The organism is Acinetobacter sp. M5A5_2a, assembly GCF_053345265.1.
In genome coordinates, this window is sequence record NZ_JBKEZV010000002.1 from 287,066 (window position 1) to 473,552 (window position 186,487).

At 39.7% G+C, this 186,487-nt stretch carries 162 protein-coding genes, 4 pseudogenes and 1 riboswitch (1 of these 167 only partly in view); of the genes and pseudogenes, 77 read left to right on the top strand and 89 right to left on the bottom strand.

All coding sequences use genetic code 11. From position 1 onward, the window contains the following. Both uvrA and ACLBWE_RS03765 read left to right on the top strand, forming a co-directional pair. Positions 1–904, top strand: the 3' portion of a protein-coding gene (gene uvrA, locus ACLBWE_RS03760; protein ID WP_447601255.1) for an excinuclease ABC subunit UvrA. 1,928 nt of this gene lie to the left of the window's left edge; the window shows 904 of its 2,832 coding nt (coding positions 1,929–2,832); the start codon falls outside the window, past its left edge; it ends in the stop codon at positions 902–904. Positions 905–963: 59 nt separating this feature from the next. Continuing rightward, entirely contained in the window at positions 964–2,223 is a 1,260-nt protein-coding gene (locus ACLBWE_RS03765; protein WP_447601257.1) for a hypothetical protein, read from the top strand. Between the two features lie 69 nt (positions 2,224–2,292). Here the strand turns inward: ACLBWE_RS03765 and ACLBWE_RS03770 are convergent, their stop codons facing one another. Continuing rightward, a complete protein-coding gene (locus tag ACLBWE_RS03770; RefSeq protein ID WP_447601259.1) occupies positions 2,293–4,002 on the bottom strand; it encodes a GGDEF domain-containing protein in 1,710 nt (569 codons plus the stop codon). Positions 4,003–5,010: 1,008 nt separating this feature from the next. Between ACLBWE_RS03770 and omp33-36 the strand changes: the two genes are divergently transcribed. Further along, positions 5,011–5,919 carry a porin Omp33-36 gene (gene omp33-36 / locus ACLBWE_RS03775; RefSeq protein ID WP_005038066.1) on the top strand — a complete coding sequence of 303 codons (909 nt, stop codon included), beginning with the start codon at positions 5,011–5,013 and terminating at the stop codon, positions 5,917–5,919. Between the two features lie 60 nt (positions 5,920–5,979). On the opposite strand, the gene ACLBWE_RS03780 is transcribed toward omp33-36, so the two are convergent. The 4 genes from ACLBWE_RS03780 to ACLBWE_RS03795 form a co-directional block, all read right to left on the bottom strand. Further along, complete coding sequence (locus ACLBWE_RS03780; RefSeq protein WP_447601262.1) at positions 5,980–7,947, bottom strand: BCCT family transporter; 1,968 nt, start codon at positions 7,945–7,947, stop codon at positions 5,980–5,982. 167 nt (positions 7,948–8,114) lie between these two features. Further along, a complete protein-coding gene (locus ACLBWE_RS03785) occupies positions 8,115–8,807 on the bottom strand; it encodes an ion channel (RefSeq protein ID WP_003654029.1) in 693 nt (230 codons plus the stop codon). 170 nt (positions 8,808–8,977) lie between these two features. Continuing rightward, positions 8,978–10,693: a cation acetate symporter gene (locus tag ACLBWE_RS03790; RefSeq protein ID WP_447601264.1), complete on the bottom strand. Its 1,716-nt coding sequence runs from the start codon at positions 10,691–10,693 to the stop codon at positions 8,978–8,980. A gap of 1 nt (position 10,694) precedes the next feature. Beyond that, entirely contained in the window at positions 10,695–11,027 is a 333-nt protein-coding gene (locus tag ACLBWE_RS03795) for a DUF485 domain-containing protein (RefSeq protein WP_017388650.1), read from the bottom strand. A gap of 182 nt (positions 11,028–11,209) precedes the next feature. Here ACLBWE_RS03795 and ACLBWE_RS03800 point away from each other — a divergent pair, with 182 nt between their 5' ends. Both ACLBWE_RS03800 and ACLBWE_RS03805 read left to right on the top strand, forming a co-directional pair. After that, complete coding sequence (locus ACLBWE_RS03800; protein WP_080027969.1) at positions 11,210–14,707, top strand: hybrid sensor histidine kinase/response regulator; 3,498 nt, start codon at positions 11,210–11,212, stop codon at positions 14,705–14,707. A 388-nt stretch (positions 14,708–15,095) separates the two neighbouring features. Next, positions 15,096–15,863: a hypothetical protein gene (locus ACLBWE_RS03805; protein ID WP_003654036.1), complete on the top strand. Its 768-nt coding sequence runs from the start codon at positions 15,096–15,098 to the stop codon at positions 15,861–15,863. Positions 15,864–15,908: 45 nt separating this feature from the next. Here the strand turns inward: ACLBWE_RS03805 and ACLBWE_RS03810 are convergent, their stop codons facing one another. Further along, on the bottom strand, positions 15,909–16,559 hold the full coding sequence (locus tag ACLBWE_RS03810; RefSeq protein ID WP_003654038.1) for a response regulator: 651 nt from the start codon (positions 16,557–16,559) through the stop codon (positions 15,909–15,911). A 376-nt stretch (positions 16,560–16,935) separates the two neighbouring features. Here ACLBWE_RS03810 and msuE point away from each other — a divergent pair, with 376 nt between their 5' ends. Then, positions 16,936–17,673 carry an FMN reductase gene (gene msuE, locus ACLBWE_RS03815; RefSeq protein ID WP_004639934.1) on the top strand — a complete coding sequence of 246 codons (738 nt, stop codon included), beginning with the start codon at positions 16,936–16,938 and terminating at the stop codon, positions 17,671–17,673. A gap of 45 nt (positions 17,674–17,718) precedes the next feature. Further along, positions 17,719–18,831, top strand: coding sequence for a dimethylsulfone monooxygenase SfnG (gene sfnG, locus ACLBWE_RS03820; protein ID WP_035358286.1), 1,113 nt, complete (start codon positions 17,719–17,721; stop codon positions 18,829–18,831). 94 nt (positions 18,832–18,925) lie between these two features. Here the strand turns inward: sfnG and ACLBWE_RS03825 are convergent, their stop codons facing one another. Then, the gene (locus tag ACLBWE_RS03825) at positions 18,926–19,339 is read right to left on the bottom strand and encodes an Lrp/AsnC family transcriptional regulator (protein ID WP_004639939.1); all 414 of its coding nucleotides are present in this window, start codon (positions 19,337–19,339) and stop codon (positions 18,926–18,928) included. Between the two features lie 105 nt (positions 19,340–19,444). Between ACLBWE_RS03825 and ACLBWE_RS03830 the strand changes: the two genes are divergently transcribed. Then, positions 19,445–19,987, top strand: a complete 543-nt coding sequence (locus ACLBWE_RS03830) for a cysteine hydrolase family protein (protein ID WP_003654046.1) — start codon at positions 19,445–19,447, stop codon at positions 19,985–19,987. A 43-nt stretch (positions 19,988–20,030) separates the two neighbouring features. Here ACLBWE_RS03830 and acs read toward each other — a convergent pair whose 3' ends face one another. Further along, positions 20,031–21,980, bottom strand: a complete 1,950-nt coding sequence (gene acs / locus ACLBWE_RS03835; protein ID WP_132070591.1) for an acetate--CoA ligase — start codon at positions 21,978–21,980, stop codon at positions 20,031–20,033. Between the two features lie 294 nt (positions 21,981–22,274). Between acs and ACLBWE_RS03840 the strand changes: the two genes are divergently transcribed. Both ACLBWE_RS03840 and ACLBWE_RS03845 read left to right on the top strand, forming a co-directional pair. Beyond that, positions 22,275–22,850 (top strand): DUF805 domain-containing protein, encoded by a 576-nt coding sequence (locus tag ACLBWE_RS03840; RefSeq protein ID WP_447601270.1) that lies wholly within the window; start codon positions 22,275–22,277, stop codon positions 22,848–22,850. A 112-nt stretch (positions 22,851–22,962) separates the two neighbouring features. Then, positions 22,963–23,937, top strand: coding sequence for a mechanosensitive ion channel family protein (locus tag ACLBWE_RS03845; RefSeq protein ID WP_231764428.1), 975 nt, complete (start codon positions 22,963–22,965; stop codon positions 23,935–23,937). Here the strand turns inward: ACLBWE_RS03845 and ACLBWE_RS03850 are convergent. The 5 genes from ACLBWE_RS03850 to prfB form a co-directional block, all read right to left on the bottom strand. After that, on the bottom strand, positions 23,934–24,644 hold the full coding sequence (locus ACLBWE_RS03850; protein ID WP_447601273.1) for a 16S rRNA (uracil(1498)-N(3))-methyltransferase: 711 nt from the start codon (positions 24,642–24,644) through the stop codon (positions 23,934–23,936). The two genes, ACLBWE_RS03845 and ACLBWE_RS03850, sit on opposite strands and share 4 nt — an antisense overlap. After that, on the bottom strand, positions 24,641–25,933 hold the full coding sequence (locus ACLBWE_RS03855; protein ID WP_447601275.1) for a 3-deoxy-D-manno-octulosonic acid transferase: 1,293 nt from the start codon (positions 25,931–25,933) through the stop codon (positions 24,641–24,643). The genes ACLBWE_RS03850 and ACLBWE_RS03855 overlap by 4 nt, the downstream gene beginning before the upstream one ends. A gap of 158 nt (positions 25,934–26,091) precedes the next feature. Beyond that, positions 26,092–27,150, bottom strand: a complete 1,059-nt coding sequence (locus tag ACLBWE_RS03860) for an alkene reductase (RefSeq protein ID WP_447601277.1) — start codon at positions 27,148–27,150, stop codon at positions 26,092–26,094. Positions 27,151–27,180: 30 nt separating this feature from the next. Further along, positions 27,181–27,483 carry an ArsR/SmtB family transcription factor gene (locus ACLBWE_RS03865; protein ID WP_002121891.1) on the bottom strand — a complete coding sequence of 101 codons (303 nt, stop codon included), beginning with the start codon at positions 27,481–27,483 and terminating at the stop codon, positions 27,181–27,183. Between the two features lie 221 nt (positions 27,484–27,704). Next, a protein-coding gene (gene prfB, locus ACLBWE_RS03870; protein WP_100222431.1) for a peptide chain release factor 2 occupies positions 27,705–28,800 on the bottom strand; the annotation gives its coding sequence in 2 pieces (ribosomal slippage) (positions 27,705–28,727 and positions 28,729–28,800; 1,095 coding nt in all). A gap of 392 nt (positions 28,801–29,192) precedes the next feature. On the opposite strand from prfB, the gene ACLBWE_RS03875 reads away from it, so the two are divergent. After that, the gene (locus tag ACLBWE_RS03875) at positions 29,193–29,960 is read left to right on the top strand and encodes a putative porin (RefSeq protein WP_005038035.1); all 768 of its coding nucleotides are present in this window, start codon (positions 29,193–29,195) and stop codon (positions 29,958–29,960) included. Between the two features lie 49 nt (positions 29,961–30,009). Here ACLBWE_RS03875 and recJ read toward each other — a convergent pair whose 3' ends face one another. From recJ to ACLBWE_RS03900, 5 genes are all read right to left on the bottom strand, one after another. After that, positions 30,010–31,710, bottom strand: coding sequence for a single-stranded-DNA-specific exonuclease RecJ (recJ, locus tag ACLBWE_RS03880; RefSeq protein ID WP_447601280.1), 1,701 nt, complete (start codon positions 31,708–31,710; stop codon positions 30,010–30,012). Continuing rightward, a complete protein-coding gene (pdxH, locus tag ACLBWE_RS03885) occupies positions 31,711–32,367 on the bottom strand; it encodes a pyridoxamine 5'-phosphate oxidase (protein WP_447601282.1) in 657 nt (218 codons plus the stop codon). It abuts the gene before it with no gap. A 10-nt stretch (positions 32,368–32,377) separates the two neighbouring features. Then, the gene (glmM, locus tag ACLBWE_RS03890; RefSeq protein ID WP_447601284.1) at positions 32,378–33,715 is read right to left on the bottom strand and encodes a phosphoglucosamine mutase; all 1,338 of its coding nucleotides are present in this window, start codon (positions 33,713–33,715) and stop codon (positions 32,378–32,380) included. A gap of 149 nt (positions 33,716–33,864) precedes the next feature. After that, on the bottom strand, positions 33,865–35,331 hold the full coding sequence (gene guaB, locus ACLBWE_RS03895) for an IMP dehydrogenase (RefSeq protein WP_003654069.1): 1,467 nt from the start codon (positions 35,329–35,331) through the stop codon (positions 33,865–33,867). Positions 35,332–35,534: 203 nt separating this feature from the next. Beyond that, the gene (locus tag ACLBWE_RS03900; protein ID WP_447601287.1) at positions 35,535–36,332 is read right to left on the bottom strand and encodes an MBL fold metallo-hydrolase; all 798 of its coding nucleotides are present in this window, start codon (positions 36,330–36,332) and stop codon (positions 35,535–35,537) included. A gap of 228 nt (positions 36,333–36,560) precedes the next feature. Between ACLBWE_RS03900 and ACLBWE_RS03905 the strand changes: the two genes are divergently transcribed. Then, a complete protein-coding gene (locus ACLBWE_RS03905) occupies positions 36,561–38,708 on the top strand; it encodes a TonB-dependent siderophore receptor (protein ID WP_447601289.1) in 2,148 nt (715 codons plus the stop codon). A 60-nt stretch (positions 38,709–38,768) separates the two neighbouring features. Here the strand turns inward: ACLBWE_RS03905 and ACLBWE_RS03910 are convergent, their stop codons facing one another. The 5 genes from ACLBWE_RS03910 to ACLBWE_RS03930 all read right to left on the bottom strand — a co-directional run bounded on the left by ACLBWE_RS03910 (position 38,769) and on the right by ACLBWE_RS03930 (position 45,636). Next, positions 38,769–39,344 (bottom strand): TMEM165/GDT1 family protein, encoded by a 576-nt coding sequence (locus tag ACLBWE_RS03910; protein WP_003654075.1) that lies wholly within the window; start codon positions 39,342–39,344, stop codon positions 38,769–38,771. Positions 39,345–39,359: 15 nt separating this feature from the next. Beyond that, positions 39,360–39,545: riboswitch (yybP-ykoY riboswitch) on the bottom strand. A gap of 28 nt (positions 39,546–39,573) precedes the next feature. Continuing rightward, entirely contained in the window at positions 39,574–39,852 is a 279-nt protein-coding gene (locus ACLBWE_RS03915) for a hypothetical protein (protein ID WP_424613053.1), read from the bottom strand. Between the two features lie 147 nt (positions 39,853–39,999). Beyond that, positions 40,000–41,973, bottom strand: a complete 1,974-nt coding sequence (locus tag ACLBWE_RS03920; RefSeq protein WP_424613051.1) for a 2-oxo acid dehydrogenase subunit E2 — start codon at positions 41,971–41,973, stop codon at positions 40,000–40,002. A 2-nt stretch (positions 41,974–41,975) separates the two neighbouring features. After that, positions 41,976–44,693, bottom strand: a complete 2,718-nt coding sequence (aceE, locus tag ACLBWE_RS03925; protein ID WP_424613049.1) for a pyruvate dehydrogenase (acetyl-transferring), homodimeric type — start codon at positions 44,691–44,693, stop codon at positions 41,976–41,978. 250 nt (positions 44,694–44,943) lie between these two features. After that, the gene (locus ACLBWE_RS03930) at positions 44,944–45,636 is read right to left on the bottom strand and encodes a M23 family metallopeptidase (RefSeq protein WP_045433755.1); all 693 of its coding nucleotides are present in this window, start codon (positions 45,634–45,636) and stop codon (positions 44,944–44,946) included. 107 nt (positions 45,637–45,743) lie between these two features. Here ACLBWE_RS03930 and ACLBWE_RS03935 point away from each other — a divergent pair, with 107 nt between their 5' ends. Further along, positions 45,744–46,184 (top strand): DciA family protein, encoded by a 441-nt coding sequence (locus ACLBWE_RS03935; protein ID WP_003654086.1) that lies wholly within the window; start codon positions 45,744–45,746, stop codon positions 46,182–46,184. Positions 46,185–46,281: 97 nt separating this feature from the next. On the opposite strand, the gene lpxC is transcribed toward ACLBWE_RS03935, so the two are convergent. The 8 genes from lpxC to gshB form a co-directional block, all read right to left on the bottom strand. After that, complete coding sequence (gene lpxC / locus ACLBWE_RS03940) at positions 46,282–47,184, bottom strand: UDP-3-O-acyl-N-acetylglucosamine deacetylase (RefSeq protein WP_005038014.1); 903 nt, start codon at positions 47,182–47,184, stop codon at positions 46,282–46,284. 110 nt (positions 47,185–47,294) lie between these two features. Beyond that, positions 47,295–48,470, bottom strand: a complete 1,176-nt coding sequence (gene ftsZ, locus ACLBWE_RS03945; protein ID WP_005300624.1) for a cell division protein FtsZ — start codon at positions 48,468–48,470, stop codon at positions 47,295–47,297. A gap of 164 nt (positions 48,471–48,634) precedes the next feature. Continuing rightward, entirely contained in the window at positions 48,635–49,897 is a 1,263-nt protein-coding gene (ftsA, locus tag ACLBWE_RS03950; RefSeq protein WP_045433761.1) for a cell division protein FtsA, read from the bottom strand. 60 nt (positions 49,898–49,957) lie between these two features. Continuing rightward, on the bottom strand, positions 49,958–50,812 hold the full coding sequence (locus ACLBWE_RS03955; RefSeq protein ID WP_005038012.1) for a cell division protein FtsQ/DivIB: 855 nt from the start codon (positions 50,810–50,812) through the stop codon (positions 49,958–49,960). Between the two features lie 2 nt (positions 50,813–50,814). Next, positions 50,815–51,741, bottom strand: coding sequence for a D-alanine--D-alanine ligase (locus ACLBWE_RS03960; protein WP_017391045.1), 927 nt, complete (start codon positions 51,739–51,741; stop codon positions 50,815–50,817). A gap of 36 nt (positions 51,742–51,777) precedes the next feature. Continuing rightward, positions 51,778–53,226 (bottom strand): UDP-N-acetylmuramate--L-alanine ligase, encoded by a 1,449-nt coding sequence (gene murC, locus ACLBWE_RS03965; RefSeq protein ID WP_003654096.1) that lies wholly within the window; start codon positions 53,224–53,226, stop codon positions 51,778–51,780. Positions 53,227–53,237: 11 nt separating this feature from the next. Next, positions 53,238–54,335 carry an undecaprenyldiphospho-muramoylpentapeptide beta-N-acetylglucosaminyltransferase gene (gene murG / locus ACLBWE_RS03970; protein WP_132070613.1) on the bottom strand — a complete coding sequence of 366 codons (1,098 nt, stop codon included), beginning with the start codon at positions 54,333–54,335 and terminating at the stop codon, positions 53,238–53,240. 237 nt (positions 54,336–54,572) lie between these two features. Next, a complete protein-coding gene (gene gshB, locus ACLBWE_RS03975) occupies positions 54,573–55,517 on the bottom strand; it encodes a glutathione synthase (protein WP_092708475.1) in 945 nt (314 codons plus the stop codon). 160 nt (positions 55,518–55,677) lie between these two features. On the opposite strand from gshB, the gene ACLBWE_RS03980 reads away from it, so the two are divergent. Beyond that, on the top strand, positions 55,678–55,890 hold the full coding sequence (locus ACLBWE_RS03980; protein ID WP_004639994.1) for a DUF1737 domain-containing protein: 213 nt from the start codon (positions 55,678–55,680) through the stop codon (positions 55,888–55,890). A 226-nt stretch (positions 55,891–56,116) separates the two neighbouring features. Further along, on the top strand, positions 56,117–58,306 hold the full coding sequence (locus ACLBWE_RS03985; RefSeq protein WP_447601297.1) for a TonB-dependent receptor: 2,190 nt from the start codon (positions 56,117–56,119) through the stop codon (positions 58,304–58,306). A 365-nt stretch (positions 58,307–58,671) separates the two neighbouring features. Here the strand turns inward: ACLBWE_RS03985 and ACLBWE_RS03990 are convergent, their stop codons facing one another. Then, positions 58,672–59,307, bottom strand: a complete 636-nt coding sequence (locus ACLBWE_RS03990; RefSeq protein ID WP_447601299.1) for a TetR/AcrR family transcriptional regulator — start codon at positions 59,305–59,307, stop codon at positions 58,672–58,674. Positions 59,308–59,366: 59 nt separating this feature from the next. On the opposite strand from ACLBWE_RS03990, the gene ACLBWE_RS03995 reads away from it, so the two are divergent. Continuing rightward, entirely contained in the window at positions 59,367–60,251 is an 885-nt protein-coding gene (locus ACLBWE_RS03995) for an alpha/beta fold hydrolase (RefSeq protein WP_447601301.1), read from the top strand. A gap of 163 nt (positions 60,252–60,414) precedes the next feature. Here ACLBWE_RS03995 and pyrE read toward each other — a convergent pair whose 3' ends face one another. Next, positions 60,415–61,065, bottom strand: coding sequence for an orotate phosphoribosyltransferase (gene pyrE, locus ACLBWE_RS04000; RefSeq protein WP_004639998.1), 651 nt, complete (start codon positions 61,063–61,065; stop codon positions 60,415–60,417). Positions 61,066–61,103: 38 nt separating this feature from the next. Here pyrE and ACLBWE_RS04005 point away from each other — a divergent pair, with 38 nt between their 5' ends. Beyond that, positions 61,104–61,928, top strand: coding sequence for an exodeoxyribonuclease III (locus ACLBWE_RS04005; RefSeq protein WP_447601304.1), 825 nt, complete (start codon positions 61,104–61,106; stop codon positions 61,926–61,928). A gap of 455 nt (positions 61,929–62,383) precedes the next feature. Then, a complete protein-coding gene (locus ACLBWE_RS04010) occupies positions 62,384–62,734 on the top strand; it encodes a Spx/MgsR family RNA polymerase-binding regulatory protein (RefSeq protein ID WP_447601306.1) in 351 nt (116 codons plus the stop codon). Between the two features lie 38 nt (positions 62,735–62,772). Here the strand turns inward: ACLBWE_RS04010 and ACLBWE_RS04015 are convergent, their stop codons facing one another. After that, positions 62,773–63,210: a DUF2147 domain-containing protein gene (locus ACLBWE_RS04015; protein ID WP_151821819.1), complete on the bottom strand. Its 438-nt coding sequence runs from the start codon at positions 63,208–63,210 to the stop codon at positions 62,773–62,775. A gap of 151 nt (positions 63,211–63,361) precedes the next feature. Between ACLBWE_RS04015 and ACLBWE_RS04020 the strand changes: the two genes are divergently transcribed. Both ACLBWE_RS04020 and ACLBWE_RS04025 read left to right on the top strand, forming a co-directional pair. Further along, positions 63,362–64,273, top strand: a complete 912-nt coding sequence (locus ACLBWE_RS04020) for an alpha/beta hydrolase (RefSeq protein WP_447601308.1) — start codon at positions 63,362–63,364, stop codon at positions 64,271–64,273. Between the two features lie 175 nt (positions 64,274–64,448). Next, positions 64,449–65,642 carry a GGDEF domain-containing protein gene (locus tag ACLBWE_RS04025; protein WP_447601310.1) on the top strand — a complete coding sequence of 398 codons (1,194 nt, stop codon included), beginning with the start codon at positions 64,449–64,451 and terminating at the stop codon, positions 65,640–65,642. Here the strand turns inward: ACLBWE_RS04025 and dsbD are convergent. The 4 genes from dsbD to ACLBWE_RS04045 all read right to left on the bottom strand — a co-directional run bounded on the left by dsbD (position 65,637) and on the right by ACLBWE_RS04045 (position 69,305). Then, positions 65,637–67,457, bottom strand: a complete 1,821-nt coding sequence (dsbD, locus tag ACLBWE_RS04030; RefSeq protein ID WP_447601312.1) for a protein-disulfide reductase DsbD — start codon at positions 67,455–67,457, stop codon at positions 65,637–65,639. The genes ACLBWE_RS04025 and dsbD overlap by 6 nt on opposite strands. Before the next feature lie 18 nt (positions 67,458–67,475). Next, entirely contained in the window at positions 67,476–68,243 is a 768-nt protein-coding gene (locus ACLBWE_RS04035; RefSeq protein WP_348948485.1) for a transporter, read from the bottom strand. Between the two features lie 12 nt (positions 68,244–68,255). Further along, positions 68,256–68,801 carry an ankyrin repeat domain-containing protein gene (locus ACLBWE_RS04040; RefSeq protein WP_151744176.1) on the bottom strand — a complete coding sequence of 182 codons (546 nt, stop codon included), beginning with the start codon at positions 68,799–68,801 and terminating at the stop codon, positions 68,256–68,258. 153 nt (positions 68,802–68,954) lie between these two features. Beyond that, positions 68,955–69,305 (bottom strand): HPF/RaiA family ribosome-associated protein, encoded by a 351-nt coding sequence (locus ACLBWE_RS04045; protein WP_004640014.1) that lies wholly within the window; start codon positions 69,303–69,305, stop codon positions 68,955–68,957. 252 nt (positions 69,306–69,557) lie between these two features. On the opposite strand from ACLBWE_RS04045, the gene puuE reads away from it, so the two are divergent. From puuE to ACLBWE_RS04070, 5 genes are all read left to right on the top strand, one after another. After that, the gene (gene puuE, locus ACLBWE_RS04050; protein WP_447601316.1) at positions 69,558–70,523 is read left to right on the top strand and encodes an allantoinase PuuE; all 966 of its coding nucleotides are present in this window, start codon (positions 69,558–69,560) and stop codon (positions 70,521–70,523) included. A gap of 99 nt (positions 70,524–70,622) precedes the next feature. After that, positions 70,623–71,126: a 2-oxo-4-hydroxy-4-carboxy-5-ureidoimidazoline decarboxylase gene (gene uraD / locus ACLBWE_RS04055; RefSeq protein ID WP_447601318.1), complete on the top strand. Its 504-nt coding sequence runs from the start codon at positions 70,623–70,625 to the stop codon at positions 71,124–71,126. After that, the gene (uraH, locus tag ACLBWE_RS04060) at positions 71,123–71,446 is read left to right on the top strand and encodes a hydroxyisourate hydrolase (RefSeq protein ID WP_447601320.1); all 324 of its coding nucleotides are present in this window, start codon (positions 71,123–71,125) and stop codon (positions 71,444–71,446) included. The genes uraD and uraH overlap by 4 nt, the downstream gene beginning before the upstream one ends. A gap of 24 nt (positions 71,447–71,470) precedes the next feature. Further along, positions 71,471–72,838, top strand: a complete 1,368-nt coding sequence (locus ACLBWE_RS04065) for a nucleobase:cation symporter-2 family protein (RefSeq protein ID WP_447601322.1) — start codon at positions 71,471–71,473, stop codon at positions 72,836–72,838. A gap of 121 nt (positions 72,839–72,959) precedes the next feature. Continuing rightward, positions 72,960–73,685 carry an outer membrane protein OmpK gene (locus tag ACLBWE_RS04070; protein ID WP_004640025.1) on the top strand — a complete coding sequence of 242 codons (726 nt, stop codon included), beginning with the start codon at positions 72,960–72,962 and terminating at the stop codon, positions 73,683–73,685. Between the two features lie 53 nt (positions 73,686–73,738). On the opposite strand, the gene hpxO is transcribed toward ACLBWE_RS04070, so the two are convergent. Beyond that, on the bottom strand, positions 73,739–74,896 hold the full coding sequence (gene hpxO, locus ACLBWE_RS04075; RefSeq protein WP_004640027.1) for an FAD-dependent urate hydroxylase HpxO: 1,158 nt from the start codon (positions 74,894–74,896) through the stop codon (positions 73,739–73,741). Positions 74,897–75,095: 199 nt separating this feature from the next. Between hpxO and alc the strand changes: the two genes are divergently transcribed. Both alc and ACLBWE_RS04085 read left to right on the top strand, forming a co-directional pair. Continuing rightward, the gene (alc, locus tag ACLBWE_RS04080) at positions 75,096–76,106 is read left to right on the top strand and encodes an allantoicase (RefSeq protein WP_004640028.1); all 1,011 of its coding nucleotides are present in this window, start codon (positions 75,096–75,098) and stop codon (positions 76,104–76,106) included. Next, positions 76,103–76,606 carry an ureidoglycolate lyase gene (locus ACLBWE_RS04085; RefSeq protein WP_004640030.1) on the top strand — a complete coding sequence of 168 codons (504 nt, stop codon included), beginning with the start codon at positions 76,103–76,105 and terminating at the stop codon, positions 76,604–76,606. Before alc ends, ACLBWE_RS04085 begins: the two co-directional genes overlap by 4 nt. Before the next feature lie 119 nt (positions 76,607–76,725). Here ACLBWE_RS04085 and parE read toward each other — a convergent pair whose 3' ends face one another. Next, positions 76,726–78,609, bottom strand: a complete 1,884-nt coding sequence (gene parE, locus ACLBWE_RS04090) for a DNA topoisomerase IV subunit B (protein ID WP_005037976.1) — start codon at positions 78,607–78,609, stop codon at positions 76,726–76,728. Between the two features lie 14 nt (positions 78,610–78,623). Beyond that, on the bottom strand, positions 78,624–79,205 hold the full coding sequence (locus tag ACLBWE_RS04095) for a YqiA/YcfP family alpha/beta fold hydrolase (RefSeq protein ID WP_003654140.1): 582 nt from the start codon (positions 79,203–79,205) through the stop codon (positions 78,624–78,626). A 210-nt stretch (positions 79,206–79,415) separates the two neighbouring features. Here ACLBWE_RS04095 and ACLBWE_RS04100 point away from each other — a divergent pair, with 210 nt between their 5' ends. After that, positions 79,416–80,759 carry a PGAP1-like alpha/beta domain-containing protein gene (locus ACLBWE_RS04100; protein ID WP_003654142.1) on the top strand — a complete coding sequence of 448 codons (1,344 nt, stop codon included), beginning with the start codon at positions 79,416–79,418 and terminating at the stop codon, positions 80,757–80,759. 64 nt (positions 80,760–80,823) lie between these two features. Here the strand turns inward: ACLBWE_RS04100 and ACLBWE_RS04105 are convergent, their stop codons facing one another. The 6 genes from ACLBWE_RS04105 to gshA form a co-directional block, all read right to left on the bottom strand. Beyond that, complete coding sequence (locus ACLBWE_RS04105; protein WP_447601327.1) at positions 80,824–81,549, bottom strand: SH3 domain-containing protein; 726 nt, start codon at positions 81,547–81,549, stop codon at positions 80,824–80,826. Next, positions 81,546–83,492: a LysM peptidoglycan-binding domain-containing protein gene (locus ACLBWE_RS04110; protein WP_447601329.1), complete on the bottom strand. Its 1,947-nt coding sequence runs from the start codon at positions 83,490–83,492 to the stop codon at positions 81,546–81,548. The genes ACLBWE_RS04105 and ACLBWE_RS04110 overlap by 4 nt, the downstream gene beginning before the upstream one ends. After that, positions 83,492–84,055: a hypothetical protein gene (locus ACLBWE_RS04115; protein ID WP_447601331.1), complete on the bottom strand. Its 564-nt coding sequence runs from the start codon at positions 84,053–84,055 to the stop codon at positions 83,492–83,494. Before ACLBWE_RS04115 ends, ACLBWE_RS04110 begins: the two co-directional genes overlap by 1 nt. Next, a complete protein-coding gene (locus ACLBWE_RS04120) occupies positions 84,048–87,362 on the bottom strand; it encodes a type VI secretion system Vgr family protein (protein WP_447601333.1) in 3,315 nt (1,104 codons plus the stop codon). Before ACLBWE_RS04120 ends, ACLBWE_RS04115 begins: the two co-directional genes overlap by 8 nt. Before the next feature lie 166 nt (positions 87,363–87,528). Beyond that, entirely contained in the window at positions 87,529–88,044 is a 516-nt protein-coding gene (locus ACLBWE_RS04125; RefSeq protein ID WP_017391069.1) for a disulfide bond formation protein B, read from the bottom strand. Between the two features lie 16 nt (positions 88,045–88,060). Then, a complete protein-coding gene (gene gshA, locus ACLBWE_RS04130) occupies positions 88,061–89,638 on the bottom strand; it encodes a glutamate--cysteine ligase (protein ID WP_004640055.1) in 1,578 nt (525 codons plus the stop codon). Between the two features lie 168 nt (positions 89,639–89,806). On the opposite strand from gshA, the gene ACLBWE_RS04135 reads away from it, so the two are divergent. The 5 genes from ACLBWE_RS04135 to ACLBWE_RS04155 all read left to right on the top strand — a co-directional run bounded on the left by ACLBWE_RS04135 (position 89,807) and on the right by ACLBWE_RS04155 (position 94,950). Beyond that, the gene (locus ACLBWE_RS04135) at positions 89,807–90,346 is read left to right on the top strand and encodes a DUF924 family protein (RefSeq protein ID WP_447601336.1); all 540 of its coding nucleotides are present in this window, start codon (positions 89,807–89,809) and stop codon (positions 90,344–90,346) included. Between the two features lie 59 nt (positions 90,347–90,405). Beyond that, the gene (locus tag ACLBWE_RS04140; protein ID WP_447601338.1) at positions 90,406–90,969 is read left to right on the top strand and encodes a CC0125/CC1285 family lipoprotein; all 564 of its coding nucleotides are present in this window, start codon (positions 90,406–90,408) and stop codon (positions 90,967–90,969) included. 13 nt (positions 90,970–90,982) lie between these two features. Then, complete coding sequence (locus ACLBWE_RS04145; protein ID WP_080028008.1) at positions 90,983–92,293, top strand: DUF445 domain-containing protein; 1,311 nt, start codon at positions 90,983–90,985, stop codon at positions 92,291–92,293. 28 nt (positions 92,294–92,321) lie between these two features. Continuing rightward, complete coding sequence (locus tag ACLBWE_RS04150; RefSeq protein WP_447601340.1) at positions 92,322–93,476, top strand: pyridoxal phosphate-dependent aminotransferase; 1,155 nt, start codon at positions 92,322–92,324, stop codon at positions 93,474–93,476. Positions 93,477–93,582: 106 nt separating this feature from the next. Next, positions 93,583–94,950, top strand: a complete 1,368-nt coding sequence (locus tag ACLBWE_RS04155; RefSeq protein WP_447601342.1) for an MATE family efflux transporter — start codon at positions 93,583–93,585, stop codon at positions 94,948–94,950. A 57-nt stretch (positions 94,951–95,007) separates the two neighbouring features. On the opposite strand, the gene ACLBWE_RS04160 is transcribed toward ACLBWE_RS04155, so the two are convergent. Then, positions 95,008–95,841 carry an SDR family NAD(P)-dependent oxidoreductase gene (locus ACLBWE_RS04160; RefSeq protein WP_003654163.1) on the bottom strand — a complete coding sequence of 278 codons (834 nt, stop codon included), beginning with the start codon at positions 95,839–95,841 and terminating at the stop codon, positions 95,008–95,010. Positions 95,842–96,053: 212 nt separating this feature from the next. On the opposite strand from ACLBWE_RS04160, the gene ACLBWE_RS04165 reads away from it, so the two are divergent. From ACLBWE_RS04165 to ACLBWE_RS04180, 4 genes and pseudogenes are all read left to right on the top strand, one after another. Beyond that, positions 96,054–96,725, top strand: a complete 672-nt coding sequence (locus tag ACLBWE_RS04165) for a TetR/AcrR family transcriptional regulator (RefSeq protein WP_003654165.1) — start codon at positions 96,054–96,056, stop codon at positions 96,723–96,725. Between the two features lie 254 nt (positions 96,726–96,979). Beyond that, positions 96,980–97,690: a phosphate regulon transcriptional regulator PhoB gene (phoB, locus tag ACLBWE_RS04170; protein ID WP_003654166.1), complete on the top strand. Its 711-nt coding sequence runs from the start codon at positions 96,980–96,982 to the stop codon at positions 97,688–97,690. A 9-nt stretch (positions 97,691–97,699) separates the two neighbouring features. After that, positions 97,700–99,058, top strand: coding sequence for a phosphate regulon sensor histidine kinase PhoR (gene phoR, locus ACLBWE_RS04175; RefSeq protein WP_003654168.1), 1,359 nt, complete (start codon positions 97,700–97,702; stop codon positions 99,056–99,058). Positions 99,059–99,982: 924 nt separating this feature from the next. After that, positions 99,983–100,075, top strand: a pseudogene (locus tag ACLBWE_RS04180) (hypothetical protein); the annotation flags it as partial. A 65-nt stretch (positions 100,076–100,140) separates the two neighbouring features. Here the strand turns inward: ACLBWE_RS04180 and ACLBWE_RS04185 are convergent. Next, entirely contained in the window at positions 100,141–101,337 is a 1,197-nt protein-coding gene (locus ACLBWE_RS04185; protein ID WP_447601346.1) for an alpha/beta fold hydrolase, read from the bottom strand. A 243-nt stretch (positions 101,338–101,580) separates the two neighbouring features. On the opposite strand from ACLBWE_RS04185, the gene ACLBWE_RS04190 reads away from it, so the two are divergent. Continuing rightward, a complete protein-coding gene (locus tag ACLBWE_RS04190) occupies positions 101,581–102,342 on the top strand; it encodes an AcfC family putative adhesin (RefSeq protein ID WP_447601348.1) in 762 nt (253 codons plus the stop codon). Positions 102,343–102,387: 45 nt separating this feature from the next. Here the strand turns inward: ACLBWE_RS04190 and asd are convergent, their stop codons facing one another. The 3 genes from asd to pncB all read right to left on the bottom strand — a co-directional run bounded on the left by asd (position 102,388) and on the right by pncB (position 105,446). Continuing rightward, entirely contained in the window at positions 102,388–103,239 is an 852-nt protein-coding gene (gene asd, locus ACLBWE_RS04195; RefSeq protein ID WP_004790127.1) for an archaetidylserine decarboxylase, read from the bottom strand. Then, positions 103,236–104,084, bottom strand: coding sequence for a sulfurtransferase (locus tag ACLBWE_RS04200; RefSeq protein WP_447601351.1), 849 nt, complete (start codon positions 104,082–104,084; stop codon positions 103,236–103,238). The genes asd and ACLBWE_RS04200 overlap by 4 nt, the downstream gene beginning before the upstream one ends. 147 nt (positions 104,085–104,231) lie before the next feature. Further along, on the bottom strand, positions 104,232–105,446 hold the full coding sequence (gene pncB, locus ACLBWE_RS04205; protein ID WP_005037924.1) for a nicotinate phosphoribosyltransferase: 1,215 nt from the start codon (positions 105,444–105,446) through the stop codon (positions 104,232–104,234). A 168-nt stretch (positions 105,447–105,614) separates the two neighbouring features. On the opposite strand from pncB, the gene dtd reads away from it, so the two are divergent. Further along, on the top strand, positions 105,615–106,058 hold the full coding sequence (gene dtd / locus ACLBWE_RS04210) for a D-aminoacyl-tRNA deacylase (protein ID WP_447601353.1): 444 nt from the start codon (positions 105,615–105,617) through the stop codon (positions 106,056–106,058). A gap of 43 nt (positions 106,059–106,101) precedes the next feature. Here the strand turns inward: dtd and ACLBWE_RS04215 are convergent, their stop codons facing one another. The 3 genes from ACLBWE_RS04215 to serB all read right to left on the bottom strand — a co-directional run bounded on the left by ACLBWE_RS04215 (position 106,102) and on the right by serB (position 108,801). After that, on the bottom strand, positions 106,102–106,581 hold the full coding sequence (locus tag ACLBWE_RS04215; protein WP_003654185.1) for a hypothetical protein: 480 nt from the start codon (positions 106,579–106,581) through the stop codon (positions 106,102–106,104). A gap of 251 nt (positions 106,582–106,832) precedes the next feature. After that, positions 106,833–107,168, bottom strand: coding sequence for a ciprofloxacin tolerance protein AciT (gene aciT / locus ACLBWE_RS04220; RefSeq protein WP_002119105.1), 336 nt, complete (start codon positions 107,166–107,168; stop codon positions 106,833–106,835). 409 nt (positions 107,169–107,577) lie between these two features. Then, entirely contained in the window at positions 107,578–108,801 is a 1,224-nt protein-coding gene (serB, locus tag ACLBWE_RS04225; RefSeq protein ID WP_005037920.1) for a phosphoserine phosphatase SerB, read from the bottom strand. A gap of 59 nt (positions 108,802–108,860) precedes the next feature. On the opposite strand from serB, the gene ACLBWE_RS04230 reads away from it, so the two are divergent. The 8 genes from ACLBWE_RS04230 (at position 108,861) to glmS (ending at position 117,123) form a co-directional block, all read left to right on the top strand. Beyond that, positions 108,861–110,168 carry a hypothetical protein gene (locus ACLBWE_RS04230; protein WP_080758480.1) on the top strand — a complete coding sequence of 436 codons (1,308 nt, stop codon included), beginning with the start codon at positions 108,861–108,863 and terminating at the stop codon, positions 110,166–110,168. Between the two features lie 240 nt (positions 110,169–110,408). Continuing rightward, positions 110,409–111,530 (top strand): bifunctional 3,4-dihydroxy-2-butanone-4-phosphate synthase/GTP cyclohydrolase II, encoded by a 1,122-nt coding sequence (ribBA, locus tag ACLBWE_RS04235; protein WP_003654193.1) that lies wholly within the window; start codon positions 110,409–110,411, stop codon positions 111,528–111,530. An 11-nt stretch (positions 111,531–111,541) separates the two neighbouring features. Continuing rightward, positions 111,542–112,012 carry a 6,7-dimethyl-8-ribityllumazine synthase gene (ribH, locus tag ACLBWE_RS04240; protein WP_002119264.1) on the top strand — a complete coding sequence of 157 codons (471 nt, stop codon included), beginning with the start codon at positions 111,542–111,544 and terminating at the stop codon, positions 112,010–112,012. 3 nt (positions 112,013–112,015) lie between these two features. Continuing rightward, positions 112,016–112,465 carry a transcription antitermination factor NusB gene (gene nusB, locus ACLBWE_RS04245; protein WP_005037915.1) on the top strand — a complete coding sequence of 150 codons (450 nt, stop codon included), beginning with the start codon at positions 112,016–112,018 and terminating at the stop codon, positions 112,463–112,465. A gap of 16 nt (positions 112,466–112,481) precedes the next feature. Then, positions 112,482–113,399, top strand: a complete 918-nt coding sequence (thiL, locus tag ACLBWE_RS04250) for a thiamine-phosphate kinase (RefSeq protein ID WP_005037914.1) — start codon at positions 112,482–112,484, stop codon at positions 113,397–113,399. Beyond that, entirely contained in the window at positions 113,377–113,892 is a 516-nt protein-coding gene (locus tag ACLBWE_RS04255) for a phosphatidylglycerophosphatase A family protein (RefSeq protein WP_005044357.1), read from the top strand. Before thiL ends, ACLBWE_RS04255 begins: the two co-directional genes overlap by 23 nt. Positions 113,893–113,907: 15 nt before the next feature. Continuing rightward, entirely contained in the window at positions 113,908–115,272 is a 1,365-nt protein-coding gene (gene glmU, locus ACLBWE_RS04260; RefSeq protein ID WP_005300484.1) for a bifunctional UDP-N-acetylglucosamine diphosphorylase/glucosamine-1-phosphate N-acetyltransferase GlmU, read from the top strand. 12 nt (positions 115,273–115,284) lie between these two features. Next, on the top strand, positions 115,285–117,123 hold the full coding sequence (gene glmS / locus ACLBWE_RS04265) for a glutamine--fructose-6-phosphate transaminase (isomerizing) (RefSeq protein ID WP_348948426.1): 1,839 nt from the start codon (positions 115,285–115,287) through the stop codon (positions 117,121–117,123). 238 nt (positions 117,124–117,361) lie between these two features. On the opposite strand, the pseudogene ACLBWE_RS04270 reads toward glmS, so the two are convergent. From ACLBWE_RS04270 to hutC, 10 genes and pseudogenes are all read right to left on the bottom strand, one after another. Continuing rightward, positions 117,362–117,656: pseudogene (locus ACLBWE_RS04270) on the bottom strand (hypothetical protein). 771 nt (positions 117,657–118,427) lie between these two features. Then, positions 118,428–119,227 (bottom strand): annotated as a pseudogene (gene murI, locus ACLBWE_RS04275) (glutamate racemase). Between the two features lie 115 nt (positions 119,228–119,342). Beyond that, positions 119,343–121,169: a DUF885 domain-containing protein gene (locus tag ACLBWE_RS04280; protein ID WP_447601360.1), complete on the bottom strand. Its 1,827-nt coding sequence runs from the start codon at positions 121,167–121,169 to the stop codon at positions 119,343–119,345. A gap of 252 nt (positions 121,170–121,421) precedes the next feature. Then, positions 121,422–122,342, bottom strand: coding sequence for a formimidoylglutamase (gene hutG, locus ACLBWE_RS04285; RefSeq protein ID WP_447601362.1), 921 nt, complete (start codon positions 122,340–122,342; stop codon positions 121,422–121,424). 11 nt (positions 122,343–122,353) lie between these two features. Further along, positions 122,354–123,559 (bottom strand): imidazolonepropionase, encoded by a 1,206-nt coding sequence (gene hutI / locus ACLBWE_RS04290; protein WP_447601364.1) that lies wholly within the window; start codon positions 123,557–123,559, stop codon positions 122,354–122,356. A 51-nt stretch (positions 123,560–123,610) separates the two neighbouring features. Beyond that, on the bottom strand, positions 123,611–125,023 hold the full coding sequence (locus tag ACLBWE_RS04295) for an amino acid permease (protein WP_447601366.1): 1,413 nt from the start codon (positions 125,021–125,023) through the stop codon (positions 123,611–123,613). Positions 125,024–125,087: 64 nt separating this feature from the next. Further along, entirely contained in the window at positions 125,088–126,626 is a 1,539-nt protein-coding gene (gene hutH / locus ACLBWE_RS04300) for a histidine ammonia-lyase (RefSeq protein WP_447601368.1), read from the bottom strand. Positions 126,627–126,713: 87 nt separating this feature from the next. Further along, on the bottom strand, positions 126,714–128,393 hold the full coding sequence (gene hutU, locus ACLBWE_RS04305; RefSeq protein WP_004640122.1) for a urocanate hydratase: 1,680 nt from the start codon (positions 128,391–128,393) through the stop codon (positions 126,714–126,716). A 250-nt stretch (positions 128,394–128,643) separates the two neighbouring features. Then, positions 128,644–129,219, bottom strand: a complete 576-nt coding sequence (locus ACLBWE_RS04310; RefSeq protein ID WP_447601371.1) for a HutD/Ves family protein — start codon at positions 129,217–129,219, stop codon at positions 128,644–128,646. After that, a complete protein-coding gene (gene hutC, locus ACLBWE_RS04315; RefSeq protein ID WP_003654221.1) occupies positions 129,216–129,968 on the bottom strand; it encodes a histidine utilization repressor in 753 nt (250 codons plus the stop codon). The genes ACLBWE_RS04310 and hutC overlap by 4 nt, the downstream gene beginning before the upstream one ends. Positions 129,969–130,319: 351 nt before the next feature. Between hutC and ACLBWE_RS04320 the strand changes: the two genes are divergently transcribed. Beyond that, a complete protein-coding gene (locus ACLBWE_RS04320) occupies positions 130,320–131,432 on the top strand; it encodes an acyltransferase family protein (protein WP_447601373.1) in 1,113 nt (370 codons plus the stop codon). A gap of 33 nt (positions 131,433–131,465) precedes the next feature. On the opposite strand, the gene zigA is transcribed toward ACLBWE_RS04320, so the two are convergent. The 3 genes from zigA to ACLBWE_RS04335 all read right to left on the bottom strand — a co-directional run bounded on the left by zigA (position 131,466) and on the right by ACLBWE_RS04335 (position 135,104). Beyond that, complete coding sequence (zigA, locus tag ACLBWE_RS04325; RefSeq protein ID WP_447601375.1) at positions 131,466–132,695, bottom strand: zinc metallochaperone GTPase ZigA; 1,230 nt, start codon at positions 132,693–132,695, stop codon at positions 131,466–131,468. A gap of 176 nt (positions 132,696–132,871) precedes the next feature. After that, positions 132,872–133,558, bottom strand: coding sequence for a D-Ala-D-Ala carboxypeptidase ZrlA (gene zrlA, locus ACLBWE_RS04330; protein WP_447601377.1), 687 nt, complete (start codon positions 133,556–133,558; stop codon positions 132,872–132,874). 157 nt (positions 133,559–133,715) lie between these two features. Then, the gene (locus ACLBWE_RS04335; protein ID WP_004640132.1) at positions 133,716–135,104 is read right to left on the bottom strand and encodes an amino acid permease; all 1,389 of its coding nucleotides are present in this window, start codon (positions 135,102–135,104) and stop codon (positions 133,716–133,718) included. Between the two features lie 357 nt (positions 135,105–135,461). On the opposite strand from ACLBWE_RS04335, the gene fahA reads away from it, so the two are divergent. From fahA to ACLBWE_RS04355, 4 genes are all read left to right on the top strand, one after another. Beyond that, positions 135,462–136,769 carry a fumarylacetoacetase gene (gene fahA / locus ACLBWE_RS04340; protein WP_447601380.1) on the top strand — a complete coding sequence of 436 codons (1,308 nt, stop codon included), beginning with the start codon at positions 135,462–135,464 and terminating at the stop codon, positions 136,767–136,769. Next, positions 136,756–137,388: a maleylacetoacetate isomerase gene (maiA, locus tag ACLBWE_RS04345; protein ID WP_005044391.1), complete on the top strand. Its 633-nt coding sequence runs from the start codon at positions 136,756–136,758 to the stop codon at positions 137,386–137,388. Before fahA ends, maiA begins: the two co-directional genes overlap by 14 nt. A gap of 17 nt (positions 137,389–137,405) precedes the next feature. Then, a complete protein-coding gene (locus ACLBWE_RS04350) occupies positions 137,406–137,954 on the top strand; it encodes a VOC family protein (RefSeq protein WP_016139785.1) in 549 nt (182 codons plus the stop codon). Between the two features lie 292 nt (positions 137,955–138,246). After that, positions 138,247–139,026 carry an IclR family transcriptional regulator gene (locus ACLBWE_RS04355; RefSeq protein ID WP_045433967.1) on the top strand — a complete coding sequence of 260 codons (780 nt, stop codon included), beginning with the start codon at positions 138,247–138,249 and terminating at the stop codon, positions 139,024–139,026. A 66-nt stretch (positions 139,027–139,092) separates the two neighbouring features. On the opposite strand, the gene hppD is transcribed toward ACLBWE_RS04355, so the two are convergent. Next, positions 139,093–140,148 carry a 4-hydroxyphenylpyruvate dioxygenase gene (gene hppD, locus ACLBWE_RS04360; RefSeq protein WP_005037867.1) on the bottom strand — a complete coding sequence of 352 codons (1,056 nt, stop codon included), beginning with the start codon at positions 140,146–140,148 and terminating at the stop codon, positions 139,093–139,095. Positions 140,149–140,675: 527 nt separating this feature from the next. Between hppD and ACLBWE_RS04365 the strand changes: the two genes are divergently transcribed. After that, complete coding sequence (locus tag ACLBWE_RS04365; RefSeq protein ID WP_447601383.1) at positions 140,676–141,146, top strand: DUF523 domain-containing protein; 471 nt, start codon at positions 140,676–140,678, stop codon at positions 141,144–141,146. 15 nt (positions 141,147–141,161) lie between these two features. On the opposite strand, the gene ACLBWE_RS04370 is transcribed toward ACLBWE_RS04365, so the two are convergent. The 3 genes from ACLBWE_RS04370 to pncA all read right to left on the bottom strand — a co-directional run bounded on the left by ACLBWE_RS04370 (position 141,162) and on the right by pncA (position 144,305). Then, positions 141,162–142,505, bottom strand: a complete 1,344-nt coding sequence (locus ACLBWE_RS04370; RefSeq protein WP_447601385.1) for an MATE family efflux transporter — start codon at positions 142,503–142,505, stop codon at positions 141,162–141,164. Between the two features lie 176 nt (positions 142,506–142,681). Continuing rightward, the gene (locus ACLBWE_RS04375; protein WP_447601387.1) at positions 142,682–143,620 is read right to left on the bottom strand and encodes a bile acid:sodium symporter family protein; all 939 of its coding nucleotides are present in this window, start codon (positions 143,618–143,620) and stop codon (positions 142,682–142,684) included. A 40-nt stretch (positions 143,621–143,660) separates the two neighbouring features. Continuing rightward, the gene (gene pncA, locus ACLBWE_RS04380; protein ID WP_198078340.1) at positions 143,661–144,305 is read right to left on the bottom strand and encodes a bifunctional nicotinamidase/pyrazinamidase; all 645 of its coding nucleotides are present in this window, start codon (positions 144,303–144,305) and stop codon (positions 143,661–143,663) included. Positions 144,306–144,634: 329 nt separating this feature from the next. Between pncA and dapA the strand changes: the two genes are divergently transcribed. The 4 genes from dapA (at position 144,635) to ACLBWE_RS04400 (ending at position 147,299) form a co-directional block, all read left to right on the top strand. Beyond that, positions 144,635–145,528 (top strand): 4-hydroxy-tetrahydrodipicolinate synthase, encoded by an 894-nt coding sequence (dapA, locus tag ACLBWE_RS04385; RefSeq protein WP_005037855.1) that lies wholly within the window; start codon positions 144,635–144,637, stop codon positions 145,526–145,528. A 15-nt stretch (positions 145,529–145,543) separates the two neighbouring features. After that, on the top strand, positions 145,544–146,149 hold the full coding sequence (locus ACLBWE_RS04390) for a lipoprotein-34 precursor (NlpB) (protein WP_080758495.1): 606 nt from the start codon (positions 145,544–145,546) through the stop codon (positions 146,147–146,149). Between the two features lie 36 nt (positions 146,150–146,185). Further along, complete coding sequence (gene purC / locus ACLBWE_RS04395; RefSeq protein ID WP_447601390.1) at positions 146,186–146,905, top strand: phosphoribosylaminoimidazolesuccinocarboxamide synthase; 720 nt, start codon at positions 146,186–146,188, stop codon at positions 146,903–146,905. Between the two features lie 190 nt (positions 146,906–147,095). Beyond that, positions 147,096–147,299, top strand: a complete 204-nt coding sequence (locus ACLBWE_RS04400) for a hypothetical protein (protein ID WP_005037849.1) — start codon at positions 147,096–147,098, stop codon at positions 147,297–147,299. Here the strand turns inward: ACLBWE_RS04400 and ACLBWE_RS04405 are convergent. Continuing rightward, a pseudogene (locus ACLBWE_RS04405) lies at positions 147,296–147,415 on the bottom strand (hypothetical protein); the annotation flags it as partial. The gene ACLBWE_RS04400 and the pseudogene ACLBWE_RS04405 sit on opposite strands and share 4 nt — an antisense overlap. A 193-nt stretch (positions 147,416–147,608) precedes the next feature. Between ACLBWE_RS04405 and ACLBWE_RS04410 the strand changes: the two are divergent. Beyond that, positions 147,609–148,460 carry a formate/nitrite transporter family protein gene (locus tag ACLBWE_RS04410; RefSeq protein ID WP_056481961.1) on the top strand — a complete coding sequence of 284 codons (852 nt, stop codon included), beginning with the start codon at positions 147,609–147,611 and terminating at the stop codon, positions 148,458–148,460. 27 nt (positions 148,461–148,487) lie between these two features. Here the strand turns inward: ACLBWE_RS04410 and ACLBWE_RS04415 are convergent, their stop codons facing one another. From ACLBWE_RS04415 to ACLBWE_RS04425, 3 genes are all read right to left on the bottom strand, one after another. Beyond that, positions 148,488–149,753 carry a replication-associated recombination protein A gene (locus ACLBWE_RS04415; RefSeq protein ID WP_003654262.1) on the bottom strand — a complete coding sequence of 422 codons (1,266 nt, stop codon included), beginning with the start codon at positions 149,751–149,753 and terminating at the stop codon, positions 148,488–148,490. Between the two features lie 105 nt (positions 149,754–149,858). After that, a complete protein-coding gene (locus tag ACLBWE_RS04420) occupies positions 149,859–151,031 on the bottom strand; it encodes a PQQ-dependent sugar dehydrogenase (protein ID WP_447601393.1) in 1,173 nt (390 codons plus the stop codon). Between the two features lie 108 nt (positions 151,032–151,139). Then, positions 151,140–151,598: a YcgN family cysteine cluster protein gene (locus tag ACLBWE_RS04425; RefSeq protein WP_416659091.1), complete on the bottom strand. Its 459-nt coding sequence runs from the start codon at positions 151,596–151,598 to the stop codon at positions 151,140–151,142. A gap of 195 nt (positions 151,599–151,793) precedes the next feature. Between ACLBWE_RS04425 and ACLBWE_RS04430 the strand changes: the two genes are divergently transcribed. The 8 genes from ACLBWE_RS04430 to ahr all read left to right on the top strand — a co-directional run bounded on the left by ACLBWE_RS04430 (position 151,794) and on the right by ahr (position 157,084). Further along, positions 151,794–151,952: a DUF1328 domain-containing protein gene (locus ACLBWE_RS04430; RefSeq protein WP_000490267.1), complete on the top strand. Its 159-nt coding sequence runs from the start codon at positions 151,794–151,796 to the stop codon at positions 151,950–151,952. A gap of 174 nt (positions 151,953–152,126) precedes the next feature. Next, positions 152,127–152,864: a dienelactone hydrolase family protein gene (locus ACLBWE_RS04435; protein ID WP_080028042.1), complete on the top strand. Its 738-nt coding sequence runs from the start codon at positions 152,127–152,129 to the stop codon at positions 152,862–152,864. 184 nt (positions 152,865–153,048) lie between these two features. Then, the gene (locus ACLBWE_RS04440; protein WP_004640165.1) at positions 153,049–153,411 is read left to right on the top strand and encodes an HIT family protein; all 363 of its coding nucleotides are present in this window, start codon (positions 153,049–153,051) and stop codon (positions 153,409–153,411) included. 141 nt (positions 153,412–153,552) lie between these two features. Beyond that, a complete protein-coding gene (gene mutY / locus ACLBWE_RS04445) occupies positions 153,553–154,587 on the top strand; it encodes an A/G-specific adenine glycosylase (protein ID WP_447601399.1) in 1,035 nt (344 codons plus the stop codon). Positions 154,588–154,634: 47 nt separating this feature from the next. Continuing rightward, positions 154,635–155,171: a M23 family metallopeptidase gene (locus ACLBWE_RS04450; protein ID WP_045434027.1), complete on the top strand. Its 537-nt coding sequence runs from the start codon at positions 154,635–154,637 to the stop codon at positions 155,169–155,171. Positions 155,172–155,180: 9 nt separating this feature from the next. Continuing rightward, positions 155,181–155,426, top strand: coding sequence for a hypothetical protein (locus tag ACLBWE_RS04455; RefSeq protein ID WP_001287364.1), 246 nt, complete (start codon positions 155,181–155,183; stop codon positions 155,424–155,426). A gap of 30 nt (positions 155,427–155,456) precedes the next feature. Then, positions 155,457–156,017 carry a DNA-3-methyladenine glycosylase I gene (locus tag ACLBWE_RS04460; protein ID WP_447601402.1) on the top strand — a complete coding sequence of 187 codons (561 nt, stop codon included), beginning with the start codon at positions 155,457–155,459 and terminating at the stop codon, positions 156,015–156,017. A 38-nt stretch (positions 156,018–156,055) separates the two neighbouring features. Further along, complete coding sequence (ahr, locus tag ACLBWE_RS04465) at positions 156,056–157,084, top strand: NADPH-dependent aldehyde reductase Ahr (RefSeq protein ID WP_447601404.1); 1,029 nt, start codon at positions 156,056–156,058, stop codon at positions 157,082–157,084. A 2-nt stretch (positions 157,085–157,086) separates the two neighbouring features. Here the strand turns inward: ahr and ACLBWE_RS04470 are convergent, their stop codons facing one another. Then, positions 157,087–158,511 carry an aminotransferase-like domain-containing protein gene (locus tag ACLBWE_RS04470; protein ID WP_447601406.1) on the bottom strand — a complete coding sequence of 475 codons (1,425 nt, stop codon included), beginning with the start codon at positions 158,509–158,511 and terminating at the stop codon, positions 157,087–157,089. A 90-nt stretch (positions 158,512–158,601) separates the two neighbouring features. Between ACLBWE_RS04470 and ACLBWE_RS04475 the strand changes: the two genes are divergently transcribed. Continuing rightward, a complete protein-coding gene (locus tag ACLBWE_RS04475) occupies positions 158,602–158,976 on the top strand; it encodes a hypothetical protein (protein WP_447601408.1) in 375 nt (124 codons plus the stop codon). Here ACLBWE_RS04475 and ACLBWE_RS04480 read toward each other — a convergent pair. Next, positions 158,960–159,862, bottom strand: a complete 903-nt coding sequence (locus ACLBWE_RS04480; protein WP_447601410.1) for a LysR family transcriptional regulator — start codon at positions 159,860–159,862, stop codon at positions 158,960–158,962. The two genes, ACLBWE_RS04475 and ACLBWE_RS04480, sit on opposite strands and share 17 nt — an antisense overlap. A 120-nt stretch (positions 159,863–159,982) precedes the next feature. Between ACLBWE_RS04480 and dkgB the strand changes: the two genes are divergently transcribed. Next, positions 159,983–160,786, top strand: a complete 804-nt coding sequence (gene dkgB / locus ACLBWE_RS04485) for a 2,5-didehydrogluconate reductase DkgB (protein WP_447601412.1) — start codon at positions 159,983–159,985, stop codon at positions 160,784–160,786. A 4-nt stretch (positions 160,787–160,790) separates the two neighbouring features. Next, on the top strand, positions 160,791–161,981 hold the full coding sequence (locus ACLBWE_RS04490; RefSeq protein ID WP_447601414.1) for an MFS transporter: 1,191 nt from the start codon (positions 160,791–160,793) through the stop codon (positions 161,979–161,981). Between the two features lie 40 nt (positions 161,982–162,021). On the opposite strand, the gene ACLBWE_RS04495 is transcribed toward ACLBWE_RS04490, so the two are convergent. Together ACLBWE_RS04495 and dapB are read right to left on the bottom strand one after the other, a co-directional pair. Continuing rightward, entirely contained in the window at positions 162,022–162,675 is a 654-nt protein-coding gene (locus tag ACLBWE_RS04495; protein WP_005037811.1) for an START domain-containing protein, read from the bottom strand. A 50-nt stretch (positions 162,676–162,725) separates the two neighbouring features. After that, the gene (dapB, locus tag ACLBWE_RS04500) at positions 162,726–163,547 is read right to left on the bottom strand and encodes a 4-hydroxy-tetrahydrodipicolinate reductase (protein ID WP_005037808.1); all 822 of its coding nucleotides are present in this window, start codon (positions 163,545–163,547) and stop codon (positions 162,726–162,728) included. Between the two features lie 184 nt (positions 163,548–163,731). On the opposite strand from dapB, the gene ACLBWE_RS04505 reads away from it, so the two are divergent. Beyond that, on the top strand, positions 163,732–164,094 hold the full coding sequence (locus ACLBWE_RS04505) for a hypothetical protein (RefSeq protein ID WP_447601417.1): 363 nt from the start codon (positions 163,732–163,734) through the stop codon (positions 164,092–164,094). 114 nt (positions 164,095–164,208) lie between these two features. Here ACLBWE_RS04505 and dnaJ read toward each other — a convergent pair whose 3' ends face one another. The 4 genes from dnaJ to ACLBWE_RS04525 all read right to left on the bottom strand — a co-directional run bounded on the left by dnaJ (position 164,209) and on the right by ACLBWE_RS04525 (position 170,169). Continuing rightward, a complete protein-coding gene (gene dnaJ, locus ACLBWE_RS04510) occupies positions 164,209–165,321 on the bottom strand; it encodes a molecular chaperone DnaJ (RefSeq protein ID WP_003654301.1) in 1,113 nt (370 codons plus the stop codon). A 103-nt stretch (positions 165,322–165,424) separates the two neighbouring features. Beyond that, positions 165,425–165,802 carry a hypothetical protein gene (locus tag ACLBWE_RS04515; RefSeq protein WP_003654304.1) on the bottom strand — a complete coding sequence of 126 codons (378 nt, stop codon included), beginning with the start codon at positions 165,800–165,802 and terminating at the stop codon, positions 165,425–165,427. A gap of 138 nt (positions 165,803–165,940) precedes the next feature. Beyond that, positions 165,941–169,066 (bottom strand): efflux RND transporter permease subunit, encoded by a 3,126-nt coding sequence (locus ACLBWE_RS04520; protein ID WP_447601420.1) that lies wholly within the window; start codon positions 169,064–169,066, stop codon positions 165,941–165,943. Next, a complete protein-coding gene (locus tag ACLBWE_RS04525) occupies positions 169,063–170,169 on the bottom strand; it encodes an efflux RND transporter periplasmic adaptor subunit (protein WP_348948358.1) in 1,107 nt (368 codons plus the stop codon). Before ACLBWE_RS04525 ends, ACLBWE_RS04520 begins: the two co-directional genes overlap by 4 nt. Before the next feature lie 148 nt (positions 170,170–170,317). Here ACLBWE_RS04525 and ACLBWE_RS04530 point away from each other — a divergent pair, with 148 nt between their 5' ends. The 4 genes from ACLBWE_RS04530 (at position 170,318) to ACLBWE_RS04545 (ending at position 176,386) form a co-directional block, all read left to right on the top strand. Then, complete coding sequence (locus ACLBWE_RS04530) at positions 170,318–170,941, top strand: TetR/AcrR family transcriptional regulator (RefSeq protein WP_348948356.1); 624 nt, start codon at positions 170,318–170,320, stop codon at positions 170,939–170,941. A gap of 170 nt (positions 170,942–171,111) precedes the next feature. Next, a complete protein-coding gene (gene ppc, locus ACLBWE_RS04535; RefSeq protein ID WP_348948354.1) occupies positions 171,112–173,796 on the top strand; it encodes a phosphoenolpyruvate carboxylase in 2,685 nt (894 codons plus the stop codon). Between the two features lie 297 nt (positions 173,797–174,093). Further along, positions 174,094–175,389, top strand: a complete 1,296-nt coding sequence (locus tag ACLBWE_RS04540) for a solute carrier family 23 protein (RefSeq protein ID WP_003654314.1) — start codon at positions 174,094–174,096, stop codon at positions 175,387–175,389. Positions 175,390–175,495: 106 nt separating this feature from the next. Beyond that, the gene (locus ACLBWE_RS04545) at positions 175,496–176,386 is read left to right on the top strand and encodes a LysR family transcriptional regulator (protein WP_447601424.1); all 891 of its coding nucleotides are present in this window, start codon (positions 175,496–175,498) and stop codon (positions 176,384–176,386) included. 14 nt (positions 176,387–176,400) lie between these two features. Here the strand turns inward: ACLBWE_RS04545 and ACLBWE_RS04550 are convergent, their stop codons facing one another. The 3 genes from ACLBWE_RS04550 to ilvD all read right to left on the bottom strand — a co-directional run bounded on the left by ACLBWE_RS04550 (position 176,401) and on the right by ilvD (position 180,645). Continuing rightward, positions 176,401–177,132 carry a sulfite exporter TauE/SafE family protein gene (locus tag ACLBWE_RS04550; protein ID WP_447601426.1) on the bottom strand — a complete coding sequence of 244 codons (732 nt, stop codon included), beginning with the start codon at positions 177,130–177,132 and terminating at the stop codon, positions 176,401–176,403. A 78-nt stretch (positions 177,133–177,210) separates the two neighbouring features. Continuing rightward, on the bottom strand, positions 177,211–178,500 hold the full coding sequence (locus ACLBWE_RS04555; RefSeq protein ID WP_447601428.1) for a hypothetical protein: 1,290 nt from the start codon (positions 178,498–178,500) through the stop codon (positions 177,211–177,213). A 315-nt stretch (positions 178,501–178,815) separates the two neighbouring features. Continuing rightward, positions 178,816–180,645, bottom strand: coding sequence for a dihydroxy-acid dehydratase (gene ilvD / locus ACLBWE_RS04560; RefSeq protein ID WP_003654323.1), 1,830 nt, complete (start codon positions 180,643–180,645; stop codon positions 178,816–178,818). A gap of 348 nt (positions 180,646–180,993) precedes the next feature. Here ilvD and fmt point away from each other — a divergent pair, with 348 nt between their 5' ends. Both fmt and rsmB read left to right on the top strand, forming a co-directional pair. After that, the gene (fmt, locus tag ACLBWE_RS04565; RefSeq protein WP_447601430.1) at positions 180,994–181,956 is read left to right on the top strand and encodes a methionyl-tRNA formyltransferase; all 963 of its coding nucleotides are present in this window, start codon (positions 180,994–180,996) and stop codon (positions 181,954–181,956) included. After that, a complete protein-coding gene (gene rsmB, locus ACLBWE_RS04570) occupies positions 181,953–183,257 on the top strand; it encodes a 16S rRNA (cytosine(967)-C(5))-methyltransferase RsmB (protein WP_447601432.1) in 1,305 nt (434 codons plus the stop codon). Before fmt ends, rsmB begins: the two co-directional genes overlap by 4 nt. A 41-nt stretch (positions 183,258–183,298) precedes the next feature. On the opposite strand, the gene ACLBWE_RS04575 is transcribed toward rsmB, so the two are convergent. Continuing rightward, complete coding sequence (locus tag ACLBWE_RS04575; RefSeq protein ID WP_004640212.1) at positions 183,299–183,442, bottom strand: methionine/alanine import family NSS transporter small subunit; 144 nt, start codon at positions 183,440–183,442, stop codon at positions 183,299–183,301. A 12-nt stretch (positions 183,443–183,454) separates the two neighbouring features. Beyond that, positions 183,455–184,933 (bottom strand): sodium-dependent transporter, encoded by a 1,479-nt coding sequence (locus ACLBWE_RS04580; RefSeq protein ID WP_198496730.1) that lies wholly within the window; start codon positions 184,931–184,933, stop codon positions 183,455–183,457. A gap of 655 nt (positions 184,934–185,588) precedes the next feature. Here ACLBWE_RS04580 and ACLBWE_RS04585 point away from each other — a divergent pair. Then, positions 185,589–186,281, top strand: coding sequence for a TIGR04219 family outer membrane beta-barrel protein (locus ACLBWE_RS04585; protein ID WP_348948342.1), 693 nt, complete (start codon positions 185,589–185,591; stop codon positions 186,279–186,281). Positions 186,282–186,487 lie beyond the last annotated feature (206 nt).

The following is a 186,487-nucleotide window of genomic DNA, read 5'->3' on the forward strand; positions in this document are numbered from 1 at the left end:
TTCAGGTTCCGGTAAATCAACACTGATTAACCGTACTTTGCTTCCATTGGCAGCAACACAGCTCAATGGTGCAACCACGCTGACCGCAGAAAAGTTTGATTCGATTGATGGTTTACAGCATTTAGATAAAGTGGTTGATATTGACCAAAGCCCGATTGGTCGTACCCCACGTTCTAACCCTGCTACCTATACAGGTTTATTTACGCCAATCCGTGAATTATTTGCGCAAACGCCTGAAGCCAAAGCGCGTGGTTATAGCGCAGGTCGTTTCTCGTTTAACGTGAAAGGTGGACGTTGTGAAGCTTGTGAAGGCGATGGCATGATCAAGGTCGCGATGCACTTCTTACCTGATATGTATGTGCCTTGTGATGCTTGTCATGGCAAGCGTTATAACCGTGAAACTTTAGAAGTTGGTTATAAAGGCAAGAACATTTCAGACGTATTAGAAATGACCGTTGAAGATGCGGCTGAGTTCTTTAATGCAATTCCTGTGATTCATCGTCGTTTAGATACTTTAATGCAAGTAGGTCTGGGATATATTCGTTTAGGTCAAGCTGCAACGACACTTTCAGGTGGTGAAGCGCAACGCGTTAAATTAGCTCGCGAGTTAGCAAAACGTGATACGGGTAAAACCTTATATATCTTGGATGAGCCGACGACAGGCTTACATTTCCATGATATTGCCAAGCTACTCGACATTTTGTACGAGCTACGCAACAAGGGTAATACCATTGTGGTGATTGAACATAACCTAGATGTGATTAAAACAGCAGACTGGGTTGTCGACTTAGGCCCTGAAGGTGGTTCAGGCGGTGGTATGATCATTGCCGAAGGTACACCTGAACAAGTGGCAGAGATTGAAATTTCTCATACTGGGCGTTTCTTGAAGCCGATGCTTAAATAAAATACAATTCATTCTAATTTCATGATAAAAACGGTGATTCATTCACCGTTTTTATCCCTATGTCTAAAAAAATCAAAGACAATGAGTCTATTAAGCCACTAGTTAACTTACTCAAAATAGGTGAAGTAAGTTTTAAAATACTAGATAAATTTCCTCTTATTTACACATTAAATTCAAAGATTAGGCTGTTAAAAGAAGAGTTTCTAAAAATTCAAGATATGAGCAATATATTAGACTTACCAGACCAATTTAATGCACTATTTGCTGAAAATGGTTGGATTTGTCATGGAACATTAAGCCAAAATATTTTAGAAGAATCAGTAAAACTTGGCTCGGAAAACAAAATTGATGAAGCAAAAAAACTCTTAATAGATTCAATTGATGAGAAATTTATAAACCTAATATTATTAAAATGTCAAAGCCGTGAACATTTTAAATTAAGAGTAGATCTACTCAAATTATTAAAAAATGACTATTTAGAAAAACGATACCATTCATGTATTCCTCTACTATTGGCTCTGATAGATGGTCTAGCAAATGATATTTCAAATCATATAGGCTTCTTTACTGAAAAATCTGAATTTGAGCTTTTCGACAGTATTACAGCTCATTCTAGTGGACTGCCATTTCTTAAAACAATTATGAATTCATCACGCAAAATTACATCCTGTGAGGAAATTACTATTCCTTATCGTAATGGTATTTTGCATGGTCGAGATTTAAATTTTGCCAATAAAGAAGTCGCTTCTAAATGTTGGTGGGTCTTAGCTGCTCTTATCGACTGGGCAGATGAAAGAAGTATTGAAAAATACAAAAATGAGGAATCACCCTCAGAAGCATTAAAAAAATATAGTGAGACTGTTAAACTTCAGCGAAAAATTGATTCATGGCGAAAGCGTCCTATTCAAAGTCCATATTTTTGGAAAAATCAAACGCCTGAAACATTAGAAAAAAATAGTCCCGAATATAGATTACTAGAGTTCTTACAATCATGGAAAGATAAGCAATGGGGGAAACTTACCCCAACTTTAGTTCATACGATTGGCCGTCATCATGGAGCAGAAACAAGAAAGATTATAAATGACTATTCCGTTATCCAATTATTAGATTTTTATATTATGGATTCTAATGATCAAACACCATCAAGTACTGTGATAAAAACTCATCTTCATTACCTCAAAAATGATCAGAGCTTTACTAAAGAGGTTTCTATTTCTCTAAATTATGCTGATCAGGATAGCGGTCTACCTAAACTTAGAAATGAACCTAAAGGTAAATGGTTTATTCTACAAAACTCACTAAGCCAAATCTTATTCTAGAAAGCTCTTTTAAAAAAATATCTATAGGGGAGGAATTAATGGAATTTACTAATTACGTAACTATTCATTTTATCCCTCAACTGCATTTCGCCCTCGGGCTTTGGCTCTTAATAGCGAACGGTCAGCTTTCTCTAAGAGCTCTATCCAACTCGCCGCTCCTATCGCAAAACCAATACTCACAGACACATGCAATTTTTCATCTGAACCTGACAAATCAATTTCTTGTAAAGAAATGGCAATCCGAATTTTTTCTGCTAAAAGTCGTGCATCTATAAATTGCATCTGCTCTAATAATATTAAAAATTCATCTCCGCCATAACGAACAATTAAATCTGAACTTCGTATATTTTGCTTTAATTGCTCGGCAATATTAACAATGACATGATCACCTACAATATGCCCATATTGGTCATTCACCTGTTTAAAACGATCAATATCTATAATCATTAAACAAGTCTGCGTAAATTTTTGAGGGTAACTTTCAACAATTTTTAAATATTCAGATAAAGCGAGACGGTTGGACACACCAGTTAATGGATCTGTATTGGCTATATTCTTTAATTGAAATTCAAAAGCATCGCGTTGTTGCAACATACGCTGTAATCGATCAATCGCCTCAAATAAGGAAAAAAATTCACCTTTTGTTGTTACATTCATCTCATCTGTCCAATGATCAGAACTATGCGATAAATCTAAAATTAAAGTCCTCGCTTTTATTAAAGGAGAAAAAACCCTTCTTTGCGCATAATTAAGCGTAAGTAACGCGGTGGCTAGAGAAATTAAAGAAATTAATAAAGTTAAAAGAAAACCATTTCGAGCAATTACATTTTCTTGAGTGGCAATTACAACACTTTCATCAAGAATATAACTTTGTAAATCAACCACAGTAGTAAATTTACCCACGATTGCTTCTGTCAATTGAGTGCCATTTAAATAATATGGCTCCCCTTTTTGGCTTTCTTCTAATAACTTTTCTACAATCGGAATACCCTTGTCTATAAATTCTGATTTCACGCAGGAATATAACCGACGGTATTCTGGGGTCTTTGCCTGTTCAGGCTGCAAGGTATCGACCAAAATCCATAAATATCTAGATTGATGCTGAGTTTGTAGAGAACGCGCACGATTATTACTTGGAATTTCTTCATTAAAGCTCACAGGAGCAATAATATTAGATGCCATACGACCGGCCTGATCTCGCATATCGGTCAGAACTATAATCAGCGTAAAGTAATTAGAAATACGACTATCTTTACTTTTGAGCTGCAACATCAGCTTTTGCAGTATTTCCCTACAATGATCCCATGCTCCAAACATCCCTAAAATGGCATTATCCATTTGGACGGAAGTTCGTGCTCCATATGGAATTTCACCATAATAGTCGACCACATGCCGAGCTTGTCTAAGATTTTCTTTGAAGTTGGTTTGCAACTCATTTGCTAATGAAACATAACCTGCTTGTTTTAAGATAAGAATACTTGTATCAATTTGCGCATCGACAATTAAACGAAATTTTTTTAATTCTTGCTGATTCTTTAATAAATCATGAGGACTGCTCGACATCATTTTATTGGCTGGAGCACGCTCCTTAGAAATTTTATAGGCAATATCGGCTACAGCTCTTAAACTTTTTATTTCGGCTAAGGCTTGTCTAGTTTTTATATAATCCTGATAGCTTCCCACAATGAGGGGAATCGCCATGAATAATAAGGACAAAATAATAACCAGCATAAAAAAGAACAGTCGATTACTAATGTGCTCTGAACGTAACCCTGACATTTCTAGCTGGTACTCCGTAAATGTCCTGCCATTTTTACTACGATATAAATTAGGCTTAAATCCATCCTAGCATTTTAATAACTAGAATTTCATCAATAAACCCTTCATTTCTCTTTTAATAATTATACGTTTCCTACATTTTAGTAAGCTTAAACAATAAACGGGATCGAAAAATTGAATGATATTTATAAAAAAACTCTATTTTACAGATTAAAAATTTTTAGCAATGATAGTAAAACATATTTAGTTATCCTCTTGGATGCACTTCTCCCAGCATCCACTGCCCAGCTTTTAGCTGGGTTCTTTTTGATCTATTATTTTCCAATAAATTTCATATAACTTTTCTTATAATTTTAAGATTTTCTTATAGATAAAAAAAAGCTCAACCTTGGGGAAAGCTGAGCTCGTAAAATCTGATGTGCTACACACATCGTATCTGGGAAAGCACTTTAAATCCTAAAAACGTTAGGTAGTGAACTTTGCAATTGAATTATGTGACTTATCTCTACTTTTGTAAAGTCGATTAAATTAATCAGAATTTAAAATTTAATCGATTTTTCAACTTAAAATAGAGATTTCTTTTATCTTATTCACTTATATAATAATTAAAAATAGTTAAATTTTTTAGTTAAACTAATCTAAATATTGTTAACTATTCCTCAAAATATTACAAATCCGATAAGAAAACGATGATTTTTTATTCGCATTGTAAACAATATTATACTTTTATTAATGTTAAAACCGATTAAGATAATCTATTTTTCCAATCACAATTGTAATAACTTTTAAACATTTACTTCTAAATTCCCTATGAAATATAATTATTAGCCTCTTGTAAATGTTCATTTTTTTATCAGGTTGACAATTTACTTTTCATTTGATTAGTTTTTCACCAATTTTAACATAAGTGTCAAATATCTTTAACATTCCTTTTTTTCATTATTGACTTCATAAATTGTTACAATACAATGACCCCAGCTTTATCTCTTGTTATTGCTGGAAATGATTATGAAAAAACTTGGTTTAGCCACTGCTGTATTATTAGCCATGACCGGTGCTCATGCTTATCAATTTGAAGTTCAAGGTCAATCTGAATATGTTGACACAACTGCAAACGATAAAAACTTCACTGGTGACGTTGCTGGTACATTCTATTTAAAAAATGTTGATACCGCTAAAGGTCCATTAGCTGAAGCAGCTTTCTTGAATCAAGCTTCTAGCGTATCTTTAGGTTATAGCTACCAACAGTATGACCAAAACAATGGTTTAAACTACCACGTTGGTACTTACGGTGTTAAAGGCGAGGCTTACGTTCCTACTCCTTACCTTCCTGTATATGCTAGCGCAACTTACAACCACACTGATGTTGATGGTAAAAACAACTTCTCTAAAGATGACAACGGTGACCGTTATGCATTAGAAGTTGGTGCTATGTTGTTACCTAACTTCTTGATGACTGTTGGTTATACAAGTGTTGCTAACCAATTCGCTTTAGACAACTTTGGCATCATCAGCAACGGTATCTACTCTGCTGTAAACCAAACTGCTGCGATCCAAAATGACCAAGATGCTATTACTGCACGTGCTAAATATGTAGGTCCAATCGATGGAACTAACATGGCAATTGGTTTTGAAGCTGCTGGTGCTTTCGGTGAAGAAAACCAATACGGTTTAAAAACTGACCTTTACTTAACTCCTAAGTTAAGTGTTGGCGCATCTTTCGTGGGTAACGATGGCGTAGCTGACATCAAAGGTAATGACCTTGGTGAATTCCGTCAAGCTTGGGGTGGTAACGTAAACTACTTCATTACTCCTGCTTTAGCAGTTGGTGCATCGTACATGAAAGCTGACGTTAAAAATGCGTCTACTAGCTACGATACACAAACTATCGGCTTAAATACTAAATTCCGTTTCTAATTTAATTTAGAAATCGAATTAAAAAAGGACTCTATTGAGTCCTTTTTTTATACCTAAATATTAGCTTCGTACAATATTTAAGAAATACAGATGACGTTCGTATTGATCAATAATGTCTTGAATTAAATCTTCTTGCGTCCAATCCATTACATCATAGTTCTGGCCACCTTCTCGTAAAAACACTTCAGCCTGAAAATATTGCCCATCTTCTGCTTCTATACGCCCCATAAGAAAACTTGGTGGCAATGTTTCACGTGAAACAACTTTATAAATAAAATTAATTTCATTGTGATGGTCTACCCTAAGCTGCATACCATCTTCAAGCTGAGTAATTGAAACTTCTAAATGACGGCGTTTCAATTCATGCTTAATATTTTCAAAAGCACGGCTTACCTGATTTTCAATATATTGCTTTACTTCGTCTTCACTATGAGGATAGTGCATGATTAATCCTAGACGCTGTTGCCAGCTTCGTGGATTATGAATAGCACGCGGTGTGATTCGTGCTTCCTGAATAGCGGTCATTTTAGTGACATCAAGATGCAAGGCCTTTATTAGTCCCCAGCTCATTAACAGCATGACGACAGTAAATGGTAATGCACTCATAATGATTGAGGACTGAAGTGCGGCCAATCCACCTACCAATAATAAAATAATGGCGAGTACAGCCATAAGCACTGTCCAGAACAGACGTTGCCAAGTCGGTGAGTTTTCTGTTTTTGCAGTTAAATAATCAGTGACTAATGCACCAGAGTCGGCCGAGGTCACAAAAAATAAAACCACTAAAACAGTTGCCAAGACATTCATTACCCCAGAGAAAGGTAAATGATTTAGAAATTCAAATAATGCGACTGATGAATCTTGTTGAACCGCCTGAATTAAGGTGGTTTGATGCTCATGGATAATGCTAAATAACGCAGCATTTCCTAAAAAGCCCATCCAGATAATGGTAAAGCCAGTTGGGATAAGCAGAACCCCAACAATAAATTCTCGAATGGTACGACCACGTGACACGCGGGCAATGAACATTCCAACAAAAGGCGACCACGAAATCCACCAAGCCCAATACAAGATCGTCCACCCCCCAATCCATCCATTTGGCTGATAGGCATATAAATTGAACGTCATGGTAAAAAGGTTAGAGAGGTATTGCCCAGTGTTTTGAATAGTGGTTTGAAGTAAATAAATGCTTGGGCCAGCAATAAAAATAAATACTAATAGAATTACAGCGAGAACTAAATTTATTTCTGATAAACGTTTTACACCTTTATCCAGACCTAAGAATACGGATAAAGAAGCCAAGATACTCACGAAAATAATGAGTAGAACTTGAACATGAGTACTTTGCTCTAGACCAAATAAATAATGTAAACCTGAATTGATCTGGGTTACCCCAAAGCCAAGAGATGTCGCGACACCAAATACGGTTCCAATCGTTGCAAAAATATCAATGCTATCGCCCAATGGGCCATAAATCTTTTTTCCAATCAGAGGATAAAGTGCGGAACGGGTCTTCAAAGGTAAATTATGTCTATAGGCAAAATAAGCTAAAGCCAGTCCGACTACAGCGTAAATCGCCCACGCATGTAACCCCCAGTGGAAAAAGGTTACTCTTAGTGCTTGCTGTGCTGCATCAATCGTTTGAGCCTCACCACTTGGGGGGTTAACGTAATGCATGACGGGTTCAGCAACACCGAAGAACATCAAACCAATCCCCATCCCTGCGGTAAACAGCATGGCGAACCAGGACCCATTATTATAATCAGGCTGGCTATGATCAGGCCCTAATTTAATGCGTCCAATCGATGAACAGGCGATATAAATCAATAAGATGAGAAAGAAAGCAACAGATAAAACATAAAACCAGCTAAATGAATCAGTGATCCATTGTTTTAATTGTTGCGTTAGAAGCTCAAAAGAACTCGGAGCAATCACCACTACTGCTAAAAACAAAGCAATAATAATGACCGTACCAAAAAATACGTTAGGATTAACGTTTGCGAACCAACCGGACTGTTTGGAAGGCATAAATCCTCCATGTTATTTTAATGACAAGTGACAGGCTTAAATGCCGATAAGATATTCATAGAATGAACAAAGCTAGGGCTTTCAATAGAGAAAGCCGATAACACTCTAAATAAACTTAAAGAATATTGCAGTTACAAAGGTGTAAATAAATTAAAACACCTCCTCCATTATTTATCTGAATTTTTTTTAGGGAGGTGGGTAATATATTGTAAAGCAATTAATCGCGTTACGATTAAAGCCAAATACATGACTCCACAGAACATTTGCAGCATAGCTAAAACGCGTGCTGGTGGGCTCAGAGGCATTAAGTCAGATAAACCTGTAGCCGATTGCAAGCTAAAGCTGAGAAATAATAGATCTAACCACGTCTGTAAATGGTGAACGTTATTTGGATTTTGAAAGCTAGACGGAAGAATAAGCTGACAAATGTTATATAAAAATGCAAAACCCCAAGCAATAAGCGTAAAAACTGCTGCTGCCGCAAACAACTCATCTCTTGTTAAATACTGATCGGCAAACATATAACGAAATAAGCCATAAGCTGCTGAAAAGTAGGCTAGCGCTTCACAGCCATGTGCAAAAACCTGAACATATAAATTGCCATAACCCAATAAAATAAATACCGAGGATATAATCGCCCCACTCACAAATGTTAACCCGAGAAAAGTAAACATTGGGGTTTGACGAATAACCTTGGCAATAATGAGTAAGGCCAGCACCCCTAAAGCCCATGTAAGTGTGCGGTAAAATACATCATGAAAAGTCAGCATAGCCAAAATGAGTAAGATAAATTGCACAAGCAGCAACCATGCGGAAGGTAGCAATCGAAAGCTCGCCCAGAACTCGATGATAGATCGCATTATTATTTTCCTTGTTTCATTATGCTTTTTGAGGTCTAGCAAATCATACTGTACACAAAACAAGGCAAACAAGTTGTTCTTTATTAATATCTAAGCCCTAAATTGAAAATTAAATAAGTATAAAAAAAGCCCCGTAGGGCTTTTTTTAAGGATTAACTAACAATTTGATCTTAGTGATCCGATGCACCAGATGCCCCAATACCTGTCATTGAACGAACATATTGAGCATCGAAAGCAGCACGCTCTTTTTTAGCACGTGCAGAGTTATCGGTAACAGAGAACAACCAACAGCAAAGGAAAGACAACGGCATTGCGAATAATGCTGGGCCATTGAATGGATTGATTGGTGTATCAGAGATTTTTAAAGTATCTACCCAAACTGCTTTAGACAGAATAATGAGTACTACCGCTGTTACAAGACCAACAACACCACCAATAACGGCTCCACGAGTCGTTAAACCTTTCCAGAACATTGAAAGAACAAGAACTGGGAAGTTTGCACAGCAAGCTACAGAGAATGCCAAGCCTACCATGAATGCCACATTTTGCTTTTCAAACAAAATACCCAAAATCATGGCAAAAATAGCTAAACCAAGTGTCGCAATTTTTGACATGCGAAGCTCTGAAGCTGGGGTAGTTTGACCTTTTTTGAATACGTTAGCGTATAAATCGTGAGAGATTGCAGATGCACCTGAAAGTGTTAAACCAGCAACAACAGCAAGAATGGTTGCGAACGCTACTGCTGAAATGAAGCCCATGAATAAGTCACCGCCTAAAGCGTCACTTAAATGTACGGCTGCCATATTGTTACCACCAACAAGCTCAAGTTTGCCTGTTACTGCCATTTTTGCAACGTCAAGGAATTGCGGATTGTTTGATACGAAAAGAATCGCACCGAAACCAATAATGAAAGTTAGAAGGTAGAAGTAACCAATAAAACCTGTCGCAACCACAACCGATTTACGCGCTTCTTTTGCATCTTTTACTGTAAAGAAACGCATAAGAATGTGCGGTAAACCAGCTGTACCAAACATTAATGCCAAACCAAGAGACAAGGCATCAATTGGGTTTGCTGCAAGTTTACCTGGCCCCATAATTTTTGCAGCATCGGTCAAGCTTACATCATGCACTTTACTGAATACTTCAATTGATTGGGTAAACATGTTGCTGAAACTAAAGCCAACTCCTTTCATCACCATGAATGCCATGAAGGTTGCGCCACTGAGTAACATGACCGCTTTGATAATTTGTACCCATGTCGTTGCCAACATACCACCAAAGATTACATAGGCCATCATCAATAGACCAACGATGACTACAGCAATGTTGTAGTTCAAACCAAATAGTAATTTGATGAGCTGACCCGCACCTACCATTTGAGCAATCAAATAGAATGCCACAACAACAAGTGAACTGACCGCAGCTAAAGTACGTACTGGTTTTTCTTCAAGACGAAATGAAACCACATCTGAAAGGTTATATTTACCAAGGTTACGCAAACGTTCTGCAATTAAGAATAAAACGATTGGCCAACCTACCATGAACCCAAGCGAGTAAAGTAAGCCATCAAAGCCCGAACTAAACACAAGTGCAGAAATACCAAGGAAAGATGCAGCAGACATATAGTCACCCGCAATTGCCAGACCATTCTGGAAACCGCTGATACCGCCACCTGCCGTATAGAAGTCTTGTGTTGATTGGGTTTGTTTTGCAGCCCACTTGGTAATAAACAAAGTGAAACCAACAAAAATTAAGAACATGATGATGGCATGCCAGTTGGTTGCTTGTTGTTCAGCTTCACCTAAGTCAGGACCCGCCATAGCGATTGTTGAATATAGCGATGCTGCTGTCAGCAAGACTTTCGCTTTTAATGAATTCCATTTCATATTAGTGTAGTCCTTTATCGTGCGTGATGGCTTCAACTTCCTTCAACGCTTCTTCACTCAACTGATCAAGGGTGTGATTTGCAATAAAGGAATACACACCACACAGTAGGAAAGATAAAACAATAATTCCTAAACCTAGCGGGATTCCCCATGTCGTCACACCACCACTAAATGAACTCATCAAAAATTCTTTGTTGTAGCCCACAAGTAGCATAAAGCCCACATAAAGCACTAACATGATGACTGTGAGCGTCCAACTTAATGTACTTTTTTTCTTGACCATCTTTTGAAACTTTGGATTGCGTAGAATCTGTTCTACTTGGTTCTGATCCATAACCAAACTCCTTGCCCAGTGCCCAGCCTTGGCCACTTTTTTAATAGTAGTTTCTCAGGATTTAAGTTAGCAAAATTCCGTGTAATTCGTAACTTAGACTTTGGTCGTTAAAATTTAATCAATTTATAGCTTTGTTTCTGCTTGGGGTATGATAGGCACAAGGTTCTAATCATGTGAGTCATATGAACAGCTGGCTGATTATTGGGGTACTCACCCTTTATATAGCACTCTTATTTATTTGTGCTTTTTTTGGTGAAAAGCATGCCAGCCGTCTGAGTACACGTGGCCGCATGTTCTTGTTCAGCTTAACCTTAGGTGTTTACTGCTCATCATGGACATTTTACGGCGCGACTGGAGCCGCTGTTCGCGAAGGCGTGATTTTCTTACCGATTTACTTAGGTCCACTTTTATTTGTCTGGTTCGGCTATGACATTTGGCGGCGTTTAGGTCGAGTACGCCAACACCATGCTATTTCATCAATTGCCGACTTTATTGCTGCACGTTACGGAAAAAGCGGTGTCTTGGCATCACTGGTTACCATTTTGGCCGTAATCGCAATTATCCCCTATCTGGCCCTACAGCTACGTGCGATTGCTTTAAGTACGTCTGTCATTATGGAACAGAATGCTCATATCCATACAACCACCAATAGTGTTTTGCTTTTAACCAGTGTACTGGCTATTTTGGCCATGATTTTTGGTACAAGACAAATCGCAAATACCGAACAACATGGCGGTCTCATGCTCGCCGTCGCATTTGAATCTTTTGTAAAATTATTCGCACTCATTTGCGTCGCTTTATTTTTTATTTTTGAAACACCAGCGAACCTAGTACAAGTCACAGCCGATGTAAACCAAACCTTTCAGGAAGTTCAGTTATTTGGAGTACCTGAAACATTCTGGATTCAGACCTTATTGGCAGGTTTAGCAATTATCTGCCTGCCACGTCAGTTTCATGTGGCAGTAGTCGAGCTGCGTGACGAAAAGCATATCCGTGGTGCGCGTAAATGGTTTGCGGTTTATCTCATTTTAACGATTTTAGCCATTATTCCGATCGCAAGCTGGGCGTTGCATGCCGCACCGAAGTTCTTGACTGTACCTGATGTTGCCGTGTTGTCATTACCACTTAGCTATAACCAAGAAGGGCTGGCTTTACTGGCTTTTTTAGGTGGATTCTCTGCATCAACAGGCATGTTACTGGTTTCGTCAGTTGCCCTGTCTATCATGCTAAGTAATGACTTAATTATGCCTGCGCTCTGGCGTTTTAAAGTGCTCTCGCGCCATGATAAGCATCTTCCTAAAGTTCTTAAGTTTAGTCGCCGCATTAGTATTGTTGCAGTGATGCTACTTGGCTTTTTATTCTTCCATTTCTTTAATGATATTAACCAGCTTTCAGTATTTGGTTTATTGGCTTTTAGTGCAGTCGCTCAATTTGCCCCTGCTCTCATTGGTGGTTTGTACTGGCGTGGTGGAAGTCGTCAGGGCGTATATGCGGGACTCATCATTGGATTTTTAATGTGGAGTTATACTTTACTATTTCCAACGATCTTACGTAGTTTGCCAGAAGCCTATCAGGAAGCGGCTCAGAGTATCTTGCTTTTTGGCCCTTTTGGAATCAATGCGCTACGTCCTGAATCATTATTTGGTTTTGAATCATTTGCACCACTCACACATGGTGTCATTTGGTCGCTTGGTTTAAATATTCTTTTATATATCTGGATTTCTAAACTCTACCGCCCAAGTGTGGCAGAGCAAATTCAGGCTGAAAGTTTCTTCTATTATGAAACAAAACCATTGCCATCACCGCACACCTCTACCGATTTAACCTATTTACCGCATGATGCAGCACGTTTAAAAGTAGGTGATCTCTTTGCACTTGCCAAAAGAATTACTGGTGAGCAACCAACAACACAAGCCTTTGAAAATTTCTGTGAACAAAATCATTTAATACTTAATGAAAATAGCATTGCGAATGGTATGTGGTGGCGGTTTACCGAGCAATATCTAGCCGGCATTATTGGGGCAGCCTCTGCACGTACTTTGCTCACTACAGCAATGATTAATAATGGTCTGGCGTTAGGCCAAGTTGCTAATATTCTGGACCAAGCCTCGCAATGGCAACGTTTTAACCAAAACTTACTTATGACCATGATTGACCACATGACCCAAGGTGTCAGCGTAGTCGATAAAAACATGTGTCTGGTGGCGTGGAATAATCAATATTTAAAACTGTTTGGTTATCCTAAAGACTTGGTGTACGTTGGCTGTCCAATTGCCGACTTAATTCGTTATAACGCTGAACGAGGCGAATGTGGCCCTGGTTCAGTCGAAGAACATGTTCGTAAACGCTTGCATTGGATGAAAGTCGGGAGCGCACATGAATTTGAACGAATCCGTAAAGATGGTCGGGTTATTCAAATGCGCGGTAATCCTATTTCAGGTGGAGGCTTTGTGACAACATTCGCCGACATTACTCCTTTCCGTACAAATGAAGCAATACTCGAAGCCCGAGTAAAAAACCGAACCCAGCAGCTTGCCGATGCCTTAACCGAACAACAACTTGCACGTGAACAAGCCGATATGGCGAATATGTCGAAAAGCCGCTTTATCGCTGCGGCAAGCCATGACTTATTACAGCCAATGCATGCCGCTCGCCTGTTTAGCACCGTTCTTGAACAGAGCATCGCAACCGAAGAAGACCGTCAGACTTTGCAGCAACTTGATCGTGCTCTATATGGTGCAGAAAGCATGCTCTCTGCCCTACTCGATATTGCCCGTTTAGAAGGCGGCAGCATACAGCCAAAAAGACAACCTTATCCGTTACACGATTTACTTAGCGATCTTGAACTACAGTTTAAATCGATTGCTGCTCAGCGAAATATTTCACTGAAAGTTCATGATGTATCTTTCTGGATTGACACAGATCCACAATGGATTCGACGTATTATTCAGAACTTTGTCAGCAATGCTTTACGCTATACAGCAAAAGGCCGAGTGGTTGTGGGTGTTCTACGCTCGGCGCAACAGTCAGGTCATATTCGAATTGGTGTTTGGGATACAGGCCCCGGAATTGCGGAAGAACAACGAATTAAACTGTTTCAAGAATTCGAACGCTGTGGACATCTATCACCTTGGGGAGAGCAAGGTTTAGGTTTAGGACTGGCTATTGTGCAGCGTATGACAGGTTTGCTGAATTATCCTGTTCATGTCTACTCTCAGCTCGATAAAGGCTCATGCTTTATGATTGAAGTTCCAGTCGTAGAAGCACCAAAAGTCATTACCCCAACCGTGCAGACAGTACCTTTAAAAACCAAAGCCTACCGTATTTTATGTCTGGACAACGATGAAACTATTTTAGAAGGTATGAGTAGTTTATTGGGTAAATGGGGCTATCAGGTCTTTAAAGCCACTGAACCCGAACAAGCGCTTGAGATTATTCAAAAGGAAAATATTCAGGTCTGGCTCATCGACCAACACCTGAATAACAACCAACTCGGCGTCGATTTTATTATGCAAAATCGACAGCATGACGTTCCAGTTGCTTTAATTACCGCTGACTCTCACCCTGAGTTACCTCAGCAGCTTAAAGAGCTGAATATTGTTTTACTCAAGAAACCACTTAAACCTGCTTCATTAAGAGCTTGGTTATCTGGGCTTAAAATTGCCAGTGCAGCAGATTAAATATTTTCTCTTCCAGACTTTTTTATAGGTTTGGGAGAGATCCTTGGCAAAAATTATTGGCTTAATTTAAGCCAATAGGCAGAACTGCTCAAAAAGTCTACTTTTACCCAAGAAATAATTGACCAAACTTTCCAATGCCCCTTTTCCTATGGCAAAGCCCACCTTTTTTGTAAGTGAACACGTGTACACCTAGTTACAATTTAATAAGCTTATATTTTTTATAAGAAAATAAACCAAAAAAGCACATATACAACTTTAGTCGTATTCCACTTGCATTCTTCATGTTCCATAAATAATCGATGTGCATTTTATATGCTTCAAGATTTCATAGCCCATTTCCAATTTATAAAACATCCATACCAACTGATTAATGCAAAGGACAATTGCCATGAATACTTTTGATACATCCCCACAAGGGCAACTCTCATCTCAACAGTTTTATCGTCAATACAGTGCCAATGCTTTACTTCCTGAATTAGATTGGCAAAGCATTTTTCCCAACAGCAAACTCAATGAAGCACATATCAAAGCATTAAATACCATTTATCAGTGCGCCGTTCCGCTCGCGCTCAATATTTTTCATGATTTGAATTTTGATGTATTTGCCCCAGCTGCTTACCATCCACAAGGTTTGGGTCTATTTGATAAATTAGGTCAACAAGAAGAAAACTTCTTACAAGTCCTCACTGCGGAAAGTGAAAATCTAGATCACGATACCCGTCATCAAATCTGGAGCATGCTGCTTCGCGGTGGCGCTGTACTCGTTTTCAAAGCTTGGCTTGGTCATGTCAAACTCGGAGAAAATCAGTTAGACATGACTCAGTTTGATGAACTCTCTGATTTACTCTTTATTAAGACTCATCCAGATCAACTTGCTGAACGTCTACATGTTGATGCGAAAGCAAAACTCGACCATATCTTCTTAATGTATGGCAATGATATTTTCCTTGATCGATTCAACAGCCTAGAAACAGCTGCCCTGTTTGTGGATTTGGGTGTTTATGATGCGGCGTTCTTAAGCTTGCGTGATGACCGCGTAGCTGAATATTTAAAAATGAAACGTTATGTGACGCAAGAACAAATTGATGATTTGCAATGCGCACTCAACCCATTGTACTGCGACAGCCTAACCCCAAAACAAGATTGCCTTGCTTAATTCACACATATAAAAAAGACCTCAATTGAGGTCTTTTTTTTAATTTTAGATTTTTCTATCTTCAATATTTAATGCACTAATTGCCAGTACAGCTTGTGTCCGATTTTGTACACCCAATTTTCTAAAGATGGCTGTCACATGGGCTTTAATCGTTGCTTCTGAAACATCGAGCTCGTAGGCAATCTGTTTATTTAATAAGCCTTCTGCAACCATCATCAAAACACGGAACTGCTGTGGTGTTAATGACTGAATACGTTCTGCCAATGCAGTTTCATCTGCCGCTCGAGGGTCAAGATTAAGGTTAGATGGCAAGTTAGGTGGTAACCAGATATCACCTTCTAAGACCTGACGAATCGCTTCACCAATATGACTTGGATGCGCAGATTTAGGGATATAACCCATCGCGCCATGTGCAATCGCACGCTGAATGATTGAAGTTTCTTCATGTGCAGAAACCACAATAATTGGAATAGCTGGATACTGTGCTCGCACATAAACTAAAGCAGAAAAGCCTGAAGCACCCGGTAAATTTAAATCAAGCAATACCAGATCAGGTTCTGCCCCATTTTCCAAACGCTCATAAAACTCATCAACCGAAGCTGTTTCATGAATTTGTGCCTGTGGCAGGCTATAACGTACTGCTTGAATTAAAGCATGACGAAACAAAGGATGATCATCAACGATTAAAATATTCATAAGCGATTAAAGTAATCTTGAGCATAATTGTGGCCTATTGTAACCCTACTATTTAGATGAAAGATACGTTCATCTTATCCATTTTTATGCAAAATGTTGATAAATGCAGAACTTAGCAAAAATTTTCAGATGTTTTTTAACTTTTAATCAAAATTAATCTGTTTTTTATATAAGCTTCCTTTTTATTATAAAAAATATATCACCAATAATTATATAAAATAAAAACAACCACTTAATAAAAAAACAAAGTATAAAAATCCACTATTTATCTTTTATATTTAAAACAGATAAGGTTGACCAATTTCGTTATTTTACAGTTTACCGTCGTTGTTGATTAATAGGTCCAATCACCTTTTTTAGGCTTAGGAACCAAATTATGACTGGTATCACATCACCAAAACCTTTGAATATTGTTGCTGTTTCTGGTGGCTTAAATACCCCATCTAAAACGGAAAGTCTGGTTCAAGCCATTCTTGATGAATTATCTGAAGCAATCGATATTAAAGTTCATTTCATTAAATTAAGCGAAATTGGGCCTTTATTAGGCGGCGCATTTTATCGCAACCAACTTCCACAGCGTGTACAAGACGATCTTGCAGCGGTTGAAGCAGCAGATGCTTTAATTGTAGGTACACCTGTTTACCGTGCTTCTTTTACGGGTCTATTCAAACATTTCTTCGATTTTGTTGAGCAAACTGCATTGGTCGATGTGCCTGTACTTTTAGCAGCATCTGGCGGTAGTGATCGTCATGCACTTGTACTTGAGCATCAGCTACGTCCATTGTTTAGCTTCTTCCAAGCACAAACTTTACCAATTGGCGTATATGCAACAGATCGAGACTTTACCCCTGAATACACGGTTAAAAGTGAGCAATTAGCAGATCGTATTACGCTAGCAGTAGCTCGCGCATTACCAATTTTAGAATGGGCACCAGCCAAAGGTAAGCGTGCTGAAGTCATCAAATCTAAATCTCAGCAAGCGAACCAAGAGCTTGGGATTAATAAACAGATTGAGCAAGAAGAAGTCTTACCTTCAGCAGCTGTCCCAGATCTTGATGCAGCGGAATCTCGCTTACATCATAAGTCTGGCAAATCATTAACGCATGTTGCCTAACCGCAATATGTCTAAATAAAAATAACGAATTTGGGAGAGCGCACCATGACGCAATTACAACAACCGATTAAATTTGCTTATTGGGTACCAAATGTAAGCGGTGGCCTTGTAGTGAGTAACATCGAGCAGCGTACAGACTGGAGTTACGACTACAATGTTCGACTTGCACAGGCTGCCGAAAAAAATGGTTTTGAATATGCGCTCACTCAAATTCGTTTTACGGCGGGCTATGGGGCAGAAAATCAGCATGAATCAGTCAGTTTCAGTCATGCATTATTAGCAAAAACTGAAAAACTTAAGGTCATTGCTGCTATTCTGCCCGGCCCTTGGAAACCGGCACTCGCTGCTAAACAACTTGCAACAATCGACTATCTAACCGAAGGCCGTATTGCCATTAATGTGGTCAGTGGCTGGTTTAGAGGAGAATTTGATGCGATTGGTGAAGAATGGCCAGAGCATGACCAACGCTACGTCCGCTCTGAAGAATTCATTCGCACTCTAAAAGGAATCTGGACCACCGATAACTATAGTTTCGATGGTAAATACTACCAATTCCAAAACTACACACTTAAACCGAAGCCTTTACAAAAGCCTTATATTGAAGTGTTTCAGGGTGGTAGCTCCCGTGCTGCACGTGACATGGCTTCTCGTGTATCTGACTGGTATTTCACCAATGGTAATACGGTAGAAGAGATTCAAAAACAAGTCGAAGACATTCGTACTAAAGCAAAAGCCAACAATCATCATGTCAAAATTGGGGTGAATGCCTTCATTATTGCCAGAGATACCGAAGAAGAAGCAAAAGCGGTACTTCAAGAAATTATTGATAAAGCCAATACGGAAGCGGTGAATGCATTTGGCGATGCAACACGTGAAGCAGGTGCAGCCTCACCAGAGCAACAAGGTAACTGGGCGAAATCAAGTTTTGAAGATCTAGTGCAATATAACGATGGTTTTAAAACCAATTTAATTGGTACACCCCAACAAATTGCAGAGCGTATTGTGGCGCTTAAAGAGGTTGGTGTTGATTTGATTCTTTCTGGCTTCTTACATTTTATTGAAGAGGTAGAATATTTTGGGGAAAAAGTTCTACCGCTCGTGCGTCAATTAGAACTTCAACAAGAAAAGGAGATAGAACTTCAAGCCAAATCAGCCTAAAAAACTTCAGTAAAAGCAGCGCAAGACAATAAAAACAATAAATTAAAAATAAAGACTTATTGGCTCCAAGACTCGGCTTGGAGCCTTTATTTTTTTAAGATTTTTCAACTTCTCGAATCACTGTTTCAACCGAATAGCGACACCACTTTGAAAGTTTCTCAATAAATTCATTTAATGCGGAGGGCTCGAAATGGCTGACGATCATATAACATGCATTTCCCATGACCTTAAAGCATTCATCGATTTGTTCATATTGCTTAACCAAATTTTCAATTTCTTCAAATGCACGTTGTTCATTTAAATGCAAATGAATAAATTGTTTATGACTGTATTGAACAGTAATGGTGTAATTTTTAATAACCCCTGCATCCATCAACTGGGCTATGCGCGCCCCTACAGCTTGCCCTGTCCGGTGAACACGCTGCCCAATCTCTTTATTTGTTAAACGGGAATCTTGTTTGAGTAATGCAATAATTTTTAGATCAATCGGGTCTAATTCAATATTCATTTTTCATGGCGAAAGAAAACTGGCGTTAATGCTTTCATCTGACTATAGCTGATTTTGCGAGCAGAGAATAATCTTGTTTTATCTCATATCAACAAGAGTGATCTCATGAAACAAGCACTATTAATTATCGATGTACAAAATGATTATTTTAAAAATGGCAAAATGGAATTGGTTGGGCCAGATCAAGCACTAGAAAAAATAAAACAGCTTGAACAATATTTTAGTGAGAAAAATCTTCCAATTATTTATGTACAACATATTAACCCACCACAGGCGAGCTTCTTTCAAGAAAATACCGACGGTGTTTTACTTCACCCTGAACTCAACGCTCAAAACGACGCATTAATTGTGATAAAGCATTATCCAAACAGTTTTTTAGAAACCAATTTAGATGAACTTTTAAAAGCACATCAAATTGAGCAACTCGTGATTACAGGCATGATGACGCATATGTGTATTGACTCAGGGACACGTGCCGCTAAGGAGTTAGGTTATCAACCAATCTTAATTGCAGATGCCACCGCAACACGTGATTTAAGCCATGACGGAAAAACTGTAAAAGCTGAAGACGTGCAAACTGCTTTTTTAACTGCGCTTAGTACGTTTGCAAATGTACAAAGTACTGCCGATTTTCTAGCGAAATCTTAAATAAGGTTCAATAAAAAAGCCCCATTTGGGGCTTTTTTAAAAATTAGTTTTGCTTATCAGGATAGACCGTTGCGATTAACTGATCTACCACAGCAGGTTCAGCCAAGGTTGAGGTATCACCTAAACTATCTAACTCATTTGCCGCAATTTTTCTTAAAATACGGCGCATGATTTTACCAGAACGCGTTTTAGGTAATGCTGGTGCCCAGTGTAGTGCATCTGGCGAAGCCACTGGTCCAAGTACTTTACGTACCCAGTTAATTAACTCTTTACGCAGCTCTTCCGACTCTGGCACACCCGCTTGTAAGGTCACAAAAGTACAAATACCCTGCCCTTTAATATCATGTGGCATTCCCACCACCGCAGCTTCTGCTACTGATTCATGCGACACCAAAGCACTTTCAATTTCAGCCGTACCCAGACGGTGACCTGAAACGTTTAAGACATCATCTACGCGGCCTGTGATCCAGTAATAGCCATCTTCATCACGGCGAGCACCGTCACCTGTAAAGTAGTTATTTTTAAAGGTCGAGAAATAAGCCTCGATAAAGCGATCTGGATCACCCCAAATGGTACGCATCTGGCCTGGCCATGAATCTTTAATGACTAGATTGCCTTCTGCTACACCTTCTAGCTCATTACCTTCACCATCTACAATGGCAGGTTGAATACCAAATAACGGACGTGTTGCGGAACCCGGTTTTAAAGCTGTTGCTCCTGGCAATGGCGCAATTAAAATACCGCCAGTTTCGGTTTGCCACCATGTATCAACAATTGGGCAACGGCCTTCACCAACTACATTGTAGTACCAGTTCCAGGCCTCAGGGTTAATGGGTTCACCGACAGAACCAAGTAAACGTAAGCTACTACGGTTACTCTCACGAACATATGAATCGCCCTCACGCATCATGGCGCGAATCGCGGTTGGAGCCGTATATAAAATAGAGACTTTGTGCTTATCGACTACATGACCAAGACGTGCCCACGTTGGATATTGAGGCACACCTTCAAACATTAAGGTTGTGGTGCCATTTGCGAGTGGTCCATAGATCAGATAACTATGTCCTGTAATCCAGCCTACATCGGCTGTACACCAGTACACATCATCTTGTTTTAAATCAAATACTTCTTTAAAAGTACTTGTTACATAGACTAAATAACCACCTGTAGTATGCAAAACGCCTTTAGGTTTACCTGTAGAACCTGAAGTATAAAGAATAAATAACGGGTCTTCTGCCTTCATAGGCTCTGGAGGACAGTTTGCATCAACCTCCATAATAATAAGGTGATACCACAAATCACGGCCCGGCTTCATTTCGATCGGGTTCGCATTACGGTAAACCACAACTACATTTTCAACACACTCTGTACCCGGCAACGCTAAAGCCAAATCGACATTTTCTTTGAGTGGTAACAACTTACCGGCACGTAGGCTTGAGTCTGCCGTAATGACAAGTTTAGCTTGGCTATCTTCAATACGACTTGCTAAAGAGTCTGGTGAGAAACCACCAAATACCACACAGTGAACCGCGCCAATACGAGCACAGGCTAACATGGCAATTGCAGCTTCAGTGACCATTGGCATATAGAGCACAACGCGGTCACCCTTACCAATGCCATATTTCTTTAAAACGTTGGCAAAGCGGCAGACTTCATCGTGTAATTCTTTATAAGAAACAATTTTATGGCGAGAAGGATGATCGCCTTCCCAAATAATTGCAGGTTTATGAGGATGTTCTTTAAGATGCCTGTCTAGGCAGTTTGCCGACACATTCAACTCACCATCGGCAAACCATTCAATTTTGAAATTGTCTTTGTCAAAACTCGTATTTTTAACTTGGGTAAATGGCTTTATCCAATCGACAATTTTAGCTTGCTCTGCCCAGAATTCATCTGGGTTCTCGATAGAGTGTTGATAACGTTTAAAGTAGTCTGCTTCAACAGTACGAGCTGTTTTTTTAAATTCCTCTGGTACTGGATAGATCTCATTCATACGCAACTTCCTTGATCTTGTGCATCCCATCTCGAGACTGTGGCTATTATTTTACTGGATCTTATTTGCATGCCTTTGCAGTATGATGACTCTTTCAAAGTCCAAACAATGCGACTTTGGTCATATATTAACCACTTACTCAAGCATACGAAATTGTGAACATTTTTATAAAATTAAGTTGATTTAAAACATTTGTCTATAGCTTTTACTTTTATAATTTTTTCAAGATTTGATGGTTTTGATCATCAACAAAGATTATTTTGTCTCTCATACGCAACACAGGAATAAAATAATATGTTTGCCCAAACAACCTCCTCACGCCCACCCCAGCTCCCTTTTAAAGATAGTCCTTTTTCAATTCATGGGCGCTTTAATCGTATGAGCTATTTAGGTGGATATGGACTCATCTATTTGCTTACCATAGTAGGCTACTTTATTTTGGCCTCGTTTCTTGGAAGTTTTCAGCTATCCAGCGATCTATTTAATTTTGAATTTTATAGCTCTCTTTCAGGCATTAGCGCTTTAGTCATCTGGGCTTTTTGGCTGTTTTTAATTTATTTAAATATTGTTCTCGTTGTTCGACGTCTGCACGATTTAAATAAGAGTGGCTGGATGGGGTTGCTGTTGCTTATTCCGGTTGTTCAATTCTTTTTTATGATTTATTTACTGCTTGCCTCAGGTACAGCAGGCACTAATCAATATGGTCCTTTTCGACCTTCAACGTTTATAGAAAAACTCATGGCTTGGCTTATTTTAGTGGCTATTTTAATTAGCCTCATTTCAACAGCAGGAATTTTTTATTATTTCTCAGGAACCGATACCCTAGAGACACCGACACAAATCTTACAAAAAGGAACGGAATACTTTTAATTAAAAAACACTTTATTATTCAGATGAACTCATTATAGTAGGCGCACATTTTATCTCCTACTATGATGAAAGCTGAAAATTGCTTTCATAATTTTTTTAATTGAGACTTGTCGTGGCTGATGAACAAACATCCTTAACAGATGTCGCAAAAAATACAGGCGAACTTTTACAAGAGGCGGGTACTAAAACCACTCAAACAGTTTTAGCCCATACTGAAAAGTATCATGATGCCTATACCACAATCGATAAAATTGTAGATAGCTTCTGGGAACGTGTGCCTTATATTTGTATTGCGATTATCGTTTTTATTATTTTTTGGCTACTGACCAAATTATTTAAATTCTTTGTTCGCAAAACCTTAGAAAACCGCTCTTACACGCGTCAAAACCTTGTGCTTGTGTTGAACCGTGTAGGCAGTACAGCGATTCTATTCTTTGGCTTCTTAATTGCTTTAGTTATCTCGATTCCAGGGTTTACACCGGGTCAATTAATGAGTGCTCTAGGGATTGGTTCCGTCGCAATTGGTTTCGCATTTAAAGATATCTTTCAGAACTTACTCTCTGGTATTTTAATTTTACTCAGCGAACCTTTCCGTATTGGCGATGACATTATTGTCAACAACATGGAAGGAACCGTAGAAGATATTCAAATCCGTGCGACCTTTTTACGTTCACCCGATGGCCGTCGTATTGTTATTCCTAACGCGACTGTTTACACCAGTGCAGTAACTGTAAATACTGCATATCAACGTCGCCGCTGTGAATTTGTAGTCGGAATTGGCTATGAAGACGATGTCCAAAAGGCAAAAGCTGTCATTCTTAAACTACTCGACAACAGCCGTAATGTGCTTAGCCAACCTGCATTTTCGGTCAACGTAACGGCTCTTGCAGATTTCTCTGTCAATCTAACCGTTCGTTGGTGGGTAGACACAACGGAAACAACCACCTCTGCTTCGATTAGTGAAATTCAGGAAAGGGTTGTAGATGCGTTTGATGAAAATAACATCTCAATTCCATATCCTGTACAAGAAGTAAAAATGTATCGTGGTGATCAACCATCTGAAGAAACCGTTAAGCCAAATGCTTAAGCTGCGAATAAACGTCCTAAAATATAAGAAATAGACGTTTCTGTTCTTAAAATACGGTTGCCTAAGCTCACTGCTTGGCAGCCGTTTTTTGTGAGTAAATCAACCTCATAAGGGATAAAACCACCTTCGGGTCCGACCACAACGCTACAGGCGTGATCAATATTAATTGGCATACTTTGCTCTGCATATGGATGGGCCACATAGGCAGGGCACTCTTCTGAAATAAATGTAGGTAAGACATCTTCAACAAAAGGCTTAAAGCGTTTATACATTTGAATTTCAGGAACAATCGTGTCCCCTGCTTGCTCAAGTCCCAAAGTAACGTAGTTGTCGATTTGCTGTAAAAAGGGAGTCTGCCAGTAACTTTTATCGACCCGATAACTATGAATCAGACTAATTTTTTCAACACCTAAAGTCACACTGTCCATAATTAAACGGCGTAAAACTTTAGGTCTGGGTAATGCCACAATTAAATGAACCGGAATTTTTGCAGGTACAGCTTCTTCACTGATAGGCTGAAGACAGACTTCTTGCTCATTAATCGAAACAATTTCCGTGATATAACGTGCGCCGTTACGGATACCAACTTTCAGATTTTGGCCGACTGTAATATCAAGATGTTCACGTAAATGCTGTAATTGGCGCTTTGAATGAATCGACCATATTTCTGACTGAGCATCTTTTGGTTCTAGTAAAACGATATTCATGGTTTATCGGCCAAATACCGGTTAATTACTCCAATATGTTTTTGCAATGAGCCTTGATTACGTTGTAAGACTTTATGCGCTTGCTCGACCACTTGTTGGGTCTGATCAGGTTCAGCTAAACAAGCCATCCAGATTGCCACAACCTGCTCTGCATTTTGAGCAATTAGCACACCATTTTCATCAATGAATTCATCAACAATGGTTTGGAAGTTAAAATAACGAGGTCCAATTACTGTTGGAACATTTAAAACCATAGGCTCTAAAATATTGTGCCCACCACCCGGTTCATTTAAAGAGCCGCCCACAAAACACACCTGACTTAAGGCGTACCATAACCAAAGTTCACCCATGCTATCGGCTAGATAAACCTGTGTACTGGTATGAATACTTTGGTTCAAACTTCTACGATGAGTAATTAAATCTAAGTTTTGGCAAATTTCAAATACTTCATCAAAACGTTCAGGATGTCGAGGTACAACAATACAAACTAAATCTGGATCTGACTTTAAATAAGGCTGAAGTGCCTGCAAAATTTGTTGTTCTTCTGGTGCATGTGTACTGGCAATTGTCAGGACTTTTCGTTGCCCCAAATACCATAGCTGGTGTAGCTTTGCAGCCTGATTTACAAATGCTTCAGGGGCGTGAATATCAAATTTAATATTTCCAACCACCTGACTTTTTTGTTGGTCTAAGCCAAGTTCTACATAACGTTGTCGAGTCGCATTATCTTGTGCCAGCACCCAGTCAATTTGTTTCAGCATTCCTGCCGTTAGACCTGAAACTCGGCTATAACCTTTCGCTGATTTTTCTGATAACCGCGCATTTAACAATAAACATGGAACATGCTGCTGTTTGGCTTGATCGATTAAATTTGGCCAAAGCTCTGTTTCAACCAATGCTAAAAGTTTTGGCTGATACAACTCAAAAAATTGTTTTAAAAGATACTTCTGATCAACAGGCAAATAAACTGCTTGAAACAAATCTAAATAAGGGGCTTTTAAAAATAACGATTTGGCACGTGCCTGCCCCGTTTTAGTCGTATTGGTCACTAAAACAGGTTGTCCAAGTTTAAGATAATGCTCGATTAAAGGCTGCGCGGCGTTAGTTTCTCCAACCGAGACAGCATGGAACCAGATTGCTCTCACATTCTTCGGAGATTCAAACGGCCCAAATCTTTCAAGACATTCCTGATTATATAATTCCTGGCTTTCTGCACGTTTTTTTATCCGCCAGCGGTAAAAGGGTTTTAATAAATGAAGTGCGGTGTTGTACCAAAAAGGGGTCGCCAAGCGGTTTGCCTCAAATAGTCAAAATTTAAAAACTGGGGAAAATATAACATAGATAGAAAAAATGGCAGAGTTTCGATACCTAAACTCTACCATTACAAGAAAAGCGATTTACTGAGCTCATAAATGAACTAGGTCAGCAAACAGTCATTTCAAAAAATTTACGAAGCTTCTAGCGTTGGATAGTCTGTATAACCTTCAGCGCCTTTAGCATATAAAGTCGTTGGTTGAAGTTCATTTAAAGGCAAGTCCTGCTCTAAACGCTGTAAAAGATCTGGGTTGGCAATATATGCTTTACCAAAAGATACTGCGTCAGCTTCACCATCACGCAAAATACGTTTTGCTGACTCTGGTGTTAGATTTTCATTAGCAATCCATACACCGTTAAATTTTTCACGAAGTTGTGGACTAATACTATCGGCAGCTTCATATTCACGAGAGAAAATGAAAGCAACATTACGTTGATTCAATTGCTCAACGACATAACCAAATGTCGCTAACGGATTTTCATCACCCATATCGTGCGAATCACCACGCGGTGCAATATGAACACCAACTCGGCCAGCGCCCCACACTTCAATAAACGCATCAATCACTTCTAATAATAAACGTGCGCGGTTTTCAACTGGACCACCATACTCATCATTACGTTGGTTGGTGTTACTTTGAAGGAACTGGTCAATTAAATAACCATTTGCCGCATGTAACTCAACACCATCAAAACCAGCTGCTTTAGCCAATTCTGCTGAATGTTTATATTGAGTTACAACCTCTTTAACTTCCTCAATTGAAAGCGCGCGTGGCGTTACATATGGACGTTTAGGACGTAATAAACTCACTTCACCCGCAGGTTGAATCGCACTTGGTGCAACAGGAGTATCACCATCTAAAAGCTCAGGATGCGAAATACGGCCAACATGCCATAGTTGAGCTACAATTTTTGAACCTTGAGCATGAACTGCCTCAATAATTTTATTCCAAGCCTGTGCCTGCTCTTGTGACCATAATCCTGGAGTTTCTGCATAACCCACAGTTTTTGAACCAATCACTGTTGCTTCAGTCAAAATAAGACCGGCATTTGCACGCTGTTGATAATATTCAACCATTAAATCATTTGGTACTCGGCTTTCACCACTACGCGCACGCGTTAATGGAGCCATTACCAATCGATTTTTAATTTCAAAATCACCAACCGTTAAAGGAGTATTGAGTTCAGCCATAGTCGCCTCGACTTACACTTTAAATAGTAATTAAAGTGTTTGTTTTAAATGTTCGATATATTGCTGAATCAAAGCTTCGTTACGTGAAAAATAAGACCATTGACCATATTTTTGGACCTGAATTAGGCCCGCCTGTTGTAAAACAGACAAATGATTAGACATTGTAGACTGTGCTACTTTACCCAATCGTTCAATATGACCTGCACAAACACCCTTCTCAAAACTACCACCACATTCTTCCACCGGTAAATAATGCGCAGGTTCTTTCAACCATTGTAAAATTTGCCGACGTAGCGGATTGGAAAGGGCTTTGCTAATTGCATCAATATCCATAGGCTCAACACGTCTTTTAAACGAACAAAGCTTTATTCAGCATTTCGAAAACATCATATCGCATTTTTGCGATATTCATATCTGTTTTTTCCGATATTCATATCGCATTTTTTCGATTAACATTTGAAGGCTGAACTGCTTTGCCGTTTTAATCGCTAAAAATCCAAGAGTTCTACATATTCATAGATGAACTGTATTTAAACTAAAAGTTCAGCAGACTCTTATAAACCTTGTTTTAAGCTCGCCTCAATAAAGCGATCAAGGTCACCATCAAGAACAGCACCCGTATTAGAATTTTCAACGCCCGTACGTAAGTCTTTAATACGCGAATCATCTAATACATACGAACGAATTTGGCTTCCCCAACCAATATCAGACTTCGAGTCTTCTAGAGCTTGAGCCGCTTCATTACGTTTTTGCATTTCCAACTCATACAGTTTCGCACGTAACTGTTTCCATGCATGGTCACGGTTAGCATGTTGTGAACGTTGGTTCTGACACGCCACCACAATACCTGTTGGAGTGTGAGTCAAACGAACTGCCGAATCGGTTTTGTTAATATGCTGACCACCAGCACCAGATGCACGGTAAGTATCTGTACGAACATCAGAAGGGTTGATATCAATTTCAATATTGTCATCAACTTCTGGGGAAATAAACACCGCAGAGAATGAGGTATGACGGCGGTTACCACTATCAAATGGTGATTTACGAACTAAACGATGTACACCTGATTCAGTGCGTAACCAACCATAGGCATATTCACCTTCAACACGAATCGTTGCAGATTTAATACCAGCTACATCGCCATCAGATACTTCCATGAGTTCAGCTTTGAATCCATGACGTTCGATCCAGCGCATATACATACGTAATAGCATAGATGCCCAGTCTTGTGCTTCAGTACCACCCGAACCTGATTGAATCTCGACATAGCAAGGATTCGGGTCCATCGGGTTGCTAAACATACGACGGAATTCAAGTTTAGCCAGTTCATCTTCGGCAGCGCCAAGCTCAGACTGAACATCTTCAAGTAGGCTTTCATCGTCGGCTTCTACGGCCAAATCTAGCATTGCTTTTGCATCTTCAAGTTGTGTTGATAAACCATCCAATACATTAATAACGTTTTCTAGTTCGCCCTTTTCTTTCGCCATTGCCTGAGCACGGCTTTGATCATTCCAAATTGCAGGGTCTTCTAACTCACGTAAAACTTCTTCTAAACGTTCTTTTTTCAGATCGTAGTCAAAGATACCCCCGTAGTGTTTGGCTACGATCAGTTAAGTCTTTCAATTGGTTTAGATAAGGATTAATTTCCACGCGAGTGTTCCCATAAAAGCAGATAAACAGTCGATTATTTTAGCATAGCTGCGGTTATCTTCGAACCTGCTTTGTATTTCTCATCATATTTCACTCATTTAATTTCTAAATTTTCTTCACTCCATTTTAAGTTTAATCTGTAATATCCACATACAAAATTGGGTACTTTTACAGCATTTTTTATGATCTACACAAAATATCCTCAATTTTAATAAAATAAAACATTCTTAATTTTTATTTAATAATCAATATCTTAATTAAAACATATTTACACAAAATGAACATGGTTACAATACGGTTACTTGAGTAAGATTGACGCATAAGCATTTTGGTCTAGACTAAAAGTTGTAACAAAACATTTATAAAATCGCTTTTTAGAGGGGAGAGATTCCATGAAAAAACTAGCAATTGCATCAGCTCTTTTATCTGCACTGGCAGTAAGTGGCGCAGCAAACGCTTACCAAGCTGAAGTTGGTGGTTCTTACAATTATCTTGATCCAGATGACGGTAGCAGTGTAAGCAAATTCGGTGTTGACGGGACTTATTACTTTAATCCTGTTCAAACTCGTAACGCTCCACTTGCTGAAGCAGCTTTCTTAAGCCGTGCAAGTAATGTTAACGCTCTTATCAACTATGGCGATAACAGCGGTACTAAAGACACTCAGTATGGCGTAGGTGTTGAATACTACGTTCCTAACTCAGATTTCTACCTTAGCGGTGATGTAGGCCGTAATGAACGTGAAATCGATAACACCAATATTGATAGTAAAGTAACTACTTATGCAGCTGAAGTAGGTTATTTACCAGCTCCTGGTTTATTACTTGCTCTAGGTGTTAAAGGTTACGACGAAAAAGACGGTAAAGACGGCGCTGATCCAACAGTTCGTGCTAAATACGTAACTCAAGTAGGTCAACATGACGTAAACCTTGAAGCGTTTGGTGCGTTTGGTGACCTTGACGAATATAAAGTTCGTGGCGACTACTACATCGATAAAACTTTAAGTCTTGGTGTGGATTACTACAATAACGACTTAACTGATAAAGATGAATTTGGTATTAATGCTAAAAAATTCTTAAATCAACAAGTAAGTCTTGAAGGTCGTATTGGTTTCGGTGACAACGACAACACTTATGGTGTTCGTGCAGGATACCGCTTCTAATATCGCTTAAAAGCACATAAAAAAATCCGCTCTAATGAGCGGATTTTTTTTATTGGTTTAAATGCACAATACGCAATTGCAAATTTACATTGCCATTAAATGCATTACGATCCATTTCATATACTAAATGAACTTCATCTTGCATAGGATTAAATTCAAAACGACCAGCTGCATTAAATGCAATCGCATCAAAAGTATATTGATCTAGGGCTAACCTAAGTTTTAAATGTGTTTCTTTAAGCCAGCGATAATCGACAACTTTAAAATGTCCTTCAAACTGAGGAAAAGGGAATTTTTGCCCCCATGGTCCAAGCTGCTCTATCCAGTCTAATGTGTCTAGCTGCAAAGCAGAAGCTGGTAACTCTCCATCCGTCCATAGTGTTGCTTGGAATAGAGATTCTTCCATGGCTGCAACACAGCCAGTAAAAACAGTTTTAAAAGCATCAAAGTTTTCTTTTCGAATCGTTAAGCCAGCCGCTGCCGCATGTCCACCAAAATGGCTCACTAATTCTGGATGTTGTTCAGCAACTTGTTCAATCGTATCTCGAATATGTACTCCATCAATTGAACGCGCAGAGCCTTTAATATGGATACCATCTTCATCTGGTGCAAAAACAATGGTTGGTCGATGGAACTGTTCTTTTAAACGCCCCGCCACAATACCAATCACACCTTGATGCCAGCTCTCTTCAAAGAGTACAAGGGCTTGTGGAATATCTTCTTTTGAAAGTTGTAAGCTATCTAAAGCAGATAAAGCTTGTTGCTTCATCTCCCCTTCTATCTGGCGCCGCTCTATATTGAGTTGATTTAATTGCTGAGCAATTGGATAGGCAGTTTCCATATTCTCTGCAAGTAAACATTCAATCCCAATACGCATGCTTTCCATACGTCCAGCAGCATTAATCCGGGGTCCTATAACAAATCCTAGATCTTGTGCACGTAATGAATTCGCCTCTCTACCAGCAATATCCAATAGCGCTAAAATTCCAACTCGGCATTGGTGTTGTTGGATTCGCTTTACGCCTGCATCCACCAATATACGGTTGTTATAATCTAATACAGCAACATCGGCATAAGTTCCTAAAGCCACTAAATCTAGATATTGAGTGACTTTACTTGTACTTTTGCCTTGCTTGTTACGTAAACTTGCCAAATTCGCCAGCACATAAAATGCAACGCCAACACCTGCAAGCGCTTTACTTGGGAAATCACAACCTAACTGATTTGGGTTAACAACTGCTTGTGCTGGAGGTGTTTCTTTAGTTGTTAAATGGTGGTCGGTGATAATGACCTGCATATCCAAGGCCTGAGCAGTTTCTACACCTGCATGGCTGGAAATTCCATTATCGACAGTAATTAATAGATCTGGTTGATAAGTTTGATGAGCAAGCTCTGCAATTGCAGGCGTAAGCCCATAACCGTACTTAAACCGATCGGGAACCAAATAATCGACTTGTGCCCCCATATCGCGCAGGACCAATACCATTAACGCGGTGCTAGTTGCTCCATCGGCATCATAGTCCCCGACAATAACAATCTTTTTTTGTTCATCAATGGCTTGATCCATTAATGCTACAGCGGTTTCTAGACCTTTAAGCTCTGGAGCAAGCAAATTCTTAAGCTTGAGCTCTAATTCCTGTTCAGATTGGACTCCACGTCTTGCCAAAATCTCGGCAATAAACGGCGGCACGCCCTGAAACTGTTCAGGGCGTGTCAATAAAGGTCTTTGTTTGATTTGTATTTTTGTCATTTAAGGCATCAGCCGGCGCAACATCCATTGACCGTCGATTTTTTCATAACTCAAGCGGTCATGTAAACGATTTGGTCGCCCTTGCCAGAATTCATAATAATCCGGTTGCAGACGATAGCCTCCCCAGAACTCTGGCTTATCAAGCACTTCACGACTTTCGACTTGCTGTTGTAAGTCTTGAAAGCGCTGCTGTAACAGCTCTCGGCTTTCAATTTTGCCACTTTGTGGGGTACTGATATGCGCAGCAATCTGGCTATCACGTGGTCGTTTACGATAGTAATCTGTAGATTCCTGTTCAGAAATTTTCACTACATGACCACCAACTCTCACCTGACGCTCTAGACTTGGCCAGTAAAATAATAATTCAGCATATGGATTTTCTGCCAAATCTATACCTTTCTGACTGTCATAGTTAGTATAAAAATCATACCCAGCTTCTGTAGCACCACGCAACAAAACTGTTCGAACATGTGGTCTGCCATTAGCACCCGCTGTTGCTAACGACATGGCATAGGGTTCATGCAAATTGGCAGCTAGAGCATGGTTAAACCAACCAAGAAACTGCTGATGAGGGTTTGATTCAACCTGCCCCTCATACAACTCGCCTTGCTCATAGCTCAAGCGTAATTCACTTAAATCTTTAATGACATCACTCATGTCATGCACCTTATGCGACTTGTGCTTGTGAACGAACTGAATCTGCTAAATGCTGAGCTAAAGCATTTACTTCCTGCTCATCGTCACCTTCAACCATGACACGAATCACAGGCTCTGTTCCAGATTTACGAATCAAGATACGTCCACGACCTTTGAGCTGTGCTTCTGCTTTATCAAATTCAGTAACCAATGCTGGAATAGAATACGGATCAAGCATTTGTTCTAAACGTACATTTAAAAGAACTTGTGGGAATAGTTTAAAGTCTTGAACCAATTCATGGAGAGCCTTATTTTGCTCGACCATTACAGTTAAAACTTGAAGCGCGGCGATAATGGCATCACCAGTCGTACTCTTGTCTAGAGTTAGAATATGACCAGAAGGTTCGCCACCTATCACCCAACCATTTTCTTCTAAAGCCTGTAATACATAGCGGTCACCGACTTTTGCACGAACAAAATTAACATTTGCTTTTTCAAGTGCAACTTCAAGTGCCATATTACTCATGACCGTACCAACAATACCAGCTGGCTTATTTTGCGCCTGAGTCGCCAAGATATATAGGATATGGTCGCCATCAATTAAGTTACCAAACTTATCAACCATCACAACACGGTCAGCATCACCATCAAAGGCAATACCTAAATCTGCTTGGTGCTCAACCACTGCTTTTTGCAAGTGTTCAGGATGTGTTGAACCACAGCTTTCATTAATATTTAAGCCATCTGGTTCATTATATAAAGCAATGACTTTTGCACCTAGCTCACGAAAAACTGAAGGGCCAACGCTATATGCAGCACCATGAGCACAGTCCAACACAATCTTTAAATTATTTAAATCAAAGTGGTAAGGGAAAGTAGATTTACAAAATTCGATATAACGACCGTTTGCATCATTTACACGAACACTTTTACCTAAGTTTGCAGTGTCCTCAATGAATAAGTCTTTTTCTAATTCAAGGTTAATTTCTTCTTGTAATGAATCAGGTAATTTTTTGCCTTCACTTGAGAAGAATTTAATCCCATTATCATAATATGGATTATGTGATGCAGAAATAACAATACCTGCATGTGCATGCAAAGCACGAGTAAGGTGTGCAATTGCTGGTGTTGGTAATGGACCAAGTAAATGAACATATACGCCAGCAGCGTTTAAGCCCGCCTGCAAAGCAGATTCTAAAATATAACCAGATAAACGTGTGTCTTTTCCTAATACAACGAGCGGTTTATTTTTTGGACTCGTTCGTTTTAATACCTTCCCTGCAGCAAAACCGAGTTTTAAAGCAAACTCTGGAGTAATAGGCATTTGCCCAAATTTTCCACGAATACCATCCGTTCCAAAATAACTCATAGCTTATCTCATTCTTACGCCACTTCAGCGGTGGCTCACTTCATATATGGCAATTCCGCCATATTTCTTTTCGTTAGATTTACTTTACACCAAAAACAAAAAGCCGTCAGTGTAATGACGGCTTTCTTCATTGTTTTGGTTACCAAAATCTAACCAACACGATAGTTTGGAGCTTCTTTAGTAATCGTTACATCATGAACATGTGACTCAGACATACCTGCTGAAGTAATTTTCACAAATTTCGCATTTTGGCGAAGATCTTCAATCACAGATGAACCTGTATAACCCATCGATGAACGTAAACCACCCATCATTTGATGAACGATGTTACCCATTGGGCCTTTATATGGAACACGACCTTCAATGCCTTCTGGTACTAACTTCTCAGCACCCGCTTTTGAGTCTTGGAAATAACGGTCAGCAGAACCTGTTGCTCCCGCCATTGCACCTAATGAACCCATACCACGATATGCTTTGTAGTAACGACCTTGGAAAAACTCAACTTCGCCAGGAGCTTCTTCAGTACCAGCTAAGAGTGAACCAACCATGATTGTACTTGCGCCCGCACCGATCGCTTTTGCCATATCGCCAGAGAAGCGGATACCGCCATCTGCAATTAAAGGAATTTGATCTTTTAGTGCGTTAGCAACGCTATCGATAGCAGAAATTTGTGGCATACCAATACCTGCCACAATACGTGTCGTACAGATAGAACCAGGACCAATACCAACTTTGACTGCATCTGCACCTGCATCTAACAATGCTAATGCAGCATCACCAGTTGCGATGTTTCCGCCAATTACTTGTACTTGAGGGAAGTTTTGTTTCACCCAACGTACACGTTCAATTACACCAGCTGAATGACCATGTGCTGTATCAACAACAATTACGTCAACACCAGCTTCAACCAATGCTTCTACACGACTTGGTGTATCAGCACCTGTACCAACCGCAGCACCAACACGTAAACGCCCAAGGTCATCTTTACAACTGTTTGGATAACTCTCAGCTTTACGGAAGTCAGTCACTGTAATGAGACCTTTGAGTTCGTTGCTCTCGCCAACGACCAAGACTTTTTCAATACGGTGTTTTTGCAATAATGCTTGAATATTTTCTTTAGACTCGCCTTCACGCACAGTCACCAAACGATCTTGGCCTGTCATGATGTTGCTAACTGGTTGTTCTAAATTGGTTTCAAAACGTGTATCACGGCCTGTCACAATACCAACAACCTTGCCGTCTTTAACAACAGGTACACCGCTAATGTTATTAGCAGTGGTAATTGCAATCAGTTCACGTACTGTAGTTTCAGGCGTTACAGTGATAGGGTCTTTCACCATACCCGCTTCGAATTTCTTTACACGGCGTACTTCTGCAGCTTGAGCAGCAATATCCATGTTTTTGTGCAAAATCCCGATACCGCCATTTTGTGACATCGCAATCGCCATACGTGACTCAGTCACTGTATCCATTGCAGCAGAAACTAATGGGATATTTAAATGAATGCCGCGAGTTAAACGTGTCTTTAGAGAGACATCTTTTGGGAGAACAGTAGAGTAGGCAGGAAGTAATAAGACATCATCGAAGGTTAGCGCTTCTTGAACGATGGTCAGCATAACAATCTCACTGGTAAATTCCGTGAGCTATTATAAACAAATTTCAATGCAATTTTCATATTATCTTTGCCTTTTTCAGCAATAGATATCGGCCTACTCTAAATAATTCCCACTTAATTATACTTTTAGCTCTATTTTCTAGCTCTTATCTTTTTATAACCCAGAACTTCATCTGGGTTAATTATTAGAAATAATATTTAGATTTATGCAGGGCAACTAAAAATTTGCTCTGACATTAAATCGACACCACAAGGTAAAACCTCAATCCAGTCTAAAAACTGATTAATCATTTCTTTACCAATAAATGGGCTGCCATGCTGTGGAACAATCATTTCAATATCCATCTGACGGACCATGTTGACCCATAAACGGATGACCTTATTTGAACACATATAGCGTTGGTGAAAAGCTTTCATTTTCATAACATGCGTATCGAAATCTTTCAAAGGTTGACTAGCATCCTCAACAATCGAGGCACCCATATCACCAGAAAACAAAATTTTAGCGACTGGATCATAGAACTGAAAATTACCCACCGAATGTAGAAAATGGGCTGGAACCACCACAAGCTTTGATTCTCCCAATTGAATCACTTGACCACGATCTGGTAGTTCAATTAGGCGATCTTCCCAATTCCCTTTCATGCGTTCACTCATGAATGCAGAATTGAGGTGCGGTAAAAATCGTGCCCATAATTTAGAAGCGACCACTTTGGCATCGGTATAGACTAACCAGCGCGGCATTGAAGTAATAATGTCTGGATCCTGATGAGAAGCCATCACATAATCCAGATTTTTCAATCGCGTATATTTATTAAGTTCCATAGTCAACGGAACATAGGTCAAATCGCCACCTGGGTCGATCACCGCAGCTCGTTCATGATCAATAATTAAAAATTGATTGGCTTGTATGCCTTCCCCTTTGACCAAACTGGTAAAACTAATACATTTATGTACGCCATTATCAAATAATATCTGCGATGTTGTTTTTTCAAACCCCATACAATTCCCCAAAAAAACTTTAAATATTAGATATTTTTATATCCATACTAAAATAAAGGGATTCGATAATTCTTGCAATGAATTGCTTTATTTTTCTCATAATATTTTAAAATAGCTTTTACTTTTCTTATTTTATAAATGAATCATAATGTTATTTAAAATTAATTCACAATAAATTAAAATAATTCTCATTATCAGTTTTTGTCTTTTGCGCTGTCTAGGCCTCCCATGAACCAAGCACCTTATTTTTCAAGCTCCAAAACATTGTTAGCAGTTGCTATTTTTAGTTCGATGACAGCAAGTCATGCTGATGAAACAGCAGAACAAAAAAATTTGACCAGTGTGCTACCCACAATTTCTATTCAGGCGCAAAAAGAAACCACCTCTCCCTATGTCGCAACGAAAGCAAACTCTGCCTTAAAATCAGATGCGCCCTTGTTTAAAACTGCGCAGTCGGTTTCAGTAGTAACACGTGAACAGCTCGATCAGAAACAAGCAAGAACCTTAGCAGATGCACTTGAAGGTGTTGCAGGAGTAGAAGCTGGAAAACTAGGTCGTCGTGGTTGGGATGATTTCGTTATTCGAGGGCAGACATCTTCTGATTCAGTTTATGTAGATGGCTTAAGAGTTGGACAAAATACTTTTGTTGCCACTGAGCTATCAGGTATGGATCAGGTACAAGTTTTAAAAGGCCCTGCATCTATTAATTTTGGTTTGGTTGCTCCAGGCGGCATGGTGAATTTAGTCACTAAACGCCCTGAAGCAGAAAACTTTGCACGCGCTAGTATGACTTATGGTAGTTACAGCCTTAAAGAAGGTACCTTCGATTTAAACTATAGTCCTAATAATAGTGAAAAAGGTGCTTTCCGTTTAAATGGTCGTATCTCTGACCAAGATGACCCGACAGATTATGTGTATTTTAAAAATTACTATATTTCCCCTTCTTACAACTTTGACTTAGGGGATAACACCGACCTTTCTGTCATCGCAAGCTATCAACATCGCGAATATATTCGTCAGCAAGGCTTGCCCGTTATTGGTACTCTAAAAGATAACCCTAACGGCGCTATAGACCGAAGTTTATATATTGGCGACCCTAACTTCGGTAAATATGAAGCCGATGTTTACCGTACTGGTTATACGTTTAAACATGCCTTTGATAATGGCTGGAACTTCAATCAGAATTTTGCCGTACAAAAAACTGAAATGGATGGCACAGCTGTTTTTGCTCGAACAGGTAGTAACTTTTGGGCAGATAAAAACTACACCACCATAAGCCGTAAAAATAACAGCCGCCACCAAATTATTGATAACTTAAGTTTTGCCATCGATAACCGTTTAAATAAACAGTTTGATTTATATGGTATGCAACATGATTTCAATATAGGTGTAGATGCCTTCCAAGAAAAAAGTGATTACACCAATAACCGTTGTAATGTAGGTGATTTAAACATATATGCTCCTGTATATGGGCAAACTGTTACTTGTTCCAATCCTGTCAGCAACCACGATATTAACCGCTTAAAATACGCAGGCTTATATATTCGTGACCGTATTCAACTCAATGATCAATGGCTTTTAAGCTTGTCTGGGCGCCAAGACTGGGCACAAACTCAAACTAGAAGTTTGGTTAATAGCAATACGAGTAAACAATCAGATGAAGCATTCACAGGTAGTGCTTCTCTTATGTATACCCTTAATGACATTGTTGCTCCTTATGTCAGCTATGCCACTTCATTTACTCCTAACAGTGGTACAGATGTAAATAACAATCCGTTCAAACCAGAAGAGGGGAAACAGGTTGAAGTGGGGATGAAATTACAAAGTCCTGATCAACGAATTCAAGGCGCTATCGCTTGGTATGATTTAAAACGTCAAAATGTTGTAGTCAATGATTCAATCAATACGAGTGAGAAAGTACAACGTGGCGAACAGTTAACACGTGGTGTTGAAACTGAACTCAGCGCAGAAATTTTAGAAGGCTTAAAATTAACGGCTGCATATACCTACACAATTGATGCGGAAATTAGTAAAGATGCAAACACGAGTAATGTAGGAAAAGCACTCGACAATATTCCTGAGCATGCATATAGCTTGTCAGCACGCTATAAATTTGATCCTGCATCAAAACTTGGTTGGTATGTAGGCGGCGGGTTCCGCGGTGAAACGTATAAAACTGTCGATGGCTTAGATGTTCATGTTCCAGGCTATACAGTCTTTGACACTGAAGCTGGCTATGACGCTGGGCATTGGGGCGTTCAACTTGCTATCCGCAATCTATTTGATAAAGATTACTATGCAGGTGCGCTGAATGAGAATTTAGTGACGCTCGGCAACCCACGCCAAATTAACTTTACAGTGAAATTTAACTACTAAAACGACCTACAAAAAAACGCACTCGAATTGAGTGCGTTTTTTATGGCAGCTTTAAATGTTTTAGAAGAAATAATGCTGTACCAAAGTAGAGACACCTACAATTAAGAAAATAGCCGCACCAATTTTATGAATGAGTGAGATAGATAAACGTTCAGCTAATTTATTACCAATAAATACAGCTGGTGCATTGGCAATCATCATACCTAACGTTGTACCCAGCATAACCCAGAAAATACTGTCGTAACGAGCAGCTAAGGCCACTGTTGCAATCTGCGTTTTATCGCCAATTTCAGCCAAGAAAAACAAGATAAAGGTTGCGCCAAAAACACCAAATTTTTGCCATCTATTAATGCTATCTGTTTCATCATCTAACTTATCTGGAATAAGCATCCAGAACGCCATACCAATAAAACCGCCCGCAAGAACCCAAACTAAGATTTCAGGGCTCAAGACAGTAGTAATCCACTGTCCAAGCACAGCAGAGATACCATGGTTAATTAAAGTTGCTAACAGAATCGCAATGAGAATAGGGATTGGCTTACGGAAACGTGCAGACAGTAAAAGGGCGAGTAATTGAGTTTTATCGCCCATTTCAGCTAGGGCAACAATTGAGGTAGAAATCAGAAATTCTTGCATGTCGTTTCTCTGGCTAGCATAAATGCCCATGACCTACCCCTCCTGCTAGCCAAATATCTGCAGAGTGGTAAATCAAAGGTCTTGCCAACTCGGAAACGATGAGACGTTTAAGCTATGATGACCATGTTCTGTTGAACAATTATGTTGATCATCACCTATTCATTTAGAAATGAATAGCGGCTACTCCCCAATGAAGTATGTGCTTATTATATTCGAGCAGTTCTATTTTTCAAACAAAAAATTTTATCCATGCCCACACCAACAGCCGACCCAAGCCCAATAGTAAGGCTAAACAAATACTTAAGTTAATAAACCCCAAATTGTTAATGCCTGCTATGTGCTGTGACTGAAATTCAAACGGCAAAATAAGCATTGCTACAAATACTTCCAACCCCATTGCAACATAGGTCATCCATTCCCAAGGAAAGTGTAAAATACTGATCCATACCCCCATTAATAAAAATACAATCAATAGGATTGGTACCATGATTTTTAAAAAACCCGCCATTTATTATTTCTCCTTTACCTAATAACGAGAAATTTCTCCTCTCTCGACACTTCCTTCTTCGTCTTTAGATTAACCTAAAACCAATTAAATTAAATATCAAAATAAAAACCCCGCCGAAGCGAGGTTTTAATAATTCATTTCAAAATATTAGATTAATAAAGTACGAATATCTTTAAGAAGTTTCGTAAGTTTATTGGTAAAGCGAGCAGCATCTGCACCATTAATTACACGATGGTCATAAGACAACGACAACGGCAACATTAAGCGTGGGTCAAAGTCTTTACCATTCCAAACCGGTTGCATCGTTGCAGGTGAAATACCCAAAATCGCAACTTGCGGCCAGTTCACAAGTGGTGTAAATGCTGTACCACCTATTGCGCCTAAACTTGAAATGGTGAAATTCGCACCTTGTAAGTCTTTCGGTGTTAATTTCTTATCACGTGCTTTTTGACCTAACACACCCAATTCAACTGCAATTTGCTTAATTGATTTTTGGTCTGGGCTACGAAGTACTGGTACGGTTAAACCATCTGGTGTTGCTACCGCAATTCCCATATGGATTTCATTGCGCAAGAGCACTGATTTACCGTCATCAGATAGATGACCTGCGAACTCACGCTCTTCTTTCAACAAATACGCAACCGCTTTGATAATGAATGCCATAATCGTCAGGCTGATACCTTCTTTTTTGAAGTTGCCTTTCAGTTCATTACGCCAATCTTCTAACTCAGTAATGTCAGCCAAATCAAACTGGGTGACTTGCGGAATAAAGTTGTTCAATGACAATTGCGGAATTGATACTTGCTGCAAACGCGTCAGTACTTTTTCTTCCACGCCACCAAACGCAGTGAAGTCAGGAAGCTTTGGCAAACCTGAAACTGCTGGTGCAGCCGCAGCTACTGGAGCCGCTTGTGGTGCAGTTAAACGAGTCTTCACATAAGCAAAGATATCTTCTTTAACAACACGACCATGTTCACCAGAAGTTTTAACTTGTGATAAAACCACACCAAGTTCACGAGCAAGCTTACGTACAGCAGGACCTGCATATACTTTAGCGTTTTCGGCTTCTTGCTCTTTGGTTAACTTGTCACTACCAGACGCTGGAGCAGATACAGCCTGAGTCGGAGCAGGAGCTGCCGCTTTAGGTGCTGCTGCCTGTGGAGCTGGAGCTACTTCTGCTTTTGCCGCTGGTGCCGCAGCAGGTGCTTGGCCTTCAGCTTCAATTGTTGCAAGTAATATACCTTGTGAAACCTGTTGGCCTGCTTGCAAGTGAATCGCTTTCACAACGCCAGCAACAGTACTTGGAACTTCAACAGTCGCTTTATCTGACTCAACCACAACAAGGCTTTGGTCTACATCAACTTTATCGCCAACTTGTACCAAAATTTCAGCAACAACTGCTTTATCTACACCCAGATCAGGAACGTTAATATCAACTGGACCAGATTGAGTAGCAGCCGCAGCTACAGTTTCTTGTTGAACTGGTGCAGGCGCTGCCGCTGGGGCTGCTGTAGAAGCAGGAGCTTCAACTGGCGCACTTGATGCAGATGTTGTTTTCACTTTAATGAGCACAACACCTTCTTTAACTGTATCGCCTTCTTTAACTTGAATGCTTTCTACAGTACCAGCAACACTGCTTGGCACTTCTACAGTTGCTTTGTCAGATTCAACAACAACGATGCTTTGCTCAACATCGATTTGCTCGCCAACTTTTACTAAAATTTCACCAACTAGTGCTTTTTCAACACCAATATCTGGAACTTGAACTTCAACCACTTGGCTAGTGGTTGCAGCTGCTGGTTGTGCAGCAACTTGTGGAGCTGTAGCAGGTGCTTCTTTTTCAGCTGCTGGTGCAGGTTTTGCAACTTCTTCTGCTTGAGCTACAGGTGCAGCACCCTCAGCTTCAAGTTCAAACAATACCGTACCTTCAGTTACGCTATCGCCTTCTTTGATCAAGATGCTTTTCACTACACCTGCTGAAGTGCTAGGCACTTCAACAGAGGCTTTATCTGACTCAAGCAAAACAAGGCTGTCATTTTCAGCAATGCTATCGCCAACTTTTACCAAAATTTCAGCAACAACTGCTTTATCTACGCCAATATCAGGGGTCTTAATTTGCATGCTTAGTTCCCCTCACCTGTTTGCGTTTCATGGTATTCAGCAACTGCTTGAACTTCTGGGTGTGCTTGTGGAGCCCATGCCACTGGACGGTCAGTGTCTAACTCAAAGTTAGAAATTGCATCTTTAACTAAACGTGCATCTACTTCACCTTCGTCAGCTAATTTTTTCAAAGTAGCAACAACGATATGTGCAGCATCAACACCAAAGAAACTACGCAAGTTAGCACGTGTATCTGAGCGACCATAACCATCTGTACCTAATGCAACAAATGGGCGACCATCTGGAAGATAAGCACGGATTTGTTCGCTATACGCACGCATATGGTCTGTTGCTGAAACAACAATACCTTCTGTACCGCGTAATTGTTTAGATACCCAAGACTCTTTCACTTCTTCAGTAAGTGGGTGTAGACGGTTGTATTCTTCACACGCCATACCATCACGAGACAATTCATTGAAGCTTGTTACACTCCAAACGTTTGAATGGATTTGGTATTCATCACGTAAGATTTTCGCAGCTTTGATCACTTCACGAAGAATTACACCTGAACCCATCAATTGGACAGTTGCTTTTTCATCTTTTTCGAACAAGTACATACCACGTTTAATGCCTTCCTCAGCGCCTTCAGGCATTGCAGGATGCTCGTAGTTTTCATTCATTACCGTTAAGTAATAGAACACACGCTCTTGGTTCACATACATACGTTGTAAACCATCATGTACGATTACAGCCAACTCATAACCAAAACATGGATCGTAAGATACACAGTTTGGAATCGTGTTCGCCAAGATATGTGAATGACCATCTTGGTGCTGTAAACCTTCACCGTTCAATGTGGTACGACCAGCAGTAGCCCCTAACAAGAAACCTTGTGCTTGTGCATCACCCGCAGCCCATGCGATGTCGCCAATACGTTGGAAACCAAACATTGAGTAGTACATGTACATCGGAATCATTGGCAAGTTATTCGTTGAATAACTTGTTGCCAATGCAGCCCATGCGCTCATCGCACCAGCTTCGTTAATCCCTTCTTGAAGCATGTGACCGTCACTTGCTTCACGGTAATGCATTAACTGTTCTTGGTCTTCTGGGGTATATTTTTGACCGTGAGCCGCATAAATACCAAGCTGACGGAACATACCTTCTAGACCAAAAGTACGCGCTTCATCTGGAACGATTGGCACTACGCGGTCTTTAATTGCTTTTTCTTTAAGTAAAGAAGCAATTAAACGCACCATCACCATGGTCGTTGATTGTTCTTTGCCTGCAGAACCTTTTAATACTGCATCAAATACAGATAATTCAGGAATCGCTAAAATTTCACTCTCTTTACGACGTGCAGGTAAATAGCCACCTAAAGCTTCACGACGCGCCTTCATATACTTCATTTCAGGAGAGTTTTCACTTGGGCGATAGAATGGAAGCTCTTCTAATTGATCATCTGTAAATGGCAGGTTAAAACGGTCACGTACATATTTCAAAGAATCAATCTGCATTTTTTTGATTTGGTGAGTCTTATTCACCGCTTCAATTTCTTCAGACAAACCATAACCTTTAACAGTTTTCGCAAGAATAACTGTTGGCTGACCTTTGGCTGTCATTGCTTCTGCATAGGCAGCAAAAACTTTGTACGGGTCATGACCACCACGGTTAAGATTATCGATGTCTTCATCGCTTAAATCTTTTACAAGTTCCGCAGCTTCTGGGTACTTGCCAAAGAATTTCTCACGTGTATATGCACCACCTTTCACTTGATAGCGTTGATACTCACCATCAACTGTTTCGCCCATTACCGCTTTTAAAGCGCCTGTGCTGTCTTTTGCAAGTAGCGGATCCCAATGACGACCCCATACTACTTTAATGACACGCCAGCCTGCGCCACGGAATAAAGATTCTAATTCTTGAATAATTTTACCGTTACCACGTACAGGACCATCTAGACGCTGTAAGTTACAGTTAACCACCCAAATTAGGTTATCAAGCTTTTCACGACCAGCAAGTGAAATTGCACCAGTACTTTCTGGCTCATCCATTTCACCATCGCCAAGATATGCCCAGACTTTACGATTTTCTTCTTTGATCAAGCCACGATTCATCAAATATTTTTGAATGTGCGCTTGATAAATCGACATGATTGGACCAAGACCCATTGATACAGTTGGGAATTGCCAATAGTCCGGCATTAAATATGGATGTGGATAGCTTGGTAAACCGTTACCGCCAACTTCACGGCGGAAATTACTTAACTGTTCTTCAGTCAAACGCCCTTCAAGGAATGAACGAGCATAAATACCAGGAGCACAATGTCCTTGGTAATAAATCATATCTCCGCCAAAGTTATCGCTGTTTGCGCGGAAGAAATGGTTAAAACCTACGTCATATAATGTTGCACTTGATGCGAAGCTCGCCAAGTGTCCACCTAAATCATCACCTGTTTTATTCGCGCGAAGTACCATTGCTAAGGCATTCCAACGAATCAATGCACGAATACGGCGTTCCATATCTTGGTCGCCTGGCATTGCAGGTTGTTCTTCAACAGAAATTGTATTTAAGTAAGGTGTATTGAGACGTTGAATGGGAACATGCTTGGCAATTGCTTGTTGGTAAAGTTTTTCCAATAAGAATGCCGCGCGCTCAGTTCCCATATGTTGTAAAACTGAATCGAATGCATCTTGCCACTCTTGGGTTTCTTGTGCATCGGAGTCACCGTAAAACGCCATAATTCACCTGTTCCTTGTCCTTTAATCTACTTTGTATTTTTACCACGTTTTACCCCTCTCTAGTTATTGCCACGGGTGAATGTGAGGGGGGCCTATTATTTTCTGAATGAATAGTCATTGACCGAGCATTAAACAAAATAACAAAAAAACGCCAATAATGGCGTTTTTTTATACAATCTTTACGTTAAAAAAGGTTTAAGTTAATTTCAGATTCATAAATTCAATAACCTTAACCTTTTTCACTATGCTTTTAAGGAAGCATCGCTAAGTAAGTTGTTGGGTTCTTACGTTGACCATCTTTTACTACTTCATAGTGCAAATGTGGACCAGTACAGCGACCAGTACAACCTACATTGGCAATATGTTCACCTGCCGAAACTTGTTCACCTACACGTACCATTAAACGCGAAGCATGCGCATAGCGTGTTAAATAGCCATTACCATGGTTAATTTCAACATATTGACCATAGCCAGTGCCCCAACCAGATTTAGTTACAATACCTGGGCCTGTAGCATAAATTGGTGTACCACTTGGAGCAGCCATATCCAATCCACCATGATGTTCGGCACGACCGCTCATCGTACGGCCACCAAAGTTGGAAGAAACACGTACTGTATCAGGAAGAGGATGAGAAACTAACCACGAATAAGCATTTGAAGAAGAGGTATTGAAAGAGTTCTTAGCTGTCGTATTGCCATATTTTTTAGCGAGTGACTCATTGTTGAGCTCAACCGTTTTTTGGCGTAAGGTCACTGAAACTTTCGCACTCGCTGGAAGATCTAAATCATCAGGATGTGTATATGAACCTTGAGATAATGTTTTTGATAGTTGTTCCAATCGATCTGAATCAGTAGATTGGTTAATTGTTTGATAATCTGCAAAAGCAACTGATGCTGCCGAAGCGGCAAGTGAAAACGCTAATAAAATACGACGCGTGTGCATAAAAACCTCTTGAAACTGTTCTTACTTAAGTTCCTTATGATCTCTTCCTTGATATCGATTGAAATGAACGCTTAAGATGAAGACAAGAATCTATCCGAGAATGACCCATGTCTAAACCCGATAACGTTTTTCAACAATCCGGAAAACACATAAAAACAGGAAACCTTACGTTTCTAACAACGCAAGTCGCGCAATGGCAAAGACTTACGAAAATTATCCAACCCTTATTGCCCCAACCGGAACAATGGCAGGTCGTGTGTTATCAAAATGGTTCTTTGATCATTACTGGTGAAAATCAGGCGATGATTAGTCAACTCAGTTATTTACAGAACCAATATGTATCTAAATTATCTCAACTTGAAGGGTTAAAAGACCTACAAAGAATTCAGGTTCGCTTGAGAAATAAAAACATTCCCAATCCACCCTCATCTGAGCCATCTAAACCCATTCCCCCGGAAACACAAGAAATGTTACGTAGTGCAGCCGACTTTGTGAGCGACCCTAAGCTTAGCCAAGCTTTACTACGTTTGGCAAGCAATAAAAAATGACGAGCTCTATATTTAATGAAAAGTTCAGCCATATTTATGTGACAAAATTCACACTTTAAAATGTTACATTATAACATGACCAAATAAAGACAATGACTTATGTCACACTCACATATGGAATTGGACATTCATTCTCGTCATCAAATGTTACAATTTCATAATTACTCGGATCACTTTGAACATTGCGTAACAACTGATTATTTAAAGCATGTCCCGATTTATAGCCATCGAACTTGGCAATAATTTGATGACCAAGCAAATACAAATCACCTACTGCATCTAAAATCTTATGTCTCACAAATTCATCAGCGAAACGTAAGCCTTCTTCGTTAACAACGCCCGTGTCATCTACACCAATCGCATTATCTAAACTTGCACCTAAAGCTAAGTTATTTGCTTTGAGATAATCCAGATCTTTCATGAAACCAAAAGTACGAGCTTCACTAACTTCGTATACAAAAGTTTCAGTAGAAAAGTCGATAGTCGCAGATTGATATTCTTTAGCAAATGCCGGATGGTCAAAATCAATCGTAAAATTTAACTGAAAACCATTATGCGGACTAAAAATTGCTTTTTTATCATCGATTAATGCTTCAACTGGTTTTAATATTCTTATAAATTTTTTCGGTGCGTCCAGCTCACGCAATCCACCTTGCATTAACAGGTAAATAAATGGGCCGGCACTTCCATCCATAATCGGAACTTCGGACGCAGATACCTCAACAATAAGGTTATCAATTCCCAAACCTGCAATTGCGCTCATCACATGCTCAATCGTTCCAACTTTTATATCTCCAATTACTAAATTGGAGCACATGAAAGCTTCTTGAATCAGTAAAGCATTCGCATGGATTTCCACAGGTGGATCTAAATCGATACGACGAAATACAATACCTCCATCCACGGTATGTGGAATGAAATTGATCATCACTTTTTGACCGCTATGAAGACCTATTCCACTCGCTTTTACCACACGATTGAGAGTACGTTGTTTCACCATGCTTTGTAACTTCTTTTTTAAAACCGCTATACGTTAGCATATTTAGTCATTGATCAAAAACAAAAAAAGGCAGTGTTTAAACACTGCCTTTTTTTTAATTTAATAATTTTTTACTTACGTTGCTGATTTTTCAAGTAATCTTGAATACTCATCGGAGAAGAACGTGGAGAAGAACTTGCGTTACTACTCACTTCATTGTCTGCATTTTGACGCTTATTAATAGCAGGAACGTCATCTTCATCAACAGATTGAGCTGATTGAGTCGATGCATGACTTACTGTATTACGTTTTCTCGGTTCTGCGTCTGCAGCATTACGAGTTAAACCAGTTGCAATCACTGTTACACGTAATTCATCACGCGCATCTGGATCAAATACTGTACCGTAGAAAATTTCACCCTCATCAAGGTCAACAATCTGGTTCACGACATCAGTAATGATTTCAGTTTCGCGTAGAGTAATATCATCACCACCAGTAATGTTAATCAACACACCTTTAGCATTAATAATATTCACGTTATCAAGCAATGGACTACGAATAGCCTGTTCAGCTGCTTGACGTGCACGATCTTCACCACGACCTAAACCAGCACCCATCATTGCGTAACCACGTGTACTCATTGCAGTTTTCAAATCGGCGAAGTCAAGGTTAATGTGACCACGGTTTACAACAAGGTCAAAGATACTACGTACAGCGTTTAACAATACATCATCAGCTTTTTTATAAGCATCTTTCATTGAAATATCGCCATATACGCTAAGTAAGCGTTGGTTCGGGATAATAATCAATGAATCAACATGTGCTTCAAGCGCTTCAATACCGCGTTCAGCAGATTTTAAACGGCGACGGCCTTCAAAGTTAAATGGAGTTGTTACAACACCAACAGTCAAAATACCCATTTCTTTGGCAACTTCAGCCACGACAGGTGCCGCGCCCGTACCCGTACCACCACCCATACCAGCGGTAACGAATACCATATCCGTACCTTCAAGATGGTGACGAATAATTTCACGGCTTTCTTCTGCTGCAACTTGCCCTACTTCAGGGTTAGCACCAGCACCTAAACCACGCGTACTTTGCTCGCCTAACTGAATTTTGAAAGGTGCATTCATACAGTCCAGTGCTTGTTTGTCTGTATTGGCACAAACGAATTTAACACCTTGAATATCAGACTGCACCATATGTTGAACAGCATTACCGCCACCACCACCTACACCAAATACAGTGAAACGGGCTTGACCGTTGCCATCGTTTAGTTCATCTTCTATAAATTCAAATGAGGCCATGACCTTTAGGGTTCCTAATACATTATGGCAGTCACTTCAGCCCGTATACTGCCTTGATTTTCAAAAACAACTAATTTTAAGAATGCTGTGCAATACAAACCTTGTCAAGTACAGTGGTTTTCTCTTACAACTTCCTAACAATTCTACCAATAAATCCATACATCCTAAAAAATGGCTTTTAGCTTGCTATTAAACGCATTCCAGCCATTTACCATTCGTTCCCATACCGAACGGTCATTTGCCTCTTCAGGCTCTTCAACAGCTTCTTGCAACTCACTTTGGCTAAACATGAGCAAACCAGCTGCTGTTGCATACATCGAACGACGTAACGCGGCTTGATGCTGATCATCAGCATAAACCTGTAACGGTGGATTGCCCAAATGTGCAGATACCCCCAACATACGGCGAGCTAAACTCACCATACCTTCGATTTGACAAGCATCACCTGTCAGTACTACACCATGGTATAAACCATGAATTGCGCCGCTGTGTTCGAGTTCATCGCGAATCTGGCTAAAGATCTCTTCATAACGGGCAATAATAATTTCTGACAACTCAATTCGACTAATGGTTTGAGGGCCATCAATTCCTTCTACCTGAATCATGTGATCTGGCTTAACAGCACTTAAATCGACACAACCATACAGAATTTTAATGCGTTCAGCTTCTTCTGTCGTAGTTTGCAATACAGCAGCAATATCACGTGTAACGTGTTCACCACCGCGCTGCAATGTACGTGCCAGAGCCAAACGTCCATCTAGATAAACTGCAAGATTGGTAATGCCTGCGCCAACATCGACCAGACAAACACCATATTCTTTTTCATCTTTAAGTAAACTTGCCTCGGCGGTTGCCAAGCAAGATACCACCATTTTTTCAACCCCGATATTTGCACCTTTCATGGCGCGATCAAGGTTTTGCATAGTCGCTATAGGCATCATCATTAACTGATAATGTCCTGTCATACTATGGGCAGTCATGTTAATTGGATTCTGCACCCATTCAGCAGAATCACCCAATTCAAAGCCTAACGGCACTGCACTTGCTAAATAGTAATCAGAAGTCACATGACTTGCTTTTGCCAATTCTAACGCGCGCACGACTTCATTTGTTGTAATAACATGTGCTGGATTAGCAACTGGTGTGCGGCCAGAGGCATAAAAACTTTGCAACTCGGTACTCGGAATCGATACCCATGCGCTATGAATGCGACATTCGGCCATATTTTCCGCTTCAGCAACAGCATTTTTAATCGCAGCGATGACTTTATCGAGGCTTACGATTTTTCCTTTATTCATGCCACGATTGCGAGCAGTTGCCATACCGATAACTTGAATGTTATCCGGCGCATGAATTTTTCCAATCAAAACTGAAACTTTATGCGTCCCAATGTCAATCGCAACAACTGAGGGAACAGCTTCATTCATCACTCATACCATTTCTTTGTTGTTTAATACCAGGCAAATTGCCTATTTTAAAGCCACGTATTATGGCTTTGCTTTTGTTCCACCTGCAATGCTTGTGTCATCAATCGTTACAACAAACTGACCATTCACAATTTTAGGTGGTGTTGCGTTCTTCCATTGAATAGATAATCCATTACGATATCGCAAATCAATGGCTGAGATTTTCGACCACACCGGTTTTAAGTCAGATTGTGCCAGATGACTTAAACGTTGCAACTTATTCATTGTTTGATCTTGGTCAACAATAATTCGTAAACCTGTATCAAACTGCATAAACCAAGTCATTCGCTCCGTCAGATATAACTCTTTTAGGCGCAAATTGGCGGGATGGAATAATTGATTGATTTCATTATAGCGTCGCATCATCATTTTCGACTGGCTTACCGGACCATGTAGTAACGGAAGCTCAGGATGAATTGTCGGCTCTGCCTCACTGAATACATCGCCTCCATCGCTTAACAAGCGACCTGTTCCCCAACGGGCGATGGCATGGCGAGGCATGACACGAACACGAATACCATTGGGCCAGGCACGAGATACCACAACTCGGTCTACCCACGAAATTTCTAATGTTTTATCACGAATCTGCTCTAAATCAGATGTGAAATAATTCGCTTTTATAATTGGAGCAACATGCTGCATCACTTGTTGTGTTTCAACTGAAGACGCCGATCCCACAACCTCTAGCTTTGCAACTTTTGCATCTGTAATAACTTTATATAGCCCATAAATTCCGACTGCCAGCACTACAAAAGCAATAACCAACAGCACCCATCCACCAGCATTCGCAAGCTTCTGCTTACGTGTAGGCGGTTTATCATGAATAGAGGTGATGGCCGCACGTTTACGGCGCATGGAAGCCGGAAGTTGTGCCATATTTAAGCCGTACCTTCCAATGTTTGCTCAAGAATGGCAACACACAATTCATCAAAACTATAGCCAACAGCTTGAGCAGCTTTTGGAACTAAAGAGTGGCTGGTCATACCTGGCACAGTGTTTACTTCTAAAAGCCAGAAATTACCCTGCTCATCCTGCATCGCATCAATACGGCCCCAGCCTTCAGCACCAACTGCTTGAAAAGCACGTAAGCACAATGCTTGCAGGTTCTTCTCTTCTGTCTCACTTAGACCACAAGGAATGCCGTACTCAACATCATTACGTTCATATTTTGCTTCATAGTCATAAAAAGCAACGTCTGCTGGTGGTTGTAAACGAATAACCGGCAAAGGCTGTCCATTTAAGAACGAGATTGTGAATTCACGACCTGTGATCCATTTTTCTGCCATCACAACAGCATCGTGCTGAGTCGCCTTTTCAATTGCAGCAGCAAAGTCTTCTGCTTTCTCAACCTTACTCATGCCCACACTTGAGCCTTCATGTACAGGTTTGATAATGACAGGCAAGCCTAACTCAGCAATAACCGCATCTAAATCTGTATCTTTAGTAATAATGCGATATGGCGCTGTAGGTAAATCGCTACCTTGCCAGATTTGCTTGGTTTTGACTTTATCCATGCCAATCGCAGAACCTTGTACACCTGTTCCGGTATAAGGCAGATTTAACCATTCAAGTACACCTTGAATCTGGCCATCTTCACCGCCACGACCATGCAGTACAATAAATGCACGATCATAATTTACAAGTTCAGTCACACTGCGGTCTTGCGGATCAAATGCTTCAGCCTGAACACCTGAACGCAATAAAGCATCCAGAACTGCCTGACCACTATCTAAAGACACAGCACGCTCAGCCGATTTCCCACCAAATAGCACGGCAACTTTGCCGAATTTTGTAGCATTTGACACGTTTAAATCCTTAACCCGATAATTCAATATTTTTGTTTATTTCACATACAAATGGTGTTGTGCAAGTTCTACTGAAATTGCTCCAACGTTACCCGCACCCTGCGTTAATAACAAGTCATTTGGTTGTAACACATTTTGCATGATGTTTTGCAAATTACCTTCAACCGGATCGACCAAAATCGGTTCCACCTGTCCACGTAAACGAATACTACGCGCCAAAGTACGGCTGTCAGCACCTACAATAGGCTTTTCACCGGCAGGATAAACTTCCAGTAATAATAATTGATCGACTTGAGAAAGAACTTCAATAAAGTCATCAAAACAATCGCGGGTACGAGAGTAACGGTGTGGCTGGAATAACATAACCAAACGACGATCTGGATGGCTCTGGCGAGCAGCTTTAATAGTCGCTTCTACTTCTTTCGGATGGTGACCATAGTCATCAACTAGCTTAACGTTACCATCGGCAAGTTCGAATTCGCCTTGTACTTGGAAGCGACGACCAACACCACTAAAGCCTGCTAAAGCGCGACTAATTGCATCATCAGAAACACCTTCGTCAGTCGCAACACCAATAGCAGCTAGAGCATTTAAGATGTTATGCATACCCGGTTGGTTGATGGTTAAACGTAGCGGCTCACGACCTTTACGTAACACCGTAAAGTGTGAACGCATACCATCTTGTTCAACATCAATTGCGCGAATGTCGTTATCTTCATTAAAACCATAAGTAATAACTGGGCGGCCTACACGTGGCATAATTTCACGAATGTTGGCGTCATCACCACAAACTACAGCCAAACCATAAAATGGTAAGTTATGAAGGAACTGTACGAACGTATCTTTTAATTTATCAAAGCTACCTTCATAGGTATCCATATGGTCAGCATCGATATTCGTTACAATGGCTGCCATCGGTTGCAAATAAAGGAAAGACGCATCTGACTCATCAGCTTCAGCCACGATAAAACGACTTTCACCCAGTGCAGCATTTACACCTGTGCTATTAAGCAAACCACCAATGACATAAGTTGGATCAAGGTTTTCTTCAGCCAACATTGTAGTTAAAAGACTAGTCGTCGTGGTTTTACCATGTGTACCAGCTACAGCAATACCATGACGGTAACGCATAAGCTCACCTAGCATCTCTGCGCGGCGTACGATTGGAGTACGTTGTTCAATCGCTGCTTTGATTTCTGGATTTTCTGGATCAATCGCTGTAGAAACTACAAGTACATTGGCATTTTTAATATTTTCCGCTTGATGGCCAATATAAACCTTGATGCCATTTTGCTCTAATTGTTCTGTAGTCTTAGATGCTTTAATGTCTGAACCAGAAATTTTATAACCTTGGTTACCCAATACCTCTGCAATGCCACACATCCCAGCACCACCGATCCCCACAAAATGAATGTGTTTGATACGGCGCATTTCAGGCACTTTAATCAGTTTTTTTGCTTGGTTCGCAGCTGTTGATGGAGACATAGTAAATCCGATTACATTTTTTGGATAAGATCAACCACATGCTGAGTCGCATTTGGTTGGGCATGTTGACGCGCTTTAACTGCCATTTCTGTAAGTAATTGGCGGTTCATCAGCGAAGTGAACAATTCATTTAAAACATCTGGTGTCATAGTCGATTGCTGGCAAATTTTTGCAGCGCCGATATCAGCCAGAAATTTGGCATTTGCAGTTTGATGGTCGTCAACTGCTATAGGAAGTGGTACAAAAACTGCGGCCACGCCTGCTGTTGCAACTTCCGTCACCGTCAATGCTCCAGCTCGGCAAATAATTAAATCAGCTTCACTATAAGCCTTTGCCATATCTTCAATAAACGGCAAAACCTGCACCTTTAAATTGGATGGTGCATCTGCATAAAGTGCTTGAGTTGCTTCAACTTGTTGTTGACCACTTTGATGAAAAATATTGAGTGGAACTTGTATTTTTTTGAGCGCTGGCGGTAAATGTTCATTAAGCGCTTTTGCACCTAAAGAACCGCCGACAATTAAAATATTTAAAGGTTGTCCCGCTTGCTCACGCGCATCATAACGCCACTTAGAGCTTAAAATATCTGTGATTTCACGACGTACCGGATTTCCGGTTGTAACAACTTTTTCGCTAACAGGAAAAGTATTTGGAAATGCTTCACACACGACTTTAGCAACGCGCGCTAACTGTGCATTGGTAAAACCAGCAACCGCATTTTGCTCGTGAATAAGTACTGGAATACCTAACAATCGTGCTGCTAAACCACCAGGCCCCGCAACATAACCACCAAATCCCGCCACAGCATCAACTTTAAGCTGTTTCATATAGCGCATTGCGCTTAAAGTCGCTTTTAAAATTTTAAAAGGCGCAGCAAGTTTACGGATCACACCGTTCCCACGAACACCTTGAATATCAATTTGATAAATTGGAATATTTTGATCTTTTAATAAACGATTTTCCATACCTGTTGGCGTGGCTAACCATGAAACCTGACAACCTTGTTGTTGAAGTTGTTTGGCTACGGCGAGGGCTGGAAAAACATGTCCACCTGTACCGGCAGCCATCATCATGACATGTTTAGGTTTGCTTTGCTGTGAATCGGTCACGGTCTAATTCTTCAACTCAAAAAACAATGGAAATTGTCATCTATTTTTGTAGCCGTTTATTTTAATCCTAAAGCTTCATTAACGAAAAGCTAATTTCACTCGTTTATAACAGAAAGATGTGCTTTTTTGAAAATATGCCTACAAAGCACTAGCGTATTTCATATTGTGATTTTATTAATTCATATATTTTCAGGTGATTTCCCATAAATACCGCTGAAAATCACCTGAAATAAATAATTAAGTCGTACGACCCGCTTCTAATACATCAAACAGATTATCGGCAATTGATGTACCAAATTGAGCATCAATTTCACGAATACATGTTGGGCTAGTGACATTAATTTCAGTGACATAATTGCCAATCACATCTAAACCAACAAAAATCAAACCTTTTTCGCGCAAGAAAGGGCCAATTTTAGCTGCGATCAGTTTATCGTTTTCAGTCAGCGGACGCGCTTGACCTAAGCCACCTGCCGCTAAGTTACCACGCACTTCACCATTTTGTGGAATACGAGCTAGACAGTAAGGAATAGGTTCACCGTTTACCATCAAAATACGCTTATCCCCTTCTACAATCTCAGGAATATAACGCTGAGCCATAATTGGACGAGTACCTAACTCTGTAAGCATTTCTAAAGTAGAACCAATATTTACACCGTCTTGGTATAAACGGAAAATTCCCGTACCACCCATACCATCAAGTGGTTTCACAATGACATCGCCATGTTCTTTAAGAAATTCACGAATTAAACTTTGTTGCGATGTTACAAGTGTAGGTACTTGCAGCTCTGGGAATTGCGTTGCAAATAGCTTTTCATTGCAATCACGCAATGACTGAGGCTTATTGATAATCCATGAACCTTCGCGTTCAGCTTGTTCAAGCACGTAAGTTGTATAGACAAAATTCATATCAAACGGTGGATCTTTACGCATCAATACCACATCGTAAGCCGCGATAGATTCTTTTTTCTTTTCGCCCAATTCGTAATAATGATTGTAATCTTCAAATACTTTTAATGGCGAGATTAGACCGTAAGCCTTACCTTGATCGATATATAAATCTTGTTGTAATGCATAACCCAATTCATGTCCACGACGGCTCGCCGCCCACAACATTGCCATGGTTGAATCCTTTTTAAGATTTACGGTTTCAATCGGATCCATGACGACAAGTACACGCATGCTCAAGCTCTTCATAAAATTTAAATTAGCATGAGTATAGCTGAGATTTTTCACTCGTTTTTCTTAATTTCAGTAAATCGTTATCTGTTATTCCATTAACTAGAACTCAAGTAAATTCAGTTAAACTATGACCATAAAATATTATTTTTAAAGGCTAAAGATGAAACTTTATCGCTATTTAACTGGCCCTGATGACTCTGCTTTTTGTGCACGAGTAACTAAAGCACTGAATCACGGCTGGGAATTATATGAAGCACCCAGCATGACCTTTAATGGCACACATGTGATTGTTGGACAAGCAATTTGCAAAACGATTGACGAGAATTATGATCCAGAAATGGATATTTTAGATGTTCTCAAAAATAATGCTTAACTCAAACATTTCCTTTCATCTCTAAAAACATCTTCTTAATCCAAATTAATAACTCAAGCTAACCAATACTCCCCCTTGTTAGCTTGAGCAATCGCTACACCCCTTCAAAATAAAGACTTAAAAAAGCAATCTCATAAATTTTAAAGACAATAGTTCTTTTATTCTAAACAAAGAAATGATTATAATTATCATTAATACTTTTATTTTTGTTAATTGATTTTATTTTATGTTAAGAATTTCTACATCATCTCCCCCAATTAAGCGTTTGTTCCCGCTCAGCTTACTCAGTTTAATGATCTTGAATATTCAAGGTGTATACGCTGAAGACTCTAGTAACTCATCCTCGAAAGTTGCAGCGACCATGCCCACCATAAAAATTGAGGCGATGAGTGAGTTAGACCCAATTAAAAGCTATATCGACTATGACAAGGCCAATGTCACACGTAACGGTTTAGACAAAAAAGATATCCCTCAAACCATTGATACCATTGATGTTCAGAAATATAAAATTTATGGATCAAATGATTTAAGCGTTATGCTGCAAGGTACCCCAGGGGTATCTACCAATTACGATATGCGTGGTGATGGCATTACCATTCGTGGTTTTGGTGCTGATACAGGTGATATTTACCGTGATGGTATACGTGAAAGTGGTCAAGTACGCCGTAGTACTGCCAATATTGAGCGTATTGAAATTTTAAAAGGCCCCGCTTCTGTTTTATATGGCCGTAGTGCTGGTGGCGGGGTTGTGAATATGGTGAGTAAATTCGCCAATTTTGACTCTAAAAGTTCAGTTGGCGCTTATGCAGGTTCATACGATAACTATGGAACCACTGCTGACATCAACCAAGTCATTAATGACAATTTAGCAGTACGCCTTACGGGAGAATATGGCGAGACAGATAGCTTCCGCTCTGGTATTGAAAATAAAATTGAGATGTTTTCACCAAGTTTTACGTATAAAAATGATGATGGAACGCTTACTTGGACTACACAATATACCTATGACAAATTAGGTCGTGTGCCTGATCGTGGTCCAGCATATGAAAACTTGCCTGCGGGAACTTCGATCAAAACAGGATTTGCCCAAGACGGCGATTATGTTGATGATATTTTGCAAGTTGTGCGTACTGATGTGGATTATCAATATGCACCTGATTGGAACTTTCACTGGGCAGCAAGTTACCGACAAGCAGAACAGAACTTTGATCACTTTTACTTTGGAACTTATTGTGGGTTAGATGGAAAAAACTCAAAGAATGAGTCTTGTACTAAAAAAGGTTACATCGACCAAATTTACTACTGGCAACAAACCAGCAATAAGACCACCACCAATACATTTGATATTAAGGGCAAGTTCAAAACAGGTTCGCTTGAACATCAAATCATGATGGGTACAGACTGGACTTATGAACAGCGAGAGCCACGTCTAGCCAATAAAACTCAAAATGGGTCAGCCATTTATGGTTACGTTAATCCATTCACGGGCGAACGTGAATATAGTCGTGGCAATGGCCCATTAGAAATTAGACAGCACAACTATAATGAAGGCACAACTTATGGCGTATTTATTCAGGATTTAATTGGTCTAAATGACCAACTTAAACTGATGATGGGTGTCCGCTACGATTACTTCGACTTTTCAACCACCAACAAATTAACTAATGAACACCGTAATGTAAAAGATGGCAGCTTTAGCCCGAATGTTGGCTTGGTATGGCAACCGCTTCCTGAACATAGTTTTTATACGTCTTACTCTAAGAGCTTTGCACCATTTGGTGGACAAATGGGTGTTAACCAAGTTACTGGAAGCACTGATGTCACAAAAATGGATAAAGAGCCTCAATATAACGAGCAATACGAAGTTGGGGTAAAAAGCGAATGGTTAGATAGTCGTTTAAATACTCAATTTTCGGTCTTTGATATTCGTAAAAATAATATCCGCTATAAACCAAAGCCTAATGAAGAACCAGAAGTATGGGCAACGGCCGGTCAGCATCAATCTCGTGGTCTTGAATTTAGTTTTATTGGCCGTGTACTAGATAATGTCTTTGTCCGCGGTGGTTATGGCTACACAGATGCGAAAGTAAAAGAAGACAAACAAAAACCTGAACAAGAAGGCAACTCTTTAGCCAACACATCAAAAAATACAGGTAATTTATTTATTCGCTATTTACCAACCGAACAGTGGTATACCGAAATGGGTGTGACTTATGTCGGATCTTATTATCCAAATATTAATAATCAAGTAAAAATGGAAGGCTTTAATCGCGTCGATGCAGCAATTGGCTATAGTGCAGACCCATGGAATATCACACTTGCAGTGAACAACTTAACCAATAAAGAGTATTGGCGTTCAGACAGCATGCCGGGCACACCACGTAATGTTTTATTGCGTTTGAACTATCAGTTCTAAGTAAAAATATAAATTGGCATACCCTATTTAGAGGTATGCCTTTTTCTTTTTAGATACCGTATTTTCGCGATAAGCTTGCATGTTTGCTAGCGCTTCTTTTTCGCCTTTGGGTAATGACTGAACAAGGTCAACAAGACAAGTTGGACATGACGTTGAAGTGTACGAAGTAGAATGTAAAAGATTTCGAACAGGTCACTTTATTGACTAGAAGTGATAAAACCGCTTAAAAAAGCAGCTGACATATTACAAAATCGGCTTTTGCTGTTTTCAAAGGTGGAAAAATATTTAAATTAGAGCATTTTGCATAACGACCATTATGTGAAATCCGATACACCTAACAATAACTTCATATATCTTCTACCTCTTTATCTCTCAATATAATTCTTATGTAACATATTAGTCAGAAGCATATTTAAACCTAACTCAAAAATTTCATCTTGATCTTCTTGCGTCCAATATGATTTAGCATCTTCTAACAAAGGATATCTATCAATTTTTAGATTTTTATTTGCTAGGTAATATCCTTTCGCTTCATCAATACCCATTCCAATCAAGTAGTAATTTAAAATTCTTAAAAAGTAACTGGCATCTTTTACAGCTAGGTTGGCATTTTTAAAAATTAATAAAATACCATTCATAAAGTTATATCCAATATCTGTATTCAATGGGTGTATAGCTAAGATAGGAAAAAAATTTGGATATTCTTGGGATAATGTTCTCCATTGTTTTGCTACATACATTAATTGTTCTTTTGGATCATCTCTTTGGCTTTGAAACGTAATTTTTGTAATTAAAAAATCTACAATCTGATCAAGAATTTCTTCTTTATTCTTCATGTGATAGTAAATACTCATCGCTTCACAATCCAGCTTTTGAGCGAGTTTACGTAGGCTGAAGCTTTCTATACCTTGTTCTTCTATCATTTCTAAAGCAGTTTGAATGATCAAATCTTTCGACAAATTAGCTTTTGATTTTTTTTGATTCTTAGTTTGATTTGACATAAAAATGATTACCTAATAATGTACCTTACAGTGTAAGGCTAACAAAAAAAGGAAAAATAATGAACTACACATTACAGAGTTGGAAACAAGAAGGAAATTATTTAACTTTTAATAATTTTAAAATCTTCTATAAGTTTTCACCTAAACCAGATGCTCAAACAATTTTTCTTATCCATGGGTATCCTACTAGTTCATTTGATTGGGCAAAGATCTGGGATACTTTAAAAGAGAATTACCAACTACTTGCTATCGATTTGCTTGGGCTAGGATTTTCTGATAAACCTAGTAGATATGGGTATTCTGTTCAAGATCATGCGGATCAATGTATTTCTTTGCTTGAAAAATTGAATCTACAGAATGTTCATTTGATAGGCCATGATTTGGGCGTTGGAATCATTCAGGAATTACTCGACCGACAGCAGAAGAACCTTTTATCATTTCAGATTAAATCTTCTGTTTTTATGAATGGTAGTTTATTTCCTGAAGTTTATCGCCCCCGCCTTATCCAAATACTTATGGCTTCTTTTGTTGGACATATTATTACATCGTTCTTATCTTTTCGTGTTTTCTCAAAAAACATGAAAAATATGTTTGATCAAAAGAGTCAGCCAAGCCATATAGATTTACAACAATGGTATCAACTCTTAAATATCAATCAAGGAAAGAAAAGTTTAGTTCAATTGAACCGTGCAATTTTCGAACGTTTTAAACATCGAGATAGATTGGTAGGTGCATTAATCAACAGTCAAATTCCTATGCTTCTCATCAATGGAAAAAGAGATCCCAATTCTGGTGAACATATGGCACAAAGATATAAAGAAATCATTCCTAATCCAAAAGTGATTGAACTTGACGATTGTGGACACTGGACGCCTTGGGAACAGCCAAGCATAGTAGAAAAAGAAATAAAAGCTTTTTTGTCTTCATTTTTTACCACTAATTAATTTTTTTTATTTCCTTGTACTAGATCAAGTGTTCAGCGCACTAGAACGGTTTTTTTATAATTTTTCAGGCCCCACGACTATCATTTAACCAATGCCATTAGATCAACTCAATAATTAAATTATAAAAAAAGGAAGCCATAGCTTCCTTTTCCATACCTAACTCTTAGATACCGTATTTTTCGCGATAAGCTTGCATATTTGCTAGTGCTTCTTTTTCGCCTTTCGCATCTAAATAATCCATTAAATCTTTCATAGTAATCAGCGCATGCACAGGAATTTCTAATTCTTTTTGAACTTCTTGAATTGCAGAAAGCTCACCTTGACCACGTTCTTGACGATCTAGCGCAACTAAAACACCAGCGATAGTTGCACCAGCATTTTTCAAAATCGTTACGACTTCACGAATGGCTGTACCTGCGGTAATTACGTCATCAATAATCCAGACTTTTTTACCTTCAACCGCAGCACCAACTAAAACACCACCTTCACCATGATCTTTTGCTTCTTTACGGTTAAAGCCCCATGGCACACTTTTGTTGTGTACTTGCGACAAGGCAACAGCAGTCGCTGCTACAAACGGAATGCCTTTGTAAGCTGGTCCAAAAATAACATCAACATTTTGGCATTGTGTTAATTTATCGGCATAGCCTTGTGCCAAAAGAGATAAAGCTTCACCATCGTTGAGTAGGCCTGCATTAAAAAAATAAGGACTCACGCGTCCAGATTTTAAAGTAAACTCACCAAATTTAAGCACACCGCGTGATAATGCGAGTTCGATAAATGCTTGCGGGTTAAATGACACAGGCGTTGTCATGAGGTGCTCCAAATTCACAATTGAGGTTAAATTTTCGCATGATACCAAAGGATCAGTATCCAAGTGATGTAAAAATTCTTCGAGTCGTTTCCATTAACGTAAATGGCTTGCGTTCTTCGGTGACGAAAGGCTTACTTGAATGGTTAGAACAATCAGATGCCGATGTAGTATGCATGCAGGAAAGCCGCATTACCCATGAACAATGGACTGAAAAATTTAGACCCGAAGGATGGCATACCCATCTATTTCCAGCAGAGCGTGCAGGTTACGCAGGAACTGCCATATATAGCCGCCTACCCTTTGTCTCTGTTAAAGATGGTTTAGGGTTTGAACTGGCTGACAGTCAAGGTCGCTTTATTTCTGCTGAATTCGATTTAGGTTTGTCACATCCAGTACATATTGCATCATTATACTTACCTTCAGGCTCAAGTGGTGAAGAAGCGCAAGCACGTAAAGATTTATTTTTAGGTGAATACGCGAGAATCTTGAAACAATGGCGTGATGAAAATAAGTCAGTGATCATTTGTGGTGACTACAACATTGTTCATAAACGGATTGATATTAAAAACTGGTCAGGTAATCAAAAATCATCTGGGTGTTTACCGCATGAACGTGCATGGCTTGACCATATTTATGATGAACTTGGCTATGTTGATACCTTCCGTGTAGTTCGAGCAGAAGCAGAACTTTATTCATGGTGGTCAAATCGCGGTCAAGCTCGCGCAAAAAATGTAGGGTGGCGTATTGACTATCAAGCGTGTTCACCGGACTGGAAAACACGTGTAGCTAACGCATGGGTCTTTAAAGATCAATGGTTTAGCGACCATGCACCCGTTATCATCGACTATAAAATTCAAGAATAAGTGAACAGTTGTTCACTTACATTGTCGTTTTAGCTTACAGCATATGTCGTTTTTGAGTATTTTTCTTACACAACTTTAACGGCATTATAGCTGCACGGCACAGGGAAGCAGTCAGGATGACGCAAAAGGATAGGACGCCGTAGGAAGATAAAATAAACTTATGATAAGTTTATTTGCAAGGATGTGACATTGGACGTTGAAATGAGACCCGCATGATCAGGATGATTAAATGCGGGTTTTCTCTTTTTCAGTCTCTTATTTTTTGCGCTAAGTTCTTTTAGTTTTAACTTCTTCTTATTAAGCTCATTATCGCTTTGTCTTATGACAATAACATGACATTTCTCTTTCGATTAATCATAATTTTTCATTTGTTTTAAAAGTATCTGTATAAAGTAGTGCTCAAATGCTTTTTGGGTTAGGCTGTGTGCTCTCTCTTTTTGACATGGTCCGATAAAATGTTAAAAATTTATGGAATCAAAAACTGTAACTCAATGAAAAAAGCATTTGATGCTTTGCAAGCCAAAGCGCTTAACTATGATTTTCATGATTATAAAAAACAAGGGATTGATGTAGATACCCTAAAAATTTGGTTAAAAGAAATTGGGCAAGACATTGTTCTAAACAAAAAAGGAACCACTTGGCGCAAGCTATCAGAAGAAGAACAAACACGTGCATTAAGCAGTGAAGACCATCTTATTGAAGCACTTATTGCTCAACCAAGTTTAATTAAAAGACCAGTTTTACAAACCTCCCAAGGTTTTATCGTCGGTTTTGATGAAGCGATATATCAAAATATCCAAGCATAAAAAAACGAGCCATTTGGCTCGTTTTTTTAATAAAACTTTTAGTTAGCGCGAATCCATGTCTGGTTACGACCAAGTGCAGAAACGCCAATATATCCACGTAATTTAAGCTTCTTACCGCCATCTGTTAACTCACCTTTCAATTTGTAAGTTTTGCCAGATTTAGGATCTAAAATCGTACCGTTTTCATAACTGTTATCACCTACATTTTTTAAATTATGTACAATGGTGACACCTTTAAGTGGTTTGTTTTTGTACGGACCTTCACATTTTGTACAAACGTTTTCTTCGCCTGGTGTCAAAATGTTTTGAATGGTTGCAGTTAAGGTTCCATCCTTCTGTTCCGTAAATTTAACTACGGCTTTTGGCTTATTGGTCTGATCATCAATTGTTTTCCATACCGTTCCATTGAGTGTATCAGCCGCATTGGCAAATGCAGCCATACCAATGAGTCCTAAAGCTAAAGCAATCTTTTTCATTTTTGTAATATCCTTGGGTCTTTCAAGATTTTAGTATTCAGAAGTCGCAAAGATATTGCAATTTTTGAATGTGACTGTTTCGTGTAACCTTGTAATCTTGCAAAATAAAATTTACAAGAAAACAAGAAACTAGCATAAAAATGGATGCTCTATGAATATATCAAATGTTTGGAAATATTACTTTACAGAAACTTTTCTTAAAACAACAATTCGCAAGCCAAGTCAGCTAAATTTACCGCCTACTGCCTTACGTCCTGTTTTAGACCAAATGTGTCGTGCTTTTCCACGACAAAAAAATGTCTCTGTTCGCCCAATTCGGCTGGCAGGCATTAAAGGTGAAGAAATCAAACCGCAAGATCATGCTACTCAACTGATTTTTCACATTCATGGCGGTGCTTTTTTTCTTGGCAGTGTCAAAACACACCATGCTTTTATGACAGATTTGGCCGCTCGCACCCAAATGCAAGTTATTCATGTGGACTATCCACTTGCGCCTGAACACCCATACCCTGAGGCAACCGAAGCTCTATATGACATCTATCAATCTTTAGTTGTACAAGGTGTTCAGCCAAAAGATATTATTTTATCGGGTGATTCATGCGGAGCGAATTTAGCACTAGCACTTTGTTTACGCTTAAAAGAACAACCTGAGCTCATGCCAAGTGGTCTTATTTTATTGTCGCCTTTTTTAGATTTAACACTGACAAGCGAATCATTAAGATTTAACCAGAAACATGATGCACTGCTTTCGCTTGAAGCCCTGCAAACAGGGATCCAACATTATATTGGCAATCAGATTGCAGCCGATGACTCACGTGTTTCGCCTATTTTCGATGACTTGCATGGCCTACCACCAACCTTAGTTCAAGTAGGTTCTAAAGAAATATTATTAGACGATGCCAAGCGCTTTAGAGAAAAAGCCGAAGATGCAGGTGTTAAAGTTCAATTCAAACTTTATACAGGTATGTGGCATAACTTCCAGATGTTTAATGCATGGTTTGATGAAGCAAAACAAGCTTTGGCAGATATTGCTGAATTTGCTCATGAACTCGATAAAACTTAATTTATCTATAAATGATGTGAACAGTGAATAAAACTTTTCACATTATTTTCTTTATAAAAAGTCATCATATTTAAATTCAAAATCATGTTATGTTTAAAATATAAATTATTTAAACAATCCAATTTTAGGATAGTCTAACAAAAGAGGCATCTGTACTTAGGAGCCCTTACTTATTATGAAAATTCGTTTAATCACTCATCCCATACATAAAACAAAACAGGTGATAATCGATTTCATCCACAATAATCACATCATTAACTGGACGCCATTACAAAAAAGCGCACTCATGCTCACACTTAGCTTTGTAATGAATTTTAGTTGGATTTTATGGAAAGGTTATATTTTAATTACGCCAAGTGTTTGGCAATGGACAAATTTACCTCTCGTTGAGTCGCAAATCTGGTTACATCTATTCACCTTATTTGTATTAGTCTTAGTAATTATTCCTTGCTACCTCTACAAAAACCAAGAATGGGCTCAAAAAGTAATTCCATTTATTAGCGTGCAATTCTTTGCACTCATGCTATGCCACGATGGATATTTAATTGGCAGCATTAGCCCTGCAACCATGGTTGGCTATGTCGGTACCATTGGTGTGGGACTCGTGTTATTCGACCGAAAAATTGTTTATAGCGCCCTGATACCTGCCACCATTATTTTAGCGGTATGTACTTATTTAAGTATGAGAGGTACTTTACCTTATGCGCCGTTATTTAATCTTATTGATATGCAACGTGCTCAAACTAACCCCTTTTGGTTAGGGAGTATGGCATTTTTTATTATGCCCATTTTATTGGCTTGTTTTATTTTATTTGAAATATTACTCACCCAATGGCGTCAGCGCGAAACTTATATTCAACGCCTAAGCCAACTCGACCCATTAACCAATGTATTAAACAGGCGTAGTTTAAATACTCATTTGGAGTCAATGCATCAACAGCAATTTGATTATGCGGTCGTACTTCTTGATATCGACCACTTTAAAAAAATTAATGATATATACGGACATCATCAAGGAGATCAGGTCTTAATTGAAATTGCTCAATGTCTGTCAAAAAACTTGCGTAGTGAAGATATTATTGGTCGATTTGGTGGAGAGGAATTTATTTTATTACTCCCCCATACCGATATTATTCAAGCAGAAAAAATTGCTGAGCGCTGCCGCCATGCTCTAGAAGAACTGCCAGTTTTTAGTACTCAAAATAATCCCATTCATATTAGTGCAAGTTTTGGAATAAGTAGTTCAGCATTTGCAAAGGATCCATATCTTGTTATTCGGCAGGCAGACCAAGTGCTTTATGCCGTAAAAGCCTCAGGACGTAATCAGGTACGTACATTTCATCAGACTGAGGCTGTTAATACGCTATGATTCTTTTAGTTTTGCCAAACTAGCGAGCTGCTGTAAAAGTTCTTGCTGGCTAAAGGCACCAGTTAAACGCAACGCACGAATTTCTTTTTGCTCTGGGCTTAAGAATAAATAGGTCGGTGGCCCTAAAATGTTCCATTGTTTGAGTAGAGCCTCATGCGACTGATCATAATGGCTCAAATCAAGCTTAATTAAATAATATGGCGCAAGAGCAGATTGAACCTCGGGTGCTTTTAAAATACGGTGTTCAATCGGTTGGCAGGCAACACACCAGTCTGCATAAACATCAACTACAATAGCCCGATCAGCGGGAGCAGCCGCTAAAATTTTCTGAAAATCTGCTGCTGTAGTTGCAATATGCCACTCGGCCATATGGTCAGAACTTTGCAAATTTCGATTATGAATATGTTGATACTGGTTATAGGCTACAAAAGGTGTAACGATTAACAATAAAATCGCATAGAGCCATTGTAGCTGCCCTTTTTTCCAGAAAAACTGATAAACAGCATAAGCGATAAAAGCGAGTCCTAATACTAAACTAAGTACTTGCATGCCCCAATCAGGCAATAAAGGACGAATAAAGTAAAGGCTTAAACCCAACATGAGGAAAGCAAAAATCACTTTAATCTGATGCATCCAGTCACCAGCTTTAGGTAAAAATTTTGCACCTAATATGCTCGCGAGTAATAAGGGAATCCCCATCCCAAATCCCAAACAAAACAGAAGCAAAGCTCCTTGCCATTGGTTTTGTGTTTGAGAAATAAATAATAATGTTCCAGCCAGAGGTGCAGTCATACAAGGACCCACCAAGAGCGCAGAAACCACACCCATGACGCCAGCACCAATCAAAGTGCCGCCTTGTTGCATGGACTGAATGCGGTCAAGTCGGTTTAACCATGTTTGCGGCAAACGAAGTTCAAACAAGCCAAATAGGTTCAGAGCAAATACTATAAACAGCAAACTAAAAGCAATTAAAGTCGCAGGCTGTTGTAACCAGCGTTGGAAATTTAAGCCTGCCGAAGAAGCAATTAAACCCAAGCCTGCATAAACTAATGCCATACTACAGACAAAAGTAAGTGCAATCACCCAAGCTTTTAAACCTTTATGCTCTCGAATAATCAACGAAGTTAAAATAGGAAGCATCGGTAAAGAACATGGCGTAAATGCGAGCAGCATGCCTAAACCTAGAAATAATAAAATCCCATACCAAAGTGAGTGTTCAATTAACTTCGCTGACCAGATCTGATCTTGTGCAATTTGTGGTGTAGTTGTATCAACAGCCGTTTGTGTACTCTGCTCTTTTTCTAAAGTTTCTGAAGAAGCGTCTGCTTGTGTATTTGCTAAATCCAGTAATCTTTTTGGCGCTGTTCCTGCTTGGTTCTGCACACCCACTAAACCATCTGCATCGGTTTGAAACTCAATGGTTTGCGGCGGGTAACAAATACGGTCTTTGGCGCAGCCCTGCCAAGTCACACTATAGTGTTCTGAAGGCTTTGTCTTAATTTTAAAATTAACTTGATGATAATAAACCTGACTTTGCCCATAATTTTCATCATGTTGAGCAATTGCTTTAGGTAACTTTAAAGCTAAAGGTTGAGTACCTTGTTGTACGGTAAATTTATGCTGATATAGATAGTAATTTGGCTGAATCTGCCAAGATAAACTCGCAGTATGCGGCTCAGAAGATTCAACCGAAAATGAAAAAGCTTGTTCGGGTGACAGTAACTTATCTTGCGCAGAAACCAACTGGCTAAATACACAAACAATAACTGCTAGAAAATAAAGAATTCCCTGATGTATAAGCTTTTTCATTAACATAAATTTAAATTGCTTTGATTAGAACAAGAATGCCACGCCTAAGCCACCGTTATAGCTCTTGTCTTGACCGTTCAAATCGACTCCTATGCTTGCATCGAGCTGAGTACGATTATTGACTGCATAAACTAAACCTGTGCCTAGACCATATTCATAGTCTTGGCTTTCAGCCTTACGGTAAATAAACTCAGAATATCCTGAAAGTTTACCTGCGATTTTATAATCAATCGTTGGGATTGCTGTTACAGCCCAATCACTATTTTGCACTTCATAACGCATGGTAATTGAAGTACCCACTAAATCACTATATTCGTAAGCTACCGCAGAGGTAAGGCTATAAATGTCGTCATGTGCCGTAAATTCATCATTTCCGGTTGCAATGACGGCCTCAGCCAACACCGCCATAGACAATCTGTCATCTTTTAAATCAATCGCTTTTTTTAAACCGATGCTTACGTCACCAAAACCTGAATTGTCAGTTTTTTTACCCGCACGTTTGGTTTGAGTCCATGCTGGACCCTGCCATCCTAACTGTAATTCTAAGTCACGACCCAAACCTGTACGGAACAACATATCCTCATTTACAGTTACAGTCTTTTCTTTAACACCATCAACAGTCGACTCTGTATAAGTTGCGCTAGGTAAACCTTGCTCCCAAGCCAAATTCCCTACAGGGGTAATACCCGTCCCCATTCCTGCCCCTGGGCGGTCAAACGAGAACTCTGCGGCAAAAGTACTTCCTGCAGCAACAGTGGTGAGAGCAAAAGTTAAAATTTGTACTATTTTCATTTTAATATCCAATCAAGCAGTTAATTCTTTTGTCATTTTAGCCCCATGACGGCGCAATAATTCTAATGTTTCACGCTCTTCTTCAAGCGATTCTGACCAATCTATTTCATCAAATTCACAATCAAAGAACAACTGACTGATTGAAGATAAAATAGTGAGTCCTTCTTCATCACGTGAGTTTGGATCAACTTTTTCATCGAGTAAACGTTGGACAGCTGGAGCACATGCCGAGCTTGCAGCATCCCATAACGGACCGTAAAACTCTTCTGCATCCCAAAGATGTACATTGGCTTTAGCCTGAATCAAAGCTTCAAGAATATCGAGGTAAACTTGCAACGCTTGTTGCTTTTCTTCTTTTGATAATGGTGTACCTGCTTCATAAGCTTCCGATACATTTTCCCACCATTTAAAAATTCCGTCACAGATCATTGATACAGGTGGCCCCTGTTCCGGATCAATAAAGTTCGGATCAAGTCCTTCAGCAAGTAATTTTTGCACTTGCGCGAGTTCTAATTCTTCTATGGCTTTAATTAAAGCTTGCTGCTGGGTGGTTAACATGACCATCTCTCAAAAATATATTAGGGCTATTATGCCTAATCTCTTCTCCAGATTTTAGAGGTTGATTGCATTGCATTGCAAACCTAATGTTGTGAATAGTTCTATTTTCATCAGATATAAAAAAAGCCCCGAAGGGCTTTTTACCGTTTTCAATTAAACTTCATCATCAATGAATTCTGGTTGCCCACCTCTCGGGTGTTCTTTTTTCTCAAAAGTATGTTCGAGGCTACGTTTTAATTTTTCAATTGCACCATGAATTGAAGCATCAATATTTCCTGCTTTATGGTGCACTGCAACTGGTTTCAAACCTGAAGGACGTGCTTCAATCATACAGTGGATGTCTTTGTCACCACTTTTGTCCCCATTTTCATCACTAAAATGAACCGAGAAATGCGTAATACGTTCGCTATGACGTTGGAATTCTTGAGTAAGTTCTGCACGTACATAAGTAATTAAACGTTCGCTATTATGGATGTTTTTATCTGTGCGGATTTCTATATTCATAAATACCATCCTCTCTTTCTTACTGTGGATCTTTTCTATGCAAAACTTTTTTATGTTGGCATGTTTTAAGCATGCATGAACTGACTTCAATTGTACATTTTGATGGTGTAATGGTTTGTTATCTCCTGACTTAAACGTACTGCTTTTAATTTATTTTGAAGATCTTCATATCTTCAATATCAGTCCATCTATAAAAATATGCAAGCTGATTTTTTAAATATTTATGAAAAATTGAACAAAAGGAGAGCAATCGTGACCGAATCTTATCTATCTGGTGCCGAGCTCATTGAGCAAATTCAGAAGTCTCCTTATTCACGTGATTTACTCGGTTATCACGGACAGCCCCCACAGGTTAAATGGCCTAATAATGCCAAGGTTGCTGTGCAATTTGTGCTTAATTATGAAGAAGGTGGCGAAAAACATATTGAGCACGGCGATGAGGGTTCGGAACAGTTTTTATCAGAGATTATTGGTGCTGCAAGCTACCCAGCTAAACACATGTCGATGGACTCTATGTACGAATATGGTTCACGTGCTGGATTTTGGCGCATTCATAGTGAGTTTGAACGGCGCAAGCTTCCAATGACCATTTTTGGAGTTGCAATGGCGCTTGCCCGCAATCCCTATATTGTGGAAGCCATTAAGCAAGCTGATTATGATGTAGTGTCTCATGGCTATCGCTGGCTTCACTATCAAGATACCGATATTGAAGTAGAAAAACAGCACATGGAACAGGCCCTATCTGTTTTAGAAAACTTGTTTGAAAATAAAGTGATAGGTTGGTACACCGGACGTGACAGCCCCAATACGCGTCAGTTACTTGCAGAGTTCCCACAAATACAATATGACTCTGATTATTATGGTGATGACCTGCCTTTTTGGACCACACTTACCGATGCTGCGGGTGCATCCCGCCCTCATTTAATTATTCCTTATACTTTAGAATGTAACGACATGAAGTTCTGTTCACCGGGTGGATTTAATAATTCAGAACAGTTTTTTCAATATTTAAAAGATAGTTTTGATGTGCTGTACGCAGAAGGTGAAACTGCACCAAAAATGATGTCAATTGGAATGCATTGCCGTATTTTAGGGCATCCGGGTCGTTTTAAAGCCTTACAAAAATTTCTCGACTACATTCAAATGCACGATCGCGTATGGGTATGCCGTCGTCAGGATATTGCTGAACATTGGTATAAAAATCACATAACTGAATAATTGATTTTTAACTTTTTAAATTCTTCCACTGTTCATTAACAGCTATTGGCACTGTTATTGCTAAAACTCTATATCACGACAATGAGTTTAGGAATAACAGTGTTTTTAGCCGAGTTTAATCAAGCCCCACCCGAACAACTCAAGACTTTGTTAAAAAACTGTGTCCACATTCCAACATGGGCCGAAAAAATCATCTTAGAACGGCCTTATTCATCAAAAACATCTCTTTTGGAATATGCAGAAAATTTAAATCAAATGTGGTCATGGCAAGAGATAGAAGCAGCTTTAGCAACTCACCCAAAAATTGGTGAACGGCAGGCAAAAAAGCAACTCAATGCAAAAGAGCAATATTTTTCAAATCAAGAACAAGCCAGCATTTCTTTAGATGAACAAACGCAGCAAGCTCTGCTGCAAGGTAATCTCGATTATGAACAAAAGTTTGGCTTTATTTTTTTAATTAAAGCAGCGGGCCTCAGTAGCGATGAGATTTTAAAAAAGCTACATGAACGTTTACAACATGACTTAGCTATCGAAAAAATAATTGTACATGAGCAACTCGCAGCGATTGCCCTCTTACGTCTATCTCAGGAAATACAAGCATGATCAGCACTCATATTTTAGATACGAATTTAGGCAAACCAGCTGCACACGTAGAAGTGAAGTTGTTTCATGCAGAAACCCATGAACTGATTGCGACCGCAACCACGAACCAAGATGGGCGTGTGAGTGATTTTGGAATAAAAGAGTTTACAGAGGGTGCTTATCAACTTGAGTTCGAAATCGCCCCTTATTTTTCATTGCAGCAAGTCAAAACTTTTTTCCCGCGTGTTTGCATTCAATTTTTTATAGAAGACATTAATCAGCATTACCACATTCCCTTACTGATTAGCCCGTTTGCTTACTCCACTTATCGTGGTAGCTAACTCAAATATAACGAGGAGAAAAATATGAACCATCGGCAAAAGAATGCGATTTCTCCAGAGCATGAATATTTAGGAATATCCAAAAGTTTTGCTTACGGGTTACAGCACGTGCTTACCATGTATGGTGGCATTGTTGCACCGCCCCTTATTATTGGAACAGCGGCTGGATTAAGCTCAGCACAAGTCGGAATGCTAATTGCAGCTGCACTATTTGTAGGTGGATTGGCAACACTGATTCAAACAATTGGGACCAAATATCTAGGTGCAAAATTACCTTTAGTTCAGGGCGTGTCTTTTGCAGGTGTTGCAACCATGGTCGCAATTATCACCACGGGCGGTGGCTTACCTGCTGTATACGGTGCGGTCATTGCTGCGTCTCTGATTGGCCTATGTCTTGCGCCTTATTTTTCTAAAATTATTCGATTTTTTCCACCTGTTGTAACGGGATGCGTCATCACAATTATTGGTTTATCTCTATTACCCGTTGCGATTCGCTGGATGATGGGTGGTAACAATAAAGCACCCGACTGGGGTAGCGTAGAAAATATCTCTTTGGCCTTGCTGGCCTTAGGCATTGTGATTGTTTTAAATATGCTGCCGCAAGCAAGCATTCGTCGCTTATCGATTTTATTGGCTATTGTTGCTGGTACTGCCCTCGCCTACTTTATGGGCTTTGGTGATTTTAGTCAGGTAAGCTCAGGCGCATGGCTGCAATTTCCACACTTATTTGCATTTGGCTTACCGACTTTCGAGCTCAGCGCAATCTTGTCAATGTTGATTGTGACTTTAGTCATTATGACGGAAACCACAGCCGATATTATTGCTGTCGGAGACATTGTAGGAACTGAAGTAGATGCTAAACGTATCGCCAATGGTGTCCGTGCAGATATGTTTTCAAGTGCTTTCGCCCCTATCTTTGGTTCGTTTATGCAAAGTGCTTTTGCCCAAAATGTTGGACTGGTTGCGATTACAGGTATAAAAAGCCGCTTCGTAGTAGCAGCAGGCGGTGTGATTCTGATTACTTTGGGTCTACTCCCTATTATGGGTCGTTTGATTGCCGCGATTCCAATGCCCGTACTTGGTGGTGCAGGTTTGGTCTTATTTGGATCGGTTGCAGCAAGTGGAATTCGCACTTTGGCAAAAATAGATTATAACGATCAGAAAAATTTAATTATTGTCGCGACCGCTTTATCGGCAGGGATGATCCCAATTATTAACCATGAATTTTATGCTCATTTCCCAATTTGGGTACAAACTTTGTTCCATTCGGGCATTAGTTCAACTTGTATCTTTGCTATCTTGTTGAATTTATTATTTAATCATTTACCTATATTTCGCAGCTCGCGTACCCCTCATTTAAGCCAAACAATAAATACCAGAAATACACATTAAAGATTTAGTTTTTAGCGCCCCACTTCGGTGGGCCTTTTTTTAACCGTTGATCAAATTTGGCTTCATTTTTGCTTAAGACACTGTATCCTTAGCGTGCTTTATTTGGGGGGAGATCATTTAAATGCAATTAAAGCAACTTGCGGCGACTTGTGCCTTGTTATCTGCAACTGCCATGGTTCAGGCAAAACCAATCTGGCAAGATTTTAGCGTGACTGGACTTTATGGTGAAAACTATGAAGTTGTAGATGACAAAGAAACCACCCTTACTTTGGAATATGCAGCGAAAGTTAAATACGCTGATGTATTTTTCTTTATGGACCGTATGCGTGGTGAAAATGACCACAAGAGTACTTACTTCGAGTTATCACCACGTTTAAGCTTAGGTGAAATATCAGGTAAAAAACTGGCGTATGGCCCAATCAAAGATGTGTTAATTAGTACCACTTGGGAAGGCAATAGTGAAGACGGCAACAACTTCGATAATTTCCTTTATGGTTTTGCTGTCGACTTAAATATCCCATATTTCCAATATGCGAATTTAAACTTCTACCGTGCAAATAATGAGAACACTGATGACGATTATCAAATGACGTTCGTTTATGGTATTCCATTTAAAATCGCATCTGAAGATTTCTTGGTAGATGGTTTCCTTGACTGGTCAACTGCTGAAGGCGACCATGCCAGCGAGTTAAACTGGACAACACAATGGAAATGGAATGTTGGTAAACACATTTCTCCTGATACACGTCTATACCTAGGTATCGAGCACTCTGTGTGGAATAACAAATTTGGCCTTCAAGGACGAGACGAAAACAACGTCAGTGCATTGGTTAAATACCACTTCTAAAATTATGATTTAGAAGCTTGAAACAGCAAGGTGAAGTCCTTGCTGTTTTTGTTTTAATCGAGTGGATTACCCACAATATTGCTAATAATCCCCTGCATAATATGTCCACCTTGTTCACGGCGTAATTCTGCATACCACGCTTGAGTAACGCTTTCATCTTTCATATGGGTCACATCACAACGTTTACGCGCACGAAGTACTAACTCATTGGCACGTTCATTACGTTTGTTTTGATAGCGACGTAAAGCGTCTTCGACACCTAAAGTATTAATTTGCAAAGAACGCGCTAAATAAATCGCATCTTCCATGGCTTGGCAGCCACCTTGCCCAATATCAGGTGTGGTGCTGTGCGCAGCATCACCTAAAATCACCACGCGACCTTTATAAAACTGGGTGAACGGCTCAATATCATGTATTTCTACCCGATTGGTCTTTTGCGGGTCTAAACGTTCAATGAGCTGCTGTACTGGTAAACACCAATCAGCAAAATATTGTTTTAAAAGTTTTTTATATTCATCTCGATTATTTTCTAAACCTGCTGGTAAAGGCACATCTAAAAAGAAATAGAATTTCCCATCTGCAACCGGCATCAGAGAAGCACGCTTACCTTCGCCCACATAAGTTGTCCATTGCTGTGCTGGAGCTAAGTCTTCAGATATTTCAACCAAACCATTCCAATTCACATAACCCGCATAACGGCGCTGTACTTGCTGGCCCAACACATAGGCCCGTGTAATTGAGTGAGTACCATCTGCCCCAATTACTAAATCAGCTTGTGTTGAGTTACCATCAGCAAAATGCACCTCAACAAAATCAGCCTTGTCATCAAGACTGACCATTTTTTTGCCTAAATAAATTTGATCTCGGCCAAACTCATCCATCAGCATATTTTGTAAATCTGAGCGTGCAACTGGGTAAGGCCGTTGACCTACTTCTTCAATTAATGGCAATAAACTGAATTGTGTCATCACGTCTCCAGTTAAACCATCTACGTAGGCCAAGTCGTCCATTTGTCCACCAAGTTTGGCGATTTTCTCGGTTAATCCAAGATAGTTCAAACATTTTACGCCATTTGACCACAATGAAATGGCAGCACCCACAGGAAGAATCTTCTCTGTTTGCTCATAAATACGAACTTGATGACCAAATTTCTTTAATGCAATGCCTGTGGTTAGACCTCCCATTCCCGCACCAATAATCACCACATTCATAACACTCTCCTATAGATATTCACCTATAGGGTGCTTATGCTAAAAACATGCCATCGTTCAAAATTTATTTAGCTTTTCCACAAAACTGGCATGCACCATGCTTATATATTTACGTGTAAAACTCGTCTTAACATGCTCAGTGTTAGGGCAGTTTTAAATGAAAAATCATGTTTTTAACAAGAAATACGGATACTCCATTATGGCAACACTGCACGCTCCAGCTTTTGAACTTCCTGAAATTTTGAATACGAAAACCAATTTGGCAGATGCCCGAATTGGTGCACAAGTCATTGAGTGTTCAGATGATTTCTTTGCAGAAGCAAAGCGTATGCTGCAATTTGATGCACCTATTTTTGTTGAAGATAAATTCGATGATAACGGCAAATGGATGGACGGTTGGGAAACGCGTCGTAAGCGTCATGCGGGCTATGACTGGTGCATTGTAAAACTAGGTGTAAGTGGGAAAATCAGTGCACTTGATATCGATACCAGCTTTTTTACAGGAAATTATCCCGCTTCTGCATCATTAGAAGCTTGTTATGCACCAAATGGTGACCTTACAGGGGCAAAATGGGAGAGTCTTTTAGGAAATACTGAACTAGGCCCAAGCCAGCATCATATTTTTATGGTCAATAATGATGCACTTTTCACTCATATACGCCTCAATATTTTCCCAGATGGTGGTATTGCCCGTTTACGTGTCTATGGTGATGTTCATATTCAGGTGACTGATAGCGAGCAAACACTCGATTTATTAGCCCTCGAAAATGGTGGCCGCGTAGTTGCCTATAGCGATGCCCATTTTGGACATCCGCGCAATTTGATTAATCCCGGCCGTGGCATCAACATGGGCGATGGATGGGAAACCAAACGCCGCCGAGCACCAGGTTATGACTGGTGTATTCTTGCTCTAGGTAAAGGCGGGAAAATTGATAAGCTTGAAATTGATACAGCTCACTTTAAAGGTAATTTCCCTGCCCAAGTATCCATTCAGGCGGTTTACCTTGAAAATGCAACCGATGCACAATTAATTCCACAGAGTATGTTCTGGGCTTATTTACTTGAAGCTCAACCTATGCAAATGGACCATATTCATGAATATGTGAATGAGATTTTACAGCATGAAAAAATCTCTCATATTCGTATCAACATGATTCCAGATGGCGGCATTAGCCGTGTACGTTTATGGGGGAAAATTGCCCAGTCATGATCATGAATAATGTCCAAATTCAGCCTTTAACCATTGAGAGCTTTCAGCCATTCGGAGAAGTCATTTGTTGTGACGGGCATGACTTTTTCCATATTAATGATGCACACACCGAGCGATACCACGCGCTCGTTGAAACAGAAATTGAAGGTGAAGCAAAAGCAGGAATCAGTATTTTCCGTAATATTAAGACCAGCGTTTTACCTCTGGAAATTTCAATGCTAGAGCGTCATCCGAAAGGCTCTCAGGCATTTATTCCATTACAACAGCAAAAGTTCTTAATTATTGTGGCACCTGCTTTGGACGAGAATACTCCCGATATTTCAAAATTATGCGCATTCGTTTCAAATGGAAAACAAAGCATAAATTATCGGGCAGGTACATGGCATCATCCTTTGCTGACCTTTGAAGCACCGAGTGATTTTGCAGTAGTGGATCGAATTGGAGGCGGAGCGAATTGTGATGTTTTTCAATTTCCACACGCTATAAAAATTACTGTCTAAAATAAAATATACAGATCTGTCTATTTTAGTTTGATGGCAGCAATCGTTGTGGTGATTTCCAATAATCTAGGTTTACATAAAAACCCCGCCTATTAAGCGGGGATTTTTTTAATTCTATTTTAAACGGTGATATCGGCTAAGTTACCTTTCTGCTCAAGCCACTGCTTACGATCTGCTGAACGTTTTTTGGCAAGTAATTTATCGAGTAAACCTGCCGTAAAATGAGCATCATCAAGGTCGAGCTGCACCAAGCGGCGTGTGTTTGGATCCATCGTGGTTTCACGTAGCTGAATCGCATTCATCTCACCCAATCCTTTGAATCGGGTAATTTGCGGATTACGATTGCCTTTCACATTTTTCAAGATGACTTCGAGCTCATCATCATCTAAGGCGTAGAAGACATCTTTACCAATGTCGATACGGAACAATGGTGGCATCGCCACATACAAATGGCCTTCTTCCACCAGTGTCGGAAAGTGTTTAACGAATAGCGCACATAACAAAGTGGCAATATGTAAACCATCTGAGTCCGCATCGGCTAAAATACAAACTTTGCCATAACGTAGCTCGGATAAATCATCGCTACCTGGGTCTACCCCAATTGCGATCGCAATATCGTGAACCTCTTGAGAAGCCAACACTTCATCTGAAGAAACTTCCCAAGTATTTAAGATCTTTCCACGAATTGGCATGATGGCCTGAAAGTTTTTATCGCGTGCTTGCTTGGCACTACCACCTGCCGAGTCACCCTCGACAATAAAGAGTTCACTGTCTTCACGGGTTTGCCCAACACAGTCAGCCAATTTACCCGGCAACGCAGGGCCAGAAACAATCTTTTTACGCTCAACTTTTTTAGCAGCTTTTAAACGACGCCCCGCTTTCGAAATTGCCATTTCTGCCAATTGCATGGCAATTTCAGCATGTTGATTCAGCCAAAGTGAAAAAGCATCTTTGGCAATATTTAAAACAATATTAGATGCCTCTCGACTAGAAAGACGCTCTTTAGTTTGACCTGAAAACTGTGGTTCTTGGAACTTGAGTGATAAAATATAGTTCACACCATCCCAGACATCTTCTGCGGATAGTTTGAGGTTACGTGGCAACAAGTTACGCAGCTCACAGAACTCACGTAACGCTTCGGTAACCCCCGAACGTAAACCGTTCACATGAGTACCGCCTTGTGCAGTTGGAATTAGGTTCACGTAACTTTCTTGAACCTGCTCACCACCTTCTACATTCCAGCAAATTGCAAATTCACACGCCGCACGATCGGCTTGTCCACTACTCACAAAAGCTGGATTTGGCAAGATTTCACGGTCTTGCAATTCATCCATCAAATAATCGACGAGGCCATTTTCAAATTGCCATTCAATTTTTTCATCGTTAATTTGATCGATATAAATAATTTTTAAACCTGCTGCTAAAACAGCTTTGGCTTTTAAATTATGTTTAAGGGCTTTTAAAGCGAATTTCGGACTATCAAAATATTTAGTTTCAGGCCAAAAATGTACGGTCGTACCTGTCGCACGTTTTGGTGCCTTACCCTCTAGCACGGCTAAAGGCGCAACAGGCTCCCCTTGCTCAAATGCCATTTGGTAGAGGTTGCCCTGACGTTGTACTTCGACCTCAACACGTGTTGATAAAGCATTTACAACTGAAATTCCCACACCATGTAAACCACCAGAAAATTGGTAGTTATCGGTACTGAATTTACCGCCAGCATGTAACTTGGTCAGAATGATTTCGATACCAGATTGGCCATATTCAGGGTGAATATCGACTGGCATACCACGGCCATTATCTTCAACCGACAATGAACCATCTTTATAAACCGTGACACATATTTTGTCGGCATGACCCGCTAATGCTTCATCAACAGCATTATCAATAACTTCCTGAGCTAAATGGTTAGGTCGAGTCGTATCGGTATACATCCCTGGACGACGACGAACAGGGTCTAAACCGGAAAGGACTTCAAGCGATTGAGCCGTATATTGTGTCACGTTGTACGTTTTCCTTATTTGATGGTGTGCGCAAAGAATTCGATCACTAACGGTAATTTTTCTTCAAAATCTTCCATAGCATGATTGCCATGAGCATCCGTCAAAATCAATGAGGATGGCGTTGCAGCACTATAATAGCGTTGTGCTTGACGATAATCCAAAATTTCATCGCCTTGTTGCAATAAGACGAGTATTTTGTCGGCATTTTCAGGCTGTTTCAGTTCAAGTTGCTGCAACTGTCGTAGCTGAACATGATCAATCGACCATTGATCATTCACCACATAGGGCATGCTTTCAACTTGAAATAACTCATCAAACAACTTCCATGGTTGCATAGCAGGGTTAATCAGTACAGCCGGAATATTATATTTCGCGACAAAGTATGTCGCAAAAAAACCACCTAAACTGCTACCTACAAGTGCAACATCATCCAGACTTTCAATAAGCTCTGAAACTTGCTCAACCACCTGATCTGGAGATCTATTGAGGTTTGGCAAATGCACATTAATCCCTAATTCGCTACAATACTGCCTTAAGCTCAATCCTTTAATCGAAAGAGAGCTACTATTAAAACCATGGAGGTAGATAATATTCATATATTTCCCTCTAAATTGAGACTAATTTCACAATTTTGTTCTCAGTTTGTATAGAAAAGCACAATTGTTAGACAAGAAAAACCACTCAACTAACCATTCATCAGTATTTTAAAAAAATGTGTTATTTAAACTACTAAGATGGAAACGTTTACTGCCGTTGATAAAAAGTACAGCTTAAAACGTCGGTTATAACGTATATGGGGAAAAGATATGCCGAGCTTAACACCACTACATGAAACTTATTGTAAATGGGATCGTACGCCACCTAGTCAGGCAGACGTACTAGAAGGTTTAGCTCAACTGTTCAGCACCAGCTTAAATGGTGTACATGAATTAATACAAGTTATTAATATTGAAGTCTTAAAAAATGCTTTTGGTATTAGCACACAAAACGCTAAAAACTTTCAAAAACGACCATTTGTACAAAAGGCATATCAATTTTCTTATGGCGCTTTACAAAAATATGGTCGTTATTTTTTAGCACCTGGTTTGCGTCGCATTATTGAAAAATATCCAACACTTCACGAAAAACCACTCACCCCAAGCCTACATTTTTTGGTGGGAATTTTGAATGGTGTTTTTGGGGATTACCTACTTAAGCAACATAGTCCACTTGCCCTACCGATAGTGCTATACGATCACTACGGAGCTATACAGCAAGGTGAGCTTGCAGGCCGTATTGTAATTATGGTTCACGGTTTGTGTATGAACCATCTGACTTGGTCAAATGCACATTACGGTGGAATTGGAGAGCGTCTATTAGCCCAGCGTGACCATAACACCATGCTGTATTTAAATTACAATACAGGTCGACGTATTTCAGCAAATGGACGCAGTTTCTCCAACTTATTAGAAGATCTCGTAAAAAATAATCCAAGAATTACCAGCATTGATGTGATTGGCCATAGTATGGGTGGACTGGTTTCTCGCAGTGCTTTGTTCTACGGCAAACAAAATATGTACCAATGGATTCATATGGTTGAGAATCTGGTATGTATTGGTTCCCCACATCATGGCGCGGTCTTGGAGCGTTTTGGTTTTACCATACAAGATAAACTTGGGGCTTTCCCTTTTGTAGGTTTACTTGGTCAACTGGTTAATATTCGCAGTAACGGTATTTTAGACTTACGCCACGGTAGTGTTCGTGATGACGATTGGGAATATATGGATGCCCGAATTGGCATGATGGATGATAACCGTGCACCAGCTCCTCTACCTTCCCATATCAATACTTTTTTAGTGGCAGGAACACTCGAGTTTGAAAAAGTACGCAATAAAGCGCTTACTGTGATTGGTGATTACTTGGTGAGTGTAAAAAGTGCGCTGGGTGAACATCCTAATCCACGTTTTCAGCTCAAAGTTCCTGATTCACATAAAGCTGTGTTTTATGGCTTAAATCATTTTGAAATTCAGTATCATTCGAGCGTTGCCGAACAAATCACTCGTTGGTTATATCCTCATGCGAATGATTATGTGCAAGAAGGTATTCAAACTCATATTATTGATATGCCGAACTATACTCTCGAAGATTTAGAAGGAATTGTAGAGACGTAAAAAAAGCCCAACTTTTGTTGGGCTTTTCTAATTAATTAGCTTTTGTAGAAGAAAGAAAATATTTTTAAATTTCAACCCTCCAAGCTTTATTGGTAATTACTTTTCCATTTTTTATATTTAAAACAATATTGTAAGCTGCTGCACCACCATTATTAAAAGTATTTAAAATATAAATATTATTATTTAAATAATATATTTTAAAATCAGCAAGTTCATTCCTATCACCATCCATACCATTTTTGGGGAAGAAATATTGCTCTATATCTGTTTTACCAATTTCTATTTTTTTATCTTTATCCTTAATTATAATTTTATCAAGTTGTAAAAAATCATTATTAGGTAGACTACCATCAGTACCAAAGAATGTTTTACCATTAAAATACTTATATTCCCCTTTATAAGCTTTATAAAGTTTAGGATCTAAAATAGCTTTTCTTGTATACACCTCCACTATTATATTTTTATCACTATAAACAACTTTTTCTCTAGAATATTGAGACAATTTAATAGAATTGTAACCACTAAAATTATTTATTCTGTTTTTATAAACAAATCCAGTTATTCCATTACTTGCATTGACTAAACAAAAATTATTTATCCCTTCATCCATAACACAGGAAACAATTTCATTATTATTTAATTTGGAAGTAACTTTAGAATTTAAACTTGAATTTCCCCGTACATTAACGTACCCATCCTTATCTTGAATAAAACCAAAATCCGCATATGAAACCTCAATAAATCCAATCATTAAAACAATAAAAATTATAAAATTAAGTTGTTTCTTCATTTAGGATAAGTTCCTTTACTATCTCGAATATATTTGATCTTTATTTTAGGATATTGCTTTTTAAATTCTGTAATTTTTTTTGCCAAATTTTCAACATCTATATTTTGCGCTCTTGTGCAACCCATAGTGACTCTCCAACCTTGTTTTTCAGCATATGGATCACTTAAACCACTTCCCCCACCATGTACCCATCTTGCACGGCTATCTGTTGTCATAATTTTTGTAGTTCCATAGGCAGCTCCCAACTTACTATTTCGCTTTCCTCCAGCAATATATGTATAGAAACCACTAAAAGGGCCATCTGCATTTTTTTTAGATTTACTTGATACTCTACTACCAGTTTTAAAACTGTATAATTTATTACCTAAGTGATCATAAAAAACTGTATAGCCGACCTTTGGTGCATCATGTGGCCCATATTCAGTATCTTGAAATGTATAAATAACAGCCATACCATCTGTTACATCTACTTTTACAGTCTTATTATTCCCGTTTGATTGCGTTTTATTTTGTTCTATAACAGGTTTAGTTTGTTTTTTAGGCTTTACAGCTTCAGCACTTACCGGTGTTCTCAACTCTATTAAATTTGATTTACTTTTACTAGTTGTATTACTAGAACTACCTTTAGGTTTAGCTGTATGATTTTTGGAAAATGTTATTAAATCTAAATTTATATTATCTAATCCTAAAGAACCAAAAATATCCTTTAGAGCACTATTAGATGGTTTATGTCTTAGGAATTTATGTACTCTAAGTTCTTGTCCAATGGCTATTCTATTAATATTTTTTAAATTATTATCCTTGGCAAGCTGCTCAACAGTAGTGCCATTTCTTTTTGCAATACTTTCTAAAGTATCTCCTTGCTTTACTATATATTTTACATCAGAGTTTACTTTAAGTTGTTGCCCAATAGATATTTTATTTTTATCTTTTAAATTATTATCCTTGGCAAGCTGCTCGACACTAGTACCATTTCTTTTTGCAATTTTTTCTAAAGTGTCTCCCTTTTTAACTACATAATTGCCCGCTGATTTTGTATTAACTAAATTCTTAAAATTATCTGGTAATAAAAGAGTAATTATCTCATCTCCAATTCTCGAATGAACTGGAGATGACTCACCATTGGAATTAGTTTTTCCAAATACTACATTTACCTCTTTCTTTTCATTTCTATTCATTGACAAATGAGTAGGTTTTTTTCTATCAGAGCTTTTAACTGTAGCTATAACATAATTTTTATTTTCAATTGCTTTACCCTCATGATCAGTAATTTTTAACTTTGTTTCAACTTTTTGTTTTAATAAAGTCGTTAATAAAAGTAAATTTTTCTTAAAAACCCGCTCATAAGTATCTACAGCATCTTTTCGCCATTTAAATCTCAATGCTCGTTCTTTTCCTCGGTCATCGTCATAATAACCAGGACCATCATGATGAAGCATATAAATCAATTGCCAATATTTATCATCATCAGGTTTAAAACCCCATTTTAGGGCTAAATTTTTATTAAATAAAAAAGCGACTAAAACACCATGACAACCTATATTTGCATCAAAGACATTTGTTCCGCTCATGTCTATTTCAAAACCTAGTATTGATTTTGATCTTGATTTAAAAGCATCTGCTGTTGATCTTGTATATTGAGCGAGGCCCGATGCACTTGTGGTTCCAGCGGCCGCATCTGGATTGAAACCAGATTCAGCTAAACAAATTAATAGTGTATAAGCTATTTCTTGGTATTCTAAATTGAATCTAGAACATAAAGAAATAATTGTATCAACGATAATTTTGAAGGTTTCCTCATCTACATCACCAATGACTCTAGAATTACCTCTTAACTTTTTCCCTGTAGGTATAGGTAAATTTACTAATGAGGCGTCAATTATTTGCTCCTTAGTATATGCATATCCTTTTTTTGGCTTTAGTAACTGATAAATATCACCCATTATTCAGTCCCATAAACTGCATTAGCTGAAATTGCTTTTCCTTTTTTACTATTTTTTAGTATTTCCTTATTTCCATTTTTAATTATATTACCCTTAAGATCTAATAGCACTGGATTATCCCACAATGATCCTTTACTATGATCCATCATATTTATATTATTAGAAGTAGCTTGATTTAATAAAAGAAAAGAACTTTGATTATGTTCAATACATGCAAAACTAACCAAGCTCCACTTTCCTTCTTCAAGATTTCCTGAAAAATCATATCCTTGTTTTTTTAATAATTGTTTTTGGCTTTCTGCCATTACTGGTATATTTATTTCTTTTTTATTATTTATATTAATTACACTACTTTTACACTCTCTTACAATACCACCACTACCTCTATCTTCAAGCCCTTTTTCAGGATCATAACAATAAGAGATTACTTTAATATTAGCTTCACCACATTTTAAATTTTGAGATTCATATTTCTCATATATAGGAGCACTTTGAGCTACTGTAGCACAACCACTTATATTAAAAATAAAAATCATCGATAAACTCATATATATTTTATTCATTTTCACCAACCTCTTTATCAAAATTTACAGGTATTTCTAAATCATCAATTATTTCATATTCATATGTAGACTTCGGTTGATACCAGATATCTTGATGTAGATCCTCAATAATTTCTAATTTTAATTTTTGATTATCTTCGCCAGAATATCCAGTAACTGTACTACCATTTTCATCTGTAAATCCTAGAATTTCTTTTCCACTTGGTAAAGTCATCTTATATTTTTGACCACTTATAGGATTATTATTTTTATCCTTAACATTAAAATTACCATAATACATACTTGGTAAATTTGGAAAAGAATAATTTACAATAGCACCTGCATCAAATTTATGCTGACCAGCTTTAGCATGAAATAATCTAGGTGTATTAATAAAAACTCCTTTATCTGAAATTGTTAATTGACTACCGCCAGCATTTAATACAATTTCTTTCTGTCCAATTATTTCAATCTTATCTTCAACAGAGAGAATTTTAATATTTTTTCTTGAGAGCATTTCAATACCCTCCGTTTGCGCTTGTACTTTGATTGGTCCTTTAGCGGCAAACGCACTTAAACCCTTTTGGGCAGCAAACAGACTAATTTTGTCTTGTGCATGCCCAATAATATTTTTCTGTGCGCTTAAATTAATTGAACCACTAGCACTTTCGGCAATATCTTGCGAAGCTTGCAGAATAATATTTTCAGGTGTTGTTAGAGCAATACCATTTGGCGATGCTAATAACATAAGGGCTTGTCTAAAGATTTTGCCTTGTTCTTGCTGTTTCGCATCCGAGCTACTTTCTAAACCTTGGGTATAACCCTCCATAAAGCCTTGTAAAGAACTCAACGCTTTTGATGGTGATACTTCCAATTTGCTACCTTTACTAAAAGTTCCGCATACACTCATCAAATCAAAGTCTTTGGTCTCCACATTCCCTAAGACTTTGCTGACCTCTTTAAGACTTTCAAATGGATTTTGATGAATTCGATCTTTAATGCTTGCGAGTTTGCCTTTAACAATGTCAGCACCATGTTCTTCAACATTTTCAATAAAGGCTTTTAAATTCTCTACCGCATCTTTAGCATCGCTAAAGAAAGTATTAAATTCATCTACAACTCCTTTTGCATCGCCACCTAGTGCACCAATGTCTTCAATAAAGCCACCACAATCTTTTAACGCATGAATAGGGTCGTTATTAATCCCTTCTTTAAATAGATTTACCGTGCTATTTAAAGCCTGCCCCGTGGTTTTTAGCTCAAGTGATTGGATGAATTTGGGTAATCGGTTAATCACGTTCAAAGCATCAGTTTGTTGCTTGGCTGCAACTTCACTGAGCATTTTCATGCTTTCATAGCCTTGTGAAAGTAAGGATTGTGCTTGTGCAGCTTCTAAATGATCTGCAATTGCCTGCTCTTGCGCATAAGTACTAATGAGCATGCCTTTACCTGCACGCACTGCCCCCCAAGCATCTGTTCTCAGCTCAAAGCCTTCGCCACGTCCTTGGCTCGCCGCTTGTTCTTTCGGATGGCTTAAGTTACCTAAATTCAGTTGCGTCGCTGCATGGCTACTTTGTAGTTGGGTACTAATTTGCCCTGTTGTATCATCAAATCGTAATTGGTTAAACCCACTGCCACTAACTTCCTGACTACGAATACCACTGAGTTTTTTAGTATCAGGAAGCTGTCCTTTCACATCAAATTTGGTTGGTGAACGCTGCGCTTCATGGATGCGGCCCGTCACAAATGGACGATCAATATTGCCATCAAAGAAGTCAATGACCACTACTTCACCAATACGCGGCAAGAAGCGTGCTCCATAACCTTCACCCGCCCACGGAGTCAGTACATCGACCCAAGCTGAATCTGTATCGTTGTCATTGCTACCTGCCCCACCATCATGTCCATGATCATCACTACGGGTAAATAGAAAACGTACTTTGATACGTCCCCATTCATCGACATGAATAGTTTCTCCCTCTGGCCCTACGACTTTTGCTCTTTGTGGGTAGGCAATTGGTCGATGTTGTTCAGGATTATATTCAGGTGTCGTTTTGATTTGACGGCGAATTAAAGTCAGCTCATTACCTTGACGCTCAATATCGTCATAACCATGTTTATCCCAACGACTTTGAGTTAGTAACTGACTAACTTGCTGATGTAGATCTTTTGGTAAATTGTTTTGGTTGTAGAAATTTTTAGCGATAATCAGGAACTCTTGATCAACCCCTTCATGTTGATCAATTTCAGGATGCTCTCGGAGATTAAACCAATAGCCGACTTGGCTATCGCGGACACTGCTATAAGCCTTAAAGTATTTGGCCTGACTTGCATACATGTCATTAAATTGCTGATTCAGTTTCTCTAGCTGATTACTAGTTGAAGCAGTAGCCTGATCCTCACCTTTTAAATCTTGCATCCAAGCAGGACTCATGTGCCATGCTTGCTCAAGGCTTAAACTCGCTGAATCAAAGTTATCTGAATGTGTATGGGTCGTGATGACGGAACCAGCGCCTTCTTCTTGTGATAAGGCATCGGGCTGCCAGCGTTGCACATGTACCGCAGTCGGTTGCAGACTCCGCACCGCAACAAAACCCGTAATACTATCTTGATATTCGGTTGCACTACTGCGGTGATAGCGAATGCTACGGCGTGCTAAAGCTTGGTACTGGTTATTATCATCAATTAATCTAAGCTTTTGGGCCTGTACCGGAGCAGTAAAATGAGGAACAAAAAGCTCTGATTCATCAACTAACCAACTCACGCCTTCACTTCGCCATAAACGCGTAAGAAAGTCATAGTCGGATTCATTATGCTGCATGATAAATGGACGAGTATCATAACTCTGGCTTAACCCACTCAGGTCTAGGCTTAAACTAGTCGCAAAAAGTGGACTTTTTTCTTGCCACTCTTTGAATAGAACTTCGGTAATTTCTACGATACTTTTATTCATAAAAACACGACTGTTACGGCGTTTATGCCATAAATTTGTCGCGTCTTTTAACGTCAACTTATAAAGCGTTAAAGCACCATCACTTTGCCCATAACTGGCTTCAGTCACAATTCCTGTAGTTCGAAACAATTGTCCAGAATCTGTAACCTGATCAACAGCAACTTGCACTCCTATAAACTGCTTCAATGCAATTTGGGCACTCGTCGAAAGACAAATTAACTCAGCTTCAACTCCCCCATTTAGCTGATGTTGGCCTTCAATACGCTGTAAAAAAACTTGGTTATTGAGTAGTTCATTAGAAAATTGCACGTGAATCGCGCGTTTCTGTGCACTTAACCCTATTTTTTCCAAAACATTAAATATATTAAAAAGCATTTTTTTATAATCATAAGGATATATAAACGGCTGCACTTTATAAAAAACAGAACTATCTGTCTACATCGTTATGCTTTTTTTCAATTTGTTTTTTTATAGTTTGATTAATTATAAAACAATAAAAAAAGCCCAACATAATATTGAGCTTTTTTTAATCTGTTTAAACTTACTTTTTAGCAGTCTTAAACACTGGATAAAAACGGAACAATTGCCATAAACAGACCAGTAATAGCAAAAGGAAATAAACCAATGACCAAACTGGTAAAGACTGACCTAAAAAGGTCCAGTCAATAGCTGCACACTCACCTGAACCTGACAATACTTCTTGCAAAACTGTTTTCATTGGTAAGGCATCAACTAAATAGTTTAAACCCGGACCACAGCTTGGTACTTGATCAGGTGGTAAATGTTGTAGCCAGACATGACGCCCTGCTACACCCACTGACCATAAAATTGCAATGCCAGCCAAAAATGCGTAAAAGCGTTTAACTGCATTGGAAACAGGGTTATGCAAAAATGCAATCAGTGCCACAAGGCCCATTGCCATTAAGCCAACACGTTGAAAAATACAGAGCGGACATGGCTCCAAACCTTTTACATGTTCCAGATACAACGCAAAAGACATGCCGACAATACTTGCTAAAACAAGTAGCCCACTCACCAAACGGTAACTTAATCGCATGTAAAACCTCATTTTATTATCGATATTGTTCAAGATATTGGTCAAAACTGACCTGAGTATCTTGCTCAAGTTGTTCTTGCTGCTGTAAAGATTGTGCAGCCAATTGCTCAAAATGTTTCAAGGTTTCCACACTAAGCTCATGCTCCTCATAACTTTCAGCATGTAACTGAGCCATGTGGCTACCAAAACTCCAAGTTCCACCATGCTTTAACGTATCGTCAATAACATGGGCTGACAAAGTTTCATCAACTTCATCAATTCGTGCTTGCATGATCGCTAATGCAGAACCATACAGTTCTGTTGCATAGGTCTGATCGAGTAACTGCGCACAACCTTGCATCTGAGCAATATACAAACGTGCCCAATCTTCGATGTGATAAGACCCGTTTAAATCTGTAATGGTTGCATTCGGCGCTCGACCACGATTCACCACTTCAGTCTGGTTCTTTTCAATCAAATCTTGCTCAGGGCCTAACAGCTCTGGGCTATCACTTAACAAGCAATAAAGTGCTAACACTTCAAGGAAGCCGGCTGTCGTTTCATCAACGCCAATTGACGAATATGGGTTTACATCAACAGCACGTAACTCAACATAACCCACTCCTCGATTTTTCAAGGCTTGAGACGGCGTTTCACCCGCTTGAGGCACCTGTTTTGGACGTACGAGACTGTAATATTCATTCTCGATCTGCAAAACATGATCATTAATTTGCAACGGCTCACCAGCAGCATCATTTAACCCTAAACGGCTAAATGGTGGGTAAGGAGAATGAACAGCTTTTTGTAAACCATCCAAATAGCCACATAAATTGTTGTAATGAATACCTAAGCTTTTTTGGGCTGAGTTTTGATAGCCCAATCGCCCCATACGTAAAGCTGTAGCATACGGTAAATAGTATGAACCTTTGATTAAAGGCAACAACTGATGTTTATGTCCGGTTAAGAAACAACGACAGACTGTTGGGCTCGCACCCACTAAAAACATAACCAGTGGTGTTAAACGGATAAAATTACGAATAAGACCAAAATAACGATGGCTACGATAATCCTGCAAACTTAATGATTTTAATTGTTCGTCAGTTTCATGAGCCTGCAACTCTGCAAAAAGCGTATCTGGAAAAGATAAATTGTAATGCACACCTGAAATCGTCTGCATACGACGACCATAACGTATTCCTAACCCACGACGGTATAGTGTTTTAAAACGACCAATATTAGAAGTGCCATATTGCGCTAGACGAATCCTTTCTTCATTGTCATCTAACATACATGGCATAGATAGCGGCCAAAGTTTTTCACCATTTTCTAAATGACGATGCACAACCGCATGGATATCTGTGAGCTCATGTAAAGCTTCACCAATGGTTGGCTTTGGAGAAGTAATAAACTCCATTAATGCTTCTGAATAATCAGTCGTAATTTGCGGATGTGTTAAAGCTGAACCTAATGCTTTTGGATGTAACTCTTGCGATAAGAACCCATTACTTTGCATACGTAGGCTTTCACGCTCTATTCCACGTAACATGCCCTGTAGTAGCGACGAATCCACCCAAGCAGGAATAACTGATTGAGATGGTGTAGTGGGTTGACTCATGCATTTGCTCGCTTATTAAAGATCACTATATACAAAATCGTGAGATGATACGGTTACTTATATAATCACATCATTCCAGTTTGGCAATTTTTATCACAATCTTGTTATTTAAGACACGAAAGAATTGTGATTTTATTGAAGAATAATTGCTAAAGAGTTGTCAATATCATGAACGATCAAGACATTTTAAACTTCTGGTTTTCACCTGAACACCGTTCACTTTGGTTTGCAAAAAGTGATGATTTTGACAAAAAGATTTGTGAAAATTTTTCTGACGTTCATCGACAGGCAACTCAAGCAGAACTTTGGTCTTGGCGAAAAACGGCTGAAGGCCGTCTGGCAGAGATTATTGTACTAGACCAGTTTTCTCGCAACATTTATCGTGATCAACCACAATCTTTTGCTTACGACAGCTTGGCATTAGCTTTGTCACAAGAAGCCATTAGCTTGCAATTAGATGCACAGCTTAATCCAGAGCAACGCTCTTTTTTATATATGCCGTTTATGCATAGTGAATCAAAATTGATCCATGAATTTGCGTTAAAACTATTTCAACGCCTCGGCAATGAAATTAACTTAAGCTTTGAGAAAAAGCATAAAGTGATTATCGATCGCTTTGGTCGTTATCCTCATCGCAATGCGATTCTTGGACGTGTCTCCACTCCAGAGGAAACCGAATTTTTATTAGAACCAAACAGTAGTTTTTAAAACTTCTTAATTTTTAACGCTGAGTCATCTATTTTCTAATACTCAGCTGGGAGTTCATCATGAAATATCTCTCTCTTTGTTTAGCCTTAGGCACTGCCTTAACTTTAACTGCTTGTGCAACGACGCCAAGTAAACCAAGAACCTTTGATCAACTTGGTCAGTTTTCAGCATATCCTTTAAATGCCCAAACTTTTCGGATTAGTTTTCAAGCCGACCCGAATATGAGTTATGGCGCAGCTGAAGAAATCACTTTGGTAAAATCAGCACAAACGACGGTACAAAAAGGCTTCCGCTTTTTTAAAGTGCAAAATGACCCAAGTAATCAAAGTCAGAAACCACCACGTCAAGCCGTGGTTTACCCATCTGCTCCAAGTTTTTACCCATATGGTTATGGTCGTCGTTACCCTGGTTTCTGGCATGATCCGTTCTATGATTACCCACAAGTGGTCAATATCGATCCTGTTCAAGTGTCGTATACTATTGAATGTTATCGGGATCAGAAGCAGGCTCCTCAGGATGCTTTTGATACAACCTTGATCTTGAAATCAATCGGACAAAAATATGGATTGAGTCCGACAGGAGAGCTGTTGCCACCGCCTGAGCCTCCAGTAAAACAAAAATGAATAGGATAAATTTATGAACATGGCAGAAGAAGTCCACCACGTGCCCAGTCTTAAACGTAGCAAATATTTTGCCACTCTAGCGCTTATTATTGTCGTTGTGCTGTGGGTTGCACTGATGGTAGCCGACCGTTTTCTGCCAGAGTACACAGGTTTTATTCACATTTTAATGTTAGGGGCAGAAGCCGGTGTAGTCGGTGGTTTAGCCGACTGGTACGCGATTACAGTTCTATTTCGGAACCCATTTGGTAAGTTACCAATTCCGAAGTTTTTACGCGACCACACCGAGATTATTCCGCGCAACAAAGCTCGCATTGCAGAGTCAATGGGCCGTTTTGTACAGGAAAATTTTCTTTCGCCTCAAGTGGTCGAACGTAGCTTAGAAAAAACTGACTTAAGCCTCGCAATTGGTCAATGGTTAGCAAGTCCACAAAACAATACGCAAGTGGTACAGCTTATTCAGCAAACTGTTCCGAAAATTTTTGAGTTTGTTAGCCAAGATCAAATTGCCAACTTTGTGCAAAACAATAGTGTGCAGTGGGTGCGTAATACCGAAGTCAATAAACTCGCAAGTGAAATGCTCCGCGCAGTATTGGAAAATGACTTCCACCAAGACGTTTTACAGCGTGGACTCGATATCGCCCATGAGTGGGTGGTACAAAACCCAGATAAAACCCGTGAGTTAACCCGAAAAATGTTTAAAGCACTGGGTGTATGGTCACTTGCAAAAGGTGCAAGCTGGATCGGTATTGATGTTCAACAACGTACCATCGATTCACTCGTTGAAAAAGTAGAATCGATGCTGGCAGACCATGAACACCCATGGCGACAGGAAATTGAAACCATTGCCCACTCGCTCATGCTTGAGCTAGCAAAACCAGACAGTGCTGCCAGCCAACGCCTAAACAGCGGTAAAGATGCTCTTTTAGACAGTCCTCAAGTCCTAAACTTCATCAGTGGTGCTGTCACCATTTTGTGTGATGCCATTAAAGAAGATTTAATGAAAAAAGACTCAGGTATTGCAATGAACCTTCGGGCTGCTATTCAACAACTGGGTGAAAATCTTGTTCAAAATGCCAAAGTGCGTGAAGTATTGAACAAAGAAATGACAGGCCTTGCGCTGAATTTTACAGACCAATATAGCCATAAAATCATCCGCTATGTCAGCGAACGCATTCATGAATGGGATTCGCGCGAAATGATTGGGAAAATTGAAAACGAAGTCGGTGGCGACTTACATATGATCCGTGTGAACGGCGTTGTAGTCGGGGCATTTATTGGTTTAACACTCGGTGTAATTCGTGCAGTGATTGAATCAATTTTATAACTTTAAATATTTTTAATCAGAGAACAATATGCTACAGCTACAGTCAAAATTGGCCACTCAAGGCGTGACGATTTTTAGCACCATGACGGCAATGGCACATCGACTAGGTGCACTCAACCTGTCACAAGGTTTTCCAGATTTTCCGGCACCACCAGCCTTACTGGAAGCCTTATCTCAGGCGACTTTGGCTGGGCATAATCAATATCCACCTGGCGATGGTATTCTCGGTTTACGTGAACAGCTTGCTTTACAATTTCAGCAACGCGACCAACTTCAACTAGATCCTGTCACGCAAATTACCATTACTCCCGGCGCAACCATTGCAATTTTTTGTGCCATACAGGCATGCATTAATGCGGGCGATGAAGTTATTATTTTTGACCCAAGTTACGACAGTTATGGTCCTTCCGTGCAGTTAGCTGGTGGTAAAGCCATTCATATCGCTCTTGAAGCACCCGACTTTAAGGTGAACTGGCAACAGGTTAAAGATCTGATTAACGATAAAACTCGAATGATTGTGGTGAATACTCCCCATAATCCAACAGGTACCATCTGGGATAAACAGGATTGGTTAGAACTCATTGAACTGATTCAAGATAAAAATATTGTGATTTTATCTGATGAGGTCTATGAACATCTGGTCTTTGACGGTCAACAACACTTTAGTGCATTGCATTTTCCAGAGCTCAGAGAGCGTAGTTTTGTGATCGGTTCTTTTGGAAAAACCTTTCATGTAACAGGCTGGAAAACAGGTTATTGTGTCGCTTCACCTGAGTTAATGCGTTTATTCCGCCAAATTTACCAATATGCGAATTTCTGTGGCACGACACCTTGTCAGATTGCTCTAGCGCAATATATGGAGCAACATCCAGAACATATTCAAGAGCTGCCACAGTTCTACCAAACTAAGCGAGATCATTTTAATCAGGCGATTCACCATAGCCGTTTCTTGCTAAATCCGTCTCAAGGTACTTATTTCCAAAATCTCGATTACAGTCAAATTAGACCCGACTTAAACGATGTTGAAATGTGCCAGTTTCTAGCAGAACAACATAAGATTGTGGCTATTCCGGTTTCGGTTTTCTACAAGCAAGCGCCAGAGTCTTTGCGTTTGATTCGTTTCTGCTTTGCTAAAAATGATGAGACATTGCAAAAAGCAGGAGAAATTCTGAATCAATGTTAATAAATTTAGCCACTTAGCATAGTAAAAACACTACAAGCCATTTGCTCTAACTATGCTAAGTTGGATATCTGCCCCGCTCATCAAAGAGATGGGCGATGGAGAATGCATGCCACCAAGACAGTCTTTAATTCATCAGCAAAATCTATGGAAAACATTTTTTGTTTTCTTGCTCCCCCTGATTGCAACCAATATTTTGCAGAACTTGTCCGGAACTATTAACACCATCTTTGTTGGTCAAATGATGGGAGTAGATGCAATTGCTGCCGTCTCTGTTTTTTTCCCTATTTTATTTTTGCTACTCGCTTTTATTATCGGGATTTCAACAGGTACGACTGTTTTAGTAGGGCAAGCATGGGGCGCGCAAAATATTGAAAAAGTCCAAAGTGTGGTGGGTTCTACCCTCTTTATGACACTGATTGGTGGAGTAATTACCGCGATTATTGGTGTGTTTTTTGCCCACGATATTTTAGAGTTATTAGGCACTGACCCCAAGGTGATGCATCTGGCTTTACCTTATGTGCAGTGGATGCTGGCAGGCAGCCCGCTTCTGTTTGTTTATATTATCTATACTTCAATTTTACGTGGTGTAGGCGACAGTACTACACCTTTGCTTGCCCTTGCTTTAACTAGCGTTATTGGTTTGGTGATTACCCCGATATTGCTTAAAGGTTATTTTGGCTTACCAGCTCTGGGAATTATTGCTCCAGCAATTGCAACGATCACGGGTTATGTGGCTATTTTGATTTTTCTTGCGATTTATCTAAATAAGAAAAATCATCCACTTCGGCCGAATCGTCAGCTTCTGCAACATATCCGTCACAATCCAGAACTGAGCAAAATCATTTTGCGCTTAGGCGTCCCAACCGGTATTCAAATGATTACCACCTCAATGGCTGGGTTGGTTATTGTCGGGTTGGTTAACCATTATGGTTCACATGCTACAGCAGCATATGGTGCGGTAAATCAGGTGCTCAATTACATCCAGTTCCCTGCCTTATCAATCTCAATTGCAGCTTCAATTTTTGCTGCACAAGCGATTGGTGCAGGTAAATCTGAATTGTTATCTCGTGTGACTCGTACTGCCTTAGGCATGAACTTTTTATTTACGGGTACCTTAATTGGACTTGGCTATCTATTTTCAAAATATTTAATGGCTTTATTCATTACCGACCCAACCGTGGTGGTACTGGGCCAACAACTTTTATTTATTGTACTTTGGGCAATTTTATTCTTTGGTGCGGGTGCCATTTTTGCATCGATCATGCGTGCCAGCGGCACAGTGACCGTTCCAATGCTACTTAATATTTCCGCTATTTTGTTTATTGAAATTCCATGTGCTTACTGGTTTAGCTCAATATGGGGCCTTAAAGGAATCTGGGTTGCCTATGCCTTGGCATTTGTCAGTTTGTGTATTATTCAAGGGCTCTATTACCAATTCATCTGGAAGAAAAAGAAGATCAAAGTTCTTATTTAGAACCAATCAATTCTTATAAAAAAAGCCATCATTTGATGGCTTTTTTTGACTTTGAAATTATTTCATTAACTTAGTCACAATGGTAGAAGCACGTTGATATCCAGTTGGGAACAAACGCTGGAATGCATCAAGAATTTTTGCATCACTACCAATCAATAAACGACGTTTATTTTTTAATACTGCTTGTAAAATTTGACTAGCAGCCTCTTCAGGTGGAGTACGTAATAACTTGTCAAAATTTTGAATCGATTTAGTCGGGTCCATACCCAAACTATTCAAGCTATCACTCATTTTTGCAGATTTAGCAATATTGGTGCGGATTCCACCCGGATGTACACACAAAGAGCTTACGCCACTTTTTTCAATATCTAACTCTTGACGCAATGACTCGGTAAAACCGCGCACAGCAAATTTAGTTGCGTTATAAGCAGATTGAGTTGGTTGAGCGGTTAAACCAAATAGGCTTGAAATATTAATAATATGGCCATCTTGCGTTTGCTTAATGAACGGTAAGAACTCTTTCGTTCCGTACACTACACCCCAGAAGTTAATCCCAACGATCCACTCTAAATCTTCGTAGGTCGCACCTTCGACAGTTGAACCTAGAGCGACGCCAGCGTTGTTGAAAATCAGGTTAACTGACCCATGATCTTGAACAGTTTCTTGGGCCCACTGCTTTACCGCTTCACGGTCAGAAACATCAAGCTTTTTGGTCGTCACAGTAATCGTGCTATACGGTTTTAAAAGCTCAACGGTTTGCTGTAATCCCTTCTCATTAATATCACTCAATGAAAGATGGCAGCCCTGTTTTGCCAAAAGAATTGCGAGTTGTTGCCCAATGCCAGAACCTGCGCCCGTAATTGCAGCGACTTTGTTTTTAAAATTTTTCATTGTCCATCCTTTGTTTTTCGATATTTGCACAATCGGTTCATTGCATGTGCAGCTTAGACATCTTTAATATAATTTTGACAATATCCATTGTCAATATAGTACACTGTAATTTCAGATAGAATGGCACAATTCTGCTGAGAGCTTTATCATAGTGAGCATATTTGGCTAAAACCTATAAATTAGGAAACCAATCTTTAGGAAACGACTTATTTATGGCGACAAACGACTCAACCAGTAAAAAGAAAACAAAAACTGTGAGTAAAGAACGTCAGTTCAAAGGGTTATCTCTATCTGAACGTAAAGAGGCACGCCGAGAAAAACTGATTGAAGCTGGCATTGCGACTTATGGAACACTCGGCTTTTTTTCCGTGACGGTTAAGGATGTCTGCCAAGAAGCAAAACTCACAGAACGTTATTTTTATGAATCATTTAAAAAGAGCGAAGATTTATTTCAAACCATCTTTTTAAAAATGATTGAAGAATTGCAGCAAAACCTGATGCAAGCTGTCATTAAAGCGACACCAGATCCAGAAAAAATGGTCGATGCTGGTTTAAGGGCACTGCTGACGACATTAAAAGACGACCCGAGATTAGCTCGCATTGTCTATGTTGACGCAGTTTTGGTACAAGAATTACATAATCAGGCCACCATTCAAGAAACTCTTGCACAGTTTGATCGAATGATTCAGGCCTTTGTTATGTTGACCATGCCACAAATCCAACACAACGAAAATGAGCTCTCTCTAATCGCAACTGGCTTAAATGGATATGTTACTCAAATTGCAATTCGATGGGTCATGGGAGGCTTTGAGCAGTCTCTTGAACAGGTTTTAACCGCATGCCGCATTGTTTTCTTATCTTTATTGGCCAAGGTTTCAAAATAATATTAAAGTTTTTTGACACTCTAAAATGTACAAAACCAGTTCAGCTTTAAAGGTGATAACTTATTGAATGATTTTAAGAATATTTAAGCTTTCATGTCATCATTCGGTCACACCTTTGCCTTACTTTTGTCACAAATTATTGCTAAATTCAATTTTATAGACTTTTCTGCAATGAAATTGTCATAATTAATCTTTGTAATAAGCCTGTCATAACTACAAAACGGTTCACCGTTAAATCTATAGGATATTGCGCTGTGAAAGATGACTATATTTTAATTGTCGATGATGAGCTTCCTATTCGTGAAATGATCCATACTTCTTTGGACATGGCAGGCTTTCAATGTTTGCAGGCAGAAGATGCCAAACAGGCTCATCAAATTATCGTCGACCAACGTCCGGCGCTTATCTTGCTCGATTGGATGTTACCTGGAGGCGTAAGTGGTGTCGATTTATGTCGCCGCTTAAAACGTGATGAGAACTTAGCAGAAATTCCAGTAATTATGCTTACCGCTCGCGGAGAAGAAGACCACAAAGTACAAGGTCTGGATGCTGGCGCAGATGATTACATGACGAAGCCTTTCTCAACACGTGAACTGGTTTCACGTATTAAAGCGGTTCTGCGTCGTGCAAATGCATTAAGTGGCGAAAAAATGATTGACGCCAATGGTTTAATTCTTGATCCTGTGAGCCAACGTGTCAGCTTTGGCGACAGTATTTTAGATATGGGCCCAACTGAATATCGCTTACTTGCGTTTTTTATGACCCATCCAGAGCGTGCATATACACGTGCCCAGTTGCTCGATCAGGTCTGGGGCGGTAATGTATATATCGAAGATCGAACTATCGATGTGCACATCCGTCGTTTGCGTAAAGTTTTAGAACCTTTTGGTGTTGACCGATTTGTTCAGACCGTGCGTGGAACTGGCTACCGCTTCTCAACACGTGCAGATTTAGCCGCAGGTTAACCAAGATTTATGTATGAACCCTACCCCGTCCCCGAACAGGTACGTGAACAAAAGCTTTCCCGCTACAGTAGTTTATGGACGTTTGCCAAACAAGATTTACGGCTTTTATTATTTTTTATAATTATTGCCGGTTTAGTCGGTTTAGGCCTTGGGTATTTCTGGAGCTGTATTTTTATCGCCTTTGTGGTGTTTTTTACACTCCAGTTGCGTTCGCTTTATCTGGTCAATGACTGGATTGCAAATAAACCTTATGACGTTCCTCCAAACCTAAACGGGATTTGGGGAGCGTTATTGTTTAATGTTTACCGTGCCCAGCGTCAGGAACGAATCGTTCAAGCAGAAATGGTCGGTTTAATTGACCGCGCTCAGTCTTCTTTAGTGGCGCTTGCCGAAGCTGTTGTCCTCATTGATGATCAACATAAAATTGAATGGTGGAACCCTGCTGCTGAACGTTTGTTAGGTATCAGCCCTCTCGACCGTGGTCGAAATTTATTAACGATTTTACGCCAGCCGACCTTTATTGAATATTTTAACAATATTGATCAGGCACCCGATGGTATTAAATTACAGTCGAGTTTTGACGATGACCGATATGTGCAGGTCAAGCTCACACGATTTGGTGGAGAAAGCCGTTTATTGGTGGCTTACGACGTTACTCGTATGCACAACCTTGAGCAAATGCGTAAAGACTTTGTAGATAATATTTCTCATGAACTTCGTACACCATTAACTGTACTTAGTGGTTATATCGAGACATTTACCGATCAAGAAGATATTAGTCCACGCTGGAAACGTGCGTTTGATCAGATGCAGTCACAAACCAAACGTATGAATGCTTTGGTGAATGATTTACTACTGTTATCGAATTTAGAAAATAATAAGAAAATTGCAAAAAATCAGATTATTGAAATGCCGAGTTTAATGAATCAACTGTTTGATGATGCTCAGGCCTACAATGCCGATTATGGACATACACTCAATTTACATATTGATAGTCACTGTGACCTGATTGGTTCTGACATGGAAATCGCCAGCGCGTTTAGTAACTTAATTACCAATGCCATCAAATACACGCCCAAAGGTGGAACCATTACGATTGGCTGGCATGACGACGGTGAACATGCCTACTTTAGTGTACAAGACACAGGCATTGGAATTAATCCGAAACATTTACCACGTCTGACTGAACGCTTCTATCGTGTTGACAGCGACCGTAGTCGTCAAACAGGCGGTACAGGTTTAGGTTTGGCCATTGTGAAGCATGTATTAATGCAACATGGCGCTTATTTAGATGTCCAGTCTAAAGAAAATGAAGGTTCAACTTTTACAGTAGTTTTTCCTAAAGAAAGACTATATAACATGGCTTAAAAAGTATTCATTTCACACAAAGGGTGGATATTAAATAGACGCAGTGAAAGATACTTAGCCATTTTGTATATATAAGTTATTATGGACATGATTTTAATTTTTTGTCATTGATAATATCAAATATAATCTATAGTCAGTCTATATAAGTTATTTAATAAATCTTCTTTTTTTCTCATATCTATTTCATAGATTAGAATTTATGAAATAGATATACTAAATGTACTTTAAAAAAATAAAACCACTCAATTTATACAATATATATAATCAATGTCATTGATAATTTAAAAAATGATGAAAATAAAAAACACCATTTAAACTAATTATTTAACAGTTTTAAAAATAACTTTCATTTTTAAATAAAATTAGTATTATTAACTCGCTACAAAAAACTTAATCCATAAGAACAGCTAACATAATAATTAAGCGAGGCTTAAATGACTATTAACCCAGTAGAAATAATATCGAATAATGCAGAAATAACTGATTGCTTTATTCTCGGTTTAAAAAGTGGAGAATCATTAAAAGTAAAAGTTCTTCATATTGATAAAGATCAACAGACTATTCTTGTATCAATTCGCGTATTCATAGAAGGTGAATCAATTGGACTAATCTCTTTTGATAAAATTGAGTCACTTGAGCCAATCGAAGACGAACCTTATATAGAAACTATTGATGATCAATTAAGACGCATCCGTATGGGCAAGTATTTAATGGTTTGGGGACATTTTGGTGGTTCAATAAATCAAACTTGTGAACAGGGAGAACTTAAAAGTATTGATTGGAAGCACCGTACAATACTGTTGCGCAGCAGAGTTTATGAAGGCCAAGAAAATACAGTGTACATTGATAAAATTGATTCTATAGATGAGTCACGAGAAGGCTCAGGAGCACGAGGCCCAGCTGTAGCCCCAGACTGGTATAAAGGTGCTGATGGAAAATGGCGCAAAAATGGACGTGAATATGAAGGCTGATTTTACTGCAGTTTTCCCTAAAGAAAGACTGTATAACCTGACCTAAAGTCACCCCTTCAAATATAAAAAGCCGGCTCATGAAAAGTCGGCTTTTTTAGCATTTAAACCAATTTACTTAGAAATCGAGCAATAGGATTTACTTTGGTTTTTCTCTATTACATTTAAAAAGTGAGTAGCAAAAGTATTGCTCTGGCGTAGTGCATCACGATGATCTCCACCATCAATCGTTTGATATACCGTTGGTTTTTTTAATTTACATAGCTGTTGATAATAGGCATATGTCCCTCTCGGGTCGACTAAATGATCTTTAGAACCCTGAACAATCATTAACGGTACGGTAGGTACCATATTTTCAATCGACTGTTGTTTTAGATAAGCCAAGAGAGGTTTTAAATCAGCATCAGATCGAAATATACTAGAAGGAGATTTCTTTAAATCAGATTGAAGTTCAGATAAACAGCGGCTGCGCGCTTGGGTCAGCACCGCTTTCATTTCTGGACTGACTAAATTCTCAGGAACTATGCTCGACTCTGCTGCTTGTGCTCCTAATAGCACAATCGGGAAGAAAGCAGCTACGCTAGGTTCTGGGTTTGGATGACTCTGCACATATTCTGCAATACCTTCATATTGATAGCCACCCGGAGCAAGCGCTATCGCCCCTTTTAAATCTAGTTCGGGCGCATCTTTTTGACCATAGGCAGACACTGCAATTGCCGCAGCCCCGCCTTGACTGTGGCCCATCACCAACCACTGTTTATTAAAGCTCTTGGGCTTAAGCAAATGTAATGCACGCACTGCATCTACTACCGTATGCAATTGGCTCTTTGCATTCATATAGGGATGCCCACCCGGTGTCCCTAAGCCCTGATAATCAGGTGCAACAACTGCATAGCCACGTGCAAGCCAACCATCTAAAGCTTTAGAAGCAACTTCTTGGTATGAATGAACTGGCCCACCCACATAATCACCCGAAGGCGCGCAGGTATCGGCGACTCCAGTCGTACCATGTGCCCAAGCGAGTATAGGCCAGCCATTTTTTGGAGGAATGCCTTTGGGTAATAAAATAAAAGCCGATGCAACAATAGGTTCGCCCTGAATACCTCGACTACGATAATTTACCAATAAGCGCTGATCTGCATGAGGAAATAAATCCGTCACAGCTTGCTGTTCTAGAGACAGTATTGAACCCGGTTTTTCGCTCACAATTTGCTTACTCAAATCTGTAATTGGAGCAGCCATCGCAGAGCCAGACACCAAACAAGCACTGCTAAATAAAATTTTTAAAAAAGAATTACATTTTCTAATCAAGGGATTACTCCTCTATTATTTACATTATATCTATTTAAATAATCAATTTGTAAAATCTAAATTACCATAAAATTATCTACATTTATGTTCAATTTAAACTAACTTACATTTAAACATAATCACTTAAAATTTAATTAAAATATATTTTAAAGAAACGTATTATAAATATTGTTGCAAAAATCAATCCAATTTAAATAGTAAAAAATATATGCTGATATTTTCTTAATTACTATAGCGATTAAAATGTCAAAACAATATAAATTTATACAGTACCTGATTTACCTTACTCTCGGTTCTCTACCGATTTATAGCTTTGCAGACATTCAGGTATATGGTCCTGGTGGGCCAGCACCAGCAATGAAAGAAGCCGCCAAACAATTCACCAATAAAACGGGCATAGCTGTCCATGTAACATCTGGCCCTACTTCTCAATGGTCTGACCAAGCGAAACTAGATGCCGATATTATATATAGTGGTTCCGAAGCCATGATGTCTGATTTCGAAAATACTTTTTCTGAGCAAATTCTAAAAGACTCGGTAGAACCTTTGTATTTACGTCCTGCAGCCATTTTAGTGCGCAAAGGAAATCCTAAAAATATTAAAGGATTTAAAGACCTAGCTAAACCCAGCCTTAAGGTTTTAGTTACGCATGGCGCAGGTCAGGTAGGTATGTGGGAGGATATCGCTGGTAGAACAGGCAATATTCAATTAACCAAATCTGTTCGAAAAAATATTGCCACCTATGCAGCCAACACAGGTATTGCCAAGAAAAACTGGGAAGAAAATAGTAGCTATGATGCTTGGTTAGTTTTTAATATTTGGGGAGTTAGTAACCTTGATATCGGACAAATTATACCTATAGAGAAAGAACTAGTTGTCTATCGCGATACAGGTGTTGCCTTAACCAAACATAGTTTAAAAGATGCTGAAGCTAAACGGTTTGTAGAGTTTTTATCGTCTCAACAAGGCAATACTATTTTCAAAAAATATGGTTGGACTAAATAATTTAAAAGGGAGCTAAGCTCCCTTTTTTTAAATCTTATTTACGAATTAAACTGTATGTCCCATACGCTCGCCCATTACAACTACAGACTCAGCTTTAAAACGTTGTTCCCATTCGATCTTATCTTTTTCAAATAAAATAACTGCGGTAGAACCTAAATAAAAACGTCCAAGCTCAGCACCTTTCTCTAGTTTTAACTGATGATGCTGTAATTCAATACGACCTGAAGGTTTCACTTTACCTGTCGCCACAGTTTCAATACCAGCAACAATCATTGCACCTACTAAAACAACAGCCATACGGCCAAGTTCAGTATCAAACAAACACACCATACGTTCATTACGGGCAAATAGTCCCGGTACATTTTCAGCAGTCACCTGATTTACCGAAAATAGCTCACCTGGTACATACAACGTTTCAGTTAATGTACCTGCAAACGGCATATGTACACGGTGGTAATCGCGTGGAGATAGATAGACTGTCGCGAACTCGCCTTCTTGAAATGGCTGAGCAAGTTGTGGGTCGCCAATGAGTTTCTCTACAGAGAAGCTTTGGCCTTTTGCTTGAAATACTTCACCCGCAGTAATTTTACCAATCTGAGAAATTGCACCATCAGCAGGTGACACAATGCTATCTGCATTTTCGTCAACCAGACGAACACCATCTTTTAAAGCACGAGTAAAAAAGTCATTAAAAGATTTATATTTTAGTGCATTGCCTTGTTCAGCAATCGATAAATCAATCCCATATTTGGTTTTAAATGCATGAATAACAGCAGTTTTCACAACTGGATTTTCACTCGCAGCAACTTTACCTACCACACGGCTCAATTGATGCTGCGGAACAAGATTTTGTGCCTTAATAAATAATTCTTTTTTTAATCGAGATGTGAAACTCACGACGGTGATTCTCCAGTAATAATAGGACTATCGAGGCGATTGCCCCATTCACTCCACGCACCATCATAGGCTTTTGCTTCCCAGCCCAAGAGTCTAGCCAAAATATAGGCTAAACCGGAACGGTGATGTGACTGGCAGTACACAACTACGGGTTGCTGTAAATCAAACCCTAATTGTTCAAGGCGCTGCCGCGTGCGTTCAAGCGGATGCAATTTTAGATGATTTTGACGATTAAGTGCAGTACTCCATTCAAAATGGAGGGCATTTGGAATGTGACCGCCGCGTCGCGCTGCTAAACGGACACCACTATATTCATCACTCGTTCGGCAATCCCATAATTGAACATTTTCTTGTTCGACTTGTTTTCGTAATTCTTCATAGTTCACACGAAACTGAGCAGTGTGTGATAAATCAATTTGAATTAAGTCTGCAACAGGAGAAACTTTTTCGACTTCTGCTGTAGTTGGTAATCCTGCTCCTAACCATGCATGAATACCGCCATTAATTAAACTAGTGCGCGTAAATCCTAAGCAATGCAAATTCCAGATTAAACGCCCAGCCCATGCCCCACCTTCGTCGTCATAGACCACAACATGATGATTAGGTGAAATATTCAATTTCTCAATCAGTGCTTGTAAACCTGCTTCATCTGGCAAAATGCCAGTGGCTTCTTCGTGTTGAGACACTAACCATTTAGGTTGTAAGTGAATAGCATGCGGAATATGAAGTTGCTCGTACACAGAAGCACGGCTCAAATCTACAATGCGAATATATTCATTGCCTAGATAAGGCACTAATTCTTCTGCTTCTATTAATAAATCGAGTTTAAAATCCGGGAGTGTCATCGTCATGGTTTCTTTTTATACCAGCTTAATTTCATATTAGCATAAGCTTATATCTAACAAACTCTGATTTTATGCAACTCTTTAGCAGAAAATCAGATATAAGCATTCTTACTTTTAAAAATACAAAATAGCGAGACTATTTAATACTTAAACCACTTCTTCAAGTTCTTCAATTTCAAAAACCTGACGTAAATAAGCTAAGAAAGTATCGTTATCAGTCATGGTTTTACCGGGACTATCAGAAATTTTCGCAACCGACTGACCATTACATTCGACTAGTTTCAACACAATATTGAGCGGCTTTTGTCCCATATCATTAGTCAAATTAGTTCCAATACCAAAACTGACCTGAAAACGGTCTTTAAAGTATTGATGCAATTCCCATGCTTTTGGCAAATTAAGGCCATCACTAAAAGTCAGCATTTTGGTTTTGGTATCAATTTTTAATTTACGGTAGTGCGCATAGGCCTTATCACCCCATTCATATGGGTCACCACTGTCATGGCGTAAGCCATCAAATAGTTTGGCGAAATACAGATCAAAATCTCGGAGGAAAGCGTCCATACCAACAACGTCAGTCAAAGCAATCCCTAAGTCTCCACGGTATTCTTGTACCCACGTTTCTAAAGCAGCTTTTTGAAAGTCACGCAGTCGTACATCAAGTGCCTGAAAAGCCTGTAGGAATTCATGGGCCATGGTTCCAATTGGAGTAATGTTTAACTCTTTAGCAAGCAACACATTACTTGTACCACGGAATACATTTGGCACTGTTTTATGAAAGGCTGCCACAACATGTTTTTGCCATACGAAGCTATAACGGCGACGTGTACCAAAATCAGAGACTAAAAATGGTGGGTCATTCGGTTTTTGAGTTTTTTCATATTGCTGAACCAATTCAAGCTTGGCTTGTAAACGGCGTTCACCCTCAGCCCATACGTCATCGTTTTTAATACGGCTAAAATAAAGTTCATTTACAATTGCCAATACAAAAATTTCAAACATCATGGCTTGGACCATAGGACCTTCAATACGAATATCCAAACGACCTTCCGCATCAATGCTGGCCTGAATAAAGCGTCGCTTCAGTTGAAATAATTCTAAATAATCAACAAAGTCACTTTTGATAAAGCGTAATTTACGTAAATATTGAAGCTCATCTTCTTTATATTTAAGGCTACATAAATAGTCGAGTTGCTGATTTAAATCATCCAAAATATCTACTAGTGGATAGACAGTATCTTCTAAATTTCTACAGCGGAAATGATAGACGCTATGAGTTTGCGGAAACTTATGCAAAACCACCTGTAACATCGTAAATTTGTACAAGTCTGTATCTAGTAAAGAATGGATAATTGGAGACATAGTCAGTGATTATTCGCTTGCTTCTTAGCATTAAAGCATATTTTTATAAATGAATTGCGAGCTTTTAGACCATTGTTGCAGCTCCGTGAAATTTCCTTTTAAAAATCATTTAATTTAATTTCTGCTAAACTACGCCAATTCAATCAATTGCAGAAATTTGCTTTAACTATGCGTGCTTTAATACAACGAGTTCTTGAAGCTAAAGTGGTGGTTGACGGTGAGACTACCGGTGAAATCCAACAGGGCTTATTGGTTTTTTTAGGCATCGGCCGTGATGACACTTTAGCGGTTGGCCAAAAGCTTATTGATAAGATTTTAAAATATCGTATCTTTGATGACGAACAGGGCAAAATGGGCTGGAATGTCTCTCAAGCAAATGGTGGAATCCTGCTTGTTTCGCAATTTACCCTTATGGCTCAAACCCAAAAAGGTTTACGTCCAGATTTTGGTCCAGCCATGCCACCAGCAGATGCCAAAGCGTTATATGAACAGCTGGTTGAATATACCCATTCACAATTTGAAAAAGTTCAAACTGGCATTTTTGCAGCCGATATGAAAGTTCATTTAATTAATGATGGTCCAGTTACATTTAACTTGGAAGTCGAAGCTTAGATATAAAAAAACTCCCAATCGGGAGTTTTTTTATATCTGGTGATTAACGACCAGTTTTCTCTTTAATAAAAGCACGTGCCTGACGTACTTTATCTTTAACTGGTTTTGGCAACTTAGGTGGAATGAGTCTAGCCACTTGGTTAAACCAAACGAGTAGGCTGAAGTCACCTTCCATTTTAATGCTGCCGTTTTGCATACCTGTCATAAATGCTGTTGGGTCACCTTTAATCAAAGTTTTTACACCCTGTTCGCTATCTGCAAACTGCAAGATAAAATCAGCTTTTTCAGGTGCGCCTGCAACCGTGTCAATCTGTCCATTATTAATAATGATCTGACGTGCAACACCTAAATCCGTACCGATCTGAATACGGAATGCGCGGTCATGAATCAATTCAATAAACTTAGGGCTAGTACGTGCCAATTGCTTCATACGCAGCACTAAACCTGCTACCAATAAATCTAACGGGTCTGTACTGACATCAACGAGAGGTAATTTGACTACAGGTATAGAAGAAAGTTTCATGAACATTCACGCCTATTGTATTTTTATGAAAACTTTAGAGCAAAACTCAGTAAGGACATACCATTGCCTGTGTTTTGTGCATTAACTGATAATTTTTAGCTGGCAACGCAATCTAGATGAAACGTCAACAGACCCACGTATCGTAGCATAACTGGCTATTTTTTAATAAATGCTTTGTATAATAAAAATCACGTTTCGTAAATAAAAAAGGCATGCTGTGCATACCTCTTTACCGTTAGATAACAATTTAATTATCGGCTAGAACATTGCTGCTGATCATCTTCATATACTGGCGTGTGTTCTATATATTGGCGATTTGCCAAAGCCTTTTGTGCCTGTTTATCCTCACGTAACAAAATAAATGTAACCATTACCATCGCTAGACTTAGTGCAGTTAAATAACTATATGTGACTGGCATTTCAAAAGTGACTTGAACTCCAAAACGGACCACTTCCAATAGCCCCCAAAAGAACATCCCTGCAAGCATAAAACCAAGCCAACGACGGTAAGGAGAAAAGAAAACAGCAACAAGCGCGACAGCGATCAAGCTGAATCCGGCGATAGCGGCAAAATTCGCTGTTACCATAGAAACCTCCGTCTTAATGAAAACGTCTAAAAAGATTCGGTCTTAAAAACCCGACCTCATTCCAAAAACAACTTTAATTCATAATTTGTGTTGAAGCTTAGGATGCATTATGGATGTTTTTTTTTAGAAAAAAAGACCCGTTATTTCTTAATGCGACACACTTTGTCGCAACATTCTTTTGTCATTACATTTTTGTAAAATTAAAAAAGTTCGATTCCCTATATGGCATCAATTCTGGCGTGTCATTACAAAAAAATATGCTGTTTTTAAGGACCAAAATAAGTTTTTTTCAGATTTTTTTATTGCCTTTTTTCTGTGCATGATTTGAGCATAACATGCTTGTTTTTATAACGATTCTGCATAAAAAAAGCGCTACTCTGAAGTAGCGCTTAAAGCTTAGCCCTATAGGTTAAGCACGGTTTAAATCTTTGTCATGCATGCCCAGCAAATACAGCACACCATCCAAACCAACACTTGAAATGGCCTGATTTGCATTTTGACGAACTAAAGGTTTAGCACGGTAAGCAACACCTAGGCCCGCAATCGCAAGCATAGGTAGATCGTTTGCACCATCTCCTACCGCCATGGCTTGCTCTAAAGAAATGCCCATTTTATTCGCAAGTTCGCGTAATAGCTCAGCTTTACGTGCGCCATCAACAATCGCACCTTTAACCTCACCTGTTACAAAGCCATCTTGCACATCTAAAATGTTGGCATGAACTTCATCAATACCAAGTTTACCTTGTAGATATTCAGCAAAATATTGGAATCCACCCGATAAAATTGCTGTTTTATAGCCAAGCGCCTTCAATGTTGAAATGAGGCGTTCTGCACCTTCAGTAATGGTTAAACGCTCTGCAATTTTAGGTAAAACAGCAGCATCTAGCCCTTTTAATAATGCAACACGAGCACGGAAGCTTTGCTGGAAATCAAGTTCGCCTTGCATCGCTCTTTCAGTGATTTCAGCAACTTGTGCGCCTACCCCTGCTTCAATCGCCAACTCATCAATAACTTCTTGTTCAATGAGTGTTGAGTCCATATCAAAGCAAACTAAACGACGGTTACGTCGATAAGCGTTGTCTTCTTGAACAGCAACATCAATATTTAATTCGCTTGAAAGACGTAAACATGCTGCACGCATGGCTTGTGCGTCTAAAGTTGGACCACTACTTAAACCAAACTGTACACATGCACGACGTGGAAATGCGCTATCCTTTTCAAAGTCGACACGGCCTGATAATCGGGTAACAGTTTCAATGTTAAAGCCTTGGCTAGACACAATTTGTGTAACTGCTTGTAAGTGGGCAGCAGTGAGTTCAGGTGCCAAAGCCGTGACGATATAACGAGTACGACCGCCTTCACCTACCCATTGATCGTATTCTGCGCCTGTGATTGGTTTAAAGCGCACTGTTAAGCCAATATCATGTGCTAAAATCAGAATTTCTTTCATTGCCAATGCGGTCGCAGTTTCATTATCTGACGCGACTACAATGCCCAATGTGAGTTGATTATGAATAACAGCCTGACCTACATCCAGTATTTGCAATGAATGTACGGATAGTACTTGCATTAATCGGGTAAACTGGTTTGGTTGGTCTGGTCCTAAAAAGGATATAAGAATGATTTCTCGCATGAATTGACTCTAGTCTGAGTGACAACTATTGTAAGAATCATAATCGAATTTCAATATAATTGCCTTGGAAGTTTAACTTGATTGCGCCTAGACAAGGGCTATTTGCTAGCCTACTGATCGTTAGTTTTGCATTGCATACCTTTTTATTGGTGATTGCAACGACACACCAGCTCAATGAAAACCGTGCGAGTCAAGGTCAGCTCATGACCAGTCAGCTCGTTGCAGACAGCTTATCTGAGCTTGAACCTGCCAATACGGTGTCTTTAGCTCTGATTGCCAATCGCTATGCGACCAATCCAAGCGTTGCGTCTATTCGCATTCTTGATGCCAATAAACAAGTGTTAGCAACGAGCGGAATTTCGAAAACTCGCCAAGGTGAGATTTTTGCTCGCGATGCGCTGCAAAATGAAAAGAAAGTGGGTTCTATCGAGATTACGCTTATTCAGCCAAGTATTGGGGAAATTCTCCGCACTCAATGGCTGGCAATCTTAGCTTCTCTGTTTTTGCATGTTTTATTATGGCTTGCCTATCGCGCCATTGCTCGCCCAACCCGTAGCGAATATTTGGCACGTATTAACGAAGAAAACCGCTTAAAACATGAAATTCAGCAGTTAACTCAGGCATTGGCTTTAGAAAAACAAAATACAGTAACCTTGGTTGCTCAAGCTCAGCAACAAGCCAAAGGTAAACCAGCGGCTCGTCCACAGCCAGAGAAAACAGCAGATTCAGCTGACCAACATATGTTGGCACTCAATATTCAGTTTTATGACCCTAAACAGTTATTAAGCAGTGTTAACCAATCGGTATCTGTTCCGTACTTTAAACTCTGTCAGCTCTTTTTAAACAAGAGTATTGAGTTATGCGTTAAGCATTACCAGTTAAAGTTAGCGGACATTGAAGTCGTAAATGAATTTAATGCTGACGGCGCTACACTTGCGATTTCAACCTCGCATACTCACGCTGTAGAGTGTCTGCTTATGGTTGGAACCGTATTCCAATTACTCTCTGACGTTTTATATAAACGTTACCGCGAAGATAAACGCTTTGCTTTGCAAACGCGTAGTGCAACTTGTAATGCTGTAGAAGCGATGCAAATTGATGCGAAAGAAGCTGCTCAACGTTTAGCACAGCATCTTCATGCGAAAGAATCTGCTTTATATCTTGAGAATGATCAACTCAAGGCAATTCAAGACAGCTATCAACTTGTTGCAATGCCAAACCCAAGTAATGTCATGACTCGTCATGCCTTTATGATCAATGGCATGAATGCAGAGTGTGCTGAACTTGCTCAAAATATCCGAACTGAGATTTTGATGGGGAAAAAATCAATCCCACAAAATGATAGTCCAAGCAGTGCAGCTTCATAAAAAATAAGTGCGCATATCAGAACCTAGCCTTTTGGCTAGGTTTTTTTTATTTAAATTCATCGTTTTTATTTTTAATTATTCCATTTTCTTATGATTTATTTGTATAAATAAAGCTGGATCTATTCTATCTCGTTGCAAATTTGGATAAATCAGAATCATAGGCAAAATTCTCTAAACAGCGTAAACTATGCAAAATTTATTAAATAGAAATTGTCTAACGACAAAAAAAGGTGAAAGCGAATGCCGCTGAGTCGTGTTGAAGATCTTGTCGCCGATATTCGTGCAGGCAAAATGGTTATCTTGATGGATGACGAAGATCGCGAAAATGAAGGTGATCTTGTCATTGCAGCAACGCATGTTCGTCCTGAAGATATTAACTTCATGATTACCCATGCACGTGGTCTAGTTTGCCTAACGTTAAGCCGTGAGCGCTGTAAGCAGTTAAACCTTCCGTTGATGGTTGACCAAAACGGTGCTCAGCATAGTACAAACTTTACCTTATCAATCGAAGCCGCTGAAGGTATTACGACTGGTATTTCAGCAGCAGAGCGTGCACATACAATTCAAGCTGCTGTCGCAGCGCATGCAAAGCCAAGTGATATTGTACAACCGGGCCATATTTTCCCATTAATGGCACAGCCAGGCGGTGTTCTACACCGTGCAGGTCATACTGAAGCGGGCTGTGATTTAACACGCTTAGCAGGTCTTGAACCAGCTTCTGTCATTTGTGAAATCATCAATGAAGATGGCACAATGGCACGCCGTGCAGATTTAGAAATTTTTGCTGAGAAGCATGGCTTAAAAATTGGTACAATTGCGGACTTGATTCACTACCGCATGACCAATGAGCAAACGGTTGAACGTCTGGATCAAAAAACCATTCAAACAGAATATGGTTCATTTGAACTCTATCGTTATCGTGAGATTGGTAACCCAGACATCCATTTGGCTTTAGTCAAAGGCGAGCCAAAAGAAGGTGTTACAACAGTACGTGTACATGGTTTCAGTCCAATTCGCGATTTGCTTAAGCTAAATAAGGCTGATGGTGAACCTGCGTGGAATCTAGACCGTGCACTACAGACAATTGCAGCGAGTGATCGCGGTGTTTTAGTCTGGATCGGGCAAGATCATTTGCAAGACTTGGGACCAGCGTTGGATGACTTAAATAAACCAAAACCGGTGAAATCCAATGCAGCACTTTCACATCAATATCAAACCATTGGTGTAGGCGCTCAAATTTTGCGTGACTTAGGTGTTGAAAAAATGAAGCTTCTTAGCTCACCATTACGTTTCAATGCTTTATCTGGCTTTAATTTAGAAGTAGTGGAATATGTCACTGCTGATCAAATCACAACGAAATAATCGAGGTTGCTATGGCAATTCGCCGTATTGAAGGTTTATTACATCTCGCAAGCGAAGGTCGTTATGCGATTTTAGTGGGTCGTTTCAACAGTTTTGTTGTTGAACACTTATTGGATGGTGCAATCGACACATTAAAACGTCATGGTGTAAATGAAGATAACATTACTGTTATTCATGCTCCTGGCGCATGGGAACTCCCGATTGTTGCTAAAAAATTAGCTACATCAAACCAGTTTGATGCAATCATCGCACTTGGCGCAGTTATTCGTGGTAGCACACCACACTTTGACTTCGTTGCTGGTGAATGTGCAAAAGGTTTAGGTGTAGTGGCGTTAGAAAGCAGCTTGCCTGTCATCAATGGTGTATTAACTACTGATAGCATCGAGCAAGCCATCGAACGTTCAGGTACAAAAGCAGGTAATAAAGGTAGCGAAGCTGCTTTAACTGCAATTGAAATGGTTAATTTATTAAAGGCAATTTAAAGCATGTCTCAAACACTGCAAGCCGCTTATGCAGCAAAACGCAAAGCACGTCGTTTTGCTGTACAAGGTATTTATGAGTGGCAAATGAGTCACAATCCTGTACATGAAATTGAAGCACGTACCCGTGCTGAAAATGCGATGCACAAGGTAGACTTAAATTACTATCACGAACTGTTAACGCAAGTGATTGCACAGCGCGAAGATCTTGATGCATTGTTAATTCCGGTACTTGACCGTGAACTTAGTGCACTTGATGGTGTAGAGCTCGCAACCTTACGTTTAGGTGCTTACGAGTTACGTGATCATTTAGAAGTACCTTATCGTGTAGTTCTTGATGAAGCCATTGAACTCGCCAAACACTTTGGTGGAGCAGATAGCCATAAATACATTAATGGCGTTTTAGATCGTTTAAGTTCAACACTACGTAGTGCTGAAAAACAACAAGCAAACTAATAGGTTTGAAGTTGATATGGCTGAGTTTTCTATTATTGACCAATACTTTAACAGACAATCTTATACGGATGTCACCTTAGGTATTGGAGATGACTCAGCCTTAATCACCCCTCCCCAAAATCAACAATTGGTGATCTGTGCAGATACACTAGTTGCTGGTCGTCACTTTCCTCTTGATACCTCTCCCCATGCAATTGGCTGGAAAAGTGTGGCTGTCAATCTTTCAGATATTGCTGCCATGGGTGCTAAACCTCATAGTATTTTACTTGCGTTAAGCTTACCTACCATTGACCATGAATGGCTTGAAGGATTCAGTCAGGGAATCTATGACTGCTGTAATCAATTTGGTGTTGCTCTCATTGGTGGAGATACGACCCAAGGTCCACATCTCACCATTACTGTCACGGCAATGGGTTGGATTGAAGCTGGACAAGCTGTGTTACGTTCAGGCGCAAAAGTCGGTGACTATGTTTGTGTGAGTGGTCAAGTTGGAGATGCAGCCTATGGTTTACAACACCTAGGTCATCCCTTACAACAACGACTAGACTACCCAACACCACGTTGTCAGCTAGGACAACAGCTGAAGGGTCTTGCTTCTAGCATGATTGATATTTCTGATGGATTAGCCCAAGATTTAGGCCATATTTTAAAAGCTTCAAAGGTCGGTGCTCGATTACTTTTAGAAAAGTTACCGATTGATTCAACGCTAGAAAAACTACCAGAACAGCAGCGCTGGCAATATGCGCTAGCTGGTGGTGATGACTACGAATTATGTTTTACAATAACACCGCAAAATTATGAAAAACTTTTGCAAAAACAACTAGACATTAAGATTACAATGATCGGACAGATCGTTGAGCAAACACAACTAACTTTTGAGCATTTGGGTTCAGATTACCCATTGCAAATTCATGGATACCAACACTTTGCATAAGCCGCCGATTCATTTTAAAGACATGTCTTGGTTCAACCGCTGCATCGTTTTCTGTGGAGTTGGTTTCGGATCTGGTCTCGCACCTAAAGCCCCTGGTACTTTTGGCTCTGCCTTTGCCCTACTCTTTGTTCCGATCTGGTTATCGCTTGGATTTAACTTAAGCTTAATCGCGATGATTATCATGTCCTTGGTCGGGATTTATATCTGTGGTCAAACTGCAAAAGTTATAAACGTACACGATGATGGTCGAATTGTGTGGGATGAATTTGCAGGGCAATCTATTACCTTTCTTCCTCTCATTTACTTACAACAAATGAACTGGATGTGGGTGATCGTCGGCTTCATATTATTTCGAATTTTCGATGTTTGGAAACCTTGGCCTATCCGTGTTATTGATCGTCAGGTGCATGGTGGTTTTGGTATTATGCTTGACGATATTATTGCCGGTGTATGGGCTGCTCTTTGTACACTAATTATTATCCATTTGACTTAATCATTAGAGTTATACATGTCAACTACTGTCATTATTCTTGCTGCTGGCAAAGGAACGCGTATGCGTTCTCAGCTTCCTAAAGTATTACAACCTTTAGCTGGTCGCCCACTATTAGGGCATGTCATTCAAACAGCAAAACAATTACAAGCTAAAAATATTATTACGATTTATGGTCATGGTGGTGACCGCGTACAACAAACATTTGCCCAAGAAAATGTTCAATGGGTTGAGCAAGCTGAACAACTTGGTACAGGTCATGCAGTACAAATGACTTTACCCGTACTCCCAAAAGAAGGTGTATCACTGATTTTATCAGGCGATGTGCCATGTATTAATGCAAATACGCTACAAAAATTATTAGATGCATCGACCCAGACAGGAATTGGCTTAGTTACGCTTACTGTAGATGATGCAACAGGTTATGGCCGTATTGTGCGCCAAGATGGCAAAATTCAAGCCATTGTTGAACATAAAGATGCAAATGAAGCACAACGCCAAATTAAAGAATTTAATACAGGCATTTACTGTGTTAGCAACGCAAAACTTCATGAGTGGTTGCCTAAACTTTCAAATGAAAATGCACAGGGCGAATATTACTTAACTGACATCGTTGCAATGGCAATTGCAGATGGCTTAGAAGTTGCCTCTGTTGAACCAGAGCTTGCTTTTGAAGTTGAAGGTGTTAATGACCGCTTACAACTTGCAGCTTTAGAACGCCAGTTCCAGCAAGAACAAGTCAAAAAGCTCATGCAGCAAGGTGTCATGTTCTTTGATCCTGCACGTTTTGATTTACGTGGCTCTGTAAAAGTTGGACAAGACGTTCGTATTGACATCAATGTTATTATTGAAGGTGAATGTGAGCTTGGTGATTTTGTAGAAATCGGCGCTGGCTGTATTTTAAAGAACACCAAAATTGCAGCAGGTACTAAAGTTCAAGCCTATAGCGTTTTTGATGGTGCAGTTGTAGGCGAAAATGCTCAAATTGGACCATTTGCACGCTTACGCCCAGGGGCTAAATTGGCAAATGAAGTGCATATCGGCAACTTTGTTGAAGTTAAAAACACATCGATTGGACTAGGTAGTAAAGCTAACCATTTCACATACTTAGGTGATGCAGAAATCGGTGCTGAATCAAATATTGGGGCAGGTACAATTACTTGTAATTATGACGGTGCAAATAAACACAAAACCACTATTGGCGATGCCGTTTTTATCGGTTCTAATAGCTCGCTGGTTGCTCCGGTGACCATTGGGAATGGCGCAACAGTTGGTGCGGGTTCTGTGATTACGAAAGATGTAGCCGAACAAAGTCTCTCCTTTGAACGTGCGCAACAAATTTCAAAAGCAAATTATCAACGTCCCCAAAAGGTTAAAAAATAAGAGGATTGAAGTATGTGTGGTATCGTCGGAGGCGTTGCAGAGCGTTGTGTAACCGAGATTTTAATTGAAGGTTTAAAACGTCTTGAATACCGTGGTTATGATTCTGCGGGTGTTGCTTTACTGAATAATCAACAAATTTTACGTGAGCGCCGTGTAGGTAAAGTCATCAATCTTGCAGATGCAGTTGCTGAACACCAACTTACAGGGGCTATCGGCATTGCGCATACACGTTGGGCGACCCATGGTAAGCCAACTGAAAACAATGCTCACCCGCATATGTCTGGTAAGGTTGCTGTTGTACATAACGGTATCATTGAAAACTATCAAGAGTTAAAAGACGACCTACAAGCTTTAGGTTATGTTTTTACTTCTCAAACAGATACTGAAGTTGTTGCACACTTAGTTGCTGAAGCCCTAAAAAGCACAGATAGCCTTTTAGATGCTGTTGAAACTGTTGTACCTCAGCTTAAAGGTGCTTACGCGCTAGGTATTATCCACAGCGATTATCCAGATGAACTGATTACTGTACGTGAAGGTTCACCTTTAGTCATTGGCGTGGGTATTGGCGAAAACTTTATCAGTTCAGACCAACTCGCACTTTTACCAGTGACGAACCGCTTTATGTACCTAGAAGAAGGTGATATTGCCCGTCTTACACGTACTTCAATTGAAGTATTTGCAAATGGCGAACGCGTTGAACGTCCAGTACGAGAGCTTGATGCAACCGTAAGTAGCGCATCAAAAGGTGAATACAAGCACTACATGCTCAAAGAAATTTATGAGCAACCAGAAGCAATCAAGCAAACGATTTCTCAAGCGCTTGATGGCAATAGCTTACGTGATGATTTCTTGAAAAATGCTGAAGCAGATTTCAACAAAATTCAAAGCGTACAAATCATCGCTTGTGGTACAAGTTACCACTCAGGAATGATTGCGAAATATTGGTTTGAACAACTCATTGGCGTGCCTTGCCAAGTTGAAATCGCGAGTGAATTCCGCTATCGCACACCTGTAATTGTTGAAAATACACTTTATATTTGTATTTCACAGTCAGGTGAAACTGCTGATACTTTAGCTGCACTACGTGAAACTCAAAAGCGTGCGAAAGCAAACAATATCGATATTCAGACTTTGACTATCTGTAACGTTGCTACGTCTTCAATGGTTCGTGAAACTGATCATCACTTATTGACTCTTGCTGGTCCTGAAATTGGTGTTGCTTCAACTAAAGCGTTCACGACTCAGCTCGCTGCGCTTATGTTGTTAATCTTGAAAATTGGACAAGTTAAACAACGTATTAGTCCTGCTATTCTTGAAGAAATTACACGTGAGCTATGGCACAGCCCGAAAGTTATTCTTGATACGCTTAAACATGATCCAGAAATTTTGCGTTTGTCTGAATTATTCGTTGAAAAAAATCACTGCTTATTCTTAGGCCGTGGTACGAATTATCCAATCGCATTGGAAGGCGCATTAAAGCTAAAAGAAATTTCATATATTCATGCTGAAGGCTATGCAGCGGGCGAGTTAAAACACGGCCCATTAGCACTCGTTGATAGTGAAATGCCAATCGTGATTCTTGCTCCACATGATGAAATGCTTGATAAGCTAAAATCAAATATGGAAGAAGTTCAGGCACGTGGTGGTGAGTTATTTGTTTTCGCTGATGAAAATAGCGGAATCAATGAAAAAGACCGTCAGCACGTTGTGCATATTCCAGCAGTAAACGAATGGCTAGCTCCAATTGTTTATAGCGTACCAGTTCAGCTATTGTCTTATCACGTTGCTGTATTACGTGGTACAGACGTTGACCAGCCACGTAACTTGGCGAAGTCAGTAACTGTAGAGTAATTCAAAAAAGATCATTATTAAGGCATCCCCTGCTTTAATAACTGATTGATTAAGCCCGATATGTGTAATGCATATCGGGCTTTTTTATTGCATTCATACGGCCATACAGCCCCTTTCCCGTGAAAGAAAATCGAGTTTAATAATAGAGAAGTCCCCTAGGACCCTGTGTCACAACGGACTTTTTACTTTTGCGCTGATTTAAAGTTTGAGAAATCATTGCGACACAGAGATAAAGGAGCTAAGCGAACTTAGCCCATTTCATTTTTGTCGCAGCGTCGAATGATGCCGAACAAGTTAGGGGCAAAGTCCTGTGGGAGATCAGGACTTTGCAAACTGGTGTGTTTTAAACGTTGTACGGTTTGAGGCGAATACATCTGTGCAAGCTGTTGGCAAATACAATTGCAACTGGCTTGCCTGTGTTCACCTGACGAACAAATTCTTTTAAATTCCTGCTGAGCATTGGCATCATCATTTGTAATACTGTAAGCACCGACCATAAGGTTTAAAACTAATATAAATTTATGAAGTTTCATATTATTCTCATGATTATTTATATCTTTAAATAAAATAAAAATATTACTCGCCTAAATATTAAAATATTTTTTAAATAATAATTAACCCTCCCACAAACATAGGAAAATAAAATAATTAAAATTTTAAAATAAAAATAATTTATAAATTTAAAAAATCAGGTCGCAAAAAACCTAAATTTTAAATAAATAAAATAATTAAATAAGAGAGAAAATGAGTTTGAATAGTGGCATAGCCAACTCCTTAAAAATGGAGTCCTACCACCAGATCACCGCGAATTAATTTATGGTGGTAGAACGAAAGAGGGTTGACAGACTAGACTTAGCGACCAGCACGCGCGAACGCGTCCCCCTTCCGCCCTACCATAGAGAAAAAGGGGGCACAAAGGTTCCACATGGGAAATACTAAGGAAGTATAACCCATTTGCTAAGTACGGTCTGTCAAAACCGTCTGGCAATGTAGGCCAGCAACGAAATCATAATTGGTATAATAAAGAACGTCAATTTATTTTAATGAAAAAAGTTTAAATATAATAATTTTATTAATATTTAGATAATATTATCCTCCTTATTGCATTCATAACTTTTAATTAAATTTAAAATATAAAGTTTGGTTATATATATTTAGTTAATAAAATAGATTGATCGTTAATTCTAATTTAATAGTTTATATAAATATATAAGATTAAAAAGAGCTAGGCATAAAAACGTCTTATAGAAAGCCCCTACTCCATCAGATGATAAGCGAACACCTCTTACCATCTTTTCGAGAGCTTATTTTCCTACACCTTTTACGGGTAAATGCGTACCTAACAAAGAAAAAGTAACGTCCGCAACTTCCAACGGGTCTGAACTGGTCCAAATAATATGATTCCCCTCATTTGGACTTTCAGAACTTAAATGATATTGATTGAGCTGCCGAATTAATTGCGCTGTTACAGCTTCCGAAGGCTCAATAATTTGGATATCACGACCTACAATTTCCTGAATCGTATTTGAGACAAATGGATAGTGTGTGCATCCTAAAATAATCGTATCGACTTTTTGCTCGACCAGCGGCGCCAAAATATTTTTTAAATAATCCTTAACTTCCGCTGTATGCGCTTTGCCCGTTTCAATTTTTTCGGCCAGACCAATACAAGGAACTAAAGACACTTTAATATCTTGCGCATACGTTTCAATTAAACTTTTTAAGTTTTTGCCCTTAACCGTGGTTGCAGTTGCCAAGACAGCAATATGCTTACTTTGAGTGATTGCTACTGCGGGTTTTACGGCGGGTTCTATTGCAATAAGTGGCACATTAATTTGTGCTCTAATCGTTTCAATCGCTACAGCCGTCATGGTGTTACAAGCAATCACAATCGCTTTGCATTTACCCTGTGCAACTAGGTTTGAAATTAAATGCGTGGTTCGTGAAACAATCCAGTCGCTTTCTTTGTCTCCATAAGGGACATATTTCGAGTCAGCGAAATAGATAATATCTTCATTCGGAAGTGCCTGCCGAATGTGCTTAAAGAGAGACAGCCCCCTAAACCAGAATCAATCATTCCAATCGGGTTATTCTTCTGGTTCATTATTTTTCCAATTTTAAATTCTAAAAGAAACTATATTTTTCATTATTATATTCTGTTTTCTATCAGTTTTTAAATCAGGCCCAACGAGGACCTGACCTAAATTTTGAATTTTGTTTTAAGCTGCCGCTTTTTGTTCCTTAATCCAATTTTTAATACGGGCATCCAATATATTTAAAGGCAATGTTCCTGCATTTAAGATCATGTCATGGAACGCTTTGATATCAAAACGATCTCCGAGCTCATGTTTAGCTAATTCTCGTAGCTCTAAGATTTTTAGTTGTCCCATCTTGTAAGCTAATGCTTGTGCAGGAATAGCAATATAGCGATCTGTCTCTGCCTGAATATCAGGCTCATCTAAAGCAGAATGTTCTCGCATAAAATCAATCATTTGCTGACGGGTCCACTTTTTATAATGTACACCAGTATCAACTACTAGACGACAAGCACGGAACAACTCACTCGATAGTCTTCCATAGTCGGAAAGCGGGTCTTTATAGAAACCCACATCTTTACCCAACTGCTCTGCATAAAGCGCCCAACCTTCAATATAAGCGGTGTGATTCGGCTGCTTTCGGAACATCGGTAAATTTGGCAGGTTTTGGGCAATATCAATCTGCATATGATGGCCGGGAATTGCCTCATGATAAGCAGTCGCTTCCATTGATATTTTGGAACGTTCAGAGAAGTCCCCTGTATTCACATACACTTGTCCAGGTCGTGAACCATCAGGTGTTCCTTGATGATACTCTGCACCTGCCGCTTCTTTTTCTCGATATTGCTCTACAGGTAAAACTTCGACTTTATTTTTAGGTAATAAACCAAAGAGCTTCGGCAACTCTGGTTGCATTTGGGCAATATACCCGCGATAAATCTCTAAAATTTCTTCACGAGATTTTGGGAAAACAGCGGGATTTGTTTTTAAGGATTGTTGGAAACTTTTTAAGTCATTGAAACCTTGTGCTTTGGCAATTTTCAGCATTTCCGCTTCAATACGAGCAACTTCTTTTAATCCGAGCTGATGAATATTTTCAGGGCTTTCCGACGTAGTTGTATTATTTTCTACATAATAGCGATAAAGCTCATCACCGTTTGGCAAGCTCCATATACCCTCGTGTTGTCGTCCATAGGGTAAGTAATCTTTCTGAATAAACATCCCTAGTTTTTGATAAGCAGGCCGAACATTCTGATCTATGGCCTGTAGCATTTCACGGCTTAAACGCTCTTGTTCTGCTTTCGAAATATTTTTTGGAAATTGCTTTAATGGAGAAGCAAAAACACTGTCCTTCCCTGCTGGAGCTGCAATGCTATTAATCTGCTTTGCCACTTTTTCAATTAAATATTTCGGTGGCATCAAGCCGTCTTTTTGCCCTTGTTTCGCTAACTGAGTACCTTGATCAAGAATAAGAGGAATTTGTTTTAAACGAGAAATATAGTCTTGATATTGCTTAGCATTATCAAAGGGAATCGAACTAATAAATCCCGGAAATTGTAAATGCAGTCCCCACATTTGATTGAAAGGCATCTCATAGAGTTTCAAATCATAACTTTTAAGTGTCTCTTTCAACTGATAAATCATTAGATCTTTATTTAATTGATCAGTTGCTGAAAACCCTGTGCTATCAATTGCTTCAAAACGTTTTAAAAAATTTTGAGTACTTTTTTTATCTTTCTCGATCTGATTTTTTGAAACCTCGGTCCATCGATCGTTGTAGCGTAAATCTCCTAAAGTCGTTGCAGTTTCAGGATTATTTTTCAAAGTATATTCCCACTGTTCTTGTAAAAGCTGGTTTAAAGCTTTCACCCGAACAGAGACATTACTGTTTTGTTTAGATTGTGATTTTTCGATGGTATTTGTATTTATTTCGGGGGCTGCAGCATCAGAAGAATGAGACATCCAAAATAAAACACTGATACAAGCAAAATGTAAGGTTCTGTTTTTCATTTAATTATCCAGAAATATTTAACAAAGGTTAAAATAAAGACAAAACAAATTACGTGCCAAGCAGCATATAAAATAGTGTAAAAATCGAGTATTTTTTTAACTCAATGATTTTATAAATTAATTTTCTTTTTAATTAAATTATTTATAGTTGCTATCTATATTCCACATCTGACTTTAATGGTTCAGACACTTAAAAAAGTGCACATGAACGATCTCAGTGCACTTTTGAATTTCTACATTAAAAATTGTTTCTCAAGAAAACAAATATTGATAAACAATATACGCAGCCAGTTTTGCTGTTCTATTGTCTAAATCAAATTTGGGATTGCACTCAGCAATATCTAAAAGTTTGATTTTTCCAGTCTCTTGAATATGCTTAAAAATTGCTTCAAAAGTGGCTAAATCAATTCCTTTTACAGCGGGTGCACTGACTCCGGGTGCAACCGCGGCCGCGAAGACATCTAAATCAATCGTAACGTACAAACAGTCTACTTTTTCAATAAAAGCATCAACCGCCGCAAGTACGTTGTTTAGGTTAAAAATATTAACCTCATGATCGCGCAAATATGAACAATTCAGCGCATGGGCTGTATCAAACAAAACTTTAGTATTGGCATGGTTAGCTACGCCAATACATAAATAATTAAATTGTTTTTGATGTTGTTCTGAAAGTCGTGCTGCCTGTAAAAAAGGCGTGCCAGATGTTGCATGCTCTGCTTCACGCAAATCGAAATGGGCATCGAAATTTATAATGCCTATTTTTTGATCTGGCGTATGTGATTGTACATATTGGAATAAACCGCTAAAGCTGCCAAATGCAACCTCATGTCCACCACCAAGAACAATCGGTTTTAAACCATTTTGTAAGCTATTTTCGACTTGCTCAGCCAACTCTGTTTGGGCTTGCTCTAAATTGTCATATTCGCAGGTCACTGTACCCAAATCGACAATACTGACTGGACGATGAATAGGTAAATTAGCCAGCTGATTACGGATTGCATCCGGCGCATCAGCAGCACCGACTCGACCCTTGTTACGCTTCACGCCTTCATCAGAGCTAAAACCAATCAGCGCAAATTCAGCATGTTGAGTTTTATTCATAATATGATGAATGCGTTGGTGTGCTTCACCTTCGCCATCATGGCGGCCTTGCCATTTAAATGTGTGATTCATGGTGATACCGTTTAAAAAATAACTTCTTGTCCATGCTGAATTACTCGCTTAGGTAAATCTCCGCCAAGCCAGTAAACAATTTCTGATGGATGTTCAATATCCCAAGCGACAAAGTCAGCGATTTTACCCTGCTCTAAACTGCCGTGCGTTTGCGCTAAACCGAGTGCTTGTGCAGCATGAATGGTGACACCAGCTAATGCTTGCTCAGGTGTTAAACGGAATAACGTACTACCCATATTGAGCATTAAGCGTAAAGAAAGTGCTGGAGATGTACCCGGGTTTAAATCACTCGACAGCGCAATACGCACGCCATGTTTAATGAGACTTTCAATCGGTGGATATTGTGTTTCACGTAATAGATAAAAGGCGCCCGGCAATAACACAGCAACCGTACCCGACTCTGCCATTGCTTTGACATCATCTTCGGTCATGTACTCTAAATGGTCGGCTGACAAAGCATGATAACGTGCTGCCAAACTTGAACCACCTAGCGATGAGAGCTGCTCCGCATGCAGCTTAACGGGTAAATTTAAAGACTGTGCTGTTTTAAAAACACGTTCGACCTGAGCAGGTGAAAATGCTAAATGCTCGCAGAATGCATCAACTGCATCGACTAAACCTTCAGCATGCAGTTTAGGCAACATTTCTGTACAGATATGCTCAATATAAGCATCGCTTTGATCTTTGTACTCTGGTGGTAAAGCATGCGCAGCTAAACAGGTACTTTTTACCGTCATTGGTAAAGCGTCACCAATTTGACGAATGACACGCAGCATTTTGCGCTCATTTTCGTAATTGAGTCCGTAACCAGACTTAATTTCGATGGTGGTTACACCGTCTTGTTGCATACAGCGAATGCGCTTAAGTGCCGAATTTAATAGTTGTTCTTCGCTTGCTTCACGCGTTGCACGCACTGTACTTGCAATGCCACCACCGCTTGCTGCAATTTCAGCATAACTCACACCTTGCAAGCGTTTTTCAAACTCAACACTACGGTTGCCACCAAATACACTATGCGTATGGCAGTCGATGAACCCGGGGGTAACCCAAGCGCCTTTTAAATCAACTGTTTCGGAATATGTGTCGGTAGGAAGTTGTTGTTGTTTTCCAATCCACTGAATGAGATGCCCTTCTGTGACAATTGCAGCATCTTCAATGTAGGAGTATTGCCCATTTTGCATGGTCGCAATGTGGCAATTTTGCCAAAGTTTTTTCATTAGCCTTTCCTCAAAACTGCCCAATAGTTAAACCATTGGGCAGTTCATTTGTTAGCTTTCTATCTCAACATTTTGCTGGATAGGATTAGTTTCCTTTCCCAGATTTTGCTCTGGTTTTACCCATATGCGATAAGCAATAGTTAAGAGTACAAGCCATGTTATACCTACATAAATTGCAGGACGTGAATCAGGGAAATAACCCATCATGACTAAAATGAACACCATAAAACCAATCGCGAACGCAGGTGCATATGGCCAACCCCATACAGGGAAATCAAGTGCTTTAATTTCAGCAGTAGATAATTTGCGGCGCATCGCAACTTGCGAAAGCAAAATCATGAGCCAAACCCATACAGTTGCAAAAGTTGCAATTGACGCAATGATCATGAATACATTTTCAGGAATCAGGTAGTTCAGCACCACACCAATCAATAGCACACCAGCCATGACCACAACGGTCATCCATGGCACACCATTACGCGATAACTTTTGGAATATGCGAGGTGCTTGACCACGGTTCGCCATACCATAAAGCATACGGCCTGCGCCAAACACATCACTATTAATTGCTGAAATCGCAGCGGTTACTACCACAATATTTAAAATATTTGCTGCTGATTTAATGCCTAAATTTTCAAAAATTTGGACAAATGGACTACCTTGGCTACCAATTTGGTTCCATGGGAAAATCGACATGAGTACAAAAATGGTAAGCACATAAAAAAGTAAAATACGAACCGGAACGGCATTAATTGCTTTTGGCAAAGTCGTTTTCGGATCTTGAGACTCGCCTGCGGTTAAACCAATAATCTCAATACCACCAAAAGCAAATACCACTACAGATAAACATGCCACCAAGCCTGCAATACCATGCGGCATAAAGCCATCATAAATCCATAGGTTCGAAATGCCTGGCACGATATTGCTATGATCAGCTTGGAAGCCATAGAACATAAGCCCTAAACCACCTACAATCATGGCAACAATGGCGGTAACTTTGATAATGGACAGCCAAAATTCGAGTTCACCAAACACTTTAACGTGAATTAAGTTAATGGCACCCAAGAACATAATTAACGATAAAATCCAGATCCACCGTGGCACATCGGGATACCAGAATCCCATATAAATACCAAAAGCAGTGACATCGGCAAGTGCAACAATCACCATTTCAAAAACATAAGTCCAACCTGTGGTAAAACCAGCTAGTGGACTAATGTATTGTGATGCGTAGTGACTAAATGAACCGGATACTGGGTTATGGACAGCCATTTCACCCAGTGCGCGCATAACAATATAAATTGCAATCCCTGCAACAATATACGCTAGTAATACTGAAGGCCCCGCCATTTTAATAGCGGTTGCCGAACCATAGAAAAGCCCAGTTCCAATTGCTGAGCCCAATGCCAAGAAACGAATATGGCGGGTGTTCAAACCCCGCTGTAGTGTGGAGTTTTGTGACATTATAATCTCCAATCCTTGAGGATATTTAGTTAGATTCGGCCACTCCATGTGACCGTTTTATTAATCACACTTCAGATAGACTAGGGAGTAGGTTTGGAATAATTAACTCGTTTAGACAACCACTCGAAAGTAATTCACTTGCCTGTTCAATATCAGGAGCAAAGAAACGGTCTTCGCTGTAGTACGGCACTTGAGCGCGCAAGATTTTACGGGCTTGTTCAAGTTTAGGCGAGCTTTTTAGGCCTTCACGGAAATCTAAACCCTGACAAGCGCCTAACCATTCAACAGCTAGAATGCCGCGCACGTTATCAGCCATTGGCCAAAGTCGTTTACCAGCATTCGGTGCCATCGAAACATGGTCTTCCTGATTCGCTGAAGTCGGTAAACTATCAACACTCGCAGGATGTGCTAGCGCTTTGTTATCACTCGCAAGCGCTGCTGCTGTAACTTGAGCAATCATGAAACCTGAGTTAATGCCACCATTTGCGACCAAGAACGGTGGAAGCTGTGACATGTGACGGTCCATCATCATCGAAATACGACGTTCTGAAAGTGAACCAATTTCTGCAATTGCCAATGCCAGATTATCTGCTGCCATTGCTACAGGTTCTGCATGGAAGTTACCGCCTGAAATCACATCACCTTCTGCTGCAAAAACAAGAGGGTTATCAGACACTGCGTTTGCTTCAATTGCTAAAACTTCAGCAGCCTGACGGATTTGAGTTAGACATGCACCCATCACCTGTGGCTGACAACGTAAAGAATACGGATCTTGAACTTTGCTACAGTCTTCGTGTGAATGTGCAATTTCACTTGATTCTGTTAAGAGGTCACGATAAGCCGCAGCCACATCAATTTGACCACGTTGACCACGTACTTCATGAATACGTGCATCGAACGGTGAACGTGAACCCAGCATTGCTTCGACACTTAAACCACCGCATACAGTTGCAGCAGCAAATAAATCTTCAGCTTCAAACAAACCACGTAAAGCATAAGCGGTCGAAACTTGTGTACCGTTTAGAAGTGCCAAGCCTTCTTTAGCTGCTAAAGAAATTGGCTCTAAGCCTGCAATTTTTAAAGCTTCAACTGCTGGCATCCATTCACCTTTATAGCGCGCTTTACTCTCACCCAACAAAATCAATGACATATGCGCAAGTGGTGCCAAGTCACCTGAAGCGCCTACTGAGCCTTTAAGAGGAATATGCGGATAAACTTCTGCATTAATTAAAGCCAACAATGCATCAATGACTTTACGGCGAATACCTGAGAAACCACGTGCCAAGCTATTTGCTTTCAATAGAATAATTAAACGAACCATTGCATCATCAAGTGGCTCACCTACACCTGCTGCATGCGAAAGAACCAATGAACGCTGTAATTGTTCTAAATCTTCAGGAGCAATCTTGGTTGAAGCAAGTAAACCAAAACCTGTGTTAATGCCGTAAGCTGTACGCCCTTCATTTACAATCTGTTCTACACAAGCCACGCTTGCGTTGATTGCAGCTGAAGCACTGTCATCTAATTTAACTTTAATCGGGTTGAGGTAAGCTTGACGTAAATCAGCTAAGGTTAATTTTCCCGGTTGGATCAATAATTCCATGTTGGCTTCCTAATTTTTGGCACTATATTCTGCTGAGACGGTGCTTTTCACAATTGCAAAAAGCACCGCTAGTTTTTCCATGTGTTTTTATTGAGTGATCATTGGCAAGTTTAAGCCTTGCTCTTTCGCACAGTTAATCGCAATTTCATAACCTGCATCGGCATGACGCATAACACCTGTTGCAGGGTCATTGGTCAGTACGCGAGCAATACGTGCAGCAGCGTCATCTGTACCATCGCACACAATCACAACGCCTGAGTGTTGAGAGAAGCCCATACCTACACCACCACCATGGTGTAGAGACACCCAAGTTGCCCCGCCTGCTGTATTTAACAATGCATTTAATAAAGGCCAGTCTGATACTGCATCTGAGCCGTCTTGCATTGCTTCAGTTTCACGGTTTGGACTCGCAACTGAGCCTGAGTCTAAGTGGTCACGCCCAATCACAACTGGTGCTGATAATTCACCACTACGAACCATTTCGTTAAAAGCTAAACCAAGTTTTGCACGTAAGCCTAGACCAACCCAGCAAATACGCGCTGGTAAGCCTTGGAAGCTAATGCGTTCACGAGCCATGTCTAACCAGTGATGTAAATGTTCATCATCCGGAATTAATTCTTTAACTTTGGCATCTGTTTTATAAATGTCTTCTGGGTCACCAGAAAGCGCTGCCCAACGGAATGGACCAATACCACGGCAGAACAATGGACGGATATATGCAGGAACGAAGCCAGGGAAATCAAAAGCGTTTTCTACACCTTCTTCTTTCGCCATTTGACGGATGTTATTTCCATAGTCAAATGTTGGAACACCCATTTTTTGGAAATCGAGCATCGCTTGTACATGCTTCGCCATCGACTGTTTTGCAGCTTTTACAACAGCTTCTGGTTCTGTTTTTGCACGTTCACGGTATTCATCCCAAGTCCAGCCTACTGGTAAGTAACCATTCAGTGGATCGTGTGCACTTGTTTGGTCTGTCACCATGTCTGGACGTACACCACGGCGCACAAGCTCAGGTAAAATTTCAGCAGCGTTACCATGAAGTGCAATTGAAATGACCTTGCCTTCTTTCGTGTAACGGTCGATACGTGCTAAAGCATCATCTAAATCAGTTGCTTGTTCATCTACATAACGCGTACGTAAACGGAAATCGATACTTGCTTGCTGACATTCGATGTTTAAAGAACAAGCCCCTGCAAGTGTTGCAGCTAAAGGCTGAGCACCACCCATACCGCCTAAACCGGCAGTTAGTACCCAACGACCATTTAAATCACCGTTGTAATGCTGACGACCTGCTTCAACGAAAGTTTCGTAAGTACCTTGTACAATGCCTTGGCTACCAATGTAGATCCAAGAACCTGCTGTCATTTGACCGTACATCGCGAGTGCTTTTGCATCTAGCTCGTTAAAGTGTTCCCAGTTTGCCCAGTGCGGTACAAGGTTTGAGTTTGCAATTAAAACGCGTGGTGCATCTTTATGAGTTTTAAATACACCTACTGGTTTGCCTGATTGAACTAATAGAGTTTCATCAGTTTCAAGATTTTTTAAAGTATCTACAATTTTGTCGAAACATTCCCAGTTTCGTGCTGCACGGCCAATACCACCGTATACAACCAACTCTTTCGGGTTTTCTGCAACGTCCGGATCAAGGTTATTCATCAACATACGTAATGGCGCTTCAGTTAACCAACTTTTAGCCGTCAATTCAGTGCCGCGTGGCGCACGAATTTCTACATCACGAAATTTTGTTGTCGTTGTTGTTGTCACAGGCGGACTCCTTCCTTTGAGCTTACATCAGCAGAACATCACTTGTTTCTGCATTTGTATAGTAATGTATTAACTTGTATATACATCCATATACTACACAAATATTTTACGGCGTGAAGAGGCTTGCTCATATTTTTTTAAAAAAACTTAATAAGCACATGAATTAAAATAATTTATTTTTATAAACCGCATAAAAAAAGCACATATCCTTTCACTAGATATGTGCTTTTAAAAAATAACTTATTTAGTTTTAACGTTGAATTAACTCAATAACATAACAATTTTTTGCCCAATTTTGAGGAAAATAAACTGAATTAATCGCAGTGGTTTTCTCAATTTTTAAAGTCTCATGAGCAGCAAGCAAAAAGGTTTTATCCTCAATCGCTACTTCAGTGTCAGAACCACTATTAAAAATGAAAATCAGGTCTGCCGAGCTTAAAAAAGTCTGTGCTTCTGTACCGTCTACTCTCTGAAAGCGAGCATGAAATTTTGCAGGATCATAAATTAAATTTAAGTCTCGAATTGCACCGCCAACCAGTTCACTTTGGACCTGACTCTCACCATGAAAAGCAAAAATATCACCTAGCTTTAACGACCTAGCAGGCAGATCATCGACATGTAATTCAATACCTTTCCCATCAAGTACAGTAATAATTCGCTGCTTATTTGGGAACAAGGAAAATGGTCCAGAAGTTGTCACATCTGCCATCGAAATGCGCCAATCAAACTCGATTTCACCTAGGCTTCGCGCAATTTCCAAAGTATAGCCTGCACCATTTTTCCAAAGCATTTTTGTATATTGGTCTGCCTTGAGTACTTCAATCATTGCGTAAATTTGCCTTCGAGATAATAACGACTGCCGGGATAAGTCAGACGGGCACTAGAAATGAGTTGCTTATTGGACCATGTACGACGGCGAATGAGTAAACATGGTTCAGTTTTAGTGATTTTTAACCACTTACACTCTTGCGGAGATGCTAAAACGGCTTCAACAATGTGCTCGCCTTCTGTCACAGGTGCTTTTGCCATTAAGTATGCATTGGGGGTAATCGTTTTAAAATCTTGTTCTAAATAATCTGGAATGAGTGCTGCATCAACCAAACGATCTTCGACCTGAACTGGCACATCATTTTCATAATGCACAATAATTGAATGAAACAGCTTTTGCCCTTCACGAGTCTGCATTAATACACTTTGCTCTGCATTTGCATAAATTTGTTCTAAAATTAAAACTTCAGCATGGTGCTTATGGTTACGGGCGATAATCTCTTCGGCAATATTATTAATTTGAAAAAGCGCAGTTCGGCCTTGCCCTTCAGCAACAAAAGAACCCACCCCCTGTATACGTACCAATAAACCCTCAGTCGTTAACTCTCGTAGCGCACGGTTTACCGTCATGCGGCTGCAACCGAGTTGATTGACCAACTCACTTTCCGAAGGAATTTTTTTATTTACAGCCCACGAGCCTTCATAAATCTTTTGTGAAATCAGCTGTTTTACGCGTTGATATAAAGGAACTGGACTATCAGCTTCAATCGAAAGCTCAGCATGTTCTTGTTTTGATGTTCTGGGCATAACAAATACTCAAAAAGGCAGCAGGCAAAATCATATTTTAGTTGACATGCTATGTATATACAACCACATACAATATGTTAATTTATGAATTAAATAGATTTTAAAAAGTTTAAAAAATAAACATAGCTCAACAAGAGCTAATTTAAAGTTTTATGTAGATAAATTCAAATATATAAAGGTTTTATCAATATTTATTTAATAATTATTTCTGCTATGCCTTTGCTCCATCCAAGGGCTTCAAAGTGTGGCCTTTTCGGAGTTACGAAATGATGCTTAAAAATTTTATTTAAAATAACTGATCGATAGTATTCTTCTGCCACACAGTATATTAATAAACTGGAAGCACATCGAATGCGTAATTATAAAATAGATATTCTTCGAGGAATCTCTATCCTTTTGGTTCTTTTACACCATTTTAATATTCCCTATAAACTTAAAGATACATGGTTAGGTTTTAATTTTTTAGGTGAAGCATTTAGTACCTTAATCGCAAGAAACGGAAATTATGGCGTGACCATGTTTTTTGTGATTTCGGGTTTTTTAATTACCCATCACACTTTAAAAAGAGACAAACAATTCTCAGCAATTAACCTCAAACATTTTTATATCCGACGAGCAGCTCGCATTTTACCGTGTCTGGTTTTACTCATTTTAGGTGTAAGCATACTTGGTTCATTTGACTTAAAACCCTTTGTAAACCAAGCTCCCAATGGCATTGAGGTCTCATATCCCTTAACCATATTTGCAGCTTTAACCTTCTGGATGAATATCCTGATTATCAAATTTGGTTGGGTAAACTACGCTTTGGGCGTGTTGTGGTCACTCTCTGTAGAAGAAGTTTTCTACTTTGTGTTTCCATTATTGTGCCTACTCACGCGTAGTAATAAGGTATTTATTGCCGTACTGATTGGAGTAATTTTATACGGACCTTATTTTAGATCTCTACATTTTGGAGAAGAAAGCGGTGCCTATTTATATCATTATTTTTCAAGTTTTGATGGTATAGCCATTGGCTGTTTAACTGCCATTTTCTCTCATAAATATCAGCCAGATTGGGCCTATAAAAAACCTCTTTCTTGGTTGATTATTTTGAGTATGACAACCCTTTATTTATATGCTCCCATTAAAGAAGTTAGTACTTGGGGTATTAGCTTATTTGCTTTTGCCACAGGCATACTCATTTTGTGTTTTCAGCATCCTTCGGGAACGCAAGCACATAGTCTGTTTACAAAAGTTATGGTCTGGTTGGGACAACGAAGTTATGAAACTTATTTGTTTCATCTGGTTGTGCTGGGTCTTATGAAAGTTGTTTTTATTCCAGCTCAAACTGACTCTAGCATCAAAATTATGCTTTTAATTGCCTATCTCATTGTGACTTTCATCATTAGCGCAGTAATTGAAAAATATTATTCGACACCGCTTAACAGCTACATTCGAAAGATTTTCATTAAAGACAAATCATAAAAATAAGCCCCTTTAAAATAGGGGCTTTTTTAATTAAGCGATCAACATAGTTTCATCATCTTGCTTAAAAGGATTCGACCAGTTCTGCCAAGCTTGTGGCCCTAAAGCCATTTCTTCATCACTTAACAAGCAACGGTCTAAGCGTTCTATTAAAGCTTGCTCATCCATTTGCATACCAATTAAAACCAGCTCCTGACGCGCGTCACCTGTTTGAGCATCCCAAACCTTTTTAATTTGTTCGATGCTGTCTAAGTCACTCGGCCAGTCTTCTTCTGCAACAGCGGCCCACCAATAACCTGCTAAGCCGTGTCGAGCCATTGCGCCCGCTTGCGACCATGAATAAGCCAATGTCGGTTCGGCAGCCAACCAGAAAAAGCCTTTGGAACGGACGACTCCCGGCCATTCAGCCTGTACTAAATCATAAAAACGCTCTGGATGAAAAGGTCGACGCGCACGGTAAACAAAGCTACTGATTCCATACTCTTTGGTCTCTGGCGTATGCTCACCACGTAATTCTTTTAACCAGCCCGGCGCTTGTGCAGCTTCATCAAAATCGAATAACTGTGTATTTAAAATTTTATCTAAACCAATATTTCCAAATTGAGCAATTTCAATTCGGGCACGTGGGTTTAATGTCTTTAGAATTGCGGTGAGCTGCTCTTGCTGAGCCTGATCAATCAGGTCAATTTTATTCAGCATAATCACATCACAAAACTCGATCTGATCAATAAGAAGGTCAACCACAGTTCGCTCATCTTGTTCGCCTAGCGACTCTCCACGTTGTTGCAGGGAGTCGATTGAACCGTAATCTTTAAAAAAGTTAAAAGCATCGACTACCGTGACCATGGTGTCGAGTCGAGCGAACTCATTGAGTGAGTTTCCATCTTCATCTTCAAATGTAAAGGTTTCTGCAACAGGCAGTGGTTCAGAAATGCCTGTCGACTCAATCACCAATTGGTCAAAGCGTCCTTCATCGGCTAAACGTCTCACCTCAACCAATAAATCTTCTCGTAGCGTACAGCAGATACAGCCATTACTCATTTCAACCAGCTTTTCATCTGTTCTTGAAAGCTCCGCCCCACCTTCACGTACTAATGCCGCATCAATATTCACCTCAGACATATCATTCACAATCACGGCAATACGGCGACCTTCGCGATTATTTAAAATATGGTTAAGTAACGTGGTCTTTCCTGCCCCCAAAAAACCAGATAAAACAGTGACAGGAAGTTTGGCAAATGAGTTGGCGATTGCAGTTCGCATGGCTTGTTCTCTTTGAATAATATTTAAAACTAATCATGACTAACCATTAAATATGGTCAGATGGCAGGTGTTTCTACTCTAAACCACATTAATGTTATGTTATAACATAACCATTAAGCAAGTTTTTTATCTCTCCTTCCCTTACACCAGTAAATTAGTCTTTGAAAAAATTACTTTTAAAAGCCCTGACACATTGACGTTTTATAGTGGTGATCAGGCCCCCACGCTCTAAAACCTTGGCTATCAATATGAATTTGTCCCGAGGCATACACCCCCAATCCCATCTTGAGTGCTTGTCCTTTGGTTGCCCAGAACTGACAAATTTTGGTTTTGCTTTGTTGAATATTGAACTGGTCTAAGTCACTCGGCTGTTCTGGCCCAATTCGAAAATCCAGCGCTGCATTAAAGACATGTCGAGAAGCATCCGCACCACCAGCACAGCGGTTTAGAGATAAAGCTCGATAGGCCGATGTCACTTCAAAATCGTTTATTACCCCATCGTCAACCAATGCTTTTAAGATGTTAAGTGTCGGAACGATATTGGACCAAATCTCGCGTGGAGGCACCGCATAGGGTTCAACTCCACATTTTTGCCAATCTCGGGCTGAACGTAATAATTCATGGTCTGGAATTAAAGTAGCAAGGCCATTTTTTTGCAGGAATTGCTTGTATGCCTGTACAGATTGTCGATGCCCCCCTGTTGCTAACCATGCAATATAATCCTCAGGTTGTGGCTTTATTTTGCCGACTATCTTTGAAGGTTGAGGCAACTTGGACTGCGGTTGCAAAGGAATCGTTGGCTTGGGTGTTTGGGTACTACACGCTGTGAGAGATAATAAAAGTAAACCTAAATAACGCTTCATAAATATGCTCTATCTTCACCAATAATGGGAAAGATGCTCATCATTAAATTCAAGAAATGTTATATTATAACAATAATAAAATCTTTTACTTTCTGTTGCTAAATTTTAAAAATAAAAAAGGACGTATGAGATACGTCCTTTTATGGTTGAATCAATCTTACAAATCAGCTTCAAGTGCAGGCACAGGTTGCTCTGCTTTCAACTTACGACGTTTAAATTGATAAGCCACCATTAAACATAGAATCCATCCGGGAATCATCATGACTGCAATACGCATGTCTGGTGTTAAAGACATTACAACTAAAATGCCCAACATAAACACGATGCAAAGATAGTTGCTAAATGGATACATAAAGCTTGGGAACTTTGTAGTTTGACCTTGGCTTTGCGTGTATTTACGGAATTTTAAATGTGTCCATGAAATCACAACCCAGTTAATCACAATGGCTGCTACAACCAACATCATGAGCAAACCAAATGCTTTTTCAGGGAAAATGTAATTTAACAGCACACATAAAATAGTCACCGCAGCAGAAAGAATCACTGCATTAGTTGGAATACCACGTTTATTAATATGTGCAAATGCTTTTGGTGCATTTCCTTGTTGTGCAAGACCCAATAGCATACGGCTACTGCAATAACTCGTACCGTTATAAACTGAAACCGCTGCTGTCAAAATCACAAAGTTCAGCAACGTTGCAATGCCTTGGCTATCTAAAGAAGCAAAGACCATCACAAATGGGCTGCCGCCTTCAGCCATCTGGTTCCACGGGAATAGCGAGAATAAAACCAAAAGTGTCGCAATATAGAAAATCAAAATACGGTAGATAATTTGATTCACAGCTTTAGGTAAGGTTTTGTCCGGATCACGTGCTTCAGCCGCAGTAATACCAAAAAGTTCGATACCACCAAAAGCAAAAATAATAACCGCCATTGCCATCACTAAGCCTTCAACACCAAATGGGAAAAAGCCACCGAGTGCCCAAAGGTTGCTAATACTGGCTTGCGGACCGGCTGTACCAGTTGCTAGTAAATATGAACCAAAACCAATCATTGCCAGAATTGCTAAGATTTTGACAATAGAAAACCAGAATTCCATTTCGCCAAAAAACTTAACATGCAGCAAATTAATGCCGTTGATTAAGACAAAGAAGGTTAAAGCAGATGCCCACGTTGGAATTTGTGGCCACCAATATTGGATATAAAGACCAATTGCGCTTAGTTCTGCCATACAGACGAGGACATTCAGTACCCAGTAATTCCATCCAGACATGAACCCAGCAAATGGTCCCCAGTATTTGTAGGCAAAATGACTAAAAGACCCACTTACTGGCTCTTCAACCACCATCTCACCAAGCTGACGCATCATTAAAAAAGCAATAAATCCTGCAATTGCATAGCCAAGGATGACCGATGGACCTGCTAATTTAATCGATTGTGATATACCAAGAAAAAGCCCTGTGCCAATCGCCCCACCCAATGCAATAAGTTGGATGTGCCGATTACTCAAACCGTGTTTCAGGTTTCCTTGCTCTTGTGCTGACATATGATTATTCTCATCCTTGTCACGTAATTTTTTTCCAATAAATTACGTATATCATAAATTAATCAAACTTTCATAGAGATTCATGAAAAAATAATTGCGTGACTTTTCTCATGACCGCGAATGAAAACAGAAAATACAAGAAATGACAATTATTATGAAATGTGTAATTAAATTATGTATTGCGTAATTTGATGAATTCAGTATTATAGAGACATGAAGCAATTGGTTGTACTCGGTCTGTATCAAACTCATAAGACAAAAGATGCTCTCAGCAAAGGTTAAAAACTTATTGAGTAGCTCAGTCCTAGACCGAACTTTTATTTGTATATGACCCGAGATAAAGACAAGGACGCGAAAATGGAACAAAACCTAAATTCTTTTATTGAAGTTTCACCTCAATCAGATTTCACTATTCATAATTTGCCTTATGGTATTTTTAGCAGAACTGCCGAAAGCGAACGCCAAGTCGGTGTAGCTATTGGTGATTGGGTCATTGATCTCGCTGCTCTTGAAAAGCATGGCCTTTTAAAACTTTCAGAACAAGACACCTACTTTAATCAACCGACCCTGAATAAATTTATTGAGTCTGGCAAAGCAAACTGGTCAAAAGTGCGTAAGACACTACAGTCTCTTCTTTCAGTTGAAAATTTAACACTTCAACAAAATGAAGCATTACGCCAGGAAGTTCTGGTTAAGCAAGACAGCGTTACCTTACATTTACCAATTCAAGTACCTGGTTACACCGATTTCTATTCTTCTAAAGAACATGCGACCAATGTGGGTTGTATGTTCCGCGACCCAAAAAATGCTTTACTGCCAAACTGGACCGAATTACCTGTCGGTTATAACGGCCGTGCTAGCTCTGTTGTAGTCAGTGGCACTCACGTCGTACGCCCATCTGGTCAAATTAAACTTCCAAATGAAGAGCGCCCAGTTTTTTCTGCAACGCGTAAACTCGATTTTGAACTTGAAACAGCGTTTATTGTGGGTAAACCAACGCAACTCGGTCAGCCTATCGCTATTGAAGATGCTTGGGATCATATTTTTGGAATGGTATTGCTCAATGACTGGTCAGCACGCGATATCCAGCAATGGGAATATGTTCCACTCGGCCCTTTTAACGCTAAAACTTTTGCCAGTTCGATTTCACCTTGGGTCGTGACGCTTGAAGCACTTGAACCATTTAAGGTTGACGGCCCGAAACAAGACCCGAAGCCAATGGGCTATTTACAAGAAAATGTCGCTAATAGTTACGACATTAATTTGAGTGTTGAAATTCAAACGCCGAAATCGACACAAACTGACGTGATCTGTAAAACCAATTTCAAATATATGTATTGGTCTATGTCTCAGCAGCTCACCCACCATACCATTGCTGGTTGTAATGTTCAGGTTGGTGACTTAATGGGTTCAGGAACGATTTCAGGTTCTACACCAGATTCATATGGCAGTTTGCTTGAGCTTACATGGAATACAACCAAACCTCTGACACTTGCCAACGGTGAAACTCGTGGTTTCTTACAAGATGGCGATACGCTCATCATGAAAGGCCACTGTGAGAAAAATGGTATTCGTGTCGGCTTTGGTGAAGTGAAAAATACAGTTCTTCCTGCATTAACGTTCGATTTTGCAGAAACTTCGGAGCCTGACTATGAAGCTGTATAGTTACTTTCGTAGCTCTGCAGCCTATAGAGTACGGATTGGTCTAAACATTAAAGGTTTAGCTTATGAGACTGTTCCAGTTCATCTGGTAAAAAATGAACAGCAAAGCGAAGACTATTTAAAGTTAAACCCTAGTGCTCTGGTCCCGACTTTAATTGACGGCGATTTAACCTTGTCTCAATCGTTAAGTATTTTGGAATATCTGGATGAACAATATCCAGAAACCAAATTACTCCCAAGAGATGTGCAAGAACGTGCCAAAGTCCGTGCTTTTGCACAAGCTATTGCCTGTGATATGCACCCATTAAATAACCTGCGCATTCTGAAATATTTAAAAAATGAGTTAAATGTTTCAGATGAGCAAAAAAATTATTGGTATCAGCACTGGATTCTTGAAGGTTTTCAAAATCTGGAACAGCAATTACAAAATTCGAATGGCCAATTTTGCTTTGGACACGAGGCAACAATTGCCGATTGCTGTCTGATTCCACAGGTTTACAACGCGAAACGCTTCAAGATTGATTTATCTGCGTTTCCAAAAATTGAATCGATTTATCACCATTGTTTGTCTATCCCAGCCTTCTATAACGCGGCGCCAGAACAACAACCAGATTGGGAATAGTAAAAAGGAGTTTTAACATGACATTTGCCATTAAAAAAATACATCACGTTGCATATCGTTGTAAGGATGCGAAAGAGACTGTTGAGTGGTATAAAAAAATGCTCAACATGGACTTCATTTTAGCTTTTGCTGAAGACCATGTCCCATCAACTAAAGCTTTTGACCCATATATGCATTTATTCTTAGATGCAGGTCAAGGCAACGTTTTGGCATTTTTTGAATTGCCGACTCAACCAGAAATGGGCCGAGACGAAAATACGCCTCAATGGGTACAGCATATTGCTTTTGAAGTCGAAGATGTAAATGCCCTGATGGCTGCGAAGCAACATTTAGAAGAAAATGGTGTGAAAGTTTTGGGCGTAACCAATCATGGTATTTTCCACTCAATTTACTTCTTTGACCCAAATGGCCACCGTTTAGAACTTACCTATAACGATGTGCGCGCTGAAGAAAAAATTGCAAAAATTACTGAAGAAATGAAAGCAGAAATGCTTGAGGAATGGAGCAAAACTAAACGCGCTCCTCACCACACACATTTCTTGCATGAAGAAGAGTTAGGAACCTAATTTTTAAAGATCGATCTAAAAAGTCGGCATTGATTAGAATTGTTAAAAACAGCTCTATATCAATGCCGATTTATATTATTTAAAACTGCTAAATTTCTAGAAAATCGCGCTATAAATGAGAGCATGGTGATTTTAGAAAATTGTTGATTATTAAACATGCCAATTTCGCTAATAGAAAAAGGTGATTTCTATTTCTCACTAGGCTCAGGCATGATGTAAAACGCAGCAATTTCAATTTATGTTTTGAACATCGCTGTTTAACAGCTGAAGTAACTTTATTAAGGGTATTTAAATGATTGAAGAAAAAGTATCTGGGGGGGTTCAATCACTTGAAGTCGGTTTATCTGTACTAAATGCCCTTTTAGAGCACAATCAACCTATTATTCTCAAAGACCTATCCAGTAAGCTAGAAATGCATCCTGCGAAGGTACATCGCTATCTCGTTAGTCTTATTCGCATGGAATATGCAAAACAACTTGATGATGGGCAATATGCTTTAGGTGATCAGGCATGGCGCTTAGGTCTAAACTGTGTTCAGCATAGCGACACACTACAGCTGGTACAGCATTTAATTTACGACCTACAAAACAAAATTGGTTGCGGCATACAAATCAGTAAATGGTCGCCTAAAGGCCCTGTAGTTGTTCAATCGATTGAATCAAACCACCCTATTTCGATTGTCACTAAAGTCGGCTCAATTATGCCTTTAGTTAATTCTGCTGCTGGACGTTTATTTGCTTCTTATCTTCCAGAGCATTTTGTTCGTCCATTAATGGAAGCAGAGTGGCAAAAGCATCAAGAACTTGGTCTAAACATCGCCCCACAAAACTGGCAAGCGTTTACAGAGCTTAAAGAAACGATTCGCCAGCAAGAAATGTCGGCAGCGAAAGGTGATTTACTAACAGGAATTAATGCTGTTGGTTTACCTGTGTTTAATTCAAATCAGAGCATCGAGTTTTGTATTGTCGCACTGGATAGCGAAATGTTTTTACCAGTCGACCCTCACAGTAAAACGATTGAAATCTTAAAAAGTGAAGTGAAGCTCATTAATCAATATATTAAAAGTCGCTAATTAATCGCCATAAAAAAACCAAGAGATCAAACTCTTGGTTTTTTTAGATCAGAAACAAAGCTCAGCTTATTTAGTTTCCAGAACACCACGGCGAATCTGGTCACGTTCAATTGACTCAAATAATGCCTTGAAGTTACCTTCACCAAAGCCATCATCATCTTTACGTTGAATAAATTCGAAGAAGACTGGACCAATCATATTTTCAGAGAAAATTTGCAATAACAGTTTCTTCTGACCATCTTTAGTATTGCCGTCTAGCAAAATACCACGCTGTTTTAACTCGTCAGTCGGCTCACCATGCTCAGGTAAACGTTCTGGTAGCATTTCATAATATGTATTTGGTGGCGGTGTCATAAATTTCAGACCAAGGCCTTTTAACTTATCCCAAGTCGAAATTAAGTCATCACAAATAAACGCGATATGTTGAATACCTTCGCCATTAAAGTCAGACAGGAACTCTGCAATTTGGCCGTTTCCTTTGTCCGAATCTTCGTTTAATGGAATACGGATCATGCCGTCTGGCGCTGTTAATGCTTTAGACGTTAAGCCTGTATATTCGCCTTTAATATCAAAGTAACGAATTTCTTGGAAGTTAAAGATTTTTTCATAGAAGTTTGCCCAATACTCCATACGGCCTTTGTAGACGTTATGAGTTAAATGGTCAATTTCATTTAAGCCTGCACCCACTGGATGTCTTTGAGCATCATCAAAGAAAACAAAGTCATTTTCATAAATATCGCGGTCAACTAAAAAGATTGGCATGCCACCAATACCTTTAATTGCCGGAATGTTGAGCTCCATTGGCCCAACTTTTGAATACATCGGTTCAGCACCAAGCTCTACTGCTTTCTGGAAAGCTTTTGCTGCATCACGTGTTTTAAAGCCCATCGCACAAGCCGATGGACCATGTTCATTAAAGAAGAATGAAGCATAAGATTCTGGCTGATAATTCAGGATAATATTGATATTTCCTTGACGCCATAAGTACGCTTCTTTCGATTTATGCTTGGCTACTTTTGAAAAGCCGATTGTTTCAAAAACTGGATCTAATTCATTTTCTTTTGAAACAAACTCAATAAATGCAAAACCGCATAATTCTAATGGGTTCTCTAAAATATCCATCTAGTTTCCCTCTGGTGATTACCTGTTCCGTTTATCTCTATTGCTGATCAATTCAGCTCCTTTCTCTATAGAATACGTATTTATTGGCAAGGTCTTTGAACCGTCAAAATGCCTTAACTCAACGCATCCTATGAGAAAAAAACGAATCACTAAAACGAAGATATGATGAGCGTGAAGCTTTTGATGATTAATTCCCGTTCCATTTGGTGTTTGTTTTCCATACACACTGTCCTTTCTTATCTAAAAGTACGATTGAGATTTTTCACTAAACCCTTAAAAATCGTCTTTTCCTAAAATCATTTATAGATTTATGGAGACCAACATCCTTGTTGGATCTCCAATGGCCATTTACCTTAAAACAGATGCTACTAAAAACAATTAAATTATGCAATACATAACTTAATTATGAATTGCATAATTTTAGTAATCTTTTAATTTGTCTGTTTTTAAAATGAATTGTCATATTGCATATTCTGTTTATGATTCTTAATCTTCAAAAATCTCACCTGCTTTGAGTTTGGAAAACTATGCTTTTAGTCAGCGCATGTTTAATTGGCGAACCTGTTCGTTATGACGGTAAATCTTGCCTAAATATTTTACTTAAGCAGCTGTTAATCAATAAAAAAGCTCATGCTCTTTGTCCAGAATTATTAGGTGGTTTTACCACTCCGCGCTTACCAGCAGAAATTGTGGGAGGTACAGGACAAGATGTGCTTGATGGCAAAGCAAAGATTACCGATTCATCTGGTTTAGATGTAACAACGTTATATTTAAAAGGTGCTTACCGCACTCTAGAAATTGCACAGCACATAAAAGCAAGCTGTGTGGTTTTAAAAGAAAATAGCCCTTCTTGTGGTAGTCAAAAAATTTATAACGGCACTTTTCAAGGAGAAAAAATTGTTGGAACTGGGATTACCACAGCGCTTTTACAACGCCATGGTTTTGAGGTGATTTCTGAAAACGAGATTGAAGATTGGTTAGCAGAACATCCGCTTTAATGGTTGTCTGCTCACTCAAAACCCTCTTAATTGCTTTCTAAAATGAAAACAGAGGGCACTCAATACACAAGCTATTAAATAACTTATAGCTGCCATCCACCAGAAACCATAAATTCCCATCGCTGAAATCGAGATATCCTGCCAATGCAGCCCTTTATAGGCCACCCACCAACCACCGCCCAATCCGCAAGCCAGCACCACGACCAAGAAAATTAGCATCGGTAAAATCGACACATCCCAACAGCGTAACAAAGAGGTCAATAACGCCATTAAGCCATCTAGAAAATGAAACATACAGACAATCAACAACAAGGATGCAGCCAAAATCTGCACGGCCAAATCATCTGAATAGAACGTAACAATTAAGTCCCGCTCCAACCATAAACACAGAGACAGACTGCCACTCACTGCCATAATCACCCATATACTTTGTGTGGCAATTTTATCTGCTTCTTCCATGTTCCCGCTGCCCATAGATCGCGATACCAAAATGCTATAAGCCGAGGCAATGGAGGAAGGGATAATAAACATGAACCCTCCAGTGCTCGCGACAATTTGATGGGCTGCTGACACCACGCTTCCAAAAGGCAAAATCAGAATAGCAACCGAACAAAATGCAACGACATCCATCAACGCTAAGATCGCGGTCGGTATCCCTATTTTTAAAATCATCCGCAGACTCTGTCGGCTATCTTCAACCGAACGTTCGGGATGCTCAATAAAGATGTAGCTTTTCTCTAGAAAAAATAAGTAATAAACAGCCAACATAAACCACCGTACAATGAGAGTGGCTAACAAAGCCCCTATCGCACCAAGTGGCGGAATTGAAAATAAAGCGACACCATAAATTAAAAGATAGGACAAAATAATTTTAAGAATGAAGAAAATGCTATCTGATAGTAAAACCTTATGCGCATTTTCAGTGACCTGAGACAAAGCTGTAAATAAGCGCATCAGTAAATGCGCAGGTAAAATAAATACCAAAGCCCAAATACAGTTTTTAGTAATTGAAACGACATGTTCAGATGCACCAAATAATTTTGGTAGATCACGGAACAAGTAAAGCAAGCCAATACTAATCAATGCCGAACATAACATCAGCCAGATGCCTTGAATAAAAATCTGACGAATACGTGGTATATCATGACAACCATAAGCTTCTGAGAGCTTGAGCATCACACCTTGCAGAATCCCCATACCAATGACATAAATCACTGTATATAAAGATAAGGTCACCGATAATGCGGCCACATGATCGTTACTAAAATGCCCTACATAAGCAATATCAATCAATCCACTTAAAACTAGAATTAAATTGCTTGAGAGCATGGGAATAAATAATTTAAAAATCTGGTTCATCTAGGAAATACCTTATTTTTCTTTGCGATTTATACTCATATTCACGTTATTTTTAGTGCATCAATCCAAAGCAAAAGACATACCAGTTCTACCTTTAGCTCCCGTAAAATATGCTTTAAATGAAAAGGCCAAACTATTCGTTTGGCCTTCTTTTGTAATGTATGCTGTTTATACAGTTATTCTTGTTTGTGTTTACTCGCCCAATAAGTCGCAAGTGCAGGCCCAGAAATATTATGCCAAAGGCTGAAAATCGCACTTGGCACTGCTGTAATCGGGGAAGCCGCAAAATGTACTGCTGCAAGCGCCACACCTAAGCCTGAGTTTTGCATCCCTACCTCAACAGCAATTGCCTTACTGTCCGCATAAGGTAATTTAAAGAATCGTGCTGCTGCAAAACCTAATAAATATCCAAGCCCATTATGTAATATCACCACAGCCAAAATAAGCAAACCCGACTGTAGAATAGCCGCTTTGCTTCCCCCAATAATCGCAGCCACAATGGCCACAATGGCAATCACTGAAACTAAAGGCATGACTTGAATATAGGACTCGACCTGACGTTTTAGCCATGTTCTTAAAATTAGACCAACGACAATAGGAAGTAGTACTACTTGTAAAATTGAAACGAACATAGAGCCCGCATCAATTTTTAACCATTGGCTGGCAAGCAGATAGAAAATCGCAGGAGTTAACACGGGAGCTAAAAGCGTTGAAACTGAAGTGCAGGCCACCGATAAAGCCACATTGCCTTTAGCCATATAGGTAATAACATTCGAAGCCGTTCCACCGGGGCAACATCCCACTAAAATGACTCCAACCGCGATTTCAGAAGGTAGCTGAAATAATTTACATAAGACAAATGCTAAACCCGGCATGACCACAAACTGCGCAACCACCCCAATCAACACCGCTTTAGGACTTTGTAGCACACCTTTAAAGTCGTCTACGGTCATGGTCATTCCCATGCCAAGCATAATAATGCCCAGAATCCATGGAATATAAGCTTTTAGCCAGACAAAAAATTCAGGCTGCCATAGCGCCAATGCTGCAAAAACAATCACCCATAGGGCAAAAGTTTTTTGAATAAATTGGGTAAAGCGCAGTAATGCTGACATACTTTCGTTCCCTAAAAATTAAAATACTAGAGCAATAGACTTAGCGCTCACTCAACAGATCCGTAGACTGAATACGGACAACACCTTGTTGCTGCATGGTTTGCCATGCCTGTTCTAACGAACCATTTAAATCGATACCTTTACAAGCATCTTCAACCACTAAAGTTTTAAAACCTTGTTTGATTGCATCTAAAGCAGTCCATGCCACACAAAAGTCGGTCGCAATTCCAACCACATACACCGTATCAATGCCACGCTCTTTTAAGTAACCCGTTAAACCAGTCATTGTGGACTGATCTGCTTCCATAAAAGCCGAATAGCTATCAATATGAGCATGAAAGCCTTTTCGAATAATGAGTTGAGCTTTCGGAATATTTAAATCAGGATGAAAATCGGCATCTTTGGTGCCTTGTACGCAATGCTTAGGCCAAAGCACCTGCGGTCCATAGGCAAGTTCAATGGTTTCAAATGGCTGCTTGCCCGAATGATTTTGTGCAAAAGATATATGATTATCTGGGTGCCAGTCTTGTGTCAGAACAACATTTTCAAAACAATCAGCAAGTTGGTTAATCGTTGGAATAATTGTATCGGCATCAGCAACTGCTAAATTTCCACCCGGTGTAAACCCATTTTGTACATCAACTACGATTAAAGCCGCATTTTGTGGTGGTTTATTCATTTTCATGTCATCTTCAATCCCAACAGGGAAAATAGCATTCTATCTTGCCATAAAAAAAGCCGATATTAAGTAAAGCTCAGTTGAATCAAGCTGTATTGTTATATTTACGAACCCTTCTCACCCCTGCAATACGAATACATCCTATCTTTTCCTCAAGTTTACATAGCGATTATCCGTTAGGCGTATTGTTCTTATGCGTCTGATCAGTCATAATTTGCATAATTGTCATTCAACAATCTGTTATTGTTAGAACTGGACAATCAAAATACTGCAACCATCCCACATTTTGTTTTTCTTACCTCAGATTCGGATGGATAAATAGGATATTTTTAAAAATGACTCAGCAAGCACAGACCATTCAAGGCTCAATCGTCGCAATCGTCACACCAATGTTGAAAGATGGTGGTGTAGATTGGAAGGGTCTTGAGAAGCTGGTTGAGTGGCACATAGAACAAGGTACAAACAGTATTGTAGCCGTCGGTACTACCGGCGAAGCCTCAACATTGAGCATGGAAGAGCACACACAGGTTATTAAAGAAATTATTCGTGTAGCCAATAAACGTATTCCAATTATTGCCGGTACTGGTGCAAACTCAACCCGTGAAGCAATCGAATTAACTAAAGCTGCTAAAGATCTTGGCGCAGATGCAGCCTTACTTGTTACGCCATATTATAATAAGCCAACTCAAGAAGGCCTCTACCAACACTATAAAGCGATTGCTGAAGCCGTAGAATTACCACTTATTCTTTATAACGTACCTGGCCGTACGGGTGTAGATCTTGCAAACGATACAGCTGTACGTTTAGCAGAGATCCCTAATATTGTCGGTATTAAAGACGCAACAGGTGACGTACCTCGTGGTAAAGCTTTAATTGACGCTTTAGACGGCAAGATGGCTGTGTACTCAGGTGACGACGAAACTGCATGGGAACTTATGCTTCTTGGTGCAGACGGCAATATCTCTGTTACAGCAAATGTTGCACCTAAAGCCATGAGCGAAGTATGTGCTGTTGCGATTGCCAAAGATGAACAACAAGCGAAGACGATTAACAATAAGATTGCAAATTTACACAATATTCTATTTTGCGAATCAAACCCAATTCCTGTGAAATGGGCACTACATGAGATGGGACTGATTGATACTGGTATTCGTTTACCACTCACTCCTCTCGCTGAGCAATATCGCGAACCTCTCCGCAATGCCCTAAACGATGCGGGAATTATTTAATAAGAGCAATTTATGATGCAATTACGTCTTGGTTTAGTCCTTGCAGTTTCAGCCTTAAGTTTAGTTGGTTGTGGTCGCTTCGCAATTAATAATCATTCTTTAGATTATAAAAATGCCAAGCAACTTGCCCCGCTTGAGTATCCTGCCGATGCAACTGTACGACCAGTGACACCTTTGTATCCTGCACCAACTGTTGACCAGCTCGCTATCGAGCACGCGCCGAAGTTTGAAAACCAGCGTGGTAACCGTTTTGCATTGCCACGTCCTGAACAAACACAGGATGGCAATGCAACAGCAGATGCATCTGCTCAAACGACGACTGCGCTTGGACGTCCTCAGCTTGTGACCGACGGTAATAAGAACCCATTATTAAAAGTTGATGGGAACACAACCGAGATCTGGCAATACGCCAAAGCAACGTTAAGCACTTTAAATTACAACATCATCGCTCAAGGCAGTAATCAGGCGACGATTAAAGTAAATGACAATACTTATGTGCTTAAACTGACTGGTGTTGGTTCAAGTCATACTCTTGCTCTATTTAATGTAGACAACACTTTTGCAAGCCCAGATGTGGCTGCTGAAGTGTTAAACCAGATTTACCAAAATTGGCCAGCCTAGTCGTTTACTAGGCATTTTTTTTAAAAAGGTTCCCTCATGTTAAAACAAACCTTGCTCTATACTGGTAAAGCAAAATCTGTATATGAAACAGACAATGCCGACCATCTGATTTTAGTCTTTCGTGATGATGCCTCTGCGTTCAACGGCGAAAAAATCGAACAGCTAGATCGTAAAGGCAAGGTGAACAACCTTTTTAACGCCTTCATCATGGAAAAACTTGCTGATGCGGGTATTGAAACGCATTTTGAAAAATTGCTTTCTCCAACTGAAGTGCTTGTTAAAAAACTTCAAATGATTCCTGTTGAATGCGTAATTCGTAACTACGCAGCTGGTTCTCTATGCCGTCGTTTAGGTGTAGAAGAAGGTAAAGAGTTAACTCCTCCTACATTTGAATTGTTCTATAAAGATGACGGTCTAGGCGACCCAATGGTTAACGAATCTCAAGCAATTGCTTTAGGTTGGGCGACTGCTGAACAATTAGAGCAAATGAAAGTGTTAACTTACCAAGTAAACGATGTATTAAAAGCATTATTTGCTGAAGGCAACATGATTTTGGTGGACTTCAAGCTTGAATTCGGTGTTTTCCATGACCGTATCGTGCTTGGTGATGAGTTCTCTCCAGACGGCTGCCGTCTATGGGATAAAGACTCTAAGAAGAAACTCGACAAAGACCGTTTCCGTCAAGGTTTAGGTGGTGTTGTTGAAGCTTATGAAGAAGTTGCTGCTCGTTTAGGCGTAGATTTATCTGACATCTAATCAGTCAAACTTCATGAAAAACCGGGTCTTAGCCCGGTTTTTTTACATTAGGTACTTTAGAAAATAAATAATATAGACAGATTTGTCTATTAAAATAAATTAACACTTGCACAAACCTAAATTTAAACACTAAAATCTAAAAAAACATTAAGCACTTCACAATAATTAAATTTAAAACCAGAGTAAACCTATGGAAATATCTAAGCTTGAAAAGAGATTAATGAATCATCCAATCCATTTTGGTGAAAATCCGTTGGTGTTATTAACTAACTTTAGCAGCTCAGCCTTAAAACAAGGCTGGACTCAGGCAGAAGTTGAATCAGTAATTTCCAAGGCTTCTCAAGGCGATTATATGGCGCTTATTCGCACCTTAAGAGCCTACACCTTTAGCTAGTATGGCTGCCATCTAATTTGTTGCAAGCGCCCACCTTCCACCTCATGCTTATTTCTTGCAGGCTCATAGCTTCCCTTTAATTCAGGCAGCAAATCGTCTTGTAGCACAAAGTGCTCTCTATCTTCCTTTGTATCTGGGCTGATTGCTCTTGTTCATGCATTATTTTTGCTTCTTTGCTACGCCGCATCATTCGATTTATAAAAAGACACACAAAGCTGTTAGGAATAGACTGGATTTATCCTGAACTCTGCCTTAACAATAAATAAAAATTAGAAATATAAAATATTTATTCAGTGAGGAGTAAACCTGATGGATCATAAAATAGAGGAAGAAAAAGTCGATCAAACCTTAAGCTGGCGAGAAAAAATAGCGGTTGAAGAACATGAGAAGCTGTCACCCCGTCTGGTCTATGAAATTATCCGTCGTGATGGTGCCGAGGAACTAGATCGTCCGACAGCTGCGCTGATCTTTTCAGGAATTGCCGCAGGTTTGGTCATCAGTTTTTCATTTGTATTTAAAGCGATTATTGCTTCTTATCTCCCGACTGATGCAATCTGGACCGATTTAATCACCAATATCGGTTATACCATTGGGTTCCTGATCGCAATTTTGGGTCACATGCAGCTCTTTACCGAGAATACCATCACCACAGTTGTACCTTTATTCAAGCCCTTTACCTTTGATAAATTACGAGCAGTAGGCCGCTTATGGGGGATTGTGATTTTATGCAATGTGATTGGAACAGGTTTAGCGAGTTTATTTTTCCTAACTACTCACCTGTTTACTCCCGGTATTGATCAGGCACTCGATGAGCTAGCCCATCATGTTGCTTCCTTTACTGCGACCCAGAATATGCTTAAAGGTATTATGTCAGGGCTGTTAATTGCAGCATTGGTCTGGATGTTACCTTCAGTCAGCAATAAGTTCCTGCTCATCTTTTTCATGACTTATCTAATAGGACTAGGTGATTTTACCCATGTAGTAGTTGGCTCTACCGAAATGTCCTATCTCGTCTGGCAAGGAGAGGCTTCCATTAATGAATATCTGTTTACTTTTCTAGTCCCAACCACCATTGGCAATATTATTGGTGGTACAGGCGTGTTCACGCTACTGATTTATGGTCAGGTGACTGAAGAACTGGAACAGCATGATCATCGTTAGGTGTAGCTTGATGCAACAAATAGGTTATTACTGTTCTTGCTGCCATCGACGTTGTTGCAAGCGCTCACCTTCAACTTCACGCTTGTTTCTAGCAGACTCGTAGAGTTTGGTTCCCTTTAACTCTGGCGGCAAATAATCTTGCAGCACAAAGTGCTCTGGGTAATCGTGAGGATAGAGATAATTAATTCCATAACCCTGTTGCTTCATGAGCTTGGTTGGTGCATTTCTTAAGTGTAAAGGCACAGGTAAATTTGCAGTCTTATCAGCAAGTTCCAAGGCCTTATTAATCGCTAAATAGGTACTATTACTTTTTGCACTCGTTGCTAAATAAACCGCCGTTTGGCCCAGAATAATTCGAGCTTCAGGCATACCCACCGCTTGTACAGAACGGAAGCACTCACCTGCAAGCAATAGCGCATTTGGGTTAGAGTTTCCGATGTCTTCAGAAGCTGCAATCAACATACGTCTAGCAATAAAAACTGGATCTTCGCCACCTTTGAGCATACGTGCCATCCAATACAGGGTTGCATCTGGATCACTGCCCCGAATCGATTTAATGAAGGCAGAAACTAAATCGTAATGCTGTTCCCCAGATTTGTCATAACGTGCAATATTTTGCTGTGCTACTTTCACCACAACTGCATTAGTAATGGTATTTTCAATCTCTGGTTCAAATGTACTGGCAATCAGATCAAGTAAATTAAGCGCTTTACGGGCATCACCAGCAGCGAATTGAATGAGAGCATCATATTCTTCAATATGAATATAGCGTTCTTTTAAAAATTTATCGGCTTGAAGTGCATTATTAATGAGAGTCTGGATCGCTTCACTGTCTAGACTGTTTAAGGTATAAACCTGACAGCGTGATAAAAGCGCACTATTCACCTCAAAAGACGGGTTCTCGGTGGTCGCTCCAACTAAGGTAATTTTACCTTTTTCAACTGCACCCAATAAAGCATCTTGCTGCGATTTATTAAAACGATGAATTTCATCAATAAAAACTACAGGTGTTAGTAAATCACCACTTTCTGCAATGACTTCACGTAATTCTTTTACACCCGTATTCAGCGCAGATAAGCTGACAAATGGTCGGTCTATCGCCTGAGCTAACAGCAAAGCAATTGTGGTTTTACCAACTCCCGGCGGCCCCCAAAAAATAATAGAAGGTAAATGACCCTGATCAATCATTTGACGCAGTGGTGCATTCTCACCTAATAAATGATCTTGCCCAATAATTTCAGACAAGTCTCTCGGGCGTAGGCGTTCGGGAAGTGGAATATGGGTGTCTGACATTTCAAATAGCTTTATCGTCTTTTATCTATAGTCTATTGTGTCTCACAGAAATCTACAATTTGAATCTATGAGACACGGCCTTTATTTACAGGCGGTTTTATCGCCTTAAGATGCTTTCTTAGTCAGCTTAAGTAAGCGTGCCTTTGGACCATCTTCAATGACCCAAATCGAACCGTCTTGTGCTTCATGCAAACCACGAATACGTTGCTTCATATCTAGTCTTTGCACTTCTTTCACAGGTTTATGCTGTAAATCCACAACAATAATCGCTTCGGAAGATAAGCCTCCAATTAAAGCCTTATTTTGCCATGCCGGAAATTGCTGACCGCGATAAATGATCAAACTCGACGGAGAGATTACAGGAGTCCAGTCAATTTCAGGTGCTTTAAATTCTGGGCGAGTGTGATGATCTGGAATTGGCAGACCTGAATAATGATCTCCATTTGAAACGATTGGATAACCATAATTTTCGCCTTTTACGATGATATTAAGCTCATCACCGCCTTTCGGGCCCATTTCAACCACCCATAGCTGCCCTTGAGGGTCAAACGCCATGCCTAACGGATTTCGGTGTCCAAGCGACCATATTTCAGCTGTTACCCCGCCTTGCTGATAAAAAGGGTTACCTACAGATGCCGAGCCGTCATCATTTAAACGCAAGATTTTACCCAAGTTACTTTTCATGTTTTGGGCAGGGTCAAACTTTTGTCGTTCGCCTGAACTCACCCAAAGTTTTCCATCAGCCCCGAAAACCATGCGATGTCCGTAATGACCTTGTCCTGAAACTTTGGGTACTTGCTGCCAGATCTGCTTCACATCTGTAAGTTTAGGTTGATTAGGGTTGGATAAATCTAATTTCGCACGTGAAATAACTGCTCCATACCCATCTTGCCCTTTTGTTGCATAGCTTAGATAAATCCAGTGGTTCTTCGCAAAGTTTGGATGTAAAGCTACATCACCCAAGCCACCTTGCCCACCATAACTCACTGGAGGTACTCCTAAAACATCCAGCATCTGTTTATTTTTAGGATTAAAAATTTTTAATTTACCTTGGCGCTCCGTCACTAATAAACGCTGATCTGGCAAACTTGTTATTGCCCAAGGCTCATCAAAATATGCAACAGTTTCAACCTGATAAGATTGTTTGACTGAATTGGACTGTTCTGTTTTAGCAGAGGTTTTTTGTTCAAGATTTTTTGAATTGGTATTATTAGAACCACAAGCCATTAATAAAAAAAAGCTACTACATAATAAGGGGGCTGCTAGTCGTCTCATCATCTTTATCTCCTTTTGTTTTTATTGTTATATAACGGAGATGAGCAAAAAATTTACGATAAAAGTGTTACTTTATTATACGCTGTAATTAGAAATGCCATGCCGATCTTTTTAACGTACCCAACGTACAACGTAATCTTCTAGATCATCTTCATGGACATCAACTTCAGAAATACAACGTCCAGCAACTGACTTTTTCGCCTTCATCACGCTTTGTCGAGAACCCGTATTTAAATAATGCCAAGAAGGTAGATTTTTGCCTTCATTCAAGCGCTTATAGGCACAGCTCGATGGTAGCCAATGAATTGTTTTTAAAGACTCTGGGGTTAATTGCAAACAGTCAGGCACTTGTTGCTGACGATTAGAATAGTCCGAGCAACGACCGGTACTGCAATCAAGTAACTTACAAGCCACTTTGGTATAAGCCACCTCATGGGTATCTTCATCTTCTAGCTTTACCAGACAACATAAACCACACCCGTCACATAAAGCCTCCCACTCAATTTGAGTCAGTTGCTCAAGCGTGTAATTTTTCCAAAACAATGGACGAAGTGAGGTCTCGGTAGACATAATTTTTTAGCAGCAGATGAGATAAAACAGTATCTAAGTATAGCATTGAAGTGATCTGTACAAAAAAAGAAGCTGTATTCCTAACATCACAAAATGATTGTTTAATATACATTTCAACCACATAAACGACACATTCGGTGCAAAAAACACCCTATATAGTTAAAGGACAATGAAAAATAAGTAGGAGGACAGCATATGTTCCGTTGGGCAATAATTTTTGCAGTGATTGCACTCATTGCCAGTCTATTAGGGTTTGGTGGTGTTGCAGGGTTATCTAAAGACTTTGCCGTGATTTTATTAGTTATAGCTGTAATTCTTGCTGTAATTGGGTTCATTTCGCGAGGCAGGACTTAATTTAATCATGACCATATATAAAAAAGAAGGAACCAGTTTCCTTCTTTTTTTATTGCAATAAACTTTCTAACTTTTTCTTTTGATGTAGATTCTTACATAGTTATTTATATTACTTTATTTTTTTATGCTTTAATCAAGCGTGTTTAAATCTCTTTAAATTTCAGGATTAAGGTTATGAGTACAGCAATTAAAACCCGTGAAATTCAATATACTGCACCAGATGGCAGCCATTTAATTGGTTACTTTGCTGCTCCAGATAGTGAAACACCTGTTGCGGGTGTGATTGTTGCTCCTGAATGGTGGGGCCGTAACGAATATACCGAACAACGTGCGCGTGAGCTTGCTGAACATGGTTATGCTGCGCTTGCAATTGACATGTATGGTGATAAAAAAGTCACAACTACTGCAGCTCAAGCCTATGAATGGATGATGCAGACATTTGAAGAATTAGACACTGTCACTACTCGTGCAAATGCTGGACTTCAGACTCTTGCAGCCCAACCAGAAGTAAACGGTGAAAAACTTGCAGCTGTTGGCTTTTGTTATGGCGGTAAAGTGGTATTAGACCTTGCTCGCTCAGGTGCTCCCCTAAAAGCAGTTGCAACCTTCCATGGTACGCTAACACCTAAGGCACCTGCTCAAAAAGGCAACATTCAAGGTGAAATATTAGTTCTTCATGGTGAATTAGACAGTATGGTCACCTTAGAAGATGTTGCTAATTTTGAAAAAGAGATGCAAGCTGCTGAGGTGAAACACGAGGTAGTGGTTTTAGAAGGTGCTAAACATGGCTTTAGTAACCCGCTTGCCGATGAAAGAGCTAAAGCGAACGGTGTAGACCTTGGCTACAATAGCGAAGCGGAAAAACAAGGCCTTGCTAAAATGTACGCTTTATTAGAACGTACTTTAAAATAAAAGAAGCGAATTTGGAGCAAATTGTTTATTTGCATTTGCTCCCTTAAATGTTTATGACTTTGCAATATTTTTACTGTATTTTTTAAACCATACTTCAATAACTATACTCCCGTTGAGCTAGAGCAAAGCCTAGTCTTATTTCCCGCACTCGGGGTTTAATGGAATAACATGAGAGGATACAACAATGACTGACAAGAAATGTCCGTATTGCGAATTTGATGAATATGACATCATTGATAAGAATGAATTTGCTGTAATTTTACCTGATTCTAATCCGCTATCTAAAGGCCACTGTGTGGTAACACCACTACGCCATGTTCGTTCTTTTTTTGACATCACATCTAAAGAGCATCAAGGCCTGCTTACACTTCTTGAAATTGCACGCCACGAAACGCAGCTTCGCCATCAACCAGACGGTTTCAATATTAGCTTCAATGATGGCGAAGTGTTCGGACAAAATTCAGATCATTTCCACATTCATGTCATTCCGTACTACAAAAACCAGCCGTTGAAACTTGACCAACGTTGGGGTGTACAAAAGGATTAATCCTTTTTATACATGAAACAGAGATTGCTCATTATCAGGTAATCTCTGTTTTAACATACTCTTGCTGTTCGCCTGCTTTAAACAAAATTTCATCTAAATTTCAGCTATAATTTAACTCTTACTTTTCTTCTTTAGCTGTTCATGCCCGACTTTTCTTTTTCTGATGCCCTCTTAAACTGGTTCGATCAACATGGTCGTCATGATTTGCCGTGGCAAGTCGCAGATGATCCATACAAAGTCTGGGTTTCTGAAATTATGTTGCAGCAGACCCAAGTTAAAACGGTTCTGCAATATTTTGACCGCTTTATGGAGCGCTTCCCGACTGTAGAAGCTTTAGGTCATGCAACTTGGGATGAAGTAGCACCTTATTGGGCAGGTCTGGGTTATTACGCTCGTGCTCGTAATTTGCACAAGGCCGCAGGTCTTGTAACTCAGCAGGGAAAATTTCCTGAAACGCTAGAAGAATGGATTGCTCTACCCGGCATTGGCCGCTCTACCGCAGGTGCGCTCATGTCTTTGGGGTTACGTCAGTATGGCGTCATTATGGATGGCAATGTGAAACGTGTCTTAGCCCGTTTCTTTGCTATTGAAGATGATTTAAGTAAACCCCAACATGAACGTGAAATGTGGAAACTAGCTGAAGCGCTTTGCCCAACCCAGCGTAACCATGATTACACTCAAGCAATTATGGACCTAGGTGCGACCATCTGTACGCCTAAAAAGCCTCTTTGTTTATATTGCCCAATGCAAGCTCACTGCCAAGCTTACCAACAAGGCTTAGAACAAGAACTCCCATTTAAAAAACCTAAAAAAACACCACCCGTTAGAACAGCAGATGTTCTTATCATTCAGTGTGAAGATGAATGGTTCTGGCAACAACGACAATCTCATGGTTTATGGGGTGGTTTATTCTGTTTACCCATTTTAGAAATTGAACACGAACGTCTTAGCTTAAGTCAGCAATTTAAATTGCAACCTCAACCGCAAACCTTTCAGATCAGTCATAGTTTCACTCATTTTACATGGTTACTTAATGCCCACACGTTCCACGTGGAACCTGATCAAAAAGAACATCTGGCAATTGAACTCGAAGGACAATGGCTTAGTCCAGAACAAGCTGTTGCCAAGGGCGTTCCAACAGCAATGAAAAAATTGATCTCGGCAAGCCGTTCATGACATATTGAGTAAAATAATTTTGATATGGCAGTGACAGGGAGTATTTTGTGCGACGTTTTGTTTCTCATTTCTCACTTGGCTTTTTAATTATTCTATTGGCTGCCTGTGCCAGTGCACCTAAAAAACCAGCCCCACTCTCACCCGATCAAGTCAGCAAGCTTAAAAGTATGCAACTTGCAAATCGACTTCCTGTGCCTGTAAAAGGTGTCGACCGAGATGAGTTAAAAGATACGTGGGGAGCTGCACGCAGTCAGGGCCGTAGTCATGAAGGAATTGATATTTTGGCTCCACGTGGAACCAAAGTGTACAGTACAACCGAAGGGCTTGTGGCAGATCTGCGCAATAATAATCTCGGTGGCAAAGTCATCTGGATTTTAGGTCCAGCAGGAACATGGCATTATTATGCTCACCTTGATGGTCACAAACGTGGACTAAATGTCGGTGACTATGTCAAAAAAGGGGATCTGATCGGCTATGTCGGCAACACGGGCAATGCACGTTATACTTCACCTCATTTGCATTATGGTCTTTATCTAGATGGTAAAGGGCGTGGTGCTATTAACCCTTATTCTTATTTACGCTAGGAACATTGTATGTCGGAAGCGCTGATCAATCGCTTAGTAGAGTTTGCCGAGTCAGGCAATCAGCAAAAGATCATTTTAAATGGCAATAGCTATCAAGGCTGGATCATGGAAATCAGCGACGATGCCCTGCTAATCAGTACCGGTTTTTCAGATAAAGTGGGCAAAGACTTTTGGCTAAAGTTTGAAGACTTAACTCAAGCTGAACTGTATTATTGGGATACGCGCCCAAATGAATGGGTGTTATTTAAACTTTAAAATTCTAAGATAAATATAAGGAGCATCATCATGAAAACTCAACGCTGCGGATGGTGTTCCACTGATCCCCTCTACATTGCCTATCATGATGAAGAATGGGGCAAACCAGAACATGATGAAGCACGATTATTTGAGATGCTTTGTCTGGAAGGTCAGCAAGCTGGCTTATCTTGGATAACCGTACTCAAAAAAAGAGAAAGTTACCGAGAGCACTTCTTTAATCACCCAATTGCAGATATCGCTTCATTCACAGATGACTTTTTAGAACTAAAATTATCAGATGCGGGTTTAATTCGCCACTTAGGCAAACTTAAAGCAATTCGTGATAATGCAATTGCTTGGCAAGCACTCAAAGCACAAGTCGGTGATGTCACTACATGGCTTTGGCAATTTGTAGATGCGGCCCCACAACATAACGATGTTGTAGATTATCGTCAGGCACCAGCACAAACCGAACTCAGCGTAAAACTTTCCAAAACTCTTAAAAAGAATGGCTTCAAATTCGTTGGCCCAACCACCTGTTATGCTTTTATGCAAGCAGTAGGCATGGTCAATGATCATGAAAACAATTGTCAATTTAAAGCTTCATAACCCACCATAACGGTTCAAATCCGCTTAAGGAGTTTCCGATGAGCAATAATACAATTCAAGCTTATGCTGCTATGCAGGCAGGTGAAAAACTGGTTCCTTACCAATTTGATGCAGGTGAATTACAACCGCATCAGGTTGAAGTAAAAGTTGAATACTGTGGTTTATGCCATTCTGATATTTCTGTTCTAAACAATGAATGGCGTTTAACTGTGTACCCTGTTGTTGCAGGCCATGAAATTATTGGACGAATTGTTGCTTTAGGCTCAGAAGCCAAAGGTTTACAAATCGGGCAACGTGTGGGCATCGGCTGGACAGCGGAGAGCTGCCAAGCATGTGATGAATGTATTGGTGGTCAGCAAGTCCTTTGTACGGGTAAAAATGTAGCAACAATCGTCGGGCATGCCGGTGGTTTTGCCGATAAAGTACGTGCAGGTTGGCAGTGGATTATTCCCCTTCCCGATGATTTAGATGCTGAAAGCGCAGGCCCTTTACTTTGTGGTGGGATTACCGTTTTTGATCCGCTACTCAAACACAAAATTCAGGCAACACATCATGTAGGTGTAATTGGGATTGGTGGTTTAGGTCATATAGCCATTAAGCTACTTAAAGCTTGGGGCTGTGAAATCACGGCATTCAGTTCCAACCCTGATAAAACTGAAGAGCTCAAAGCAATGGGCGCCGACCATGTGGTGAATAGCCGCGATACAGAGGCTGTAAAAGCTCAAAAAGGTAAATTTGATTTATTGCTGAGTACCGTAAATGTGACTCTAAATTGGCCTGCTTTCATTGCAACACTGGCACCAAACGGAACCTTACATTTCTTAGGCCTTACGCTTGAACCCGTTCCTGTTTCTGTAGGTTCACTTATTGGTGGTGCTAAGTCAGTAACAGGCTCCCCTACAGGTTCACCTGCTGCACTGCGACAACTGTTAAAGTTTGCTGCACGCAAAAAAATTGCCCCTCAAATTGAGCTGTTTCCAATGTCAGAGCTTAATGAAGCAATTGAACGTTTACACTCAGGTCAGGCACGTTATCGAATTGTGCTTAAAGCAGACTTTGCAGAATAAAACTAATTTACTGTTTTCATCTGTTGTCGCGACCATTCCGCCAAGTCACTAATTGCTTGGCGGACATCTGCTGTTAATTCATGACCCGCGTTTAACCGAATGAAATGTCGATATCGTTCATCCTCACCAAAAACATGGCCCGGTACCACCGTAATTCCTTGAGCTTTCGCAGTGTAATAAAGCGCTAAGGTATCGACGCCCTTAGGTAACTGTATCCAGAGTGCATAGCCGCCTTCTGGCTGACTTAACGCAATGGGAAGGCCGTCAAAGGCTCTTAAAATACAGCTGCGGTATTGCTCAACTTGCCGCATCAGATTTGGCCGTAGCTGCTCTAAATGCTCTCGATAACCACGGCTATAAATAAAATCTGCCAGACCTAATTGTAGCGGTGTATTTACTCCAATATTGCTTGCCAGCAGCTCAAGCCTTAAATGCTGTAGCTTTGCACTTAGGCAGAACCACCCTACCCGATATGCGCTCGACAGTGACTTAGAAACCGACCCACACCAAATGACATAGCCCTCACGGTCCCAATAGCGAATCGGTAGCGGGCGTTCATTACTGTAACCACATTCACCAAAAATATCGTCTTCGATAATAAAGCACTGATACTTTGCAGCCAATTCAGCAATCTTTTGTTTTTCTGCATTACTTAAACAATAACCTAAAGGGTTTTGATAGTTGGCTGTCATGAGACAAACCTTCGCCAAATCCTGCTGCATTAATGACTCTAAACGTTGAAGATCAATGCCACGATGATGCGCTGGAATTTCAATAATTTGTCGTTTTAAACTGGCTAAAAGCTGTAGCTGCCCATTAAAAGTAGGCGTCGGAATCAAAATACTATCCCCTACTTCTGTTAGATGCTGAATCACTAAAGACAAAGCAGGTATACAACCATTGGTAATGAAAATATCTTCTGCTGCGATAAAAATGCCATCTTCACGCCAATGATCAGAAAGTGCTTTTCTTAATTGCTCATGTCCTTGTTTATTACAGTAGAGAAAGTCTTGTGGCTGACAATTTTTTAAAGCACGTTGAATAGAACGGCGTAAGCCTTCTACCGGAATAAAATGTGGCGTCAACTGGATCGAACCTAATGGTACGAGATGGCTCTGTAAGGCAGCTTCTTGAATTTGGTTATGCAACTCCAGATTTGAGACTTGCCGAGGTAAAGACAAAAAATCGGGGCTATCAGGAATAGGACTAGATTGGGTTCTGGCAACCACAAAGTAACCCGATTTCGGCTTTACATAAATGAGCCCCCTCGCCTCGAGCAATTCATAACAACTTTTTGCCGTGCTTAAGCTAATAGTGTGCTGACGAGCAAAATCTCGTAAAGAAATCAGCTTCTGATGGGGCTTGAGCTCATCTTGATAAATACGATGTGCTAATTGATTGGCAAGAACCTGATATTGGAAAGTCATTCTGTGCTGCTTTTTTAAAAATTTCTGTATCTGTACTGGTTTATAGAACACCTTTACGCTATAGAAATCAACTCCAAGAGTAGCAAGATCATGAAATTAAAAGCTATATTGTTATTTACTATTGTTTTAGCAGGTTGCCAACCTCAACCAAAAAACGAACAGTACAGACATACAGTTTGCCAAAGTCTGATTGAGGGTTATTTAAAAATGACCAATCAACAAGACTACAAATTGGAGCAGCGCACTGATGATGAGACCAGTACGATTTCTCATTATCAATATAAGCGTAATAGCTCAAATGAAGTTGTGATGGTGAACTCGGCCTATTCCAAATTATATTTTAGTTGCCGCCAACAGCAAAAAAGCTATTTTCTGGCCCAGCATTCATCAGAGGGACAAATCACTCCAATTTTAGAAGTTCATTTTCCAACCGATAGCTACGCTACTTTTAGAGAGCGTTTTTAAAACCATCTTTTAACTGTTCTGCCAAAAATTCAATGAATAAACGGATTCGTTTTGGTAGATGCTCTTGTTGATAATACACAGCATGGATGCTTTGATATTGATGTTCAATTTGATCTTCAAATAATGCAATCAATCGCCCTTCTTCAATATCTTTCCAAACTTCAAATTCAGATAGCCGTGCAATGCCATGACCTCTAATGGCGAGTTGACGTACCGTCTCTCCACTGGAAGCTTTAATTTTTGCTTGTGCAAAAAAATATTCATCACCGACTTTAATCGGCCAACTATTAATATAGGCAGGTCTGGTAAAACCAATCAGATCATGTTGTTCGAGTTCTTCTGGTTGTGTTGGAGTGCCCTTAATCGCTAAATATTCCGGGCTCGCCACAATAAATAAGCGACTTTTACAAACTAGTTTGGCATGTAGGCTCGAATCATTAAGCTCCCCAAACCGAAATGCCACATCAGTTTTATGTTGCAGCAAGTCAATCACCTGATCATTGCTATTTAACTCAATTTCAATATCTGGATAGCACTCACCAAACTTATGCATTAATGGTGCAATCACGTGTAAAACAAACGGAGTAGCCGAATCAATACGAATGAGTCCTGCCGTACCCTGATCAGATTTTTGTAGTTCTTCTTCAGCTGCATTCAGCTCATTTAAGATTTTACGGGCCTTTACCAAAAACTGTTGCCCTTCTTGAGTCAGTTTCAACTTACGTGTCGTTCGTTCTAACAAGGTCACATCTAACTTAGTCTCTAAGCGTGTTAAAGAGCGGCTTACTCCTGAAGGTGTTTGTTTTAAATGCTCTGCTGCGGCTACAAATGAGCCTGTATCAATAATTGTGATAAAGGCAACAAGTTCTTCAATTGTTGATTTCATGGCTTATTCTATTATTGACTAATCATCAAAGATATTTTGCTTATTCATCTATTTTTTCGCAACAATAATCCGAGCAAAATGCACCTCAAGTTAAACAATTATTTAAATTCAGGTGAACACATGAATATCCCACGTTTTGGCCTAGGAACTTTCCGTCTAAAAGAGCAAGCGGTGATTGATTCTGTTAAAAATGCTTTAGATGTTGGTTACCGTGCAATTGATACTGCTCAAATTTATGACAATGAAGCAGCGATTGGTCAAGCCATTGCCGAAAGCGGCATATCACGTCAGGATTTATTTTTAACCACAAAAATCTGGGTAGATAATTTTGCTCAAGACAAATTTATTCCAAGCTTAAAAGAGAGCTTACAAAAACTTCGTACTGACCATGTCGATTTAACTCTGATTCACTGGCCAGCACCGGACTTAGGCGTTTCGATTCCTGAAATCATGCAGCTTTTACTTGAGGCAAAGCAACAAGGCCTTACTAAACAAATTGGTATCTCAAACTTCAATATTGAGCTTACCCAACAAGCAATTGACACAATTGGTGCAGAACATATTGCAACAAATCAGATTGAGCTAAGCCCTTATCTTCAAAACCACAAACTTGTGAACTTCTTACAAGAGAAGAATATTGATGTCACTTCATATATGACGCTTGCGTACGGCAAAGTGCTTCAAGACCCAGTTCTAGCTAAAATTGCAGCAGCTCATCAAGTAACAACAGCACAAATTGCACTGGCATGGGCATTGCAGCGTGGTTTTGCAGTCATTCCATCTTCGACTAAACGTGAAAACCTGATGAGCAATTTAAAAGCACAGGATATCGAGTTAACTTCAGCTGAAATGCAAATGATTGCCGAACTTGATCGTAACAGTCGTGAAGTTAGCCCAGAGCCATGGGCACCAGTTTGGGACTAAACTCATGAACACTCAATCAAATACGGCGTTCTCATTATTGGCATTGGCGATTGGTGCCTTTGCCATTGGAACCACTGAATTCTCACCAATGGGATTGTTGCCGAATATCGCTAATGATTTAGGGATTTCAATTCCAACAGCCGGAATGTTAATTACGGGCTATGCACTTGGCGTAATGCTAGGTGCACCGTTCATGACCCTGTGGTTTGGTGGTTTTGCACGACGTAATGCGCTTATTTTTCTTATGGCGATCTTTACAGTAGGTAACCTAATGGCGGCATTTTCACCAAGCTATATGAGCTTATTAGGTGCACGTCTCATCACAAGCCTTAACCATGGTGCTTTCTTTGGAATAGGTTCAGTTGTAGCAGCAAGCATTGTGCCCGCACATAAACAGGCCAGTGCTGTAGCCACCATGTTTATGGGCTTAACCATTGCCAACATTGGTGGCGTGCCTTTGGCAACATGGGTTGGGCAAAACATTGGCTGGCGTATGTCTTTCCTTGCGATTTCGTTACTCGGTGTTATTACCATGCTCGCTTTATGGAAAGCCCTCCCACAAGGTATGGTTGCCCACAAACCAAACGTGAAAGCTGAGTTGAAAGTGTTAACGCGCACTCCTGTAATACTTGCGTTGCTCACCACCGTACTCGGTGCGGGTGCAATGTTTACGTTATATACCTATATTGCGCCAAGTTTGACTGAGTTTACCCATGCTTCACCGACCTTCATTACTTTTATGCTGATGTTAATTGGTGTCGGTTTCTCGGTTGGTAACCATTTAGGCGGTCGCTTTGCAGATTTGTCCATCAACAAAACTCTGATTGGTTTCTTGGTTCTGTTAATTGTAATGATGGTGACTTTCCCAATCCTTGCACAAAGCCAGATTGGAGCAGCCATTGCATTAGTGATCTGGGGTGCTGCAACTTTTGCTTTAGTTCCACCATTACAAATGCGTGTAATGTCTGTCGCTCACGAAGCACCAGGCCTTGCCTCTTCAGTAAATATCGGTGCCTTTAACTTAGGTAACGCAGTTGGAGCAGCAGCAGGTGCGTTAGTACTCGATTTAGGTTGGGGTTATAGCGCAGTATCATTTGCTGGTGCATTGCTAGCAGGGTTAGGTTTGTTATTGGTTTTATTGCAAATCAAACGCGAGAGTAGTCCCGCCCAAGCATTACAGCAGTGTTCAGATTAATAAAAAAAGCGCCTGATCTCAGGCGCTTTTTTTAAGTTATTTATTTTAAAATATCTGGTAATTTAGGTTGTTCATAAATCGGACTCGTCACTTCCCGCTTCATTTTCAGCAACATCTGGTAAGGCTGCTGTTGAACAAACATATTCACAAAACTTAATGGAATTGCACCAGCAGGATCAGCATAACCACTGGTGGTTACTTTCACCTTATTATTTGCAAGTTTCTGGAATGTCCAGTCCCCTTCATAGCGTGTTAAGCGTACCACATCGGGTTGTATCGGATAATTTCCGCTAATTGCAGTATTTTTAATTGTCACAACGCCATTTGCAGCCTTGCTCATTTTTCCTTTTACAACGACATCACGATCTTTCAAAGGAAATGGAAAATCCAACACCATATACAGTGTGAACTCACCTTTTTTCTCATCTTGAGACAACATTTCAACTTTGCCCATATAAGGCACCCACTGATCGGCACGATTCACATCTAAAATCACGGCGACAGCGCGTTCGAGTGGCACATCAAATGTCGTTTCTGCTTTATATTGAAAGACTGGATTATCAGTCTTCTGATAGGTCCAGACTTTAATATTATTGCGGTCTAAGCTTAATTTAGCTTTTTCTGTAGAAGCAGCCCCCGTCCAGAGGCTACTTAAACAAAGAAGAGTGGTCAGGGCAATTTGTTTTTTATTCATGTTCTGCTCTATCTTTTTTTTCTCGCTACACATGGAATACGTACAGGGTTTTAAACCTGTACGTCGTTCAATCCTAAAACATCTTTCATGTCATATTTACGCGCTTCACGGCCCACAACCCATGCCGCAGCTCGCACTGCACCAGCAGCAAAGTTCATACGGTTAGTTGCTTTATGAGTCACTTCAACGCGCTCACCTTCACCAATGAACATAACAGTGTGTTCGCCAACAATATCACCACCACGGATAGTTTCAAAACCAATCGTTTGACGGTCACGTGGGCCTGTATGTCCTTCACGTCCATAAACAGCAACTTCTTTTAAGTTACGGCCTAAAGTATCTGCAATCGCCTCACCCATCATTAACGCTGTACCTGACGGCGCATCTACTTTATGACGGTGGTGAGCTTCAATCACTTCAATATCTACTGTATCGCCAAATACTTTTGCTGCAAGCTCAAGTAACTTGATTGATACATTTACACCAACTGAATAGTTCGCAGCGTAAACCACAGGTGTATGAGTGGCAACTTCGTCTAACTCAGCTTTTTGCTCATCTGACATACCTGTTGTACCAATAACCATGGCAACCCCAGCTTCACGGCAAAGCTTCAAATGCTGAGCAGTTGCAACTGGTGCAGTAAAATCAATGATTACATCGCAGTCTTTAAGAACCTCTGCCAAACTTCCTGAAACCTTCACACCCACTGAACCAATACCAGCAAGCTCACCAGCGTCAGTGCCTACCAAACTACTTTCCGGACGCTCTACCGCAGCAGCCAATTGATAGCCTGCCTGTTGAACTGCTTGAATAAGCGTACGGCCCATACGACCGCCTGCACCTAAAACACCAATGCGTGGAGCTGCTGACATAATCCTTCTCAATCTTCTGTTTTACGTAATTTGTCTACTATATCAAAACTCTTTGCTCACGATAAAAAGTAAAAATTATTTTTTAAGATCAGCTGAAATTTAATCTGTTTTCACAAAAGTTAAAGAATTGATCGGCACACTACTCAGCCACGAATGAAAAAAAGATGACTATAAGGAGTTCAACATGCATTCGAAAATTATTGGCTTCACAGCGATGATGGGGATTATGAGTTCAGTGGCATTTGCAGAGCCTGCAATCCAGCCAGGAGACACATTAGAAAGCTTATCTAAAGCACGCATTACGACTAGCGTAAATACTCAAACAGCAACGCCTACAGCTCAAATTAGCGTAGTAACCGATGCCAATACCGACGTTAAAGTTGAAGATATTGACCCGATTATTGGCGAAACAACGACAGAAATGCCTAAAGTAGCTGTACAGGCAGAAGTAGTAGCCGCACCAGTTATCGAAAATGCTCCTACTCTTGCTTCTAGCGAACCGACTGTAAGTGTTGACGACATTGATGTTGCTCACCCTACAGAGTAAGCAGAAGTAATTTTCTTTTAAGCAGAATAAAAATAATAAGATGAATCAGCGCAATAAAAAGGCGGATATTTTATCAATATCCGCCTTCTTTTTAATTTCTTATCTAATCAAGTATTAATCGAACAAACGATCAAAGAATGATTTTTTCTTTGGTGAAGAAGCACTGTCTTCTCCATCAAAAGAAGCTTGCAACTCTTTAAGTAATTCACGTTGGCGAGCATTCAAGTTCACCGGTGTTTCTATCACAATACGGCAGAGTAAATCACCCACCATGCTGCTACGTACTGGACGAACGCCTTTACCACGTAAACGGAATAATTTGCCTGTTTGAGTTCCCTCAGGAATCTTCAAGCTAACACGACCTTCCAAAGTTGGAATTTCAATTTCTTTACCAAGTGCAGCATCAGCAATGCTAACAGGTACATCCATATAAAGGTCGGCACCATCACGTTGGAAAATTTCGTGTTCGCGAACAACGACTTCAACGTACAAATCACCTGATTGGCCATCACGAATTGCTTCGCCTTTGCCACTCAAACGTACGCGGTCACCATTATCCACACCCGCTGGAATTGTAACTTCCAACGTTTGCTGGCGATCAGCTACACCAGAACCATGACATGCCTGACAAGGGTTTTTAATAATTTTACCTTGGCCACGACAAGTACCACATGTTTGTTGTACAGAGAAGAAACCTTGCTGCATACGCACTTGTCCTGAACCATGACAAGTTTTACAAGTTTCAACATCTTTTGGATTTTTTGAACCTTTACCATCACACACATCACATGGTGCAGGAGCAGTAAAGGTAATGGTTTTTTTCACCCCTTTTACAGCTTCTTCAAGGGTAAGTTCCATTACATAGCGTAAATCTGATCCGCGACGTTGACGCTGTTGACGTCCACCACCACCGAATGCACCACCGAAGATATCACCGAACTGGCTAAAAATATCTTCTGCACTAAATCCGCCAAAGCCGCCACCACCGCCGCCAAAGCCACCTTCGAACGCATTATGACCCATGCGATCGTACATGCTACGCTTTTCGCTATCCGATAAAACTTCATAAGCTTCAGCAGCTTCTTTAAATTTCTCTTCAGCTTCGGCATTGTCAGGGTTTCTATCAGGATGATATTTCATCGCCAATTTACGGTAGGCTTTTTTGATCTCATCATCACTTGCGGTTTTTGAAACGCCTAAAACCTCATAATAATCACGTTTAGCCATTTTTGGCGGTGCTCCTCACGGAATTTTATCAATACTCTATTGCCGACTAAATGGGGGGCTTTAGCCGAATTTACAAGGGGAAAATGTTTAAAAAATAGATATATTAAAAAACTGCCTTATTTTTTAAATATTTAGACAAGCCTTTTAACCATGCATTTAATAGAAATAACCACGCAATCGCGCTAAATACCACACCAGCAACCGTAGAGGCAGTTACCCAAAGATTACTGTCCCATGCAAAAAAGAAGAGCGGAATAAACCAGACCGCAGCAAAAATTGCCATACAAAGAAATAGAATCCCGTTTCGCATAATCCATAGTGCATGCGCATGAATCCAAACTTCCGCATTATCTACAACTGCTACTTTGCGAGCAACCAAATAAGCAAAGGCTGCAAAAATAACTGTAAACAATGCAAGAAACATGAACGCATAAGAAATTACAATATAACGGCGATGCTGTTGGATATGGTCTTGCCCCATCTGTATTTCACCTCAATTCACTGCATTTGCCTATTTTTTATGCAGTGAAATAATCCTGTATTTTTTGTGTAAAGACAGGTGCTACTATATTGGAGTTTTCAATATTTCGCACCTTTATTCACAAAAAATTTATGTATTTTATGCGGTTTTTTTCACCTTAAACCACGCTGCGTAAAGTGCAGGTAAGAAAAATAATGTCAGTAAGGTGGCAACAATCAATCCACCCATGATCGCAACTGCCATCGGACCAAAGAAAATACTCCGTGAAAGTGGAATCATCGCCAGAACCGCGGCCAAAGCAGTCAAAATAATCGGACGGAATCGACGCACTGTCGCCTCAATAATCGCTTCCCATGTTGAATGACCTGCTTGCCTGTCTTGTTCAATTTGATCAATCAAAATAAGCGAGTTACGCATGATCATGCCAGAGAGTGCAATTGTGCCTAACATGGCCACAAAGCCAAATGGTTTGTTAAATAACAGTAAGAATAAAACCACACCAATTAAACCTAGTGGAGCTGTTAACAACACAATGGTCGCGCGCGATAAGCTTTTGAGCTGAATCATCAGTAATGTCATTACGACAGCCAAGAAAAGTGGCATACCCGCATTCACAGAATTTTGCCCACGTGCTGACTCTTCTACCGTTCCACCGACTTCAACAAGATAGCCACTCGGTAATTCAGCACGTAACTTATCCATTGATTCAGCTAACTCACCAACCACTGTAGCTGGTTGTAATTGAGTTCGGATATCTGCGCGAACAGTAATGGTTGGTAAGCGGTTACGATGCCAGATTAAGCCATCTTCAAATTTATACTCAATTTTAGCGATTTGAGCTAAAGGCACAGTCGTTCCATTTGTCGTTGGTACAGCTAAACTTGCCAGTGAAGCCACTTCAACTCGCTCGCTCTGATCACCGCGTAAACGGATTTCAATAAGTTCACGCTTTTCACGATATTGCTCAATCGCACTACCTGTAATTGATGCATTAATGAAATTCGCTAAATCCACACTAGAGACACCCATTTGTCGAGCACGATCTTGGTCAATTTGAATTGAAATAATCTTACTCGGCTCACCCCAATCTAAATGCACATTGGTGGTATTCGGATTTTCGCTAACTAGTTTAGCGACTTTCTGTGCTTCTTGACGTACCTGATTTTGATCTTCACCCGACACACGATATTGCAATGGATAACCAACAGGTGGGCCATTTTCCAGTAATGACACGCGAGTACGAACTTGCGGAAGTAATTTCTTAATTTGTGTTTCTAACGAGCGACGAATTTCATCACGATCATCAAGTGATGATGCCAGAACTACAAACTGCGCAAAGCTGGCTTGTGGCAGTTGCTGGTCTAATGGTAAATAAAAACGTGGTGAACCTGTACCGACATATGCCACATAGTTATCAATACCTTTTTGTTTAGACAGGAATTTTTCAACCTTTTTCACAGCTTGTTCTGTCGCTGTTAAAGAAGCGCCTTCTTCAAGTTTTAAATCAACTAAAATCTCGGCACGGTTCGAAGGTGGGAAAAACTGCTGAGGAACTATCTTAAACATCAATACAGACAGTACAAAAATACCCACCGTCGTCGCAATTACGGTTTTACGGTAAGTCACACAAAACTCGACCATCTTTCTAAAACGTAGGTAGAAGCTAGATTGGTAAGGGTCGTAGTGATGGTCCTGTGAAATAGCCACAGTTTGCGGTTGCGGTTTTTTAGTTAATCTCGCCCATAAACGGACATACCAAGGGGCCTGATGGCCTATTTTGGTAAAATCGGGTAATAGCTTTTCACCTAAATAAGGTACGAATAAAACTGCCGCAACCCAAGAGACTAACAAGGCAATCGTCACCACCTGAAAGATAGAACGTGTGTATTCACCAGTACCAGACTGAGCTGTCGCGATAGGTAAGAAACCAGCCGCGGTAATCAGTGTTCCGGTGAGCATCGGAAATGCTGTTGTTTTCCACGCAAATCCGGCGGCTTTAATTCGGCTATAACCCTGCTCCATCTTAATTGCCATCATCTCGACGGCAATAATAGCGTCATCGACTAACAGACCTAGCGCCAGAATCAAGGCACCCAGTGAAATCTTATGCAGGCCGACATCGAATAGACTCATACCCGCAAAGGTCATTGCTAAAACTAAAGGAATAGAAAAAGCGACAACCAATCCTGTACGGAAACCTAAAGAGAAAAAACTCACTAACAAGACAATAATAACTGCTTCAGCGAGTACCTTTATAAACTCATGAATACTGCGCTGCACTGCTACAGGTTGGTCAGAAACTTTTTGGAGCTTCATACCTAAAGGTAAAGTTTTTTGCAGCTGAGCAAATTCTGTGTCGAGATTTTTACCTAAGGCAATAATGTCACCGCCCTTACGCATCGATAAAGCAATACCAATCCCATTTTCACCCATGAAACGCATACGTGGCTGAGCAGGTTGACTAAAACCACGGTAGACATCAGCGACATCTCCGAGCTGAATGGTTTTATCACCTACCAGTAAAGGCATTTTCTTAATTTCATCAATGTTTTGTAAATGACCACTTACCCGAATCTGAATGCGGTCTGTGCCTGTTTCAAAAAAACCTGCACTTGCCATACTATTTTGCTTTTGTAAGGCATCTTGAATTGCTGTAACTGGAATACCAAGCTGTACCGCTTTGGTGTTAGAAATCTCAATCCAGATTTTTTGATCTTGTAGACCAATTAATTCAACCTTACTGACATCTTTGACGCGTTGAAGCTGTAATTGCAAACGATCTGCATATTCTTTTAAAAGCGCATAGTCAAAGTCTTTGCCTGTCAGTACATAAATATTGCCGTAAGTGTCGCCAAATTCGTCATTGAAAAATGGACCTTGTACACCGTTTGGCAGTTCATGGCGTATATCATTGACCTTCTTACGAACGTTGTACCAAACATCGGGAATCTTGTCAGAAGTAAGTGAATCCTTCGCCACAAAAGTGACCAACGACTCACCCGGACGGGAGTAAGCCATGATCTTGTCATACTGCCCTGTTGTCATGAGTTCCTTTTCGATACGGTCCGTAACTAAAGTAGAAACTTCTTTGGCAGTCGCCCCAGGCCAGTAGGTCTGTACCACCATTACCTTAAAGGTAAAGGGTGGGTCTTCACTTTGTGATAATTTTGAATAAGAGATCGCACCGATAATGCCAAGCAACAGCATAAAATAAAGGACGATGCCTTTATTATTTAATGCCCATTCCGAGAGATTGAATTTCATGGCTGGGTTGCTCCCTGAATTTTCACCCCACGGTTTTCACGGTCAATCGGGTGAATCTTCTGTTCATCACGTAGCAAATGTACACCACCAATCACAACCCAATCATTTGGGGCCAAGCCTGATAACACTGGTACGCTGTCTTTTCCATATGCACCAATCGTTACAGGTACTTTACGCAATGTCTGATTCGCATTAACAACCCATACATAAGGCTGATTATCTGTTGCTGAGACACTCGAAAGTGGCACACTCATCACATTGGTTTGAGTCGAGCTAAAAAATACGCGTGCACTTTGCCCAAGCTGAATAACAGATTGACCCTCTTTGAGTGCAACCTTGACCGTAAAGGTACGAGACTGATCAGCCGCGGGAGAAACTTCGCGCACATAACCAGCAAATCGGTCATTCGGTTTAGACCATAAAGTGACCCAAGCTGCCTGACCAACCTTGATCTCGGCAACCGCTTGTTCTGGTACGCCAATGACAACTTCACGCTCTCCATCAATTGCCAGTTGATAAGCGGCTTGGCCCGCTGCAACCACTTGTCCAATTTCAATGTTTCGCGCAGTAATCACCCCATTTTTATTAGAAACGAGTTGGTTATAACCAGTTTGGTTTGCAGAAACTTCATAGTTAGAACGAGCTTGCTGTAGAGCCGCTTGTGCCGAGTCATATTGATTTTTTACTGTGTCATATTGTGAACGGCTAACCGCATTAATTGGTAGTAATTGTTGAAAACGCTTAAGTTCATCTGATGCCGTTTTTGCTGCTGCCTGTGCATTGTCCAGTTGGGCTTTAGCAGCATTTAACTGTAGCTGAGCATCTGCCACGTCAAGCTTTGCCAAAACTTGTCCAACCTTAACTCGATCACCGACGTCCACGTAACGTGCCGTAACTTGCCCACCGACTCGAAACGCTAAAGCCGTTTGTTGTCTGGCCTGTACATCCCCTGCATAGCTTTTTTGTTCATTGAGCGTGGTCAAGGGTTGAGCCACCATCACATAGGGTATTTCTTCTGTTTTTGGGGCTTCTTTACTACACCCCATTAATGTGACCGTACAAACAATCACCATACTCATGATGAGAGGTTTTAACAGATTCATATCTTATCGCTCTTATTCAAACTGATTTTTTAAGGCACAATATGCTTGCATCATAAATTGTTTGTTTTTTAATTAATATACTCATGGGTACATTAATTAAAGAAAAACTTATAAATCGCTATTTTTTAAATTTTTAACAGAGGGTTTTGTGCAAACAGTTAATCAAAGTGGGCGCCCCAAAGATCTAGAAAAACGTGCTCGTATCTTACAAGCCGCGAAAGCTATTTTTTTAAAATCTGGCTATCACGGTACCAGCATGAACCAGATTGCACAGGAAGCAGGTGTCACTAAGCTCACGGTTTATAATCACTTTCAAGACAAAGCCAATCTATTTATTTGCGCAATTACAGAAACCTGTGAAGAGTCTCTCTGCACTAAACAATTTGAATTAGATGCCTCAGCAGACTTTTGCCAGACACTCCACAGTGTTTGTTTACGCGCTTTGCAGATTATTTACTCACCTGAAGCGCTTAAACTCGAGCACGTTTTATTTGAACTCGCAGCAGAACAAAGTCCACTCGCCCTACAGTTTTTTGATGCATCTCATACCCGACTGCAAAATCAATTAGCTGAGTTTTTGCAAAAAGCGGCTCAATTAGGTTTTATTCAAACCGATAATCCTACTTATCAAACCGAGCTTCTTATGTCCTTATTGCTTGGCGTACGCCACCAGAAGGTTTTACTTGGGATCATTGCTGTACCAAATGCTCATGAGCTTGAGCAAATTATTCAAGATGCAATTGCTTTATTCCTGCTCAAATATCGGACTTAAACCAAAGTACCATTGCCAAAAGTTGTACTGAGTGCATGTCTTCTTTTAAGACGCCATAAGCGAATTAAATGTTATTTTTTAAGCAAAAATTCACATTTTCTTACGCTCAAAGCTTGGAATGTTTGTTAATCACGCTATATTCGATAAGGATAAGAACAGGAGAAAATAGCATGGTTCAGCAAATCGATGCGCCACTGCGCGAGGATGTCCGCTTACTTGGTAATTTATTAGGTGAAACCCTAAAGCAACATGCAGGACAAGAGCTGTTTAATCAGATCGAGCAAATTCGTGCCCTTGCTAAAGGTGCACGTGATGGCCAAGCTGAAGCCCAAAAGCAACTAGAACAATTATTTTTAAATTTACCCGACGATGAACTACTTCCCCTTACCCGAGCTTTTTCTCATTTCCTAAATTTTGCCAATATTGCCGAGCAATATCATGTTGTTCGTAGTCGCAGGCAGGCAGAATTTGATTCAGATGCCAACTCTCCGAATCCACTTGTTCACCTATTTGAAAAATTCAAAGATAAAAGTATTTCAACAGAAAAACTATTCCAACAAGTTTGTGATCTTGATATTGAGCTAGTGCTTACAGCACATCCGACCGAAGTCAGCCGTCGTACGCTCATTCAGAAATATGATGATATCAATGCTTGTCTATCCCAGCTTGATCAGCAAAAACTCACTCCACGTGAGCGTCAAAGTGCACTTGCGAACCTAAAGCAACAAATTAGTTCGGCATGGCAAACAGATGAAATTCGTCAACATCGTCCTACTCCTGTTGATGAAGCAAAATGGGGCTTTGCGACGATTGAGCAAACACTCTGGAATGCAGTACCTAAATTTATTCGTGAGTTAAATGAGTTGGTTCAAGAAAATTGCCAACAAAACTTACCCCTTAACATTGCACCAGTGCGTTTTGCATCTTGGATGGGTGGAGACCGTGATGGTAACCCAAATGTTACCCATCAAATTACACAAGAAGTTCTGTGGTTATCGCGCTGGCAAGCTGCCGATCTCTATTTAAGAGATATCGAAAACTTGCGTTGGGAACTTTCAATCCAGACCTGTTCTGAAGAAATGATTCAGGCCATTGGTAACCAACATGCAGAACCTTATCGTGAGTATTTACGTGCAACACGAGAACGCTTAAAAGCGACTCGTCACTGGTTAGCTCAACGTTTGCAAGGACTCGAAGCAGACGATACGAATGTGATTAAAAGTAAAGATGAACTCTTACAACCGTTATTATTGTGCTATCGCTCTTTAATCGACAGTAACCTGCCTGAAATTGCGAATGGTCAACTACTCGACTTTATCTACCGAGTGAACTGTTTTGGTATTGAACTACTTAAACTCGACATTCGTCAGGAATCAGGTCGTCACCGCCAAGCAATTTCAGCAATTACCGAATACTTAGGTTTAGGTAATTTTGAATCGTGGACTGAACAAGCGCGCCAAAACTTCCTGATTCAGGAATTACAAAGCAAACGCCCACTTTTACCGAAATATATTAATGAACCTGAAGGCAGTTTGATTGGACACCCAGATGTTCAAGAAGTATTTGCAACCATGCGTACTTTGGCAGACCAACCGCCTGAATCTTTAGGAGCTTATATTATTTCTATGGCTGAATATCCAAGCGATGTTTTAGCTGTATTGTTATTGCAAAAAGAAGCAGGTATTCAGCATCCTTTACGTGTAGTTCCTCTGTTTGAAACTTTAAAAGACTTAGATGGCGCTGCAACTACCATGAATACGCTGTTCAATATGCATTGGTATAAACAGCACATTCAGGGTAAACACGAAGTTATGATCGGTTACTCCGACTCTGCAAAAGATGCCGGATTTATGTCTGCCAACTGGGCACAATATCGTGCTCAAGAAGAGCTGACTGCAATTGCTCAAACACACGGCGTACGGTTGACTCTGTTCCACGGCCGTGGTGGTTCAATTAGTCGTGGTGGTGCTCCAACTCAACAGGCACTATTTTCACAGCCGCCGGGTTCGATCTCTGGTGCAATCCGAGTTACAGAACAAGGTGAAATGATCCGCTTCAAATTCGGTTTAGAAGGGATTGCTATGCAAAACCTTGAAATCTATACCGCAGCAACACTTGAAGCGACCTTATTACCACCACCAGAACCTAAAGCTGAGTGGCGTGAACTCATGAACCGTATGACAGATCATTCTGTTAAGGTTTATCGTCAAACAGTGCGTGAAAACCCACACTTCGTAAAATATTTACGTACTGTCACCCCTGAGCTTGAGTTACAAATGTTGCCACTAGGCTCACGTCCGGCAAAACGTAAAGTGAGTGGCGGCATCGAGTCTTTACGTGCGATTCCATGGGTATTTGCTTGGACACAAATCCGTTTGATGTTACCTGCATGGCTAGGTACTGGTGCAGCAATTAATGAAGTGATTGCAGATCAGCAAAAAGCAACGCTTGATGAAATGCTCCAGCAATGGCCTTATTTCCAGACACTCATCGATATGCTGGAAATGGTATTGTCAAAAGCCGATGCCAATATTGCGCTCTATTACGAATCACATCTGACTGAAGATGAAGATTTAAAAGTTCTCGGCAACCAATTACGTCAGCGATTAAAAGATGCTGTTGAAACCCTACTTGCTTTAAAAGATGAATCAAAACTTCTGAGTAATAACGAAGTTCTTGATCAGTCTATGCAAGTTCGCAAACCTTATTTACTACCTTTACACCTTTTACAGGCTGAACTGATGAAACGCCGTCGTGATTATCTCGCTGAGCGTCAAGCAGAAAACACCCCTGTTGATCATGCGCTAATGGTGAGTATTGCAGGTATTGCTGCTGGTTTACGTAACACTGGCTAAGCTGATTTTACCGATTGTTTAACAAAGCAGTGCATCTCAATGTACTGCTTTTTACTTGCAAAATTCTCTATTTTTCTTAAATTTTCTCTGATTTTCTATTTTTTAGAATATTTTTTTAAAATTCAAAAATTAGTCTTTATGAGAAAAAAATAACTAATTCCTTATATTTAGAATTCACAAAATTATACCAATCGTTAAAAAATAATTATTTTTCACTAACATACTTCTCTCCAGAGATTAAATGCATTCTCAAGAAAGAGTATCATTGCACCAATTAAAGAATAACGAGTTTATTTTATGTCCAATTGGTTTCCAAAATGGCAGCCTTACCAAGGTGATATTGACCATCGGCCAGTCTCTACCAATGAATATCTCCCTCCAGTTCAAAGTGCTATTTTAGGTATTCAACATGCGTTTGCCATGTTTGGAGCAACTGTTTTAGCACCATTACTCATGGGCTTTAATCCTAACCTTGCCATTTTAATGTCTGGTATCTGTACCATCCTGTTCTTCTTAATTACAGGTGGTCGTGTTCCTAGTTACTTAGGCTCAAGTTTTGCATTTATTGGTGTGGTTGCAGCAGCAACTGGACATATTACAGGTTCAGGTGCAAATCCAAACCTCTCTATGGCTTTAGGTGGAATCGTTGCGTGCGGTGTGTTTTATGCCCTCATCGGTTTTATTGTGATGCTCACCGGTACACGCTGGATTGAAAAACTTATGCCGCCTGTCGTGACTGGCGCCATTGTGATGATTATTGGTCTAAACCTTGCACCTGTTACGATTAAAGGTGTTGCAGGCCAACCATTTGAAATGTGGATGGCCTTAATTACCGTACTTTGTATGGGAAGTATTGCGGTCTTTACTCGTGGCTTATTGCAACGTCTACTTTTATTGGTCGGTTTAATCTTGGCTTATGTAATTTATGCCATCACCACCAATGGTCTAGGTTTAGGTAAACCAATCGATTTTAGCCAGATCTCAGCGGCTGCGTGGTTCGGAATTCCAAGCTTTTCACATCCTACTTTTGACACCAGAGCTATGCTCATTATTGCTCCGGTTGCTCTTATTTTAGTAGCAGAAAATCTAGGGCATATTAAAGCTGTAGGTGCCATGACTGGTGAAAACCTGACTCCACAATTGGGTAAAGCATTTGTCGCAGATGGTTTGGCCACAACACTCTCTGGTAGCGTTGGCGCACCAGGTATGACTACTTATGGCGAAAACATTGGAGTCATGGCAGTCACTCGTGTGTACTCAACCATTGTTTTTGTTATTGCTGGTGTCTTCGCTATTTTCTTGGGTTTATCTCCAAAATTTGGTGCAGTGATTAGTACTATCCCAAATGCTGTTTTAACAGGTGCGTCTATTGTCGTATTTGGTTTAATTACCATTGCTGGTGCAAAAATCTGGATTGAAAATAAAGTCGATTTTTCTAACAATAAAAACCTGATTGTTGCTTCTGTGACGATTATTTTAGGTGCCGGAAACTTTGAATTGATGTTTGGTAATTTCAATTTAGGCGGCATTGGTACAGCAACGTTTGCAGCCATTATTTTGAACTGGTTATTTAGTTTAAAAGATAAAACGTGAGTTCTAAAAGGCAGCATCAGCTGCCTTTTTTATTATTATTTTTCATCGCCCTTTCTTGATCACTTTTTAGTATGATGATCACTTACCCTTCAATACGTTCCCTGTCATGCGTTTTGATTTTTTTGATTTACAACTGGTTCTCCATATTGTTTCTACAGGTAGCCTAACTAAAGGTGCAGATCGTTCCGCGATTTCACTTCAAGCTGCTAGCGAACGTATAAAAAAACTCGAACAATATTTTGAAACTCCTTTATTTATTCGCCAGACAACAGGAGTCGAACTCACGACCGCAGGACATGCTTTTACTGAGCATGCTCGTCAGCTTTTGGCACAAAAAGATCAACTCGAACAAGAAATGCAGCGTTTTAGGCAAAAGACCACAGAATCATTGATCCTTTGGTGTAACTCTTCTGCTCAAAGTGAATATCTACCGCCTCTCTTACCGCAATATCTAGTACTACATCCCGAGATAAATATCGATTTACATGAAGCCGAAAGCTCAGAAATTGTAGATGCATTAACACAAGGGGTTGCAAGTCTCGGTCTCGTTTCAAGTTTTTTTGATACCAGACATTTGCAAACTAAGGAATTTGCGAGTGATCCTTTAGTTCTGATTTGCCCTACTACCCACAATTTAGCTCAATACCAAGAGCTGAATTTGGTAGATGCTTTAAGTTATGGCTTTATTGGTCTTAAGCCCCACCACTCTCTGCAACAATCAATTGAAACTCAAGCTAAATTATTAGGCTTTAACATACAGTATCGTTTACGTTTACCTAGCTTTGGCGCAATTGCTGAGGTTGTGGCGAAAGGTGTTGGAATTGCAATTATGCCCGCCCGCGCTGCACAGCGTTTGCAATCGGACTATGATTTTCATTCCATTCAACTGCTAGGCGCGTGGGCAAATCGTAAACTGCTTTTAGCCACACAAAATTTCAATCAACTTCCTCAAAGTTATCAACAGTTTTCTGATTTTTTACTGCAACATCGCCCTTAACTTAAATAGTTGGCTTAGTGCAAAACCATATAAATCCCTAATGACACCAAACCAATAAAAAATATACGACGAAATTTTTGTTCATTCAGTCGATAACGGATTTTTTTACCTAACCACATTCCAACTAATGCAGCAAATAAAGCCGCAAAAGATAAACGATAGTCTAGCGTTATTCCTGATATAGGGTTGTGGTGTAAAAACACTGCAAGGCAAATCGTAGAGACAGTAAAAGTCAGCCCCAAAGCCTGTACCAACTCATCACGTTTTAAATGCAATGACTGCAAGTAAGGCACTACTGGAATAATAATCACACCTGTTGCTACCGTCACTGCCCCACCAATATAACCAATGATGGGCGATAGCCAACGTTCATGTGGCCCTAAGTGCGGGAGCTTCTTCACACATAGACCGTAGAGTCCATATAAAGCCAGCATACAGCCTAATAAAATTTCACTACTATGCCCATGACTTTGACTCAAGGTGGGCAGAAAGCTCCATATTGAGCCCACTACAATGCCTACAAGCAAAGTCCAGAAACGGCGAATAAGAGCCCAAACATGTCCTTCAGCGAAAAGCTGCCAAACATTAGTGACCATTGAAGGAACAATGAGTAAAGAGGCTGCTTGAAAAGGACTCATTGCGATGGTGAGTAAGCCCATCGATACTGCGGGCAACCCTAGACCAATCATGCCTTTAATCATGCCAGCAAAGGCAAACACCATCATAATAATTGCTAGAAATGTCACTGTTTATCTCCGATTCCCTACATGGTTATGCTACGGAAAAAACAGGTTTTGCCCTATTCTTGTTTTTAGGAGTAGGCCTCAATTAGAAGTTGAGGCCGTTTTATATTTTTCTTCTAATACATTGCTAAAAATACTTTCAATCATCCAAACACGATACAAACTATTAAATACATAGCTTTGCCCATCAATACGCAACTCTAAAACTGGTAAATCAGGCTGATGCTTATCTCTGCAAAATGCGTCATTTTGCGCCAGAACAGCTGGCACATCCTGTTCGGTTAACTGCTCAATTCCCAACTGTTGCTGTAATTCTTGGAAATGCTTTTTGAAAGATAAATCTTTGCCTTTTGTCCAAACAGCCTGCAAAATCGTAAAAACCGTATCGATTTGCTGATTTTCAGGCACGCTATAGAAAAGCTTTGCCATTTCAAGCGTACTTTCTTCTGTAGGACGGCAAAAAGGGGTAAAAGCTACATCTGTTCGTTTAGAAACACGGGTTGCTAAACTCCAGTCAAACCAATCTCGGCCTTGATAGCTTAAAGGGTAAACTTTTAATTGAATGTCATAATAATCGGCCAGCTCTTCCTTAATATAAGCAAGTAACAGCCAACTCATTGGATCTTCTAAGGCAATATATATATCGAGTTCAGGACGAAGTGTCTGAATTTCGGTGAGTGCCTCAGCATCATTAATCAAATGTTCACGCCACTCGATATGATTAATTAAAAAGATCGGATTACCAGTCAGTAACTTTTGCTGTTTTAGACGACGGGTTAAACGTAATAAATCATCTACTGCATGATACTTACGTCCACCAAATTCAAAGTACGCCGCCGGTACAGGTTCATCCGTAAAAATACGTTCTGAAAAATGTTGAGGAAGCTGATGTTTAACTGCCATGGCATGAAGAGTACGCAGCTTTCCATATTGTTGCTGCCAAAGCATGTGAAAAATATCTTCTAGTAAATGTAAGAAATTCTGACCTTGTAATGGGGTTCTTTTTAATATGACAGTGGCTTGTTTTAAAGATTCTTGGCTTGGGATTTCTGGAAATTCATCAAAAGCAAAACGGTGTTGCTTGGCTAATATTTTGGCATCATTCAGACAATAATTTTGCCACTCTTCATGTGACATACCATTCGGAGGTTCAGAGGCCGTATGGGAAATAATAATTTTTAAAGGCTTAAGTTCATCACTTAAAATCTCATCGAGCTGAGACAATTGCTGAACAGCCAAATAGCTATACACATCATCAAGTCGTAAATAAATACTTAAACCATTTTCCGTGGGTAACACCGCTTGACGAGAGGGTTTTTGGTAAAACCAACTCGATCGGATAGGGTCAAACCAACGGCGTAGCAGTGACATGAATAGTGCCTCTAAAAAATAAAATCCTAAGCTAGACCAAAAAACTGCTTTGATCGCAGTACAAAGTGCAGCAGAAGCTTAATATACAAAATACTGACGAGCTCTGCTTACGCAGAACAAATATCATGTTATTGCACGTGTTCCTGCATCGGTGAAGATTTTATCATCATTTTATGACAAACCCATAGAATGACTTGCAACACCCTAATCTACAAGCCTATTTTTTTCATCAGGCGAAAAAATGCACCCTCAACAGATAATAATTCATCGGGTTGAGAGTGCATAATTTCTACTCAATTATTAAAATTGAATATTTTATAGAACGCGTACAGCTCCTTTCGCCGCACTTGTTGTATGCATTGCATAAACTTTTAACGCTTTTGATACTTTACGTTTACGTTCTTCTTTCGGATGCCAGCCTTTCGCTTCTTGAACGGTACGACGGTGCGCCATAGTCGCATCATCAACGTTCAAGTGAATGGTACGGTTTGGAATATCAATTTCAATGGTATCGCCATCTTCAACCAAACCAATGGCACCGCCTTCAGCAGCTTCTGGCGAAACATGTCCAATCGAAAGACCTGATGAACCACCAGAGAAACGACCATCTGTAACTAATGCACAGTCTTTTCCTAAACCTTTTGATTTAAGATAGCTGGTTGGGTAAAGCATTTCTTGCATACCCGGACCACCACGTGGACCTTCATAACGAATCACGACAACATCGCCGGCTTTAATATCATGACCCAAGATTGCATCTACAGCAGCATCTTGGCTCTCAAACACGCGCGCTGTGCCAGTAAATTTTAGGATAGATTCATCTACACCCGCAGTTTTTACAATACAACCATCAAGAGCGATGTTGCCGTATAGCACAGCTAAACCACCATCTTTAGAGAAGGCATGTTCTGCATTGCGGATAACGCCTTTTTCACGATCGCCATCTAAAGTTGCATAGTAACGATTTTGAGAGAATGCAACTTGTGTTGGTACACCACCCGGAGATGAGCGATAGAACTCATATACGTCTGCATCTTCAGTGCGAATAATATCCCACTTATCCAATGCATCTTTTAAAGTTTTCTCATGTACGGTTGGTAGTGATACATCAAGTAAATTCGCACGATCAAGTTCACCTAAAATGGCCATGATGCCACCTGCACGGTGTACATCTTCCATATGAACATCTTGTTTTGCAGGCGCTACTTTAGACAATACAGGCACTCGACGTGATAGTTCGTCAATATCGTCCATGGTAAAGTCAACTTCTGCTTCACTTGCCGCAGCCAATAAGTGTAGAACGGTATTGGTTGAACCACCCATTGCAATATCAAGCGTCATGGCATTTTTAAATGCAGCCTTTGTTGCAATTGAACGAGGTAAAATGCTTGCATCTTCTTGTTCGTAATAGCGCTTAGCCAATTCAACAATAAGCTGACCTGCTTTTAAGAATAATTTTTTACGATTAGCATGTGTCGCGACAATCGAACCATTACCCGGTAAAGATAAACCTAACGCTTCGGTTAAACAGTTCATTGAGTTTGCAGTAAACATCCCTGAACATGAACCACAGGTTGGACATGCTGAACGTTCAAATTCTTCAACTTCTTCGTCTGTATAACTTTCATCAGCTGCAACAACCATTGCATCAACAAGATCAATCGCTTTTTCATTACCGCGGAATTTGACCTTACCTGCTTCCATTGGTCCACCAGACACAAAAACCACAGGAATATTCAGGCGCATCGCAGCCATGAGCATTCCCGGAGTAATCTTGTCACAGTTAGAAATACAGACCATAGCATCAGCACAATGCGCATTCACCATGTACTCTACTGAGTCAGCAATCAAATCACGTGATGGTAAAGAATAAAGCATGCCGTCATGCCCCATTGCGATCCCGTCGTCTACTGCAATCGTATTGAACTCTTTAGCAACACCACCTGATGCCTGAATTTCTGCTGCAACAAGCTGCCCTAGATCTTTAAGATGTACATGGCCCGGAACAAATTGAGTAAATGAATTGACCACCGCAATAATCGGTTTGCCGAAATCCTCATCTTTCATTCCTGTTGCACGCCATAAGCCACGTGCGCCAGCCATATTTCTTCCGTGTGTCGATGTTTTTGAACGATAGTCAGGCATTAGTGTTTCCAACAAGTTGTGCTTGAGCGAAATTTCTCCCACTCTGGCTGAATGATACTGATATAGCGTTAGATCAGTCGGAATATTGACTCATCATCATAATTTGATCATTCTCCATTCTATAGAAGCAAATAATATTCGGAAAGCCAAGAACAGTAATAGTCAGTCAATATTTAGCAAAACTTACATGAATAATTTTTTATTTTTTCATAACCTTTTTTTATCAATAAAAGTTTTTCAATAATTTTTTGTTCACTATTTAAAAACCAAATCTCTCAATAGCCATGAGTTTAGGGCTTCAAACGTTTTTCACGTATACTATCCACAAACTCTTTTTGGATTGCATTTGTGAAAATTATTTTTGCTGGCACCCCCGAATTTGCTGCAACAGCATTGGCGGCTTTATTAAGAACTTCCCATGAAATTATCGCAGTTTATACTCAACCAGATCGTAAAGCTGGTCGCGGACAAAAATTAACGCCATCTCCTGTAAAACAGCTTGCCCTTGAACATAATATTCCTGTTTATCAACCGCTTCACTTTAAAGCTTCAACTGAAGAAGGCTTGGCAGCGCAACAAGAACTCGCTGCTTTAGGTGCTGATGTGATGGTGGTCGCTGCCTATGGTTTGATTCTTCCACAAGCTGTACTCGATACACCTAAATATGGTTGTTTAAACATTCACGGCTCATTATTACCACGATGGCGCGGTGCAGCACCAATTCAGCGCGCAATCGCAACAGGTGATGATGAAACAGGAATTACGATTATGCAGATGGCTGCCGGTTTAGATACAGGCGATATGATGTATAAAACCTACTGCCCAATCACCGCCGAAGAGACCTCTGCCAGCTTGCATGACAAATTGGCTGTTCAAGGTGCAGAAGCGATTTGTACCGTACTTGAATCAGAACAAAGCTTGCAGGATTTTATTGAAAAACGTGAAGTGCAGGATGAAAGCCTAACAGTCTATGCACACAAGCTAGTGAAATCAGAAGCTCGTATTGACTGGTCAACTGATGCTATTCAACTTGACCGAAATATTCGTGCGTTCAACCCTTGGCCAGTTGCCTTCGTTCAGTTAGATGAAAATAATGCTCTGCGTGTTTGGAGCTCAACAATTTCTAGTCAAAACAAAGTGAATGCCCAAGCTGGTGAAATTATCGCGATTGATAAGCAAGGCGTACATGTTGCTTGTGGGCATGATTCATTTATTTGTCTGACCAGTGTGCAATGGCCAGGCGGCAAAGCAATGAATGCCCAACAAATTGCCCAAACTCAAAAACTTCATGTAGGACAAATTCTGCCATGAGTCAGGTTTCATCAAATTCGTCACGATTTAACTTACGTGCTCAAGTCGTCCAGACGTTATTAAAAGTTCAGCAAGGCCAATCACTCGCCAGTATTTTAAATACACAGCTGAATCAAGTTGCAGAACGTGATCGTGCTTTGTTTCACGAGTTGGTTTTGGGTACATTGCGTCAATGGTTTGCGCTTAAATCAATTAGCCTACCTTTACTCAGCAAACCGTTAAATAATGAAACTGTTGAAACCTGTCTTTACGTCGGTCTTTATCAAGTTTTATGCACGCGTATTGCTGCACACGCTGCCATATCTGAAACAGTAGACGCCACTAAACAACTTGGGTTCCCAGCACTCAGCGGCATTGTGAATGCTATTTTGCGCCGAGCGACGCGTGAAACTGATGAATTTCAACAAGGTTTACAACAGGCGCATGGCTTACCAAGTTGGCTTTATAAGCGTGTGAAAAAAGATTGGGGTGAACAAACCGAGTCTCTATGCCAATCATTAAAGCAAGTCGCACCTTTAACCTTAAGGGTTAATCAACGCCACATTGGTCGAGAGGCTTATTTAGCAAAATTACAAAATTCAGAAATTAAAGCACGTGCATGTATTTTGTCTGAAGCAGGCATCGTCCTTGAGCAATCTGTTCAAATTACCCAGCTACCTGGTTTTGAAGAGGGATGGTTTTCTGTACAAGATGAGCATGCTCAGCTATGTGCGACATTATTGCCAGATTTAAATAATAAAACAGTGATTGATGCCTGTGCAGCACCCGGTGGAAAAACGGCTCATTTACTCGAAAAGTTTAAACCGGCTAAGCTCATTGCCATTGACCAAGATTCTAATCGTTTAGTCCGTGTGACTGAAAATTTAAACCGTTTAGCACTCGATCAAACTCATACTGAAATTTTGGCAGCTGATGCAACCCAATGGGTTCCCGCAGAGCCTGTAGATTGTATTGTGCTAGATGCGCCTTGCTCTGCAACAGGGGTCATTCGACGTCATCCTGACATACGCCTTTTACGCCAATCTAGCGATATAGGCCAAACGATTGAGCTACAAAAGCAGATCTTGCAGCACATGTGGCAACAGCTCAAAGCTGGCGGTACACTGCTCTACATCACATGTTCAGTTTTAAAAGCTGAGAATGAACAGCAAATGATAGATTTCTTCGCAGAACATAATGATGCGAAAGAAATCAAAATTGAAGCTGATTGGGGAATTGAGCAAACCCATGGTCGCCAATTACTGCCGCAAGCGCAGTCTGGTGATGGATTTTATTATTGTAAAATTCAAAAAATTGCATAAAAAAAAGCAGGCTTCGAGCCTGCTTTTTTACTTAATCAGCATCAAAGCGTGTGCTGATCTTTTACATCTTCTAGAACATCATCTAACTCTTCAGGATGTTTCGACAAATGTAGAATGGATAAAATCAATCCACCCCATAAAAACACCATCGAAATCACCATCATCACGATTGCCGAAGTATTCATTATTTTATCCTCCTAGCGATCTTTCATTTTGCTTAACACGATTGCAACGACCGCACAGAAAATCACACTGCCCCAGCCGAATACACCTTGTAAGCTCATACTATAAGTATCATAGCCATTTTTGATCAAATTAAAAACAGTCATACAGAGCGTTGTTAATAAGATTAAAGATGTAATAACCGTTAAAGTGAAATCCCACCCCTTACCAACTTGGATGGTCGAGATACGATTTATATGGTCACTAAGTTCTTTAAGAGCTGAACGTTTAAACCAAGCTACGCTAATAATTGATATTAATGCGCCACCAATAATCCCGATGTTATTAATAAAGTGATCGACAATATCAACCAGTTTAATCGCATTTACACTTGAGAATAGAATAATTGATACGAGTGCACTACCACCACCAATAATCGTTACAGCTTTTTTACGGCCCCATTTCAACTTATCTTGCATTGCTGCAATAGGCACTTCCAAAATACTGACCATCGAAGAAATACCTGCGACGAAAAGTGAAGAGAAGAATAAGAGACCAAATAAATCGGCGCCTGTACCTAAACTTGAAATAATTTTAGGGAATGCAATAAATGCCAATCCAATCCCGCCACTCACCACATCTTTAACTTCAGTACCAGCAGCATGTGCCATAAAACCTAGCGCTGCAAAAATACCAATACCCGCTAAAATCTCTGTTGATGCATTTGCAAAACCAACGATTAAGCCAGAACCAGTTAAATTAGTTTTTGGTTTCAAATATGATGCATACGTCACCATGATCCCGAAGCCAACAGATAGTGAGAAGAAGGTATGGCCATAAGCGGCTAACCAAACTTTATAATCCATCATTGCAGACCAGTTTGGCGTAAAGAATGCATTCAAACCTTGAACAGCACCCGGTAAACGCAATGACTGGACTACCAAAATCGTGAATAGAACGAATAATAACGGCATGAAAATCTTATTAGATAATTCCACACCCTTTTTCACGCCACCATAAAGAATAATTAAAGTAAGTGCCCAAATTCCAACAATCGGCCAGAATAAATGACTTACAAACTGTAAATCAAAACCAGCCGCTTTTGAGGTTTGTAGGTAAGTATTAAAGAAGAAACCTTCTGGATCACTTCCCCACATTTGACCAATAGAGAAGTAAACGTAACTACCTGCCCACGTCAGGACGCTTGCATAATACAAACCGATGATGATACAGACACAAACCTGCCACCACCCTAAAGTTTCTCCGCCTTTAAATAAAGCACGATATGCTTTTGGAGGCGAACCAGTACTACGATGCCCTACCGCATAATCTAAAAATAGTAACGGTAAACCAGCAGTAATGAGTGCCAATAGATAGGGAATAAGAAACGCACCACCACCATTTTCATAAGCAACGTATGGAAAGCGCCAAATATTACCTAAGCCTACAGCCGAACCAACGGCTGCAATAATAAAACCAGATCGTGACGTCCAGTTTTCACGAGAATCTGTCATAAAACACCTAATGTTAAAAGATTGCTTATTTTTACTGCTATTGTTGATTGTTATTCCGCATGCAAAAAAAGAACCAAAGAATACTTTTGTGTTTGATTGAGAATAAAAAGCACCTTGTGAGTATTTTTATTTCATTTCAAACAAGCAAAAATAGAAAATTCTTCCTTAAAGATTTTTGTCCATTTTTTGCCCCTATGTAGCTGAACAATACCTGTTTTTATTTCTTTTTACTGTAATTTCCATCAGAAATTTTACGAATTTTCCAAGTTTTTTTCACAATTGGTTATTTTTCAGCTTATCTTTACGTCCTAAAGCTTAGGGGCAGACATTATTGTTCAATGATATTTTATTCCAATTCATTGAAAGAGCTCTTCAATTACTCGACTTATCCAGTAATTTTTTCTTAACTCTTCAATTTTCAATTAAGATTTAAATGTCACGTTACTGTTAGATGACAAAATTTATACTAAAATTTTTATAGGCTTAGTGTCATCAAAACTAATAAATAAATATTAGTTATTTGAAATACATGGATTTTTATTCAGTCTCAAAAAATCTTATAGATATATACTCGATAGGCTTATTTTTTATCAATGCATCTGTAGCAAGATGTCTATATCATGCGCTCGAAGATTTCTTTTATTCGGATGTTAAAATGAAAATATTAAAAATGTCGTTGTTAACGCTCGGGATGGGCTTAAGTGGCTTTGCTCAAGCAGACTTTGTTGGAGTCAAAGGAGAAGTAGGCTACTGGTTTTATGATGGTAAAGCTAATATGTCTTCTCAATTCCCTGATGATCAGGATCTAGATCAAAAAGGTAGTGCTCAACTCTCATTGTCAGTAGAACACCCAATCCCATTTATTCCAAATGCAAAAATTCGTTATGTAAATTTAGATACTCAAACTAAATCAGAAACTCTAGGTCAAGCTAACTATAAAGTTGATTTAGATCATAGCGATTTTATACTCTATTACGAATTACTAGATAATATTGTGAGTGTAGATGCCGGACTTGGTGCAACTGTACTAAATGGTGATATCACTGCGTATACAGGTAAGCGCGTGGATATTGATAAAACATATCCTATTGCTTATTTATCAGGCGAAGTAAAACTTCCATTTACAGGTTTAAGTGCTAAAGGTGAAGCAACCTATACAAACTTTGACGATGCACGAATTACAGATGCGCTAGCAGAAGTAAAATATAAGTTTGCAGATAACCTACTAATTGATCTTGGTTTAACAGCAGGCTATCGCATACTCAATATCGATTTAGATGACTACGATAACAATGACCTTAAATTTGAATTTAAAGGCCCATATGTAGGCTTGGAAGCACATTTCTAAACCAGAACGAGCTCGAAATTTCCCCCATATATAAAAAAGGGCTCTATAAGAGTTCTTTTTTATTGCCGTATTTTTCTAAATTCTTTATTTTCGTCATTTAATTCAGGCATAAAAAAACACCCTCAACTGTTAAGTTGAGGGTGTTTAGAATAATGAGCTGGCGATGACTTACTCTCACATGGGAAACCCCACACTACCATCAGCGC

Coding starts and splice junctions, on each gene's coding strand:
- ACLBWE_RS03765 (WP_447601257.1), top strand. CDS start 964: ATGTCTAAAAAAATCAAAGACAATGAGTCTATTAAGCCACTAGTTAAC.
- ACLBWE_RS03770 (WP_447601259.1), bottom strand. CDS start 4,002: ATGTCAGGGTTACGTTCAGAGCACATTAGTAATCGACTGTTCTTTTTT.
- omp33-36 (WP_005038066.1), top strand. CDS start 5,011: ATGAAAAAACTTGGTTTAGCCACTGCTGTATTATTAGCCATGACCGGT.
- ACLBWE_RS03780 (WP_447601262.1), bottom strand. CDS start 7,947: ATGCCTTCCAAACAGTCCGGTTGGTTCGCAAACGTTAATCCTAACGTA.
- ACLBWE_RS03785 (WP_003654029.1), bottom strand. CDS start 8,807: ATGCGATCTATCATCGAGTTCTGGGCGAGCTTTCGATTGCTACCTTCC.
- ACLBWE_RS03790 (WP_447601264.1), bottom strand. CDS start 10,693: ATGAAATGGAATTCATTAAAAGCGAAAGTCTTGCTGACAGCAGCATCG.
- ACLBWE_RS03795 (WP_017388650.1), bottom strand. CDS start 11,027: ATGGATCAGAACCAAGTAGAACAGATTCTACGCAATCCAAAGTTTCAA.
- ACLBWE_RS03800 (WP_080027969.1), top strand. CDS start 11,210: ATGAACAGCTGGCTGATTATTGGGGTACTCACCCTTTATATAGCACTC.
- ACLBWE_RS03805 (WP_003654036.1), top strand. CDS start 15,096: ATGAATACTTTTGATACATCCCCACAAGGGCAACTCTCATCTCAACAG.
- ACLBWE_RS03810 (WP_003654038.1), bottom strand. CDS start 16,559: ATGAATATTTTAATCGTTGATGATCATCCTTTGTTTCGTCATGCTTTA.
- msuE (WP_004639934.1), top strand. CDS start 16,936: ATGACTGGTATCACATCACCAAAACCTTTGAATATTGTTGCTGTTTCT.
- sfnG (WP_035358286.1), top strand. CDS start 17,719: ATGACGCAATTACAACAACCGATTAAATTTGCTTATTGGGTACCAAAT.
- ACLBWE_RS03825 (WP_004639939.1), bottom strand. CDS start 19,339: ATGAATATTGAATTAGACCCGATTGATCTAAAAATTATTGCATTACTC.
- ACLBWE_RS03830 (WP_003654046.1), top strand. CDS start 19,445: ATGAAACAAGCACTATTAATTATCGATGTACAAAATGATTATTTTAAA.
- acs (WP_132070591.1), bottom strand. CDS start 21,980: ATGAATGAGATCTATCCAGTACCAGAGGAATTTAAAAAAACAGCTCGT.
- ACLBWE_RS03840 (WP_447601270.1), top strand. CDS start 22,275: ATGTTTGCCCAAACAACCTCCTCACGCCCACCCCAGCTCCCTTTTAAA.
- ACLBWE_RS03850 (WP_447601273.1), bottom strand. CDS start 24,644: ATGAATATCGTTTTACTAGAACCAAAAGATGCTCAGTCAGAAATATGG.
- ACLBWE_RS03860 (WP_447601277.1), bottom strand. CDS start 27,150: ATGGCTGAACTCAATACTCCTTTAACGGTTGGTGATTTTGAAATTAAA.
- ACLBWE_RS03865 (WP_002121891.1), bottom strand. CDS start 27,483: ATGGATATTGATGCAATTAGCAAAGCCCTTTCCAATCCGCTACGTCGG.
- ACLBWE_RS03875 (WP_005038035.1), top strand. CDS start 29,193: ATGAAAAAACTAGCAATTGCATCAGCTCTTTTATCTGCACTGGCAGTA.
- recJ (WP_447601280.1), bottom strand. CDS start 31,710: ATGACAAAAATACAAATCAAACAAAGACCTTTATTGACACGCCCTGAA.
- pdxH (WP_447601282.1), bottom strand. CDS start 32,367: ATGAGTGATGTCATTAAAGATTTAAGTGAATTACGCTTGAGCTATGAG.
- glmM (WP_447601284.1), bottom strand. CDS start 33,715: ATGAGTTATTTTGGAACGGATGGTATTCGTGGAAAATTTGGGCAAATG.
- guaB (WP_003654069.1), bottom strand. CDS start 35,331: ATGCTGACCATCGTTCAAGAAGCGCTAACCTTCGATGATGTCTTATTA.
- ACLBWE_RS03900 (WP_447601287.1), bottom strand. CDS start 36,332: ATGGGGTTTGAAAAAACAACATCGCAGATATTATTTGATAATGGCGTA.
- ACLBWE_RS03905 (WP_447601289.1), top strand. CDS start 36,561: ATGAACCAAGCACCTTATTTTTCAAGCTCCAAAACATTGTTAGCAGTT.
- ACLBWE_RS03910 (WP_003654075.1), bottom strand. CDS start 39,344: ATGCAAGAATTTCTGATTTCTACCTCAATTGTTGCCCTAGCTGAAATG.
- ACLBWE_RS03915 (WP_424613053.1), bottom strand. CDS start 39,852: ATGGCGGGTTTTTTAAAAATCATGGTACCAATCCTATTGATTGTATTT.
- ACLBWE_RS03920 (WP_424613051.1), bottom strand. CDS start 41,973: ATGCAAATTAAGACCCCTGATATTGGCGTAGATAAAGCAGTTGTTGCT.
- aceE (WP_424613049.1), bottom strand. CDS start 44,693: ATGGCGTTTTACGGTGACTCCGATGCACAAGAAACCCAAGAGTGGCAA.
- ACLBWE_RS03930 (WP_045433755.1), bottom strand. CDS start 45,636: ATGCACACGCGTCGTATTTTATTAGCGTTTTCACTTGCCGCTTCGGCA.
- ACLBWE_RS03935 (WP_003654086.1), top strand. CDS start 45,744: ATGTCTAAACCCGATAACGTTTTTCAACAATCCGGAAAACACATAAAA.
- lpxC (WP_005038014.1), bottom strand. CDS start 47,184: ATGGTGAAACAACGTACTCTCAATCGTGTGGTAAAAGCGAGTGGAATA.
- ftsZ (WP_005300624.1), bottom strand. CDS start 48,470: ATGGCCTCATTTGAATTTATAGAAGATGAACTAAACGATGGCAACGGT.
- ftsA (WP_045433761.1), bottom strand. CDS start 49,897: ATGAATGAAGCTGTTCCCTCAGTTGTTGCGATTGACATTGGGACGCAT.
- ACLBWE_RS03955 (WP_005038012.1), bottom strand. CDS start 50,812: ATGGCACAACTTCCGGCTTCCATGCGCCGTAAACGTGCGGCCATCACC.
- murC (WP_003654096.1), bottom strand. CDS start 53,226: ATGTCTCCATCAACAGCTGCGAACCAAGCAAAAAAACTGATTAAAGTG.
- gshB (WP_092708475.1), bottom strand. CDS start 55,517: ATGCGTGTACTTGTCGTCATGGATCCGATTGAAACCGTAAATCTTAAA.
- ACLBWE_RS03980 (WP_004639994.1), top strand. CDS start 55,678: ATGAAACTTTATCGCTATTTAACTGGCCCTGATGACTCTGCTTTTTGT.
- ACLBWE_RS03985 (WP_447601297.1), top strand. CDS start 56,117: ATGTTAAGAATTTCTACATCATCTCCCCCAATTAAGCGTTTGTTCCCG.
- ACLBWE_RS03990 (WP_447601299.1), bottom strand. CDS start 59,307: ATGTCAAATCAAACTAAGAATCAAAAAAAATCAAAAGCTAATTTGTCG.
- ACLBWE_RS03995 (WP_447601301.1), top strand. CDS start 59,367: ATGAACTACACATTACAGAGTTGGAAACAAGAAGGAAATTATTTAACT.
- pyrE (WP_004639998.1), bottom strand. CDS start 61,065: ATGACAACGCCTGTGTCATTTAACCCGCAAGCATTTATCGAACTCGCA.
- ACLBWE_RS04005 (WP_447601304.1), top strand. CDS start 61,104: ATGATACCAAAGGATCAGTATCCAAGTGATGTAAAAATTCTTCGAGTC.
- ACLBWE_RS04010 (WP_447601306.1), top strand. CDS start 62,384: ATGTTAAAAATTTATGGAATCAAAAACTGTAACTCAATGAAAAAAGCA.
- ACLBWE_RS04015 (WP_151821819.1), bottom strand. CDS start 63,210: ATGAAAAAGATTGCTTTAGCTTTAGGACTCATTGGTATGGCTGCATTT.
- ACLBWE_RS04020 (WP_447601308.1), top strand. CDS start 63,362: ATGAATATATCAAATGTTTGGAAATATTACTTTACAGAAACTTTTCTT.
- ACLBWE_RS04025 (WP_447601310.1), top strand. CDS start 64,449: ATGAAAATTCGTTTAATCACTCATCCCATACATAAAACAAAACAGGTG.
- dsbD (WP_447601312.1), bottom strand. CDS start 67,457: ATGTTAATGAAAAAGCTTATACATCAGGGAATTCTTTATTTTCTAGCA.
- ACLBWE_RS04035 (WP_348948485.1), bottom strand. CDS start 68,243: ATGAAAATAGTACAAATTTTAACTTTTGCTCTCACCACTGTTGCTGCA.
- ACLBWE_RS04040 (WP_151744176.1), bottom strand. CDS start 68,801: ATGTTAACCACCCAGCAGCAAGCTTTAATTAAAGCCATAGAAGAATTA.
- ACLBWE_RS04045 (WP_004640014.1), bottom strand. CDS start 69,305: ATGAATATAGAAATCCGCACAGATAAAAACATCCATAATAGCGAACGT.
- uraH (WP_447601320.1), top strand. CDS start 71,123: ATGATCAGCACTCATATTTTAGATACGAATTTAGGCAAACCAGCTGCA.
- ACLBWE_RS04065 (WP_447601322.1), top strand. CDS start 71,471: ATGAACCATCGGCAAAAGAATGCGATTTCTCCAGAGCATGAATATTTA.
- ACLBWE_RS04070 (WP_004640025.1), top strand. CDS start 72,960: ATGCAATTAAAGCAACTTGCGGCGACTTGTGCCTTGTTATCTGCAACT.
- hpxO (WP_004640027.1), bottom strand. CDS start 74,896: ATGAATGTGGTGATTATTGGTGCGGGAATGGGAGGTCTAACCACAGGC.
- alc (WP_004640028.1), top strand. CDS start 75,096: ATGGCAACACTGCACGCTCCAGCTTTTGAACTTCCTGAAATTTTGAAT.
- ACLBWE_RS04085 (WP_004640030.1), top strand. CDS start 76,103: ATGATCATGAATAATGTCCAAATTCAGCCTTTAACCATTGAGAGCTTT.
- ACLBWE_RS04095 (WP_003654140.1), bottom strand. CDS start 79,205: ATGAATATTATCTACCTCCATGGTTTTAATAGTAGCTCTCTTTCGATT.
- ACLBWE_RS04100 (WP_003654142.1), top strand. CDS start 79,416: ATGCCGAGCTTAACACCACTACATGAAACTTATTGTAAATGGGATCGT.
- ACLBWE_RS04105 (WP_447601327.1), bottom strand. CDS start 81,549: ATGAAGAAACAACTTAATTTTATAATTTTTATTGTTTTAATGATTGGA.
- ACLBWE_RS04110 (WP_447601329.1), bottom strand. CDS start 83,492: ATGGGTGATATTTATCAGTTACTAAAGCCAAAAAAAGGATATGCATAT.
- ACLBWE_RS04115 (WP_447601331.1), bottom strand. CDS start 84,055: ATGAATAAAATATATATGAGTTTATCGATGATTTTTATTTTTAATATA.
- ACLBWE_RS04120 (WP_447601333.1), bottom strand. CDS start 87,362: ATGCTTTTTAATATATTTAATGTTTTGGAAAAAATAGGGTTAAGTGCA.
- ACLBWE_RS04125 (WP_017391069.1), bottom strand. CDS start 88,044: ATGCGATTAAGTTACCGTTTGGTGAGTGGGCTACTTGTTTTAGCAAGT.
- gshA (WP_004640055.1), bottom strand. CDS start 89,638: ATGAGTCAACCCACTACACCATCTCAATCAGTTATTCCTGCTTGGGTG.
- ACLBWE_RS04135 (WP_447601336.1), top strand. CDS start 89,807: ATGAACGATCAAGACATTTTAAACTTCTGGTTTTCACCTGAACACCGT.
- ACLBWE_RS04140 (WP_447601338.1), top strand. CDS start 90,406: ATGAAATATCTCTCTCTTTGTTTAGCCTTAGGCACTGCCTTAACTTTA.
- ACLBWE_RS04145 (WP_080028008.1), top strand. CDS start 90,983: ATGAACATGGCAGAAGAAGTCCACCACGTGCCCAGTCTTAAACGTAGC.
- ACLBWE_RS04150 (WP_447601340.1), top strand. CDS start 92,322: ATGCTACAGCTACAGTCAAAATTGGCCACTCAAGGCGTGACGATTTTT.
- ACLBWE_RS04155 (WP_447601342.1), top strand. CDS start 93,583: ATGCCACCAAGACAGTCTTTAATTCATCAGCAAAATCTATGGAAAACA.
- ACLBWE_RS04160 (WP_003654163.1), bottom strand. CDS start 95,841: ATGAAAAATTTTAAAAACAAAGTCGCTGCAATTACGGGCGCAGGTTCT.
- ACLBWE_RS04165 (WP_003654165.1), top strand. CDS start 96,054: ATGGCGACAAACGACTCAACCAGTAAAAAGAAAACAAAAACTGTGAGT.
- phoR (WP_003654168.1), top strand. CDS start 97,700: ATGTATGAACCCTACCCCGTCCCCGAACAGGTACGTGAACAAAAGCTT.
- ACLBWE_RS04190 (WP_447601348.1), top strand. CDS start 101,581: ATGTCAAAACAATATAAATTTATACAGTACCTGATTTACCTTACTCTC.
- ACLBWE_RS04200 (WP_447601351.1), bottom strand. CDS start 104,084: ATGACACTCCCGGATTTTAAACTCGATTTATTAATAGAAGCAGAAGAA.
- pncB (WP_005037924.1), bottom strand. CDS start 105,446: ATGTCTCCAATTATCCATTCTTTACTAGATACAGACTTGTACAAATTT.
- dtd (WP_447601353.1), top strand. CDS start 105,615: ATGCGTGCTTTAATACAACGAGTTCTTGAAGCTAAAGTGGTGGTTGAC.
- ACLBWE_RS04215 (WP_003654185.1), bottom strand. CDS start 106,581: ATGAAACTTTCTTCTATACCTGTAGTCAAATTACCTCTCGTTGATGTC.
- aciT (WP_002119105.1), bottom strand. CDS start 107,168: ATGGTAACAGCGAATTTTGCCGCTATCGCCGGATTCAGCTTGATCGCT.
- serB (WP_005037920.1), bottom strand. CDS start 108,801: ATGCGAGAAATCATTCTTATATCCTTTTTAGGACCAGACCAACCAAAC.
- ribBA (WP_003654193.1), top strand. CDS start 110,409: ATGCCGCTGAGTCGTGTTGAAGATCTTGTCGCCGATATTCGTGCAGGC.
- ribH (WP_002119264.1), top strand. CDS start 111,542: ATGGCAATTCGCCGTATTGAAGGTTTATTACATCTCGCAAGCGAAGGT.
- nusB (WP_005037915.1), top strand. CDS start 112,016: ATGTCTCAAACACTGCAAGCCGCTTATGCAGCAAAACGCAAAGCACGT.
- thiL (WP_005037914.1), top strand. CDS start 112,482: ATGGCTGAGTTTTCTATTATTGACCAATACTTTAACAGACAATCTTAT.
- ACLBWE_RS04255 (WP_005044357.1), top strand. CDS start 113,377: ATGGATACCAACACTTTGCATAAGCCGCCGATTCATTTTAAAGACATG.
- glmU (WP_005300484.1), top strand. CDS start 113,908: ATGTCAACTACTGTCATTATTCTTGCTGCTGGCAAAGGAACGCGTATG.
- glmS (WP_348948426.1), top strand. CDS start 115,285: ATGTGTGGTATCGTCGGAGGCGTTGCAGAGCGTTGTGTAACCGAGATT.
- ACLBWE_RS04280 (WP_447601360.1), bottom strand. CDS start 121,169: ATGAAAAACAGAACCTTACATTTTGCTTGTATCAGTGTTTTATTTTGG.
- hutG (WP_447601362.1), bottom strand. CDS start 122,342: ATGAATCACACATTTAAATGGCAAGGCCGCCATGATGGCGAAGGTGAA.
- hutI (WP_447601364.1), bottom strand. CDS start 123,559: ATGAAAAAACTTTGGCAAAATTGCCACATTGCGACCATGCAAAATGGG.
- ACLBWE_RS04295 (WP_447601366.1), bottom strand. CDS start 125,023: ATGTCACAAAACTCCACACTACAGCGGGGTTTGAACACCCGCCATATT.
- hutH (WP_447601368.1), bottom strand. CDS start 126,626: ATGGAATTATTGATCCAACCGGGAAAATTAACCTTAGCTGATTTACGT.
- ACLBWE_RS04310 (WP_447601371.1), bottom strand. CDS start 129,219: ATGATTGAAGTACTCAAGGCAGACCAATATACAAAAATGCTTTGGAAA.
- hutC (WP_003654221.1), bottom strand. CDS start 129,968: ATGCCCAGAACATCAAAACAAGAACATGCTGAGCTTTCGATTGAAGCT.
- ACLBWE_RS04320 (WP_447601373.1), top strand. CDS start 130,320: ATGCGTAATTATAAAATAGATATTCTTCGAGGAATCTCTATCCTTTTG.
- zigA (WP_447601375.1), bottom strand. CDS start 132,695: ATGCGAACTGCAATCGCCAACTCATTTGCCAAACTTCCTGTCACTGTT.
- zrlA (WP_447601377.1), bottom strand. CDS start 133,558: ATGAAGCGTTATTTAGGTTTACTTTTATTATCTCTCACAGCGTGTAGT.
- ACLBWE_RS04335 (WP_004640132.1), bottom strand. CDS start 135,104: ATGTCAGCACAAGAGCAAGGAAACCTGAAACACGGTTTGAGTAATCGG.
- fahA (WP_447601380.1), top strand. CDS start 135,462: ATGGAACAAAACCTAAATTCTTTTATTGAAGTTTCACCTCAATCAGAT.
- maiA (WP_005044391.1), top strand. CDS start 136,756: ATGAAGCTGTATAGTTACTTTCGTAGCTCTGCAGCCTATAGAGTACGG.
- ACLBWE_RS04350 (WP_016139785.1), top strand. CDS start 137,406: ATGACATTTGCCATTAAAAAAATACATCACGTTGCATATCGTTGTAAG.
- ACLBWE_RS04355 (WP_045433967.1), top strand. CDS start 138,247: ATGATTGAAGAAAAAGTATCTGGGGGGGTTCAATCACTTGAAGTCGGT.
- hppD (WP_005037867.1), bottom strand. CDS start 140,148: ATGGATATTTTAGAGAACCCATTAGAATTATGCGGTTTTGCATTTATT.
- ACLBWE_RS04365 (WP_447601383.1), top strand. CDS start 140,676: ATGCTTTTAGTCAGCGCATGTTTAATTGGCGAACCTGTTCGTTATGAC.
- ACLBWE_RS04370 (WP_447601385.1), bottom strand. CDS start 142,505: ATGAACCAGATTTTTAAATTATTTATTCCCATGCTCTCAAGCAATTTA.
- ACLBWE_RS04375 (WP_447601387.1), bottom strand. CDS start 143,620: ATGTCAGCATTACTGCGCTTTACCCAATTTATTCAAAAAACTTTTGCC.
- pncA (WP_198078340.1), bottom strand. CDS start 144,305: ATGAAAATGAATAAACCACCACAAAATGCGGCTTTAATCGTAGTTGAT.
- dapA (WP_005037855.1), top strand. CDS start 144,635: ATGACTCAGCAAGCACAGACCATTCAAGGCTCAATCGTCGCAATCGTC.
- ACLBWE_RS04390 (WP_080758495.1), top strand. CDS start 145,544: ATGCAATTACGTCTTGGTTTAGTCCTTGCAGTTTCAGCCTTAAGTTTA.
- purC (WP_447601390.1), top strand. CDS start 146,186: ATGTTAAAACAAACCTTGCTCTATACTGGTAAAGCAAAATCTGTATAT.
- ACLBWE_RS04400 (WP_005037849.1), top strand. CDS start 147,096: ATGGAAATATCTAAGCTTGAAAAGAGATTAATGAATCATCCAATCCAT.
- ACLBWE_RS04410 (WP_056481961.1), top strand. CDS start 147,609: ATGGATCATAAAATAGAGGAAGAAAAAGTCGATCAAACCTTAAGCTGG.
- ACLBWE_RS04415 (WP_003654262.1), bottom strand. CDS start 149,753: ATGTCAGACACCCATATTCCACTTCCCGAACGCCTACGCCCGAGAGAC.
- ACLBWE_RS04420 (WP_447601393.1), bottom strand. CDS start 151,031: ATGATGAGACGACTAGCAGCCCCCTTATTATGTAGTAGCTTTTTTTTA.
- ACLBWE_RS04425 (WP_416659091.1), bottom strand. CDS start 151,598: ATGTCTACCGAGACCTCACTTCGTCCATTGTTTTGGAAAAATTACACG.
- ACLBWE_RS04430 (WP_000490267.1), top strand. CDS start 151,794: ATGTTCCGTTGGGCAATAATTTTTGCAGTGATTGCACTCATTGCCAGT.
- ACLBWE_RS04435 (WP_080028042.1), top strand. CDS start 152,127: ATGAGTACAGCAATTAAAACCCGTGAAATTCAATATACTGCACCAGAT.
- ACLBWE_RS04440 (WP_004640165.1), top strand. CDS start 153,049: ATGACTGACAAGAAATGTCCGTATTGCGAATTTGATGAATATGACATC.
- mutY (WP_447601399.1), top strand. CDS start 153,553: ATGCCCGACTTTTCTTTTTCTGATGCCCTCTTAAACTGGTTCGATCAA.
- ACLBWE_RS04455 (WP_001287364.1), top strand. CDS start 155,181: ATGTCGGAAGCGCTGATCAATCGCTTAGTAGAGTTTGCCGAGTCAGGC.
- ACLBWE_RS04460 (WP_447601402.1), top strand. CDS start 155,457: ATGAAAACTCAACGCTGCGGATGGTGTTCCACTGATCCCCTCTACATT.
- ahr (WP_447601404.1), top strand. CDS start 156,056: ATGAGCAATAATACAATTCAAGCTTATGCTGCTATGCAGGCAGGTGAA.
- ACLBWE_RS04470 (WP_447601406.1), bottom strand. CDS start 158,511: ATGACTTTCCAATATCAGGTTCTTGCCAATCAATTAGCACATCGTATT.
- ACLBWE_RS04475 (WP_447601408.1), top strand. CDS start 158,602: ATGAAATTAAAAGCTATATTGTTATTTACTATTGTTTTAGCAGGTTGC.
- ACLBWE_RS04480 (WP_447601410.1), bottom strand. CDS start 159,862: ATGAAATCAACAATTGAAGAACTTGTTGCCTTTATCACAATTATTGAT.
- dkgB (WP_447601412.1), top strand. CDS start 159,983: ATGAATATCCCACGTTTTGGCCTAGGAACTTTCCGTCTAAAAGAGCAA.
- ACLBWE_RS04490 (WP_447601414.1), top strand. CDS start 160,791: ATGAACACTCAATCAAATACGGCGTTCTCATTATTGGCATTGGCGATT.
- ACLBWE_RS04495 (WP_005037811.1), bottom strand. CDS start 162,675: ATGAATAAAAAACAAATTGCCCTGACCACTCTTCTTTGTTTAAGTAGC.
- dapB (WP_005037808.1), bottom strand. CDS start 163,547: ATGTCAGCAGCTCCACGCATTGGTGTTTTAGGTGCAGGCGGTCGTATG.
- ACLBWE_RS04505 (WP_447601417.1), top strand. CDS start 163,732: ATGCATTCGAAAATTATTGGCTTCACAGCGATGATGGGGATTATGAGT.
- dnaJ (WP_003654301.1), bottom strand. CDS start 165,321: ATGGCTAAACGTGATTATTATGAGGTTTTAGGCGTTTCAAAAACCGCA.
- ACLBWE_RS04515 (WP_003654304.1), bottom strand. CDS start 165,802: ATGGGGCAAGACCATATCCAACAGCATCGCCGTTATATTGTAATTTCT.
- ACLBWE_RS04520 (WP_447601420.1), bottom strand. CDS start 169,066: ATGAAATTCAATCTCTCGGAATGGGCATTAAATAATAAAGGCATCGTC.
- ACLBWE_RS04525 (WP_348948358.1), bottom strand. CDS start 170,169: ATGAATCTGTTAAAACCTCTCATCATGAGTATGGTGATTGTTTGTACG.
- ppc (WP_348948354.1), top strand. CDS start 171,112: ATGGTTCAGCAAATCGATGCGCCACTGCGCGAGGATGTCCGCTTACTT.
- ACLBWE_RS04540 (WP_003654314.1), top strand. CDS start 174,094: ATGTCCAATTGGTTTCCAAAATGGCAGCCTTACCAAGGTGATATTGAC.
- ACLBWE_RS04545 (WP_447601424.1), top strand. CDS start 175,496: ATGCGTTTTGATTTTTTTGATTTACAACTGGTTCTCCATATTGTTTCT.
- ACLBWE_RS04555 (WP_447601428.1), bottom strand. CDS start 178,500: ATGTCACTGCTACGCCGTTGGTTTGACCCTATCCGATCGAGTTGGTTT.
- ilvD (WP_003654323.1), bottom strand. CDS start 180,645: ATGCCTGACTATCGTTCAAAAACATCGACACACGGAAGAAATATGGCT.
- rsmB (WP_447601432.1), top strand. CDS start 181,953: ATGAGTCAGGTTTCATCAAATTCGTCACGATTTAACTTACGTGCTCAA.
- ACLBWE_RS04575 (WP_004640212.1), bottom strand. CDS start 183,442: ATGAATACTTCGGCAATCGTGATGATGGTGATTTCGATGGTGTTTTTA.
- ACLBWE_RS04580 (WP_198496730.1), bottom strand. CDS start 184,933: ATGACAGATTCTCGTGAAAACTGGACGTCACGATCTGGTTTTATTATT.
- ACLBWE_RS04585 (WP_348948342.1), top strand. CDS start 185,589: ATGAAAATATTAAAAATGTCGTTGTTAACGCTCGGGATGGGCTTAAGT.